A 229737-nucleotide genomic window follows, 5' to 3' on the forward strand; every position below is an offset into this window, starting at 1 on the left:
CCGACGGCGGCCGGCTGTCGCAGTACACCGACCTCGGCGGCGCCAACCAGCAGTGGCAGCTCGTGAAGCTCGGCGGCTCCGGTGACCCCACCACCCCGCCCCCCGCCTACCCGGGCCCCGGGTATGTGACCGGCGACGTCGGCGTGCACGACCCGGAGGTGACCAAGACCCCCGGCGGCACCTACCTGCTGGCCCACACCGGTGACAACATCTCGCTCAAGACCTCCACCGACCGCACCACCTGGCGCAACGCCGGGTCGGCCTTCCCCGGGGGCGTCTCGTGGGCGCACCCCTACACCGGTGGCGGCAACCACGTATGGGCGCCCGACATCACCTACGTGAACGGGCGCTACTACATGTACTACTCGGCCTCCAGCTTCGGCTCCCAGCGCTCGGCCATCTTCCTGGCCACGTCCACCACCGGCGCCTCGGGGTCGTGGACCCACCAGGGCCTGGTCGTCGAATCCCGTACCGGCGACACCTTCAACGCCATCGACCCCAGCATGACCATCGACGCCCAGGGCCGCTGGTGGCTGACCTTCGGCTCGTTCTGGTCGGGCATCAAGCAGATCCGGCTCGACCCGGCCACCGGCAGGCGCACCGGCACCACCCTCACCGGCGTCGCCGGCCGAGGCGGCGGCGCCATCGAGGCGCCCACCCTCGTCCGCCGCGGCGACCACTACTACCTGTTCGTCTCCTTCGATTACTGCTGCCGGGGCGCCTCCAGCACCTACCGGATCATGGTGGGCCGCTCCACCTCGGTCAACGGCCCCTTCACCGACCGCAACGGGGTGGCGATGAACTCCGGCGGCGGCACCGAGATCCTGGCCGGCCGCGGCAGCGTCCACGGCCCCGGCCACCAGACCTATCTGGACGACAGCGACGGGTCGATCCTCTTCTACCACTACTACGCCGACAACGGCGCGTCCCTGCTCGGCGTCAACAAGCTCGGCTGGGACTCGGCCGGCTGGCCCTTCGTCCACTAGCCCCCCAGGACCAGGGCACGGCCGACCCGATCGCCCCGCCACCCATGTCCCGAACGATGTCAGGAGTGACTCTTGTTACTGTCCCCTCCCCGAGGAACGGCATGGCGAGTCCTGCTGCTCGCCCTGGCCGGCGTGCTGGCCCTCTCCCTGGACACCGCCGTCGGCCCCGCTCGCGCCGCGGCGGCGCCCGGGCCGTCCTTCACCAATCCCGTCGTCGGAACGCCCAACAGTGCCGACCCGACGCTGGTGTTCCACAACGGCTTCTACCACTACGTCGCCACCACCTGGTCGGCCGACGTCGTCATGCGCCGCTCCGCGACAATCGCCGGGCTGCGCAGCGCTCCGGAGCAGGTCGTCGTGCGGACCGGTGGCAACACGATGTGGGCCCCGCATCTGGAGATGGTCGGCAACCGCTGGTACCTGTACTACTCGGTGGAGCAGGGCAGCCTGCCCCGCCGCACCCACGTCGCGGAAAGCGCCGGCTCCGACCCGATGGGCCCCTACACCGTCCGCGGGATCGTCGACCTGATGCCCGGCAACGGGTGGGCGATCGACGCCAGCCTGCTCAAACTCAATGGCAACCTGTACATGACGTTCTCGGCCTTCGCCTCCGACGGCCTGCAGTCACTGTTCATCGCGCCGATGTCCAACCCGTGGACGGCCGGCGCCTTCGGGACGCGGATCTCGGCTCCCACGCAGGCCTGGGAACGCCAGGACGGCGCCGTCAACGAGGGCTCCTTCGCGCTGCAGCGAGGCGGCCGCACCTTCCTGACCTACTCGGCCAGTCACTGCAACGGCCCCAACTACAAGCTCGGCATGCTGGAGTACCGTGGCGGCGACCCGCTAGCCGCCGGTTCCTGGACCAAGTTCGCCAACCCGATCTTCCAGCGCAACGACGCGAACGGCGTCTACGGCCCGGGACACCACTCCTTCTTCACCTCCCCCGACGGCACCGAGACCTGGATCGCCTACCACGCCAACTCCTCCTCCGGTCAGGGGTGCGGCACCACCCGCACCACCCGGGTGCAGAAGATCTCCTGGAACGCCGACGGCACCCCCGGCCTGGGCGTCCCGGTGTCGACCTCCACCGTGTTGGCGGGCCCCTCGGGTGAGACCACCCCCGCCACGGCGCGGATCCGCAACCGGCACAGCGGCCTGTGCCTGGACGATTACAACGCGGTGACCACCCCCGGCGCCGAGGTGCGCCAGTGGACCTGCAACGGCCTGGCCGTCCAGGACTGGCAGGTCACCCCGGCCGCCGACGGCTACTCCACGATCACCAACCGGCACAGCGGCCTGTGCCTCGACAACTACAACTGGGGCACCGCCGCCGGCTCCGAAGTACGGCAGTGGACCTGCAACGGCCTGGCCGTCCAGCAGTGGCGGATCACCTCCGCGGGAGGCGGCTACTCCACGATCACCAACCGGCACAGCGGCCTGTGCCTGGACAACTACAACTGGGGCACCGCGGCAGGCTCCGAGGTGCGGCAGTGGACCTGCAGCGGCAACAACGCCCAGCAGTGGACCGTCTCCTGACGAGAAACAGGGACACCGTCCCGCAGGCGCACGGCCTGGTGCCGGCGGATGCCAGGTCGTGAGACCTCGGCGGCGATCCGGAGGAGCGGGTGAACCGGATCGCCGCCGGGCGGGAAGGTACGGGAACGGCGGCCCCTCACCTGATCGAACAAACATCGTTTCGATCATTCTGTTCCCGGAGTCCGTCAGGGGATCAACTTCGATCAGGTTCGATCGGTACTATGAGGAGGCACCGAGGAGGACCATGACCAGTACGGCGGCGCGCGGCTCCCGCGTCCGGCTCGCGGAGAGCGTCGCTTCAGGCCCACTGCTCGGCAGGTGGGGGACGACCGCCTCGCCGGGCGCTCTGATCGACGTCCTGGCGCGTCCCGACCGTGCGCTGCCCCTGCGCTCCCTGAGCGGCGAGCCGCCGGCGCGGGCGCTGGAGCGCGTGCGGGAGCGGGCGGAGGCCGAGCGCGAGCTGGACGATCCCCTGCTCGTCGCGGTGCGGGGCGACCGGCTGACCCGGTTGCGGCTGGAGCTGCCCGGCACCGCGAGCGGATCGCTCCTGGTACGCGTGGAGGTGCGGCCATGACCCTGTCCGGCTCACCGGCCTCGCTGCCCGACGAGCGCCGCACCCGGGTGGTCGAGCTGCTGCGGCGGCATGGCTCCGTCCGGGTCGCCGACCTGGCCGAGGAACTGGACGTCTCGGTCATCACCGTCCGCCGTGACATCGCGCTCCTCGCCTCGCAAGGGCTGATCCGGCGGGTGCGGGGCGGGGCCGTGTCGCGCGGCGGCGCCCCCGCCGTCGAGTCCGGCGAGTCCGATGAGGAGGCCTCGCCCCGGCCGGTCGCCGAGGGCACCGGCGACGGACGGCGGCTCACGATCGGGATGGTCGTGCCGTCGCTCGACTACTACTGGCCGGAGGTGATCCGCAGTGTCCGCGAGGCCGCCGCGGCGGCCGGAGCCAGGATCGTGCTGCGCGGCGCCACCTACCAGGCCGCCGACGAGCGGCGGCAGTTGTCAGGGCTGATGGACCTCGTCGGCGTGGACGGGCTCCTGGTCGCGCCGACCACCACCGGTGACGACGGCGAGGAACTGGTGCGCTGGTTGCGGCAGGCACCGGTGCCGGTCGTGCTCATCGAGCGGGCCGCCGCCGTCGGGCCGTACGAGGAGACCATGGAGTCCGTCATCAGCGATCACGCGCTGGGGGCGGCCATGGCAGTGCGCCACCTGGCGACGCTGGGACACCGGCGGATCGGGGTGGTCACGACCGTGCACAGTCCGACGACGCCGCACGTGCGGCGCGGATGGCGGCAGGCCTGCCAGGAGCTCGGTCTGCGACTCGACGGCACCCCGGACCTCACCACCGTCGACCAGCGCAACCCCGAGTGGAACGAGGTCATGGACCAGATCCTCGGTTCGTGCCTCGACACGGGCACCACCGCCCTGCTGGTTCACTCCGACCCCGAGGCGATCAGCCTCGTGGAGCGGTGTCAGGAGAGGGGGGTCCGGGTGCCCGCGGACCTGGCGGTGGTCACCTACGACGACGAGGTTGCGGAGCTGTGCGATCCGCCGCTGACGGCGGTCCGCCCGCCCAGGAAGGCGATCGGGCGGGCGGCGTTCGGCCTGCTGTGGGCTCGACTGACGGATCAGGACCCGCATCGGCCGACACATCGCGTGGTCATCGAGCCTCGGCTGATCGTGCGCTCCTCCTCGTCCTGAGGCAGGGCCTCACGGCAGGAGGGACACGGGATCCAGCGTGTCCTCGGCGCCGTCCGGCCAGAGGACCCGGGCGGCCGCGTTCGCCCAGCTGACCTCCGGAGGGGCCGAGGGCGCACTCGAACCGAGGTGGATGCGCACTTCGTACCATCTGTGCGGCTCGGCGGCCGTGCTGGTGCCGCACCAGGGAACGAGGGTCCGGTCCGACAGCGGGGTGGCGTTCTCGGCGAGCGTCACGTCCGACAGGTCGAGGCCGGGGCCGGGGACGATGCGCGAGATCAGCCGTGACGACGCGGTGGCGGCGGGGACGGGCCAGCCGCCCAGGCGCAGGGGGGCCGCGCACGGGGGCAGGACGCGGACCAGGCGAACCTCCCACGCGCCTCGCGACGCCGACAGGACGGTGATCCAGGGCCCCAGGACGGCGGCGCCCGGCCGGCCGTAGCCGTGGTCGGCGGTGTCGGGATCCGGGTCCACCCAGTGGGCCCGCCAGCGGGAGGCGCCGACGGCGGTGCCGGTCGGCAGGAGGTCCACGAGGAGGGTCTCGAAGCCGGTGCGGTGGCTGGGCCGGCCGTCCGGGTCCAGAAGCGTGACCGACTGGTCGAGGGGATCGCCGGCGTGCGGGCCGGCCAGGACGGGCGAGGTGGCGCTGGAGTATCCGAGGCGGGCGTACAGCGGCGAGTCGGCGCGGTGGTCGCCGGGTGTGGCGTGGTCGGTGCCGTGGTTGACGACGCGCACGACGCCGTCCGCGCGGGTGCCGGAGACCAGCCAGCCCGGCGATCGGATCACGAGCTGGAAATCCTCCCGCTCGACCGGCAGCGGCTCCTCGACCGAGGTCCACACGGGGTGGTCGGCGGGCAACGCCAGTCCGTAGAGGCCTTTGGCGGCCCAGTACGGGGAGCCGGTGCCGGAGTAGGACTGGGCGATCGGCCGCCAGGGGCCGTGCCAGCCGAGGGTCAGGATTCCGTCGTCGTCGGGGCTGCCGTGCTCGGCGAAGTGGCGGGCGATGCCGGAGGCGGCGCGGCGCAGGAGACCCGGCGAGGGAGTCGCGACACCGGCCCGCGCGCCCGCCCAGAACTGGGCGGCGGCCGCGAACCGGTAGGTGAGACTGCGGCCCTGCACGAGCGGGGAGCCGTCGGCGCCCACCAGGTGCACGGCGTCGTGAAGGTAGCGCGTGAACCGGGACAGGTAGGTGGCACGGCGGGTGTCGGCGGCCGGGTCGCCGGCCGCCATCTCGGTCCACAGCAACGGGTAGAAATGCAGGGCCCAGCCGACGTAGTGGTCGTAGCCGCGCCGCTCGCCGTCGGAGTACCAGCCCTCCTCCCGGGCGAAGCCGTCGGTGACCGCGAGCCCGGTCTCGACGTCCGGACGCGAGGACGGGCCGCCCACCGAGGCGAGGAACTGCTCCACCACGAGCTGGAACCAGATCCAGTTGATCGGCGGATACCGGCCGCCGATCGCCGGGGCCAGATAGCCGATCACCCGCTCGCGCACGCCGTCGTCGAGGCGGTCCCACAGCCACGGGCGGGTGAGGTGCAGAACCAGCGCGATGGAGGCGGCCTCGACCTTGGCCTGGTCGTGCTCCTCCAGCCGGACCCAGCGCTCGGGAGAGGCCGGATCGGTCCCGGCCGCCAGGCCGCGTGCGTACCACTCCAGGTAGCCGTGCGGGTCGCGGCCACCGTCCCCCGCGACCCGGAAGCCCGCGGCCAGGAATGTCCGGGCGAATCCTTCCAGCGCGTCGACGTCCGGCCCGTACCCGCCAGGCTCGCCGGGAAAGGAGATCCGCGCGTGCGAGGGGGAGGCGTACCGCCGCGCGGACAGCAGCAGGTGGTCGGCCAGCGCGACCCAGTGATCCCTGGTCCAGCCGGTGTACGGCGAGAGCCGCCGGTCGTCCAATTCCCGCAGCCAGCGCATCAGGCCTCCTGTCGTGACTCCGAACGAAACTCCGCGATGCTGGCACCGTTTCGGCGAACACGTCAAGCAGCAATGAATCAAAAGCGTTCATACTGATCATCGCTGACGGCTGCCAGGATCCCCGGATGATCGTATTGATCAATAGCGATCATATTAGCGTTAACAATCTATTGACCTGATTGAAACGATCGGTCATGATCGGCGGCACTGGCAAGCACTGGCTGACGAGAGGACCGGTGTGAGAGACCGACGATCACAGGCTCTGCTGGTGATGGATCCCGTGTACGTCGATGTGCAGTTCCAGGAGCCACAGCTGCGGCGGTTGCGCGATCTCGTCGAGCTCACCGACCCCATGGCGACGGCGGACCTCGACGATCCGCTCGTGCGCCGCCGGCTACGCGAGGTCGAGGTGCTCGTGACCTCGTGGGGCTGTCCTCCGCTCACCAAGGAGCGGCTGGACTGCGCGCCGGAACTCCGGGCGATCTTCCACTGCGCGGGAACGGTGCGCCCGTTCGTCACCGACGAGGTCTGGCGGCGCGGGCTGCTGGTGACCAGCGCGGCGGACGAGAACGCCGTCCCGGTCGCCGAGTTCACCCTCGCCGCGATCATCTTCGCGGGCAAGAAGGCTCCGTTCCTGGCCCAGGACGCGCGCAGACATCGTGACGACTGGTCCTACCTGGAACGGCGGGGCGAGCTGTCCAACCGCGGGCGCACGATCGGCGTCGTCGGCTTCTCCCGGGTCGGCCGCCGGGTCGTCGAAAGGCTGCGCAGCCTGGAGGTGGAGACACTGGTGTACGACCCGTACGCCGGCGCCGCCAAGGTCCGTGAGGCGGGCGGCCGATCTGTCGGCCTGACCGACCTGCTGACGCGCTGCGACGTGCTCACCCTGCACGTCCCGGAGCTTCCCTCCACCCGTCACCTCATCGGGGCGCCGGAACTCGCCCTGCTGAAGGACGGCACGACCGTCATCAACACGGCGCGCGGCACCGTCCTGGACACCGCCGCCCTGGAGACCGAGTGCGCGAGGGGACGCCTGGACGCGATCCTCGACGTGACCGACCCGGAGCCGTTGCCCGCGAACTCGCTCCTGTACGACCTTCCCAACGTCATGATCACCCCCCACATCGCCGGATCCCTGGGATCGGAGACCCGGCGAATGAGCGACAGCGCCCTCGACGAACTCGAACGCTACCTGTCCGGCCGTCCGCCGCGTGCGGTGGTGACGGCCGACGAGTTCGCCGTGAGCGCCTGAGCCCGGCCTCAGGGAAAGGAAACCAGCCCGATGCTCAATCCCGTTCCGCCCGCCAGGACCCGAACACCGCGCCACGTCGTGAAGGCCGCGGGGATGACCGTCATCGCGCTCGCGCTCGCCGCGTGCGGCGGCTCCGGCGAGCCGGCCGAGGGCGGCGGCGGACCCACCACCCTCACCGTCACCGTGTGGAACCTCGCCAAGACCCCCGAGTTCACCGCGCTGTTCCAGGCGTTCGAGAAGGCGAATCCGGGCGTCAAGGTGAAGCCGGTCGACATCCTCGCGGACGACTATCAGGACAAGGTCACCACCATGCTCGCCGGTGGCGACAAGTCGGACGTGATCACGATAAAGAACGTGACGGACTACGCGCGCTACTCCAGCCGCGGGCAGCTCGTCGACGTCACCGATCTCGCCACGTCGGCCGACGCCGCCAAGCTGGCGGGCCTGCAGGCCTACAGCGTCAACAACACCTACTTCGCGCTCCCGTACCGCCAGGACTTCTGGCTGCTCTACTACAACAAGACCCTGCTCGACAAGGCGGGCATCAAGCTCACCGACGCCATGACGTGGGACGACTACGCCAAGTACGCCCAGCAGCTCACCGGGGACAAGGACGGCAAGAAGGTCTACGGCACCTACCACCACACCTGGCGTTCGGTGGTCCAGGCGATCTCCGCGGCGCAGACGGGCGGCGACCAGCTCGGCGGTGACTACACCTTCTTCACCGACCAGTACACGATGGCACTGGACCTGCAGAAGAAGGGGGCGGTCATGGACTTCGGCACCGCGAGCGCCCAGCAGGCCGACTACCGGAACATGTTCGGAACCGGCGCGGCGGCGATGATGCCCATGGGTACCTGGTACATCTCGGGCATTCTGGAGGCCAAGAAGAAGGGCGAGAGCACGGTCGACTGGGCGCTCGCCCCGATGCCGCAGCGGGCGGGCTCCGGCGAGGTCGTCACCTTCGGTTCCCCGACGGGGTTCGCGGTGAACAAGCGGAGCGAGTCCGCCGACCTCGCCAAGAAGTTCGTCCAGTTCGCCGCCGGTAAGGCGGGCGCGGAGGCGATCGCCCAGGTGGGCGTGGTGCCTGCGCTGCAGGATCCGGCGATCACGGAAGCCTACTTCAAGCTCGAGGGCATGCCGTCGGACGAGCTGTCGAAGAGGACGTTCGAACCCGGCAAGGTCGTGCTGGAGATGCCGGTGAGCGACAAGAGCTCCGACGTCGACACCATCCTCAACGAGGAACATCAATTGATCATGGTCGGTGAGAAGTCGGCCGCCGACGGCATCCGCTCGATGAACGAGCGCGTCAAGAACGAGGTCCTCAACTAGGGCGGCCGCGGCGGGCTCCGTGGTCCGCCGCCCGTCCACCTGGTCTGCGAAGGAGTCACGAAGGACGACCATGACCCATGTCATGCCGCAGCCCGCGCCGACCGGGCCGGGCGAACCTCGGGTGCCCCACGGCGGTCGGGCCTGGCGCAACACCCTGATCGGGTGGAGCTTCATCCTGCCGAACTTCCTGGGCTTCGCCCTGTTCACGCTCATCCCGGTGATCGCGGCGTTCGTGCTGGCGTTCATGGACTGGGACTCCTACGGAACGCCCGAGTGGGTGGGGCTGAGCAACTTCGAACGATTGTGGGGGGACGAGAACTTCCACGTCGCTCTTCGCAATACGTTCTACTACGCGCTCGGCCACATCCCGCTGACCCTGATCGCCGCCCTCGCCCTGGCGCTGGCGCTGAACCGGCGGCTGCGCGGGGTGAACTTCTTCCGCAGCGCGGCTTTCTTCCCGTACATCACCTCCCTGGTCGCGGTGGCCGTGGTCTGGAACATGCTGTTCAATCCGACGGCGGGACCGATCAACCTGTTCCTGGAGGCGATCGGCGTCCAGGACCCCCCGCGCTGGATGTCGAGCACCGGCTGGGCGATGCCCGGGGTGATCATCACCAGTGTGTGGCGCGACATGGGCTACTACATGGTGCTCTACCTGGCCGGCCTGCAGACCATTCCCAGGGAGTACTACGAGGCGGCCAAGGTGGACGGGGCCAACGCCTGGCAGCGGTTCTGGGGCATCACGTTGCCCTCGCTGCGGCCCACCACCTTCTTCGTGCTGGTCATGCTGACCATCCAGAGCTTCAAGGTGCTCGACCTGATCATGGTCATGACCGGAGGCGGCCCCGGTCGCAGCACCCTGGTGCTGGCTCAGCTCGTCTACCGGGAAGGCATCGTCGAGGGCCAGTTCGGCTACTCGTCGGCGATCGCGCTCGTGCTGTTCCTCATCGTGTTCACCGTGACCATCGTCCAGTTCCGGATCAACGAACGGAGATACGCGTCATGACCACGTTGCGCGACGCTCCTTCGGCCACGGTGCCGCCGCCGCGACACGACGGGCCCACCGGACCGCCGGGCTCCCGGTACCCCGCCGCCCGCAGGACGCTGGCCTACCTCGGGCTCGTGACGGTGACGTTGCTGACGCTGGTGCCGTTCGGAATGATGCTGTCGGCCTCGCTCAAGCGCAACAGCGAGGTCCTGGCGGTCCCGATCCAGTGGATTCCGGACGAGCTGCGCTGGTCGAACTTCGTGGAGATCTGGGAACGCGTCCCGATGGCGACCTACCTGGGCAACTCGCTTCTCCTGTCGGCCACCATCACGTTCCTGCAGGTGCTGACCGGCAGCTTCGCCGCCTACGGGTTCTCCAAGGTCCGCTTTCCCGGACGCGACGCGCTGTTCCTGGGCTACCTCGCCACCATCGCGGTGCCGTGGCAGGCCTACATGGTGCCGCAGTACATCATGATGCAGCGGATGGAGCTGACGGACACGTACTGGTCGCTCATCCTGATACAGGCGTTCGGCGCGTTCGGCGTGTTCCTCATGCGCCAGTACTACATGTCGATCCCGGACGAATTGTGCGAGGCGGCCAGGATCGACGGGCTCAGCGAGTACGGCATCTACCGGCGGATCATCCTCCCGCTGTCGAAGCCGGCGCTCGCCAGCCTGGCGCTGCTGACGTTCGTCAACACGTGGAACGACTACATGGGGCCCTTCATCTACCTGACGAGCAACGAGCTGTGGACGGTGCAGCTCGGTCTGCGCTCCTTCGTCGGCCTGTACGAGGCCGAACACGCGATGATCATGACGGGTGCGGTGCTGTCCGTGCTGCCGATCCTGGTCCTCTTCCTGTTCGGGCAGCGCTACTTCATCCAGGGCGTCGCGACGAGCGGGCTGAAGGGGTGAGCACGATGCGCGGCCTGCTGCGGCCGGCCCGGCAGGAGACGTACGAGAAGGTCTTCGGCATGGTCTACGTCGCACTGACGACGAACCTGCTGCTGGCGATGTCGTGCGCCCCGCTGCTGGTGGCACTGGCCCTGGTACGGAGTCCGTCGACGTCGTGGCCGTTCTTCGCGGCGCTCTCGGCGGTGTGCGCGCCGGCGCTGGCGGGCGCGTTCCGGTGCTTCGCCCTGCTCGACGAGGGGTCGACGGCGGTGTTCGCGGCCTTCTGGAACGGTTACCGGCGGGCGGCGGCACGGGCACTGGTCACCTGGCTGACGGGCGCCGCGGTGGTGAGCGTGCTCGTGGTGGACGTCATGGTGGTCGGTGGCACCTCGTGGGGTCCGGCGCTGCTGCCGTTCTTCGTCACGGCGGGCGCGCTGGTCGTGGCCACGACGGTGACGGTACTGGTCGTGGTGGCCGAGTCGTCGCGTCCGGTCCGCGGCCTGGTCCTGCCGTGCCTGTACCTGGTGGCGCGTCGCTGGTACCTGACGCTGCCGACGCTGATGGTGCTGGCGCTCGCGGTCGGCGCGGTGCTGCTCAAACCGGTCTTCGGCGTGCTGCTGGGAGCGGCACCACTGCTCTACGCGGCCTGGGCCACGATCCGGTTCGTGGCCCTGCCGCTCCTGCCGAGACCCTGACCGGCCCTCACTCCCGGTCCGCGGCACGAGGGCTGCTCCAGCTCGGGGCCACATTCCGCGAGCCGAAACTGTCGGTGCCGGGCGAGAGGATGGGATCATGACCGACGCACCCCCCAGCACCCTTCTCGCCGACCGGACCGCCTATGCCGAGGCCGTCCAGCTCGCCTTGGACGCCGCCGCTGCCTATTACGGTGACGGCACCTCCACACTTGACGACGACGCCTACGACCGGCTGGTCCGGGGCATCCAGGCGTACGAGGACGAGCATCCCGACGAGGTGCTGCCGACCTCGCCGACGGGCAAGGTGGCCGGTGGCGCGGTGGTCGGCGACGTGCCGCACACCGTGCCGATGCTGAGCCTCGACAACGTCTTCGGCGCCCAGCAGCTGGCCGACTGGGCCGCGTCGCTGGAGCGCAGGCTGGGCCGGCCGGTCACGCGGTGGAGCGTGGAGCCCAAGCTCGACGGACTGGCGATCACCGCGCGTTACCGCAACGGGCGGCTGGCGCAGCTGGTCACCCGGGGTGACGGCGTCGCGGGTGAGGACGTGAGCCACGCGATCGGCACCATCGCGGGGCTGCCCGCCAGGCTCGCCGAGCCGGTCACGGTGGAGCTGCGCGGCGAGGTGATGATGACCACCTCGCAGTTCGAGGACGCGTGCGCCAAGCGCCAGGCGCACGACGGCACCACGTTCGCCAACCCGCGCAGCGCCGCCGCCGGCACGCTGCGCGCCCAGGACCGGCCCTACGTCTGCGAGCTGACGTTCTTCGGCTACGGCGCGCTGTCGCACTCCGACGACACCTCCGAGACGGCGACGCGGCTGCGCGAGCTGCCGCACAGCGAGGTCATGGCGTGGGTCGCCGCGCAGGGGGCGCAGACCCCGGCCGTCACCGACGTCGGCGGGATCGTCGCCACCACCCTGGAGCGGATCCAGGAGCGGGTCGAGGAGATCGCCGCCAAGCGGGCCGAGCTGCCGTTCGGCATCGACGGCATCGTGATCAAGTGCGATCTCGCCGCCGACCAGGCGCAGGCCGGCTTCGGCACGCGCGCGCCCCGGTGGGCGATCGCCTACAAGCTGCCCGCCACCGAGAAGATCACCAAACTGCTCGACGTGGAGTGGAACGTCGGCCGCAGCGGCATCATCGCCCCGCGCGCCGTGCTGGAGCCGGTCGTGCTCGACGGCAGCACCGTCACCTACGCCACCCTGCACAACGTCGCCGACATCACCCGCCGGGGCCTGATGCTCGGCGACTCCGTGGTCGTCTACAAGGCCGGCGACGTGATCCCCCGCGTCGAGGCCCCGGTCGTGCACCTGCGCACCGGCGACGAGAAGCCGATCCCCATCCCGCAGGTCTGCCCGCTGTGCGGCGACGAGATCGACGCCTCCCAGGAGCGGTGGCGGTGCGTGCGCGGCCGCGCCTGCCGGACGATCGCCTCCATCGGCTACGCCGCCGGCCGCGACCAGCTCGACATCGAGGGCCTGGCCGAGAGCCGCATCCAGCAGATGCTCGACGCCGGACTGATCGCCGACTTCGCCGACCTGTTCTACCTGACCCGCGAGCAGGTGCTCGGCCTGGAGCGGATGGGCGCCACCAGCACCGACAACCTGCTCGCCGCCATCGAGCGGGCCAAGGCCCAGCCGCTCAGCAGGGTCTTCTGCGCGCTGGGCGTGCGCGGCACCGGCCGCTCCATGAGCCGGCGCATCGCCCGGCACTTCGGCAGCATGGACGCCATCCGCGCCGCCGACGCCCAGGCGATCGAGGCGGTCGAGGGCCTCGGCCCGAAGAAGGTCCCGGGAGTGGTGGCCGAATTGGTCGAGCTCGCCCCGCTGATCGACAAGCTGGTCGCGGCCGGGGTCACCATGACCGAGCCCGGCTGGACACCCCCCGCCGTCCCCGGCACCGACGCGCGGACGGATCCGGAGGCGGGCGGCGCGTCCGGGCTGCCGCTGGCCGGGATGTCCGTCGTGGTCACCGGCTCCATGAGCGGGGCCCTGGAGGCGCTCACCCGCAACCAGATGAACGAGCTGATCGAACGCGCCGGCGGCAAGTCCTCCTCCAGCGTCTCGAAGAAGACCAGCCTGCTGGTCGCCGGGGAGAACGCGGGCTCCAAGCGCGCCAAGGCCGAGACCCTGGGCGTACGCATCGTCGGCCCCGAGGAGTTCGCCGACCTCGTCGGCGAACTCCTCTGACCAGGACCGGAGCCACAGGAGCGGGGGCTGGGGAGCAGACCGGCGGCCACAGGTCGGTCAACTCATGAGAGCATCCGCCCACAGTGGTGACGTCGCGGGCTGCCTGCCGGCTCACGCTCTCACGTGGGTGACTCGTCGTCAGGTGAAAGGCCCGTCACCATCTCTGCTCCGGAGTCAGGACGTGCCGGGCCCGGTCCCCGATCCAGGCCGCTTCGAGGATCGCGGTCAGGCTGGCGGTGTCGGTCGGGCCCGGGTGGTTCTGGATCAGGCGGGTGACGCCGCCGGCCATCTCCGCGAAGCGCGGGAGGTCGGCGCGTGCCACGCCGATGTCCGCCAGGGTGGCGGGGATGCCGATGTCGGCGAGGAGCCCGTCGAGCCAGGTGAGGAACGTGTCCGCGGCCTCGGCGTCCGAGGCGTCGGTCACGTCGAGCCCGCAGACCCTGGCGAGGATGGCCAGCCGGTCGCCGATGGCGTCCCTGGCCGCGTCCAGCGCGTAGGGCAGCAGCAACCCGACGCCCAGGCCGTGCGGCGTGTGGGTGGCCGCGCCGATGGGGTACTGGAGGGCGTGCGGAGCCGCGTTGCCCGCGTGGGAGAACGCGAGCCCGGCCAGCATGGACCCGTAGGACATGTCCGCGCGCGCGTCCTTGTCGCCTCCGTCCCTGACGACACGGGGCAGGCTGCGGGCGATCCGCTCCGCGGCCAGGAGCGCGTAGTGATCGGTGATCGGGTTGCGGCCGAGGAAGACCTGCTCCACCGGGTCGCGCGGTCCGTGGGCCCGGGGTCGCGCGGTGTAGCTCTCCACCGCGTGACAGAACGCGTCGATGCCGGAGTGGGCGGTGACGGTCGCGGGGCAGGTGTAGGTGAGCTCGGGGTCGACGATGGCGAAGTCGGGCACGATGTGGACGCTGGAGACCCCCACCTTCAACTCGCGGTCCGGGTCGGTCAGCACCGAGACGGGCGTGAGCTCGGAGCCGGTGCCCGACGTCGTCGGGACCGCGACGAGGGGAATCGTCGGCCCCGGCACCTTCGACTCGCCGTAGAAGTCGCGCGGCGTCCCACCGTGGCGCCGGATGACGCCGACGATTTTGGCGAGGTCGATCACCGTGCCACCCCCGATGGCGAGGATCACGTCGGCGTCCACCTCCGCGGCGACCGAGACGGCCAGGGCGACATCGGTGAGCGGCACGTCCGAGGTCGCGTCGGCGAACACCCCGACGACTTCGGCCTTCTCCCCCACGGCGGCCACGATCTCGGCCACGCCCGGCTGCCCCAGAAGAACCCGGTCGGTCACGATGAGGACGCGCGAGCCACACTCGGCCACCACTCGTGGGATGTTCTGCGCGACCCCTTCGCCCACTATCAGCTGGCGTGGTCCGCGGACGGTCTCAAGCATGTCGGTGCCTTTCTGGAACGTCGGCGGTGATGTGCTGGGCGGACGTCCAGGTCACGGTAGGTCGATCGACGCGTAGGTGACGTCGAGGTACTCGAGGATGCCCTCGTGCGACCCCTCCTTGCCGATCCCGGACTGCTTCACGCCTCCGAACGGAGCCGACGGGTCCGAGATCAGACCGCGGTTGACACCGACCATCCCCGTCTCCAGCCCCTCGGTGAATCGGAGCGCCCGCTGGAGGTCACGGGTGAAGACGTATCCGACCAGGCCGTGCTCGGTGTCGTTGGCCTTCGCCATCACCTCGTCGTCGGAGGTGAACGAGATGATCGGCGCCACCGGGCCGAAGATCTCCGCCTCCAGCATCCGCGCGTCCTCGGGCACGTCGACGAGGACCGTGGGCGGGTAGAAGTGGCCCGGCCCGTCCGGACGCTCGCCGCCCACCAGGACACGGGCGCCGCGATCGACCGCGTCGGCGACGAGTTCGTCGATCTTGGTGACCGAGGCCTCGTCGATCAACGCCCCGACGTCCACGCCGTCGTCGAGACCATGGCCCACCGAGAGCGCGCCCATCCGCTCGGCGAAGCGCGCCGTGAACTCCTCGCGCACCGGCTCCTCGACGTAGATCCGGTTGGCCGCGATGCAGGACTCCCCGATGTTGCGCATCTTGGCCACCATGGCACCGTCGAGCGCGACGTCCAGGTCCGCGTCGGCACACACGATCAAGGCCGCGTTGCCGCCCAGTTCCATGGAGGTGCGCAGCACGTTGTCCGCCGCCTGTCGTAGCAGCACGCGCCCGACCTCGGTCGACCCGGTGAACGAAAGCTTGCGGGTCCGACGGTCGGCCAGCAGTGCCGAGACCACCTCGCCGGCGCGCTTGGTCGTCACGACGTTGACGACGCCCGGGGGAACGCCCACTTCCTCCATGACGCGGGCCAGGAACAGCATGGTGAGTGGCGTCTGGGCCGCCGGCTTGGTGATCGTCGTGCAGCCCGCCGCCAGCGCGGGAGCGAGCTTGCGGGCCCCCATGGCCAGCGGAAAGTTCCAGGGCGTCACGAAGACGCACGGTCCGACCGGCTTCGGCACGGTGAGGATGCGATATCCACCGGCGGGAGCGGTGTTGTAGCGCCCCTCGACGCGCACCGCCTCCTCGGCGAACCAGCGGAAGAACTCGGCGCCGTAGGTCACCTCTCCCCGAGCCTCGGCGAGCGGCTTGCCCATCTCGAGCGTTATCAGCCGGGCGACCTCCTCGGACCGCTCGGTCAGTGCCCGGTACGTCGCGGTCAACAGCTCCGACCGTTTTCGCGGCGGGGTCGCCGCCCACTCCGCCATCGCCTCGCTCGCCGCGTCCAGAGCGGCGAGCCCGTCGACGACGTCGGCGTCCGCCACCTCGGCGATGGTCTTGCCGGTGGCCGGGTCCTCGACGGCGAAGGTGGCTCCGCCGGCGGCGTCGCGCCAGGCGTCGCCGATCCGGAGCCGCCGGTGCTCGGGGGCCAGGACGTTCATCGGGTCACTCATCGCGTCGCCTCCTGTGATGTTCTTGGTGATGTCCGGTGTGACCTCGGCGATCGCGCCACGCGCGTCGACGAACGGCTCACACGGCCTCGTCGGGGCCGAGGTCGCCGAGCGGGCCGGACGTGGCCGTCGGCCCTGGGGCGCTGGCCGCGGGGCGGACGCCCCGCGCCACCGGTCGCCCTCTCGGGCCACGGCCGCTTCAGTGTCGTCAGGCCGTGCCCACCGGTGCCCACCGGTGACGGTCCGCCGAGGCCGGTTGCCACGTGCGGGCGCATGGTGACGTCGCCGCCCCGCGCGGTTACCTCCCGGCCTCGGACAGCGCCAGCCCGGTGCCCGCGTCGAACAGGTGCGCACGGTCCAGGTCGACCGTGACGTGCAGCCGCTCGCCCGGCGTACCGGTGACGGTGGGTCGTGCCTTGACCTTGAGGATCTCCGTCCCCACCCGGACGTCGACCACCGTTCGGTCACCGAGCGGCTCAAGGCCGTAGAGCTCACCCGGCAACGACGCGTCCCCGCGCCGCTCGACGGACAGATCCTCCGAGCGCAGGCCCAGCAGCAGCGGACGACCGTCCTCGGCCGTGGTCCAGCGGGGCCGCGGCAGCGTCCAGCCTTCCTCCGCACCGACCAGACGATCTCCCTCGGCGCGGCAGGCGAGCAGGCTGATCGGCGGGCTCCCGACGAATCCCGCGACCCACTGGTTGGCCGGCCGCTCGTACACCTCGGCCGGCGTTCCGACCTGTTGCACCTTCCCCTCCTTGAGGACCGCGACCTGGTCGGCCATGGACAGGGCCTCGACCTGGTCGTTGGTCACGTAGACGAAGGTCGCCCCGAGGCTGCGGTGGATGCGGGTGAGCTCGGTGCGCATCTCGACGCGGAGCTTGAGGTCGAGGTTCGTCAGCGGCTCGTCCATGAGGAACGCGCGCGGGCTGCGGACCAGCGCCCGGGCCAGGGCGACGCGCTGCATCTCACCGCCAGACAACTGCGCGGGACGACGCTGCAGCAGACGTTCGATGTGCAGCAGGCTCGACATCCGCTCGACGGCGGCGGCGATCTCGTTCGAGGAACAGCGGCGTGCCCGCAGCGGCGAGGCGATGTTCTCGTACACCGTGTGCCGCGGGTAGAGGGCGTAGCTCTGGAAGACCATGGCCAGGTCGCGTGCGGCCGGGGTGTCACCGGTGGCGTCCCTGCCGTCCAGACGCACCGACCCGGCGTCGAGCTTCTCAAGGCCGGCGATCGCCCGCAGGGTCGTCGTCTTGCCCGCCCCGGAGGGCCCGAGCACGACGAAGAACGAGCCGTCCGGCACGTCCAGCGTCACCCCGTCCAGGGCTTGGACCTTACCGAAGGACTTGCACAGCCCGTGCACTGCCACGGTTCCCATCAGGCCACCAGCTCTTCCGTGCTCACGTCGTAGACCGGCGGGGGCCCGCCGGTGTGCCGCAGCCCGACCGGCGCGTCAGCGGCGAAACGGACGGTCGGTGGCATCCGAACCCGTACGTCGCGCCCACCGCCGTGGTCGACCACGTAGATGATCTCGTCGCCCAGCCACTCGGCCGAGACCACGCGGGCCGGGACCGAGCCCTCCGCCCCCGGTTCGGTGACCTCCAGCGCCTCCGGCCGGACGCCCGCGACCAGGCTGCGGTCGCGCGGCAGGCCCGGCGGTGGCGTGAGGACCAGTCCGCTCTTGCTGCGCAGCTTCCCCTCGGCCACCTCCACCTCGATCAGGTTCATCGGCGGGGAGCCGATGAACGCGGCGCAGAAAAGACTCGCCGGACGGTCGTAGACCTCCAGCGGCGTGCCGATCTGCTCGACGCGGCCCTTGTTGAGGATCGCGATCCTGTGACCGAGCGACATCGCCTCGACCTGGTCGTGGGTGACGTAGACCATCGTCGTCCCCAGCTCCCCCTGCAGGTGCTTGATCTCCGTGCGCATGTCCGCCCTCAGCTCCGCGTCCAGATTGGTGAGGGGTTCGTCCATGAGGAACGCGCGCGGTCGTCGCACCAGGGCGCGGGCGAGCGCGACGCGCTGCTGCTCCCCGCCGGACAATCGGTGCGGTCGCCGGTCCAGGAGCGGACCGAGCCGCATCAGCCGGGCGGCCTCCTCGACCCGCTCGTGCACCTCTGGCTTGGGCAGTCCCTCGGCCCGCAGGGGGAACGCCAGGTTGTCGCGGGTCCTCAGGTGCGGGTAGAGAGCGTAGAACTGGAACACCATGGCGATGTCGCGCTCGGCGGGCGGCAGGTCGTTGACCAGCGTGTCGCCGATGCGGATGTCGCCCGTCGTCTGCCTCTCCAGGCCGGCTATGGCCCGCAGCGTGGTCGTCTTGCCGCACCCCGAGGGGCCGAGCATCACGAACAGCTCGCCGTCGCCGATGGACAGGTCCACGTGCTCGACCGCGACCGTCCCGTCCGGGTAGCGCTTGTGCAGGGCGTTCACCTCGATGCCCGCCATCAGCGTCGCACCGCCCCGAGCGTCACACCGGCGACGAGGTGCTTGCGCACCAGGTAGGCGAAGACGAGCACCGGCAGGGCGAACACCACGGAGGCGGCGGCCACGAGACCCCAGTCCACGGTGGTTCCGCCGATGAGGCCGGCGATGGCGGGCGGGGCCGTCCGCACGGTGTCACTGGAGGTGAGGAAGATGGCGAACACGAACTCGTTCCACGAGAAGATGAGTGCGAAGACCGCCGTCGCGGCGATCCCGGGAAGCAGCAGGGGAAGGGTGAATTTCCAGAACGCCTGCAGGCGGGTGTAGCCGTCGAGCATGGCGGCGTCCTCGTACTCCGCGGGCACCTCGTCGACGAACCCCTTCATCATCCAGATCGTGAACGGGACGTTGAACGCGGCGTAGATGAGGATCAGGCCGAGCTTGGTGTCGATGAGCCCGACCTGGCGGTACATGAGGAAGATCGGGATCACGACCACCACGGGCGGCATGAAGCGGGTGGACAGGATGAAGAACAGCTGGTCCTTCTTGGCCTTCACGGCGAAGCGTGAGTAGGCCCACGCCGCCGGGACCCCCAGCACGGTGGCCAGCGCCGTGGAGACCCCGGCGACCATGACGGAGTTGAGGAACGCGACGGACAGGGCCGAACGACCGCCGCCGGAGGCGACGAACACGTCCTTGTAATGGTCCAGGGTGACCGTGAAGTCGAAGAACTTGGCCGGGATGGCGTAGACGTCCCGGTTCTCCTTGAGGGACGTCTCGATCATCCACAGCACCGGGAAGAGCATCACGACGGCCAGCACGGTCAGCAGCGCGACCTCCAGCACGGCGCGGCCCCGGCCGCCGAAGCGGCGCGCGGGGGGCGTGTGATCCCGGACAGGACCCGGGGACACGGCCTCGTCGACGGAGAGGGCCATCAGTCCTCCTTGAGCTTGTTCAAGTAGCGCAGGTAGAGCTGCGTGAGGACGATGACGATGACGACCATGAGGATCCCGTACGCCGAGGCGGTTCCGGTGTTGAAGCCCAGGAACGCGACCTTGTAGACGTGGAACGACAACGTCTCGGTGGAGACCCCCGGACCTCCGCTGGTGAGGATGTAGACGAGGTCGAACAGCCGGAAGGCCTCGATGGCCCTGAACAACACGGCGATGAGGAGCAGCGGCCACACCAGCGGAAGGGTGATGGTGCGGAACCGGAACCACTCGGACGCCCGGTCGATCGAGGCGGCCTCGTACAGGTACTTGGGAACCGCGGTGAGGCCCGCGAGTGCGATGAGCATGATGAACGGCGTCCATTGCCAGGTGTCGACCACGATCAGGGAGATCAGTGCCGTCCGCTGCCGGGTGAGCCACTCCACCGGCTCCAGCCCGAGCGAGCCGAGCATGCTGTTGATCACGCCGAACTGCGCGTCGAGCATGAATCGCCAGAACAGCCCGACCACGACCTGCGACAGCATCATCGGAACCAGGAACAGGGTGGTCAGCAGTCCTCGCCCGTGCGTGCGCCGTGAGATCAGGTAGGCGATGGTGAAACCGAGCACGGTCTGCAGGGCGACCGCGCCGACCACGTAGACCAACGTCGTGAAGGCCCTCAGGTGGACCTGCGCCGACGTCAGGATGGCGGTGTAGTTCTCGAACCAGACGAAAGTGGCGGGCCCCCCGCGGGTGGCCGAGTAGTCGGTGAAGGACAGGTACAACGCCCACAGCAACGGGAACACCGACATGGCGAGCAACAGCAGCAGCGCGGGGGAGATGAAGGCCACGGCGAGCCCGCGGTCGCTCAACCGGCGGGACCGGCCCGGCGCGGGCGGCGTCGCGGACGCCACCTGCCCCGGGCGGTCGGTCGTCAGAGGGACGGGGTCACTCACAGTCCGCCGCCGCCCTTGCGGTTGCCGGAGTCGAGTACGCCCTGCTGCTCCTTGGCGATGTCGTTGAGCGCGTCCTTCGGCGTCTTCGCGCCGTTGAGAGCCGCGTTCACGTTGGTGTTCTCGATGTCGACGAGGCGCGCGTACTCGGGCACGTTCCACATGTCCCGCATCCGCGTGACCGAGTCGGCGTACACCTTGTTGAACGGCCCGGCATCGAGGAACTCGGGCGACTCCAGGGCGTCCGTACGCGATGGCACGCCACCGGCGGCGGCCCACTTCTTCTGGATGTCAGCCTGCTCGAACCACTTCATGAAGTTCAGGGCCTCGGCCTGGTTCGCCTCGGGAGAGTAGGCCGACACGTGCATCCCCATGCCGCCGAGAGGCACCAGGTTCGTCTTCTGGCTCGGCAGGGTGGCGAAACCCAGCTTGTCGAGAATCTGCTCCCGCGTGGTGCCGAGCGTCGACTGCTTGGGGTCGAGCAGGCCGCCGCTCGCGGCGATCCAGTTGAACGCGATGCATGCCTTGCCCTGGGCGACCGCCGCGTTCACCTCGTCGATGAACCAGTTGCCGGAGCCCTTGGCGGTCAGCGGCTTCATCTTGTTGACCAGGACGTCCATCGCCTCCTGGCCCGCGGTGTCGTTGATGACGCCCTCGATCTTGCGCGTCTTGGGGTCCCAGAGGTTGCCGCCGTAGACGCCGTTGACCGTGTTGTAGGTCACGGCCGCGGCGTCGGAGCCGTTGGCCTGGTGGAAGGCCAGCCCGCTGACACCGGGGTTGTCCGCCTGGCACTTCTCGGCGACCGAGATCATCTCGTCCCACGTCTGCGGTGGCTTGTCGCCGATCAGGTCCTTGCGGTAGATCATCGTCCAGGTGTCGCCGAGCAGCGGCAGTCCGTACAGGCTGGCGTTCTCGTCGCGCTTGCCGGTCTCCGCCTGGGGGTACTGGCCGTAGGCAGCCAGGAGGTACGGGTTGTAGGCCTTGACGTCGATGTTCTGCTTGACGAAGTCGGTGAGGTCGAGGATGTTGCCGTTCGTCACGGCCTCGCCGATGTGCTGCGAGTCCAGGATCGGGATGTCGAAGTCGGTCTTGTGCGCCGCGAACTGGGTGAACATCGCGTCGTGCCAGTTCGCGTTCGGCACGGTGTTGACCTTGATGGTCACGTTCGACCGCTGTTTGGTGTACTCCGCGTTCGCGAAGTCCTCCAGCGCGTGGGCGGGGGGCCAGTCGAACCAGATGAAGCTGAGGGTCAACGGGTCCTTGGTGAGCTCCGGGATGGTCGCCGGCGCCTTGGGGGCGCTCGCCTCGTCCTGGCCGCCGCCGCAGGCCGCCATGGTCGTGGCCACCAACACGGCCGCCGTCGCCAGCCGCACCTTTCGACCGGGAACGGGCAGTCGTCCTGTTCGCTGTGGGTACCGCATCTTCTTGCCTGCTTTCTGGGGGGAGGCGTCTCGAGCCTTGCTGCCTGCTTCGCCGGGCAGTGGCTGGGTTCGGGCGTGTCGCCGACCGTCGCGGGGGCTGACCCGCGGACCGGCGTCACGAGTACGACGCGACGTAATGGGGCTTCAGGCAGTCGAGAGGTCCTTCGGTCCTTGTGGGGCCCGGTGGCGAACCGAGTAGGACGTCGAGCATGCTCATGGGAGCTCCAACTGATCGAAGCGGAGCGATGGCGGGCGGTTCCCCGATGGATGAAGGATGGCCGGCATCCGCCACCTTTCCTATACGATCCGAGTGGGGGCGTCAACATCCCGTAGCGTTGCGACCAATATCGACAAGTTCTCGAAGACGCAGGAAAGGACCTCACGTCACGATGGACGACGAAGCGATGATCGCGCGGCGCCGTGGGGCCACGACGGGCGGAACGCCACCGGGAAGATCTCGCGGCCGGCTTGCCGACGAGGTGTACGACACGCTGCTCGGACAGCTGATGTCGCTACGGATCGAGCCTGGCTCCCGCGTCACGATCGACGTCCTGGCGCGGGAGCTGGGGGTCTCGCAGACACCGATCCGAGACGCTCTGAACCGCATGGAGGCCGAGGGCCTGGTCGTGCGTGTGCCCCATGCCGGCTATCGCATTCCCCCCCAGATCACACGCGACCGATTCGAGGACATGCTTGAGATCCGCCTGCTCCTGGAGCCGGCGGCGGCGCGCAGATCCGCCGAACGCGCGTCCTCGAAGCAGGTGGCCGGTCTGCGGCGAATGCTGGAGGAGATGGCGGAGCTGGAGGGGGGCGACGGGCTCATGGCCTACGGCGCCTTCGGGCTGCGCGACGCCGCCTTCCACGATCTCGTCGCCCTGAGCGCCGGCAACCAGGTCATCCGCGAAGCGCTCGCCCGCCTGCACACGCACGTGCACCTGTTCCGGCTCGTCCACGACACCCAGGTCACCCACCTGGCCATGGCCGAGCACGAGGAGGTCCTGGCCGCGATCGCCACGCGTGACCCCGACGCCGCCGCCTACGCCATGCGCCGGCACATCCTGCTGTCCGGCGAGCGGTTCCGGCGGCTGTTCGACGAGGCCGAGGGCGCGGACGGAATGGCGGTAAAGGCTTGACGGGCGGGCCGGGCCGGGGAATGCTAACCCAATCGGATCGGATTGGATCGGATCCACCTCACCCGCTTTAGATGCGAGGAGAAGCAGGTGCCCAGAGCGCTGCTCCTGACCGGCGACGCCGCCGAGGAGCTCGACACCATGTATCCCTACTACCGCGTGCAGGAGGGCGGCTGGGACGTCGACGTCTCGTCACGGACAATGCGTGACGTTCAGCTGGTCATCCACGAGTTCGACCCCAACTCCGACGCCTACGTGGAGAAGAACGGCCGAAAGCTGCCGGTCGACGTGCCCTGGGCCGAGGTCGACGTCGAGCGCTACGACGCCCTCATCATCCCCGGAGGACGCGCCCCCGAGTGGATCCGGGTCGACGCCGACGTCAGGCGCATCACCGAGCACTTCTTCGCGCGCGACCTCCCGATCGCGCTGGTGTGCCACGGCGCGCAGGTGCCGGCCGTGTACGGGCTGCTGAAGGGCCGGAAGACGGCGTGCTTCCCCCCCATCACCGGTGACATGGAGAACGCGGGCGCGACGGTCGTCGACGCTCCCGACGTCGTGGACGGCAACCTCGTCTCCTGCCGGGGGTGGCCCGACATGCCGAAGTTCGGCAAGGCGATGATGGAGGTCTTCTCGAAGTCCGTCAGCTCCGCATCGGCATGAGCGCACCGGACCTGTCTCGGTGACGGCACTTCGGACCGTCACGGTCGACGGCTCCCCCGTCCACGTCCTGGAGAGGGGCACCGGGCCCGCGGTGCTGATGCTGCACGGCTCCGGACCCGGTACGACCGGATCCGGCGCCTGGGCGACGACGGCGCAGGCGCTGGGCACGTCCTGGCACCTGGTGGCTCCTGACCAGGCGGGGTTCGGCCGTACACCGATCCCGGCGGGCTCCAGGGGTGGGCTCCGGCTGTGGACGGAGCAGGCCGCGGGCCTGATGGACGCTCTCGGTGTCGAGCACTACGCCGTGGTGGGCCACTCCATGGGCGGTGCCGTGGCGCTGGCGTTGGCGGCCGCGCGTCCCCGGCAGGTCACCCGTGTCGTGGCGGTCTCGACGATGGGCGCCCCCGGGGCGCCGCTGTCCGCCGAGCTCGACGCGATCTGGGCCGCCCCCGCCGGCCCGCCCGGGGCACGGGACATGTTGAGTCGCCTCGTCCTCGACCAGGCGCTCGTGACCGAGTCGGCCGTCGCCGCCCGTGCGGCCGCGATGGAAGCGGGGGCGGCCGCGTTCGCGTCGTTGTTCCCTCCTCCCAGGGCACGGTGGGCCGACGAGCTCACCCTCTCGGCGCGAACGCTGGCGGGGATCCGCGCGCCCGTGCTGCTCGTCCACGGCGCCGAGGACCGGGTCACCCCGCTCGGGACGGCGGCCCTGCCCCTGCTCGAACACCTGGCCGATGTCCGTCTGCACGTGCTCGGCCGATGCGGGCACGTGCCGGCGCTCGAGCACCCGCACGACTTCAGGCGACTCCTGTCGTGCTTCCTCGGCCGGGAACGAGGTCACTGACCGCCGCGACGGGTCCGCAGCCCGTGCGCGAGCAGATAGGCGTGAGGCAGGCGTGATCCGCGCCGACTCTCCGGCCCGCACCCGTGGGGACGTGATCGGGAGGCCGGGGCGCGGTACGCGTCCGCTCGGAGCTACAGGTCGGGGATGTCGTGGTGGTGGCGCCGGATGTGCGCCGCGAAGGCGCGCATGTATCCGGTCAGGAATTCGGCCGTGGACGGCACCTGGATGTCGCCCTTGTCGTCGATCAGCCCCTCGCTGAACTGGATGTAGGCCTCGGGCTGTCCCAGCACCGGGGAGTTGGTGAAGGACAGGATGCTCTTGAGGTGCTGCTGCGCGACCGCGGTGGAGATCGGGCCGGGCGAGGTTCCGATGATCGCGGCCGGCTTGCCGTTCAGCGCGCTGGTCCCGTAGGGCCGGGTCGCCCAGTCGATGGCGTTCTTCAGCGCGCCCGGGATGGACCGGTTGTACTCCGGGGTGACGAACAGCAGGGCGTCGGAGGCCTTGATCGCGTCCTTGAACTCCAGGGCCACGACGGGGTAGGCCGGGTCGTGGTCGTGGCTGTACAGGGGCAGTTCGTCGATGGGGATCTCCGAGAGACGGAGTTCCGGCGGCGCGAGACGGCTCAGGGCCAGGGCGAGCCTCCTGTTGATCGATTTCTTGGACAGGCTCCCGACGATGTAACCGACGGTGTAGGTCATTGCTTTTCCTCTCGGGACATGTCTCAGGACATGAACGTGCCGCCGTCGCCGTCGACGGTCCGGCCGGTCAGGCCCTCGAACCTCTGGTCTCGGTACGCGGGCGTCGTGCGGCGCCACGGGGGGCGTCCCGCGTGCCTGCGGGCTCATCCCTCGACGAACGTGACCGTCTCGTCGAGGGGCGCCCGGCCCGTACGGGCGTGATTCACCGTGTCGTCCTCGAACCCGATCGACACGCCACAGAAGAGGATGAGCCCCTCCGGTGGTGACAGGACCTCCGCGACGGTCTCGCGGTACACCGACCACGCCATCTGCGGGCAGCTGTGCAACCCTTCGGCGCGGAGCAGCAGCATGACCGTCTGCAGATACATGCCGACGTCGGCCCACTGGGGCAGGCCCAGGTCGCGGTCGATGTAGCAGAACAGGGCGGCGGGCGCGCCGAAGCAGTCCCAGTTCGCGGCAGCGACCCTCTGGCGCGCCTCCCAGTCCTCGCGCGCGATGCCGAACTCGCCGTAGCGCTCCTTGCCGAAGGAGGACCGGCGCTCGCGGTACGGGGACTTCAGCACGGGCGGATACATCTCGTACTCCCGCTCGTCCCACGGGTCGCCCGTGGCCACGCGCTCGCCGGCGCGCTTCTTGAGCTCGGCCAGCGGCTCGCCGGTCAGCACGTAGACGCGCCACGGCTGGAGGTTCGATCCGGACGGCGCCCGGGCCGCGGCGGACAGCACGCGCTCCAGCACCTCCCTCGGGACGGGCCGGTCGATGAAGGCACGCACGGCCCGTCGGCTCGTGACCGCCTCATAGACATCCAACCTCACCACCCCCACCCGGCCCAACGCGTCCGATTTGGTCACGTTAGTGACGGTATCATTGATGATAGTATCACTTAATACCATCTGTGGATGTGTGGGTCTTATGTGCAGCAAGGATGGACCCCATCCGGAGCCAGGACACCGACGGCCGCAGCCCTCAGGGCCGAGCCTTCCGCTGAAGCCGCACGGGACGAGGCGCGCCTACGCCCCGCCGCCGGAGGGATAGGCGAGCCGGGTCAGCAGATCCCTCAGCAGCTCGGGCTCGCCGGGTCCGAGTTCGGCGACCAGGCGCTCGGCCAGCGGCTCCGCCGCCACGTGGGCCGCGTCGAAAAGCTCGACGCCCCGGGGCGTGGCCTCCACCGCCCGCGCCCGCCGGTCTCCCGGAACGGCCTTGCGCACGGCCAGCCCCTTGCGCTCCAGGTCGTCCACGACCCGCATGATTCCCGCCTTGTCCGACCCCGTCGCCGCGGCCAGGTCCCGTTGCACCGTGGCCCCGCGGTCGACCAGCACGATCAGCACGGCGAAATGCCGCAGCTCGATGCCGAGCGGCTTGAGCGCCTCCGCCATCACCGTGGCCGCGTGCCAGTGCGCCTGGCGCAGCAGCAGGCCGAGGGCGAACGGCGAGGTGTCCCCCGGGCGAGCGGTCGCACGCGAGGTGGTGGTTTCGCGAGGAACGTCGGCACTCATGGGGGCATATTACCGACCTTGCTCTCATTCGAAACGGTATCGAGTGAAATCAAATTCGGTTCGGCGACCGGCCCCACCTCTCAGGCCCGATCGGCGGCTCGGCAAGCGGCGAGTAGATCTTTCTGTGCTCTGTATCAAACGTAACCCTTGGGCGGTTACAGTTCCTGCGTGCGTTTTATCCCCTTTGTCATGATTTCCGTTGCGCTCACCGCGACCGCTGTGATCCCCGGCTCCCCCGCCTCGGCCATCACCAACGGATCACCCGACCTGACCGCTCACCCGCAGGTGGGTGCCGTCATCGGCGACAAGCCGAACGGTGACGGCACATGGTCCTACTGCACCGGCACCCTCATCTCGCCGACCGTCTTCCTCACCGCCGCCCACTGCGCGGAAGAGGGGCAGAAGACCGCCCGGGTCTCCTTCTCCAGCCGCTATCAGGACGGGGACAAGATCTATACGGGCCGTTACGTCCTCGACTCGCGGTACAAGGACAAGTCCGATCTTCACGACATGGCCGTTGTCATCTTCGACACGGCCGTCCCGGACATCAAGCCCGCCAGGCTGCCCGCCGAGGGCCTGCTCGACCGCCTCGACGCCGCCAACGCCCTGAGGATGACGCGCTTCACCCCGGTCGGGTACGGCGCCGTGGCCGCGGCCAACGTCCCGTCCAAGGGGAAGCACGCCGCGACCAAGGGCAAGCAGAGGGTGCGGCTGACCTACAACGACACCCGCCACCAGGCGTCCATCTCCTTCAAGGACCTCACCCGCAGGTGGCTCAAACTGTCGCTCACCTCCAAGGGCGACGGCAGCACCTGCTTCGGCGACTCGGGCGGCCCGAACTTCCTGGGAGGGCCCACCTCCGACCTGCTCGTGGCCACGACGATCAGCGGGGACGACGACGCCTGCAAGATGACCAACTACGACTATCGCCTGGACACCCCTCAGGCCCGGTCCTTCCTCAAGAAGTTCGTCACCCTTCCCTGAACAACGGGTGATCGCCCCGGCGGGGCGCCGTCATCGCCGTCCGGGCGTCCGCGCCCGCGTGCGCCCGCGTGCGCCCACGGCGTCGCGCAGAGGGCGATCCCGGTGTCGGAGCCGCCTTTGCCCAGGCGCCGGCCTCGTGGCGGTCGCGTCGGGCGGCAGGAGCGAACCTCGCGGTCGTCAGCGCGGCGCGCGCTCCAGGACCCGCCGATGGCGCATCATCCACGCCGCTCCCCTGACACGCCACGCGATGCCCCACAGCGGTTCGCGGTCCGTGCTGTCCGGCGTCACGCGCGCCTCGACCGCCTGCTCGGCGGCGTCCCGCACGGCCACCTCGATGATCGTGTCCAGGAGCCCCGGCCGCCGCGCCGCGGACAGCCCGTAACCGTCGACGATCAGTCGCAGCTGACCGGCGCGTGTCCCGAGCGGAGGAAGCCCGACCCGCTCGGCCACGTCGTCGTCGTGCAGTTGCGCGTTGAGCCGGCACAGCCGCGCCAGTTCCACCAGCGGATCCACCGGGCCGGCCACCTGCCAGTCGATCAGTCCCACCGGCCGCCCCCGCGCGCGACGATGTTCCACGGGCCGGTGTCGCAGTGTCCGGCGACGCGCTCCTCCCCGCCCATCCTCCGCCCGTACCACGGCCGCCACCTCGCCCTCGGCGGGGGCCGGAAGGAGGCACGGCCGTGGCCGCCCCCGGGCGGGGCGCGCCACCCGCCCGGCAGGCCGTTCATACCGTGACGTCCGATTGCTGAATTATTCATCTTGACCGGCGTGAAAGATGCACGCGCTATTGGTGATTGACGCTCTGGTTGCCCTCGAACCACCGTCACATAATTGATTCACATCAGGAACGATTATGTCGGCGTCGAGGGGAGCGAGAATTGTCAGCCCTGGCCCTGCCCCGCCCGTGGTCCGCGTACGGCCGTCGGGTGCCGGTCGCCCGCCCCGGCGCGCCGTGCCGCCGGAAGGCCGGCGAAGGCTCCCGCCACGGGACCGCCGGCACGGCCCCCGGCACCTGGCCCACGCTGATCGACGCAGGCAGAAGGCCCATCACACCACCGTCGCCGGACTTCACGACACGCGGGCGACACACTCGAGGATCTGGTACGCCGTCGAGGCCACGGCGCTCGGATCAGCCGGTCGGACCGTCGGTGGCCACGAACCCATTCGGGCGGAAAAAACACCGAGAACGACGCCGAGAATGCCTTGAGCCGTACTAGGAGACGGGAGAAAGAAACCATGGACTCTCAAGTCAAGAAGCCACCACCACTGCTTCTGTTGTGCCTCGCCCAGTTCATGCTGACGCTCGATTTCGCGATCGTGAACGTCGCACTGCCATGGATCAAGACCGATCTGTCCTTCACCGCCGGCGCCCTGCCCTGGGTCGTCGGAGCGTACGCGCTGTTCTACGGCGGCTTCCTGCTGCTGGGTGGACGCGTGGGCGACATCATCGGACGTAAGCGCATGTTCGTGTGGGGCCTCGCGATCTTCACGGTCGCGTCCCTGGTGGGCGGCTTCGCGACCAGCTCCATCGTGCTGATCATCGCCCGTGCCCTCCAGGGCTTCTCGGCGGCGGCGGTCGCTCCGGCCGTGCTGGCGATGATCGGCGCGGGCTTCCCCGAGGGGGAGGCGCGGGCCAAGGCCATGGGCGTGTTCGGCGCCGTGTCCTCGGTGGGCTTCGCCGGTGGCGTGCTCGCCGGTGGCGTGCTGACCGAGGTCTTCGGCTGGCGGGCCGTCATGTTCATCAACGTCCCGGTCGGCATCGCGATGGTCGTGCGCGCCGCGATCCGCCTCGAAGACGACAGTGTGCGAACCAGGTCCGCGCGCATCGACGTGCCCGGTGCCATCCTGGTGACCGCGAGCATGTGCGCGATCGCCTACGCCCTGACGATCGCCTCCGACGAGGGCTGGGGCACCGCCGGGGTGCTGACCCCGCTGATCGCGGGTGTCGTGCTGCTGGCCGTGTTCCTGTTCGTGCAGACCCGCGTGTCCGCGCCGCTGGTGCCACTCTCGATCTTCCGTAACCGCGGGGTGACGGGCGGCAACCTGGTCGCGTTCCTGTCGGGTGGTGTCATGTCCATCTCGACGTTCTTCATCACGCTCTACATGCAGCAGATCCTGGGCTTCTCGGCGATCCTCACCGGGATCGCGTTCTTCCCCCAGGCCCTCGTGGTCGTGCTGGCGTCGCTGCCGGTGGCGAAGACGACCGCGCGGATCGGGGCCCGTCCGGTGCTGACCGTCGGCGCCCTGTTCCTGGTGGCCGGTTCCCTGGTGCTGGCGCTCGCGCCCGCCGACGGCACGTTCCTGCTGAACGTGCTGCCCGGCGGCATCCTGATCGGCGTCGGCGTGACGGTCATGATGATCAGCACCGCGGTGGCGGCCACGTCCGGTGTGGACGGTGCCCAGATGGGTCTGGCCTCGGGGCTCTACAACTCGAACCGCCAGCTCGGGGTCGGGCTGTGCCTCGGTGTCGCGGTGGCGGTGGCGTCGCTGGCCGCCGGGTCCGGGCAGGGGATCTCCATCGAGGGGATCCAGACGGCGTTCTGGCTCTCCACCGCGCTCTCCGTGGTGATCGCGATCATCTCCGCGACCGTCCTGCCGTCGGTGCGCAAGCCGGCTCCCGACACTCAGGCCGCCTCCTCCCAGGAGGCCAAGACCGCCTCCGCGGCCCGCGCGTAGGTCTCCACCGGTTCGAGGGCCGGTCCCGGCACACGCCGGGACCGGCCCTTCCGCCGTGTCCGTCCGGGATCCGTTGCCGGGGGTCGCGTCAACCGCCCAGGTACTCCCCCGCCGCGTCCAGGAGCCAGGCCGCGAGGTAGTCCGCGAAGGACGAGCGTACGAAGACGTGGAACCCGTCGTCCTCGCGGGCGGCGAGGAGGACCTGGGCGCGGGCGAGCATGGTCTGGGCGCAGCGGCCGGGGCCGAACGCGCGGGGGTGCAGGTCGAGGGCGCAGCCGTGGGAGAGCAGGTCGCGGGCCTTCCGGCCGGCCACGAGCAGCACGGTCCGCTGGGCGGAGACGTCGGTGACGGCGGCGTGACCGGTTCCGGCGGCGGCTCGCAGGAGGGCCTCCAGGCCGGTGTCGCCCGGAGGGCCGACGACCAGCCACTCGTCGGGACCGAGCCACAGCACCTGGCGGCCGCTCACGGAGGTGGCCGACGGCGGCGCGTCGGGGCCGGTGCTCACAGAGGTGGCCGACGGCGGCACGCCGGGGCCGGTGCTCACAGAGACGCCGGTGCTCACGGAGGTCGCGGACGGCGGCGCGTCGGGGCCGGTGCTCGTGAGGGTGCCGGGCTCGGTGGGAAGCGGGACGCCGAGGGCGAGGGCGATGTCGGCGGCGGTGCCGCTCGCGGGGTCCACCCGCAGGCCGACCTGGGTGAGGAAGGGCAGCTCCGCGATGTGGAGGTCCCGGCTCGACACCGGTTCCAGCCGGGCCAGCGGGCTCGACCGCCCGGTCGTCGGCTCAGCCGTCACGGCGCGCTCCCTCGGGGTCGTAGAGGACGTGGTGGGTGACGGTGACGGGCACCAGTTCCTCCCCGACGGGTACGTACAGCCGCTCGCCGACGCGTTCGCGCCCGCCGCTGACGAGGGCGAGGGCGAAGGTCCTGCCGAGCGCGGCGCTGCGGTAGCTGGAGGTGACGTGTCCGAGCATGGGGACCGGAGGCTCCGGCAGCCGGTCGGCGGCCACCAGGTGGGAGCCCTCGGGCAGCAGGACGTCCGGGTCGAGCGGCAGCAGGCCGACCAGGTGCTTGCGGTCGGGCCTGGCGGTGTCGGCGCGGCTGAAGGAACGCTTCCCGAGGAAGTCGGCCTTCTTCTTGGAGACCACCCACTCCATGCCGAGGTCGGCGGGGGTGACCGTGCCGTCGGTGTCCTGGCCCACGATGGGGTAGCCCTTCTCGGCCCGCAGCACGTGCATGGTCTCGGTCCCGTACGGGGTGACCGCGCCGGTGGCCTGGACGGCCTCCCACAGGGCGAGCCCGTCCCAGGCGCTGACGTTGATCTCGTACGCCAGCTCGCCGGAGAAGCTGATCCGGCACACCCGCGCGTCCAGGCCCGCCACCCGGGTGTCGCGCCACGTCATGAACGGGAAGCTCGCGTTGTCCACGGCCAGCTCGGGGGCGAGCCCGGCCAGTATCTCGCGGGAGCGCGGCCCGGCGAGCGCGACCGTCGCCCACTGCTCGGTGACGGAGGTGCAGTAGACCCGCAGCGAGGGCCACTCGGTCTGCAGCCACTCCTCCATCCAGTCGAGGACGGCGGCGGCGTTGCCGGTGGTGGTGGTCACCAGGAAACGGTCCTCGGCCAGCCGGATCACCGTGCCGTCGTCGAAGACCATGCCGTCGGGGCGGCACATCACGCCGTAGCGGATCGAGCCGACCTTGAGGCTGCTCATCAGGTTGGTGTAGAGCCGGTCGAGCAGCTCCGCGGCGTCAGGCCCCTGGATGTCGATCTTGCCGAGCGTGGAGGCGTCCATGGCCCCGGCCGCCTCCCGCACGGCCCGGCACTCGCGCAGGACGGCGGCCTCCATGTCCTCGCCCTCGCGGGGGTAGTACCGGGGCCGCTTCCACTGGCCGACGTTCTCGAACGGCGCTCCGTGCGCTCCGTACGCCGCGTGCCACTCGTGCAGCGCGGTGACCCGGACGGGGTCGTGCAGCGCTCCCCTGTCGCGCCCGGCGAGGGTCGCGAAGGAGACGGGCAGGTAGGGGGCACGGAAGGTGGTGGTGCCGAGTTCCGAGACGTCCACGCCGAGGGCGTGGGCGACGACACCGCCGGTGAGCACGCCGGAGGTCTTGCCCTGGTCGTGCCCGGTCCCGGCGGTGGTGTAGCGCTTGACGTGCTCGACCGAGCGGAGCCCGGCCCCGGTGGCGCGCATCACGTCGGCGACGGTGACGTCTCGCTGCAGGTCGACGAAGTGGGTCCGGTAGTCGTCGGCGGGGACGAGCCACACGTGCTCGGCGGGGGTGGATCCGGCCGGCTTCGCACCCGCCGTCCGGGGGGACGCGCCGGAAGGCGTTCGGAAGCCGGCCGCCCCGGCGGCTCGCGCCCCGGCGGCGGTGCCGTCCTCCAGGCAGGCCGCCGGGGTGAGCAGCCCCCGGGCGGCCCCGGCGACCTCGACGGCCTGGCGGGTGCTCCCCGGGACGAAGGAACCGAGCACCTCGTCGTAGCGGAGCGTCCCCCCGGCCTGGCTGAACAGGTGAACGGCGGGGTTCCAGCCGCCCGAGACGAGCAGCAGGTCGGCCTCGATCTCGCGCCCGCGGGGAGGGACCGTCCCGGAAGGCGCACCGTCCGCGACGGGTCTTTCCGCGACGGTCACGGAGGTGACGCCGTGCTCGCCGTTCACGCGGGTGACGAAGTGGCCGGTGAGCACCTCGGCACCGCCCCGGCCCGGGAGGCCGCCGGCACGCGTGTCCACGACGGCGGCGATCTCGACGCCCGCGGCGGCCAGGTCGCGGGCCGCGGCGTAGGCGCTGTCGCCGGTGGTGAACACCACCGCGCGGCGGCCGGGCAGGACCCCGTACCGGTTGACGTACGCGCGCGCCGAGCCGGCGAGCATGACGCCCGGCAGGTCGTTGCCCGCGAAGGCGACCGAGCGCTCGTGCGCGCCCGTGGCGAGGACGACGCGGCGGGCCCGGACGCGCCAGACGCGCTCGCGGGAGGAGGCGTCCTCTCCCCTGCGCTCCACGGCGACCAGGTAGTTGTCGTCGTAGTAGCCGAACACGCTGGTACGGGTGAGCACCCGTACCTCCGGGTGGCTCCGCAGCGCGGCCAGCGCGGTGGCGGCCCACTCCGTGCCCGGGACGCCGTCGACGGTCTCGCCGGTGTCGGGCAGGCTGCCGCCGGGCGACGGCCGGTCGTCGGCGAGGATCACCCGGGCGCCCGACGCGGCCGCCGTGGTCGCCGCCGCCAGGCCCGCCGGGCCCGCGCCGACCACCAGGACGTCGCAGTGGGCGTACACGCCGTCGTAGCGTGCCGGGTCGGGTCCGCCGGCGAGCCTGCCCCTGCCCGGCAGGCCGGTGGCCACCAGTCCCGCGTACAACTCGACGACGGTGGCCTGGAGCATCGGCTCGGGGAAGGGGTGCTCGATCTGGACGACGGCGTTGGGCTCCTCGGTCCAGGCGGCGAAGATCCCGCGAGGGCGGCCCAGCGCGACGCTCGTCGCGACCGTGCGGACACCGTTGGCGAGCAGCGCGGCGGCGAGCGTGTCGCCCCGGTGGCCCTCGTAGTCGCGGCCGTCGAACCGGAACGGCAGCACCTCCCCGCGACGGCCCGCCCGGCGGAACGGCTGCCCGCTCACCGGCGCACCTTTCTCTCGGCTCCCTCGGCGACGGCCGGAACTCCCTCGGCAACGGCCGGAACGCCCGCGCCGCCGAAGGCCCGGAGGTGCACACCGGACGCCGGGAGACTCGCGCCGGTCACCATGCGGTTCACGCGTCCACCGGCCTTGGCTCGCCTATGCGGTAGACGGCGCGGAACTCGTTGGTGGCGGTGTCGCGGACCGCGTTGAACCAGCGGCGGCATCCGGCCCCGTGGTGCCAGCGCTCGGCGAACGGCCCCTTCGGGTTGTCGCGGAAGAACAGGTAGCGGGCCCACTCCTCGTCGGAGAGCGCGGCCGGGTCACCGGGGTAGGCGACCTGGGCCTGCCCGCCGTAGTGGAACTCGGCCTCGTCCCGTGGACCGCACCACGGGCAGGGGATCAGCAGCATCGGTCGGGCTCCTTCAGTGGGCCACCGCGGCGGCGCCGTGCTCGTCCACGAGCGCGCCGGTGGTGAATCGTTCGAGCGTGAAGGCGGCGTTGAGGGGATGCGGCTCGCCGTGGGCGATCGTGTGCGCGTAGCACCACCCGACGCCGGGGGTGGCCTTGAAGCCGCCGGTCCCCCATCCGCAGTTGACGTAGAGGCGGTCGACGGGGGTGAGCCCGACGACGGGCGAGGCGTCGGGGGTGACGTCGACCACCCCGCCCCAGGTGCGCAGCACGTGGGCCCGCGCGAAGACGGGGAACAGCTCCAGCGCCGCCGCCATCTGCCGCTCGATGATGTGGAACGCGCCGCGCTGCCGATAGGAGTTGTACGCGTCGATGCCCGCCCCCATGACCAGCTCGCCCTTGTGGGCCTGGCTGACGTAGACGTGCACCGCGTTGGACATGACCACCGTGGGGTGTACGGGCTCCAGCAGCTCCGAGACCAGGGCCTGCAACGGGTGACTCTGCACCGGCAGCTCCACCCCCGCCATCCGGCCGACGACCGAGGAGTGCCCGGCCGCGCACATCGCGACCCGGCCCGCGGCGATACGGCCCCTGGTGGTGCGTACGGCCTCCACCCGCCCGTCCACGACGTCGACGCCGGTGACCTCGCAGTGCTCGATCAGGTCGACGCCCATCGCCGCGGCGGCGCGGGCGAACCCCCAGGCCACGTAGTCGTGCTTGGCGATTCCCGCGCGCGGCTGGTAGGTGGCGCCGAGGACGGGGTAGCGCACGTCGGGCGAGACGTTGACGATCGGGCAGACCTCCCTCACCTCCTCGGGGCCGAGCCATTCGGCGTCGACGCCGTTGAGGCGGTTGGCGTTGACCCGGCGGACGCTCTCCCTGACGTCCTGAAGGCTGTGCGCGAGGTTGAGCACGCCGCGCTGGCTGAACAGGATCGGGTAGCCGAGGTCCTCCTCCAGCCCCTCCCACAGCTTCAGCGAGTGCTCGTAGATGCCCGCGCTCTCGTCCAGGAGGTAGTTGGACCGGATGATGGTGGTGTTGCGGGCCATGTTGCCGCCCGCCAGCCAGCCCTTCTCCAGCACGGCCACGTCGGTGATCCCGTGGTTCTTGGCCAGGTAGTAGGCGGTGGCCAGGCCGTGGCCCCCGCCGCCGACGATCACCACGTCGTAGGAGGCCTTCGGCTCCGGACTGCTCCACAGCCGGTCGGGGTGCTCGGGCAGCGCCTCGGTGCTCATCGTCGTCCCCTCTCGATCCCGCCTGCCGCGCTAGCCACGCAGGCGCTCCATCGCCGGGTCGTACAGCGGCTCCTCGGCGACGACGGCGGCCACCCTCCGGTCGAAGTAGCCGATGCGCAGCTCCCGTCCCGGCACGGACAGCCCGGCGGGCAGCCAGGCGTAGGCGATGCCCTTGCCTATCGTGTAGCCGTAGGCGGCGCTGGTGACGTATCCGACGGGGGACTCGCCGTCGTAGACCGGCTCCTTGCCCATGACGACGGCGGCCGGGTCGTCGACGGTGAGGCAGGTCAGCCTGCGCCGGGTGGTCGCGCCGCGCTCGGCCAGGGCCGTGCGGCCGATGAAGTCGCCCCTGTCGGCCTTGCGCACGGCGAAGCCGAGGCCCGCCTCGTACGGGTCGTGCTCATAGGTCATGTCGGTGCCGAAGGAGCGGTAGCCCTTCTCCAGCCGCAGGCTGTTGAAGGCGCCGCGGCCTCCCGCGACGATCCCGTGCTCCTGGCCCGCCTCCCAGAGGGTGTCCCACAGCTTCGCGCCCATGTCGGCCGTCGTGTAGAGCTCCCAGCCCAGCTCCCCGACGTAGGAGAGCCGCAGCGCGGTGACGGGCACGGTGCCGACGTACGCCCGCGCGGCGCGGAAGTAGCGGAAGCCGCCGGGGCCGAAGGCAGGTCCGGCGAGCGGGGCCACGACCTCGCGGGCGAGGGGTCCCCAGACGCCGACGCAGCAGGTTCCGGGGGTGATGTCGGTGACGGTGACCGACCCGTCGGCGGGCAGGTGGCGGTGCAGCCAGTCGAGGTCGAGGTTGCCGTTGGCGCCGACCTGGAACAGGTCGCGGCCCAGCCGGGCCACCGTGATGTCGCTGCGGATGCCGCCGTCGTGGTCGAGCAGCAGGCAGTACGTGACCGAGCCGACGGACTTGTCGACGTCGCCCGTGGAGATCCGCTGGAGGAAGGCGGCGGCCCCGCGGCCCGCGACCTCGATCCGCTTGAGCGCGCTCATGTCGTACAGGGCGACGGCCTCGCGCGAGACCTGGGCCTCGGCGCCGACGATCGGCGACCAGTGGCGGGCGGCCCAGTCGTTGGGGCGGGGGATGTCACGGCCGTCGAGCAGGGGGGCGTTGGCGCCGTACCACTGGGGGCGCTCCCAGCCGGTGGCCTCCAGGAAGTACGCGTCCAGCTCGCGCTGGCGGGCGTGGAAGGGGCTGGTGCGCAGCGGGCGCAGGTTCTCGGCCGGTTGGAGCGGGTGGATGATGTCGTAGACCTCGACGAAGTTCTGGCAGTCGCGGGTGCGGACGTACTCGGGGGCCAGCTGGTGGGCCTCGAACCGGTTGACGTCGCACTCGTGCAGGTCGAAGGACGAGCAGTGGCCGTCGGCCAGCCACTCGGCCATCGCGCGGCCCACCCCCGCCGAGTGGGTGACCCACACGGCCTCGGCCACCCAGAAGCCCCGCACGTCGCGCGACGGCCCGAGCAGCGGCATGTTGTCGGTGGTGAAGGAGAACAGGCCGTTGATCCCCGTTTCGAGCCCGGCCTCCCCCGCGGCGGGCAGCAGCGCCTTCGTCTCGGCCCAGGCGGGGGCGAAGTCCTCGTCGGTGAACGGCAGCACCGAGGGCATGACCTCGGCGTCGGCGATCGGGAGGATCTCCTCGGCGGTGATCGGCATCGGGCGGTGGCCGTAGTAGCCGACGCCGAGCCGGTCGAACCGCTCCCGGTAGTACAGGTCGGCGTCCTGGTGGCGCAGGATCGGCCGGACGGCCTCCTCCGCCTGCCCTGCCAGGGCGGGGACGGGGCCGGTCCAGGCGAGCTGGTGGGCGAGGGGGGTGAGCGGCAGCGCCATGCCGACCATGCCCGCCACCTTCGGGCCCCAGATCCCGGCGCAGCAGACCACGAGGTCGGCGGGGATCTCGCCCCGGTCGGTGACGACGGCCGTGACCTGGTCGTCCTCGACGCGGATGTCCAGCACCTCGTGCCGGTCGAGGACACGGACGCCCCGCTCCCGGGCGCGCGCCAGCTGGACCTCGACGGCGCGTACGGCCTTCGCCAGGCCGTCGGTGGGGACGAACAGCCCTCCGAGGACCATGTCCCGGTCGAGCAGGGAGTGGCGCTCCACGCACTCCTCGGGGGTGAGCAGGCGTGCCTCGATCCCCCAGGAGGTCGCCCAGCCGTGGCGGCGGTGCAGCTCGGCGAGCCGCTCGGGCGTGGTGGCCACCTCCAGGCCGCCGACCTGGAGGAAGCAGTCGAGGGAGACGAGTTTCTCGACGGTGTAGCGGGCCAGCTCCGCCATGGTCTTGGAGGGGTTGGTCTGGAAAACCAGGCCCGGCGCGTGGGAGGACGATCCCCCGGTGGCGGGCACGGCGCCCTGGTCGACGACGGTGATGTCATCCCGGCCCCTGGCCGAGAGCTCGTCGGCCAGGGCCGCCCCGACGACCCCGGCTCCGATGATGACGACGCGTCGGCCCGTCATACCCACCTCCGTCGTTGCGCAGTCCGAAACGAAGTGCGCTTCCCGCAACAGATTGTCCTCCCGTCGACAACACTGTCAAGGACGGGCCGAGGGACAGTGGTCAGTGCCGGGCGGGCACCGGGTGGATGTGCCGCGCGGTGAAACCGAGCAGGGCCGACGCGGGTTCGAGGTCGATCGGCACGGTACGGCCGGGGAAGCGGCGCCGCCGGGGAACCCCGGGGTGGCAGAGGTCGAGCAGACGTTCGGTGGGCAGCGGGGAGAGGGTCTCCGGCGCGGCGACGTACAGCACGTGGGAGCCGGGGACGGTGACGGACAGCGACAGCAGCAGGGCGCGGGCGGCGTCGCGGATGTCGAGATAGCTCCACAGGTCGGCCGCGCCCGCCTCCGGGCTGCGGGCGTATCTCGCCGCCGTCTCCGGCAGCCTGCGCTCCGCGTCGCCGACGAAGGGGAACCGCAGCGCGACCGTGGTCATCCCGTGGCGCAGGGTCATCATCGTCGCGGTGGCCTCGTCCGCCTGCTTGGACAGGGCGTAGGGGTCGGTGATCCGCAACGGGGTGGCGACGTCGACCGGGAGGTACGGCGGCGACACCGGCCGCACCGCGAACGGCAGCCCGCCGATCGCGTAACTGCTCGCGATCACCGCGTTGCCCACCCCTCGGCGCCCCGCCTCCTCCAGCACGACGAAGGTCGCCCGCGCGTTGCCGGTGAAGACGTCCTCCGGCGTGCCCAGCCGGGGCGAGGGCAGCGCGGCGAGGTGGATGACGCCGTCGGCGCCCTTCATGGCCTCGGCCACCGCGCCCGGGTCGCGGGCGTCGCCGACCACGATCCGGTCGGCGGGAAGCTCGCCGCCGGGCCGACCGCCCGGCACTCCACCTTCCGGTCCCCCGTCCCCCGGTGGGAGTACGAGGGCGGTCGCGGCCACGTTCTCCCGGGCGAGGAGGTCGAGGACCGCGCGCCCGACGTGGCCCGCCGCGCCGGTGACCAGCACCCGGTCAGGCATTGCGGGCCCGGGCGGTGGTCTGGCGGATGTGGAGCCGGGGCTCGATCTGGATGTGCACGGGCGCCTCGCCCAGCCGTCCCTCGATCAGGTCCGACAGCAGCCGTGTCGCGACGACGCCCACCTGCTCCTTGCCCGGCGCGACCGCCGTCAGGGGAGGGTCGGCCAGGCTGGCCAGCTCGTCGTCGTAGGCGACCAGCGACAGGTCCCCGGGGATCGAGACGCCGTGGGTGCGCGCGTGCTGCAGCAGGACCAGGGCGTCCTCGTCGCCGTGGCACAGCAGGGCGGTCACCCCGGCCGAGGTCAGCTCCTCCAGCACGGCCGCCGGGCCGCCCGTCTCCCAGGCCGGGCCGGTGCCCAGCCGCTCGCCGGTGATGTTGGGCACGTCGGCGTCCATGCCGTACCTGGCGATGGCGTCGACCCAGCCTCGGCGCACGAAGACGGCGCTCTGGGAGTCGCCCCGGCTGATCAGCGCGACCCGCGTGTGCCCGAGGTCGCGCAGGTGGCGCATGGCGCTGGCGACCCCGCGTTCGTGCGCCGAGCGCACCGTGGACAGCCGTCCCAGCTCCTCGCCGGGCACGGCGCGCTCGATGAGCACGACGGGCACGGGCACGTCGTCGAGGTAGGCCAGGGCGTCGTGGTCGTTCCCGCCCACCGACGGGGCGAGCAGGAGCCCGGCGCATCCGGTGGAGACCAGCTCGGCCACCAGCTTCGGTTCCTCGGCCCGGTCGTAGTTCGACAGCAGGAGGCGGACGTCGCCGCCCGTGCTCGCGGTGACCGACCGGATGCCGTCGACCACGCGTCGGAAGTAGTAGGCGGCCGGTATCAGCACGCCCAGCGTGCGGTGGGGCGCCGGGGCGCCGCCCGCCCCCTGGCCCGGGAACGCGGACTCGGCGGGGACGCTCTTGAGCATCGCCCCGCCGCGGACCTTCTCCAGGACGCCGTCGTAGATGAGGGCCTCCAGGTCCCGGCGGACCGTGACGTGCGAGACGCCCAGCTCGCCGACGAGCTGGGAGACGCGGACGGCTCCCTCACGTTGCGCGGACTCCAGGATCCGCGACCTTCGCTCAGCACTCAGCACCTGTGACCCCCTGTCGCCGAGGCGTGGAATCGCTCATCTTGATTGAAACTATTGACCACTAACGAAAAGTATTCGTAACATAAATGCGCCAAAATGTAAAGTTATGAGGGGTTGTTCGTGCCTGTTCCCGCTGTACAGCTTTACTCCGTTCGCACCGAGATCGCCACGCGCCCGGCCGCGACCCTGCGGTCCGTCGCCGATATGGGGTTCCGCGCCGTGGAGCCCACCGCGGGCCTGGTCGGTGACGACCCGCACGCCTTCCGCGACGCGCTGGCCTCGGCCGGGCTCACCGTATCGTCCCTGCACGGCCCGCTGCTCGACGAGCGCAGGGACGCGGTGGCCGCCGCCGCGCGGGTGATCGGCACGGACACCGTCGTCATCCCGGCGATCCCGGCGGAGGGGTTCGCCGACCGGGCGAGCGTCGAGGACAGCGCCCGCCGCGTCAACGAGGCCGTGAGATGGGCGGCCGGGGCGGGGCTGAGGCTCGGCTATCACAACCATCACTGGGAGTTCGCCCAGGTCGTGGCGGGGCGTCCCGCGTTCGAGCTGTTCGCGGACCTGCTGGAGTCCGAGGCGCTGCTGGAGGTCGACGTCTACTGGGCCCACGTGGGCGGGGCCGACGTGCCGGAGCTGCTCGGGCGGCTGGGAGAGCGGGTCTCCCACCTGCACGTCAAGGACGGTCCCGGCACGGTCGACGCGCCCATGACCGCCGTCGGCTCGGGCACGCTGCCGATCCCCGCCATCCTGGCGGCGGCGCCCCCGGGGGCGTGGCGGATCGTGGAGCTCGACCGTTGCGACGGCGACATGCTGGACGCGCTGGCCCGGTCACGGCACTACCTCTCCGGCCTCACCGGCCTCACCGGACTCACCGGCCTCACCGGACTCCCGGCATGAGCGGCCCGAGCGGCCCGAGCTCCGCGGGCATCGGCGACAGGCCGGTCGGCGTGGCCGTGGTGGGCTGCGGCGTCATCAGCGGGCAGTACCTGCGCAACCTCGCGGACTTCCCCTCCGTACGCGTGGTGGCGTGCGCCGACCTCGACCGGGCCAGGGCCGGGGCCGCGGCGGCCGAGCACGGTGTCGCGCACGCCTGCGGCCCCCGGGAGGCGCTGGAGCTGCCCGAGGTCGAGCTGGTGGTGAACCTGACGATCCCGGCCGCGCACGCGGAGGTCGCCGAGGCCGCGGTCGCCGCGGGCCGGCACGTCTACAACGAGAAGCCGCTCACGCTCGACCGCGAGTCCGCGCGGCGGCTGCTGGCGGCGGCCGAGGCGGCGGGGGTGCGGGTGGGCAGCGCGCCGGACACCTTCCTGGGCGCGGGCCTGCAGGCGATGCTCCGGCTGCTCGCGGGGGGCGGCGCGGGCCGGCCGCTCTCGGCGGTGGCCCTGATGCAGGGGCCGGGGCCGCAGCGCTGGCACCACGATCCGGAGTTCCTCTTCCGCGCGGGCGGCGGGCCGCTGTTCGACATGGGGCCGTACTACCTGACGGCCCTGGTCGCCGCCCTGGGGCCGGTGGCCCGCGTCACGGCGATGTCGGGCAGGTCGCTCGACCGGCGGGTCATCGGCGCGGGGCCGCGCGCGGGCACGAGCTTCCCCGTGGAGGTCGCCACGCACGTGACCGCGCTGCTGGAGTTCGCCTCCGGCGCGGTCGCCACCACGGTCTTCAGCTTCGACTCGCCGCTCGGCCGCCAGGACTTCCTGGAGTTCACCTGCGCCGAGGCCACCGTCGCCGGGCCGAACCCGAACGGTTTCGGCGGCCCGCTCCGGTCGCGCCGGGCGGGCGAGACCGAGTGGAGCGCGCTGCCGGTGCCCGGGACGGTGACCGGGCGCGGCGTCGGCGTCGCCGAGATGGCGATCGCCGTCAGGCGGGGCCGCCCGCACCGGGCGAGCGGCGAGCTGGGGCTGCACGTGCTGGACGTGATGACCTCGATCGGCGAGTCCGCCGAGCGGGGCGAGTTCGTCGACGTCGCCTCCACGTGCCCGCGCCCGGACCCGCTCCCGGAGGGATGGGACCCGCGAATCGCGACACCGATGGAACAAGAAGCAAACTCGACTATCTAAATATTTCAGACTTCTTGCCATCTGGTTTCGTGTGTATGAACATGAGCCAGATGGAAGGAGCGTGAGCCCATGATGTCCCTCCCCCCGCACGCTCGAACACTCCGGCGCCTGCTGCCGATCATGATCATCGCCCTGATGGCCGCCCTGCTGCCCGCCCTCCCGGCGCAGGCGGCCGGGACGGTCGAACAGGTCGCCGTCAGCCAGGCCGGATACAGTTCCGGCTCCTACAAGGCCGGTTACGTCGTGGCCACCGACAAGCTCTCCCCCTGGACCTGCGAGGTCGTGCGCGGCGGCGCCGTGGTCCTGCCGGGCTGCGTCCTGGCCGACCACGGCGTCGTGTGGGGAAGGCGGGTCTACAGCGTGGACCTGACCGCCCTCACCCAGCTCGGCACCGGGTACACCCTGCGGGTCAACGGCGTCTCCTCGCCGCCGTTCGACGTCGCCGACGACATATGGGACGGCTACAAGGACGAGATGACGGCCTTCTACCGGCTGCAGCGCGCCTCGGTGGCCACCTCCTCGGTCTACCCGCCCGGCTACAGCAGCGTGGCGCCCTCCGCCAAGGTGTTCCACGGCGCCGGGCACCTCGACGACGCGGCCTCCGCGGACGGCACCGCCCACCACGACCTGACCGGCGGCTGGTACGACGCCGGTGACTACGGCAAGTACGGCGGCAACCAGTGGGTGGGCGGCCAGATCGCCCTGGCTTACCTCCGCAACCAGAATTCCGCGCGGGTGCGGTTCGACAACGACGCCAACGGCGTGCCCGACCTGCTGGACGAGGCCAGGTTCGGCGCGGAGTACCTGGTCAAGATGGCCGCGGTCGCCGACGGCGCTATGTACGACGTGCGGGGCAACGGCTCCTTCGACCCCCCGGAGGTGCAGACAGACAACGTCCCCGGCACCTCCGACGACCGCAGGATCGGCGGGCTCGGCGTGGGCGGCTCCGCCAAGGCCGCCGGCGCGCTCGCCGCCACCGCCCGCGCCATCGAGGGCGCGCTGGGAACGGGGGCGATCGCCGCGGGCAGGGTCGCGGACTTCCAGGCGTTCGCCCAGCTCTGCGAGGAGACGGCCAGGACCTTCCACGACTACGCCGCCGCCCACCCCGACGACCCGATCGGTTCCTACTCCACGCGCGGCGGGCTGTCCAACTCGCTGCTCTTCGCCGAGGTCGAGCTGTTCCTGCTCACCGGCGAGGCGCCGTACGGCCAGGCAGCCACCGCCAAGATCGGCGCCCTCACCTTCGACGACCTGGCCTCGACCAACTACTGGGACCTGCGGCCGCTGTCGATGGCCGAGTTCCACCCGGTGGCGAACACGGCGACCAAGCAGAAGATCAAGGACCTGCTCACCAGGCAGGTGGAGTTCTTCCTGTCGATGGCCGACGACACGCCGTACGGCGTGCTCAACCAGTTCAAGAACTTCGGCGTGAACGAGCCGCACGTCTCCTACCTCGGCGACATGATGCGCTACTACGAGCTGTTCGGGGACCAGCGGGTGCTGCGGGCGGTGCTCAAGGGGACGTACTGGGTGTTCGGCGCCAACCCCTGGAACACCAGCTGGGTGTCCGGCGTCGGGGCCAGGCACGTGAAGTTCCTGCACACCAGGCTGGACGCCGAGGCCGACGACCAGACCGGTACCGGCGTGGTGGTCCCGGGGGCGATGGTGAGCGGGCCCAACGCCAGGGACCCGCAGGACCCCAAAAGCGCGAGCCCGTGGTACGCGGACCGGCCGATGTGGCAGGACAGCGCCCAGCAGTGGCGCTACAACGAGTACAGCATCAGCATCCAGGCCGGGCTGCTGTACACGATCATGGGTCTGATCAGGGCGAACGGCAACCCGAGCAGCGCCGCCCAGTCCCCCGTCAGGCTGCCCGTCACCTCCCCGGTCATCGGCGATCTCGTCACCGGCGACGTCACGATCTTCGCCCAGCCGGCCGCCACGCTGAGCGGCGCGGACCTCGGGGCCGAGCACACCCCGATGCCCCTGGTGAACGGCGTCCACACCGGCACGGTCAACGTCGACGGCGTCACGCCGTACACCAACCGGCGGGTCGACGTGCGCGGGACACAGACGAACGGCGCGCACACCTACTCCTCCACCCACCTCACGGTGGCGCCCCCGCCGCCGACCCCGCAGACGCCGCTGCTCTACGACGACTTCGGCGGAGGAGGGGTCTTCGGCTCGCAGAACATGGCGTGGGTCAACTGGTGGAACAACCAGGCCGGCATCGGGATCTACACCAGACAGACCATCGACGGGCGCACCGCGGGCCGCTTCTTCCAGAACCCGGCCTCGGCCTCCTCCCAGGCGAAGTTCCAGCCCTGGCACCACAGCGTGGACGCCTCCGGCTACCGCTACCTCACGGTCGTGATGAAGAGCCCGTCGCCGGGGGCGCGGATCTGGGTCGCGCTCAACGACGGCACGAAGGGCTACCGGGTCTCGGGGACGGCGCCGCTGACCGTGCCGAGCGCCTGGACGACCTACGACTTCGACCTGAACGCGTTCCCGCTGATGGACAGGTCCAAGGTGAAGATGGAGATCTGGCTGCAGCAGACCGCCGACGCCGACGGTGAGGTGCACGTCGACGGCGTCTCCTTCACCGGCAAGCCGGAGGGCACCGCGCCGGTGCTGAGCGGGGTGTCCCTCAGCCCCGCGACCGGCACGGCCACGACCGCGTTCACCTACACCGCCACCTACACCGACGCCGACAACCGGCCGCCGTTCTCCGTCGACCTGGTCCTCGACGGCGTCGTCCGCAGGATGGCCGAGGTCACCCCGTCCGACACCACCTACAGCGACGGCAAGGCGTACCGCCTGAAGGTCTGGCTGCCCAAGGGGGTGCACTCCTCCTACGTACGGACCACCGACACGACGTCACCGCTGGTGAGAACGGCCCTGCAGACCGGGCCCACGGTGAACTGACCCGCCCGCCCTGTCCCGGTGGGCGACCCCGCCGGGACAGGGCGCTCAGACGCTCAGACGTCCGAGCGTTCGGAGGCCCGGGGGCTTGAAGGCGTGGAACTTCTGACGAGATGACCTCCGAGGTGCTCGGATCACTCCGGGGCCGGTGATCCGGGGTGCGGGCTTCCGGCGGCCGAAGCCGCGGGAAGCCCTGAACGGTGGGACAGGCTCAGATGCGGACCACGATCTTTCCCCGCGTGTGCCCGCGCTCGGCGTATGCGTGCGCTTCCGCGATCCGTTCGAGCGGGTAGGTCCGCTCGACGCGCGGTGTGTAGCGGCCTTGACGGCCGAGTTCGCCCGCTTCGGCCAGGAGCGTGGAATCGTTCTCGGCGTTGGCCAGATGCACACCCAGGCGCTGCGCGTTGGCGTAGTCGGCGACCGTCGCCACGCGAGCGGGGTCGCCCACGATCGCGATGAGGTCGGTCAGGGAGCCGGAGGCCGCGGTGTCGAGCGCGATGTCGACACCGTCCGGAGCCAGGGTGGCGAGGCGCTCCGCGAGGCCGGTGCCGTAGGTGGTGGGAACGGCTCCGAGAGAGGTGAGGAACTCGTGGTTGCGCTCGCCGGCCGTCCCGATCACGGTGGCGCCCTGAGCCACCGCGATCTCGACCGCGGCACTGCCCACGCCTCCGGCCGCGCCCTCGATGAGAAGGGTGCGCCCTCGCAGGGGACCGAGCGCCTTCAGCCCGCCCATCGCGGTCACGGCTGCCAGGCCGGCGCCGGCGGCCTCCTCGTCGGTCCACGTGGCGGGGGCGTGGGCCCAGGCCGAGAGCACGGCCAGCTCCGCCGTCGCGCCGGTGACGCCGCCCAGCCCGAAGACACGGTCGCCGATGCTCACCCCCCGCACGCCCTCACCGATCTCGTCGACCACGCCGGCGGCGTCACGCCCGGGAATCGCGGGCAGGTCCACGGGGAGTACCGCGTGCACCGCACCGGAACGCACCTTCCAGTCGACGGGATTGACGCCGGCCGCCACGACGCGGACGCGGATCTCGCCGGGCCCGGGATGCGGGTCCGGCGCCTGCTCGACCACGAAGGTCTCCACACCGCCGTACTCGTGATATCGGACTGCGCGCATGACGTTCTACCTTTCCAGACGGCCTGGACCGGCCGTTCGGGAGATCAGTTGGGTGAATGTTCGGCGAGCGCCGACGCCCCTCACCCTAAAACCTGACATTGGTGTCAGGTGCAAGCCGGGCGGGCCGCCCGGACAGGGGAGGACCGGTGCGCATCGGTGAGATCGCCGGCAAGGCGCATCTCGCGGGACCACGAATCCCACTGCTCCCACGTGCGGTGAAGAGGCCTGAAGGCGCGGAGGATCAGGCGATCTTCGGCAGGTCGGCGCCGTCCACCGCGTGCAGCGGCGCACGCCCCTCCGCGAAGCACGCCAGCTCGTCCAGCGCCGCGTCGGCCAGCCGGTACGTCTCCGAGCCCAGCGCCCCGGCGATGTGCGGGGTGAGCACGACGTTGGGCAGCCTGTAGAGCGGCGAGCCCGCGGGCAGCGGCTCGGGGTCGGTGACGTCGAGGACGGCGTCCAGCCGCCCCGCGGCGCACTCCTCGGTGAGGGCGGCGGTGTCGACCAGCCCGCCCCTGGCGGTGTTGATCACGACGGCGCCGTCGCGCAGCAGGGCGAGCCGCCGCCGGTCCAGCAGGTGCCGCGTCTCGGGGAGCTGCGGCGCGTGCAGGGTCACCGTGTCGCTGCGGCGCAGCAGGGTGTCGAGGTCCACCAGCGAGGCGCCGAGCGCGGCGGCGCTCGCGGCCGAGGCGTGCGGGTCGGCCGCGAGCACGGTGACGTCGAACGGGCGCAGCAGCGCGGCCACCCTGCGGCCCACGTTGGACAGGCCGACGATGCCGACCGTACGCCGGTAGTTGGAGGGGTCGGGCACGGCGTCGCGCCAGGGCTCCCACGTCCCCGGGCTGCGGCGGTAGGCGGCGGCGAACCGGTGCGCCCGCTTGCCCGCCATCAGGATCGCGGCCAGCGTGTACTCCGCGACGGGGATCGCGTTGGCCCGCGCCGCCGACGTCACGACGAGCCCGCGTTCCCAGCAGGCGCCGGTGATGTGCTCCTTCACGGTGCCGGCCGCGTGGAAGACGGCCCGCAGCCGTGGCGCGCCGGCCAGCACCTCCGCCGTCAGCGGAGGGCAGCCCCATCCCGTGATGAGGACCTCCACCTCGGCCAGCCGCTCGCGTACGGCCGCCGAGCCCAGCTCCGTCGCCCACAGCGGCGCGCCCGTCCTGGCCAGGCGTGCGAGGCGTTCGCGGCGCGCGTCGTCGAACAACTGCCGATAGGTCTCCCGCGCCATGACGATGAGCGCTTCGGGCCGCTGGGTCACTGCGATGGGCTCCTGCCAGGTCAAGGAACTGAGCACTTGCGACACAAAATATACAACTTAGAAACTTATGTTTCATAGGTCTTGTCTTTTGTGTGATGCCCGACCACTATTGCCAGGACGTAACCGGACGGGCACCCCGGCGTCACACCGATGTCATCGTCGGTCCCGGGCGGCGCGCTTCCGTTCATGGAGGTCAAGGATGAAATCCCAGTTCCGCAGGTTGAATTCCGGCGCTCTCCTGCTCGCGCTCGCGGTGAGCGCGGCGGGCTGCGCCCAGGACGACGCCCCCGAGGCGGGCGGCGCGACCACGATCACCGTCATGGGGATGCCGGCCGCGACCAACGCCAAGGCGCTCAAGCTCTTCAAGGACCAGGTGGCGGCCTTCGAGAAGGCCAACCCGGACATCAAGGTCACGGGCTCCGACCTGCCCTGGGACGTCAAGACGTTCGCCCCCATGCTCGCCGCGGGCAGCGCGCCGACCGTGCTGCGCGTCCCGCTCACCGAACCGGCCGGGCTGATCGAGCGGCGGCAGGTCGCCGACATCACGAAGGAGGCAGAAGCCCTCACCGAGTTCGGCGCGCTGAACCCCGACATCATGTCCTACCTGACCAAGGACGGCGTCACCTACGGCCTGCCGGAGAAGGCGTACGCCCTGGGCCTGGCCTACAACCGCTCCCTGTTCACCAAGGCCGGGCTCGACCCGGACAAGCCCCCGGCGACCTGGGACGAGGTGCGCGCGTACGCCAAGCAGATCTCCGACAAGACGGGGGCGACGGGCTTCGGGGAGATCACCACCAACAACAGCGGCGGGTGGCACCTGACGGCCTACGCCTACAGCGAGGGCGGGTCGATGATCAAGGAGACGCAGCCCGGGAAGTGGGCGGCGTCCTTCAACGACACCGCGGCCCGCCAGGTCCTCGACCGCTGGCGGGCGATGCGCTGGGAGGACGACTCGATGGGCGGCAACGTGCTGGGCAAGCAGGAGGACCTGATCGCCCAGTTCTCCGCGGGCAAGGTCGGGATGTGGGTCACCTCCCCCTCCGACATCTACCCCACCTACATCACCAACGGCGGCAGGCCCGAGGACTTCGGCGGCGGCCCCATGCCCCAGGGCGCCGGGTCGGCCACGCTGGTGGGCGGCACGATCCACCTGGTCAACGCCAAGGCCACGCCCGAGCAGCGGGCCGCGGCCGTCAAGTGGATCCGGTTCCGCTACCTGCGCCCGAACTTCGACACCGAGGCCGCGGTCACCAACGCCAAGGCGGCCGCCGCCGACGGCACCCCGGTCGGCGTCCCGGTCCTGCCGATCTTCGACCAGGCCACCGCGGACAAGGTCAGGGAGGCGATCACCCCGCACGCCAACGTGCCCGCGGAGAACTTCGCCGGTTACGTGAAGTCGCTGGGCGCCTTCACGTTCACCCCCGAGCCGCAGGTCGCCAGCCAGGAGATATACGCGGCCCTCGACCCGGTCGCCCAGGCGGTCCTCACCCGCGAGGACGCCGACCCGGCCAAGCTGCTGGCCGACGCCGAGGCGCGGGTGAACGCCATCCTCCAGAAGCAGCGGTGATGCCCGTCCTCACCACCGCGCCGCCCCCCGCCGACGCCGCTGCCGCCGCGACGGGCCGGCGGGGGGCCGGCGGCCGGGCGGGCGGCTCCGACCGCGACCGGCGCGCCCTGGCCGGGCTCGCGTTCCTGCTCCCCGCGCTGCTGTGCTTCGCCTTCTTCGCCTGGTGGCCGATCGGCCGCAGCGTGGTGCTCTCCCTGCAGCAGACCAACCTGGTCGACCCGCCGGTCTGGGTGGGACTGCGCAACTTCGAGATCCTGTTCGCCGACCCGCTGCTGCCGACCGCGCTGCTGAACACCCTCTGGTACACCGTGCTGTCGCTGCTGGTCGGGCTGCCCGGGCCGCTCGCGGTCGCCGTGCTCATCTCCGAGCTGCGGCGCCTCGGCGGGCTGGCGCGCGTGCTGGTCTACCTGCCGGTCATCGTGCCGCCCGTGGTGTCGGTCCTGCTGTGGAAGCTGTTCTACGACCCCGACTCCGGCCTGGTCAACGGCCTGCTGGGGCTGGTCGGCCTCGGCCCCTACCCGTGGCTGCAGTCACCCACCTGGGCGATGCCGAGCCTGGTGATCGAGGCGACCTGGGCGGGCGCGGGCGGAGCCGTGCTGATCTACCTGGCCGCCCTGTCCGGGGTGCCCCGGGAGCTGTACGAGGCCGCCGAGACCGACGGCGCCTCGGTCGCCCGGCGCGTCGTGCACGTGACGCTGCCGCAGCTGCGCGGGGTGATCCTGGTACTGCTCCTGCTGCAGATCATCGGCTGCCTGCAGGTCTTCACCGAGCCGTACGTCATGACGGACGGCGGGCCGGAGAACGCGACCGTCACCGTGCTGCTGATGATCTACCGCTACGCGTTCCTGTTCGGCGACTACGGCACCGCGACCGCGCTGAGCGTCCTGCTCGCCTGCGTGCTCGCCGTCGTGTCGGCGCTCTACCTGCGACTGACGAGAGGATGGGGAGCCCGATGACGCCCTCCCCCGGCTCCCCCGGCCGCGGCGTGCTCTCGCAGGCCGACTGGCGCAAGCCCGCCACCGGCACGGGGTGGCGGATCACCCACGTGCTGCTCCTGGCGGGCCTGCTGCTCGCCGGGCTCGGCCCGCTGCTGTGGACCTTCAAGGCGGCGGTGTCCTCGACCGCCGACCTGCTGGGCGACCCCCTGACGCTGTGGCCGTCGCAGGCGCGGTGGGAGAACTTCACCGACGCCTGGACCACCCTGGAGATCAGGCACTATCTGCTCAACACGGTCGTGCTGGTGGCGGGGTCGTGGCTCACCCAGCTCCTCATCGCCACCACCGCCGGGTACGCGCTGTCGGTGATCCGGCCCTGGTACGGCCGCTACGTCTACGGCGCGTTCCTCGTCACGCTGTTCGTCCCCGCCACGGTGACGCTCGTCGCGCTCTATCTGACGATCCTCGACCTGCCCGGCCTGAACGTCTCCATCGCCAACACGCCGCTCGCGGTGTGGCTGCCCGCCGGGGCGCACGCGTTCAACATCCTGCTGGCCAAGCAGTTCTTCGACGCGATCCCGCGCGAGCTCTTCGAGGCCGCCCGGGTGGACGGGGCGGGCTCCTGGGTCGTCTTCCGCAGGATCGTGCTGCCCATGTCCGCGCCGATCCTCGCCGTCATCTCGCTGTTCGCCGTGATGAACGCCTGGAAGGACTTCCTGTGGCCGCTGATCGCGATCACCGATCCGCGGGCCCAGCCGATCGCGGTGGCGCTGCCCCGCCTGGCGCAGGCGGCCGATCCCGCCCTGCTCGTGGCGGGCCTGCTCATCGCGACGATCCCGCCGCTGCTGATCTTCCTCATCTTCCAGCGGCACATCGTGCGCGGGATCGGCTTCACCGGGCTGAAGGGGTGACCGCGTGACTCCCACCGGAACGGGCCGCCTGACTCCTATCGCGGCCGACGGCCCGCTGGAGAGGGTTCTCTCACCTCGTGAGCTCGCCGCCCACCTGCCGGAGCCCGGCGCGTGGCGCCCCTTCCCCGCCCTGGGAGACCCCGCCTGGGAGGAGATCGGGTCGGCCACCCGGCGGAGCCTGGCCGAGCAGGCCCGGAGCACGGCCGCCGCCCCCTGGCCGGCCCTGCCCGCGAGCCTGTTCGCCGGTTACGCCCGGACGGGCGACCGCGTCGGCTTCGAGCGGCCCTACTTCGAACGGCGGCGCAGGCTCGCGGCCGCGGTGCTGGCCGCCGGGGCGACCGGGGACGAGCGGTGGCTGGACGAGGTGCGCGACGGCGTCTGGCTGCTGTGCGAGGAGAGCACCTGGTGCCTGCCCGCGCACGAGGAGTTCGCCCGCGAGGACGGCGGCGAGCTGCCCGACCCGCGACGGCCCTTCGTCGACCTGTTCGCCGCCGAGACCGCCGCCCTGCTCGCCTGGACCGACCTGGTGGCGGGCGCCGCGCTGGACGCGTCCTCGGCCGTGGTGCGCCGCAGACTTCGCGAGGAGGTGCGCCACCGGCTCCTCACCCCCTACCTCGCCCGTCACTGGCACTGGTACGACGACGAGGTCAGGCCGGTCAACAACTGGAACCCGTGGATCCACTCCAACATCCTCACCTGCGCGCTCCTGCTGTCCGGGAGCCGGGAGGCGATGCTGGAGACGGTCGTGCGGGCGGTTCGCGGGCTGGACGGCTTCGTCGCCGGGTACGGGCCGGACGGCGGCTGCGAGGAGGGTGTGGCGTACTGGTGGCGGGCCGGCGCGTGCCTGGCCGAGAGCCTGGAGACGCTGCGCTCGGCGAGCGGCGGGCGGCTCGACGCGTTCGGCGTCCCCGTCGTCCGGGAGATGGTCGCCTACCTGCACCGGATGCACATCGGCGGCGACTGGTACGTCAACTTCGCCGACGGCGGGGCGCGCCTGCCCGACCAGACGGCGCTGGACATCCCCCACCGGGCCGGCCTGCTGACCGGCGACGGCGACGTCGTCGCGCACGCCCGCGCGACGCGCCGGACCGGGCCGCCGGTCGTCCACCAGGAGGTCGGCCTCGGCCGCACGCTGGCCGGGCTGTTCGACACCGGGTGGCGTGACGCTCCCCCGGCCGAGGCCCCGTACGTCGAGCAGGCCTGGCTGCCGTCGGTGCAGGTGATGGTCGCGCGGGAGCGGCGCGGGACGCCTGACGGGCTGTTCCTCGCCGCCAAGGGCGGCCACAACGCGGAGAGCCACAACCACAACGACGTCGGGTCGTTCATCGTCGCGCTGGACGGCCGGCCGGTGCTGGTCGACGCGGGGGTGGGCGAGTACACCGCGCGGACGTTCGGCCCCGATCGGTACGGCATCTGGACCATGCGGAGCTCGTACCACAACCTCCCGGAGATCGACGGCGTCATGCAGGCGCCGGGCCCGGAGCACCGCGCCCGCGACGTCTCCTGCGCGGCGGCCGGCGACCGGGCCGAGCTCTCCCTCGACCTGGCCCTCGCCTGGCCCGAGCGGGCCGGTGTCCGCGAGTGGCGCCGCACCCTGCGGCTCGGGCGGGGCGACGACCCCGCGGTGACCGTCGAGGACCGATGGGAGCTGCGGCGGCCTCCGTCGAGTCTGGCCCTGTGCCTGATGGCGCACGGCGAGATCGGCACCTCGCCCGGCCTGGTGTCCGTCATGGGACGGTCGCGCCCGCTGCTCGTCCACTACGACCCGGACGCGTTCACCGCCGACGTCGAGCGTCTGCCGCTCGACGACCCCAAGCTGTCCGCCGTGTGGGGCGACCACCTGCACCGGATCGTCCTGCGCGCCACGACGCCCCGCGCGTCGGGAACCGCCCGCCTGGTCATGAAACCCGGAGCCGCCCCGTGACCCCCCTCCAGAGAAGCCCGAGTGTCCCGATGCCCGAGACGCAGAGTCCCTGGCCCGCCCGCGACGGCCTGCGCATCACCTCGGTGCGGCCCGTCGTCACCGCCCCCGGCGGCGTACCCCTCGTCGTGGTGCGCGTGGACACCTCGGAGCCGGGGCTGTACGGGCTGGGCTGCGCGACGTTCACCCAGCGGTTCCACGCGGTGGCGAGCGCCGTCGAACACCATCTCGCGCCCATGCTGATCGGGCGGCACCCGGCCGACATCAAGGACATCTTCCGCATGCTGCACTTCTCGTCGTACTGGCGGGACGGGCCGGTCGGCAACAACGCCATCTCCGGCGTGGACATGGCGCTGTGGGACATCGCGGGCAGGCGGGCGGGCATGCCGGTGTACGAGCTGCTCGGCGGGCGGGTCCGCACGGCCGCCCCGGTGTACCTGCACGCGGGCGGCGCCACGATCCCGGAGACCCTCGACCACGCCAGGGCCATCATGGAGACGGGCGTCACGCACGTGCGGCTGCAGACGGCGCAGCCCGGGTTCGGCTCCTACGGCACGCCCCGTGCGGGAGGCGGGTACCCCGGCGCTCCCCATCCCGACGGGTGGGACGTCCAGCACTACCTGCGCACCACGCCGGAGCTGTTCCGGCAGGCCAGGCGGGAGCTGGGCGAGGAGGTGGAGCTGCTGCACGACGTCCACTCCCGGCTCACGCCCAAGCAGGCCGTGACGCTGGCGCGGGCGCTGGAGCCCTACCGGCTGTTCTTCCTGGAGGACGTGGTCGCGCCCGAGTTCTTCGACCGGCTGCCGGAGATCCGCGCCGCGTCCCCGGTGCCCGTCGCCGCCGGTGAGCTGCTCACCTCGGCCACCGAGGCCGCGCGGCTGGTCATGGGCGGCGGGGTGGACCTGCTGCGGCTGCACCTGTCGGCGATCGGCGGGCTCACCCCGGCGAGCGCCCTGGTGGCCCTGTGCGAGTTCGCCGCGGTGCGCACCGCCTGGCACTCCCCCGCCGACGTCTCCCCCGTCGGCATGGCGGCCAACATCGCGCTGGACGTGACCACCCCCGCCTTCGGGATCCAGGAGGGCCACGTCTACGCCGACGCCGTCCACGACGTGTTCCCCGGAACGCCGGTGATCCGGCGCGGCCACCTGTACCCGTCGGACGCGCCCGGATGGGGAATCGAGCTCGACGAGGCCCAGGCCGCGAAGTACCCGCCCTCGACGCACGCGCACGAACGGTGGTCCGCCCGGGTCCGCAGGCCCGACGGGGGGCTCGAACCCCCCTGACCCACCGGCTCAGGGCGTCGCGACCGTCGCCCGATCAGCCGCCGAATGTCCGGGAAGTGGGCAGGAGACATGATCAGCGTCTGTGGCCGCGCTCGTCATGGACGGTGACGGCTCACCGCGTGAGGTCGTCGCCGGTGGCCCGGCGTCGACCGGCGTCCGGCGTGTGGCGGGACGCCTCGTGCAGGCGGGCACGGAGGGTGGCGCAGCGGGAGAGGACCAGGTCACGGTTCTTGGCGTCCTTCACCCATGCCGGCAGCCGGCTGGCCAGGCTCGCGTTGCGGTTGGGTTCGCGCTCACGGATGAACGCGCGGACGTATCGCTCCAGGAAATCCAGATGCTCGGCGTCGTACGCCCACAGCACGTGATTTCCGCACGGCGTCTGCAGCCACAGATCGAGTCCGGCGTAACAGGTCGCGTCCGACCGGGTCTCGGGCCACCAGCGCGAGGGGAGGCTGGTCACCCTCCGGCAGCCGGGACATCTCACCGGCATCGACGACGGTGGCGAGCCACTCGAGCGTGAGCCGCGGCGCTGGATGTCACGACCGCAGCCGCCACATCGTCCGCCGGCGTGAACCGCGATCCGGCCCGACCAGCCGCCCGCGGGCACCTCTTTGGCGTATCCGCAGGACAGGCAGGTCACCCGACCGCCCCTGACCACGGCGCAGTCCGCACAGCGCGGGCAGCACACCAGGACCCGGGCCGTACGCAGGTACTGCAGGGGGTCGCCGCGATCGGAGAACCGGCGGGGGTCAGCGCTCATGTCCCCACGATGCCATGGCACGTCGCGGCAGCAGCTCAGGTCGTACCCCCGTAACGGGAGAAGGGCCCGCGGGGGAAGACCGCGGGCCCTTCTCCTCAACTGGTGGTCAGCCCTTGTAACGAGGGGCCAGGCGGTCGCCCGGCAGGCAGAACTCGCCCGTGAAGAAGGTGCTCTCCGGGACGCAGCGCCACATGCTGGGGTTGGTGTAGCTGGGGGCGAGGCGGTCGTCGATCGCCTGCTCCAGCGCGTAGCCGCCGGCCAGCAGCTTCGCCTCCGAGAAGGCGCCGCCGATCAGCGTCACACCGATGGGGTTGCGGCCCGAGGAGCTCTGCTGCGCGCCGTACCCGGCGGGGACGGTGAGCGCGGGGTAGCCGGCGCGGTCGGCGTAGCCGATCACGTTGCTGCCGCTCGGGACCAGGATCAGGTCATGCCCGCTCAGGACGCTGTCCAGGACGGCCTTGTTGGCGGCCTTGCCGGCCTCCAGGTCGGCCGTGTACTTGGCGTTCGTCGCGGGGTCGGACAGGTCGATCGCCTGGGCGGCCAGCAGTTGACCCTGCTGGTACTTCAGGCCCTCGACCGGGTTGGCGTCGTTGTAGTCGATGATGCTCCGCAGCGTCGTGCCGGGCCTGGCCGCGCCGAGGTAGGCGTTCAGGTCACGCTTGAACTCGGTGGCGACGACGCTGTCGGTCGCGGCCGGGGTGGCGATCGAGACCTGGGTGACGGTCGCGCCGAGGCCCTGGAGCCTGGCGATCGCCTCCTGGTAGGGGGCGCTCGTGCTGGACACCACGGCGATCCTCTTGCCCGCGAGGGCGTCTGCCTTGAGGTCCTTCGTGTAGTCGACCGGGCTCGCCGGGTCGGCGATCACGTTGAGGATCGTCGCGGCGTCGCCGACGCTGCGGGTGATCGGGCCGGGGGCGTCCTGCGACCTGGCCACCGGGAGCACACCGGTCGTGCTGACCAGGCCGACGGTCGGCTTGAGGCCCACCACACCGGCCGCGTCGGCCGGGGCGAGGAGCTGCGCCGAGTCGGGCGAGGTCTCCATGCCGATCGTGATCGCGGCCAGACCCGAGGCGGTGGCCGCCGCGGCGCCGGCCGACGAACCCGCCGGGGTCTTGTCGGTGTCGTTCGGGAGCAGGACCTGGCCGCCGAGCGAGGAGTAGCCCTTCGGCAGGTTGGCGTCGAAGACGCCGTTCAGCTCGGTGACGTTGGTCTTGCCGAGCACGATCGCGCCGGCGGCCCTCAGCTTCGCCACGAGGGCGGAGTCGTCGGCCGGCTTGAGACCCTGGAGGGCGATCGAGCCGCCCGTGGTCGACAGCGACCTGGCGTCGATGGTGTCGTTGACCAGCACCGGCAGGCCCCAGAGGGCGGGACGCGGCGGGCGCGTGTCGTTCGGGCTCGTGGGCTCGCCGGTGCGGTACCTCCACCGCTCCTGGTCGAGCTTTCGGGCTTCCTTGACCGCGTCGGCGTTGATCTCGCGGACGGCCTGGGTGGCCGGGCCCTCGGCGTTGGTCAGCGCGATGCGGTCGAGGTAGGCGCGGGTGAGCTCCTCGGCCGAGACCTCGTCCTTGTTCAGCTTCCGGATCAGGCTCTGCGCCGTCTCGGTCTCCAGCGAGAAACCGAGCGGCCGGGAGTCGTAGCCGGTCACCTTGAGGACGGCGTCGTAGTCGGGGTTGCAGGCGCCGCGCCCGGCGAACGGCGGAGCCGGGGTCGTCTTCGCGCAGCGGTACATGCTCGGGTTCACGAGGCTGGCCGGCCGGCGCAGCTTGGTGGCCTGCTCGATGACGTAGGCGACGCCGAGCAGGTCGAACTCGCTGTAGGCGTTGCCGTGGACCAGCACGTTCTGGGCGCGCCGGTGGGTCGCGGTGTAGCCCATCGGGATCGTGATCGACGGGTAACCGGCCTGCGGGGCGCTCGGCGCGCTGCCCAGGATGGCGATCACCGGGTCGGCCGGCTGCGCCGGGTCCGAGTTGGTGTACGTCACCATGTCGTCGATGGCCTTGTGCCAGGCGGCCTTACGGATCGCGAGGTTCGTCCGGTACGCCTGCTCGTTGGCCCCGCCCGGGGTCACGTCCGCCTGCGACGAGTTCAGGTGGTTGACGTTGCCGAACTTGAGCGCCTGGTGAGCTTCGGCCTGGTTGACCTGCACCTCTTCGACCAGCGAGTTGATCGGCGCCTGCGGGCCGAGCCGCTCGTAGTAGGAGTCGATGCTCTTGTGCTGCTCATAGCCGCTGGGCAGCGCGGGCAGCGCGGGGATCGTCGCCTGCGGGCGGGGCACCAGGACGGCGCCGGCGGCGGTCAGGGCGTCGTACGCGATCTTGAGCGGGCTGCCCTCGGTGAGGGTGCCGTTGTACCCGATCTTCTTGCCGCGCACGAAGTCGGGATCGATGGCCTTGGTGTAGTCGGGCAGCGTCGCGGGGAGCGGCGGGATGATGCCCTTGGCGATGTAGTCGTCGCCGAACATGGCCTTGTACCCGGCGTCGGCCACCGGGTCGGGCCCGGCGATCGAGGCCAGTGTGAGCGCGGCGTCGGAGACCGTGCGGACCATCGGACCGGCGATGTCCTGCGAGGCCGAGATGGGCGCGATGCCGTAACCGGGCACGAGACCCACGGTCGGCCGCAGACCCACGAGCGACTGCGCGTTCGACGGCGAGATGATGGAACCGGAGGTCTCGGTCCCGATGCCCAGCGTCGACAGCGCCGCGGCCATGGCCGCGCCGGTGCCCGACGACGACCCGGAGGGGTTCTGGTCGGCGTCGATGCCGTTGATGACCTGGCCACCGTAGTTGCCGAACCCGGAGGGCTGCGAGCCGAAGCTGTTGGCGTACTCCGACAGCCCCACCTTGCCGAGGATCACGACGCCGCGTTCCTTCAGCTTCTTGGTGATGCCGGCGTCGGAGGCCGGGAAGGACCGGCGCAGCGACCAGTTGTTCGCCGTCGTGGGCATGCCCTCGACGTCGATCAGATCCTTGAGCAGGATCGGCAGCCCCATGGCCGGGCCGAGCGACCTGCCCTTCTTGCGCAGGCGGTCGTACGCCTCGGCCTCCTTCAACGCGTTGGGGTTGAGGTCGGTGACGGCGTTCAGGCCGGGCCCGCGCTTGTTCAGCGCGGTGATCCGGTCGATGTACGCCTTGGTCAGGTCGACCGAGGTCAGCTTGCCTTCGGCCATGAGGGATATGGCCTCGGCGCCGGTCAACGTCTCAAGGTCGAGTTCGACCTTGGCGCTGGCCTGCTGGGGTTGCACGGCCACGAGAGTGAGGGAAAGGGAGAGGGAGGTGAGGGAGATCAGGACTTTGCGCACCACGTGCTCCTTGAGGAACCCGGCATTGCGCGTGACGCTATAGATCATCCGTTACGGTGATATGTCGCATATGTTCCCGGGGAGAAACCTGCCGTACTGACCGGTTTATTAGGGCGTCCGCATACCTGGAACCTTCCATTGGCCACGGCGAGGATCACGGTCGAGCAGATGATCCTGCGCGAAAAGATCACCGACACCTCATCCGTCGCCGCCTACGGCCTCTGTCGGCTGCGGCCTCAGGAGCTCAGCCGCCTCCTGATGCGCCCGCACGATCGTGGAGTCCACGCCGACCACCTCCAACCCGACCTGCCCGCGCGATGCGGCCTCGGCGATCAGCACCCCGAACGGCTCCTGGTCGGCCACCGGAACACGGTGGTCACCAAGAGCGTCTACAGGAAGCAGATCCAACTAGCACTCATGCAGAGCGTGAAGGCCATAGATGACATCTTCGGGAGTCAGGCACTTACGCCCCGTTCCGAAGATCCGGAACGGGGCGTCTTGGCTGGTGAGCACCGCTGAGTTCGAAGCAGTGACATCTCGCCTGTGAGGCGAGCGCGCTCAGGACGTGGGAAGCCAGGCCTTCACCTTGTCGGGGTTGTCGCCGACCCACTTCTCGGCGGCCTCCTCGGCCGTCATCTTGTCCTCGGAGATGTACTTGGCCACGAGGTTCTGGTCCTCGTTCGTCCAGGTGAAGTTCTTGACCAGGTCGTACGCCGGGCTGCCGGAGTCGGCGAACTTCTTGCTCACGATCTTGTCGAGGTCGTAGAGCGGGTAGTCGCAGGCCACCTTCTCGGCGTCGGCGTCGCAGCCCTCGGTGTACTCGGGCAGCTTGACCTTGACGAGTTTCACCTCCGACAGGAACCACTGCGGCTCGTAGAAGTAGCCGAGCATCGGGGTCTTCTGCTTCTCGGCCTGCCGGAAGCCGGTGATGAGCGCCGCCTCGCTGCCCGCGTAGACGACCTTGTAGTCCAGCTTCAGGTTCTTCACCAGGGCCGCGTCGTTGGTCACGAAGGAGGGGTCGCCGTCGAGCAGCTGCCCCTTGCCCCCCGACTCGGAGGTCTTGAACAGGTCGGCGTACTTGTTGAGGTTCTTCCAGTCGGTGATGTCGGGATACTTCTCGGCCATCCACGGCGGCACGTACCAGCCGATGACGCCCTTGTTGCCCGTCGAGCCCGCCGAGACGGCGACCTTCTGGTCCTCGATGTACTTCTTCTTCAGGTCGTCGTGGGCCCAGTTCTCCACGATGGCGTCGACCTCGCCGGTGGCGAAGCCCTGCCAGGCGACCTCCTCCTTGAGGTCCTTCTTCGTGACCGAGCAGCCGAGATCCTTCTCGGCCACGTGGGCGATGACCGCCGCGGTCGCCTCGTACCCGACCCACGGGTTGATGGCGATGTTGACCGCGCCGCAGGCCTTCTTCCCGTCCGCGCCCGAGGCCGCCGGGGCGGCTCCGCTGTCACTCTCGCCGACCTTCGCCCCGCCGCACGCGGAGACGAGGAGGCCGGCCGCGACCAGGAGCGCCACCGCCCGCGGTCGCCCGATCCTCGAAACTGTCACCAGGTCCTCCTGTGTTGGGTGTCGTGTGCCGTGTTCGGTTCCGCTTCCCCGTACTTCTCTGTGCCTCGCCCTGCCGTTCAATGGGCGCCGTGCGCCTCGGCGTCGGCCCGCCGCGCCGCCGTTCGGGTGATGCGCTCCAGCATGATCCCGAGTACGACGATCGCCACGCCCGCGGCGAGCCCCTTGCCGCGCAGCTGTAGCTGGGAGAAGCCCGCCACCACGTCGTAGCCGAGCGCGCCCGCGCCGACCAGGCCGCCGACGACGACCATGGCGAGCACGTAGATGAGCCCCTGGCTCGCGGCGAGGGTGAGCGCGCTGCGCGCCATCGGCAGCTGCACCTTGGTGATGAGCTGCCAGGTGCTGGAGCCCGCGGCCGTGGCGGCCTCCACCGCGCTCGGCGCCACCCCGCGGATGCCGTCCGCGGTGAGCTTGACCGCCACCGGGGCCGCGTAGACGACCGCGGCGATGATGGCGGTGATCCGGGTCGCGCCGAACAGGCCGAGGATCGGCACCAGGTAGACGAACGGCGGCATGGTCTGCCCGGCGTCGAGGACGGGCCGCACCAGCTGGTCGACGCGGTCGCTGCGGCCCATCCAGACGCCGAGCACCACCCCGAGGATCATCACCAGGACGGTGGCCACCAGCGTCGAGGCCAGCGTCACCATGCTGTCCTGCCACAGGCCGAGCGCGACGAGCAGGGCGACGCACACCGCCGTGACGAGCACGACCCTGACGTTCGCCAGGATCGCGGCGAACGCGACGAGCACCGCGCCGACCAGCCACCAGGGCGAGCCGGTGAGCAGCGCCTCGAACGGGTTGAGCAGGCCGTAGGAGACGGCGTTCCTGAACGCGCCGGTGTAGACCGCGAGGTTGTCCTGCGCCCACAGGGTGGCCGCGTCGACCCCCTGGCGGACGTAGCGCCCCAGGCTCGCCTCGCTCGGGAACTCCGCGGCCCACACGTAGACGTGGGAGAGGTAGACCAGCACGCCGGTGACCGCGAGGACCGCGCCGATCTCCGCACGGCGGCGGCCGGGCCCGCGCGAGCGTCCGGCCCGGTGCCGGTCCTCGACGCGGCGCCCGGCGGCGGAGGTGACCCGGTCGAGCACGATGGCCATCACGACGATGGCCAGGCCCGCGTTGAAGGCGCTGCCGACGTCGAGGGTCTCCAGCGCCTTGACGACGGTCTTGCCCAGGCCCGGGGCGTCGATCAGCGCGGCGATGGTGACCATGCACAACGCGGCCATGATGGTCTGGTTGACGCCGACGACGATGGTCCGCTTGGCCAGCGGGAGCCGTACCTTCCTCAGCGACTGCCAGGCGGTCGAGCCGAGGGAGGTGCTCGCCTCCAGGATCGCGGGCCGCACCTCGCGGATGCCGTGCGCGGTGATGCGGATCGCGGGCGGGACGGCGTAGATGACGGTCGCCACGGTGGCGCTCGCCGGGCCGATGAGGAAGAACAGGGTGAGCGGCGCGAGGTAGACGAACGTCGGCATCGTCTGCATGAAGTCGAGCAGCGGGGTGACCAGGCGGTTGAACCGGTCGTTCACCCCGGCCCAGACGCCGAGCGGGATGCCGATCAGCAGCGAGAGCACGACGGCGGCCAGGGTGAGGGCGAGGGTGTCCATGCTCTCCTGCCACAGACCCAGCAGGCCGAAGGAGGCGAAGCCGGCCGCGGTCAGCAGGGCGACCCGCACGTTGCCCCACAGCAGCGCGACCGCCGTGGCGACGGCGACCACGCCCAGCCAGCCGATGACCGGCAGCGGCCGCCCGAAGGACGGCTGGCTGATCAGCGCCTGGACGAACGTGACGGACTCGTCGAGGAAGAGCCGGATGTAGTTGACGAAGTACAGGAAGAACGGGTTCTCGTTCCTGCTGTTGTCGATGACCTCACTGGCCTCGTTGACACTCACGTGCAGCGGGGTCAGCTCCGCGCCGCCGAGCTGGAAGGTGTCGCGGCCCTGGACGAACACCCAGATCAGCACCCACGCCGCGACGACGGCGGCGAGCAGGTACCGGCGGGGCCACGCGGGCAGGCGCCGCAGGCCACCGGCCGGGGTGGCCTGGGTGGCCATCACCCCCGCCCCCCGGCCCTGCCGGACCCGGCGGACCCACCGGGCTCGCCGGAATCGCCCGGGTCGCCGGGGGTCGCGTCCGGAGACGGCTCGGCGGGCTCGCCGGAGACCTCGTCCGACGACGGCTCGCCGGAGACCTCGTCCGGAGAGGACCGCTCGGCGGACCCGCCGGAGGCCCCGGCCGGAGACGGTTCGGCGAGCACGCCGAGGACCTCCTCGGCCGTCACGACCCCCAGCAGCTCGCCGCCCTCGACGACCTTGACCGGGCGCGCCGCGCGCAGGACCGTGTGCACGACGTCGCGTACGACGACGTCCGGCCCGACCTCGGGACCGTCCAGCGGTTCTTCGGGCCGGGGCGGGCGCATGATCCAGCGGGTGGTGAGCACGTTCGAGCGGGGCACGTCGCTGACGAACTCGCGCACGTAGTCGTCCACCGGCGCCCCGACGACCTCGTCCGGCGTGCCCATCTGGACGAGCTCGCCGTCGCGCATGATGAGGATGCGGTCTCCGAGCTTGAGCGCCTCGCTCAGGTCGTGCGTGATGAAGATCATCGTCTTGCCGACCTCGCGGTGCAGGCGGATGACCTCGTTCTGCATGTCCCGCCTGATCAGCGGGTCGAGCGCGGAGAACGGCTCGTCGAAGAAGAGCACGTCGGGATCGACCGCGAGGGCCCTGGCCAGCCCGACGCGCTGCTGCATGCCACCGGACAGCTGGTCGGGGTAGGAGTTCTCCGAACCGGAGAGGCCGACGAGCTCGACCATCTCCCTGGCCCGCTCGTAGCGTGCCTCCTTCCGCATGCCGCGGATCTCCAGCCCGTAGGCCACGTTGTCCAGGACCCGCCGGTGCGGCAGCAGCCCGAAGTTCTGGAAGACCATGGCGAAGCGGTGGCGGCGCAGCTCGCGCAGCTGCCTGTCGCCCGCCTTGCGGATGTCCTCGCCGTCGAACAGCACCTCTCCGGCCGTCGGCTCGACGAGCCGCGTCAGGCAGCGTACGAGAGTGGACTTGCCCGAGCCGGACAGGCCCATGACGACGAAGACCTCCTGGGGCCGCACGGTGAAGGAGACGTCGCGGACGGCGGTCACGCAGCCCGTTCTCGCTCTCAGCTCGCTCCGCGAGAGTTCCGCGAGCGGGGTCCCGACGACCCGGTCCGGACGCGGGCCGAAGACCTTCCAGAGCCCTCGCACGTCGAGGACGGCCCGGTCCTCGTTCCGCGCGGCGGCTCCCTGCCGCGCCTGCTGGGTCGGTGACGTCATGGTCATGACCACCTCACGGGTCGTCTGGGGACGGGGGGTCGTCCGTCAGCTGCGGAACCACCGCTGCGGGCGGGGGCGGACGTTCTGCCACACGTGCTTTGTCTCCCGGTACTCGGCCAGGCCCGCCGGGCCCAGCTCGCGGCCGATGCCCGACCGCTTGAACCCGCCCCACTCCGCCTGGGGGACGTAGGGGTGGTAGTCGTTGATCCAGACGGTGCCGTGCCGGAGCCGCCCGGCGACCCGCTGGGCCTTCCCCGCGTCCCGCGTCCACACCGCCCCGGCCAGCCCGTAGTCGGTGTCGTTGCCGAGGCGGACCGCCTCGTCCTCGTCGCCGAAGCGCTCGACGGTGAGGACGGGGCCGAAGGACTCCTCGCGGACCACGCGCATGCCCCGGTGACACTCGTCGAGGACGGTCGGCGGGTAGAAGTGCCCCTCGCCGGGGAGTCTCTCCCCGCCGCAGCGCAGCACCGCGCCCTCCGCGACGCCGGACGCGACGTACGCCTCGACCTTGGCCAGGTGCGCGGCGGAGATGAGCGGGCCGGTCTCGGCCTCGGGGTCGAAGGGGCCGCCGAGGCGGATGCGGGCGGCGCGGCGGACGAGCTCGTCGACGAAGGTGTCGTGCAGGGAGTCCTCGACCAGCAGGCGGGCACCGGCCGAGCAGACCTGCCCGGAGTGGAGGAACACGGCGGTGAGGGCGAAGTCGAGGGCGGTCTCCACGTCGGCGTCGGCGAAGACGATGTTGGGGTTCTTGCCGCCGAGTTCCAGCGCGACCCTCTTCACCGTGGCCGCCGCCGACGCCATGATCGTACGGCCGGTCGCCAGGCCGCCGGTGAACGACACCATGTCCACGTCGGGGTGCTCGGCCAGCGGGGCGCCGACCTCGGCGCCCGCTCCGAGGACGAGGTTGCCGACGCCCGGGGGCAGCCCGGCCTCCTCCAGCAGGCGCATGAACAGGATCGCGGTGGACGGGGTGAGCTCGCTGGGCTTGAGGACGAAGGTGTTCCCCGCGACCAGCGCGGGGGCGACCTTCCAGGAGGCCTGCAGCAGCGGGTAGTTCCACGGGGTGACGAGACCGCAGACCCCGACCGGTTCGTGGACGACGCGGCTGATCGCGTCGTCGCGGCCGGTGTCGATCACGCGGCCCGCGTCGGTCCCGGCGATGCCGCCGAAGTAGCGCAGGCAGGCCACCACGTCGGCGACGTCGTACTCGCTCTCGACGAGCCGCTTGCCGGTGTCGAGCGACTCGGCCCTGGCCACGTCCTTGACGTCCCGTTCGAGCAGGTCGGCCACCCTCAGCAGCAGCGCGCCCCGCTCGCGCTCGGGGGTCGCGGCCCAGGTGCCCTCGTCGAACGCCGCGCGGGCCTCGGCGATCGCGATCTCGGTGTCGGCCCGGGTGGCCTCCGACACGGTCGCCACGAGGCCTCCGTCGGCCGGTGATCGGATCTCCCGGTGGCCGCCCGCGACGGGATCCCTCCAGGTGCCACCGAGGTAGAGATCTGCCACGAACGGCCGTCCTTCCGGTTACCGCATGATTCGTTGCGTATGACGCATCGAAATGCTTAACGAGGAACAGAATCGACCTGATCGCTCACGCAGTCAAGGCTTTGCCACCCTCATTAGCGTGCCAGCCCAATCGTGAGGACACCTCGCCCGCCGCGGCCATCACCTGCTCGGCCACTGCGGGGAGCCGCTCGGCGGGAAGCCGGAAGGTCGGCCCGGACACGCTCATCGAGGCGACGACCGCGCCCTCGACGTTGAAGATCGGCGCCGCCACCGCGGTCAGGCCGATCTCCAGCTCGTCGGCGGCGGTGGCGTACCCGCGCCTCCTGACGGTGTCGAGCTCCTCGCGCAGCAGCCCGGCGTCGGTGACGGTCAGGTCGGTGAACGGGCGCAGCGGCCCGGCGGCCAGCCGCTCGAACCGCTCTTTCGGGGCGTGGGCCAGCAGCACCTTGCCGTTGGACGTCGCGTGCAACGCCACCCGCCGCCCCGCCCAGTTGTGGGCCTGCAGCGCCGAGGGGCCCGCCATCTGGTCGACGTACAGGGCCTCGTCCCGATCGAGGATGGCCACGTTGACGGTCTCGCCGACCGCCGCCGCGAGCCGCTCGCCGGTGGCGCGGCTCTCGCGGACGACGTCGAGCCTCACGGTCGCGGCGCCCGCGAGCCGGACGATCCCCACTCCCAGGCGGTACTTTCCCCGGTCGGCGGTCTGCTCGACGAGCTCGTGCAGCTCCAGCGTCATGACGAGGCGGAACGCCGTCGAGCGGTGGACCCCCAGCTCCGCGGCGATCTCACTGACGCCCAGGTCGCCGTGGCGGGCGAGCAGCCGCAGGACGGACAGCGCGCGGTCGACGGACTGCACCGCAGCGCCATCTCTCTCCAGCTCGTTGCTCATGACACAACTTTAAGCGGCTGACGCACGAGCCCGGTGGCCGGAGCCGTCGTCCCCCCCGGCCGGCCGCCCAGCTGATCCCCGGTGCTCGCGGTGGATAGATTGCTCCTCATGACGAGTGCGTGGGCGGAGGAGGCCATCGAGCGGCTGGAGGAGGAGAGGGCACGAACCGGGCCCACGCCGTTGCGGCCGTTCCCGCTGCCCGGCGGCTGGGGGGTGCGGCTCTGGCTGAAGGACGAGTCGGTCCAGCCCGCGGGCGGTCTGAAGCACCGGCTGGCCCGGGCCCTGTTCACGACCGCGATCGCCACCGGCCGGATCGCGGAGGGCACCCCCGTGGTGGAGGCCACCGGGGGCGCCATGGCCGTCGCGCAGGCGTACCTCGCCCGGCTGCTCGGCCTGCCGTACACCGCGGTCATGCCGCGGGGCTCCCGTGGGGAGGGCGTGGAGCGGTGGGGCGGCGGCTGCCGGTACGTCCATCCGCCACTGGCCATCTACGACGAGGCCGCGAAGCTGGCCGAGCGGCTGGACGGCTGCTACCTGGACCACTACGCCTCGGCCGCGACCGTCGACTGGCGTGGCGGGAGCCTGGCCGAGGAGCTCTTCGGCCAGGTGCCCCGCTGCCCGGAGTGGATCGTGGTCGGGGCGGGCACCGGTGCCACCTCCGCCGCCGTCGGCCGCCACCTGCGCGACCACCGGCTGCCCGGCAGGCTGGCCGTGGCCGATCCGGAGAACTCGGCGTACTTTCCCGGCTGGGTGACCGGTGCCGACGACTACGGCACCGGCATGCCGTCCCGGATCGAGGGGATCGGCCGCCCGCGCATGGAACCGGGCTTCGTCGCCTCCCTCGTCGACATGGTCGTTCCCGTGCCGGACGCCGCCAGCGTGGCCGCCGCCCGCCGGGTGCGTGAGTTGACCGGACTCGCGGTCGGCGCCGCCACCGGGACGAACCTGTGGGGCGCGCTGGAGCTCGCCGTCCGCATGCGCGACCGCGGTGTCCGCGGCGACGTCGTCACCGTGATCGGTGACGCCGGTGAACGCCACCTGCGGACCTGCCACAACGACGCCTGGGCACTGGACAGGGACCTGGACTGGCGACCGCACGCGGCGCGGCTGGCCCGGCTGCTCGCCGCCTAGGACGGTCGGCCGCCGTCCGTCCGCGTCGCCGTCGCGGGTGGTGGGCCGCGGAAGCGGAAGCGGGTACGCGGCCAGCCGGGCAAGCCACCGCGACGCCGGCAGAAACGGGTCAGCGGGGAGGGCCGTCGCGGTGACGGTAGAAACGGGTCAGCGGGGAGGGCCGTCGCGGTGACGGTAGAAACGGGTCAGCGGGGAGAGCCGTCGCGGTGACGGTAGAAGTCGGCGTGCTCGGCGGCCAGCGGGGTGTTGCCCAGGATGAGGTCGGCCGCCTTCTCCGCCACCATCATGACCGGCGCGTAGATGTTGCCGTTGGTCACGTACGGCATCACCGAGGCGTCCACCACGCGCAGCCCGTCGAGGCCGTGGACCCGCATGGACAGCGGGTCGACCACGGACATGGAATCGACGCCCATCCGCGCGGTGCACGAGGGGTGCAGCGCGGTCTCGCCGTCCCTGGCCACCCAGTCGAGGATCTCCTCGTCGGTCTCGACCCCGGGGCCCGGTGACAGCTCTCCGGCGTTGAAGTCGTCCATCGCGGGCTGGTTCAGGATGTCGCGGGCGACCCGGACGGCCTCCACCCACTCGCGCCGGTCCTGGGCGGTGGACAGGTAGTTGAAGCGCAGCGCCGGGTGGACCCGGGGATCGGTGCTCGTGATCTTCACCGAGCCGCGCGAGTCGGAGTACATCGGCCCGATGTGCACCTGGTAGCCGTGCCCGCCCGCCGGGGCCGAGCCGTCGTAGCGGACCGCGATGGGCAGGAAGTGGAACATCAGGTTGGGGTAGTCGACGTCGTCGTTGCTCCGGGTGAAGCCGCCCGCCTCGAAGTGGTTGGTCGCGCCGGGGCCGCTGCGCAGGAACAGCCACCGCGCGCCGACCAGCGGCCGGTTGCGCCACTTCATCGCGGGCTGCACCGACACGGGCCGCTTGCAGCCGTACTGGATGTAGACCTCCAGGTGGTCCTGGAGGTTCTCGCCGACGCCCGGCAGGTCGTGCACGACGTCGACGCCGAGGGCGTCCAGCTCGGCGGCGTTGCCCACCCCGGAGAGCTGGAGCAGCTGCGGGGTGTTGATCGCGCCGCCGCACAGGATCACCTCGCCCGCGTGGACCGTCCGGCCGTCGTACTCGACGCCGACCGCGCGCTTTCCCTCGAAGAGGATGCCGGTGACGTGCGCCCGCGTCCTGACCTCCAGGTTGGGGCGGTTCATGACCGGGTGCAGGTAGGCGCGGGCGGCCGACAGCCTGCGGCCCCTGCTGATGTTGCGGTCGAAGCGGGCGAAGCCCTCCTGGCGGTAGCCGTTGACGTCGTCGGTCAGCGGGTACCCGGCCTGCTGCACCGCCTCGAAGAAGGCGCCGAACAGCGGGTTGCGCACCGGCCCGCGCTCCAGCACCAGAGGGCCGCCCCGCCCGCGCCAGGAGTCGGCGGGGTCGGCGGCCACGCAGTTCTCCATGCGCTTGAAGTACGGCAGGCAGTGGGCGAAGTCCCAGGTCTTCATGCCCTCGTCGGCGCCCCAGCGCTCGTAGTCCATCGGGTTGCCGCGCTGGAAGATCATCCCGTTGATGCTGCTGGAGCCGCCGAGCACCTTGCCCCTGGCGTGGTAGATCCGGCGGCCGTTCATGTGCGGCTCGGGCTCGGACTCGTACTTCCAGTCGTAGAAGCGGCTGCCGATGGGGAAGGGCAGCGCGGCCGGCATGTGGATGAAGACGTCCCACGGATAGTCCGGGCGGCCCGCCTCCAGCACCAGCACCCGGTTGGCGGGATCGGCGGACAGCCTGTTCGCGAGGGCGCTTCCCGCCGAGCCGCCCCCGACGATGACGAAGTCGTACATGTCTGCCTCGCCTCGTTCAGCAGGATGTAATGGCCAAAATTGTAGCGAATGGCGCAATAAGCTGCACCATTCGCAACGGGGATTGTTCCTCCGATGGCATTCGTTGCCTCCAGCGCCTACAGTCCCGTCATGGGCAACGATCCCCTCGGCGGCCGTACCGCCGACAGCAGTGGCGGAGTCCAGTCCGTCGACCGGGCCATCACCATCCTGGAGATCCTCTCCGAGCGCCGCGAGGCCGGGGTGAGCGAGATAGCCCAGGAGATATCGGTCCACAAGTCGACGGCGTTCCGGCTGCTGGGCGCGCTGGAGTCGCGCGGCCTTGTCGAGCAGGCCGAGGAGCGGGGGAAGTACCGCCTCAGCTTCGGGATCATCCGCCTGGCGGGCGGGGTGGCCTCCCGGCTCGACCTCACCCAGCAGAGCCGCCCCGTCTGCCGCCGCCTCGCCGAGGAGGTCGGCGAGACGGTCAACATCGCCGTGCTCCGCTCCCACTACGCGGTCAACCTGGACCAGGTACGCGGCCCGGCGGCGGTCACCACGCACAACTGGGTCGGGGAGCTCACCCCGCTGCACGCCACCTCCAGCGGCAAGGTCCTGCTGGCCCACCTCGACGACCTGCACCGGACCCGGCTGGTCGCGGCGGGCGGCCTGGAGCCGTACACCCCGAACACGATCACCTCGGCCGACGCGCTGGACAAGCAGCTTCTCCAGGCCCGCGAGCGGGGGTACGCCGTCACCGTGGAGGAGTACGAGATCGGCCTGAACGCCGTCGCGGCCCCCATCCGCTCCCACGACGGCGAGATCGTCGCCGCGGTCAGCGCGTCCGGCCCCGCCTATCGCTTCAGCGAGGAGCGGCTGCACGAGCTGGCACCGGTCATGATCGCCGGAGCCCTGGACATCAGCCACCGCCTGGGCCACACCGAACGGTCCTGACCCGCCAGACCGGCCACCGCCTCACGGACCTGACCCGCCAGACCGGCCACCGGCTCACGGACCTGACCCGCCAGACCGGCCACCGCCTCGCGAACCTGACCCGCCAGACCGGCCACCGGCTCACGGACCTGACCCGTCAGACCGGCCACCGGCTCGCGGACACCACAAGCCTGATTCGCGACACGACACTACCGCTCCGCCCCCGCGTTAGGGTATGCGCCGAAAAGTGCCCTTGAGCTGCGGTAATGCAATGGTCTGCTTTTGGTATTGATATGGACTGTTCGTGCCGAGGCGGCTTGCCCGGCGGCTACCTTCAATGGTGACCCGACCTCGACTTTCGCACGTTCAGAGGAAGAAGAGCAGCCGTGGGAGGTAGATGCGGAGCGTTCCGTCCATACTCGCTTCGCGCACGCACCACCCTGGGGATCGCCTCCCTGGCCCTGGTCTTCCTCACCGCGATCGGCGCCGGCATCAACTTCCTGGTGTTCAACCGGGTCCAAGCCCAGATCTTCAACGAGGCGGAGAGGGTCGCCATCAACTGGGGCGGGTCCCTCCGGCCCGGCGGCACGCCGCGACCGGCGCCGCAGGCGGGCATCGACCTCCTCCAGCTCGTCGACTCCCGCGGCAGGGTGGTGGCGGCCAGTCCCGCGGCGGCGGGCAGGCCGGCCCTGACCACGGTGAGGCCCCCGGCCGACGACCGGATCCAGGATCTCACGGAGTGCTCCGGCCAGGACGAGTGCGTCATGCTGGCCGCCTTCAGGATCCTTCGGCCGGACACCGCCGGGGCCCGGCCCGATGAGCCCCTCTTCGTCTACGCCGGGGTGGCGCAGCCGCCCATCCTGACCGGCTACCGCCTGCAGCTCCTCACCGCCGCCGGAGTCCTGCTGGGCGTGGCCCTCACGGCCTGGGTGAACTGGCGGCTGGCGGGCAAGCACCTGCGCCCGGTGGGGGTGATCCGCGAGCACCTGTCCGACATCACGGTGAGTGACCTGAGCCTGCGCGTGCCCCAGCCATCCGGTTGCGGCGAGCACGCGCTGCTCGTCCACACCATCAACCAGACCCTGGCCAGGCTGGAGGAGGCGGTGAAGCTGCAACGCCGGTTCGCCGCGACCACCTCCCACGAGCTCAGGACCCCGCTCACCGGCCTGCGTACCCGGCTGGAGGAGGCGATGCTCTACCCCCGCGACGTCGACCCCCGCGAGACCATCCGGGAGGCGTTGTCGATCACCGGGCGGCTGGAGGCGATCGTCGACGACCTGCTGGTACTGGCCCGTCTCCGCTCCGGCACCCCGGTGGCGCACGAGCCGATCGACCTCGGCGCACTGGTCGCCGAGGAGGCGGCGGCCCAGGCGGGCGGCGTGCCGGTGCACGTCCACGCCGACCCTGACGTGCAGGTCCGGGGCAACCGGATCCAGCTGATCCGGGTCCTGAACAACCTCCTGGCCAACGCCCGGCGACACGCCCGCACCGTGATCGAGGTCACCGCCGGGCACGTGGACGGCCAGGCCGTCGTCACGGTGACCGACGACGGGGAAGGTATCGCGCCGCAGGACCGCGAACGCGTCTTCGAACGCTTCGTCCGCCTGGACGACGGACGGCGCCGTGAACCCGAAGGCAGCGGGCTCGGCCTGGCCATCTCCCGGGACATCGCCCACGCCCACCAGGGAACCCTGCTCATCGAGGACACCCCGCGAGGCGCGCGGTTCGCCCTGCGCCTGCCGCTCCATCAAGAGGCGGCCGTACGAGCCGGCCCGCCGCCGGACCCCGAGGACCCCGGGAACCCCGGCGACTCAGGAAACCCCGGTGCCCCCGACGACCCCGGGGACTCCGGCGATCCCCGCGACGCCGGCCGCCGCCTGGGCCACGCCGAACGGATCTGAACCCCGCCCCACCCTTCCCTGTGACGCGCCCCAACGGCCTCAGTCGCTTCGGGGAAGCCATTCCCGCAGCCCGGGGAGATGCCCGAGTTCCGACTCGATGCGCTGCCTGCACAGCGTCTCGTAGAACTCCAGGGTCTGCTCCACCGACGCGCACGGCATCAGCGGCACCATCGCCTCGTAAGGACGCGGCGGGCCGATACTTCGCCTCGTTCGTCGTCGAGACCTCGGACCAGCCGCTGCCCGAGACGGACTCCGAGATCGGCATCGACCTGAGGCTCACTCATTTCGCGGTCCTGTCGAACGGCGAGAAGGTCGACAACCCGCACATCCTGCGCCGGGCGGCCAAAAAACTCCGCAAGGCACAGAAGGCGCTCAGCCGAAAGGACAAGGGGTCAGCCAACCGCGCCAAGGCCATACTCAAGGTCGCCAAGGCGCACGCCAAGGTAACCGACACGCGCAAAGACTGGGCACACAAGCTTTCCACCACGTTGATCAGCGAAAACCAAGCCGTGTGCGTGGAGGATCTCGCGGTGTCGGCTCTGGCGCGCACGAAACCGGCCGCCTCGGTGCTGGATGCGGGCTGGTCGCAGTTCGTGGCCATGCTGGAGTACAAAGCCGCGAGACACGGCCGACGCTTCACCAAGATCAACCGGTGGTTCCCGTCGTCGAAGCCGTGCTCGGCGTGCGGCACCATCGCCACCTCGATGCCACTTGACGTCCGGTCGTGGACACGCCCCTGTGGAGCTGTTCACGACCGGGACGTCAACGCGGCGATCAACATCCTCGCCGCCGGGCAGGCGGAGAGGTTGAACGACTGTGGAGCGCAGGTAAGACCGGGACCCGTTCCGGCGCCGCGCGAAGAAGCAGTAACCCACCCGAAGCCGCACGCGCGGCAAACGGGAATCTTCGTCCTTCAGGCGAAGTGGATGTCAACCGGCGTAGGTCTCGAACTCGGCGACCCTCGGCGTGCCGGTCGAGCCGGTGATCCTGAAGGTGATCTTGCTCAGCGAGGTCGCGGCGAAGGTGATGGTGCCCGCTCCGCTGCCGGACTTCAGGACGGCGCCGTTGCCGCCGTTGAGGAGCTGCCAGGATCCGATGGCACCCGCGGAGCCCGACGCCTCACGGATGACGACGCTGGAGACCGTCTTGGCGGAGCTCCACTTGATCGAGATGTCACCCGTCGAGCCGGACGGCGACCAGTGGGTGCTCAGGTTGCCGTCGCGCACGTTGCCGTAGCTCGTCCCGTCGGCCTTGCTGGATCCGTCGGAGCCGGCCCCGATGCTGAGGTTGGTCCCGCCGGGCGGAGGGGTGATCGTCGGCGTGGGGGTGGGAGTCGGGGTCGGGGTCACCGTCGGCGTCACCGTGGGCGTCGGGGTCGGCGTCTGCGGCGAGCAGCTGCCGTTCGACACCCGCAGCCCCTTGTTGGCGCCCGCCGTCTGGCGGACGATGTCCGGCACGCAGCTCGCCCCGTCGAGGCTGTAGGCGTACGGGACGCTGACGGTGGTGTTGGACTGCGGGTTGGGCCCGGCGGGGGCGTTGTCGCTGCCGGGGGCCGACCAGGTCACGTTGTCGAAGATGTTGCCCGCGACCTGCCAGTAGCCGGCCTCGTCGGTGTAGAAGGTGCCCAGGACGTCCTTGGAGTCCTTGAAGTGGTTGTTCTCCACCTTCGCGCGGCCCCCGGCCCGGGAGTTGATGCCGGACTCGTAGAGGTTCACGTAGGAGTTGTTGTAGATGTGGGCTATGCCGCCCCGCAATAGGGGGGTGCGGGAGTCGATGTTCTCGTACAGGTTGTGGTGGAAGGTGATGAAGCCGTTCGAGCGGTCGCTCTCGCTGGAGCCGATGAGCCCGCCGCGGCCGGAGTTGCGCAGGGTGCTGTAGGACAGGGTCACGTACTGGACGTTGTCCTTCATGTCGAAGAGGCCGTCGAAACCCTCGTCCTCCCCGCCCGAGGCCTCCAGGGTGACGTGGTCGACCCAGACGTTGCGGACGGTGCTCTCCATGCCGATGGCGTCACCGCCGTTGGAGGTGGGCGAGCCCGACTTCTTGACGTTCCGTACGGTGACGTTCTGGATGATGATGTTGCTGGAGTCGCGGATGTGGATGCCCAGCTGGTCGAAGACGGCCCCGTTGCCGACCCCGATGATCGTGACGTTGCTGATCTGCTTGAGCTCGATCACGCCGGCGGCGGTGTTGCAGCTCGAACCCGACACCTTGGTGGTGTTGCCGTGGTTGATGGTCCCCTCGACCTCGATGGTGATCGGGGTGCTGCTGCTGGCCCGGCTACACAGGGCCGCGTGGATCGCGGTCCCCGTACTGGCCCGCACCGTCTGCCCGCCCGCGCCGCCGGTGGTCCCGCCGTTGCCGGTGGCGTAACCGGTGGCGCTGCCGGCCGCCGCCGACGCCTGCATCGCCGGCACGGCCAGACCGGCCGCGGCCGCGGTGGCCGCCACGGCCAGCGCCGCCTGGAGTCGCAACGCGACTGCTCGTCTCATCCTCGTCTCACCTTCGTGTTCGAACACCTGCTTCGGGGGTGGTCGCCGGCCGCCACGTGGCCGGCGTAGACGTGCGCGTACCTGGACCGAACGCGGGAGTGGCGGGCGCGAAGGTTCAGGGCTGTCCGTCTCGGCCCTCTGCTGGGCCGGGTAAAGGCGCACGAATCCATACAAGGCGGCACGGAAAGCGCTTTCCTGCCATCTGGACCATAACGTCGGCCGTCAAAAGGCGTCAATGGCGCGGGCGGAAGCTGCAACAAAGCTGCACACGCGCGTGTGAGATCAGCGGGTGTTCCACCCCCGCCCGCCGGCGAGCCGCGTCCGAGGAGAAAGCCCCGCGCGCCTTCTCGGCGCCGGGTGTCTCCGGGCCGGATAGCAGGGCTTGGGGACGGTTGTCCGGGGTGCCGAGAAGGCGTCAGGCCTGTCGGCTGAGGTCGGCATGCCACCGATCGGCCGGCTCGTGGTTCGGGAAGCTGAGAACCGGGACAAGGCGGGCTGACTGCGTCAAACGCCTTTCAGAACACGATCGAGCGCCGCCCGGCCCGCAGGTCCCCAGTTCGGCTTGCCGCCGGGAAGGCCCCGATCCCCGTTCTGCCCCATGAGCATCAGGAAGAGGCTCTTCATGGCGGCCAGCCCGCGGGCGCGCCGGATCGCCGCCTCGTCCGCCTGCGCGTACATGTCGAAGAACCGTGAGGCCGTGCCCGCGGGGAGCAGCACCCACGCGGCGGCGAGGTCCCACGCCGGATCGCCGGCGAACATGTCACCGAAGTCGATGACGCCCGAGAGCGTTCCGTCCGAGACGACGACGTTCGCGGGATGGAGGTCGCCGTGCACCCACACCGGCGGGCCCTCCCACGCGTGGGCCGCGACGGCGTCGTCCCAGACGTCCCGGACGTCGGCGGCGATGTCGTCGGGGGCGACGGCCTGGAAGAAGTTCTCGAAGCCGTCCGTGCAGTCCCTGGGATGGGCACCGCGGTCCGTGGCGATCGGTGCCTCGGCGGGCGCCTCCACATGGAGCGCCCGGAGGAAGCTCGCCAGCGTGTCGGCCGCGTGGGCGCCGCGGCTGATCGAGCCGTGGTCCAGCGGCTCGCCGGGAACCCACGTCACCACGGTCCAGTGCTTGGGGAAGCGCTCGGACGGTTCGCCGGACCGCACCGGGAGCGGCACCGGGAGCGGCAGGCGCGGGGCCAGCACGGGTAGCCACCGCCGCTCCTTGAACTGGAGCTCCGGGGTGGGGTCCATGCGCTGCATGCGCACGGCCAGCTCGTCCCCGAGACGCCACATCTGGTTGCCCCAGCCGCCGGCCACCTCGCGGATGGCCAGCCCCGCAAGGTCTGGATGTTGCTCCCGCAGCAGGTCGCGGACCAGGTCCGCGGTGATCTCAACCTCGGTGTCGGTCATGTGAAGTCACAGTACCGAGGTGGCAGGCGGAGTGGTTCTCGCTCTCCGGAGCGGCTGGCGGTGACTCCTCTGGCATCACCGGTCGTGTGAGGCGGGCGCGTTCCCGGCGAACATGCCCGGCACGTCGTCCGGGGTTGTCGGGCATGTTCGTCACCTGCGGAAATCCCTTCTCAGCGATCTCGCTCAGGCCCGGTCGTACGCGTCACACCTCAGCTTTTCCGCCGTCGCGCTCACTTCTCCGGGCGAGGCGCTGGGCCTGCCCGTCGTGCACGTCGCTCACCCACTCCCAGCCGGGCTTGGCCGACGCGCCGATCCGCGGGTCGTCGGGAGCACGGCCCTCCCGCAAGGCGAGCACGTACGCCCGATCCCGCTCGATCCGCGCGTGCGTCTGATCGGCTCCGCCGACCGACCCGTGGCCGGGGACGTCGACGTCGACGTCGCCCGCCACGCCCTCCAGCAGCCGCAGCGCCACAACGGTCTGCCCCGACTCGGACAGGTCGTTCGCGAGGCAGGCCATCTCGTGGTCCTGCACCCCGGGGTCGATGAGCAACACGCCGTCGCGGCCGCGCACGACGACGGCGTTGCTCTGGCAGAACTCGCTCTCGTGGACCAGCACACCCTCCGCTACCGTGCCTCAGCACGGGCGGCTCCTTCCGCTTGTGATTTGCAATCACTTGTCGAGACCGTGGTACCAAGCGGTGGTGAATCGCAAGCACTAGGGGCGAAGCGTACGAGCCCCGCCCGGGGTGCCCGATCAACGTCATCATCGAAATGCCCGGCAGTCGCCGAAGCCTGCTCGTCCTTCGCGACATCGTCGTCGAAGACGGCCGTTGGAAGACCGCCTCTGTTTCCGAAAGCCGCAGGCCGACTCGGAAGGGAGAATCACCTCGAACGTTCTCGCCGGCCGGCTCAATCGACCCTGTCCGCCGCCCTACCTGGTGAGGGTGTCGAAGCGAGCCCGGTTCTCGCGGATCTCCAGGTGGTGGTTCACGGCCCACGCGGCCAGGGCGAGCACGGTGTCCAGCAGGGTGGCGCCCAGAGGGGTGAGAGCGTATTCGACCCGCGGCGGGACCTCCGGATAGGACGTGCGCTCGACAAGGCCGTCACGTCGCAGGTGGCGAAGCGTGAGCGTGAGCATTCGCTGGGAGATGCCGGGAACGGAGCGGTAGAGCTCGGTGTAACGCCGCGGGCCGTCCTGGAGGGTCGCGATGACGAGCGTGCTCCATTTGTCGCCGGCGCGTTCGAGGACCTCCCGGATGAAGTCGGTGTCGTCGGGCCACAGGGAGCAGGGGCCGGCGGTCGGACGGCCAGGACGGACGCCGCTCATTTCACACCTCCACGTTCGGTACGAACACCTGTGTGCCTTTTGTAAGGGTTCTGATTCTAACGCATCATGTCGCTACCGCACTGGGGAGAAGAATCGGAGGTCAGAACCATCGGAGGCTCCCTCGCTCCGTCCCTGGGAGGCACCCTGGGCCGCCTGCCGGCCCCTGCCCGCAGATCCCTGACCCCGAGCTCACCCATGCACCCACGATGGACGGGCTCGTCCTGCCGTACCAGAAATCCCTGATCGCGCGGACGGCCCCCACAAGGCCCGCCGGATCGTCCGGCCGGCCGCTTGACCATTCGACTCGAGGAGTACCTCATGTCCAGGACAATCGCGATCTTCGGTGCCGGTAGCGGCCTCGGAACCGCCGTCGCCCGCCGCTTCGGCCGCGAGGGCTATGCCGTGGCGCTCGTGGCCCGCCGCAGGCAGCCTCTCGACGCGCTGGCCTCCGCGCTCGCCGGGGAAGGCGTCGACGCCGCGCCGTTCACCGCCGATCTGTCCGACCCGGCCACCGTTCCCACGCTGATCAACGCGATCATGGAACGGTTCGGGCGGATAGATGTGGTCGAGTACGCGCCCATCGGGGCGAGCGCGCCGTTCGTCCCCGCCGCCGAGCTGACCGCCGACACCCTGCGCGCCATCGTCGACCTCTATCTGTACACGCCCGTCGAGATCGCCCGCGCGGTCCTGCCCCAGATGATCGAGCGCGGGGACGGCGGCGTACTGCTCGGCCAGGGGCTGTCCGCCGTGCTCGCCGCCCCCGGCATGAGCGGAGTCGGCCCCGTCATGGCAGCGGCCCGCAACTGGATCCATTCGCTCAACGCCGAACTCGCCAGCAAGGGCGTCTACGCGGGCACCGTCACGGTGGCCGCCTGGGTGGAGGGAAGCCTCGGGCACCGGCTCGCCTCGCAGGTCGACCCGGCACTGGGCGGCAATCCCACCGTCGACCCCGCCGACCTGGCCGATCAGTACTGGGACCTGCTCACCAAGCGCGACCGGGCCGAGCAGATCTTCCCGCCCGTCGACCTGCCCTGACCCCCTTCGCCGGGCCCCGCCGGCCCGAGAAGCAGATGCGCCGGCGCCATGGGGCTGCCGTCTCGTCACCCCGGACCTCCGGGGATGTCGCGGACGCATGACCTCCGAGCTCTTCGGCGACGGCGGTTACGCGCTCGATCCGCGACTGGCGGCGAAAAGGTGGCTCACGGCCGTGGGAGACGGGCTCACGGCCCGCCACCAGTCGTCGAGCGGGCTGACCGAGACGGCCCGCTTGTGCCGGGTCGCGAGATAGAGCGACTCCACCTTCGCCGCCACGTCCGGCGCGACGTCGGCGCCTTCCATGTTTTCTCTCTCCGCCTCGGATTTCGTATGTTCAGCGCGCCGAGACGCCACCACCCTTGGTAGCCGAATGGTTACGAAAGCTGTGGACTGGAGTTCACCGGCCTTTTGTTGAACTCCGACAAGGAGGGCCTCATCTCCAATCTCTATACGCCTCAGGCGATCTGGGGCAGAGAGCTGCGCCACTACCGGAAGGCGGCGGGCCTCACCCAGGGCCAGCTGGCCGAGCGGATCCACTTCAGCGAGTCCCTGATCAGCGGGGTGGAGGCGGTTCGCGGCATCACCACGAGCGATCGTGAACAGCCACCCTCGGTCGGCGGCCGAGTTCGCCGGGCTGTTCCCCGACGCCACGCTCGCGGTTCAGCCGGGGGCCGGACATCACCCCTGGATCGACGACGCCGACCGGTTCGTGGCGACCACCGCGGCCTTCCTCGGCTGAGCCGGCGACGGCGGTTGCGCGCTCGACCCGCGACCGGCGCTGGAGGACGGGCTCGCGGCCGCGGGGGGACCGGGCAGTTTCGTTTGGATCAGCCGACCCGCCCGACGATCCCCAAAAAATTGATCAGCCCCAGGTCAGCGGGTCGAGATGGAGGTAGAAGCGCAGGCGGTCGTGGTCCAGGGCGATGCCGTACCTCTCGGCGAACGCCATGTCCGCGGCCCGCCCCCGCTCCTCGTCTTTCCATGTCTCCCGCGCGTTGGCGAGCAGCAGCGCCAGGTCCGCGTAGCGGTCGGCCTGTCCGAGGCGGCCCAGGTCGACGAAGCCCGACACGTCCAGGGTCCGCGGATCGAGGATGATGTTGGGCAGGCACAGATCCCCGTGGCAGACGACCGTGTCGGCGGCCTCCTGCTCCCGTCGCCGTGGCACCTGCCGGGTGAGGCGGTCCAGTAGCCCCCCGGGGGGCGTGTGCCGCTGCTCGACGGGGAGAAACTCCGGGTTGACGGCGTCACGGGCCACGACGTCGCGCGCCACGGCGACCATGGCGTCCAGGTCCCGGCGGAACGGGCACCGCGGCACCGGCACCTCGTGCAGTCGGCGGACCGCGTCCGCGATGCGTTCCCAGGCGACCCGTAGCTTCTCGGCGGGCACCTGATCAGCGGATATGCCGGAAACGGCACTGGTCATCAGACAGGCGCCCACGTCACCGGAGTGCCAGTCGAGCACCCGGGGACCGGGTACGCCCTGATCGTTCAGCCATGCGACCCGGTCACGCTCGGCCTCCAGGTCGGCCGCATCCGCGGCGGGCACGCACTTGGCGTACCGGGTGCCGTCCGCGTCGCGAAAGACAGCGGCTCCCGACTCGCCCGCGGTCACAGGCGACCAGTCGCCACCCCCCACGCCGAGCAGCACCGGCGATATGGCCTGAGGTTCGGAATGATCACTCATCGCGACCACTTTAGCCACCTCGGCATATCGGCCCGGGACCGCGGGACCTCTGCCGTCACCACGTATCACGACTCAATACATGCCCTAGCGGGCCAGGCGGTCCAGCAGTTCGCCGAGCAGCGCGCGTTCGCCAGGGGTGAGGTCGCCCGGGTCGTCGCCGAGCAGCGCACGCAACGTCAGTGCGGCGCTCGCACGGGTCGCGGGAGCGTCGGCGGAGGGCGTGTGCAGGACTCCGGCCAGCGCGGCCTCGCGGACGCGTCCGGACAGCCCGAAGTCCGGCTCCGGCTGGCTGATCAAGGTGAGCGTGATGCCGACGTTGGCGGCGAGCACCTGTTCGGCGGCTTCGTCCGCCGGCACCTTGAGCAGGCCCTGGGCGGCGGCGGCGGTCAACCGCTCGCGCAACGCGGCGTGCGCGGGAGCGGTGACGGCGCAGGGCTTTCCCGGCTCGGCGCGGCCGTAAAGCAGCCCGTAGAACGACGGGTGCTCCAGCCCGAACCGCACGTGCCTGTCCCAGCCCTCGCGCAGGTCGCCCAGCGGGTCGCCAGAACTCTCGACCGCCGTGTACTGGGTGAAGCCGTGGTTCACCACGGCGTCGATCAGGCCCTGCTTGCTGCCGAAGTGGTGGTACAGCGTCGGGGCCTGCACCCCGGCGCGTTCGCACACCGCCCTCGTGGACACCGTGCCGCCGACCTCCAGCAACTCCGCCGCGACGAGCAGGAGTCGATCCCGTGCGTTCTGCATGGTTGCTATAGTAGCTCATATAGCGCTACATTGCGCTCTATAGCGAAAGGAGAAGTCCATGAGGACTTGGTTCGTCACCGGCGGGACGCCCGGAGGGTTCGGCCTGGTCTATGCCGAGGCTGCGCTGAAACAGGGCGATCAGGTGGTGGTGACAGCGCGTCGGCCCTCTGAACTGCAGGAATGGGCTGAACCGTACGGCGATCGTGTGCTGGTTCTCCAGCTCGATGTCACCGATGCCGAGCAGGTGCGTGCGGCGGTCAAGACGGCGGAGGAGCGGTTCGGCGGGATCGACGTGCTCGTCAACAACGCGGGCCGTGGCTGGTTCGGCTCGGTCGAGGGGGCCCCTGACGAGACGATCCGCCGCACGTTCGACCTCAACCTGTTCGCCGTGGTCGAGGTGATACGCGCGGTCCTGCCAGGTATGCGGGCACGCGGCGACGGCTGGATCGTGAACATGTCGTCGGTGGCAGGCCTCGTCGGCGCACAGGGGTTCGGCTACTACTCGGCGGCGAAGTTCGCGCTCGAAGGACTGTCGGAGACACTGCGCCATGAAGTCGAGCCGTTCGGTGTGCGCGTGCTCGTCGTAGAGCCGGGAGCGTTCCGCACCAAGGCTTTCGCCGGCTTCCAGGACGAGCCCGTCAACGAGACCGTCGACGCCTACGTGCCGATGGTCGAGGGCGTCAAGGCGGCGTTCGTGGACCACAACGGCAAGCAGGAGGGTGACCCTGAACGCGGAGTGCAGGCCGTGATCAGCGCGATGAACGCACCCGCTCCGCCGCAACGGATCGTGCTCGGCAACTCTGGCTACGACGTCGTTGTCGCGATGCACGAGAACGCACTCACGGAGCTGCGCGCGAACGAAAAGCTCTCGCGCGGCGCGGACTTCTGAGCCTGTTGCCAGAAGTCGTGTCTGTGACTCGCGGGAGTTGACCTCGCCGCGAACGCGAGGAGCCTCGCCGGGGTGGTTTGAATCACCACACACAACCGACCCGACGAAACCTTCGTCAGTACGCGCCCCACGCATGTATATGCCGACTTGCCCCCTGCTGGGCACCTCGAGCTGGTCACCGCGCCGCACGACCCGTGGCGGGTCGCCGCCCGCGTCGTCATCGTGCCGCTGAGGTGCCGCAGGGACGTGCCAGGACGCGCCCGCGTCCTGGTACCCGAGAAGACCGGAGAGCAAAATGAACGACATCACCCTTCCCAAGGCTGTCGAGAGCTTCATCGCGGCCACCAACGCGCACGACGCGAACGCGCTGGCCGCGGTCTTCGGCGACGGGGCCACCGTGCGCGACGACGGGACGACCTACGCCGGCGAGGCCGAGATCCGCGAGTGGATCCAGGGGCACCTGATCAACCCCAAGATCGTGATCACGCCGACCTCGTTCGCGGGCGACCGTCTGGTGGCCTCCGGGGACGGTGACTTCCCTGGCGGGCCTCTGTCCTTCGCGTTCGTGTTCGGCATCAAGGACGACCAGGTCACCGACCTCGCGATCGACCCCGTCTGACTCATCACCGGCCGGGGCGGCCTGAGGGCTGCCCCGGCCATGAACAGGGGACCAGCCACGGGCCCCATGGACGGACTGATCACCCCGACAGTGGTGACGCAACCAGGGCATGTATTGAGTCGTGATCAATGTGTGGTCCGGGTGAGGTCCTTGATCCAGATCATTCCGGCCAGTTCGTTTGATGAACTCCCACTCCGCATCCGTCAGCGGCACTCGCGTCACACAGCAAGACCTACCGGCCCAAACCTCGACACGAAGGCGAATCCCACAGGCTGATCACGACTCGATACGACCCTAGGTCGTGGCCCGCCACCAGTCGTCGAGCGGGCTGACCGGGACGGCCCGCTTGTGCCGGGTCGCGAGATAGAGCGACTCCACCTTCGCCGCCACCTCCGGCGCGACGTCCGCGCCTTCCAGGTAGTCGTCGATCTCGGTGTACGTCAGGCCGAGCGCCACCTCGTCGGGCAGCGCGGGCCGGTCGTCCTCGAGGTCGGCGGTCGGCACCTTCTCCCAGGTGCTCGGCGGCGCGCCCAGCTCCTGCAGCAGGGCGGCCCCCTGGCGCTTGGTCAGCCCGGTCAGCGGGGTGACGTCGACACCGCCGTCGCCGTACTTGGTGAAGAAGCCGGTCACCGCCTCGGCCGCGTGGTCGGTGCCCACGACGAGCATGCCCAGCTGCCCGGCGATCGCGAACTGGATCACCATGCGTTCGCGGGCCTTGATGTTGCCGCGCACGAAGTCGCGCAGCTCGTCCCCCGACAGTTCCCGTACGCCGAGAGCCGCCTCGGCGGCGACGGCGTCCGCGCCCGGCTTGACGTTCACCGCGATCGACCGGTCGGGCCGGATGAAGCCCAGCGAGATCTGCGCGTCGTGCTCGTCGGCCTGCACGCCGTAGGGCAGCCGCATCGCGACGAAGGTGGCCTCGTGTCCCTCGGCACGCAGCTCCTCGGCGGCGAGCTGGCACAGCCTGCCGGTCAGCGTGCTGTCCTGGCCTCCGCTGATCCCGAGCACGTATCCCCTGGCGGGGGTCGAGCGCAGGTAGTCCTTGAGGAAGTCGACCCGTCGCCGGATCTCGACCTTGGGGACGACGGTCGCCTTGACGCCGAGCTCGGTGAGGATCTGTTCCCGTAGGTTCGCCACGCACGTACTGTACTGGCCGGAGTCGGGCCACCGGAAAACCTACGGCCAGGCCGCCAGCTGGAACCAGACGGACTTGCCGTAGGGATGGAGGGTCCAGCCCCAGTTTCAGCGAGTCCCTGATCAGCGGGGTGGAGACGGGGCAACTCCCGGCGAGTCCGGAGTTCGCCGGGATCTGCGACGAAACCCTTGAGACCGGCGGCGCCCTCCGTCGGCTCCTCGACTGGAGGAAGGGGCGGTCCTTCCCTCCCTGGTTCGGAAAGTGGCACGAAAAGGAGCAGGCCGCAGTCACTCTCCGGACCTATCAACCTCTGGTGATCCCCGGGCTGCTTCAGACCGAGGCATACGCCCACGTAGTGCTACGTGGAGACGAGGCGGCGGTGGAGGCTCGCCTGCACCGCCAGGCCATCCTCGTCCGCGAGGACCCTCCACCCCCGATCTACCGATGTGTGGTCGACGAGGGAGTTCTCCATCGCCCGATCGGTGGCCACAAGATAATGAAGGAGCAGTTAGAGCACCTGATTTCGGCGGTCAATCCACGGCTGAGTGTTCAAGTGATACCTCACGGGATGCATTCTGGCCTGATGGGCGGGTTCGTAATCGCGACGCTGGACGGAGGAGGCGACGTACTGTATGCGGAGACGGCCGTTCGAGGTCGTGAAGCTCACGGACACCGACTACCACCCCGGCCTGGTCGCCGTACGCGACTCCAAGGACCCCGACGGCCCCAAACTCCTCTTCACCCCCGCCGAGTGGGGCGCCTTCCTCGACAGTGTGAAAGCCTAGGAAAAACGCACCTCAGGTGGTTTCGCTACGACCGACTGCCGGTTCATGCCGAGGGTGGGCCATGTGATCCTGACCGTTGAGGATTTCCGGTCGTCGCCCGGCCCGCGCCTTCCTTCGCCGCCGGTCGCTCCGGCCGGAACGAACCGCGAGCGCCAGCAATGTCGCCAGCCCGCTGAGCACGTAGCTGCCCATCAGCACCATCAACCACGTTCCGGCGTGGGACGGATAGACGAGAAGTATTGCCAGGGTGACGTATCCGGGCAGCAGGAAGACGAACCACAGGAGCCCCACGCCCGCCTTCTCGATCGTGGAGTTCACGCGCTGAGCGCGCTGTGCCCAGAGCACCAGGAGCGGTACGCACCAGACCCAGTGGTGCGGCCAGGACACGGGTGAGACAAGCAGCCCCACGACGGCGCAGGCGGTGATCCCGGCGAGCTCGCCCGCCCTCCTCGCGGTCCGCGCGGCGACCAGGAGCCCGCCTGTGCCGACCACCGCGCACAGGGCGAGCCAAAGGGGCACGACGGGCCAGGAGCCGGACACGAGCATGAGCACGCCGCGAAGCGATTGATTGAAGACATCCACGCCCTGTTCCGCGGTCACCCGTTGCGTGTCGAAGAACGCGCCACCCCAGTAATGAAGCGAGTCGGCCGGCAGCAGCACGAATCCGAGGATCACCGTGCCGAGAAAACCGAGGCAGGCCATCAGGGCGGCCCGGAAACGGCGCGTGACGAGGAGATAGGGGATGAATATCAGCGGGGTGAGTTTGATTCCGGCGGCGATGCCCGTCCCTATGCCGTGCCACTTCTCCTTGCCGTGTGTCAGGTCCACCACTATCGCCAGCAGCAGGATGATACCTATTTGACCGTTCCACAGCGTCAGCGTCACCGGATACAGGGGAAGCATCGCGGCGACGACCAACAAGGTGCGGGTCGCCCGGCGGCCACAGCGCCTCACCGCGGCACGGCCGACGAGGATCCACACCACCACCTCGAGGGCGAGTATGGAGATCAGCACCCAGAGGGCGACGGCGACCTCCATTCCGACCAGGGCGAGGGGCGCGAACAGCACCGCCGCGAACGGCGAGTAGGTGAACCTCAGCTCCCTTCCACCCACGATCAGGTCGTAGACAGGGGCGCTCCGCAGCACCGCCGCCCCGCCTTCCCGGTAGACCTCCAGATCGATCCAGCCCCTCGCGTAGGTCGCGTTGAAGACGAAGGCCGCCAGCGCGCCGCCCAAGGCGATCAGAACTCCGCATGCCATCTGGAGAGAGCCGCCGTCTCTCCTGCCCGGACGAATTCGCGGACCGGCTGACACCGAAGCAGGCATGGCAACTCCCGACTTAGCTGCGGTGCACGCTAGTCACGCCGGCTTGTCGAAAGCTTGTCGCACCCCGCCACCCCAGCTGCTACCCCTTAGAGTCCTTTGTCCCTTCTGTACAGTTCTGCTTCATGCGCACCCCCCATATCGCCCTGCTGGCCGGGATGCTGGTCGGCCTGATGTTCACCGGCACCGCCCACGCAGGCGCCACCACCGGCCTCGGGGCCGGCGCGCCGGTGCCCACCGGCACCAAAGCGTTGACCCATAATCCGCTGTACCGCAGCGGCAAGCTGACCCTGCCCTGCAACCGGCACCCCGAAGGTTCCGGCAGCGTCACCGCCGCGAAGAAGCATCTGACGGCGGTGTTCGGCTGTTTGAACGCCTCGTGGTCCAAGCAGTTGAAGAAGACGGGCCTGGCGTTCAGGAAGCCGGCGATCCAGTTCATGACCAAGCCCGGCCGCGCGTGCGGGTCGGCGTGGGGCAGGTACCACACCGGCCGTTACTGCACCAAGGAACAGCGAATGGTCATCAAGATCAGCGACTATGCCATCGCAGCGCCGGCCGATCCGGTGATGCTGCATCTGATGGCGCACGAGTACGCCCACCACGTGCAGAACCTCACCGGCATATCGGCGGCCTACCACGAAATGCCTGCTCCTACCAGGACGCACGCGCTGGCCCAAAGCCGTCGCCTGGAGTTGCAGGCCGACTGCCTGGGAGCGGTGTTCATGGCAAGCGTCTGGGCCTCGCAGGACTACCGGGACGAGAACTGGAAGGAGCTCGTGGAGCACTACCGGCTCAGTGGCGATGAGAGGGTCAACAAGGAGCGCAGTCACGGCACGGGCAAGAACCGGGCCGCCTGGCTGCAGCGGGGTTTCAGCGGCGCGTCCCCTGCCGCGTGCAACACCTGGAGCGCACCGGCGTCCCGCGTGGCTTGACGGACACCCTCCACGACCTCCGTCACCCCGGCACAGGAGCGCCCGTGCCGGGGTGGCGCGGAACTCGTCTACACCGGATAGCCCCACGACTGGTTCGGGCCGCCGACGCAGTCCCACACCTGGAGCCGGCGGCCGTTGACGCTGTCGCCGTACGGCAGGGCAGTTGGTAGATGTCCGGGCACTCGAACGCCCAGCCGGCCCGGTACTCCCCGCGATAGGTCCACGCGAGCAGGTTCGCCGAGCTGAGGAACTTCAGGGTGCTGCCGCGCCCGGCGAACACGTCGCGGACGCCGCGGGCGAGATGCCGGGCTCGTGAGCGAGACGCCGGACCCGCGGCCGACGGGGTCGGCGTCGGCCGCGGGTCCGCGTCTCAGGAGCCGTCCGTGACGCGCTTGACCAGCCTGACCACCACGCTCTTGGAAGTGGGGGTGTTGGAGGTCTCCGCGACCGAGTCGAGCGGCACCAGCACGTTGGTCTCGGGGAAGTACGCGGCACAGCAGCCCCGGGCGGTGGGGTAGGCGACCGCGCGGAAGGACTCCGCCCTGCGCTCGCCGTCGGGCCACTCGCTGACCAGGTCCACCATGTCGCCGTCGGCCAGGCCCCGTTCGGCCAGGTCGTCGGCGTGCACGAAGACCACCCGGCGGCCGTTGCGGATGCCCCGGTAGCGGTCGTCCATGCCGTAGATCGTGGTGTTGTACTGGTCGTGGCTGCGGACCGTCTGCAGCAGCAGCCGCCCCGGCGGGACCCGCAGCACCTCCAGGTGGTTGACGGTGAAGTTGGCCCTGCCCGTCGCGGTCGGGAAGCGGCGCTCGTCTCGGGGGGCGTTGGGCAGCGTGAAACCGCCCGAGAGGCGGGCGCGCACGTTGAAGTCCTCGAACCCGGGGACCACCCGGGAGATGCGGTGGCGGATCACGTCGTAGTCGGCGAACTGCTCCCAGGGCACGTGCGGGTCGTCGCCGAACAGCTCCGTCGCCAGGCGGCGGACGATGTCGACCTCGGAGAGCAGGTCGCCGGAGGCGGGCGGCAGGTTGCCCCGCGAGGCGTGGACCATGCCCATGGAGTCCTCGACCGTGACGAAGCGGCCCGCGCGGCCGCCGGGCGCGACGTCGCGTTCGGTGCGTCCCAGCGTGGGGAGGATGAGCGCCTCCCGCCCGCACACGGCGTGGGAGCGGTTGAGCTTGGTCGAGACCTGCACCGTGAGCCGGGCCCGGCGCATCGCCTTCTCGGTCACCGCCGTGTCGGGGGTGGCGGCCACGAAGTTGCCGCCCATCGCGACGAAGACCTTCGCCCGCTCCGACCGCAGGGCGCGGATCGCCTCCACGGTGTCGAAGCCGTGGTCACGGGGCGGCTCGAAGCCGAACTCCTCGCGCAGCGCGTCGAGGAACCAGGCCGGCGGCCTCTCGTAGATGCCCATGGTGCGGTCGCCCTGGACGTTGGAGTGGCCCCGGACCGGGCACACCCCCGCCCCCGGGCGGCCCACGTTGCCGCGCAGCAGCAGGAAGTTGACGATCTCCCTGATGGTGGCGACGGAGTTCTTGTGCTGGGTGAGCCCCATCGCCCAGCAGACGATGACCGACTTCGCGCCGAGCACCTCCCGTACGGCGTCCTCGACGGCCGGGCGGTCCAGCCCGGTCGCCTCCTCCACCTCCGCCCAGTCCAGGGAGCGCAGGTCCTCGGCCCACTTGTCGAAGCCGTGGGTGTGGGTCTCGACGAAGGCGCGGTCGACCACGGTACCGGGGGCGGCGTCCTCGGCTTCGAGCAGGAGCAGCGACATGGCCTGGAAGAGCGCGAGGTCGCCGTTGAGGCGGATCTGCAGGAAGCGGTCGGCCAGCGTGCTGCCCCTGCCCACCAGCCCGGAGGCCTTCTGCGGGTTCTTGAAGCGGAGCAGCCCGGCCTCGGGCAGCGGGTTGACCGCGACGATCCGGGCGCCGCCGCGCTTGGCCCGCTCCAGCGCCGACAGCATGCGCGGGTGGTTGGTGCCGGGGTTCTGGCCGACCACGAAGATGAGGTCGGCCTGGTAGAGGTCCTCCAGCGAGACCGTGCCCTTGCCGATGCCGAGCGTCTCGTTGAGCGCCGAGCCACTGGACTCATGGCACATGTTGGAGCAGTCGGGCAGGTTGTTGGTGCCGAACCTGCGCACCAGCAGCTGGTAGGCGAACGCGGCCTCGTTGGAGGTGCGGCCGGAGGTGTAGAACAGCGCCTCTTCGGGGCTGTCGAGGGCGCGCAGCTCGCGAGCGATGATCGCGAACGCGTCGTCCCAGGTCACCGGCACGTAGTGGTCGGAGCCCTCGGGCCGGTGCATCGGCTCGGTGAGCCGTCCCTGCTGGCCGAGCCAGTAGTCGGTGTGGCGGGCCAGGTCGTCCACGGTGTGCCCGGCGAAGAAGTCACGGGTGACCCGGCGGACGGTGGCCTCCTCGGCCACCGCCTTGGCGCCGTTCTCGCAGAACTCGGCCGGGCTGCGGTGCCCGCCCTCGGGCCAGGCGCAGCCGGGGCAGTCGAAGCCCTCCTTCTGGTTGACCACGGCCAGGGTGCGCAGGGTGCGGCCGACGCCCATCTGGGCGTTCGCGGCTCTCAGCGACCGGGTGACCCCCGGGATGCCCGCGGCCCACTCCTTGGGCGGACCGACCTCCAGGCCGTCCTCGTTGACGTCGTCGCGCGGAGCCTTCCTGGCCATCCTCGCGTCTCCTTCCGGCCGATCACCCTTGAGCGCACACTACAGGCGCTCAGCTCGGGCCGGTTCCCAGCCTGCCGAGCACCCAGTCGTGGAAGGCCCCGATGTGGTGCTCGCTGGGCACCAGGACCCCACCTTGAGCGTACGCCCGTGAGTTCATCGCGGGCTGGCAGCGCTCACAGGCCTCGAAATCCTGCACGTTGACGCGGTGGAAGAGCTCGACGGACGGGCCGAGGTCCCTGCCCGAGTCCACGACGTCGCCGAGGAAGAGCCAGTCGCACTCCACGATCGTCCGGTCGGCCGCCAGCGGGAACATCCGGTGCAGGATCACGTGGTCGGGCACCAGGTTGACGAAGACCTGCGGCTTGATGGTGATCGCGTAGTAGCGGCGGTCCTGGTCCTCGCCGACCCCCGGGATGCGGTCCACCCCCTCGGAGCCGTCGACGGTGAACCCCCGGATCTCCTCGCCGAACTCGGCGCCGTGCCCGACGAAGGACTGCGCCGCGTACCCGTCGGCGAACTCCGGCAGCACCTCGGTGAGCTCGGGGTGGATGGTGGCGCAGTGGTAGCACTCCATGAAGTTCTCGACGATGAGCTTCCAGTTGGCCTTCACGTCGTAGACGATCCTGCGGCCCACCCGGAGGCCGGCGATGTCGTAGTTCTCGATGGACCGCTCGTCGCCCAGCCTGTGCGTCGCCTCGGCGATCACGTCCGCCTCGAACGACGGCGGCTCGTCGGCCAGGCACACCCACACGTACCCGATCCACTCGCGCACGTGGACGTTGATCAGCCCGTACTCCACCCGGTCGATGTCGGGCATCTTGGTGAGGTTCGGGGCGGCGATCAGCTTGCCCTCGAGGTCGTAGGTCCACGCGTGGTACGGGCACTGGAAGGACCGCTTGACCTCCCCGGACTCCTCGGTCCGTATCCGGGCGCCCCGGTGGCGGCACACGTTGAGGAAGGCCCGGATCGAGTCGTCCCTGGCCCGGGTGACGAGGACGCTCTCGCGGCCCACCTGGACGGTCCTGAAGGCCCCCGGCTTGTCAAGATCGGACGCGCGGGCGACGCAGAACCACATCGTCTCGAAGACGCGTGCCTCCTCCAGGGCGAAGATGTTCTCGTCGGTGTAGTAGCCGCCGGGCAGGGTGGCGATCACGCTGGGGGGCAGGCTTCTCGCGGTCACGATCGCTCCTCTTCACGCGGTCCTACGCGGTGCCCGCGCGGACGCCGGGCGGCAGGTTCGGGGGCTCCTCGGAGGGGATGACGTAGACGGTGCCGTCCTCGACCACCACCCGGTGGGTGCGCAGCGGCAGCTTGGCGGGAGGAGAGCTCGGCCGCCCCGTCCGCAGGTCGAAACTCGACGAGTGCAGCGGGCACTCGATCTCGCAGCCCTCCAGCCACCCGTCGGAGAGGGAGGCGTCCTGGTGGGTGCAGGTGTCGTCGACGGCGTAGATCTCGCCGTCCTCGGTGTGGAAGACGGCGATGGGCGGGTCGGCGTCGAGCCGGTGGGCCTCGCCCGGCGGCAGGGCCGCGAGAGGACAGGCAGGGATCATCGCAACAAACCCCAGTTTCGTAAGACGGAACGGGCGGCGCTATACGCAACAGCGTGACCTCAGGAAATCCCGATGTCAAGGGTCGGGCACCATGGCCTGTCCATGGCCTGTCCATGGCCCGTCCCATGCTCACACGGGGTTCCCCGGGCACGGCAGGGAAGCCCCGCGATTCCAAGGGAGTGCGCGCGAGAGCACCTCGGCCGTGGTGATCCCGCCACCGCCGGACGCACCGTCCAGCCCCGCCGGGGAGAGTCGTACGGCACCATGTCCCTTGTGGATCTTTCCGGGCGGCATGGCCTGCGCGTCGCGGCCGCGGCCGTCACCCTGCTGTTCGTCCTCGGCGGCTTCGACCAGTTGAGAATGCCCGCGCTGCCGACGCCCGCGAACGCGGCGATCTCCGTGGAGGAGATCGCCGAGCGGCTGCGGGGCCGCCTGGACGACGACGTCTTCGAAAGCCCGATGGCGGACATCACCTTCGCCCCCATGGCCACGAACCTGGACACCCCCCTCCTGCACTGGTGCTGGCCGGAGCGGGAGCGGGGCGTCGAGGCACGGCTGCCCCCTGAGGGCGTGCCCGCCTACACCGCCTGGTTGCACGCTCCGGAGGTGCCCGAGCCATTGGAGGTGCGGTTCTGGATCACCTCGCCCGATCAGGCGAGCCGCCTGATCTCGGCGACCCGGCGTGGCGCCGAGAAGTGTGACCGTCGCCACTACGCGATCAGCGGCGTGGGCGACTTCGACCGCGGGGGATGGCGCGGGCTGCGGGCCCTGGTCACCACGGAGTACTTCACCGAGGACGGAGACTCGGGCGCCGGCGCGACGATCGTGGCCACCCGTGGCGCGCTGCTGGCCGAGGTCTCGTGGGCCTGGCCGTTCGAGGCGGGCGGCGAACCAGGCTCGCAACCGCTGCACGTGGGCACCGCCGTGGCGGCGTCCGTGCTGGCCGCCGTGGGAGGCGCCTCCACCACCCTCGCCGTGCCCGCACCGACCGGCGCTGGCTCGCGGGCGGCCTCGGCCGCGATGGCCGCGGCCCTGCCCCCGCCCTCCGCCTACGGCAAGGACATGAAGCCGTGGCCCGACCCTATTGGTCTCACTCATGACCTGATCTGCTCGTCGCATTCCGACAACAACGTGTACGGCGGCGCTCCGGCCGTCACGCGCCGCCTGATCGGTGAGGTCTCCGTCCGCGAAGACGTACTGTTCCTGGACGACGAGCGGAGCGCCGAAGAGGCACGCGTCCGACCGCTCGTCTGGGGAGGGACAGGCTATTCAGCGGAGAACGACAAGAAGCCGTGCGACTCCGAGGACCCGAGGTCCTACAGCGTCGGCCCCCGCCTCGCCCCCTTCACCAGGGGGCCCTGGACGGGCGAGATCGAGACCCTCGCCGTACGGCATCCTGACCCGCCGCCCCGGCCCACCCATCGCGACTCCGTGGCGCACGTCGCCGTGGCGGTGCGCCACGGTTCCACCATGGTCTATCTCCGCTGGCAGGGACCGGCCGGGACCGACCCGGCCGCCGCCCTGCGCACCGGCCGCGCCGCCCTCACCCGTACGCTCGACCGCCTGCCCGCGAGCGGCTGAAGGCGGTCGAGAGGGCCCGCACCGCGTGAGCCCCCGCGGGCGGCTCAGGCGTAGGCGTCGAAGCCGAGTTTGATCGCGACGAGCAGGCCGCAGGCGGCGGCGCCGAAGCGGAGGGCCCGGCCGGACAGGCGGCGGGCGATCGGCGGGCCGAGCAGGCCGCCCAGGAAGAATCCCAGCGCGAGCGGCGCCACCGCCGACCACTGCACCGGGCCGAAGAGGGCGAAGGCGACCGTGGACGCCGCGTTCGCCAGCGAGGACACGACGGACTTGATCGCGTTGACCCTGACCGGCGCCTGGTCGAGCACGGCCGAGAGCACCGCGAACATGAGGATCCCGCCCGCGGCCCCGAAGTAGCCGATGTAGACGGCGACGCCGAACAGCGCGGCGCGCGCCGTCCACCCGTCCTCGCCGCCGAACCCTCCCTCGGCCCTGGGCGGGCGGAGCAGCAGCAGCGCGGCGATCGCGATCAGCCACGGCGCTATCGCCTCGAACGTGTCGGAAGGGGTCATCAGCAGCAGCGCCGACCCCGCCGCCCCGCCGATCAGCGTCGTCACGCCGAGCCGCAGGACCCTGCCGCCCTGCCCGGTGAGCTCGGGCCGCGAACCGATCGCCGCGCCCACCCCGTGGAAGGTCAGCGCCACCGTGTTCGTGACGTTCGCGGCCAGCGGCGGCAGGCCGAAGGCGAGCAGCGCCGGGTAGGAGACGATCGACGCCAGGCTCACCACCGTGCCGACGACCCCGGCCAGCGTCCCGGCCCCGAGCAGTCCCAGCACTTGAGCGACGTCCACGGGGTCATAGCCAACCACACGCCCCCGCACGACGCGCCCCGCCCCCCGCCCCCCGGCCCTTCGGCCCTTCGGCCTGGCGGAGTGCCGGACGTCGGCCGGCGCACCCGTACGGGGTCACGGCCCCGGCCCGGGACCGGAGCGGACCCCATCCGGGGGGCCGGGCACACCCCGGTCCTCCGGGTAGGGGCCGCCACGCGGGTCCCACGACTGCGCGGCCGGGTGGTTCGCGGGCTCCGGGAGGTACGGGGGGCGCGCCGCCCCGGCGGGATCCGCGGGGAGCCGGACGGTGAACACCGCCCCGGCTCCCGGGCGCCCGTCCGCGGTGACGGTCCCTCCGTGGCCGTCCACCACCTCGCGGACGAGGGCGAGACCGAGGCCCAGGCTCGGGCCCCCGTTGTGGGACCCGCCGACGAACCGGGTGAAGAGACGTTCGGCGTCGCGGGGGTCGAGGCCCACGCCGTCGTCGCGGACGTCGAGCCGTACCGTCCCCGGGTCGCCGGAGAGGACGACCCGGATGTGGCCGCCCGGACCGGTGTGGGCGAGCGCGTTGTCGAGGAGCGCGGAGATCACCCTGCGCAGCGCGGACTGCGCCCCGCGCACGACGTGGCCGCCCGGCCCCTGGCGCCGTACCTCGATCGTCACGCCGAGCGCCTCGGCCCGGTCCGCCTCGGCCAGGGCGAGCTCCTCGGCCAGCGCGGCGAGGTCGACCGGGCCGAACGGCCGGCGCAGCTGACCGAACTGGGCCGACAGCAGCAGGTCCTCGACCACGTCCCCCAGCTGCCGGGTGCCGTTCACCAGCCGGTCGACCTCGTCCGCGACGAGAAGCGGGTCGGTCCCCCGCCGCACGCCCCGGGCGACGAGCTGGGCGCGGATGTGCAGGCGGGTCAGCGGGGTGCGCAGCTCGTGGCTGACGTCCGCGGCGAACCGGCGCTGGCGCACCAGGGCCTCGCCCAGCGGCGCGATCGCCCCCCGGGCGACGATCCGGCCGATCATCAGCGCGGCCATCAGGCCGGTGACCTCCGCGATGGCGAGCGTGCGCAGCAGCCGGTTCCGCTCCGCGGCCTGGTGGCGCATGTCCATCGCCGCCTGGACCACCACGCCGCCCCGCCACTGGGTGCGTACGAGATAGGACTGCCCGGCGATCTCGACCACGCCGACCCGGGGCTCGCGTCCGGCAGCGGTCTGGTGCAGCGCGGCGCGCACCGGCAGCACCGCCGGCGCGCCGGGAGAGCCCGTCACGGTGCCGTCCCGCAGTTCGAACAGCCAGACGCAGGGCGGGGGCCGCGAGAGGAGCGCGCGCTGGGCCGCGACGGCCAGGTCGCGCCGCGCGGAGACGTCCTGGTCGCTGAGGATGACGCAGTACACCATCACCCCGACGAGCCCGAGCATCACGGAGATCGCGCCCGCCACCTGCGCGGTGATCCGGCGGCGGGCCCGGAGCAGCAGGTGACGCTCCTGCTCGTGGGAAGGGGGCCTCCTCACAGCCCGCCCAGGCGGTATCCCACGCCCCGCACGGTGCGCACGACGTCCGCCCCCAGCTTGTTGCGCAGGTAGTAGACGTAGGTGTCCACGATCGACTCCGTCCGGGCGCCGTCGAAGACGCGCTGGCGCAGCGAGGCGCGCGTGTGCACCTGCCGCGGGCGGGTCGCCAGCGCGCGCAGCAGCCGGCCCTCCTGCCCCGAGAGCGTCACCTGCTCGCCGGTCGGCAGCCCCACGACGTTGGAATCGGAGTCCAGCCAGCCCGCGCCGAGCGGCAGCAGCCTGGCGTGGTCGAGGTTCCTGCGGAGCAGTGCCCGCACCCTGGCCAGCAGCTCGTCGATCTCGAACGGCTTGACCAGGTAGTCCTCGGCGCCCGCGTCGAGCCCGGCGACCCGGTCGGCGACCGTGCCGAAGGCGGTCAGCATGAGCACCGGCACGGTGACGGCCCGGCGGCGCAGCCGTGTCAGCAGCTCGATGCCGTCGACCGCCGGGAGGCCCCGGTCGACGATCATCGCGTCGTACGGGCGGCTCAGGCCCAGGTGCAGGCCGCGCTGCCCCTCCAGGGCCAGGTCGACCGTGTATCCCTGCTCGGTGAACAACCCGAACAGCATGTGCCCGAGCTCGCGGTCGTCCTCGACGAGGAGCAGCCGTCGAGCGGGCGGGCCGGATGTCCCCGATGTCACAGCCACAAAACAACCGTGGCATTCCTCCCGCCGAATTACCAGAGTTACCAGAATAATTGAAAGTTACACGGCAATGCTCGCAGCGTATTCGATCGACCACAAAGCGGTATTCGCACTGCGTTCAGGGCTTTCGACGTATTCGAGCGGTCACGAGGAATGGGATTTCTCGGCCTTTTCCTCCAGAGAACGTGTGTCCGGGCCGGTGGGCCCGGATTCGTGGGCGCGTTCGTAACGCTCCGGCAGCGCCAGTTTGTACAGCGGCAGGGCTCCCGCGGTGGTGATGATGGCCACGAGCACGAGGATGGCGAAGAGCTCCTGCGTGATCATGCCCTGCGCCAGGCCGATGTTGATGAAGATGAGGATCATCAGCCCTCGGGCGTTCATGAGCGCCCCCACCGCGTAGGACTCGCGCCAGCCGAATCCCAGGGCCCGCATCGACAGCGAGCAGCCGAAGTACTTCCCGCAGAAACCCGCGGTCAGGATCGCGGCGAACGCCAGGAGCATGGGACCGCCGGCGATGCCGTCGAGGTGGGTGTTCAGGCCGGAGAAGGTGAAGAAGACCGGCAGCAGCAGCGTCGAGACGACGTCCATCATGCGGCCGTGCAACGCCTTGCGGAACGCCGGGTCGCGGGGCATCGCCAGCCCGGCGAGGAAGCCGCCGAAGACCGCGTAGACCCCGATCCAGTCGGTGAGCCAGCCCGCCGTGAGGGGGACGAGGACGACGACGTACATGGCGCCGGGGCCGATCCGGCCGGTCCGCGCGACGCCCTCGCCCAGGGGCCGCAGCAGCGGCGCGACCACCTTCAGCATCACCACCGCGAACAGCGCCGTCAGGGCGATGGTGCGCACCGCGTCGCCGGGACCGGCGTCGAGGTGCATCGCCGACAGCACGGCGAGGATGCACCAGGCGAGGGCGTCGTCGATGGCGGCCGCCACCAGGGTCAGCTTCCCGAGGGGGGAGTTCTCCAGCCCCCGCTCGTACAGGATCCTGGCCAGCATGGGGAAGGCGGTCAGCGACAGCGCTCCCCCGACGAACAGGGCGAACTCCCACCGGCTGACGTCGGGACGGGAGAGCATGTCCCACAGGAGCAGACCGACGCAGGAGCCGAGGATCAGGGAGGGGACGATGCCGGAGAACGCCAGCGTCGCCGCCCGGCGGCCCTCTCCGGGCGGCGACGCGCCGTGGTCCAGCCCGGCGCCGACCAGGAACATGTACAGCGTCAGCCCGATGGTGCTCAGCACGTACAGGACCGGCCTGACCTCGGCGGGGAACACGGCCGCCTGGGCCTCGGGGAACAGCTGGCCGAACAGCGTCGGCCCGAGGAGGACGCCGGCGACCATCTCGCCGAGGACGCGCGGTTGCATCATCATGAGCGCCAGCCGGCCGCAGATCGCCGCGGCCAGCAGGATGACGACCAGGGCGGGCAGGACCTTGAGGATCAGTTCGAGGTTCGGGTCACCGGCGGTGACCTGTGCCAGGGTGGGCATAACCGTTTCTCCGCTCGTGGTCCGGACGATCATCTGCTCCCCGCGGCGGCCGAACGGTCGGCCTCCGCGAAGTGGCGCTCGCACAGCCGCTGCCTGCGCGCGTCCCAGACCATGTAGGTGCCGAGGACGAGCTGCACGAGGCTGCGCCAGACGTCCTCCCAGCGGTCGCGGAACCGCACGAACCGCAGCGTCGCCCGATGGGCCGCCCCCTTGGGGACGCCCCGCGGAACGAGCAGGCACGGTCCCCGGTTGGGCATCGACCGGGTGTGGGAGGCGGAGGAGTCGAGGGCGTACGCGCGCAGGATCTCCCGCGCCGCGACCCGCATGGTGATCGGCGCCAGGCGCCAGGCGGGGCAGGGGCGGTTGGCGGCGACGCCGAACGGGATGTGGTTGAGCTCCCTGACCGCGTGCCGGCCCGGGCGGGGCCGGTCGGAGGCCGGAGGGCCGGGGGCAGGAGGGTCATGGGCAGGACGGCCGGAGGCGGGACGGCCGGAGACGGGACGGCCGGAGGCGGGACAGCCGGGTGCCGGGCGGTCGGAGGCGGGAGGGTCGAAAGCAGGACGGCCGGGGGCGTCCCAGCCGGATCGGTCGGGCTCCGGGCGGGCCTGGAACGAACGGTCAGACTCCGAGCGGGCCTGGAACGAACGGTCAGACTCCGAGCGGGCCTGGAACGAACGGTCGGGCTCAGGGCGGGCCTGGAACGAACGGTCAGACTCCGGGCGAGCCTGGCCTGAACGGTCCAGGTGCGAGTAGTTCGAGTGCGAGCGGTCCGTGCCGAAACGGCCGGGATCGAAACGGCCGGGGTCGGCGAAGCCCTCGCGGTGGAAGGCGGGGTAGTCGAAGCACAGCACCGAGCCCGCCGGGATCGTCGTGCGCTCGTCGAGAAGGATGTCATCGGTGGTGACGCGGTGGGCGACACCGAAGAGCGGGTAGAGCCGCAGCGTCTCGGAGATGACGCGGTCGAGGTGGCCGTCGTCGCCCCGCTCGTCGCCCGCGAGCACCCCGGCCTGGGCGTCCGGGTGCTGGGCGAGGACCATCAGCAGGTGGGCCATCGCCTCCGACATCTGGACGACCGCGGTGTTGAAGAAGGCTCCCTGCAGGTAGAGGGCCTGCTCCCGGTCCGACAACCCCGCCGGGAGCCGGTCCCGCACCTTGGGCAGCAGGCCGACGAGATGCCGGGTCAGCCGGTCGCGCCGGTCCATGTGCCGCAGCCCGCAGCACTTGAGCGCGGTGACGACGTCGTCGGCGTTGCCCACGATCAGGTCACGCGCCACCCGCGGGCACGGCTCGCCGAAGACGAGCTCGTAGTAGAACTCCGCCCAGACCGGCATCATCAGGTCGCGCAGCCGGACCAGACCCACCTTGTCTCCCACCTTGTCCCGCAGCGCCCGGGTCACACAGCGGCGGGTGAGCTCCTCGGCCTCCACGCGCGGCACGGAGAGGAAGCCGCGCGTGGCGCGGGCGACCGCGTCGTACCGCTCCCCCGCCTCGATGTGTTCCTGGTGCATCTCGGCACCCGGCGACAGCCAGTACCAGAACAGGTCCGACAGCGCGGCCCCCCTGCTCCGCCCGCCGGCCGCCGGGTGGGAGTAGATCTCCCTGAACCTCTCGACGCCGACCAGGTCTCCGGGGACGGTGATCCCCTCCTCGCCGTTGACCCGGGCGAAGACCCGCGACCGCAACGCCACGATCCTGGCGGGGAGCCATCGGGGCAGGCTCAGCACGGTCGCGGCGGCGACCGCGACCGCCGCCGCCCTGACCGGCGCGGTCACCGGCATGACCGTCGCACCATGCCCGGGTCGAGGTCGTCGACCGACGCGCAGCCGCACAGGGTGAGCGCGTGCTCGACCTCCGAGCGGAGCAGGTCGAGCACGCGGGTCACGCCGCGCTCGCCGTCCGCGGCCAGGCCCCAGATCACCGGACGGCCGACCGCGACCGCGCGGGCGCCCAGCGCCATCGCCTTCAGGACGTCGGTGCCGCGCCGGACGCCTCCGTCCATCAGCACCGGGACGGCTCCTCCGACGGCGGCCACGATCTCCGGCAGCAGGTCGACGGCGGCGGGGACCGTGTCGAGCTGGCGGCCACCGTGGTTGGACACCAGCAGTCCCGAGACACCGTGGCCGAGTGCCAGGCGCGCGTCGGCGGGATGCGCCACGCCCTTGAGGACGATCGGGAGCGCCGTCATCTCCCGGAGCAGGCCGATGTGCTCCCAGGAGATCTCCGGCGACATGACGATCGGCCGTACCCGCTCGCCGTCGCGCAGGTTCTCGCAGGCCATCCCCTCGGGCAGGTCATGGAAGCCGTGGTGCCGCTCCCGGTCCCGCAGGCCGCGGGCCGGTGAGTCCACCGTGACGACCAGCGCCCGGCACCCGGCCGCCTCGGCGCGCCGCACGAGCGTCTCGGTGAAGGCCATGTCGGGCTGGACGTAGAGCTGGAACCACAGGGTCGCCCCGGGCGCCGCCGCGGCCACGTCCCCGACGGCGACGGTGGAGGCCATGCTCACGATCATGATCGTCCCGGTGGCGGCCGCCGCCCGCGCGGTGGCCCGCTCGCCCTCGGGGTCGGCGAGCCGGTGGAACGCGGTCGGCGCCACCAGCACGGGCACGGCCGCCCGGCCGCCGGGCAGGGCGACGTCCGTCCGGGGTCTCCCCGCGCCGCGCAGCACCCTCGGCAGCAGGGAGAGCCTCCCGAACGCGGCCTCGTTGGCCCGTACGGTGACCTCGTCCCCCGCCCCGCCGGCGAAGTAGTCGTAGTGCTCCGGGGCGAGGCGCGCGCGGGCCGCGGCCTCGAACTCGCGCGGGGTCCGCGGGGCCGCCGCCGGAACCGCCGAGGTCTCCGGGGCCGCTCGTGTCCTCGTGTCCATCACGCCGGGATCGAGGCGGCCTGGCGGGCGAAGAAGGCGCGGAGCGGCTCGACGTGGGTCTCCGGGGAGGTCCACTCGTTCTCCAGGTTCTCGGTGACGTGGTGAACGGCCGGCGGCGCGCCGGGCCGGTGGTACCGCACCACCGGGTGCAGGTAGTGGCCCTCGGCGGCGCGCTCGGCGTCGTTCTGCCGGATCCGGCCCACCCCGATGTCGAAGGGATCGACCTTGTCGTGCTCCGGCCCGTACTCCAGCGTGATCGTGAAGTGGCCGCCGTCGCCGATCGGCGGGCCCTCCAGGTCGACCGGCAGCTCCTCCAGGTAGCGCGCCCCGCCGTGGCCGTCGAGGACGATGACGTCGCCCAGCAGCCCGAACTGCTGCCACAGCGCCGAACTGCGGTTGACGCGTTCGAGCACCGCCGCCGCGAGCGCCTCCGGATCGGCCGGAAGCTCGTGGCCGGGCCATTCGGCGCCGTGGTACCTGCTCTCCAGGAGGCGGTGCAGCGCCCGGGTGCCGTACCGGAAGCCGTGGATGAACCCGCTGGTGCCGCGCTTGAAGTCGCGGGACTGCGTCACGGTCCCGGCGAAGTACAGGTCGGGCACGTTGACCGACTCGTAGGCGGGGGTGAGCGCGGGGAACCTGTCGCGGATCGTCAGATCCGGACGGCACTCGTCGGAGAAGATCGAGGCGTCGATCCGGAAGCCGGTGCAGACGACGACCCTGTCGTACGGGATGTCCTTGGTGACCTCGTCGGCGCGGACGAAGCTCACCGTCACCAGGTACGAGCCGTCGGCCTGGCGCTCGATCCGCCTGACGTCGCCGTCCAGCACCGCGTTCTGGGACTTGAGCTGGTAGGTGTCGAGGAAGTTGTTGTTGACCGCGCGCAGGTTCCCGACGAAGTGGGTGCGCCACGCCAGCCTGATGGAGTTCGGCCCGGCGACGTGGATCACCGCGGCCGTCTCGACCAGGCTGTCGGCCGTCTCGAAAGCCGAGTTGCCCTTGCCGATGACGAGCACCCGCTGGTTCACGAATCCGGACGGGTCGGCGGCGAAGGTGCCGTAGGGTTCGGCCGTCTCTATGCCCGGTATCGGCGGGACGTTGGGCCGGCTCACCCCGGTCGCGACGACCAGCCGCCTGGCCTCGTGGGTCCGCCCGCGCTCGTCGGTCACCAGGAAGTGGCCCGTACCGGGGGCGCGGGTGACCTGGGAGACGCGGGCGTCGTAGGTGACGCGCAGGCCGCAGGCCTCGGCGAAGTCGGCGAGATAGCGGACCATGTCGTCGGCCTCGGGGAAGTAGCGGTCGCTGTAGCGGGTGAACAGCAGGCCCGGATCGTCCGACAGCAACGAGTTCCAGTCCATCCGCAGGTTGAGCTCCGGATCGTCCGACCCGGTGTACCTCTTGTTGATCGAGATGAGCTGCCGGTGGCGCGGGAAGGTCCGGAAGAAGGTGCCCGGCGCGGGGCCCGCCTCCAGGATCAGGTAGTCCCGCCCCGCCTTTTCGAGGAAGTACCCCAGTTGCAGCCCCGCGGGGCCGGCACCGATCACCACGTAGTCCAGGGCGTTGTCCGGCACGGACACCTCCGTCACAGCGATCTGGTCGAACGGACGTCCCCAGTGTTGGCGGGGAATTCTCAGAGAACGATCAGAGAGGCCGCCGGTCGAGCAGTTCCAGCAGCGCGCGCTTGTCGGGCTTGCCGCTCGCGGCGACCGGGACGGAGGGCAGGATCGTGATCGTCCAGGGGACGCTGCCCTCCCCGAGCTCGGTGCCCACCAGCGCGGCCAGCGCTTCGCAGTCCGGGTCCGCGCCCTCGGCCGGTACGACGAACGCGTGGACGGCCTCTCCCGTCAGCTCGTCCGGGGCCCCAGCCACGTACGCCTCGGCGACGTCGGGGTGGCCGCTCAGCACCCGCTCGACGGCTCCCGCGTACACCACGATCGCGTTGACGATGATCACGTCGCGGGTGCGGCCGGCGAGGTGCAGGAAGCCCTCCTTGTCCAGGTGCCCGAGGTCCCGGGTGCGCACCCGGCCGTCCCGCAGGGTGTCGCGGGTCTCCTCCGGACTCCCCCAGTAACCCGACATCAGGTACGGGCTGCGCACGTGGACCTCACCGGTGTCCCCCACGGCCACCTCGCGGTCCTCCTCGTCGCGCACGCTGATCTCGACGCCCGTGAACGGCCGCCCGACCGAGGACAGGACGCCGTCCGGGCATTCGGCGATGTCCCGGGGGGTGAGCACCGAGATCAGGCCCGCCTCGGTCTGCCCGTACCCCTGGTAGACCACGGGACCGAGCCGCTCCACCGCCTCCACCAGGCGCCCCGGGCCGAGCGGCGACCCGGAGACCATCAGCGCGCGCAGGCGGCCGACGTCGACCGGCTCCTTTCTGAGCAGGTCGAGCATCTGGCACAGCCGCGGCACGGTCACGATGGAGCCGGTGATCCGGTGACGTTCGATCGCGTACGGGAACAGGGGCCGCCCGTCGTCCTCGGGGATCACCGCGGTGCCGCCGCCCAGCAGGCACAGCGCCAGGAAATCCATGATCACCATGCTCGCCAGGGTGCCGAACAGCAGGTAGCGCCCGAAGCCCGCGGCGAGCTCCTCCGTGAGCGGGGACCACAGGCGGGGCTGCCACGACCAGTGCTCGCCGAGCGCGCGGTAGGTGATCGCGCAGCCCTTGGGGCGGCCGGTGCTGCCGCTGGTGAAGGTCAGGACGGCCACGTCGTCCGGGCGGGCCGCCAGGACGAGGGGCCGCCCCTCGCCGGTGCCGGTGTGGGCGAGCAGGTCGATCGCCGACGCCGGCATCGGCGAGGGACACGGACCGAGCGACAGCAGCGTGACGGGCCCGGCGGCCCGGAGCAGCTCCGGCGTCACGGTGGACCGGTCGACGAGGAGGGCGTCGACGTCCATCCCCAGCACGTGGGCGAGGTGCCCCTCCGGGTAGCCGGGCCGCACGCCCACGACCCGGCAGCCCAGCGCGTGGGCGGCCATGTGGGCGGCGAACGCCTCGGGGGAGACGGCCGTGCGGACGGCGACGGCCCGGCCCGGGCCCAGCCCGGCATCGCGCATCGCCCCCGCCAGCCGCCGGATGGTCTCCAGCAGCTCACCCCGTGAGACGAGCCTGTCCCCCTGCTCGAAGGCCGGGTCGCCGGGCGAGCTCCGCAGCGCTTCGAGAAAGGAGTGCGGGAACGGCGGTTCGGCGGGACCACTCATGGTCGGCTCCTCTGGTCTCACGCGGGTCGGCGCGGCGTCCTCGCGGTTCCGGATCTCTTCCAAGACGTGTCCGGGACCTTGCGGCGGGCCTTCGGACTCGTCTGAAACGGCACGTCGTCGTACAACCGGTATGTCGCTCGTCACGAAGCTAGACAGCGCAGATCAGAGAATCATCAGAGATCCCGCCCGGGAGCGGGGGCGGGGACGGCGGCGCGGCTCACGACGAGCCCCTGCCGGTTACCTGGCGGGCCTTCACCCGCGAGGGAGCCTCTGGTAGGACCTACCGGTTCCGGGCGTCCTGGCGGGTGATCGAGCCGTTGCCCGGACGGGTGACGACCTTCCCGGTGAGCCCGCGCAGGACGACGTCGCCGTTGCGGCTGTGGACGGTGACGTCGATGCCCGCCGGGACGACGAAGGAGTAGTCGGTACGGTCCCGCGGCGTGTCGCGGATCGTCGTGCAGACGAAACCCTCGTCGCACAGGAGGCCGACGGTGAGGGAACCGCCTCCCGACGACTCGCCGCGCGGGGCGTCCCCGTGGTGGCGGCGCGTCACGCGGACGTCGGTGACGTCGGCGCCGACGACCTCCACGTTCCCGTGGTCGGTGTCCACGGAGAGGCTGCGGATCCCGGGGAAGACGGTCTGCTCGGGCGCCTCCCCGATGTTCCCCACGGAGAACACCACCACCAGCGCCAGCGCCAGCGCGATCGGGGCCGCCGCGAGGACCCACGCCCACGAGCCGAAACCGCGCACCGCGCCCACCGCCACCTGCCCGAAGCCGTGGAGCGTCTCGTGGTCGTCCCACCCGGAGGTCGTGGAGCGTGTCGTGCGCATGCTGGGTCGTCCTTTCAACCGGGCGCGGGAGGCGGGTGCCCGAGGTGGTGAGAGGTTTGTACCGCACCGGGCATGCACGGCCCTTGCAGGGCGGTTACACGTCACGGTGTGCGGACGCCCGGGACGGGAGCGGAACAGCCCGCCGGGGCGAAGGCGGGAAAACCCTTCCGGCATGAGGACCGGGGAACACCGTCCACACCGGACCCGGACCCGCACCCGGCGGACCCGCCCTCGCCTCGAAGTGAAAGATCGTGACCTCAAAGTGAATCTGACCGCGCCCGGCCGATCGAATGACCGTCCATGGGGCACAGCCAACAGGTGAGCAGCGGACGGCCCGGGCGCGGGGCGGTGCGGGAGCGGCCTTCGCCGGTGAGACAGGGCGCGCGCGTGGCGAGCGTGCTCGGCGCGGCGCTGCTGGCCGCGATGGTCGTCGCGCAGGTCGCCTCCGGGCTGCAGCCCCGGCCGATCACGCTGACCAGCGTGGTCGTCCTGCTGCTCGCGGCGGGCGCGCTGGCGTTCGCCTGCGCGACCCACCCCCCGGCCAGGGTCGTCGCGGCGTTCGCGGCCGTGGTCGCGACCGGGTACGCCGCCGAGTGGATCGGGATCAGGACGGGCCTGCCGTTCGGCGACTACCACTACACCGGCGTTCTGTGGCCCGCGCCCGGCGGGGTGCCGGTGATCGTGGCGCTGGCGTGGGGCGGCATGGGGCTGGCGGCCCACGCGGTCGCCGCCGCCGTCGCGCCGGTGAGCCGGGCGGCGCGGATCGTCACGGGAGCGCTGGCCCTCACCGCCTGGGACCTGTTCCTGGACCCGCAGATGATCCGGCTGGGCCTGTGGGTCTGGCACGACCCCGGCCCCTACCGGGGCGTTCCGCTCGGCAACTTCGCGGGCTGGCTCGTGGTCTCCCTGCTGGTCATGGCGCTGCTGGAGCTCGTACTGGCCGAGCCGGCCGCCTGGAGCGCCGGGCTGGTGTCGATCTACACGGTGATGGCGGTCATGGAGACCGTCGGATTCGCGGCCGTCTTCGTCCCGCCGGACCCGCTGGTGGCCACGGCCGGGGGGCTCTCGATGGGAGCGTTCACCCTGCTCGCCTGGCGGCGCGGACGCCGGGGGCGGCCGGTTCGCGAGGCGGGCCGGGCATGACGGCGACCTCACTCCCCGGAACTCCCCGAAAGGAAAGCGGATGCCCGAGGTAACGGTGATAGGCGGCGGCGTCGGGGGCATGGTCTCCGCGCTGCTGCTGGCCCGGCAGGGGCACGAGGTGCGCCTGTACGAGCGGCTCCCCCGGCTGGGCGGCAAGCTCGCCGAGCACACCAGGGACGGTTTCACCTTCTCCATCGGCCCCTCCCTGCTGACCCTGCCCGCCGTCTTCACCGACCTCGGGCTGGAACTCGACCTGGTGGAGCTCGACGAGCTGTGCCGCTACCGCTTCGCCGACGGCTCGACGCTGGCGGCGTACCGCGACCCGGCCCGGATGGCCACCGAGGTCGACCGGCTCGCTCCCGGCGAGGGCCGTGCCTGGCTGGCCTTCCACGACTGGGCGCGGGGCTGCTTCGACGCCTCGCGCCGCACCTTCTTCACCGGCCCGCTCACCCGGCCGCCCACCGAGGCCCGCCTGTCGGACCTGCTGGCGGTGGCGCCGGGCCGTACCCTCGACGGCCTGGCACGCCGCTTCTTCACCGATCCGCGCCTGCGCCAGTACGTCGGCCGTTACGCGACCTACGCGGGCTCCAGCCCGTACCGCGCCCCGGCCGCGCTGGGGTGCGTCCCGGCGATCGAGCACGGCGAGGGCGGCTGGTACGTCCCCGGCGGGTTGCCCCGCATCGCCGACGCCCTGACCCTGATGCTGGAGAAGGCGGGGGTGGAGGTCGTCCTGGGCGCGGAGGTGGCCGGGGTGCTCTCCGACGGCGAGCGGGTCAGGGGGGTGCGGCTGGCCTCGGGAGAGCGCCGGCACGCCGACATCGTGGTCGCCAACACCGACGCGGCGGCGCTGTACGGGCGGCTGCTGCCCGACCGGCGGCGGCTGCGGCGCATCGCCGGGCTCGGCACCTCCTCGTCGGCGTTCCTGCTGCTGGCCGGGGTGGAGGGCAGGACCGAGGGAATGGCGCACCACTCGATCGTCTTCTCCGGCGACTACGAGCGGGAGTTCGGCGACATCTTCCGGCGGCGCAGGCCCCCGGAGGACCCGACCGTCTACATCGGCCGCTCGGTCGTGGACGACCCGTCACAGGCTCCGCCGGGCACGGAGAACTGGGTCATGCTGGTCAACGTCCCGGCCCGCGACCCGGGCCGGTGGCCGATGTCGCCCGAGGCGTACCGGGACCTGGTGCTCGACCGGCTGGCCTCCAGGGGGCACGACCTGTCGGGGCGGCTGCGCTTCGTGGACCTGTTCACCCCCGCCGACCTGCGCGACCGGTACGGCGCGTGGGGCGGCTCGATCTACGGCGGCGCCTACTCGGGCAGGTTCGCGCCCTTCCGCCGCCCCGGCAACCGGGGCCCCCGGCGCGGCCTGTACCTGGTGGGCGGTTCGGCGCACCCCGGCGGCGGGCTTCCGCTGGTCGCGATGGGCGCCCGCATCGTCGCCTCGCTCGTACGGGAGGACTTCCCCGCCGCCCTCTCGGGTGCGAGCGGTTCCCGGGGCCGCCGCCCGACCGGGACCACCCGGTGAGCCGGACGGCCGGGCCACCTCGGCCCCCGAACCACCCGGACCACCCGGACCACCCGGACCGTGCGGGCCACCCGGGCCATGTGGGCGCGGGCCGGCCGGAGAGGACACGACCCCCCATGGGGACACGACTCGCGGAGGCACGACGATGAGACTCCTGAACGCGCTGCAGGCCGTCGCCGCGGTGGCCGTGGCGGTGCGGCTGGCCAGGGGGCGGCGTCGCCGGCCCGCGCTGGCCCCGGTACGGGCGGCGTCGCCGCGCGTCTCGGTGGTGATCCCGGCCCGCGACGAGGAGGCCCGCCTGGGCCCCTGCCTGTCGGCGGCGCTCGCCGATCCGGACGTCGCGGAGGTGCTCGTCGTCGACGACGAGTCGCGCGACGGTACGGCATCGCTGGCGTCCGGGCTCGGCGCGAAGGTCGTCACGGGGGCGCCGCTCCCCGAGGGCTGGGTCGGCAAGCAGTGGGCGCTGCAGCAGGGCGTCGAGGCGGCGGTGGGCGAGATCGTGGTGACCCTGGACGCGGACGCCCGGCCCGCGCCGGGGCTGTTCGGCGCGCTCGCGGCGGCCCTGGAGGAGTACGACCTGGTGAGCGCGGGCCCCCGTTTCGTGTGCGAGGGAGCGGCCGAGCAGGCGCTGCACGCCTCCTTCCTCGCGACGCTGGTCTACCGCTTCGGCCCGATCGGGCCGGCCACTCCCCCGCCCCCGCACCGGGCGATGGCCAACGGCCAGTGCACGGCCTTCCGCCGCACGGCGATGCTGGACGCCCACGGGTTCGCGCGGGTACGCGGGCACATGGCCGACGACGTGGCGATGGCCAGGACCCTGGCGGCGGACGGCTGGGCCGTGGGGTTCCTGGACGCCGGAGGCCTGCTGGAGGTCGACATGCACGACTCGGCCGCCGGGGTGTGGCGGGAGTGGGGGCGGTCGCTGTCGCTGCGCGACGTCACCGCGCCGGGCTGGCAGGCCGCCGACCTGGCCGTGGTCTGGCTGGCCGCCGCGCTGCCCGTGCTCCGGCTGGTGACCGGCCGCCCCACCCGGCTCGACCTGGGCCTGCTGGCCGTGCGTCTGCTGCTGGCGGGCGCGCTGCGCGGCAGCTACACGCGCCCGGGGCCGGGCGTGCTGCTCTCCCCGCTGCTGGACCCGCTGGCGGCCCTTCGGCTGACACAGGTCACGCTGCGCCCGGTACGCGACTGGCGAGGCCGCGCCTATCCGGCCACCACGGCGGCCTCCCGGCTCGGCTCCGGCACGACGGACGCGCGGCCGGGTCCGGTCACGACGGGCGGGTGGTCCGCGACGCCTGGCCGAAGCGCAGCCCGATGAGGCACATGAGCAGGCCGGTCGCGGCCACGTACGTGACCGGCGCGAAGAGCAGCTGGAACAGCGGGATGCCGAAGACGCCGGCGCGCGCCCCGATCGCGAAGGACCGCGTCACCAGGGCCACCGCGACCAGGGCGGCCACCCCGAGCAGGAAACCCAGGGGGCAGATGACGGCGAAGCCGCCCACGAAGGCGAGGATCGACCGGCCGCCCCTGAACCCGGCGAAGACCGGCCAGGCGTGCCCGGCCATGGCGGCGGCCACCGCCAGGTACACCGGCAGCACGCTGTCGCCGCTCACCCCGCCGGGCCAGGTGAGGTGCGCGCCGCCGGCCCACAGGCCGAGCAGCCCGGCGAACGTGCCCTTGAGCGTGTCGCCCGCGAAGACCGGCACGGCGGCCCGCCAGCCGAGCCGCTGCCTGACGTTCCAGAAGCCGGGGTTGCGGTCGCCGACCTCGCGGGGGTCGAACCCGTGCGCGCGGGCGACCAGCACGGCGACCGGCACGGATCCGAGAAGGTAGCCGCCGATGACCGAGACGAGCAGCGGAACCATCGCTTCCTTCCATCTCATGAGATATGCGGATATGGGGGCTATGCGGTACATGGCGTTCGATCGGCCGGTGCTGAGAGGCACGCCGGGGCTGACGTTCTGGCGGCTGCTCGGCTCCGGCCGCGGGGCCTCGACGAGCATGGGCGCGGACCTGCGCCGCTGGGCCCTGCTGGCGGTGTGGCGCGACGAGCGGGACCTGGACCGCTTCCTGCGCGACTCCCCGGTGGCGGAGCGCTGGCGGAGCACGGCGCGGGAGTCCTGGCACGTACGGCTGGTTCCCCTCGCCTCGCGCGGCGGCTGGAACGGGGTGGCCCCGTTCGGCCCCCTCCCCACGAGCCCGCCCCGCCTTCCCCCCGGGGGCGCGTCCGGCCTTTCCCCCGGAGGGACACATGGGCCCGATCCCGATGGTCCCGTCGCCGTGCTGACCCGCGCGTCGATCCGGCCCGCCCGCCTGGTGGCGTTCTATCGCTCGGTCCCGGGAGTGGACCGCCTCCTGGCGGAGCAGGACGGCTGCCTGGCCTCGGTCGGCGTCGGCGAGTGGCCGCTGGCCAGGCAGGGCACGTTCTCGCTGTGGCGCGACGCCGCCGCGATGCGCGACTTCGCGCACCGGGGGCGGGCGCACCGGCAGGTGATCGGCAGGACCCGCTCGGAGGGCTGGTACTCCGAGGAGCTGTTCGCCCGGTTCTCCCCGTACGCCAGCGAGGGCACCTGGGACGGCGCCGATCCCCTGGCCTGACCCGGCCCGACCCGCCCGGCACGGCGGTCCCGCTCCCCTCAACGGACGGGTTCCGTGGCGAGGCGGTCGCCGAAGCGGGTGGCGACCCCGCCCTCGGCGAGGTCGTGCGCCACCGCGCAGGCGCGTGCGATCGTCGCCGCCCGCGAGGAGCCGTGCGCGACGACGACGGTGCCGCTCAGCCCGAGCAGCGCCGCCCCGCCGTGGGTCTCGGGGTCGTAGCGGCCGGCTACCTCCCGCAGGTCCTCGGCCCCGGCGACCCCGGAAAGCGCCACCAGCGTCAGCGCGGCCCGCACGGAGCCCTCGACGTTCTTGAGCACCACGTTGCCGGTGAAGCCGTCGGTGACGATCACGTCGACGGTGCCCGCGAGCACGTCGTGGCCCTCCACGTTGCCGTGGAAGCGGAGCGGCAGATCGGGAAGCAGCTCACCGGCCCTGCGCGTCAGCCGGTTCCCCTTGCCCGGTTCCGAGCCGATCGACAGCAGGCCCACCGACGGGTCGGCGACGCCGAGCACGAGCTGGGCGTAGGAGACGCCGAGCAGCGCGAACTGGGCGATCATCTCCGGGGTGGGGTCGGAGGTCGCCCCCGCGTCGATCAGCACGGTGGCGCCGCCGGTGACCGAGGGCAGCGCGATGGCCAGGGCGGGCCGCAGGACACCCGCGGCGCGGCCGATGCCACGGATGGCGCACGAGACGACCGCGCCGGTGGATCCGGCCGACACGAACGCCGACGCCGCCCCGCGCCGTACGAGCTCGCAGCCGACCGTCAGGCTGGTCGTGCCGGAGGAACCGGAGGAGACCGCTCCCGCTCCCCGCTCGGCCATCGGGACGACGTCCTCGGCGTGCACCACGTCGATCTCGGCGGCGGCGCCGTGCCGGTCGAGCTCGGCGCGGATGTCCCCGGCCCTGCCCACCAGCAGCACGGGGATCCCCAGCTCGCGCCGGGCCGTCACCGCCCCGGCGACCGTCTCGACCGGTCCGTGGTCTCCGCCCATCGCGTCGACGACCACAGGTTCCGACATCACGCCCTCCCGGCAACGGTGCTGAACGAACTGACGAACGAGGGCGGCCCCGTGACGGACGCCCTCGTGACGAACACCCTCATGGCGGGCCGTCCGGCGACAGGCCGCCCCGTGACGGCCCCGTACGGCCCGTTCACGGGACCTCCTCGATCAGGCGGCGTTCGGCGCGGCCGGCCGCGGACGCCGCGAACAGGTGCCGCGCGAAGATCGTAGCTCTTCGCCGCCGGGGCACGGCGACCCTCCCGCCGAGGACGTCGTAGCGAGCGTCCTCGATCCGGTCGAGGATGCCGCCGTACAGCTGGAAGGCCGCGCGGATGCACGGCCGGGAGGAGGGGGTCAGCATGCCGATGCCCTCCTCGGCCCGCGCGTAGTGGTCCCTGGCCCGCCGGGTCTGGAAGGCCAGCAGCTCGCGCAGGGCCGGGGTGCCGGTGTCGCGCCCCAGGTCGGCCACCGTCACCCCGAACTCCTCCAGGTCCTCCAGCGGGAGGTAGACCCGGCCGCGTTCCAGGTCCTCGGCGACGTCGCGCAGGAAGTTGGTCAGCTGGAAGGCCAGCCCCAGCTGGCGGGCCGGTTCGCGGGCCTTGTCCTCCATGCCGGGCAGCGGTTCGAGGACGGGCAGCATCATGGTGCCGATCACCGCGGCCGATCCCTCCATGTAGACGAGCAGGTCGTCGTAGGTCGCGTAGCGGGTGACGGTCAGGTCGGCCCGCATCGAGCCCATGAACGCGTGGATGTCACCGTGCTCGATACCGAAGGAGCGCACGGTCTGCGTGAACGCGGGGAGCACCGGGTCCTCGGTACTCCCGCCCTCCAGGGTGGTGGCCAGCCGGGCGCTCAGGCCGTCGAGCGCCCGCGCCCTGTCGCCGGTCATCGTGAAGGAGTCCACGATCTCGTCGGCGTAGCGCGCGAAGCCGTACAGGGCGTGCACGTGCGGGCGCTTCCAGGCGGGCAGCAGCAGGGTCGCCAGGTAGTACGAGCGGCCGTGACGGGCGTTGAGCCTGCGGCAGAGCTCGTAGCTCGCGGTCAGGCTCATCGGGCGCCCTCCAGTACGCGTTCGGCGGCGAGCCGGCCGGAGATCAGCACCGGGGGCACCCCCACCCCCGGCGCGGTGTACATCCCGGCGAAGTGCAGCCCGGGAACGCGCCTGGCCGCGCCCGCCGGCCGGAACCAGGCCGTCTGGGTGAAGCGGTGGTCCAGCGCGAACGGGGTGCCCGCCGAGTGGCCGAGCCGCGCCCAGGCGGGCGGGTCGAGGGTGAGCCTCGGCGCGGAGGACAGGTCTCCGTAGCCGAGGTCGGCGAGCCTGCCGAGCAGCCGGTCCTCCAGGCGCGGGGTGAGCCGGTCCCAGTCGGCGCCGCCGCGCAGGTTGGCCGTCGGCTCCAGCACGGTGAGGGTGGCGTGGCCGCGCGGCGCCGCGCCGGTGTCGGACTCCGGGTAGGTGACCAGCAGGTTCGGGTCGGGCTGCGGCCGCCCGGCCCGCAGCGCCTCGAAGGTGGCGTCCCACTCCTTGCCGAAGTGCAGGGTGTGGTGCGCCTGCCCGGCCAGGCGCCGGTCGAGGCCGAAGTGCAGGACCAGGCAGGAGGGCGAGTAGCGGGGACGGCGGAGCCGCCAGTCGCCCGCGCCCTTCGGGAGCAGCCCGGTGTGGGCGCGGGACAGGTCGCAGGCGACCACGACGTCGCCCGCCGCCAGGCGCTCCCCGGTGTCGAGCCTGACCCCGGAGACGCCCGAGGACCCGGCCTCGACCTTCACCGCGCGCACCCCGTAGCGGATCTGCGCGCCCGCCTTCTCGGCCAGCGCGGCCAGGGCGCGCGGGATGGCGTGCATGCCGCCCTCGCGCGGGAAGAAGACGCCCCCGACGGTGTCCATGTGGGCGATGACCGCGTAGATCCCGAGTGCCCGCCGGGGCGGCAGGCCCACGTACAGGGCCTGGAAGGTGTGCGCCTTGACCAGCCGGTGGTCGGTGAGGTGGCTCTTGACGAGGGAGTCCAGGCTGCGGAAGCCGCCCAGCGCCGCGATGCGGGCCAGGACGCGCGGCCGGGCGAGGTCGCGCAGCCGCGTCATGTCGCGGTCGATGAAGGCGGGCCACTCCGCGTCGAACAGCTCGCCGAGCCGGGCGCGGAAGCGCCGGTACCTCTCGGCCTCCGCCGCGCCGCTCAGCTCGCGCACCCGCTCGGCCATGGCGTCCTCGCCGGCCACCACGTCCAGGTGGGAGCCGTCGTGGTAGCGCAGCCGGTAGTACGGGTCCAGCCGCCGCAGCGGGAGCACGCTCTCCATGTCCTCCCCGGCGGCGGCGAAGACGTCTGCCAGGACCTCCGGCATGGTCAGCACCGAGGGGCCGGTGTCGAAGCGGTACTCGCCGAGATCGGCCGTACCGCAGCAGCCGCCCGGCACGTCGCTCGCCTCCACGATCGTGACGTCCCGCCCGGCGGCGGCGAGCCGGACGGCGGCGGCCAGCCCGCCCAGACCGGCGCCGATCACCACCACCTGGCTCACGCGCTCCTCCTCGTCGCCAGGTCTCCGCGACCGGCCGGCGGGACCGTCCCTCGTCCGGTACGGGGGTCCGTCCGCTCACCGGGCCGATCGGTCTCACACGTGACAGCGGCCATGGGCATCACTCCTTAGCGTCCATGGAGGACTTCGCAAGCAATGCCGTGTCCGGATGCGTCCGTGCGGCGGCATGCTCACGGCCCATGACCGATGGCGTCGGGCGACCCATCCCCGGGCGGGGCTACCGGTAAATCAACCCATTACGCAAGAAGGTGCAAAGGAAGCCGCGGGGAACGCGCGAGTCGCCGGGTGAGCGCCCGGGGCGGACCGGCGTGGCCCCGGCGGCTCGGCATGCCGGGCGCGGTGGTGCTCACCGGTCAGGTGAGCGGCCGGACCGATCGGCGGACCGGCGGGCACACCGGTCAGGTGAGCGGCCGGACCGATCGGCGGACCGGCTGGTACGCCACGCCCGACGCCTCCTCCACCACCGTGGACGACACGGTCACCCGGGTGACCGGCCGTCCGGCACGTACGTTCGCACAGTGGGTGGACGAGCACGCGGACCGTTTCCAGGCCGGGAGCCTCCCCCGGCGCCTCGCCGGCGGTTCGCGCTCGACGGACCCGCCGCCCGGCCGCCGGTCGGCCACGGCCCCGACCACGGCCGCCGCCGAACCGTTACCCCAGGCGGGGGACGACCTGTGACACCGGCCCCCTTCCCGTACGGGAAGGGGGCCGGATGCCCGGTTCGGGTCAGCGGACCGCGCGGAGGGCGTCGACGATCCCGTGGCCGTAGAAGCCGTTGCGCAGCACGCTTCCCTCACACGTGTGCGTCGAGGTCGCCGTGGTGCCGTCCGGCAGATGCCTGGTGTAGGTGTAGGCGGGCGGGGTGGGGCAGGCCGTCCTGGTCGCGGTGGCCTTGAGGACCGTCTCCACGACGGCGGGGTTGAGCTTCTTGCCGCCGTGCGCCCGGTCGCGCTGACCGTACTTGCTGACGATCAGCGCGGCGACCCCGGCGGCGCGCGGGGAGGCCATCGAGGTGCCCTGGAGGTACACGTAGTAGGCGCAGACGGAGCCCTTGCAACTGCGGACCACGTTGGTGACCTTGGGCGTGCCGTCGGGGTTGAGCTGGCCGCGCGCCTCGGCCACGGACCGGGGATAGGCCGCCAGCGTCGCCCTGGTGACGTCGCGGGTGTTGTCGGCGGTGTCGTAGACGTCGCCGCCCGGGGAGGAGACGTCGACGTAGCCGTTGCCGTAGTCGGAGTAGTACGACTTGCGCTTGCTGATGCCGGTCGAGGAGACCGAGATCACGTGCTTGCCCTCGCTCGGCATGGAGACGCAGCTCGGGGGGATCGTGCGCGAGTAGGGCAGCTCGCCGGGGACACTGGCGAAGTCGGGGCTGGAGGCGTCGACGATCGTCTTGGTGTAGTCGGAGGCGCCGTTGCCCGCCGCGGCCACCAGGGTGACCCCCCTGTTGTGCGCGTAGTCGAGCGCCCGCTGCATGGCCTTGATGATCGTGGCCTGCTCCTGCCGGTCGGCCGGGGAGTCGGCGGGGTTGTCGACGCAGTTGAACAGCCACGGGTCGACGTAGTAGCTCATGTTGACCACGTCGATGCCGACGTCACCGGCGTGGGTCAGCGCGTCGATGCTGGGCTGCAGGAAGAAGTATCCGGAGTCCTGGCCGGCCCGCAGGTTCACGATCGAGACCTTGGGCGCCACGCCCGAGGTGCCGAGCCCGTTGACGGGCGAGGCGATCGACGACGCCACGTGCGTGCCGTGCTCGTTCTCGTCGACGTCCGCCGGGTCGTTGCAGGAGCGGTCGGGCTCGGCCTCGCACGGGCCGTCGACCTCGTTGCCGTTGGCGTCGGCGGGGATGTCGACGGTGAAGTTGCGGCTCAGCGCGCGGTTGAAGTTCGGCGCGATGTCGGGGTGGGAGCCGTCGACACCGGTGTCGATGACACCGACCAGCACGCCCGGGTCGCCCTGCTGGTGGCGGTAGGAGCCGTCGACGGTCGCGTGGATCTGCTTCATGTCCCACTGGAGCTCCGACAGCGGCTCCGCGGCGGGTGCGGGCCTGCCGAAGGTGGAGGCGGCGGGCGCGCCGTCACCGGCCTTCTCCACCTCCCTCGACTGCACGATCGCACGGCCCGTGGTCCCTCGCCTGGCGGTGGGCACGCTGCCGATGGACCGGTTGTGGGCGATGTCGTCGATCGAGGCGGCGTCGCGCACCGTCTCGGCGAAGCGGTCGTTCGTCGTGGTGATGGTGGCGACGCCGACCGCGGCGTTCTCCTTCAGAATGCTCCCGCCCGCCTCCCGGATGGCCCGCTGGGCGTCCGCGGGACGCGCGCCTTCCGCGTAGAGGACGACGTACTCGGCTTGCGCGCCCGGTTCGGCGGTCGCCTGCCGGGCTTGCGCCGGGGGCACCAGCGCGGCTGCCGTAAGGGCGGCGACAGCTGCGGTGATGATGACGCGTTTCACATATACCTCCGTATATCCGAAGAGCTACCCGCAAATGTGATTTCACGCGCACCGAACAATCCAGCCGTGCCCACATTTGCCGCCAAGGTGTAATAAAGCCAGCAGTCGCCGGGGAATCCTGAGCTCCTGTGAACTGCACACATTGGCGAATCATGCCATCGGGGAACCGTTACGCGGGAATTCTCGCGCCAAAATCGGTGACAGCGTGAAGTTTCACGTGGTCAAACCCGCTTTCAGGCGGGCGGACATGAGGATAAAAGGGTCATAGAAGACGGAAAGGGCAAGTCGGAGGACAGGGCGGGGCTCAGCCGGGCGGGCCGACCCGCTCCTGCCGTTCCGGCCGCGAGGTCACGTACGAGATGAGCGCGCGGAGCGGACCGGAGAGATCCCCCTCGCGGGCACGCGTCGTGAGCACCCGGCCGCCGTCCTCGACGGTCAGCTCGTAGTCGAAGCGGTCGGGCTGTCCCGCCGGGGGCCCCGACCGCTCCGGCGCGCCGGACAACCCGGCCCGATCCACCCTGGCGCGCAGCTCGGCGGCGGCCTCCGTCGCCAGCGACGCGGAGTCGACCGTGATGACCGTGACGAGGCCGGCGATGCCGCCTCCCCGGACGATCGAGACCTTCATGAGAACGATCCTAGACGGGCCCGCGCGGCCCGGCCGGTGGCCTCCTCGACGATCAGGTGGTGTCCACCGCCGGGCCGCGCCCCACCCCCACCCGCGACAGGCGCGCGAAGGGACGTCGACGATCTCCCCGCTCCTTCTCGCGGCCTACCCCGGCACGCCGGCGCGGGTCGCGGTGGCGGTGGCTGTGGCTGTGGCGGTGACTGCGGCAGCGGGGGCCGTGGCGCTGGTGGCTGCGGCGGTGGCGGTGGTGCGAAAACGCGCCCGGTAGATGGTCGGCGCGACGCCCAGGGTGTGCTGGAAGACGCGGCGCATGGTCTCCGCGGACCCGAAGCCGGACTCCTCGGCCACCTTCTCCACCGGATTGTTCCCCGCCTCCAGGAGAGCCTGGGCGGCCTCCAGCCGTACCGATTCGAGGTAGTTCCCCACACTCGTCCCCGTCTCGCGGCGGAAGAGCCTGCTGAGGTGGCGGGCGCTGACACCGGCGTCACGGGCCAGGGACTCCAGGCTGTGCGGGGCGGCCGGGTCGGCCACGACGGCGTCCATCACGAGCCGCAGCACCGGGTGCGCCGCCTCGCGCGGGGCCAGGCGGGCGCTGAACTGGGACTGCCCTCCGGGGCGGGCCATGAAGACGACCAGCTCGCGGGCGACGTCGCGCGCGAGATCGGCCCCGTGGTCGGCCTCGACCAGGGACAGCGCCAGGTCGATGCCCGCGGTGACGCCGGCGGAGGTGACGACGTGACCGTCCCTGACGAACACCGGGTCCGGCTCGACCCGTACCCGGGGATAGGCGGCCGCCAGCTGCGCGGCGAGCCGCCAGTGGGTGGCGGCGCGCCGCCCGTCGAGCACGCCGGTCTGCGCCAGCACGAAGGCCCCGGCGCACACCGAGGTGACCCGCGCCGAGCGGCGGGCGAGCTCCGCGACCAGGGTGAGCAGTTCCTGGTCGGCCACGGCCCGCCGCCAGTCGTGGCGGCCGGGCACGACGACCGTGCCCAGCCGCGCGGGCAGGCTCTCCAGGGCTCCGTCCACCCCGATCCGCACCCCGGACGAGGTGCGCACGTCCGCGCCGGACGGGGAGACGACCCGTACCGCGTAACGGGCGCCGAAGCCGTTGGCCGTGGTGAGGACCTCGGCGGGACCCGTGACGTCCAGCAGCTGCACGCCGTCGAAGGCCACCACCGCGACCACGTGCTCCGCCCGCCGGCGAGCGGTCACTCGGCCCACGGGGAGTCCAGGATGGTACGCACGAAGTCCCCGCGCACGAAACCGGGAACGTAGTGGGCGAGCACGTCGGCCTTCACGTTGCCGAACGTGGTCTGCGGCTTGTGCCGGACCCCCTCGGTGAAGGCCTCGAGGATGCGCCGCTTGAAGTCCGGGCGCGGATGCAGGGCGACGACCGCCGCCCGGTCGGCCTCGTCGAGGTCGTGGTAGCCGATGCCCAGCACGTCGTACTCCACCCCCGCCGTCACCAGCGCCACCTCCGGCTCCATGAACTCGGGGACGCCCGGGGTGGTGTGCAGCGCGATCGCGGTCCACACCCGGCGGACGCCGTCCTCGGGCACCTGACGCTCCCGGAGGAAACGGCGGGCCTCGTCGGCGCTGTCGACCTCGAACCGCCGCCCGCTGCCGTGGAAGGGCTCGCCCAGGCCCAGGTCGTGGAACATCGCCGCGACGTAGAGCAGCTCGGGGTCGAAGTCCAGATCTTGGTCGCGCCCCCGCAGGGCGCCGAAGAAGTACACCCGGCGCGAGTGGTCGTAGATCAGCTCACTCACGCTGTCACGTACCAGCGCGGTCGCCTCCCTCGCCAGCGTCGAGTCCGGCACCCGTACCCCGGCCGGTGCGGAGAAGTCCCCGATCATCGCCATCCCCCCTGCTCACGATGCCTGCCGGCCCCTCCGGCGGCACCTCCAATCTACGAATCGCCCAACCACGGCGCCATGACCGTGGGGCCCTGTAACCCACAGATACGGACATCGACCGGAATCAGAGGCGCGGTGCCCTCACCTGACGGAGGAGCGGTCGATGAGATCGGCGATCTCCGCCGGGGAAGCACGGAAGTGGCGGGCGGTGGTGCCGATGAAGGTGACGAGGGTGTGACCGAGGGGGTTCAGGCCCGGGCGTGGCCGGACTTCACGCAGCCAGGTGTCGTAGGTATGGTCACAGGCGCGGCAGGCCGGCGTCCCTGCCGGTGGTGCGGACGGACCACGTCGATGACAGCACCGACCGGATCCAGAGTCATCTCAAGCGGTAACGCGGCTGTCGACTTGGTCGGCATCTCGCCCGCCATCACGATCGTCAGCCTGATCGCCGATCTCAGTCCCGCCACCGTTGCCGCTCTCGCCGTCGGCGCCCGCACGCCCGAGGCGCCCGCCAACGGGCCGAAGTGAGGGGCGGTGACCGTCCGTCCGATCGGAACCCGTGGAATCGGAACGCCTATCGGATTTCGCTGCTCGTGGCACGCTCCGTCGAGCCGGATGCCGTTCGGGCCGCCTTCTCGCGGTAGTTGCGCACGTTGAGAACGAAGGTGACGGCCACCATCAGCCCCACGAAGATCGTGGAGGTGACGGCCTTCGGCCAGTCGAAGGCGAAGGCCTGCCCTGCCTCGGTGTCGAACCACATGTAGAGGAGGCTCGACAGGAAGCCGGCGACGGCACCTGCCGCGAATCCGAGAAGAGCCACTCGCGGCGCGGGAGTTCCGTTTTCTCTCATGTCGATGAGACCGAAAAGGCCGTATCTCCATTCACGACCTCGGCGATCGTTCATGTCAACCCCCCTTCGTCCGCCGGAGAAGCCGGACCCCGTTGCGACCGTGCTGTTGGAGCCATACCTCTACCGCGTCAAGGCGACCGGAAACATTCCGAGCCGGCGTTCCGGCGATTCACCGCACGGGCCCGAGGAGAATCACGCACATTCTTACTCGTAAGACGGGCATCGCCCCGGCTGGTGACGTCGACCGAACTGTGCCGGGGGTTGATACTGGTGTGATCGCCTAATCAACTGTCGCCAGTTCCCCGGGGAGTCCAGTCAGCTGGTGACTGACTGTGGTCGCCAGCGGCTTGTCGCGCCACCGGGTGATGGCCTTGTCCTGGTAGCCGAGCGAGTCCGATACGACGGCGCAGGATTCGGCACCGGGCCGGAGAACAGCTGAGAATAGGGGGTGCTAACTTCCTTCCCGTGGCGAAGCACCAGGACGAGACCAGGACGGCCTACGACGGGGTCGTCGAGTTATATGCGTCGATGTTCGCTAACCGACTGGAGACGCAGCCGTTCACGCGGAACATGATCGGCACCTTCGCCGAGTTGGTGCGTGGGACGGGGAATTCGCGGGTGGCGGATGTCGGCTGCGGGCCCGGACATCTGACGGCCATGCTGCACGACCTGGGGCTGGATGCCTTCGGGCTCGACCTCTCTCCGGCCATGGTCGACCACGCTCGGCGGGCCCATCCGGCGCTGAAGTTCGATGAGGCCCGGATGGAGGAACTCCCAGTTGAGGACGGCGCGCTCGGCGGCGTGCTGGCCCACTACTCGATGATTCACACCCCTCCTGGGGAACTACCCGCGCTGCTCGCCGAGCAGGCGCGTGTCCTGGCGCCGGGGGGCCTTCTCCTGGTCTCGTTCTTCGGAACCGACGCGCCCGAGCCGGTCCGCTTCGACCACAAGGTGACACCCGCCTATAGCTGGCCGGCGGACCGCTTCGCCGAGTTGCTGGCCGGGGCTGGGTTCGCCACATTCGCGCGGCTGCTCCACGACCCGGCCTCCGAGCGGGGCTTCCTGGACGCCCACTTGCTGGCCCGTCTCCGCTAGAGAATGGCCTTCTGCTGTGGGCTCTCGTAGTCAACTGTCGCCGGCTCCCCGAGGAGGCCGGCTTGTCGGTGACCTTGTGTGATCGCCAGCGGCGTATCGGCTCCATGTCCCGCCGGTCTCTCTGATGAGGCGGCTGGTGGTCTTGTTGTGGTAGCCGAGAGCGTCGGCAACGACGGGAGCGGGCAGTTCGAGGAGCTGCTGGCGGATGGCGGCGCCACGTGCTGCGGAGGCCGGGATCCCGGCCTCGTTCAGGAGCGCGGACAGGTGGTCGGGGCGGGCTGGCTGTCCTGCCCGGCGGCCCGGGAAGAGCCATCGGGAGGCGGGGTTGGTGGCGGTGTTCATGTTGTCGCGGTTCGCTATGTGCTCCAGCAGCAGAGCGGCGACCGGGGCGGGAACGGGCGAGGCGGGTTCACCGAGCCGTAACAGTAGGGTGTCGCCGTCGTGGACCACGTCGTCGACGCTGAGCCGGACGATGCGGCTCACGGGCCGCGCATAGAGGAGCACGATGACCCCCGCGACACGCAGACGTATCGGAATCTCCGTGTCGGTCAGCAGCCGGCCAAGGGCGTCGAGGCGTTCGTCTTCGCTCAGTGCGGCCCGCCGGGAGACCTTCATCGCGGGGATGGACAGGGAGCGTGGGCAGTTACGGGTCTGCATGGCCCAGCTGAGAAAGGCCCTCAGGCAGGTGCGGCTGTGTTCGCTGCTCTCGGCCCACCAGGCGTCGATGTCGATCTGGCCGCAGGACGCGAGGCTGTTGTTGCGTTGGCCGAGCCATTGCAGGAAGGCGGTCGCGTACTTGATCTGTTCGGCGGCGAATCTCCGGACGCTGGGTGTGATGTGGCTTCGCTCGGCGCGGGCCCGCAGCCGCGGGAGGACGCGCCAGGTCGCGAAGAGCCTGATCGTTTTGACGTGCTCGGAGTCGGTGATGCTGGCCAGATGCCCGGGAAGCCAGCGTTGGAAGGAGCAGAGGTACTTGTCGACCGTAGGCAGGACTCCGCTGGTCATCAGGAGTTCTTCCAGGTGAGCGGCGGTTCGCCAGGGCTGGAGCTCGTGGAAGGCGTCGTGGGTCAGCGAGATCTGGCCGAGGCCGAGCTGTTGCAGCAATCGGGAGGCGTTCGCCGGTTGGCTGCGGCGCATGGCCAGCCAGGCCAGTCCGCTGCCGGGCTTCTCCATCGCCACCAGCAGGTTGAACTGCGGGACCAGCGCGGGACGGATGCGGCCGGTGCCGTCGTCCAGGAGCGCGGTGAGGCGGTCGCTGAGCGTGCAGCGCTCACACAGCCGCCCGCCCAGGAGCTTGCCCTCGAAGCCGCAGCGTGAGCAGTCGAAGGTTCGGGAGAAGCCGGCGCAGGTGGTGCAGATCGGGACTCCGTCACCGGGGCGGAGCCCAGGCAGGGCCCGGTCCTGGCCGCATCCCGGACAGGTACCCCGTGTCCGGACGGCGCGGTCCGAACAGGTGCGGCAGACGTATCCATCCGGCCAGGTGCCGGCCTTGTGCCTGCGGCGGCCGCAGCGGCAGCACTCGGCCATGTACCGGCGTTCGTACTGCTCGCCGGTGGCGTAGGTGCGGGTCATGCGTCGGGCAGGATGCGGGCCGCGCGGGGCCGCAGCTTCGCGACGTTCGCGGGCGGTGCGGGCAGGTCGTCGGTGGCGGTCTTGCGGACCCCGGCGTTCTCGGCGGTGGTGTCCACCAGGTCGGCCGGAGTGCAGGACAGGATGTCGCAGAGCGCGGCCATGACCTGCAACGACAGGCGTTCCGGGGTGCCGGAGACCAGGCGGTGGACCTGGGAGGCGGACAAGTCGATGCCCCGTTCGCGCAGCAGCGGCACCAGTTCGGTGGCCGTGAAAATCTGGTGCTGGGCCATGACCTCACGCAGCCGCCACGTGTAGCCGACCTTGCGTTTCATGCCTGCCTCCCGGTCTGGGTCCCAAGGGCCGCGGCGATGGTGGCATCCAGGTGCCGCCGCAGGGTGCGGGTGCGCAAGTCCGAGGAGACGCAGGTGTAGAGCGAGGTGGTGCTGGCGTGCTCGTGGCCGACTTGCTCCTGGACGAAGCGCGGGTCCCAGCCGTCCTCGATGAGGTGGGTGACGTAGGACCTGCGGAAGGAGTGGAAGTCCAGCCCCTCGTCGAGGCCCAGGGCCTTGCGGTAGGCGATGAAGCGGGAGTTGAGCCGCTGGCAGCCGATCCGCAGGCCCCGTTCGGAAGGCCAGGCCGCCGGGTTGTCGTTGGTGCCGAACAGCGGGTGGACCTCGGTGAACCACTCGTCCAGGACGTCCGGAGTCCAGTCGAACACGGTCAGCACCCCGCGGCGCTTGGGCGGCGAGCCCTTCTTGGCCTTGCCGAACCGGACCTGGCACCGGCCGTACACGCCGAACTCGCCGCCGTGCGGGTTGCGGCCGAAGTCGGCGGCGTCCAGCATCCGCGTCTCGTTGCGCCGCAGTCCGAAAGCGTAGGCGGTCTTGAACAGGGTCGCGTCGCGAAAGGCGGGCAGCCAGCCCTTGCGGCCGAAGGCCCGGATGCGGGCGACCTCGTCGTCGCAGTGCGCGAAGAAGGCGTGCAGCTCGGCCTTGGTGAACGCGCGCTTCTTCGCGTCCGCCTCGTTGTCCTGGACGTGCATGGCGGTGTTCCACTCGTGCACGACCTGCACCGGGTGGGTACCGAACCGCTCTTCGCAGGTCGCCGTCCACTCGTAGAGCGGATCGGTGATGAAGTGGCAGAACGCCCGCACGGCCTCGGAGTACGAGCGGATCGTGGAGCGCTTCAGGTCCCGCAGCGAGCGCAGGTCACCGAGCCACTCGTCGACCATCGCCGATGTCCAGTGCCAGGGGTAGGTGTTCACGTAGTCCGCGAACGCCTTGATTGTGTTCTCTCGGCCCTCCACGGTCGTCCGGGCCAGATTCCGCGCGAGCTGCTGGTTGGCGAACCCCGTCAGCATCGCCGCGAAGACCTGTTCTTCCGGCCGCAGCAACGCGACCCCGTCGACCAGGTGCAGCCCGGCCGCCCCCGGTATCGACCCGTTGAACCCCACCGGTTCACCACCCTCCGCGACTCGCATCAGATGCGAGAAAACCGCATCCTATGCGAGTCGTCGGCGGAGTCCCAGGCCAGCCCCCTGCACGGGTCGCAGCAAGGCCCTCGTGACCGGTATCGTCGCGGCCAGAATCCTGCTCAAGTACGCAGGTCCACAGCGTGATTGCTCCCCTCTCCGGGCAGATTCTCCACCTGTCGCGAGTTCGCATCCGATGCAATTGGCGGCGCTTGCAACATCGGAACGGAAAGCGGCGCCAAGAGCACGTGATCATGGTTCTTGACGGGACCGGCTTTTCCGGTGTTCCTCACCCCCGGGTTTGCGCGGTCGCCGATGTCTTGCGCGTCACGGCGAAGGGAGTCAACGTGCATGAGCTGGCAAGGCTGTTCGAAGGGGTCGCCCGCGGCGCTTTTCCCGATGCCGACGGTGTGGTGGAGTTCGTGGACCAGCCCAGCCCGCGCGACTGCGGGGTCGTCGCGTTCACCGCGCACAGCGTGGTGTTCGCCGATGTCGACCGCGAATGGATGCGCGGCCTGCTGCCCGCCGGCGACATGTCCGCGCCGCTGAACCCGCCGTTCCTGCGCGCGCTGGAGGAGCGGACCGGGCGCCGGGTGGACAACCTGCACCTGCTCGCCGTCGCCGACGCGCTGAGCGGCCCGCCCCCGCTGCCCCTGCTCGAGATCGCCGACGTCGACCATCCTCGGGTACGCCGCGCCCTCCGGCACCGCGACGGGGTGCGAGCATGGCGGGCCGACGGAGGAATCGTGCTGCTCGGGCAGGGGGTGGCGGGCCGCTGGGAGATCGCCGTCGAGGTCGAGGACACCTGCCGTGGCCAAGGCCTCGGCCGGCGACTCGCGCGGGCCGGACGACACCTCCTCGGCGCCGGGCAGGCGGCGTGGGCACAGATAGCGCCGGGCAACGCCGCCAGCGTACGGGCCTTCCTGGGCGCGGGTTTCCTTCCGGTCGGCGCCGAGGCCCTGCTCGCCCGACAGGCGACAGCGAGCACTCCAGCCAGGTGACGAGGTGGGCAGCAGGCGCGGGTGGTGGTCGGAACTCCTCGTCGTCGGGCCGGCGGCGCGACTGCTCGCGGTCGCCGTCGGTGATGCCGGTCAGCCGTTCCCGGCGGGTGACCCGGCGCGCCGTGCCACGGGCCAGGTCGCGGGGTCGAGGCCGGCTTTCAGAGCAGCGCAGGTGGCGGCCGCGCTGCCGGTCCGTCTCGATGCGGTGCGGGGTGCCGGCCGTACCTCACCGGTGGATGTCGGGGACGAGTACGACCTTGCCCGTTGTCGCCCGTGCCCTCAGGGCGGCGTGCGCCGCGGCCGCCTGTGACAGAGGGAAGGTCTGGAAGGCGGGCAGCAAAGTCCCGTCGGCGGCCGCCGCGAGTGCGCGAGCCTCGTCGGCGGAGACGTTCTGACCTTCCAGCAGCAGCATCAGCGCGTCGGTGAAGCGCAGGCCGCGCTCCTTCAGCTCCGTCTCGTCGGGACGGAACGCCTGGCGCGAGGCCGCGCCGATGGTGATGTAGCGCCCTCCCTCGGCCAGCAGCCCGAAGGCGGCGCGCCCCTTGTCACCCTCGACACCGTCCAGGACGACCGTGACGCCACGCCCGCCCAAGGCCTCGCGGACGGTGCCCGCCCAGTCCGGCAGGTTGTAGTCGACGGCGATGTCTGCTCCGAGCTCTCGCACGACCGCCGTCTTCGCCGCTCCTCCCGCCGCGCCGATGACCGTGGCGCCGAGGCGGCGGGCGAACTGGACGGCCAGACGGCCGATACCACCGGCCGCGGAGGTGATCAGAACCACGTCGCCGGAGGTGAGATCGGCGATGTCGAGCAGGCCGACGGCGGTGGTACCGGTGACGACCATGGTGACGGCGGCCTCGTACCCCAGTCCGGCCGGAATCCGGTGCAGGGACGGGACATCGGCGACGGCGAGCTCGGCATAACCCCCCGGCCTGCCCCGCGCGGTCACCACCTCGGCACCGATCCAGGCCCCGTCCACGTCCGGCCCGACCGACTCGACAACGCCGGCCACCTCTCCCCCGAGGATCGCCGGGAGTTCGGGAAGAGGCGGACCGATGTCCAGCCCTTCCCGCATCGCCGTCTCGATCTGGTGGACCCCCGCGGCCCTCACCGAGACGCGGACCTCGCCCGGCCCCGGTACGGGATCGGGCACGGTCTCGTAGCGGAGGTTCTCAGGGGGCCCGAACACATGCAGCACGACAGCGCGCACAACCGTTCCTTCCAGTAGGTCTACCGAGGAACACCCACCCTGCTACCTCTACATAACTTGAGGTCAAGCGCCGCAGCCGAACACCGCGTCCCCGCGGCCGGCGCGGACACCCGTCATGTTCACGCGGCGGCCGCCGGGCGGAGGGCGGCCCGGGTGGCGTCCGCATCGCGCCGCATCCGCGAGTAGGCACGGGCGGCCTGGTGGTCGGCGCGACCTCGGTGATCGCGCGGGTAGCGGGCCCGGTTCGGGTGCTGCCGGAACACGACGGAAACGCACTGCGGCCCGACGGCTGATCGTCAGGGTGGGCGTCGTCATTGAAGTGAACCCGAGGAACAGACGCAGATCAGACAGAGCCGACCGAACAGAACGAAGGCTCCGTTCGGTCAACCGAATGACATCCCCGCAGGTAGGCGCATCGTTGGCCATCGGACCGCAATCCGGCCCCAGTGTCCCGTCTCATCGAATCTGGTCCACGTCCCATGGAGTTGGACCATCTGCAAGATGGTCTCACCGAATCTGGTCCGCAGGTGTTTTCACCCTTCTGGGCGTCTTACTGCACCTGGTCCGTGTGAGCATTCCGCTGATGTGACACGGTCTTAGACTTGGCGCATGCCGCGCTTCGAGGTCGTTACGCATGTCATCGCGCCGCCGGATCGGGTCTTCGACATCTCGCTGGACGTGGGCGTCCACACCACCTCGATGGCGGCCTCGTCCGAAAAGGTGGTCGGCGGAGTGACCGTCGGCGGCTTGGGGCTCGGTGAGAGCGTCACCTGGCAGGCACGACACTTCGGCATCCGCTGGCGGATGACTTCCACGATCAGCGCTTACGATCGGCCGGGGTATTTCGTCGACGAGCAGGTGTCGGGCCCGTTCAAGCACTGGCATCACGCTCACCGTTTCCAGTCCGATGGTCATGGCGCCACGGTGATGAGCGACGTCATCGATTTCGCCGCACCCCTTGGTCCTCTGGGGGCCATCGCTGAAATCCTGGTCCTCCGCCGCTACATGCTCAGGTTGATCCAAGTCCGGAACCAACACGTCAAACAGGTTGCCGAAACCGCTCCCACAGTCGAGTGACGACCCGCCGCGTTGGACCACATCGTGTGAGGCGGTTTGAGCATTCCGTTGCCGTCGGGCCGCACGCCGACCCGCCGCCCGGCAGGCCAGACGTGCCTGCGGTGCGGGGGTGAGGAGACATCGAAGCCCCGGCGACCGTACGCCGCACCGCCGGCACGAGAAGCCGTGGACACCCCGCAGGAGGCGAGGACGGTGAGTGGAAGAGCGCCTCGTCGCGTTCGCCGGCGCGGTCCCACGCGCGACGCTGGACCTGGAAGGCGTTGTTCCGGTCGGATGAGTCGAACACGCCACGTCGCGGATGCGTGCACCCGTTCATCCTCCGGGACAGTCGTTGTCCCCGCCGCTGCGCTCGATGCAACGGCCCGGAGACACCGGCTCGGGAGAGAGGGCCGGGTTGGCCTCGCGTTTTTCGAAGGCGACCACTGTCACGACGGTGAGCAGGCAGAGGGCGGCCACAACTCCGAACGTCAGCGTGGCGGCCCTCCTGCGGGCCCTCTCGGCGACGATGGCCGCGAGGGTGGGCACGGCGACTCCGGCAACGGCCGCGGCGATGAGGAAACGCTTGGCTCGGGCGCCATCGGGAAAATTTCCGAACGAGCCCTCCATTCCCACCGCGACTCCTTGCATGAACAGGAACGGGGTTCCTATCAGCCAGATCAACGCCAAGATCACCAGGATGGGAACATCCCGTGTTCCCGATCCCGCGGTGCCTGATTTCATGATCCGAATTATCCACCGGCGTGACTGCGCGAATTCAAACGAAACTATTAATTCACTCGAAGCGGCAGGCCTTTCACCCCCGGTCGAGTTCGACCACGTCACCGTCCCCTCTTCCGCCGACGGCACCGGACGCCTCGCCCGCTTGATCGAGGCCGGTTGATCGAGGCCGGTGATCCGCACGCGCTGCACCGATGCCGCCTCCGTCGCCCGCCGCGGGCGACGTCGCCGTCGTCCTCCCACCGGGCGAACGCGATCAGCAGTTCCTCGGCCTCCTCCGGGGCGATGAGAAGGTGGCGGTCCTGATCGGGCAAGCGCGCGTCGGGTGGCCATCAGGGGCCGCCGCGCCTTCACGCGGTCCCCGGTGCCGGGCCTGTGTCCGCCGTACGACCCGGATGCGGCCGGCGAAAGCGCCGAAAGCGTCCGGAGGCCCCGGACCCCGGAGGCCCCGGACCCCGGAGGCCCCGGAGGCCCCGGAGGAGAGGACACCCTCCCCCGGGGAGCGTCATGTCGCTGCGTTCGCACCGCCTTGTGAGGTGTCTTCCCCGGAGTGTGACCTCAGGCCGCCCCGCCCCGCCCGTACGTTCATCTCGCGCCACTCCGGCCGCAGTCCCGCCAGGTTCGTGGTGAGGAAGTACGCGGCCGCGCAGACGAGCAGTACCGGCGCGAGTCCGGCAGCGGCCACCGCCGCACCGGCGAGCAGGCCGCCGAGAGGGATCCCGGCCCAGGACAGCGAGTCACCGAGCGCGTTGACCCGGCCGAGCATGCGGCGCGGCACCCGTTCGAAGAGGACGGCCCCCAGCACCGGGTTGATGAAGCCGGAACCGAACCCGCTGACGGCGAAGACCGCCAGTACCGCCCACAGCGGGGCGTCGAAGGCGAGGACCAGGAATCTCGGCGCCCCGGCCAGCAGGAATCCGATGAGAACCACCATTCTGCGGTTCAGCCTGTGCGCGGCCGCCGCGGCGATCAGGCTCCCGGCGACCGCCGCGGCTCCCGTCACACTGCCCATCAGGCCGATCGCCGTCGGCCCGTTGCCGGACTCCCTGGCCCAGACGGGGATGAGCACCGCGCCGATCGCCGCGTCCAGCAGGTTGGTGATCCCCACCATGACGATGACGGTGAGCAGCAACGGCTCGCCGCGAAGGAAGGTGAAGCCCTCGCCGAATCGTCGCCAGTAGCCCGGTTGCGTTCCGTCCTCCGACGAGTCCTCCACGGTCGCGTGCCCCATACCGCGAGGCAGCGCCAGTCCGATGATCACCGATCCGAGAGCGAAGCAGCCCGCGTTGACGGCAAGCCCTGTCAAAGGGCCGAGCAGCGCCACCAGCGAGCCGCCGACCGCTGGTCCGATGGTGGAGGCGAGCCGCTCGATCACGCCGGACAGACCGGTGGCCCGCTCCAGCGGTATCCCACCGCGCTCGGCCGCTTCCGGCACCATGACCTCCTTGGCCAGGTCGCCCGGGCCACGGGCCGCGCCGATCACCGCGACCAGGGCCAGCAGCAGCGGAAAGGACAGCAGGTGCAGGGCGTGGAACAGGGGAACCATGGCGGCGGCGGCCGCGCTGACCAGATCCGTGGTCCAGGAAACAGGCCGTGGGCCGATCCGGTCGACCAGTGGCCCGGTGAACGCCTTGACCACCACGTACGGAGCCATCTGGAAGAAGGCGACGAGCCCGGTCTGAGTGGCGCTGCCGGTCGTCACGAGCACGAACCAGGGCAGTGCCACGGCCGAGATCCGAGTACCGGTCAGCGACACGGCCATGGCCGCCAGCACCCCGCCCAGCGGCCGTAAGGACCGCCTGCCGGGTACGCGGTCGGCGTCTGAAACGCCCTCCCTCATAACCTCCCCGTTCCTGACGCGTTCTCGGGACCGGCGTGAGCCGCCGCCGCGGGCGTGTCCAGCTCGGGCAGGAAGTGGGTGATGAGGGCGACCCGTTCGGCTCCCTCGGGGGCCCTCGCCGCCACCTCCGGCGTATCCCGCCGGTAGCGGGCGATGACGTCCCGCAACTCCCGGTACAGAGCGGCGGTCTCCTCGGGCGTGAGCCGAAGGGCCCAGTCGCTCATGTCGAAGGAATCCCGCCACGCGCGCGGCATCGTCTGCAGCTCGTTCAGCGCCTGTTGAGTGCGCAGGGTGTGGATGGCGGCGATGGACCGCAGGTAGGCCAGCGTGGCCTCGGGCTCCCGCTCGGCCAGGTCCGGGTCGTCGAACCGGGTCGTCCGGTGTACCGAGCGCCACCAGCGCTCTCGCGCGTTCCCTCGTTCCGTTTCCTCCTCGACGAAACCGGCCGCGCCGAGCCGGCGCAGGTGGTAGCTGGCCGTGCCGGAATTCACGCTCAGCCGTTCCGCGAGGCGGGTGGCCGTGGACGGGCCGTACTTCCGCAGCAGCCCGAGCAACTGCACACGTACCGGGTGCGCCAAGGCGCGCAGCCCCCTGGCATCCAGAACAACCGTGTCCGCCTCGATCTGCGGACCGTCCGGCCTCGCGCTCGGGTCAGTCATACCGTGCACCCTAAACCGCAAAGATTTGTTTGCGAAGAAGTCTTCGCGGTTCAGGTGACCTTCGCGGTGCCGCCGCTCATCTACCGGCCGGGGCGCGGTGGGCGGCAGCGCAGCCGCACGTTTCGCGGCCCGGCGGTAACCACGGCGAGGCGCATGGCCGACTACTTGACGGCCATAAGGGCATGTCTCGATACACTACGCATGTGTCGCGCTACTACGCGTAGCCGATGCTGGGATTTCGCCTGGCTACCGGCGAGGAGCGCCAATGGCCACCAGTGATCGGCGTCGGCCGGAGATCGTCGTCGGACTCGTGGCGACCCCGCCCGACTACCCGGCCCAGGTGGTTGCGCGGCTCACCACCGAGCTGGCCGACCGGCTCGCCGAGCAGGTGGACGCGAACGTGCGGTGGACCGTCAGGGAAGGCTGGGGCGAAGTGGCTCCGCGCCGCGACGGCGGCGTCGAGGCGCTACTCGACGATCTCGCCCGCCGGCGCGCCGACGCCCGGTGGGACGTCGCGATCTGCCTGACCGACCTGCCGCTGCACACCGAGCGGGTGCCGCTGGTCGCGCAGACGTCCACCCGGCGCCGGGTCGCGGTGGTGTCCTTGCCCGCGCTGGGGTTGCGCCAGCTGCGAGCGGTCCGCGCGGCCGTTCCGGGTCTCGTGGGCCGGCTACTCACCGACGCTTCCGAGGAGCGGGTGCCGCTGGCCGGCTGGGCACCGGCCGAGCTGGCCGGCCAGGTTGCCGCCATTCACCGGGTGGTCGGCGAGACCGATGCCGGGGAACTGGGCTACGTCGCCTCGCGGCTGATCGGCCGGGTGCGGCTGGTGACCGGAATGGTCCGGGCCAACCGCCCCGGGCGCGCTCTGCTGGGCCTGTCCAAACTGCTGGTCGGCGCCTTCGGCACGGCCGCGTTCGCGCTCACCACCGACACCATCTGGCAGATGGGCGACGCGCTCGGCGGACTTCGCCTCACCGTGATCATGCTTCTCGGGCTGACCGCGCTGGTGGCCTGGCTGATCGTCGCGCACGACCTGTGGGAGAAACCGGACCGGAAGACACCGGCTGAGCTGGCCCGGCTGTTCAACCTGGGCACGGTCCTCACCCTCATCCTGGCCACCGCGGTGTCCTACCTGGTGCTGTTCGCCGGAACGATACTCGCCGCGGCACTGCTGATCGACACATCCGTGCTGGAACAGACCCTGCAACGGCCGGTCGATTTCACCGACTACCTGATACTGGCCTGGATCATCAGCTCGCTCGCCACCGTCGGCGGCGCGATCGGCTCCGGGCTGGAGGACGAGGACACGGTGCGGGCCGCCGCTTACGGCTACCATCCCGAACCCGGCGGCCGGCGGGACGAGAAGGACGCGTAGCTCCCGCCCCGGGACAGGGCTCGTCCGCACTGCCAGGCGAGCATCGCGGACCAGCGCCGCCGGATGGACCCGCATCCGGCCACCGCGCTCGCCACCGCGCTCGCCACCGCGCGATGCGGGTGGCCGTCAGGTTCGAGGACGACCTTCTCGCAGTTGTCCCGCTTGTTCTTGAAGAGCCCGAAGCCGCGTTCCGCCTCGTCGAGCGGCGCCTTGGGATCTCCGCAGCCTGAACCGGAGGCGGAAGGCAAGCCCCGAAGACATCCGATTCCAGATCCCGCAGAGGGTGCCCTCCGGATCTTGCTCGAATCCCTCGACACACATCCCGTCCACAGGGCCACGACCTTCATCGTCGGAGCAGCATCGAACTCTCCTTCACCTTCGGGACACACGAATACCACCTTCGGGACACACGGATACGGCAGAAAGGGATCACACGCGGGGACAGCCGCTGGTCGGCGTTGGGGGGCGCCGCAAGGCGCCTTCGGCGGCGGAGATAGCGTGGAAATGTGGAGGAGGCTGAGCAGCGGCTCGTCCCCGAGACGCCGCCGAGACCGGTGAACCGGTCGTCGGCGACGCCCTTGACGGGGCGGTCATCCATGTCGCACCGACCGGCGGCACACCCTCGATGACGTAGGGGAATCCGGAGGTCTGACCATGCGGTCACAGACCAAGGACGCGAGCGTCGTTCAATGCTCGAAATGCGGACGGAAGAACCGGCTGCCCAGGACCGCCTCGGGAATCCCGCGGTGCGGCCACTGCCACCAGCCGCTTCCCTGGGTCACCGAGGCCGGGGACGACGACTTCGGCGAGGTCGTCGAAGCGGCCCGGATCCCGGTGATCGTCGACTTCTGGGCCCCTTGGTGCGGCCCGTGCCGCATGGTCAGCCCGGCGCTGGAGCAGGTCGCGGCCGATCTCGCCGGTCGCCTGAAACTGGTGAAGGTGAACGTGGACGAAGCGCCCCGGCTCTCGGAGCGCTTCACCGTACAGGCCATCCCGACCCTTGTCGTGATCGATCAGGGCCGGGTTCTCACCCGGCGATCGGGCGCGGCACCGGCTCCCGTCCTGCGCGAATGGGTGGACAATGCGCTGGCCGCCTGAGCTTCGCGAGACGCCGGACCCACAGGGGGCCTACCCGCGGCTGAGCGACGCGCAGCTTCAGACGCTGGCCCCGCACGGCGAGCGGCGCCGCGTCCGCCAAGACGAGGTCCTGTACGCGGAGGGCCTTCCGTGCACCGAGTTCTTCGCGATCCTGGCCGGCAAGGTGGCGACGGTCGAGGGATTCGGAACCGACGATGAGGTGATCGGCGTCCACGGGGCAGGCCGGTTCCTGGGAGAGCTCAACGTGCTCACCGGCCAGGTGGGCTTCGTCACCGGCGTGGTCGCCGAGGACGGCGAGGTTCTCGCCGTGCCGGCGGACGCGCTCCGCCGCCTGGTCGCCGGGGATCCGGCACTCGGCGACCTCATCCTGCGGGCCTACCTCATCCGCCGCACGATGCTCATCGGGCTGGGGGCGGGCTTCCGCATCATCGGCTCCCGCTTCTCGGCCGACTCCCGGCGGCTGCGGGAGTTCGCGGCGCGCAACCGGCTGCCGCACCGGTGGATCGACCTGGAGCAGGACGAGGAGGCGGAGCGGTTCCTGCGGAGCATGGGCGTCAGCCCGGAGGAGACCCCGGTCGTGATCTGGCGTGGCGAGAGGGTGCTTCGCAACCCGAGCAACGCGGAGCTGGCCCGGGAGGTCGGACTCCTCGCACCGAAGGCGCAGGAGAGCCGATGCGACCTGCTCGTCATCGGTGCCGGGCCGGCGGGGCTGGCGGCGGCGGTCTACGGGGCGTCGGAGGGCCTCGCGACGATGGTCCTGGACGATGTCGCGACGGGCGGCCAGGCGGGTACCTCCTCGCGGATCGAGAACTACCTCGGCTTCCCGTCCGGGATCTCCGGCGGCGAACTGGCGGAGCGGGCGGCGATCCAGGCCGGCAAGTTCGGCGCGGGTTTCTGCGTCCCCGCACAGGCGTGCGGGCTGCGCCTGGACGCGGGCGATCACATCGTCACCGTGGGAGAGGGCGGCACGATCCGCGCGCGCACCCTGATCGTCGCGACCGGCGTCCGCTACCGGAGGCTCGATGTCGCGAACCTGGAAAGGTTCGAGCCCACGAGCGTCTACTACGCGGCGACTATGTTCGAAGCCCAGATGTGCGAGCAAGATCCGATCGCCGTCGTGGGCGGAGGCAACTCGGCCGGCCAGGCCGCCCTCTTCCTGGCCCGGCACGCCGCCCGCGTCCGGCTGCTCGTGCGCGAGGACGCGCTGTCCGCGAACATGTCCCGCTACCTGGCCGTCGAGATCGAACGGCACCCCCAGATCCAGGTCATGCTGAACACCGAGGTCCGGGAGCTGATGGGAGAGGAGAAACTCGCCGCGGTCATCGCCGAGAACAACGTCACCGGCGAGCGTTCCACGATCGAGGCCCGCGCGATGTTCATCTTCATCGGCGCGAAGCCCTACACCGCCTGGCTGGCCGACGAGATCGCGCTCGACGCGCGGGGTTACATCCTGACGGGCGCGGACGCCACCCGGTGCGGCAAGGAGGGCACGCCCCTCTCCACCGGCCGGCCGTTCCCGCTGGAGACGAGCAGGGCGGGCGTGTTCGCGGCCGGGGACGTGCGGAGCGGGTCGATCAAGCGGGTGGCCGCGGCGGTCGGTGAAGGCGCCATGGCCGTACGGCTGATCCACGACTACCTCCGAGCCGGAGAGTGACTCCGGACCGGAAGGAAGGAGACCTCCATGGCTGTCATGGCGGTGCCGAGATTCGAACGCCTCTTCCGCAGCGCCGCGGGCGTCGATGTCGACAAGGACGACCTGCGGCGCTACGGCGACTTCGTGAACGACAAGCTCCACGACCTTCTGGTGATCGGCCAGGCCCACGCCAAGGCGAACCATCGCGACATCATCGAACCCTGGGATCTACCCGTCACCAAGGGCCTGCAGGAGAGCATCCACCGGTTCCGCCTCCTCGACGAGGACATCGAGCTGAAACCCGTCCTGGAGCAGCTCGCCGCGCTGCCTCCGCTCGACCTGTCGGTCGGCGAGGAGACCGCCGGCCGCCTGCCCGAGATCGTCGGCGGCCTGTCGGTGGCACTGGCCCAGGCTTTCAAGATCGTGGATCCGGAGGTGAGGAACCCGGCGACCGAGCAGTGGGAACGCACGACACGCGTCTTCGACCTGCTGCTCTGAGGCGGCCGGGACGGCCTGGGCGATCAGCTCGGAACGGCCCCCCGGACACCCGGTGAATCCGGCGCCGAACCCTCCCGCAAGGCGCGGCCCCGGCGAGCGAGGAAGGAGGAACGAACCGTTGCCCTGCTGTACGGCGCAGAACCTCTCGCCCCGTCGTCGACGGGTAAGGCGATCCTTCGCAATCAACCACATGCGAGGAAATCATGAAAGCGATCGTGTACAACGGACCTCGACAGGTCAACGTCGAGGAAGTCCCGGACGCGCGCATAGAGCGGCCCACCGATGTCCTGGTTCGCATCACCACGACCAACATCTGCGGGTCGGACCTGCACATGTACGAAGGCCGGACCGATTTCGAGACGGGCCGCGTCCTCGGTCACGAGAACCTCGGCGAAGTGGTCGAGGTCGGACCGGCCGTCGACCGCGTCCGTGTCGGCGACGTGGTCTGCATCCCGTTCAACATCTCGTGCGGCTTCTGCGCGAACTGCGAGAAGGGCCTGACGGCCTACTGCCTCACCACCAACCCCGAGCCGGGCATGGCCGGGGCGGCCTACGGCTTCGCGGACATGGGCCCCTACAACGGCGGCCAGGCCGAGTTGTTGCGCGTGCCCTACGGCGACTTCAACTGCCTCGTCCTCCCCAACGACGCGAAGGAGAAGCAGAACGACTACGTGATGCTCGCCGACATCTGGCCGACCGGCTGGCACGCGACCCAACTCGCCCAGGTGGAGGCGGGCGACACGGTCGTGATCTACGGAGCGGGGCCCGTCGGGCTGATGGCCGCCTACTCCGCCACTTTCAAGAGCGCGAGCAAGGTGATGGTCGTCGACCGCCACCCCGACCGGCTCGCCAAGGCCGAGGAGATCGGCGCGATCGCGATCGACGACTCCCAGACGTCACCGGTCGATCAGGTCATGGAACTCACCAACGGCCTGGGCGCCGACCGGGGTTGTGAGTGCGTGGGCTACCAGGCCCACGACCCACAGGGACACGAGCACCCCAACATGACGCTCAACAACCTCGTCAAATCGGTCAAGTTCACCGGGACCATCGGCGTCGTCGGCGTCTTCATCCCCTCGGACCCCGGCAGCCCGGACGATCTCTTCAAGCAGGGCGAGATCGCCTTCGACTACGGGATGTTCTGGTTCAAGGGCCAGAAGATCGGCAACGGCCAGTGCAACGTGAAGCGCTACAACCGGCAGCTTCTCACGCTCATCCACGAAGGAAAGGCCCGGCCGTCCTGGGTCGTCTCGCACGAACTGAACCTGGACCAGGTACCGGACGGCTACGAGCACTTCGACCGCAGGGATCTCGGCTGGACCAAGGTCGTCATCCATCCCGGCGAGCTCAACTGACACGCAACACCCGGATCACCGACGCGAGTGCGCACACCATCACGGCGGCCGGCCTTCGCTCGGGGCTGGCCACCGTGACGGCGTGCCCGTCGCCGGAAGGGTCCCGGTCGAAGGGGTGATATCTATGGGCGACGCCCGCGCGCTCAAGGACAAGCTGCTCGAGGCCTTCAACACCCACGATCTGGATCGTGTTCTTCAGTGCCACAGCCGGGACGGCGTCCTGGTGACCCCGGAGGGCACCGCGGAAGGACACGACCAGATCGCCTCGTTCTACAAGGATGTCTTCAAAGGGTTTCCGGACCTGAGCATGACGGTCTGGCACACGGTGTTCTGCGACGATCCCGCGGTGACCGAATGGATGCTCACCGGTACGCACAATGGGCCTGTCATGCTGCCCGGCGGGGGTGTGCTGGACGGAACGAGCCGTCCTGTCGCTGTCCGCGGCACCAGCATCTGCTCCGTCGGCAACGACAAGATCATCACTCATCGGATCTACTACGACCAGCTGGAGATGTACAGCCAGCTAGGTGGCGAACTCGTCTTCGCCGATCGCCTGTCACCCGTCGGCGAGGGACGGCCGTCGCCCGGCGGCTGAGGATTCGATGTCGCCTCCGTTCGGGGTGCCCTGTTTCCCGAGGACGCCAAGAAGGGTCGCACCGTTGGGTACTGCTCCCGGGACACCGCAGGTAGTGACCCCCTCCCACCAAAAGCTGCGCCGATCCTCCCCTGAGGCCGTTTCCGCGCGGATGTTCCTCGCCCCCCGAAATGCTCAGGGTGGGCGGGGCCTGTCGCGACCGTCCGGCGACGCCGGCCAGTGCCGTCGATGGATCCCACCGGGCGCCGGCCAGGTGTCCTCCGCCATCCGCGTCTTCCACCGACGCAGATAGTCCCGGGGCCGGCCGAGTTCGTCCAGCGAGATGACGCTCAGCTTTGACGGGTGCCGTCGAGGGTCTCGCGGATGATGTCCGCGTGCCCGCCGTGGCGCGCGGTCTCTTCGATCATGTGGAACAGGACATAGCGCACGTTGCACTCGATGATGTCCTTGCGCGCGCAGGGACTGTCAAGATCCATCGAAGCCACGATGGCACGGGACTCCTCGATCTGCTCCCGGTAGTACGCGACCCAGTGCTCCACCGTGTCGTTCTCGTCGACCATCATGTCGGCGTCACGAGGATCGGTTTTGACGGCGGGCCAGTTCTCGGGAAGCTCGCGTCCGGCCATGATGACCTGGAACCAGCGGCGCTCCCAGGTCGCGGCGTGCTTCACCAGTCCCAGCAGTGACAACGAACTCGCGGTCGGCGCCTTTCGCGCCGCAGCGTCGTCGAGCCCTTCGATCGTCAGGAGCAGCCCCTCGCGCTGATAGTCGAGGAAGCCCTCCAGTGCCTCACGCTCCGAGGTGTAGGCGAATATCGCATCCTTGTCATCGGGCATGCGTGGATGCTAACAGCGGCGACGGCGACCTTCAGTGATCGCTCGCCGAAGCGGATGGACCGCTCCGGCGCCAGGTCAGGGCGGCCGCGGCGGCGAAGGCCAGGACCGCGCAGCCGATCTGCGCGAGGGCTGTCGGGGTGGGCACGAACGGCAGGTCTCCGAGGTCGCCGAGGGCCGCCGCGGGCAGGAACAGCAGCAGCGCGGTTCGCCGCCCCACGGCGGATCGGCACGCGTACCCGGCCGCCAGTGCCACCACGACAAGCCACGGAACGGGCTTCCATCTCACGATGTCGAAGTGGGCCATCACGTCCACCCAGCGCACGACGGCCTTGCCGGCGGTCAGTCCTGCCGGTGCGAGCGGCCCCCACACCAGAAAGGCGCGCCAGGGGATGAACCTGATCGCACGGTGCGCCGCGGGATGGTGCGGGAAGATCGTGGCGTCCTCGTGGGTTGGGGTTGGGCGTGAGGATCGGTGAGGCAGCCAGGACCAGTGGCGTCAGCGCCAGGTCGCTGCGGTTCTACGAGGACGAAGGTCTCATCGTCCCGGGCCGGTGCGGCAACGGGTACCGCGACTACTGCGGCTCCACCATCGACCGAGTGGTCGTCATTCGCCTGCTGCTGGATTCGGGACTGTCCGTGCGACTGATCAGGGACGTGCTGCCCCACGTCACAGGCGAGTCCATAGGCCGCGATCAGCTGTGCGAAGAGTTCCTGGTCGAGGTCCGGCGCTATCGCGATCGGCTCGAGGCCCGCATCGCCGCGCTCACCACCCAACGGTCGGCGCTCGACGCGTTCCTGGACGAGAGTTCACCCCGGCCGTGGCGAACGACTTGACCTTGACGCCAGTGTGAGGGTCCTACGTTCCGGGGATGGACATCGAGAACGTGACACCCGCCGGAACGATGCGTGCCCTCGTGCAACACTCGCACAGCGGCCCGAAGGACCTGACCCTGGTGGTTGACCATCCGCGTCCCATCGGTCCAGGCTCGGGTGACTACATGATCCGAGTGGGTGCGGCGGGGATCAACTTCGCGGACGTGATGCAGACCTACGGAACCTACGGTGGCGGGCCGCACCCTCCCTACGTGGCCGGGTTCGAAGCAGCAGGCGAGATCGTCGCCGCCGGCGCTGAGATCGATGACCCGCTCCCGCTCGGCACCCATGTCATAGGAACCGGCCCCGCTGCCTTCGCGGAGTACATGCTGATGCCGGCCGCAGGCGTCCTCCCGGTTCCGTCGGGGTGGAGCGATGCCGAAGCCCTGGGCATGGTGCTGAACTGGACGACGGCCCTGGCGGCGCTGCGGCCGCTGGGCGAACTCAAGGCCGGTGACGTGGTGCTCGTTCATGCCGCCGCAGGGGGCGTGGGACAGGCCGCCGCCCGCCTCGCCCTTCACTACGGGGCCCACGTCATCGCCACCGCGTCGCCGGCGAAACACGATGACGTCAGGGCGCTCGGGGTCGACGTGATCCTGGATCCCTCTCGCGACGATCTGGCCGAGGAGATCCTGCGCCGGACCGCCGGTGTCGACCTGGTGCTGGAGTCGGTCGGCAAGGCCACCTTCGAGGCCAGTTTGTCGGTGACCAAACCCTTCACCGGCCGAGTCGTCGTCCTCGGTGCCGCGTCCGGGGACGCCGGCCTGACGACCCACGACCTGGTCTTCACCCACCGGGCGCAGATCAAGGGACTCCACATCGGCGCGTTGGCCGAGGCGGCGCCCTCCGTCTACCAGGGGTTGCTCGACGAGATCGAGCGGCTGATCGTGCGGGGCGTCTACCTGCCCGGCACCCCTCAGGTGCATCCCCTCGACGAGGGCCCGACGGTCCTCCAAGAGCTCGAGGCAGCCCTGACCCGCGGCAAGCACGCCCTTGACCCGAGACGCTAGAGGAGCGCGATCGGCCCCCAACCCAAACCGCGGCAGATCCTCCCGCCGACCACTCACCCCATCCCGTATCCGTCTCCGCGCCAAGCCCCGCAGCACGGAGACGTCGACCGGCCGCCCTCGGCAGCGGTAGCATCCCGGTCGATGTGGAGCGAAGTACGACCTCCGACGACGGCTCAGGTGCGCGACGCGTTCGGCGTCGAAGTGGGCGAGCTGCGGCCGCATCCGGGCGGGTTCGAGGCGGATGCGTTCACCGACGGGCGCTGGTTCGTGAAACTGTGGCGTCAGCGGCCCGACAGCGACGCCGGTCTGGCGCTGACCGCTGAGCTGGCGGCTCGGGGCATCCCCGTTCCCGCGGCGGAGCGAGCACTTGACGGCTCGTACACCTCCGAGCACCATGGCCGGCGCTACGCGCTGTTCCCGTTCGCCGACGGCCGCCAGGGAACGTGGAACGACGCGGAGGCGATCGCGCGGGCGATGCGCGCGGTGCACGAGATCACCGACCTCGTCCTGCCTCGCACCGATATGGACGAGTGGTGCATCGAGGTGCTGCGCGACCGGCACGACCACCCTTGGATCGGAGACCGCCGCGACGAGATCGTGGCCAACGTCGACCGGCTCGAAGCGGTGATCGAACGGGCACGCGCGATCGACGTTCCCCACGTCGTGTGCCACCACGACCTGTTCCCTCAAAACGTCCTCATCGGCCGCGACGGCCGATCCGCGACGCTGCTCGACTGGGATCACGCGATGCTGGCGCCGCGCGAGCACGATGTGTTCGCCGCCTTGTGCGGGCCCGACCCCGTGCGCTTCCTGCGCGCCTACGGAGCGGAGGGACTCGATCTCACCCACCTCGAGTACGCCCGGCTCGCCCGCTCGCTGCGCGACCTTGCGAATCGCATTTACCACGAGGTCGACCTGGAGGGCATCAACACCTGGGGATTCGACGGGTTGCGCCGGGTGGACGCCGATCTCGAACTCTCCCGGCCGTTCTGCGACCGCTGAGGTCGTCCGATGTGTCGATCGACGAGACAGCGGCTCGACCCACGCCGGATCACGGTTCCGAGTCGGCGATGGCGTCGTTCGAGGCCCACCACGGCTTCCGGAGCCCCCGCGGCACGTTCAGACGGCCTGCGACGCGGAGGCCGGCGTCGATCGCCGCGATTCGCCCCTGAGGCCGATCGCGAGCCGCGTCAGTAGGAGTAACCGCTCGCGGCCTGAGCCGCGCTGCAGGCGCGTTCGGCGGGGAGCACGGGAGGAGCCCATGGACTCCATGGGCTCCACACCTGCACGTTGTTCGGCCACACCTGGGCGAACAGGCAGTCCCCATCCGGCTCCCGCAGGGCGATGCCGATCGCGCCGTCGTGGACGGCGACCTCCTGACGGATGCGCGGGTCCAGATCCAGGGCCCGGACGGCACGCCGGGTCGCGTCAAGGTCGAGGGTCGCGGGCAGGTGCTTCTTCAACCACGAATCGGTTCGAGCCGGCAACGTGGCCGGCGGCCGGAAGGTCCGCTGAGGAATGTTCGCGGGGCAGCCGATCTCGGTGATGTTCACCCTCCAGTCCTCTTTGCGCGGCGTGACGTGGTTCACCGGCTCGGGCTTGATCACCTCCAGGTCGAAGCAGACGAACACCACCACGGCAGGAGAGGGGGTATCCGCCGGCCCCATGGGTGGCTGTGGCGTGCGGTCCTTCCCCCGGACCCTGATCCGCACGTGTCCCGGACCCTCGTGCCCGTCACCGGCGACGTCCAAGACCGTGAGGCTCTCCTCCTCCTGCTGCGTGAGGTAGTAGCCGACGTCTTCGGAGACCCACGGGTCGTAGCCCTTCAACTGGTCGGCGATCCGATCGGCATGCTCTCGCGCGTCATGCACGGCAGGGGCGGCGCAACCGGTGAGGGACAGCGACAAGGCCAGAACGAGGGGCATGAGTCGGCGCATGTATCCCTTCGACACCGAGCGGGGCAGATCTGTTCGCGCCGAGCGACACACTGCCGCGATTTCGTGATCACACCGCGCGCGTCAGGGACGGCAGGGCAGCCCCAGGTCGGTGTTCTCCGGGAGTCACACGAGGACTCAGGAGTACGGGAACGGTGACCGGAGGCCGTGTTTCAGTGATTCCTCGACAGGCGGGCATTGTCCATGGCGCCGGTGCCCCTGGCGAGCGGCCGGGCGCCTTTACAATGTAGATTCGCTGCAGGTTCGCTTCTTCCGACGCCAGGCCTCCTCGGCCAGGGTGAGGAACCGACGGTCGGGCACGAGGGCGGCCGCGGACCTCCGGACGCGCAGTTGGCGCGAGAACCCGCAGGTCACAGACTTGGTTGGGGGGCGTAGCGCTGACCCGTCAAGCTCGTGGCACGGCACGGGAAACGCTACTACCGCTTCCTCGCGGCGATGAGGATGCCGAACCGAGCCTTCGCGGCCGGTGCGATCGGTCTCACTCCCAGCGTGAACTTCAACGTCCTGCGCTCTTACCGGCCCGGAACGATCTTCCGGCTGTTCACCTGACGACAACTGTTCACCTGGCGATGACCGGTGGTGAGGTGGTCGCGAGCCCGCTGGGGGTCGCCCGCCTCCCCGATCCAGTTGGCGAGGTCCCGCGAGATGGCGAGGGTCTCGGGACCATAGCCCCATAGTACGTTTTCTACATAGGTGTGCGCCGGTGTCATCGGGGAGAAATGGCGTTCGGGACTCGCGTATCCGGCGACGCCGGACCGTGGGGCCATGCGGCACCCCGCTCAGGAGGCGTGCCGCTCGATCTCTCTGATGAGTTCCGGCCAGACGCCCGGCGCGAACGTGTGCCCCATCCGCTCGATGAGCACGTACCGCGCCCCGGGGATCCTCTTCGCGAGCGCGGCCCCCGCCGTGGGGTTGATGAGCGGATCCTCCGCCCCGGAGATGACCAGGGTCGGCCGCGTGATCCCGCGGATGCCGCCCGCGGGCAGCTTCTCGGCCCGGCGGGCGGCGCGCACGCGCATCCCGGCGTGCGGGTCGGGCATCCGGCGCCGCACGGCCTTCTCGGCGGTCTCGCGCACCCAGGCCTCGTCGAGGGGCATGCTCTCGGCCTCGGCGAGCCGCATGATGTCCATGAGCATGCGGACCTTCTCCTCGGGCGTGTCCCCGTACCGCTTGAAGGCGATTTTGAGGGGGCCGGGGAGACGCACGTACCGGAACGTCCCGAAGTCCGCGCCGACCATCTGGATCGGCGACATGAGGATCAGCGACCGCACCCGCCCGGGGTTGCGGAGTGCCGCGAACTGGGCCAGCCCGCCGCCCATCGACAGCCCGCACAGATGCGCCGACTCCCACCCCAGCGCGTCCTGGACGGCGATCATGTCGTCGACCATGTCGCCGACGCTGTAGGCCCGTCTCCTCCCGGTGAAGTGGGTGGACAGGCCCGCGTCCCGATGGTCGTACCTGACCACCTGGAACCCCGCCTCGGCCAGCGCCGCGCAGAACCCCTCGGCCCACCCGAGCATCGTCCCGTCGAGCCCGTTGATCAGCGTCAACGGACGCCCGCCCGGCCTCCCGAACACCTCGTAGGCGATCTCGACCTCTCCGTTGAGTGCGATCCCGCTCTCCGCCACGCCACCTCCCGGCAGGGTTGCCATGCGTTCGCATGATAGGAGGAACGCGGCCGGACGATCGCGGAAGCCGTCATCGATCCGGTCACGACCGGCGGCGAGCTGAGCGGGCCCTCACCGGAACAGTTCGCGGAACACCCGTTCGCCCCAGCCGCCGCCTTCCTGACCGGAGGGCGGGTGACTACCCGCCGGCGCCGGGTGCGGCGAAGTAGGCGGCGCTGTCGGCGTCCGTCGGGTAGTACGACTCGATCGCGACCTCGTCCAGGGTGATGTCCGTCGGAGTGCCGAACGTGGTCGTCGTCGAGAACAGCCGCAGTTCGCGCCCGCCGAAGCGGAAGATCATCGGAATGGCGACCTCGGACTCGACCGGTTGACCCACCTCCCCCGGATGGGGGGCCAGGAGTTCCTCGTAGAGCGCGGTGAGCAGGGGATCGGGAGCCGTGGCGAGCTGCCGCGCGATCCGGACACGCAGCAGCGCGCGCACCTGTGCCAGGTTGACGATGTGCGGAGCGAGCCCGCGCGGGTCCAGTCCCAGCCGCACCATGTTGATCGGCGGGACCAGCAGGCCGGGGGCGACGCCGGCGAGGAACGGGTCGATGGCGCGATTGCTCATCACGATGTCCCACCGGCGGTCGACGGCCAGTGCCGGATACGGCTCATGCGCGCGCAGCACCCGTTCGATCGCGTCCCAGGCCGCCGGCGACACCTCCCGCGGCTGCTCGGCATAGCGGGGCGCGAAGCCTGCGGCCAGCAGCAGCCGGTTGCGCTCTCGCAGCGGCACGTCGAGCCACTCGGCCAGTCGCAGGATCATCTCGGCGCTCGGGCGGGACCTGCCGGTCTCCACCAGGCTGACGTGACGAGCCGACACATCGGCGGCGATCGCGAGATCCAGCTGGCTGAGCCGCCGGCGATGCCGCCACTGCCGCAGCAGTTCCCCCACGGTGTACATGGACGACGATGCTACTCATCGAAGAGCCGAACGCCATGAAACGCGATTTCATCGACAAGCATCCCGGACGCTGGAAAAACTGCTGCCCGTGACCACTCAGAACACGACCCACGACAACAAGAGCATCGTCCGGCAGGCGCTGGCCGCACTGGTCGCGACCGGTGACGTCGACGCGCTCGCGCCGTTGCTGAGCGACGACTTCCTCCACCACCGCCCGGACGCGACCTCCCAGACGAAGCCGGAATGGCTCGCCGCCGTGAGCGCCGCGCTCGTCCCGCTGGCCGGCATGCGGGTCGAGATCCAGCACGTGCTGGCCGACGGCGATCACGTCGTGATGCATTCGCGGCGCCGGCTGCCCGGTGCCGGGCCGGAGATCGCGGTCGTCGACATCTGGCGGCTCGACAACGGTCTGATCACCGAGGCGTGGGAGATCATCGAGCCGGTGTCCCGGGCGGCCGCCAACCTGACGTGGTGGGAGATTCGCTGATCGCCGGCCCGGCCGCAGGCCGGGCGCCACGACGTCGCCGCCCGCGCATGTAAATAAATTTTGACATGGTGTCCGGTGCGTTTTACATTGGGTGATGTCAGCTTTGTTTTACACGAGGAGCGGGCATGGCCTTCGAGGAAAAGCGCGCCTGGGTGATGATCGTGGTCTCCGTCGGCGCGTACACGATCTACCTGGTGACCGTCCTGGGCCGGGCCGGCGACGGCCCGCTCACCGACGTCGCCTACGCGGGAACCATGCTGTGGACCATCGGTGGCGCCATCGTCGTCGCGATCGTGGCCAACATCGCGGTGGCCGTCGCGGGCGGCCACGGCGCCGACCGCACCGACGAGCGCGACCGTGAGATCCACCAGGTCGGCGAGCGCATCGGGCAGTCGATCCTCGTCATCGGCGCGCTCGCCGCACTGGTCATGGCCATCGCCGAGCTGCGCCACTTCTGGATCGCCAACGCCGTCTACCTGGCGTTCGTGCTGTCCGCGATGCTCAGCTCGTTCGCCAAGATCATGGCATACCGCAAGGGCGGCTTCCAGACGTGGTGAAGCCGACGCGGGTCACCAACGCGATCCGGACCCTGCGGTTCGCACACGACGAGATGACCCAGGCCGAGCTGGCCGACCGGGTCGGCGTCACCCGCCAGACCATCATCGCGATCGAACAGGGTCGCTACTCCCCCTCGCTGGAGATGGCCTTCCGCATCGCCCGGGTGTTCCGGGTCGGGCTCGACGACGTCTTCCAGTACCCCGACACCGAAGGAGACCCCCCATGAGGGCGATCGTCCAGGACGAGTACGGCCCGCCGCGCACGCTGAGCCTCGGCGAGGTCCCGATCCCTACGCCCGGCTCCGGCGACGTGCTGATCCGGGTGCGCGCGGCCGGCGTCGACTACGGCGTGTGGCACGTCATGACCGGGCTGCCGCTCGCCGCCCGCCTCGGCCTCGGCCTGCGCCGGCCCCGCAACCGCGTGCTGGGCATGGACGTGGCCGGCGTCGTGGAGTCCGTCGGCGCCGGCGTGACCGCGTTCCGCCCCGGCGACGAGGTGTACGGCGCGGCGACCGGCTCGTACGCGCAGTTCGCGCTCGCCCGCCCGGGCAAGCTCGCCCGCAAGCCCGCCAATCTGAGCTTCACCGAAGCGGCGGCCGTACCGGTGTCGGGGGTGACCGCGTTGCGGGCCGTCGGCCAGGTCACCCCCGGCGAGAAGGCGCTGGTCATCGGCGCCGGCGGCGGGGTGGGCAGCTTCGCGACGCAACTCGCGGCCGCCGGCGGCGCCCACGTCACCGCCGTGTGCAGCACGGCCAAGGCCGACCTCGTCCGGTCGCTGGGCGCCCAGGCCGTCATCGACTACACGCGCGAGCCGCTCACCGGGACCTACGACCTGATCATCGACATCGCGGGCATCCGGCCGCTGCCCCTGCTGCGCGGGCTGCTCACCGAACGCGGCCGGCTCGTCGTCGTCGGCGGCGAGGGCGGCGGCCGCTGGTTCGGCGGGATCAGCCGGATGCTGGCCGTCCGGCTGATCACCCCGTTCACCCGCCAGCGCCTGGACGGGCCGATCGCGCTGACCCGCACCGCCGACCTCGACACGCTGCGCGACCTCATCGAGGCCGGGACCGTGCGACCGGCCGTCGGGCGCACGTACCCCCTGGCGGAGACCGCCACCGCGGTGGGTGACCTGGCGGCGGGCAACGCGCCCGGAAAGCTCGTCATCACGGTCGACTGACTCCACGGCGGTCACGGCGCGGTCGGCCGCATCGGCGGCATTAGCGACATCGGCGGCCCGGCGGGCGTAAAGCTCCTCGCCGGGTCGCCTCACCCGCCGACGGAGCGATCTTGACCGCCGCCGGACGGGCCATGAGACAGGTGACGGCCGAAGGACGGGCCCGCCCCCCGAATCGCCACACCGAAATGCCCTGGACGGCACTACCGCACTATGCGAATATACGTTCGATTGATGGAGATCATCAACGGAAGCGAGTCCCCGGTCGTGTCAGGGTGCTCGCCTCTCCCCTTCCCATCCAGAACGGAGTGCATGTGCGCCCATCAACCTCTGGTCGTGCTCCCCTGTCCCGCCGATTGGTCGCCCTGGCCGGATCCCTGCTCCTGACGGCGGCCCTGCTCGTCGCCCAGGCGCCCGCCGCCGCGACCGCCGCAGTCGCCGCGGCCCCGGCGACCGTCACCGACCTCGGCGTCACGGGGCAGGGCGCAGACGTGGTGGCGCGCAGCAGGAAGGTCTTCGTCGCCGCCGGCGACCAGATCGTGGTCACGTCCACCGACGGCAAGGTCGTCAACACGATCCCCGGCCTGTCCGGCGCCGTCGCCCTGGCCTCGCCGGAGAGCGGCGGGAAGGTGTACGCGGCGCTGCGCGACTCGAACGAAGTGATCGAGATCGACATCGCCACGCTCACCATCACCAGGCGCGTCGACCTCACCGCGTACCCGTGCCCGTCGAGTCTGGCGCAGGAGTACGACCGGCTGTGGATCGGATTCGGTTGCGGCGAAGAGGGACAGGGAGGGGTTCTCGGCCTCGTCACGTGGCCGGCCCCACCCACCCCCGCCTTCCGGGTGGGGCCGGCCACGACCCGGGCTCCGCTCGTCGCCGTCTCCGGGAACACGCTGGTGGCCGGGGAACCGGGAGTCAGCCCCGCCACCGTCAAGGTGTACGACATCAGCACCACGCCTCCCACCTCGCGCGGTGAGATCCACGGGGAGGTGAACGACCTGCCGGCCCTGCGGGATCTCGCACTCGCCGGGCACGGATCGGAGGCGCTGTCGACGTCGGACGACCCCCGCCGGTTCGACGCCTGGGACACGACGGCCCTGACCCGGGCCCGCGCCTACGACAGCAGCGGATTCGGCGAGCACGGCCTCCCCACCGCTGTCGCGGCCAGCCCGGACGACCCCTACGTCGTGGGCGGCTGGAACTCCCCCGCGGGCGACGCGGCGGAGCTCGTGGTGTACGACGCGACCACCTCGGAGGTCATCTACACGGCCGCCCACCAGGGGAAGGCGGTGGTGGCGGGCAGCATCGAGTTCTACGGCACACTCACCTACGCGGTTCTGAAAGAGCCCGGCACCGGGCGGATGCACCTCTGGCGGCTGCCGCCCTCGCCCTACCACTCCTCCGCGCTGACCCTGACGGCTCCCTCCGAGGTGACCGCGCTCAAGCAGTCGACCTTCGGCGGACGACTCACGCTGAGCAGCGGACTGCCACCCGGCGCGCAGACGCTCGAACTGAACCGCTGGCTCCCCGACGGCACCGTCCGGCCCTTCCAGGAGATCACCACGGCGGCGGACGGGACCTATGAGTTCACCGACATCCCACCGTCCACCGGGACGTTCGAGTACCGGGTGCACTGGCCGGCCAACTCGTGGTTCCGGGGTAGCAGCGCCTCGGCGACCGTGACGGTGGCCCGGCATCGGCCGGTGCTCACCGTGACCGGACCGGCGACGGTCGACGTCGACGAGCGACTCGACTTCGACGGCACCTTCGGCGCCGAGGGCGTCACCTTCCCGCGAGCGACGATCGTCGTCTCACGCAAGGTCGTCGGCCCGGACGGCACCGTCACCTCGAAAGCCCTGGTGAAGCTGGCTTCCGCCACCGACGGGTCGTTCGGCTTCACCGACACGCCGACCACGGCCGGCGAGCACACGTACACCATCGCGCTGGCCGGGACCTCGGTCATCGAGCCGGCGCACACCATCCACGTGGTCACCGTCCTCCAGCCCCCCGCGTAACATCCCGGCGACCGGGTGACGGCGATCCGAACCGCCGTCACCCGTGTCTCCCGTCCCCCGGTGAGGGACCGCGGAGGCCCCGCGACGATGGTCACCGGCGTGGCCGGCCACGGGTGTCGCCGAGACCGGCTCGTCTCATGGCGACGCTCATGGTGACTCTCATCGCGACTCTCACGGCGACGGTGCCACCGTCACAGCCCGTCCCTGTCCTCCAGCTTGGTCGTCACCTTTCCGCCCCGAGCCGGTGCCGGTGCCGGGATGACGGCCGCACGTACCTCGACGTTCCTCAACCCCCGGGACGAGCTCGGTTCACTTCAGGGTGTACTTGCACGAGCTCTCGCCGCCGTCGTTGGTGGCGACCTCCTCGCCGTCGACGAGAATGCGGCACCTGGCCGGCTTGAGCATCCGGTTGGAGTCGCGGACCGCGCCGGGGATGACGGAGAGCGGGTAGCCGACCTTCTGCTCGGCCTTGGTGAGTTCGACGGTCACGGTCTTCTTCCAGGGAAGGGTGACATCCGACTCGCTGCCGTTGGTGTCGGCGAAATACGCGATCGGCTGGTAGATCTTGCCCTTGCCGTTCACCTCCAGGGTGACCTCGTAAGCCTTCATCTGGGGCGCGGAGGAGCGGGCGGGCGACTGGCTCGACGGGGAGGTCGCGGCGGGGGGTGACGCGGACACCGCCCCGTCGGTGCCGCCACAGGCGGCGACGGTCAGAGCGACCGTCGCGAGCAGTCCGATACCTCGCCTGTTCATCATCAATGAGGACATGGCGGCCAAGGTTATCGATCTTCATGAGCGGTCGTACGCGGTTCGGTGCCATACACGTCATCGGGCCCGGCCCGCACGGTGAACGGCGGGCCCCGTCCCAGCTCGGGCAGCGGGCCGGCGACGGCCGGGCCCGCGCCGGCGTCGTGCTCCCGGACGACGAGGTCCGGATCGGCGTGCGGACGACTCCGGGAACCTCCGGGCGTCGTCCGCGGTCGTCTCCGGTCCGATCACGCCGATCGGTGTGTCACCGCGACGCCGGACATCCCGGTCCGGGCGTCTCAGTCGTCGTGGGCGATGAGCATGAGCCGCCGCCACAGCAGCACCACGAACACCGCCGAACCGGCGAAGGCGAACCAGAAGGGCGCCGCGACACCGAAGCGGGTGGCCAGGAGGCCGCCGATCAACGAGCCGACCACCAGCCCGGCGTAGACGCAGACGGTGTTGACGCTGCCCACCCGGCCCTGCAGCTCGTGCGGGACCGCGCGCTGGCGGACGGTGACCGAGGTCGTGCCCCAGATGAACGCGTGCGCGCCGAAGACCAGGAAGATGCCCCCGGCGATCCATGGCGAACGGGTGAGGGCCAGGCCCAGGTGGGTGAGCGTCTCGATGACGAGCCCGATCCGCATCAGGGCGCCGAGGCTCACCCTGCGGGTGATGGCCCCGTACAGGCCGGTGCCGATCAGGCCGCCGATCCCGCCGATGGTGGTCATCAGACCGAAGCCCAGGGCGCCGAGGCCGAGCCGCTCCTGGGTGTAGAGGACGAGGACCGACCAGGCCGCGCCGAACGTGAAGTTGAAGATCAGAATTGTGAGCGCCAGCGTGCGGACCGCCGCGTGCCGGACGGTCCAGCTGAACCCGGCGATCAGTTCCCGTACGGTGTCGGGCGCGAGATCGTCGCCCTGCCGGCTGTGCGGCGGCAGTTTGATCCGGGAGAGCAGGACGATCCCCGCCACCACCAGGAGCAGCTGGGCCGCGAACGGCCAGGTCAGGCCCAGGCCGAACAGTGCCGCGCCGATCGGCGGCCCGGCGAGCTGGTTGAGCGTGATGAATCCCGTACCCAGGCGGGCGTTGGCGATGACGAGATCGTCCCTGCCGACCATCATGGGAGTCAGGGTGGCCGTCGCGTTGTCGGCGAACACCTCGGCGACGGACCGGAGCGTGAGCGCCACCAGCGCCGTCGCCACGGTCACGGTGCCGCTCACCGTGAGCGCGACGAGTGCCACCAGCACCACGGCCCGCACCGCGTTCGCGACGAGCACGATCCCGCGCCGGTCGTACCGATCCGACAGCACGCCCGCGTACAGGCTGAACAGCAGCGGCGGCGCCCAGCTCACCAGCGCCGACAGCGAGATCATCAGCGGGTCGCGGGTCAACGTCGCGATCAGCAGCGGGCCCGCCGCGGCCGCGACCCCGTCACCGAGATTCGTCAGCCAGCTCGAGGCCAGCAACCACCGGAACCCTTTTCCCAGCCGAGCGGGCAGGACTCGCTCCATCACCGTGACCACGAGCGCAAAACCATACGTTTCAGAAGCATCCACGGCAACGCGTTTTCGCGCCGTGCGGTACGGCCCGGGGCTCCTGGCCTGGGGGCCGCCTCCGTGCCGGATACCGGGATCAGACCCGGAACACGGACAGGGAGGCCGTGCAGAGGGTCTGCTCGGCGCCGAACGCCTCGAACGTGCCGGCGGGGCGGAAGCCGAGGCGGGCGGCGAGTTTCAGGGATCGCTCGTTCGCGGTCCGGGTCACGAGCGAGACCGGCTGGTCGGGGAGCTCGCGGGCCGCGGCGCGCAACACGGCCGTCGCGGCCTCGAACGCGAACCCCGCGCCCCACGCGCCGCGCCGCAGCACGTAGCCCAGTTCCAGTTCCTCGCCGTCCTCGGTGACGTGCCCGGGGCCGCCGGCCGACCGGCGGGCGAGCGTCAACGTCCCGATGAACCGGTTCGTCGCGCCGTCCGCGATGACGTAGTTACCGAGCCTGGACGTCGCGTCGGCGATCGCCGCGTCGAAGCGCCGCTCGACGTCACTCCGAGGCTGGGGACCACCGATGTACGCCCGAACCTCGGGATCGGTGTGGAGCTCGACGAATCCCTCGCGGTCGGTGTCGTGCAACGCCCCGCGGAGCAGGAGCCGCTCCGAGGAGATCTCCGTGGCGGACAGCGTGCGCGACTGGCTCATAGGCCCGTGATCATAGAACACGGGCCCCTCGGTCCGGGCCCCCGCACTCGCCCGCGCACCCGGCCTCCGGGACGTCGCCCCGGAGACGGGCTCAGGTCAGACCCGCCGATCTCCAGATGCGTACGAGCACGTCGAGCTGTGCCGGGTTGTAGAGATCCAGCAACGCCTCGACGACGATGCCCGCCGCGGCGTTCCGCCCGGACGTCGCCCGCTCGATGATCTGCGGTGGCGCCGGGTGCCTTCCGGTAAGCGCGAGCATCTGCGGAGCGATGCGTCGTGCGAGCCGCTCGCGTGTCCCCTCGTCGGCATCGGGCGGGAGCGTGTCGAACTCGTCGGTCGCGTCGTCCGGCCGGTAGTCGCGCAGGAGAGCCTGCCAGTGCCGCGAGTCGCCGCCGCCGATCACGTGGGAGATCACGGCGAACAACGACCGATCCGCGGGTGACAGCCGCGTGCCGGTCGCCGAGGCCGACATGTCGAAAGGCAGATCGGTCGGTACGGGGTGACGCCGCAGCTTGGCGATCTCCCGCCTCGCTTCCCCCCAGCCGCGGGACTCGCCGGCGCCGGATTCTCCTTCACGGAGAACATCCTCTACCTCGGCCGCACCGTCACCACCTTCGCCGCGGCGGGCACCTCCGACGTGAACGCGGTCGCCCCGCTCGGCGCCGGCCTGTTCCTGCGCGTGGTGATGGTGCCGTTCTTCCACCCGCTCATGGTCGCCGTGTTCGGGCTCGCCGGCGGCCGTACCGCGAAGATCACCAGCTTCACGGTCTACCGGCGGACGGGCTGGAGCGATGCCGAGCCGCCGCCGCCCGCCGAGCGCGGTTGACCCCTCCTCCCCTGTTCCCGGGCCCCGGCCGTCAGGGTGCGCGCCGCACCCGGATCACACGGACCGGTTGTCGGTGCCCCCTGGCATGATCCCCGGGTATGACGAACTTCGCCGACCTCGCCCGCGCCTATCTGCCCGCTGACACCGCCGACCGGCTGCTCGCGCTGATGCGCCCGGGGATCCAGCTGTCGATCGCCCAGGACGGCCGGCCGGTGGTCGGGCGGCTGGGCGGGGCCGCGGACCTGCCGGAAGGCGAGTCCTGGCCGGGCGGTCCGGGCTCGTTTCCGCTCTCGCTCGTCGCCACCCTCGACTGCGCGCGGCTGGCCGCGTACGAGGTCGACATCGAGCTGCCCGGGGACGGCACGCTGCTGTTCTTCGTCGAGGCCGAGGGGGACGACGATGCCGTGATCTACGTGCCCGCCGGGACGCCCACGCTTCAGCAGTCCCAAGGCTGGGTCTACCCGGAGAGACCGCTCACCGCGCGAACCGTGCCCACCTGGCCGGAAAGCGTTCAGCCGGAGCTCTCCGAGGCGTTCGGCGGAGGCTCGGCGGTGTATCCCGCGATCTGGAACCACGTGTCGGCCGGACGGGAGTTCCTGGAGGTGACGGGCGAGTACGAGCGCCGCCACCATGGCTCACGGCACCAGGTCGGCGGCCACGCCATGGTCCTGCAGTCACCGTTCGAGGCCGTCGCCGCCGCACGTGAGGGCGCGGGCTGGTACGACGAGGAGTCGTTCTACGCCGAGGCCCGCCACTGGGTGCTGCTCCTCCAGCTGGACGAGGAGGAGAACATGATGTGGGGCGACGGGGCGCACATCATCTGGGGCATCCGCCGGGACCACCTCGCCGCCCGCGACTTCTCCAGGGTCGTCTTCGACGTCCAGGGGCATTGACGTCCCGGCCGCGCGCGGATGTCACCGGGGCTCCGCCGGAGCACCCGCGCTCCTCACGCGCGCGATCGCCCGGACCGGTGGTCAGGCCGGCGGGTGGAGGTGGGCGCGCTGTCCGTCGCGGTCGAGGATGACCAGGATCTCCGCCGGTCCGCGGTGGGCTTTGACGGCGTGGGGGATCATGGTGGAGAACTCCGCCGCCTGTCCGGTCTCGACGTGGACGGTGCGCTCACCGAGCAGCAGCGTGACGGTTCCCGACATGACGGTGAACCACTCCCTGCCGGGGTGGACCCCGAGCTGATCGGTCCCGTCCCCGCGGGCCTCGTCGGTGACGCGCATCTTGGCGACGGTGACACCGGCCGGCCCGGACTCGCGGCTGAGCAGCCAGGTGGTCAGTCCGAGCCGTTCGTCGCGACGCGGCCTGATCACGACGTCGTCGTCGTCGACGGACTCCACCAGCTGGTCCAGGGACGTGCCCAGGGCGCGGGCCAGTGCGATCAGCTGGTCGAGGCTGATGCGCCGGTGCCCGGTCTCGATCCGGCTCAATGTGGAGGGGCTGAGGAAGGCCCGCTCGGCCAGGTTGTCCAGGGACCAGCCGAGCGCCTGCCGCAGCCCCCTGATCCGGAGGCGGATGGTGCCGTCCAAATCGCTTTCTTGCGCCATAGGCAAGAGTGTATGCCCTTCGCGCATATCGACGTTAGGGTCGAAACATGAACGCAAAGGACATCGAGGACACGAGTCGCCCTCACCGGAACCGCGAACGGGCCGAGGCCGGCACCGTCGACCTGGCGGAACTCCTGGATCTCGACGCCGAGGTCCTGCACAGCCATCTCGCCGAGCTGACCGCCTGGCTGGACGAGCTCGCCGACCCGGCCCCCGGCCATGTCCTCGACGTGGGCAGCGGAACCGGCACCGGGACCATCGCCCTGCTGGAGCGCTTCCCGCGGGCCCGGGCCACCGCGCTGGACCTCTCGCCGCGGATGCTGCGCCACCTGTCGGAGAAGGCCCGCGGGCTCGGCCTCGCCGACCGGATCGACACCGTCGAGGCGGACCTGGACGCGCCCTGGCCCGAACTCGCCCCGGCCGATCTGGTGTGGGCGGCCTCTTCCCTGCACCACATGACCGACCCCGGCCGGGCCCTGGCCCGGGCCTTCGACGCGCTGCGGCCCGGCGGGCTCCTGGCGGTGACCGAGATGGACTTCTTCCCCCGCTTCCTGCCCGACGACACCGACCTCGGACACCTCGAAGCCCGCCTGCACGCCGCCCTGAACGACGGCCCGGCCGTCGACTGGACCGGTGACCTGACCCGCGCCGGTTTCGTCCTGGAGGCCAGGCGGCCCTTCACCGTCGACCTGCCCGCCCCGCTGCCCGAGGCCACCGGCCGCTACGCGCAGGTGTCCCTGAGCAAGCTGCGCTCCCACGCGGACGGCCGGCTGTCCGACGCCGACCTGGCCCTGCTCGACACCGTCCTTGACGGCGACGGCCCCCGGAGCGTCCTGCGGAGCGAGGACCTCACCGTACGAACCGCCCGCACCGCCTGGGTCGCCCGCCGCCCATGAAGCGCCCCTGAACCGTCCCTGAACCGTTCCGCGTACGAGTCTCCCCGCCCGCTCACCGGCCTGTGGGACCTTGACCGGCCGGTGAACGGGGAAAACGGACGTCTCCCCCGTTCACCGCGGTCGTGACCGTGCCGCCGCTACCCCTCCCCGCGGACGCCCCGGGCCAGTGCGGTGGTGAGGGCGCGCAGGGACGCCAGGCCGGCGGTCTCGTCGGGGGCGTCGAGGAGGACCTGGACGAAAGCGGTGCCGACGACCACCCCGTCGGCGAAGCCCGCCACCTCGGCGGCCTGGCCGGGGGTGGACACGCCGATGCCGACGCAGACCGGCAGATCGGTCGTCGCCCTGGTCCGCCGTACGAGATCGGCGGCCGAAGCGCCGACGCTCTCACGGACGCCGGTGACGCCCATGGTCGAGGCGGCGTAGACGAAACCGGAGCCGGCGGCGGTGATCCGCCTCAGCCGTTCGTCCCCGGTGCTGGGCGCGACGACGAAGACGGTCGCCAGGCCCCGCTCGCCGGCGTGGTCGCACCACGTCGCGGACTCCTGGACGGGCAGGTCGGACAGGATGCAGCCCGCCCCGCCCGCGTCGGCGAGCTCGGTGGCGAAGCGCTCGACGCCGTAGCGGGCGATCGGGTTCCAGTACGACATGACCAGGACGGGCTTGCCCGTGGCGGCGTGGACCTCGCGGACGGTGCGGATGACGTCGGCGATCCTGAGGCCGCCGCGCAGGGCGAGGTCGTCGGCGGTCTGGATGACGGGGCCGTCCAGGACCGGGTCGCTGTGCGGCAGCCCGACCTCGACGATGTCGGCGCCGGAGTCCAGGACCGCCCTGATCGCCGCGATGCCGCCGTCGACGGTCGGGAAACCGGCCGGGAGGTAGGCGACGAGCGCGGCCCGGCCCTCGGCCCTGACGCCGGCGAAGGTGTCGTTCAACAGCTGGAGGTTGCCGCTCACTCGGACTCCCCGTCGGTGTCGTACAGCCCGAAGTAGCGGGCGGCGGTGTCCATGTCCTTGTCGCCGCGGCCGGACAGGTTGACCAGGACCAGACCGTCCCGGCCGAGTTCCCTGCCGACGTCGAGGGCTCCGGCCAGGGCGTGGGCGCTCTCGATCGCCGGGATGATCCCCTCGGTGCGCGACAGGAGCCGGAACGCCCGCATCGCCTGGTCGTCGGTGACCGGGACGTACTCGGCGCGCCCGAGGTCCTTGAGGTGGGCGTGCTCGGGGCCGATGCCCGGGTAGTCCAGGCCGGCGGAGATCGAGTGCGGCTCGGTGATCTGACCCTCCTCGTCCTGGAGCACGTAGGAGCGCGAGCCGTGCAGGACGCCCGGCTCGCCCGCCGACAGCGTCGCCGCGTGCTCGCCGGACTCGACGCCGTGCCCGGCCGCCTCGCAGCCGACCAGGCGCACACCGGCGTCGGGCAGGAAGGCGTGGAACAGGCCGAGGGCGTTGGATCCGCCGCCGACGCACGCGACCGCCGCGTCGGGCAGGCGTCCGGTGCGCTCCAGCAGCTGGCGGCGGGCCTCGACGCCGATGACGCGCTGGAAGTCGCGGACCATGGCCGGGAACGGATGCGGACCCGCCGCGGTGCCGAACAGGTAGTGCGTGGAATCGACGTTGGCGACCCAGTCCCGGAACGCCTCGTTGATGGCGTCCTTGAGGGTACGGGACCCGGATGCCACCGGGACGACCCTCGTGCCGAGCATCCGCATCCGGGCGACGTTGAGCGCCTGTCGCTCCATGTCGACCTCGCCCATGTAGACCACGCATTCGAGGCCGAACAGGGCGCAGGCGGTGGCCGTCGCCACGCCGTGCGACCCGGCGCCCGTTTCGGCGATCACCCGCGGCTTGCCCATCCGCCGGGCGAGCAGGGCCTGCCCGAGGACATTCGTGATCTTGTGGGAGCCGGTGTGGTTCAGATCCTCGCGTTTGAGGAACATCCGGACCCCGCCGGCGTGCTCGGCGAACCGGGGCACCTCGGTCAGGGCGCTCGGCCGCCCGGTGTAGTCGGCGAGCAGCGCGCCGAACTCGGCGGTGAACCGCGGATCGGCCTTGGCCTTCTCGTACTCGTCGGCGACCTCGTCCACCGCGGCGACGAGCGCCTCCGGGATGAACTTGCCGCCGAACGCGCCGAAGTAGCCCTCGGCGTCCGGGGCGCGGCCTTCGGGGGCCGGGATGAAGAACGTGCTGGACATGCGACAACTCCTCCGCCGGGACGCGTGCCCCGGCCGTCAGGTCAACGGTGATCACCGATCGCGTCTCCACGCAGAGGGGCAGGGCTCCCGCCCTCTCAGCCACCCCGACGGCGCCCGCGAGCCCGGACGCGCCGGAGGCGTCGAGGGACCCGGCAGGGGCGGCGGATCAGGGACGAGCGCTGTGGACGGGCGGAGGAGAACTCCTCAGACGCCCTGCGTCATGCGCGGCGCGCGAAGCCATCGCATGCCGTTGACCTGACCGGGATCGGAGCCGATCGCGTACCGGACCCGCCGGCCGTGCACCCGCCGCGCGGGCGCCCGGCAGCCGCGAGGGCGGCAACCAGGGGCGAGACGGGCGGCGACGGACATGTCCCGCAGCCTACCGGAGTCGGCGATCGCCCTTGAGCCGGTCCCGGTGGCGGGTGGGGCGCGGCGGGCGCGGTGAGGACATCGCCGGGAACGGCCCGGTGGTGGTCCGGTGGTGGTCCGGCCGGGACACCCGGTCGACGATCGGCAGGGCGGTCCGGTGCCGGACGCCTGCGCTCTCGGCTGCCTCGCCGTGGCTTCGGGACACCGGGATTCTTACTCGGTTTTTCGGGCGAAATCGAAGATCTTTGAACCACATCGGACGAGTAGGCTGGCCGCGGTCGCCCGCGACGGTGAAGGAGCCACTGATGACCGCAGACCCGACGATGACCCGGATCGGCCAGGGGGTGGAGCTGCACCACCACCGGGGGCAGCGTGAAGCCGCCCGCGACCTGTTCGCGCAGATCTGGGACGACATCGGCGGCGAGCAGGGCGACCCGCTGCATGTCTGCGTCCTCGCCCATTCGATGGCCGACGTGCAGGACGACGTGCGGCAGGAACTGATGTGGGATCTGCGGGCGCTCGCCGCCGTCGACCTGATCACCGATGAGCGGGTGGCCCAGGCCGGGGTGCCGCTTTCGGTGGCCGGCCTGTATCCGTCGCTGCACCTCAACCTGAGCGACTGCTATCGCAAGCTGGGCGACCTCGACCGTGCCCGCGAGCACCTCCAGCAGGCGCGAGCCGGGATCGGCGCGCTGGGCGACGACGAGTACGGGCGGCTCATCAAGGGGGGCCTGGAGCAGCTGGCCGAGCAGCTGGACAAGACCGTCTGACCGCGTCCCGGCGAATCCGGACCACTCCGGAGCGCCGGAAGCCTCCGGCGGTCCCGGCGCGGTCAGGTGTCGACCGAGCTCCCGCGTCGCGGCTGTCTGTCGGCTTCGGCCCGGCGAACGATCTCGTCGACGACGTGCGCGAGCGGTGCGGTGGCGTCGATCGAGACGCCGTTTCTCGGAATGTCCTCCTTCGTTCGGTGCAATCGCACGATGAGTTCACGTTCCGCCTGCTTGCCGCCCCACTCGTCTTCCGGTCGCCGGTCAAGTCGCCGATTCAACGTGTCGAGGTCGACTTCCAGCACGAAGACGCCGTCGAACAAATCGATGAACCGGGAAAAGTTCCTGGAACCCCCGCAGAAGAACGTCACCGCCTCATCCTGGTCGGCGACCAAGGCTCTCACCTTGTCCATCCGCCAGATGTGGTGCTCGTGCCCCAGGCCACTCGTCGGCCTGCCTGTTTCCGGATCGCCCTGGTAGGCCAGATCGGTGTCACCGTTGACGGCGTGGTAACCGCGCCGCCACAGTTCTTTGCAGACCGACGTCTTGCCGGTGCCGGAGACTCCTTCGATCAGATAGTTCCTGATGCCCATCGCCAGAGGATAACCGAGGACGTACCCGCCCCCTTGAGGATGCCTGCGACACCGTGCCCCTTTTAAAAGTCCCGTCCTCGACGGTCATGGCTCATGGCGTGTGAACGTTCAGGTCCCGCATCCGCACGGCGCCGTCACCGTCTCCGGTGACGGTGACCGGTCGGCCGTTCACCCATCCGACCGCCAGTGTGAAGACACTGTTGGTGTGAACCATCGGGTTCCCGATGGGTCGGCGCGTGGCCAGATCCCAGACCCGCACACTGCCGTCGTCGTTGTCATCGTCGTCATTGTCACCACCGGTGACGGCAACCGGACGGCCGTTCACCTGCCCGACCGCCACCCCCCGGACACCGTCGATGTGGCCGGTCGGCACCGGCTCTCCGATGAGCGTGTGCGTGGTCAGGTCCCATATCCGCATGTTCTGGTCTTCGCTGCCGGTTACGGCGACCGGTCGGTCGTTCACCTCTCCAACCGCCACCCCCCAGACACGGGTTTGACTGGTCATCGGCTCGCCGACGGGTTCGCGTGTGGTCAGATCCCACACGCGCACGGTGCCGTCGACGCTGCCGGTGACGGCGACCGGACGACCGTTCACCTGCCCGACCGCCACCGCCAGGACCGGGCCGGTGTGCCCGGTCATCGGTTCGCCCAGGGGTTCGCGCGTGATCAGATCCCATACGCGCACAGGGTTCTTGTGGGTTTCAGTGCCCCAATCTCCGGCGGTGACGGCGACCGGCCGGCCATTCACCTCTCCGATCGCCACCGCCCCGACACTGCCGGTATGGCCGGTCATGGGCTCGCCCATTGGTTCGCGTGTGGTCAGGTCCCACACCCGCACGATGCCGACAACGCTGCCGGTGACGGCGACCGGACGACCGTTCACCTGCCCGACCGCCACCGTCTCAACGCTGTAAGGCTGGCTGACTATCGGTTCGCCGATGGGTTCGCGCGCGGTCAGATCCCAGACTCGCATGGTGTCGTCATTCATGCCGCCACCCACGGTGACGGCAACGGGCTGACCGTTCACCTGCCCGAGCGCCACCGCCAGGACGACGTCATCGTGGCGCCCCACCAAATCCGCAGAAGGCCAGAAGCAGACAACGAGCGTCACGCATGCTGTCAGCGCGGCGACCATCCACCCGAGGCGCGGGCGGGAAGGCGCTGACCGCACCACCACGGCCGACGCCCCTGAGGTCCCGCCTCCGGCGGGAACCGTGTCCCCCGCGACCGTGAAAACCTGCGGCGCCAGGCCGACAGATGCAAGCCAGGCGGACGAGACAGGATGGTCCAGGTCGGAGGGACCACTCGCACGCCGCCCAGTCGTGTCTTGACCGGATGCTTCAAGATCACTTGTGTCCAACCGGCCCGGATCGGGCACCACTCACCACCTTTTCTGGCCGGCATCACATCTCGGGGCGGCCGGACGGAGCCATCCGGCCGCAGAGGAGGCGAGATGAGCAAGCCGTCGTGTCCGCCCTTCGAATCATGACGCCTCCCGCACCATAGATCACCACAAACAGTGACCAATCCTCGCCACAGGGCCGATACATGCATTCCCCTGCGCCCAGTGACCTCGGCTCGCAGATCAGCCGAGGTTGAAGGCGGTGTCCCACTCCCGTGGCACGTGCGGGGCGGTGGCCCGTTTCCCCGCCTGGAACCCGTCCGGGGAAACGGGCCGGGCAGGCGCGGGGTCCTCACGCCTTCGAGGAGACCCCGGCGGCTCTCGCCGGGGTCACAGGCCGAGCGGCACGGGGCCGGCCGGAACCCCGTCGGCGATCAGGGCCGCCAGCGGCGTGGCCAGGTCGCGCGGTGAGAACACGTCGGGGCCGCGGTAGTCCGCGATGTCCGGCAGCCGCCACCAGCGGAAGCCGACGATGTTCTCGGTGGCGAGTTCGTCGTCGGACATCGCGCCACGGGGGTCGAACGACGCGACGCGGACGAGGAAGTAGTCGTTGACCACTCCGTCGTAGCCCACCGCGTGTCCGGGGTCGACGACCTCCTGGTGCCAGACATGCGGCGGGTCGGTGTCGATGACGATTCCCGCCTCCTCGCGCAGTTCCCTGCGCAGGGCGGCAAGGACGGCCTCGTCACGCTCGACGCCTCCACCGGGCGTCGCCCACACGGCGATCGTCCCGGTCGGCTTGGGAATGACCATCCGGCACAGCAGGACGCGGTCGTCCTCGTCGAGAACGACCGCGCGGACCGAATGACGCAGACGCATCAGAGACATCCGCGCATGCTATCCGCCCGCCTCCCGTCTGAACGACCCCCTGGAACCGAATCCTCCAGGCGCGCGCGCCTCAGCACGCCTCAGCGCAGACGTCCCTCGACACGGAGCACCGCGAGCCCCGCGGGGTCCACCGCCGCGAGCACGGCGTGGATCTGCCGGGGATCTCCACGGCGGACGGGTCACCGCGCAGGCGGACCCGCGCTCACCTCGCAGACGGACGACGGGCGCCGTCGTGACGACGACCATGGATTCCGCTTACCGCAGCTCTCGTCGAAGGACACGAACATGTTCGAGAAGTCTCTGCCGGCCGCGCTCGCGGCGACGGCCGTCGCCGCCCTCGCCCTGGTCCCCGCCGGTCCCGCCACGGCCGCCACGGCCGCCGCGGCCGCCGCGGCCGTCACGGTCGAGATCCGTCCCGGGCAGGTCTCGACCCTGAAACAGTCGAACAGCAAGTTCAACTGCCCGACGAACGAGGTGCTGGTCGGCCGCGGGCACCGCGGCGACGAGAACGGCTGGACCCAGTACGAGTACGGCTGGATCTCGTACAGCGGCTGATCGCGGAGCCGGGCGGCGATCGATCCGTCCCACGGGAGCGCCGCCCGGCACCCGCACCCGCACCCGCCAGGCATCCGGCACCCGCTCGAACCCCGCCACCGCCCGGCACCCGCACCCGCCGGGCATCCCGCGCCCGCTCGACCCCCGCCACCGCCCGGCGTCCGGAACTCGCTCGGACCCCGCCGTCGCCGCCGCGACCGCCCCGCCCCCGTCGTCCGCGGCACGCTCGTCGCCCGCGGCACGCTTGGAAGGAGACGGGGCCCGGGTCAGCCGGCGGGGTCGGTGAGGTGGTGGCGGGCGGTGGTGAGGGCCGTGTCGACGCCGATGCCGAGTTCGCGGACCGCGACCGCGTAGGCGCGGGCGGCATCGGCCAGGCGGGCGGCGCGTTCGGTTTCGGACAGCTGGGGGATCTCGCGCACGACGGTGCCCTGCCCCGCCCGGCCACGCAGGTAGCCCGCGGCCTCCAGCTCGCGGTAGGCGCGAGCGACCGTCCCCGCCGCCAGGCCGAGGTCGCGGGCGAGTTGCCGGATGCTCGGGAGGCGGGCGCCGACCTCCAGCCCCCCGGTCCGGATCAACGCGGCGATCTGGCTCCTTAGCTGCTCGTACGGCGGAGTGGTCGCGTCCGGGTCGATCTCGACGATCACGCCGGGCCCCTCAGGGCGGGGCGCGGGCGGGTTCGCAGGCCGAACCAGGAGTACAGCGCCGCCAGCAGCATCGCGAAACTCAGCACGCTCATGATCCAGTTGAAGGGTTCCGGGGCGTCGAGGTCGAGCACCATGGCCCACATGGCGTCGAGAGCCGCCAGGCACATCAGGGCCAGCGACGCCCCGCTGATGGTGTGCAGCGCGCTCACCCGGATCCCGTCGTCAGCCTCGTCGAGATCGGCGGCGCGCACCGGCCGGGGGCGCATGACGACGAGCCGGCACGACAGCCACAGGACGGCCGTGGCCAGGCCGATGCCCGCCAGATCGAGGATGACGTGAGACGGTGACACCTCGGCAGGCCCGGCCTCGGACCACACCCGGTAGATCCAGGTGTGAACGCCCAGCGCCGCGACGATGAGCACCGGACCCCAGCGCGCCCACCAGGTCAGGCCGTCACCGGGTCTGCGCGCCATGAGAGCGGCGCGGCGACGGCCCTCGGGCACCGGCAGGGACGTCCCGACCTCGGCCGCCAGCGCGCCGGCCAGGTATCCGGCCACGCCCAGGAAGTAGTGGTAGCCGCTGCCGGAGGTGAACGCGCCGGCCGCCAGCCAGCCGATCGCCCCGCCGCAGGCCCGCCACCTGCTCGTTCTGGTCAGGTAGGCGGAGAGGACCGGCCTGGTGTCGCGGGTGAGGGTCACGCCGTACTCCACGCAGAAACGGGCGACCCGCCTCTCGGAGACCGGCCAGAACCCGAACAGCAACACCACCGCGGGCACGGCCAGCAGTCCGATGAGCATCACCGTCGTCGACGACATGGCAGACCCCTCCCCTTCGCCTGTCAATGTACCAACATGACGGTACATTTGATACATCGAGTTCGGGGCGCAGGCAGGACTCCCGCCACCCGGGCGCGGTCACTCGTCGCGGCCGGCGCCTCCCTGGAGGACCCCGACCTGCTGCCACGCGGCGTGCACCTTCCGCTGCTCCTCCCCGTCCGCGCCGAACAGCTCTCCGGCCACCTCCACCGTCGCCTCCGCGGCCTCCCGGAAGTCGGAGCGCGGCCGGAGCCGCTCGGTGAGCGTGACGTACCAGATGCGTCCGGCGCGCTCCCAGGCGTTGCCGCCGATGGCGGTGGCGGCGAGGTAGAAGGCGTGGTTGGGGATGCCCGAGTTGATGTGGACACCACCGTGGTCGTTGGCGGGGTCGCCGTCGTCGGGCAGGTTCACGTAGTCGCGCATGTGTCCCGGCTGGCGGTCGCGTCCCCCGGAGGGGGTCGACCAGGCGGTTCCCGGCGCCTTCATCGACCGCAGGGCCGTCCCGCGCAGGGCGCTGCCCAGGATGCCGTCGCCGATGAGCCAGTCGGCCTGCTCCGCGCTCTGCCCGCGGCTGTACTGCTTGGCGAGCGACCCCAGGACGTCGGAGAACGACTCGTTGAGGGCTCCGGACTGCTTGCTGTAGACCAGGTTCGCGGTGAACTGGGTGATGCCGTGGGTCAGCTCGTGCGCCACGATGTCGACGGCCTTGGTGAGGGAGCCCTTGGTGAAGATCTGCCCGCTGCCGTCGCCGTAGATCATCTGAAAGCCGATCCAGGCGGCGTTGTCGTAGTCGGTCCCGTAGTGGACCGAGGAGACGATCTCCAGCCCCCGCCCGTCGATGCTGTCGCGCCCGAAGACCCGCCGGTAGAAGTCGTAGGTGATGCCCGCCCCGTCGTAGGCGTCGTCGACCGCCGCGTCACCGGACGGCCCGTCGCCCTCCCCGCGCCTCTTGCGCCCGGGGAGGTCGAAGTCCCCGCCGTTCTCCACGTCGTAGACCGTGCGCACCATGCCGGGGGCGGGCGCCACGTCGGCGACGGTGAGGCTGAGCTGACGCAGCACGCCGGCGAACGACGCGCGCTGCGCGCGGGCGGTCTCGGAGGTGGCCAGGGTCCTGAGCGCGGCCTCCCGCTCCTCGGGGGTTCCCTGCTCGGCGACCGCCTCGAGCAGGTCGGGGGGTGCGATGCAGCACTGGGGCATGCTGTCGAATGTCGTCATGCGTCAAGCATCGCCGCCGTCCCGGCCGGGCGCACGGGTATCTCCGTACTCGGTCGGGGGCGCCGTACCCGACGCCTTCACGGCGGGGTGGGGTGTGACTCCGGGGGCGGTCGTGAGAGGGTTCTTTTGCTCGGCGATCACGAGTTCGTGACCGCGCCCGGGGAAGCGGGCGAGACGGAGGCGGCGGTGCTTGGGAACGTGGAAACGAACGAGGGGACGGCGGGGACGCCCTCGCCGCCGGTGCGCGGCACACGGCCCTCACCACAGGTGCGCGGCGCCCAGCCCTCACCACAGGTGCGCGGCACACGGCCCGCCCCGTCGGCACGCGGCACACGGCCCGCCACGGACACCGGCCCCGCCCCGGCCGGCCCCACCTCGGCCACCGGCTCTCCTGGGACGGGCCGCGCATGACGTCACTGCTGGCCATCAGCGACCTGCACATCGGCTACCAGGAGAACCGGAGCATCGTCGAGAATCTCCGGCCCACCTCCGCCTCCGACTGGCTGCTGGTCGCCGGGGACGTCTCCGAGAAGGTCTCCGACATCGAGTGGGCCCTGGGGCTGCTCGCCGGACGGTTCGAGAAGGTGGTGTGGGCCCCCGGCAACCACGAGCTGTGGACCCACCCCAGCGACCCCGTCCAGCTGCGCGGCGAGGAACGCTACCGGCACCTGGTCGAGGTGTGCCGGAACCTCGGGGTGGTGACGCCCGAGGACCCCTACCCGACCTGGACCGGCCCCGACGGCCCGGTCACCGTCGCCCCGCTGTTCGTGCTGTACGACTACACCTTCCGCATGCCCGGCGTCGCGACGAAGGAGGAGGCGCTCGCCCGCGCGTACGACAAGGGTGTGGTCTGCACCGACGAGATGCTGCTCCACCCCGATCCGTACCCCACCAGGGACGCCTGGTGCGACGCCAGGATCGCCGAGACCGAACGGCGTCTGGAGGCCAGGCCCGCCGGGGTCCCGACGGTGCTGGTCAACCACTACCCCCTGGTGCGCGAGCCCACCCTGATCCTGTACCACCCGGAGTTCGCGATCTGGTGCGGCACCGAGCGCACCGCCGACTGGCACCTGCGCTTCGACGCCGCCGCGGTCGTCTACGGTCACCTGCACATCCCCCGGACCACCCGGTACGACGGTGTCCGCTTCGAGGAGGTCTCCTTGGGGTATCCCCGCGAGTGGCGTCCCAGGTCCACCGCGCCCGGCCAGTTGCGGCACATCCTGCCCAGCCCTCGGCCCGTCGCATGATCGAGAAGATCCTGCCGCCGTGGGTGGCGAGCTCGGAGTGCTTCGAGGACCCGCCGGACGTCGTGCTGTTCCCCGAGGAGGAGGCGGCCATCGTCCGCGCGGTGGAGAAGCGGCGGCGCGAGTTCGGCACCGCGCGCCACTGCGCCCGCCAGGCCCTGGCCGAGCTGGGGCTGCCCCCGGTGCCGATCCTGCCCGGCGAGCGCGGCGCGCCCGGGTGGCCGGACGGGGTGGTGGGCGCCATCACCCACTGCGCCGGGTACCGCGCGGCGGCCGTCTCCCTCGAGGCGCTCACCGTCGGCATCGACGCCGAGCCCCACGAGCCGCTCCCCGAGGGCGTGCTGCCCGCGGTCTCGCTGCCCGAGGAGCGGGCCGAGCTGGAACGGCTCGACGACGGAGTGCACTGGGGACGGTTGCTGTTCAGCGCCAAGGAGAGCGTCTACAAGGCGTGGTTCCCGCTGGCCAGGCGCTGGCTCGGCTTCGAGGAGGCCCGCCTCACCTTCTCCCCCTCCGGTACGTTCACCGCCCGCCTCCTCGTCCCGGGCCCCCGGGTGGAGGGCCGGGAGCTGACCGGCTTCACGGGCCGCTGGATGGTGTCCGACGGCCTGGTCGTGACCGCCATCGCCGTGCCGGGAAAGCCCGCGCCCTGACCGCGCACCGGCCGCCCGGGAACGGAGTCCGCTCCCACCCGGTCCTCCCGCCCGGCGGGCACGCCGCGCGGGTGCCGGTGAGGCGGGGCCGTCAGGACTCCAGGTAGCGCAGCACGGCGAGCACGCGTCGGTGGTCGCTCTGCGACGGCGGCAGCCCGAGCTTGGTGAAGATGTGCGTGACGTGCTTCTCCACCGACCCGTACGACAGGAAGAGGGCCTCGGCGATCGCGCCGTTGGACCGTCCGTCGGCCATCATGACGAGCACCTCCCGCTCCCGGGGGGTGAGGGTGTCGAGGGTGTCGGCGCGCCTGCCGGTCGCCATCATCCGGGTGACGACCTCCGGGTCCAGCACGGTCTCGCCGGCGGCGATCCGGGAGAGCGCGGCCAGGAAGTCGCCGACGTCGGCGACCCGCTCCTTCAGCAGGTATCCCACTCCTCGCGAGTCCTCGGCGAGGAGCAGGGTCGCCGAGCGCGTCTCCACGTACTGGGAGAAGACCAGCACACCGATGCCGGGGTGGTCGCGGCGGATGTCGATCGCGGCGCGCAGTCCCTCGTCGGTGTGGGTCGGCGGCATGCGTACGTCCACCACGGCGACGTCCGGCCGGTGCTCGTCCACCGCGGCGCGCAGCGCGGCCCCGTCTCCCACGGCCGCGGCGACCTCGTGCCCCCGCGTGGTGAGCAGCAGGGTCAGCCCGGCCCTGAGCACCGCGGAGTCCTCGGCGACGACGACGCGCATGCGACCTCCCGCGTTCAGGTGGGGAACGGCACCTCCACGGTGACCACGGTAGGCCCTCCGGGAGGGCTGTCGATCTCCAGCCGTCCGTCCACCACCCCCACCCGGGCCGCCAGTCCCGGCAGTCCGGTTCCGGCGCCCATCGAGGCGCCGCCCGTCCCGTCGTCGCCGACGTGCAACCGCAGCAGGCCGCCGTGTCCGCCCACCTCGACGATCGCCCTGCGCGCGCCGCTGTGCCTGACCACGTTGGCGAGCAGTTCCGCGGTGCAGAAGTAGACGATCGTCTCCACCGCGGCGGAGGGACGCCGGGGCAGGTCGACGCGGAGGTCGACGGGCAGCGTGAAACGCGTGGCGAGCATGGCGAGCGCGGGCTCCAGCCCCTGGTCCAGGGCGGGCGGGTAGATGCCGTGGATCAGCAGGCGCAGGTCGGCGATGATCTCCTTGCTCTCGCGGTGGGCGGCGTCCACCAGGTCGCGCGCCTGCCGGAGCCGGTCCTCCGGGGGGAAGGCGTCGAGCCGCCGGTCCCCCGGTGGGACGGCGGCGAGCTCGTCCTTCGCCATGCCCAGGCTCATCGCCAGCGCCACGAGGCGGGCCTGCGGTCCGTCGTGCAGGTCGCGCTCGATCCGGCGCAGGGTCGCCGTCGCGTCCTCGGCCATCCGGGCCCTCGTCTCCTCCAGGTGGCCGATCCTGGCCGAGACCCTGGTCGGGCCGAGCAGGGCGCGGGCGAGGAACCGTTCGGGGAGAAGCGCGGCCCGCAGCGCCAGGGGGGCCGGCGCGAGCAGCGCCAGCCCGGCCACGCCCACCAGCAGGACGGCAGGCCAGGTGTCGGCGTGCGGGTCCCAGGCACCGGCGTACCCCGCCGACCAGCGGACGGGGTAGGAGAGGAGCCACAGGCCGCCACCCCAGAATCCGGCGGCGGTGCAGAGGGCGAGCGACGCGGTCAGCGGCTTGACCAGCAGGTAGGCCGCCGCCCGCCACCCCGCCCCGTCGCCGAGGGCCGACACGAACCAGCCGATCGGCCCCGGTCCCGGCCTGAAGGGGGCGGGGGCGGGCGTCCGGACGTCCAGCAGCAGGCGGGCCAGGCCGAGGTGGAGCGCCCCCAGGCGCCGGGCCCCACGGACCGTGACGGCCAGCAGCGGGAGGCCGACGACCGCCGTCGACCACAACGCGGCCAGCAGCATGGCGAGGAGGAGGACCAGGCCGGCGGCGGCGAGCGGCAACCCGGCCAGCGCGTAGCCCAGCTCGCGCCAGACCCGCCGCGTTGCCGGTTCCTGCCCCGGTCGAGCCGCTTCCGCCGCCGAGGACACCGGAAGCGGGAGCGGCCATGGCGCGGGCGGGACCGGAGCGGACGCCGGAGACGGGGACGCGGCCGGGATCGGCACGGGCGACTCGACCGGGATCGGGGCGGGCGAAGGCAAAGGCGAGGGCAAAGGCGAGGGCGAAGGCGAGGGCGAAGGCGAAGGCAAAGGCGAAGGCGGGGACGACTCGGCCGGGGGTGGAGGGCCGGAGGGAGGGCGGCTCATTCCTCCAGCGTGCCGCACCCCGCCCGCGCCCGACATCCGGCGGGCCGGTGGGGGATATCCCGAGGTTTCCCGGCGGACGTCCCCGTGGCCTCCGCGGGACGGGTCGGCGACGGTGGAGGAGAGCCGGCGGAAGACGACTGCATGGCGTACCCACCACCGTCCGGACAGAGGAGCCACGGATGTACAGGAAGATCGGATCGTTGTTCACGGGACTCGTCGCGGCGTCGGCGCTGCTCGTCCCGGCGGGGGCGCCCGCCTACGCGGCGGGATCGGCACAGGCGTCACCTGCCGTCGCGACGCCGGCACGGGCTCCGGCATCCGCGTCACCGGGAGCGGCCTCGCGGCTGGAGTGGAAGGCGTGCGCGGGCGAGAACCTCCCGGAGGGGATCCGGTGCGCCACCGTCACGGTGCCGGTCGACTGGAGGAGGCCGCGCGGGCGCAAGCTCACCCTGGACCTGGCCCGGCTGCCCGCCACCGACCCGGCGAACCGGATCGGGAGCGTGCTGCAGATACCGGGAGGCCCCGGGGCCGAGGGAGTGCAGAACCTGAAGGACTCGGCGCCCGGCCTCACCGAGCTGCGCCGCCGCTTCGACCTCGTCGGCTACGACCCGCGCAATACCAAGCTCAGGGAGAAACTGCCCGCGGTGTGCTGGAACATGGGAACGCAGCTGCTGGAACCCCGCGACCGCGAGGAGTACCGGACCCAGGTGGCGAAGGTGGAGGCGGCATCGCGCGAGTGCCGGGACGCCGACTCCAGCGGCCTGTTCGACAACCTCGACTCCCTGTCGGTGGCACGGGACATGGAGGCGGTCCGCGAGGCCCTGGGCGAGCGACGGCTGAGCTTCATGGCCAACTCCTACGGAGGGGTGACCGCCGCGGCGTACGCGCGCCTGTTCCCCGGGCGCGTCCGGGCGATGTACCTCGACGGCGCGGCCGACCAGGTCAACGGGTGGGCCAAGCTGCACCTGGACCACGCCGCCATCGGCGAGCGGATGTTCGGGCGGTTCCTCGCCTGGTGCGCGGCCGACAGCGCCTGCGCGCTGCACGGGGAGGACGTGAGCGCGGTCTGGCGCGCCCTCGTCGAGAAGCTCGACCGCTCCCCGATCCCGATCTCGTCCCCGGAGCTCGGCGAGGGGAAGCTGAGCGGGTGGCACCTGAAGCTGACGAGCTTCCAGGCGAACCCGGGCCCGGACAACGCCTGGTGGAAGGCCTTCGCCGCGTCGGTGGACAGGCTCAGGAAGGGTGACGCCTCCGGTTTCGCGGAGTTCGTCAACAGCAACTCGCGGATCTGGGCGGTACCGGCCCCGCGGGCGATCACCTGCCCCGACGACCGCGGCTTCACCGGGTACGAGCAGTTCCGCGACGTCTCGCGCCGGATGCGGGAGGCCTCCCCCCACCTGGGCGCCGCGCCGTTCGACATGCTGGGCTGCGCCGGCTGGCCTCGGCCCGTCGCCAACCCGTCCCGGCCGCTGCCGGTCCGCGGCCTGCCGCCGTTTTTGGGAGCCGGCTCCTGGACCGACCACACCATGACCGCGAGCCTGGCCGGGCTGGTGCCCGGTTCGGTCACCGTCCAGTACGACGGTCCCGGGCACGCCCTGTACCTGCCGGGCAACAACGGGCCCGCCAGCCGGTGCGTGATCGGCCACGCCACCCGCTACCTCGTCGACCTGACGCTCCCCGCCCCCGGCACCGTCTGCCGCCCCGGCGAGTGACGTCCTCCCTCACCGGCCGGCCCGGCGCGGGGGCGCGGGCCGGCCCCGCGGACGGTCACACGACGCCGGCCTTGTGCGCGAACACGGCCATCTGGAGACGGTCGCGGAGGTTGAGCTTGCTGAGGAGGTTGGACACGTGGAACTTGACGGTCGCCTGGCTCACGTACAGCTTGCTCGCGATCTCGGTGTTGTTCAGCCCGTCGGCGACCAGGGCGAGCACCTCGTGCTCGCGCTCGGTGAGCGACTTGACGGACTCCGGCGGACGGTAGGGAAGCCCGTTCTCGAAGCGGCTCAGGAAGCTGCTGGCGACCTGCGGCGCTAAGAACGCCTCCCCCCGGGCGATGGCCCTGATGGCCCCGACCAGCTCGTCCTGGGCGCTGGAGCGCAGCAGGAAGCCGCGGGCCCCGGCGCGTACGGCGTCGAACATGGCCTCGGGGTGCTCGGTCAGGATGACGCTCCGCACCGAGCCCGCCAGCGGGTCGGCGCGGAGCCGCTCGGTGACCTGGACGCCGTCGAGGCCGGTGAGCCGCTCGTCGACGAGGGCCACGTCCGGCCGCAGGCCCCTGGCCTTGGACACCGCCTCGAACCCGTCGCCGGCGTCCCCCACGACGCGCAGCCCCGGTTCGGCGGCGAGGATCGAGCACAGTGCCGTGCGCAGCAGTCTCTCCGAGTAGCAGATCAGCACCCGGATGTCCGTTCCAACCCCGTTGTTCATCGGTGTCTCATCTCAGGCGCGCGAGCGCGATGTGCCGTGAGGGGACGAACCCGGCGAGGGGTTCCCTGCCGGTGACGACGACGCCGGTGAAGCCGAGTGCCAGCAGCGGCGGCACCCGGCCCTCCGCGAGCCCGTCGGCGCCGCGGGCGTCGTCGAGCAGGAGCAGGCACCGCCCGCCCGAGACCGGGGACGTCATGCGGGCGATGCGCGCCCGCCGCACCGCGTCGCGCAGCTCGCGGGGGTCGCGCCGGTCGCGGCCCAGGTCGAGGAAGAGGACGTCCAGCCCCATCCGCTGGCGCAGCACCAGGGCGCACTGGGTGGCGAGGGTGGTCTTGCCGACCCCCGCGGGGCCGGTGACGGTCACCAGCGCGGGCTCCCCGCCACCGGAGGCGAACGACACCGTGTCCTCGATCTCCCGCAGCAGCGGGAGCCGGCTCAGCGCGACGGTGCCGCTCACCGAGGGCAGCGCCCACTCCGGGGGCGGCGCCACGGCGGGGGCGCCGAGCGAGCGGGGCGGGGCGGCCTCGAAGGTCAGGCGGTCGTCGCCGGTCAGCTCAAGGGCGGCGGCCAGGCGGCGCACCGAGGTGCGGTGCGGGTAGCGGGTACGGCCCCGCTCCAGGTCGCGCAGCGTTCGCACGCTCAGGCGGGCGCGCTCCGCCAGTTCCTCCTGCGTCAGCCGCGCCTTGTCCCGATGGGTGCGCAGCAGCTGGGCGAACCCCAGGCTGTCGGACAGAAGTGCAGACCTCACGTGAGTCCTCCCGGTGACGATCAGATGCCGTCAACATAGGAAGATCCGATTATCGTCGGGTATCGCCGCGATATCGCCGGTCATTCCGCCTGGTCACCCCGTACGTGCGCTGGCAGCGTGAGCCTCATGCTTCCGACAGGACGGATAAGGCGGCCCCCGGCACGGTTACTCGACGACGCGGTCCTGACCCAGCGCTTCGACTGGGAGATGACCACCCTGCTCCGGCACTACCGGTGGATCGAGCTGACCCAGACCGGCGAGTACGCCCGCATGGGCCTGCTCGGCCACGACGCGGCGGAGCGGATCCGCCGGGTGGTGCTGGACCTGACGCCCGAGCAGGTCGGCGCCGAGCGCGCCGCGGCCATGTCGGACCCTTTGTTCGCCCTGGAGAGGTGCGTCCAGGCACGCGTACCCGAGGGCGCGCACGCCTGGCACGTCGACCGCAGCCGCAACGACGTCCAGGCGTGCGCGCAGCTCATGCTCGGCAGGGAGCGGCTGCTGGAGACCGTGGCGGCGGTGGGCGGGCTGGCCCGCGCGACGCTGCGGACCGCGGCCGGGCACACCGAGTCGTTCATGCCCGGCTACACCCAGCACCAGACCGCGCAGACCATGACCTTCGGCTTCTACCTGGCCGCGCTCGCCGAGGCGGCGACCGGCGCCGCCGAGTCGCTCCTCGCGCTGTTCGACGCGGTCAACCTCTGCCCGCTGGGCGCCGGGGCGATGGCCGGGCTGGAGCTGCCGTGGGACCGCGAGCTCATCGCCGTCGCGCTGGGCTTCGACGGCCCGCAGCCGCACGCGCTGACCTCGGTCGCCTCCCGCGCCTGGGTGCTGCGCGTCGCCGGGGAGCTGTCGGTGCTCGGCACCACGCTGAGCCGGTTCCTGACCGACCTCATCTGGTGGAGCGGGTCGAGCTGCCGGTTCGTCGACCTGCCGGACGAGCTCGCCGGGATCTCCTCGGCGATGCCGCACAAGCGCAACTTCCCGATCCTGGAGCGGGCCCGCGGGATGACCGGCCACCTGGTCGGGCTCTCGTACGACATCATGATCGGCCAGCGCAACACCGGCTACACCAACCTGGTGGAGGTCTCCAAGGAGAGCACCCGCTTCCTGGAGGACCTCTTCTCGACCTGCGGCACGATGCTGGCGCTGTTCGAGCGGGTGGTCGCGAACGTGCGCTTCCACCCGGAGCGGGCGGGCCTGGTGGCGCGCGGCGAGCTGACGGCCGCCTCGACCGTCGCCAACCACCTCACCCTCGAACACGGCGTGCCGGCCAGGAGCGCGCAGGTCGTCGTCGGCTCCTGGATCTCGGCCGCGATGGAGCGGCTCGGCCCGGCCGACACCCTCACCCCCGGCCGGCTCTCGGCGCCGGACCTCGTCGCCGCGGGCGAGCGGCTCGGTTTCACCTTCGCCGTCGAGGAGGCCGAGGTACGCGACCTGCTCGACGCCGAGGCGAGCGTGCGGCGCAAGCGGACCGGCGGCTCGACCGGCCCCGAGCAGGTCCGTCTCCTCCTGGAGCAGACCGGCGACCGGCTGGACTCCGCCGAGCGGGGAGCCGCGGAGCGGTCCGGGTGGCTGCGGGAGGCCTGGGAGCACACCACCGGCACGAAGGCGGGCGATCTGTCATGACCATCCAGATGCCGATCGAGGAGACCGTCACCGGCCGGGCCGGAGGGGTCGGCCGGGGACGCGCCCCCGGCACGTTCGGCGAGCTCCTGCAGGGGATCCTGTCACCCGGTACGGACTTCCTGGTGACCTTCCCCGTCGACCTGTACGTGGAGGCCGTCTTCGAACCCGACCCGCAGCTGGACCAGGTGATCGTCTCGCCGCCGCACAAGAACAAGGCGCGGCGCCTGGCCACCCGGATCCTGTCGCGGTACGGGGTGCACACCGGCGGCTGGCTGATGCTCAACAGCGCGCTGCCGGAGGGCAAGGGCATGGCCAGCTCCACCGCCGACCTGGTCGCCACCGCGCGGGCGGTGGACTCGGCCTTCCGCCTGAGGCTGCCCAACCGGCTGCTGAAACAGATGATGGCCGAGATCGAGCCGTCCGACGGGGTGATGCACCCGGGGATCACCGCGTTCTTCCACCGGGAGGTGCGGCTGCACCGGCGCATGGGCACGCTCCCCCAGCTGACCATCGCCGGGATCGACGACGGGGAGAGCGTCGACACCGTCGCCTTCAACCGGTCGAGGAAGCCGATCCCCGCCCACTGGGCGGTGCGCTACGGCGAGCTCCTGGACGACCTCACCCGCGCCGTGCGCGACCACGACCTGGCGGCGGTCGGCAGGGTCGCCTCAGCCAGCGCGCGGCTGTTCCAGACCTTCAACGCCAAACCTCACCTGGCGGCGGTGGAGGAGATCTGCCGCGACGTGGGCGGGCTCGGCACGGTCGTCGGGCACAGCGGCACGTGCCTGGGGATCCTGCTGGCCCGGCACGACCCCGAGCACGGTCCCCGGCTGGCCCGCGCCCTCACGGAACTGGAGCGGCTGGGGCGGCCCCTCATCGTCTGTAGGAGCACGAGCCGAACATGACACTGAGAACCGACGCGATCGACGCCATCGGCCGGACCCCGCTGATGCGCCTGCGGGCGACCGGCGGGGCGACCGTCCACGCGAAGCTGGAGCTGGCCAACCCCTACGGAATGAAGGACCGCGTCGCCAGGCAGGCGATCCTGACCGCCAGGGCCGAGGGGGTCCTGGCCGACGGCGGCCTGATCGTGGAGAGCTCCTCCGGCACCCTGGCCATGGGGGTCGCCCTGGTCGGCACCTATCTCGGCCACGGGGTGCACATCGTCACCGACCCGCGGATCGACCGGATCACCATGGCCAAGCTGGAGGCGCTGGGCGCCACCCTGGACATCGTGCCCGCCATGACCGGCAACGGCTGGCAGAGCGCGAGGCTGGAGCGGCTGCAGGCCGTGATGGCCGCCAACCCGGGCGCGTTCTGGCCCCGCCAGTACGACAACCCGGCCAACCCCGCCGCCTACGACCGCCTCGCCGAGGAGGTCGTCTCGGAGATCGGCCGGGTCGACGTGCTGGTGGGGGCGGTGGGCAGCGGCGGCTCGCTGTGCGGGACGGCGCGGGCGCTGCGGCGGACCAACCCGGGGCTGCGCGTGGTCGCCGTCGACGCGGTCGGCAGCGCCATCTTCGGCCAGCCCGACGTGCCCAGGCGGCTGCAGGGCGGGCTGGGCAACAGCCTGGTCCCGGCGAACGTGGACTTCTCGGTCATCGACGAGGTCCACTGGCTGTCGGACCGGGAGGCGTTCGCCGCGACGCTGGAGCTGGCCTCGTACGAGAAGGTGTTCGCGGGCAACAGCTCGGGCTCGGCCTACCAGGTGGCGCGCTGGCTCGCCTCGCGGCTCGACCCGGACGTCTCGGTGGTGGTGATCTTCCCGGACCGGGGCGACCGGTACGTGAACACGATCTACAGCGCCGAGTACCGGGCCGCGCACGGCCTGACCGACCTGCGCCCGCCGCTCGCCCCCGACCTCATCCAGCTCACCGACACCGCCGTGACCTGGTCCTACGCGACGCTGGGCCGGGCCCTGGAGTACGCATGAACCCGTCCCCGCCTCTGAACCCGTCCCCGGTCCTCGTCTTCGTGGAGTCCAACACCACCGGCTCGGGGATGCTCGCCTTCGCCAAGGCGGCGGCGCTGGGCTTCACGCCGGTGCTGGCCACCGACAGCCCCGCGCGCTACCCCGGGCTCGCGGCCACCGGGGTGCGGGTCGTCACGTGCGCCACCGGCTCCCCCGCCACCCTGGCCGCAGAGCTGTGCCACTCCCTCGGTGAGATCGCCGGGGTGACCACGACCAGCGAGTTCTACACCGCCGCGGTCGCCAGGGTCGCCGCCGACCTCGGGCTTCCCGGCAACCCGCCGGAGGCCGTCGCCACCTGCAGGGACAAGGGGCGGATGCGCCGCACGCTGGCGGCGGCCAGGTTGCCCTCCCCCGCCTTCGAGCTGGTCGGCCCCGGCGACGACTTCGACTCGCGGATCATCGTCGCGCTGTCGCGGATCGCCCTGCCGTGCGTCGTCAAGCCCGTCGACGACACCGGCTCGCTGAGCGTGGTGCTGTGCTCCACGCCCGGCGAGGTGGCCGCCCACTGCCGCCGGATCATCTCCTCCGGCGTCAACGTGCGGGGGCAGGCCACCGCGAGGACCGCGCTGATCGAGGGGTACCTGGGAGGGCCGGAGTTCAGCATCGAGACGGTCAGCTCCGGCGGGTTCCACCGGTGCGTCGGCATCACCGCCAAGCGGGTGACGTCCCCGCCGCACTTCGTGGAACGCGGGCACGTCTTTCCCGCGCCGCTGCCCGCGGAGGAGGTCCGGGTGCTCACCGGGGTCGCGCTGCGGGCGCTGGCCGCCGTCGGGATCACCCACGGCGCCACCCACATCGAGATGAAGCTCATCGACGGCCACGCGTACGTCGTGGAGATCAACGCCCGGCCCGCGGGCGGGATGATCCCCGAGGTCATCGCGCGGGCGTGCGGCTTCGACCTGCTCGACGCGCACCTGCGGGCGGCGGCCGACCTGGACCAGCTGCCCCTGCCCGACCACTTCACCCCCGCCGGCATCGCCTTCCTGCTGGCGCCGGACGGCGCCGGGGGCGAGCCGGGGAAGGTCACGCTGCGGGAGGTGGCCGGGGTCAAGGACGCCGGTTCCGTGCCGGGCGTCGACACGGTGACGGTCACGGCGCCGCCGGGCTCGGAGGTGCGGCCGGCCCGCAGCAGCTACGACCGGCTCGGCTACGTGATCGCGCACGCGCCCGGCCACAGCGAGCTGTACGACACGCTGGACACCGCGCTCGGGCACCTGCGGCCGGTCCTGCTCCACGAGCTGCCGCCGATCGAGATCCCCCGGCAGGGATACCGCATCTCCCCTTCCTGACCCTCCCTTCGATCCGACCGCCCCTCCCGGAAATCCCGATTGGAATCCCATGACGAGCGTGCTGGACACACCCCACCTGGTCGCCGGAGAGCACGACGACGGCGGCGAGATCGAGCTGCGCAGCGACACCTTCACGCTGCCGACCCCCGAGATGCTGGAGGCCGCCGCGAACGCGCCGCTGGGCGACGACGTCTACGGCGAGGACCCGACGGTGGCCAAGCTGGAACGGCTCGCCGCCAACCTGCTCGGCAAGGCCGCGGGCTGCCTGATGCCGAGCGGCACCATGGCCAACCTCGCGGCGCTGCTGGCGCACTGCCCGCGCGGCGGCAAGGCGATCGTCGGCCACGAGTCCGACCTGTACGTCTACGAGGCCGGGGGCGCGTCGATGTGCGGCGGCATCGTCTACGAGCCGCTCGCCAACCAGCCGGACGGGACGATCAGCCTGGACGACATCGCCGAGGCGTGCACGGTCGACCGCACCGACCCGCAGATCGCGCCTCCGGCGCTGGTCAGCCTGGAGACGCCGCAGAACCGGTGCGGCGGCCTGCCGCTCCAGCTGGACTACCTCGCCGAGGTGGCCCAGCTGACGCGCTCGCACGGGGTGGCGCTGCACCTGGACGGGGCGCGCATCTTCAACGCCTCGGTCGCGCTGGGCGTCACCCCCGCGGAGATCGCCTTCTACGCCGACACGGTGCAGATCTGCCTGTCGAAGGGCCTGTGCGCGCCGATCGGGTCGGTCCTGGTGGGCGACCGGGCGATCATCGCCCAGGCCCGGCGGATGCGGAAGATGCTCGGCGGCGGCATGCGGCAGGCCGGCATGATCGCCGCCTGCGGCATCATCGCCCTCACCGAGATGACCGGCAGGCTGGCCGAGGACCACGAGAAGGCCGCCCGCCTCGCCCGCGGGCTGTCACGGCTGCCGGGCGTCCGGCTGGCCCCCGGCCCGCCGATCACGAACATGGTGTTCTTCCGCGTACGCGACGAGCGCTACACCACCCGCTCGTTCATCGCGGCGGCCCGGCGCCGGGGCGTCCGGGTGGAGGAGCTGGGCCACGGGCGGATCCGGGCGGTGACCCACGCGGGGGTCGGCACCGACGCCGTCGACCGGGCGATCAAGATCTTCGCCGAGCTGCTCGCGCCCAGCGGCCGATGAGAACCCACCGGGGCGGAGGGACCATGAGAACGAACGGGAGCGACGCGGCGGAGCGGGCCACGCACGGCGCCGGGAACGCACCGGCGGAGAGGATGGGGGCGACGGCGACGAGCGCCGCCGGGGCCCCGGGGCGGGAGACGGGAACGAGCGCCAGGAGCCCGAAGCCGGAGACGGAAGGGAACCCCGTCCCCGCCGGGCTGGGGCGGCCCTTCCACCACCTGTGGGCCGCGTCCGGCCTGTCGAACCTCGCCGACGGCGTCCTGCTCGTCGGCGTACCCCTGCTGGCGATCTCCCTCACCCGCTCGCCGGTGCTGGTGTCGCTGGTCAGCGCCGCCACGACGCTGCCGTGGCTGCTGCTGGCCCTGCACGCGGGCGCGATCGCCGACCGCCGCGACCGGCGCCGGATCATGATCCTGGCCGGCTGGTCGCGCGCGGCCGTGCTGGCCGCGACGGCTGCCGCCGCCTGGGACGGCGTGCTGACCCTGCCGGTGCTGGTGGCCGCGGTGCTGCTGGCCGGGGCCGCGGAGGTGTTCGCCGACACCTCCGCCCAGTCGGCGCTGCCGATGACCGTGACCGGCGACCGGCTGGAGGCGGCCAACGGGCGGCTCGTCGCCACCCAGACCCTCGGCAACCACTTCCTCGGGGCGCCGCTCGCGGGCCTGCTGGTCGGCCTGGCCGGCATCGCCGCCACCGCCGTCTTCGGGACGGCCGCCCTGCTGTACGCGGGCGCCGCGCTCCTGCTGCTCGGCCTGCGCGGGCGGTTCCGCCCGGAGGCCGCCCCGGCGCAGGCGCTGCGCGCCGACATCGCCGACGGCATGCGCTACCTGTGGGGACACCGCGCCCTGCGCGGCCTGGCCGCGTACTCCGGCGTGCTCAACCTCGCCTACGGCGCGTACTTCGCCGTCTTCGTGCTGTGGGTGGTCGGCGACGGCTCCCGCGTGGGGCTCACCCCGGGCCAGTACGGCTTCCTGGCGGCGACGCTGGCGGCGGGGGCGGTGGCCGGGTCGGTGCTCTCCGGGCGGCTCACCCGGGCCGCCGGCGCGAACGGCGCCCTGATGGGCGTCACGCTGCTGAACGGGCTCCTGCTGCTGGTGCCCCTGCTCGTCCCCTCGCCGCTGGCGGTCTTCCCCGCCGCCGCGGGCATCGGCGCGGCCAACGCCGTCACCAACGTCGTCTCCGTCTCGCTGCGCCAGCGGCTCATCCCCGACGGCCTGCTCGGGCGGGTGAACGCCACCTGTCGTCTCATCGGCATGGGCGCCATGCCGCTGGGCGCCGCGGCCGGTGGCCTGGTCGCCGCCCTCGCGGGCCTGCCCGCCGTCTTCTGGGCCGCCTGCGCGCTCTCCCTGCTCGGCGCCGCCCTGGTGCCGCGCGGCGAGACCGTTCCGAAGCCGTGAACAACGGGGCCGGCCCGCCACCCGGGGGGGGAGGTGGCGGGCCGGCGCGTACGTTCCGGTCAGGTCGCCGTACAGGTGAGGGTGGGGGTGCCGCTGGTACCGGTGCCGAGGAACCCGAAGGTGCCGACGGCGCCGGCGCCCAGTGAGCCGTTGTGGGCGACGTTGCGGGCGCTGACCGAGGACCCGCTGCTGGTCAGGGTCGCGTTCCACGACGAGGTGACCCTCTCGCTGCCCGCGAAGGTCCAGTTCACCGTCCAGCCGGTGATCGCCCTGGAGCCGGCGGTCACGCTCACGTCGGCCTGGAAGCCGCCGGACCACTGGGAGGTGACGCGGTAGGTGGCCGAGCAGCCGCCCGGGACCGGGGTCGGGGTCGGCGTGGGAGTCGGGGTCGGGGTGGGAGTCGGCGTCGGGGTCGGCGTGGGGGTCGGGTCGGGGTTCGAGCCGCCGGTGAAGTTGACGTCGCTGCAGAAGTAGTAGGACTGGTCGAGGTGGCTGGCCTGCCAGACGGTGTAGACGATGTGGTGGCCGCTACGGCCGGGCGCGTTCACCGGGATGGCCGTGGTGGTGCCGGTGGGCCTGCTGCCCAGCTGGTTGACGAGTTCCAGGTCACTCCACCTCAGCGCCTGGGTCTTGGGGTTGAAGCCCTGTTTGGTGACGTAGACGCGGATGTAGTCCGCGCCGTGCGAGGCCTGGTCCAGCAGGTTCATCGTGAACGAGGCGGGACGGTCCACGGTCTTCCACGCGCCCACGGTGTCCATGGAGTTGTAGCGCCCGCCCTCGGTCCGGCCGCCGCTGCACAGCTGCCCGTCGGGGATCGCGGCCTGGTGGTTGCCGCCGACGCCCTCGCGGAACAGCCCGTTCCAGTTCCACATCGCGTTGGTGTTGCTCTGCCAGGCCTGCCAGCACATCGGGTCCTGCTGGGCCATCGCCGGGTTCTGGAAGTCGCCGCCCCAGCGCTGCCAGCAGCCGTAGTTGCGCGAGGGCGGGTCGCTGATCGAGCCGTGCGCGGCGGCGGGGGTCGCCGTCACGGTGGTGAGCGCGAACGCGGTCGCGAGCGCGACCAGCGCCGCGACGACCGTCCGCCAGACCGGGATCCGGCGGACGAGCGCGACGTCGGACAGGCGGGCCTGGTCGCGCAGGAGTCGGAGCGTACGTGACCTCATCGGGTACAGGTCTCCTTCTAGGGTGCCGGGGGACGGGTCCTGGCGCGCCGAGTGAGGGAGGGGTCCTCACGCCAGAGGTTCCTCACCGTCGCCGAATCCGTATGTGGGGGCAACAGTGATCTACGGCTCTCGAAGGGGGACGGGCCTGGAGCTGGCCATACCTCGCAAAAGCGGATGAAAGGTTCATTTCCAAATGGTTTTCCTGGGGGCGACCTCCATCCGAGTCAGACGCGCACCTCCGCGGTGTGGGCGTACCCGCGGCTGCCACCCACTTCCACCTTGAGCGCGTTCCTGGACCTGCGCACGCTGCGGTCGCTCTCCTTGACCGATCTCACCGGCCAGGGCAACGTGATCTTCACCTCGTCGACGGTCCTGGACGGGTCGGACACCGCGAGCCGTACCCGCTCGCCGGCGCGGCGGACCAGCAGCGTGCAGGGGCCGTCGACGGTGAGCGGCCCGTCCTGGGTCTTGACGGTTCCCGCACGCCAGAAGACGGCGGCTATCACGCCGTCGCGCGAGATGGCCTGCACCGCCCCGGAGTTGGCGAGGACCTCGATCCGCCCCTCGTAGGCCTCCATCTGCGTGATGGAGGCGTCAGGCAGCACGGCGTAGGCGTAGCGGGCCCTGCGGGGATCGACGCCGTGGTCGATGAGGATCGTCGTGTAGTGCCTGGTGACAGGGGAGCTGTCGCCACCGGTGGTGGCGCCCTTGTCGATGTCGCGCCAGCGGCCGGTGCGCTTCTTGCGGATCACCTTCGCGTCGGCGCCGTCGAGCAGCGCGTAGCCGGCCACACCGGACAGGTGGATCCAGCCGTCGCCCCGGGTCAGCGGCGGATGCCGGTCGTGGGTGTTGCGGTTCTCCAGGACGGTCTCGACGCGGCGGCCGTCGGAGGCGGTGATGCCGGCGCCGAGCGCGATCACCGCGTCGTCGAGCATGAACCACGCCTTCTTCGCCCGCAGCGAGGAGCCGGCGGCGATCAGCCTCATGGCCGCCACACCGTACTCGCCGTCGAGTGCCACGCCGCCCGCCCACCGGGTGGGGGGCAGGCGACGGTGGTCGTGCGGGAGATCGGCGCGCCTGCGCCTGTCGACCGTCGTGCCCGGCAGCCGGTAAGGGTCGATCGTGGGCCACAGGTCGTCGTTCCAGTGGGTGAGGTCGCCGGTGTAGAGGTAGGTCATGCCGTCGCCGGTGTACCAGCCGTGCAGGTTCTCCCGGTTCATGGCCTCGGCCGCGCCGATGCGCCGCGAGCTCATCGCGATCGCGTACGCCCAGGTGGGACGGCGGTGCACGACCCGGTCCATGTCGGCGAAGACGTACGTGCCCGTCGTGCGCGGGCCGATCGGCACCGACGGGTCGGCCAGCAGGGCCGTGGCCCTGGCGATGCTCGCCGGCGGTGCGAACGCGCCGTAGGGGGTGGCCTGGTTGCGGGCGAGCCAGCCCTTGACCAGCGGCCGCCAACGCCGGGCGTGGCGCTCGGGTGCCGTCTCCAACAGGGTGAGGACGGCCTCGACCGCCTTGTGTCCCGAGTGGTGGTCACGGTGGCCCTGCACCGAGATCTGCCGGCCGCGTACGCAGTCCATCATCAGCCCGTCGAAGACGAACGGCACGAAGGAGCGGTCCACGAGATCGTAGACGTTGCCGATGCCGGTGATCTCCCACGGTGACCTGGCGAGCATGGCGATCAGCTTGGCCACGCTCTCCAGGTAGTCCACGCCGTAGCTGCCGGTGTAGGGGTACACGTCGTGCTGGATGAACGATCCGTCACGGTAGAAGCCGTCGCCCGGGCCCCTGGTCAGCCGCAGCAGGTCGGAGACCGCGTCCCTGGCCCGCCTGACGAGGCGCGCGTCGTGGGTGAGCACCCCGCGCATCGCCACCGCCATGGCCTTGCCCGCGCGGTTGGCACCGGTCTCGACGACGCCGGGGTGGCTGACCCGGCGCTCCGGGTCGGGGCACCAGCGGCGCAGGGGGCGCAACCAGCGGTCGAGGCGGCCCGAGGGCAGGCCGTCGTACAACAGGGCGCAGGTGTCGGTCAGCGCGCGCGGGACGCCGATCTCCCACCAGAACCAGTTGCTGCCCCGCCGGTCGAGCCCCTCGTGGTAGGCGTGCTCGTAGAGGAAGTCCAGCGCCCTGACGGCGGTCTCGGCGACCCGGCCGTCCCGGTGCATGGCGGTGCCCGGCGTGGCCCAGGCCAGCGCCAGCGTGCGCATGCGGTTGTAGGAACGGTTGAAATTACCCGTCCGGGGGTCCGACAGCGGCAGGTCGGGCCACAGGCTCGGGCGACCGGCGGCGGGCCTCAGCTTGCGCAGCACCGCGTTGGCCGAGCCCTCGAGCGCCTTCGTCCTGTCGATGTACGCCCTGTCGGTATGAGCGGAGCTGTCCGACCCACCGGCCAGCAGGCTCACCCACCGCTCACGCGCGGCGTCGAACGCCGCCGCGTCGACCGCGGCGCCGCCGACCGCCTCGGCCGGTCTCTCCCACAGGGCGAGACCGGCCACTGTCGCGGCGCCCAGCAGGGCGGACCGCCGGCTGAGGGGGTGGTGCATGAAGACTCTTCCGGCGATGGGGCAATATTAAAAAGATCATAGGGTGACATACGGGCTGGTTGTTCACTTCCGGTGACGGTGAGAAGGACTCCGTCAGGCCCATGCCGAACCGGTCGGCGTCCAGCAGCCCGAACAACTTGAGTGATACAGGAAGCAGTCGTCCGGTGGCGCCCGGGGCGGACCAGAGCCCCACCGAACCCGGATCGCTTCATGGTGCGATGAGCGAGTCCTCTGGTGAGGGAGCGAGTGGCGTCATGAACCCTCCGATGGAATCGGAAACCCCGCGTTCGCAGTCTCTCCGGTCGTGGTCACGGCGTTTCGTGGTCACGGCGTTTCGTGGTCACGGCAGCGGGGGCACGTAGCAGTGGATCTCCGCCCGATGCCCCGTGGCACCGGCGAACTTGGCGTCGTCGGTCAGCAGCGGTATGCCCAGCAGTTCGGCGAGGGCCACGTACATGCCGTCGTAGGCGGTGAGATTGTCGCGCAGTTCCAGCACCCGCGACCGCAGAGGCAGCATCGGGTGCCGGACGATCCTGAGCTCGGCGTAGCGCTCCAGCATGATCCGGCCTCGCGCCTCGGAGATCCGCACTTCCGGCTTACCGGTGATCACATGTCCGCGCACCACCGAGGCGATCTCCACATCGATCGACGCCGGGGCGTGCACCTTGCGCGCCAGCCTCCGGCGGAGAAGGGCATCGCCCTTCACATTGGCCAGCAGGCGGAAAACGATCGAGGCGTCCACGACCAGGCTCACCGGCGATCCTCACGCAGCGTCTCGCGTACGAAATCAGGGTCGTACGGCGCCGGCTCGTCAGCGGCGATCTTGGCCATCACCTCGTCCGACGACGGGGTGGCCGCCTCCTCGTTCAGCAGGTCACGCAGGTAGGCCGTCAGTGATTTCCCTTCGCGTTCGGCTCGCGCCTTCAGCGTCCGCTCGGTCGCTTCCGGGACATCTCGAATCTGAATGATTCCCACCCTTCCACGCCAGCATGCAGTCTGCATGCAACTTTGGCGCCGACTGCCGTCACACCCTTGACGTGTTTCTCAAGAGATCCGGACGCCTTTTCCGGCGCTCACCTTCCCGCAACCATGCTCCTTCGGTGGTCAGTTCATCACTTTTAGCGATGCCCGCAGGCCAGGCGGCCATCTCCTCGGCCGGGCAATGGATTTTCTTCGGCCAACGCCCGACGTGACCGCCCGCTCCGCTTCCCTCCCCGCCCTTCGCCGCCGGTCAACGGTTCGAGCCGGGTTCCCGCCGGTCGAGTCACCGGCGGGAGACGGGCCCGTACGGGCGAGAGGTCAGCTGGGGTCGTAGGCGAGGTTGGGGCGCAGCCAGCGCTCGACCTCGGCGAGGTCCATGCCCCGGCGCAGGGCGTAGTCCTCGACCTGGTCCCTGCCGAGGCGGCCCACGGTGAAGTAGCGCGACGACTCGTGGGCGAAGATCAGCCCGCTCACGCTCGCGGCCGGGGTCATCGCGAAGGACTCGGTCAGGCCCATCCCGAGCTTGTCGGCTCCGAGCAGCTCGAACAGCTCCCGCTTCTCGCTGTGGTCCGGGCTCGCGGGGTAGCCGAGCGCGGGGCGGATGCCGCGGAAGCGCTCGGCGTGCAGGTCCTCGATGAGGGGCTCGGCGTCCGGCTCGAACCAGCCGCGCCGCGCCTGTAGGTGGATGTGCTCGGCGAACGCCTCGGCCAGGCGGTCGGCGAGGGCCTTCACCATGATCGACCGGTAGTCGTCGTTCTGGGCCTCGTAGCGGGCCGCGAGCTCCTCGGCGCCGTGCACGGCCACGGCGAACCCGCCCAGGTGGTCCCCGGCCGGGGCGATGTAGTCCGCCAGGCACCGGTTGGGCCGGCCGTCGGGCTTGGCCGTCTGCTGGCGCAGCATCGGCAGGCGAAGACCGTCCTCAAGCACGATGTCGTCGCCCTCGGAGTGGGCCGGCCAGTACGCGTAGGCGCCCTTGGCCTGGAAGCTCCCCTCGGCGATGATCTGGTCGAGCATGGTGTTGGCGTCGTCGAAGAGCTCGCGGGCCACCGGCTGGTCGAGGATGGCCGGATACTTGCCCTTCAGCTCCCAGGCCAGGAAGAGGAACTGCCAGTCGATCATCGCCCGGAGGGTCTCCAGGTCCGGCTCCACGAGGCGGACGCCGGTGAAGCCGGGGACCGGCAGGTCCTCGAAGGAGACCTTCTCGGGGTTCGCGCGGGCCTTCTCGACGCTCAGCAGCGGGGTGCGCTGCTTGTTGGCGTACTGCTCGCGCAGGCGCTCCTGGTCGGCGCGGTTGCTCTCCTCCAGCGCCCGGGCCCGGTCGTCGTCCATCAGGTCGGAGACCACGCCGACGACGCGCGAGGCGTCGAGCACGTGGACCGTGGGGTTGTCGTAGGCGGGGGCGATGCGGACCGCGGTGTGCTGGCGCGAGGTGGTGGCGCCGCCGACCAGCAGGGGCAGCTTCAGCCCGCGGCGCTTCATCTCCGCGGCGACGGTGACCATCTCGTCCAGCGACGGGGTGATCAGCCCGGAGAGCCCGATGACGTCGGCGCCCTCGGCGACCGCGGTGTCGAGGATGACCGAGGCGGGGACCATCACCCCGAGGTCGATGACCTCGTAGTTGTTGCAGCCGAGGACGACGCCCACGATGTTCTTGCCGATGTCGTGCACGTCGCCCTTGACGGTGGCGAGCACCACCTTGCCCTGGCCGCGGCCGGTGTCGATGCGCCCCTCCAGCCGGGCCTGCTCCTTCTCGGCCTCCATGTAGGGCTCCAGGTAGGCGACCGAGCGCTTCATCACCCGCGCGCTCTTGACCACCTGCGGCAGGAACATCTTCCCCGACCCGAACAGGTCGCCCACGACCTTCATCCCGTCCATGAGCGGCCCCTCGATCACCTCCAGGGGGCGTGCCCTCTGCTGCCGGGCCTCCTCGGTGTCGGCCTCGATGAAGTCGACGATGCCGTGCACGAGGGCGTACGACAGGCGCTCCTCCACCGGGGCGTCGCGCCAGGCCAGGTCCACGACGCGGCGGGTGCCGGAGCCGCTCACCGTCTCGGCGAAGGCGACGAGCCGGTCGGTGGCGTCGTCGCGCCGGTCGAAGATCACGTCCTCGACGAGTTCGAGCAGGTCGGCGGGGATGTCCTGGTAGACCGCGAGCTGCCCGGCGTTGACGATGCCCATGTCCAGCCCGGCGCGTACCGCGTGCAGCAGGAACGCCGAGTGCATCGCCTCGCGCACGACGTCGTTGCCGCGGAAGGAGAACGACAGGTTGGAGATGCCGCCGCTGGTCAGCGCCCCCGGGCAGCGCTCCTTGATCTTCGGCAGCGCCTCGATGAACGCCTTGGCGTAGCCGTTGTGCTCGCTGATGCCGGTGGCGACCGCGAGCACGTTGGGGTCGAACACGATGTCCTCGGGGGCGAACCCCGCCTTCTGGGTCAGCAGGTCGTAGGCGCGGGCGCAGATCGACACCTTGCGCTCGGCGGTGTCGGCCTGGCCCTGCTCGTCGAAGGCCATGACCACGACGCCCGCGCCGTAGTCGCGGATGATCCGGGCCTGCTCCAGGAAGGCCTCCTCGCCCTCCTTGAGGCTGATCGAGTTGACGACGCCCTTGCCCTGCACGCACTTGAGCCCGGCCTCCAGCACGCTCCACCGCGAGCTGTCGATCATGACCGGGATGCGGGCGACCTCGGGCTCGGTCGCGATCAGGTTCAGGAAGGTGGTCATGGCCTGCTCGCTGTCGAGCAGGTCGGCGTCCATGTTGACGTCGAGCAGGTTGGCGCCGCCGCGTACCTGCTCCAGCGCGACGTCGACGGCCGCCTGGTGGTCGTCGCCCTCGATCAGGCGGCGGAAGCGCGCCGAGCCGGTGACGTTGGTGCGCTCGCCGATCATGACGAACCCGGTGTCCGGGCCGATCTCGAAGGGCTCCAGGCCGCTGAAGCGGGTGCGGGCGGCCGGTGCCGGGATCTGGCGGGGCGAGTGGCCGGACACGGCGGCCGCGATCCGCTCGATGTGCGCCGGCGAGGTCCCGCAGCACCCGCCGACGATGTTGACCATGCCCGCCCCGGCGAACTCGTCGAGCAGCGCCGCCGTCTCCTCCGGGGTCTCGTCGTAGCCGCCGAAGGCGTTGGGCAGGCCCGCGTTGGGATGGCAGGCGACGTAGGTGCCGGCCAGGCGCGACAGCTCGGCGACGTGCGGGCGCGCCTCCTTGGCGCCCAGCGCGCAGTTCACGCCGACCACGAGCGGCTCGGCGTGGCGGATCGCGCTCCAGAACGCCTCGACGGTCTGTCCCGACAGCGTGCGCCCGCTCAGGTCGACGATCGTCACCGAGATCCACAGCGGCAGGTGCGGGGCGACCTCGCGCGCGGCGGCGATCGCGGCCTTCGCGTTGAGCGTGTCGAAGATCGTCTCGATCAGCAGCAGGTCGACGCCGCCCTCGGCCAGCGCGCTGATCTGCTCGGCGTACGTGGCGCGGACCTCGTCGAACGACACCGCCCGGTAGGCGGGGTCCTCCACGCGCGGGGACAGCGACAGCGTGACGTTCAGCGGGCCGATCGAACCGGCCACGAACCGGCCGCCCGCCTCGTCGGCGGCCTGGCGGGCCAGCTGGGCGGCCCGCACGTTCATCTCCCGCACCATCGACTCCAGCCCGTAGTCGGCCTGGCCGATGCTCGTGGCGGTGAAGGTGTTGGTGGTGGTGATGTCCGCGCCGGCCGCGAGGTACTGCCGGTGGATGTCCAGGATGACGTCGGGACGCGTCAGGTTCAGCAGGTCGGGGTCGCCGGTCACGTCGCGCGGGTGGTCGAGGAACCGGTCGCCGCGGTAGTCGGCCGGGGTGAGCGAGGCTCCCTGCAGCATCGTGCCCCAGGCCCCGTCGAGCACCAGGATCCGCTGTTCCAGCAGCTCCCGCAGGGCTCTCGCGCGGCCCTCGGCTCCCGGCACGCCGTCAGTGGGTACGAGGTCGCGCTCGTCGTGCTTCGAAGATCCGTTCACCGGTCAGCCTCCCGTCGTGGGAGGCGCCCTTGCCGGAAGATCCGGGCCGAGCGTGGCGGGCGTGAGCCCGTTGCAGCGCCTCTCGGCCTTGAGATCGAGAATACCGAGGGTTGGAACAAGACGCCAAACAACGGTCCACAATCCGGAAAGATCCTGTCCATATACCGTCATGAGACGTCTTCGGACGTCCTCGCGCGAAGATCGCCGCCTTCCCGTCCGCGGGTCGTCGTCCCCCGTGAGACTCGTCCCGCGCGGGAACCCGCCGGCCGGTCCCGGCGGCCTGGCTCACAGCGACCGAGCGAGCCGGAACCTCAGGTCGTCGAGTCCCGCTCACAGCGACCGGGCGAGCCGGAACCCCAGGTCGTCGACGCGGAAGGTGGGATGGCTCTTACGGCGGCACGAGGCCCGGCACCCCCGGGGCAGATCGGACCAGCTTCCCCCGCGGAACACGCGGTACGGGCCGTAGACCTCGGGGTCGTAGACGTCCCAGCACCACTCCCACACGTTGCCGATCATGTCGTGGAGCCCCCACGCGTTCGGCACCCTGGTCGCGACGTCGCGCACCTCGTCGCCGGAGTTCCCCCGGTGCCAGGCGATCTCGTCCAGCTCCCCGTAGCGGACGCCGGAGGTCCCGGCCCTGCAGGCGTACTCCCACTCCGCCTCGTACGGGAGGCGGTAGCCGCCGGACTCCGGCTCGCAGACCACGTCCAGCCCGTCGGGGTCGGCTCCCGCCGAGTAGCAGGGGTCGAGCCCCGCCGCCCGCGAGAGCAGGTTGCAGAACCGGACGGCGTCCATCCAGGAGACCTCGGTCACCGGCGTCCGCGGCCCCGCCGCGCTCTCGGGCGCCTCGCCCAGAACGCCGTGGTAGAGCTCGCGCGTCACCGGACGCGACGCCAGCAGGAAGGCCTTGACCTCCGCCTTCCAGACCGCCTTCGTGCCCTCGTCCCGCAGGAAGATCGCCCCTGCGGGGATCGTGACCATGTGTTCGGCGGCCCCCCGGGGCGGCGTCGATTCTGAGCTCATCGCGAGTCTCACCCTATATGGGCGCCGAACGCCGACGACGTGCCGAGACGCCCGTCCGCGAACGCGACCACGCACGCCGGGGGCACCCCCGCGGGCGCGGATGCCGAACGGCCGGCCTGTGACCGGTTGTGGCGGCGCTTCATCCGAGGGCGCGGGCCAGGGACTCGGCTCTGCGGTGATCGTAGGGTGCGGCCAGGCGTTCGGCGGTCGCCATCGCCCGTTCGGCCGCCCGCCTGGCCTGCCTTCGCCCGCCCAGGGCGGCCAGGATCAGCGCGAGGGCCCAGCCGATCCGGGCCGCGGCGCCGGGGTTGCGGGCGGCGTACCGGGAGAGGTGCCCGAGCAGGAGGGGGGCCGCGGTCCGGTCCTGTCCCGTGTCCCCGAGCAGCTCGGCGAGGCCGGTCCAGCACTCCAGCATGCCGGGTTGCACCGTCGGCAATCGCTCGGCCAGCGTCGCGGGCGCCCGCGCCGGGTCCAGGCGGGCCGCGATGGTGAGCAGGCGCAGCTCCCGGATCGTGCGGCTCGCCGGGCTGTCGCGCAGGCCGATCTCCTTCGCGTGCGTACGCCGCCGCTCGTGCGAGGCGCGGGCGGCCACCAGCAGCTCCCTGATCCGCTCCACCGGCACCCCGTCCAGGCGCAACAGCGCTTCGGCCCGGCCGGTCAGGCACCAGTGGCGGCCGATGTCGTCTCCGCCGACCCGCGTGACCGCCAGCTCCTCCGTCTGCGCGTATCCGGCGGCCGCCGCGGCGAACTCGCCCTGCCACAGCGCGGTCTCGGCGAGCATGCCGGCGCAGTTCTCGGCCACCCGCGGGTCGATCGTCCGCGACCGCCCTTCCGTGAACGACCGTCTGGCGTCCTCGAAACGGCCCGCGTGCAGCAGCTCGATCCCGCGGGCCAGCCGGGCCCGGTGCACGGCCTCGTCCGGGTGGTCGACGGCGGACAGTGCCCGGTCCGCGAGGCCGCCGTAGCGGGTGGCGATCCGGTGGTGACCGGCGAGGCGGGCGATGGTGGCGAAGTTCGCGTAGGACTCGGCGCGCAGGGCGGGGTCGGTGCCGCGGTCGGCGGCGTTGAGCTGGCGCAGCGAGGTCACCAGCATCACGGGGAGGTCCTGCTGGTGGTAGGCGAGCCGGGCGAGCACGGTCAGCGCCTGCGCGGCCTCGGCCTCGTCCCCGCGGGGTGCGGGCGGGAGACGGCGGGCGGCCGTGATCGGCAGGAGGCGGTGGGCGGCCTGGCGGGTGGCGGCGGCCAGGAGAGCGATCGCGAGGCCGGTGGGGGTGGTGGGGAGTGGCTCGCCGAGCGTGTCGAGGGCGGCGCGGGCCAGGCGGGTGGCGGCGCGTTCCCTGGCGAGCTGGTGGGAACTCACCGCGGCCATCCTGAGCAGGCGGGCCCGCAGGCGCGGGTCCTGCGCGGGGCGGTCGAGGTGCTCGCGGACGATCGCCACCGACTCCTCGTACAGGCGCAGTCGCAGGCACAACGTCCAGTAGTGGTCCAGGAAGCGCGGCTGCCCGGACACCCGCCAGGCCAGGCGGATGTTGTCCATCTCGGCGCCGAGCACGCGGACGGCCTCGGTGTCCGAGCCGTCCTGGAGCGCGGTGGCGTGCCGTTCGAGGAGACGGGCGTAATGGCGGGCGTGCCGTTCGCGTACCCCGGGGTCCTCCACACGGTCGGCGGCGAGCCGCTGGATGACGGGGTGGAGGGTGTACCGGCCGGACGGGGTGAGCCGCAGCATGCTGTGGTCGACCAGGTGGACCAGCGCCTCGGGGCCGGTCTCGGCGACCTCCAGGGCCGCGCGCAGGGTGGCGCCGCCGCCGAACACCGACAACGCCGCCAGCGCCGCCCGCCTCGCCGGGTCGAGCAGCCGCCAGGACGTCTCGAAGACCGTGCGCATGCTCGCGTGCCTGGACCGGGCGGCGGGCCCGGCCGCGCAGAGCAGCCCCGTGTCCACGCCGAGGCGTTCGGCCAGGTCTGCGCACGGCACGGCACGCAGCAGGCCGGCCGCCAGCTCGATCGCCAGCGGCAGCCCGCCGGTCGCGGCGCAGATCGCGGCCACCAGCGGGGCCTCGCGCTCGGGGTCGAACCCCGGCCTGGCCGTGAGCGCCCGCGCGACGAACAACGCCTCGGCGGACGGCCCGGCGAGTCCCTCGACCTCGACGGTCACCTGTCCGGGCACGTCCAGCTTCCGCCGGCTGGTCGCCAGCACCCGCAGGCCCGGCGCCACCCGCAGGATCTCCGCGATCACCCCGTCGAAGGACGGCAGGTGTTCGAGATTGTCGAGCACCAGCAGCGCCGAGCGACCGGCGAGGGCGGCGAGCAGCAGCTCGGCGGCGGGCCGCGGCGGCGAGAGGTCCACGCCGAGCCGGCGCGCGAGCGTCGTCACGGCCGCCTCCGCCCGCACCCCGACAAAAGACACGAACGCGACATCCGTCGAGGAGGGGGACGCGCCGTCGTGCTCACCGGTCCCCGTGGAGGACCCAGTCTTCGTGAAGGACCCCGTCTCCGTGGAGGACCCCGTCTTCGTGGAGGAGAGGGACGCGCCGTCCCGGTCCCCGGCCTCCGCCGCGGCGATGGCCAGGCGGGTCTTGCCGATGCCGCCAGGGCCCAACAGGGTGATCAGGCGTTCTCCGGACAGCAGGGCACGCAGGCGGCGAACGTCGGACTCGCGGCCGACCAGCTCCGCCCCGGGAACCGGCAGGGCGGCCCGGCGGGCGGTCGCGGGCCGGGGCGTGAGGTCCCGGCGGAGCGCGCGGGTCTCGGGCGCGGGATCGACGCCCAGCTCGCGCACCAGCCGCAGGCGCAGCTCCTCGTAACAGGCCAGGGCCGTGGCCCGGTTCCCGGTCCTGGCCAGGGAGGAGATCAGCACCCGGTGGGCCTCCTCGTCGTACGGATCGAGCTCCGTCACGATCCTGGCCAGGCGTACGACGTGTTCGCAGGCGGCGGGCCCGGCGCGTACCAGCAGCTCGCGCAGCACCAGCCGGGCCCGCCGCCGCTCGCACTCCAGCCACCCGGCGAACGCGGGCGCGTCCCCGAAGGCGAGACCGTCGAGGAACTCCCCGCGCCACAACCGGAGCGCCCCCGCCACCGTCGGGTCCCGGGTGAGCTGCCGGTAGTCCACGAAGCAGCCGTCGTCGGCGCGCAGGCCGACGTGGTCGCGGGTGATGTCGAGCCAGCCGCCCACGTCCCTGCGCAGCTCCGACAGCGCCAGCCGCAGGCTGCCCCTGGCGTTGGCGTCGGGACGCTCGCCCCACAGCAGCCCCGCGAGCTCGGCCCGCGAGCGCGCCCCCGGCGCGGTGGCGAGGTAGCAGAGGAGTGCCCGGGTCTTGGCGGAACGGATCCGCACCGGCCTTCCCCCGACGGCCAGCTCGGGCGTGCCGAGCAGCAGCAGGCTGAAGGACTCTCCCATACGAGGAAAGTAGGCGCGCGCCTGCCGCCCGGCTGTGTCAGAAGGCACGGAGATCGTGTGCTCTATGCCGTTGACCTGTGCTCTCACGATGTGCTCACGCCGCGTCCGCGACTCTGATGCCGCGTTTCGCGACGGTCGCGAAACGTCAGCGTCTCCAGGAGGAGCAGCATGCATTCTCGTAAGGTGATCGCCGCACTCGCCCTGGCCGGAGGTCTGGTGGCGCCGGCGGCGCTGGCCGCGACCCCGGCGGCCGCCACGGCCGCCACGGCCGGCTCGTGCCGCGTGGAGCTGTACGACATCGACGCCGGCAACGTGGCCGACCGGGACGGCCGGGACGAGATCCGGTTCCTGGTCGGCGGGAACCTGTTCCCCAGGAACAACGCCAACTACTTCGGCATGAACTCCGGTGGCGACGGGGATCCCGGCGACTTCGAGGACCCGACCTCGATCATCCTGAACACCCAGAACGTGGTCTTCGGCCTGCGCGAGACCGACGGCCCGGCCTGGGGACAGGGCGACTCGCTCGGCACGGTGACCGCCTTCGGCACCACGTGCGCCGGGCTCGTCACGGGCACCAGCACGATCATCGCGGACACCCTCACCGGGACCGAGCAGACGGCGTACTCGTACGAGGTCAGGCTCAAGATGACCGCCCTGTAACCGCCCTCGGAGCCGAGGCCGCGCTGCCGCCGCGGGGCGGCGCGGCCGAGGCCCGCACAGGACGACGTGCTCGGGTACTTCGACACGCTGTCGAAACCGGGGACGGTGGGGCGACGACGAGCCCGGCACTTCGCAGCACATCACCGACGACGTCCGGCCGGCGGCGGCACGGACCCCGTTACGCCCATTGTCGTAACCAGGCGCTAAGTTCACTCCACCCGAACTCGATCTTCACTCACCACCAGGATGTACGGCATGCGCCCCCTCGTCATCGCCTTGGCCCTCGTCACCGCCGCTCCCACCACCGCCCACGCCCGAACGGCCGAACCCGACCCGGTGGCGGTCCTGCGCTCGCTGCTCGCCCGCGGCTCCGGCGCGACGACCGAGTTCTACGGCAAGTTCTCCACGGACCTGTCCAAGAAGGTGCAGCTGAGCAACGGCAGACGCACCTTCATCGGAAGCGCTCTGGACATGCAGGGCACCGGCAAGGTCAAGCTGGGGCGGGCCGGCGTGATCGCCTCGGAGCACGTCCGGCGGCTCAGCGTGGAAAACAGGGAACTGATGGTGGAGGAGGCGGCCAAGGACCCCTACTTCGCCGGCCTGCTCCGCACGGTGGGGACGCTGCGCACGATCAGCGTGGGCGGCTGGCAGTACCAGCTCGCGCCGGGGGCGAGGACCTGGGTGCGCACCGGCCGGGCCGGCGGCGCCGCCGCCGCGTACGGCGATCAGATCATCAATGTCCTGGAACCGGCCACCCTGCGCAAGCTGCTGTCCACCAGGAGCCGCAAGGTCGTCGCGCCGTGGGCCAAGAACAACACCACCGGCCGCAGGCAGAAGATCTACACCCTGACCGGGACGATCACACTCAAGGATCTCCATCGCGTCTCGCCCAGTTTCCGCGAGGCCGCGGGGACCTCGGCCCTCGGGGCATCCGAGGTGACGTGGACGTACATGTACGACGACCGCGGATGGCCGTACCGGGTCGGCTGGCGGTTCTACGCGCACCCGCAGCCCGAGGTCCCGGGGCTCGGACACAACCGGATCCCGCGCGGGCATTTCGCCACGCAGTATTGGAACTGGGACAAGCCACTGACGATCACCGCGCCCAGGGCGAAGCCGGGCCGGGGACTGCCGGTGGACGACCTCGCCGACGTCCTGAGCGCCCCCGGACGCCGCGAATGAGAAGCGGCGACCGGCGGCCCCGGGCGTGTCACCCAGGACGGCGAGGAACTGGAACCGGGCTGTGTACTCCTTGCCGGATCAATCCAGCCAGTCGGCGACCGGTGGACTCCGGCCCACCGCGGGGAACGTTCGCCCCAGTCCGCGTACCGCACCCTTTCAGCCTGCCACTCCGTGCCGGGGAGCGTGGGCCCGATCCGGCCCGCGGTTCGGGTTCGTCCGGGCCCGTGTGATTCGGGCCCGTGTGATTCGGGCCCGTGTGATGAGTGGGGCCGGGCATGGTCTCCGGCAGACAGCACCGCTTAGAAGCCCCGAGCCAGCCCCGCACGTCGGGTTCCCTCGCCGACCTGGCCGGTCGACCGGGTCCTGTCGCCGGACCGGCGACTTCCACGACGCGGTCCGCCCGGACGCGGCGCGACGCGGCCGCCACTCGAGCCACCCCGCCCGGCGGCTGCCGACTGCAGCGAAAGTGTCGGTGCGCGACGTTCGGCTTGTCGCACCTGACACTCCCAGATCCGCGGTCGGGTCCGTGTGTGGTGTCAGGAGATGACCGGGCTGCGTCGCTCGATCAGTACGACGTCGCGCCAGAGGCCGTGGTGACGGCCGATCCGTTCCCGGGTGCCGATCACCCGGAACCCGGCGCGGGCGTGCAGAGCGAGGCTGGCGGTGTTCTCGGGGAAGACGCCGGACTGGATCGTCCAGATTCCGGCGGCCTCGGTGGAGGCGATCAGCGCCGCGAGCAGCGCGGAGCCGACGCCGCGGCCTCGGGCGGCGGGGTGGACGTAGACCGAGTGCTCCACCACCCCGGCGTAAGCGCACCGGTCGGAGACCGCGACCGCCGCGACCCAGCCCAGCACCCGGCCGCCGCCGGTGTCGCCGTTCTGGCCGTCGTCGGCGTCAACGGCCTGGTCGACGGCGACGTGGCGGTGGGCGGGCAGCTTGGCCGCCTCGAAGTGCTCCCATGCCGGGACGGTGGTTTCGAAGGTGGCCTGGCCTTCGTCGATGCCGAGCCGGTAGATGGCCAGCACCTGGGCGGCATGCCCCGCGGTCATGGCCGTGATGCGCGGCCCCGCGGTGGTGTTCACGCCCGGTCCGCCGGTGCGGGGACGAGTCCGGAGAGCAGCGTGCGGACGTGGGCGTCGATCTCGTCGCGGACGCGGCGTACGCGCTCGACGCCTTGCCCGGCTCCGTCGGACCCGCCGGTCCCGGCCTGATCCACGATCGGCAACGCCTGCTTCGACATATCCCTAAGTTGACATACCTCTAATCAGCATTGCAAGCTCAGGACGCCCCCTATCTAGATGTTTATCTAAATAGAGGCGAAGCGGTGACGGTCACCCCCCACCGATCGTGGAGGATCGCCATGTCCCGTGTTCGGCTCGCCCTGCGCGTCTCCGACCTGGAAGGCTCGATCGCCTTCCACTCCAAGCTCTTCGGCGTCGAGCCGTGGGAGGTCTACGTCGTCAAGGCCGGCACCGACGTCAACAGGTCCGTCACAGGGCTTGCATCCGGTACCTGGGTACAGGCCTACCGTCGAGGCATGACCCACGACATCACCGTTGACCAGGGATGGGCGCCCTCGGCGTGTACGCTGCCCACCACAGACCGGCCACTGCGGGCGGCCGAGTTCGACGCCTTGTTCACCGAGGCGGTGCGGGCCATCACGCGCCCGCGGCGGACGCGGCTGCGGCTGGAGCTCGCCCTCAGCCCCGAGCACGCGGCCCGGGCCGCCGAGCTGGGCGCACGGGAGAACGGCTGCTGCGCCTTCTTCACCTTCACCCTGACCATCACGGGCGGCCACCTGGTGTTGGAGGTGGCGGTGCCGGCCGAGCAGGCCGAGGTGCTGGACGCGCTGCAGGAGCGCGCCGCGGCGAGCACTGTGCCGGCGGGGCGGCCGGCATGAAGCGGGAAGTCGTGCCGCGGGGTTTCGGCGGGCCGTACCTGCGCAGCGGTCAGGTGGCCGAAGCGGCTGGGGTCAACCCGCAGACACTGCGCTACTACGAACGCCGCGGGCTGATCGCCGAACCGGCGCGCAGCTCCGGCGGGCACCGCGCCTACCCGCCCGAGACCGTCGCCCTGCTCACCGTGATCAAAGCCGCCCAGCGGCTCGGCTTCACCCTGGAGGAGATCGCCGAGCTGCTCGACACCAGCCGTCGCCGCCACCCCACCCCCGACCTGCGCGCCCGCACCCAAGCGAAGATCGCCGAAGTGGACGCGAAGATCGCTGACCTGACCGCCATCCGGGCGGCACTCACCGCGGTGGTCTCCGCCGGATGCGACAGCCTGACCCACTGCACCTGCCCCGACTGCCCCCTGCCGATCGCCGATCCGGCCGCGGGCCCCACCCTTGAGGGGAGTCGACCGAAGTGATCACCCCGTCCCGGCCCGGAAAGCCGGGAGTGAGGTCAGGGGCGCTTCGCCCACGGTCAGCATGTGGTCGGCGCCGCGCTGGAACTCGTAGGGGACCCTGCGCACCGCGCACACCAGCCCTTCGGCTCGTAGATCCGCCTGAAGCGCGTCAAGGAAGCCGACCGGCTCACTGTCGCCCAGGTGGACCAGGGGGAAGATCCTGACCTCGCCTCGGCTGACCCGGCTCATCTCCGTGATCGCCGACCGGTGCCACTCCCGATCCAAGCGCCCGGCCCAGGTGAACAGCAGGTGTGAACACAGCACCATGTCGACGCTGTCGTCAGCCATCGGGAGACGCGGCAGGGCCGCTGCGAGATACGAGGCCGGATGCCTGCGAATATCGGCCATGAACTCGCTCCTGGCGTTGACGCGCATCTCCTGACGCCGTTCCGCCGAGCCGTACCACTCCCACACGAACCGGTCCGTGTTCGCGTTGATCATCGCATCGCCCCGGTCCAGGTCGACCGGCAGACGGTCGGCGAGCACGGCGGCGCCAAGCGCGTAGAGCGGGTCCGTCGCGAGGGCCCGGACTCCCATCGCCCTTGCCTCCGCGACGAAACTGGATGCCCCGCCACCGCAGTCGAGAACGACGCCGCCCAGGTCGCGATCGTCGATCGCGAACATCGCCCGGTATTCGGCGAAGGAACGAGACGACATGATCATTTCCGTCTGACTCACTGTCTTGCCTCCAGTTTCCGCAACCGTCTTCGTGCCGCCTGGCCGCCTGGCCGCCTGATCAACCTGTTCAACGGTTCTCGATCGATCATGTCCCGTGCTGTTCATGAAGGCCGTTCCGTACGATGATCTCCGCATGTCGTCCCGTACGTCCGCCGCGCCGGCGGGCTTGGTCCTGGCCGTCCTGACCGTCCTGGCCGCCGGATGCACCGATCCGGCCCCTGACCGGGTGCCGTATGTCAGCGCGACCCGGCCCCTGGTGACCCCGCCACTGGCATCCCCGCCGCCGTCGCCGCTCACGGCGGTCCCGTCACCCTTGCCCACGCTGTCCTCGGGTCCCGTAGAGCACCCGTTCCCGATGGCGACCTCCTTGGCCGAGCCCATGGCGACCGGAGCGCCCCTGACCGCGACGGGCCCGCCGCGGTTCTTCGTCTCCGCGCGCACTCCGCTCACCCGCTTCCCCGGCAGGTCCAAGACCGCTGTCGTCACCCCGGTGCCGCCCGCCGTGCACGACGCCGAGACCGGGGCGTTCGTCGCGAACGTCCCGTTGCCGTCCGGCATCGATGGTTCCTGGCACCTCGTGGACGCCGCCCCGGACAACCGCACGTTCGCCATCGCCGGCTGGACCAGGCCGGAGAATATCGGCATCCGCTTCTTCGTGGTACGTCTCGGCGAGGACGGGCGGCCGGGGAAGCCGGTGGCCATCACGCAGACCGACCCTGACTACCTGGATTCTGTCAATGACCTCGCCCTCAGTCCCGACGGCACCCGGCTGGCCTACGCCACGTCGCTCATCGGAGGCGGCGACAAGATCTCCGTGCTCGACGTCGCCACCGGCCGGCGCCTGGACTGGAGGTCGTCGACGCAACCGAGGGTGAGCAGCCTGTCCTGGGCTCCGGACGGCCGCTCGCTCGCCTACGTGCTCAGCGGCCGGTCCATCGCCCTGCTCGACCTCGCCCGCCTGGGCACCGACCCGGACGACGCCGTGTCCCGGATCGTCGTGAACACCACGGGCGCCCTGCCGTTCGCACTCGAGTCGGTCGCCCACACCCCTGACGGCAGCGCGCTGATCTACTCGTCCGGGCACACCGTCGAACGCGTCCCCCTGACGGGCGGGCCCGCGCAGGTCCTGGCCCGGCCGGAGCTGCCGCCCGACGCCTCGCTGACCCTGCGCTTCAGCCTCGACGGGACCGGCGAGCACCTGCTGTACGTGCACAAGTGGCGCGCCTACCGGGCCGCCCTCGCCGACGGCGCGATCACCTCGGTGCCGATCACGGTCGACGAGCATCCGGGGAGGGGCGGCTCGCTGCGAGCGGCCTGGTGACCACCGGGCACGGCGGTTCCGGGATTCCCTTACATCGGAGCAGGTCAGAGGCGGGTTCGACCGGAACCCATCCGAGTGCCGACCCTTGTTTCACTCCTGGCCGTGATAGGCGCGCGGCTCACGGCGCGTCCGGTGGCGGTCGCGGCGGTGCTCTTCGCGGCGGAGGCGGGACCACTCCCGGCCCCCGTGGCCGTACCCGAACAGGTAGTAGACGTAGGGCTCGGGGAAACCGGTTCCGACGCTACTACGGGCCGCGGGAATGCGCGTTGTGCGGTGCACAGCCCCCTTGTTGACCAGACCAGAGCGGACCGGGCGGCGGTAGCGGGCGTCGTGAAGGTGGGCGAGAGGGATAAAAAGGCCAGGAGCTGGGGATTGTCACGCAACGCGAGCAGAGATTACGGCCCGTCGGACCGTCACGCGGGGCTACTCTTCGTGTCGAAACAGTAAAAGCCCCGGCGGGTGCGGGAACACCCCCGGGACACGGCACACGGAGCACAAATCCGCATGCGAGTACACCGTACCAAGCACACGACCAATTTCACGGTCCTGCCGAATTCCTCTCTCAGGGACCGGCGGCTGTCCTTCACCGCGCGCGGTCTGCTCTCCTACCTTCTGTCCCTTCCCGAAGGCATCCGCCAGGACATCAAGACTCTCGCCGCGGACAATCCCGAGGGCCAGGAGGCCATCGCGCGGGCCATGCGGGAGCTGATCACCCACGGCTACCTGACCCGTGAGCACGTCCGGAACGCCTCAGGGCGGATCTCCACCGTGGTCGACGTCTACGACACCCCTCAAGACGGCCGTCGAGGCGTCGAAGAGCAGGTCAGACCGCGTCTCGGTTCACCGAGACCCGGTGAGCCGAGTCCCGGCGAACCGAGCGCTCTCCCTACGGGAGTGAAGAAAGAAGAGAAAGAAACCACCCCCTTCCTCCGGGGGTTCGCGCCGGACGAGCCCGTGCGGTCCGCCCTGTCACCGGCGGAGGGCGGTGAGGATGGATCGACGCTCCCCGGTTCCGTCTCTCGATCGATGGCTCCAGGTTCCGATCTCCTGCCGATGGCTCCAGGTTCCGTCGTTCGATCGACGGCTCCCGGCGCCACCCCTCGACCGACGGCACCGGGTCCCGTTCCTCGGCCGACGGCACCGGAGGTCGCGATCCTCATCCGCCTCGGCCGTGCCGAACCCCGGCTCACCGTCGGCGAGTCCGAGATGGCTCCCGTGCTGCCCCTCCTCGCCGAGTGGCTCGCCAGGGGCGGCACCGAGGCGCAGATCCGGACGGTCCTGACCATCGGGCTGCCCGACGAGGTCCGCTCCCCCGCGAAGCTGATCGTTCATCGGTTAAGGAACAAGATGCCCGCTCCTGCCGTTGCCCCGACGGTTCCGAGGCTGGTGACCCGCGCCGAGTGCGACGAGTGCGGGCGCCCGGTGACGTCCCCCGGCGTGTGCTCGCGGTGCGACGACACCGCGCAGGGCGGGAGACCCGCCCCGACCGCGGACGTGGGACGCGGCGCCGCCCTCGCCCGCGGCCTGCTGAGAAACCGTCGCCCCATGGCGGCGTAGGGGGAACCGTGCCCCGCCCGGGAGGCGAGGTTCAGGAGATGAGGAAGCGGCTGATCCGGTCGACGTGCGGGGCTCGGAGGAGTTCGTGGTGCTCACCGTGGATCTCGTGCACGGTCAGGTCGGAGACGGTCTGCCGCCACCCGGCCTCCTGGACGGCCCGTAGCTTGGGCGGGTGGAGTCCGCTGGTCAGCAGCGTCACCCGCCCGTGGAACCAGCCGGCGCGATAGTCGGCCAGCCCGCGCAGGCTGTCGCGCCACAGCCGCAGCAGCCCCGGCCCGTACGCCTCGTAGTAGGCGGCCACCTGAGGGGGTGTCACGCCCAGGCCCGCGAAGAACCCCACCTGTGAGTCGAGCAGGGCCTGCCCTGCCTCGGCCGCCCCCAGCGGGGCCAGCCGGTCGATCAGCGCCTCCAGCTCCGCCAGCTCGTCCAGGAGGTCGGTCACGAACACCTCGGGCAGCACCGAGTCGATCAGCACCACGTGGTCGACGCGGTGGCCGAGCGCCTGCAGCCTCCTGGCCGTCTCGAAGGCCAGCACCCCGCCCGCCGACCAGCCCGCGAGCGTGTAAGGCCGCTCCAGGTCCAGCCCGGATCCGGCCAGCTCCCCGGCGTACGCGGCGGCCGTGTCCGGCAGCGAACCGGCGCTCATCCCCGACTCCAGCGCCTGCAGCGCGTAGACGGGCCGGTGCGCGGCGAGCCTGGCCGCCAGCCCCGCGTAGCAGAGCGCGGAGCCGCCGAGGGGGTGGAAGCAGTAGAGCGGATCCCCGACGGGCGAGGACACGGCCAGCGGGGTGAGCACGGGAAGCCGGACGGCGGGAGAGGCGCCGGCCTCCCGCTCGCCGGCACGTCCCTTGGACCGCCCTTGAACGTCGCCGGAAGCGGACCCGTGAGCGGGGCTGTGAGCGAGGCCGTGGCCGGAGCCGGGGTCGGGGCGGTGTCCGGAGAGCCGGTCGGGGACGGCGGCCGACACCAGGGTGGCGAGGCCGCTGACGGTGGCGTTGGCGAGGAACTTGCGGAGCTTGACCTTCACGCCCAGCCGCTGCTCCACCCCGGCCATCAGCCGCACCGCGCCGAGCGAGTCGATGCCCCTGGCGAACAGGTCCTCGTCCGCGCCGACGTCGTCGGAGCCGATCCCGAGCAGGCCCGCGATGAGGTCGGCGATCTGCCCCTCGACGGCGGTGCGCGGCCGGGAGGGTACAGGCTCCTCCGTCGTGCTCCCCGTCGTGTCCCGCGCGGTGGCGGCGCTCACATCGGGCAGCGCGGATCGGTCCACCTTCCCGTTGCGGTTGAGCGGGACCGCGGGCAGCGGCACGAAGACCGAGGGCACCATGTACTCGGGCAGGTTCCGGGCCAGGCCCGCGCGCATCTCGGCCGCCGTGGCGGTGCCGACGACGTAGGCGACGAGCCTGCGTCCTCCCCCGGGTCCACCCCCCGGTCCGGCGAGAACGGGAACGGGGGCGGCGACGACCACCGACTGCTCGACCCCCGGCAGTTCGTCCAGGGCGGCCTCGACCTCTCCCGGTTCGACACGGAACCCCCTTATCTTCACCTGGTCGTCGATCCTGCCGAGGAACTCGAACTCCCCGTCGGCCCGGAGCCTGCCCAGGTCGCCCGTACGGTAGAGCCGCGAGCCCGGGGCGCCGTAGGGGTCGGGCAGGAAGCGCTCGGCGGTGAGCGCGGGCCTGCCGTGGTAGCCGCGCACCACGCACTCGCCGCCGATGTACAGCTCGCCCGGCACCCCCATCGGGAGCGGTCGCATCGCGTCGTCCAGCACGTACATGGTGGTGCCGGGGATGGGCCTGCCGATGGGGACCAGCTCGCCGCCGATCGGGCCGGTCACGGTGTGCACGCAGTTGGCGACGGACGCCTCGGTCGGACCATACTCGTTCAGGAGCACCGGCGCCGGGTCCAGCGCCTGCCAGAAGGCCAGCGCCCGGCTGGGGAAGGCGTCGGCGCCCACCACCAGGACCCCGGCCAGGCCGGCGGCCCGCTCGGCGGAGAGCTGCCCCGCCAGGACCTCCAGGTGTCCGGGGGTGAGCTTGACGAACCCGTACGGCCGGGCCGACAGGGCGGCGCCCAGCTCGTCCAGCGCGGTGTCCTCGGCGGCGACGTGCAGGCACTGGCCGACCACCAGCGGCGTGTAGATGTTGGGCACGACCATGTCGTAGGCGACGGAGGAGAACAGCGGGGCTCCCCCCACCCCGCCGACGGCGTAGGCGGACACGCACCAGCGCAGGAAGTTCACCAGGCCCCGGTGCGGGACCATGACGCCCTTGGGCCTGCCCGTGGAGCCGGAGGTGTAGATGAGGTACGCCATGCTCTCCGGCGTGCCGGGCGCCCCGGGGTCATCGGAGGGGTGGCCGGAGGTCTCGGCCTCCAGTGCCGCCGCGTCGTCCAGGACCAGGCGGGCGCCGGAGTCGGCCACCATGTATTCCAGCCGCTCGGCGGGCAGCCCGGGGTCGAGCGGCAGATAGGCGGCCCCGGCCTTCCACACGCCGAGGAAGGCGGCGACGAGCCAGTCGGAGCGTTCGAGGCGGACGGCGACGACGCTCTCGGGGCCCATGCCCCTGCCGCGCAGCCAGTGCGCGATCCGGTTGGCCCTGGCGTTCAGCTCCCGGTAGCTCAGCCGGACGTCGCCGAAGGCCAGTGCGACGGCCTGCGGCGTGAGCCGGGCCTGGCGTTCGAAGAGCTCGTGGGCGCGCACGTCGAGCGGGCCCAGCGGTTCGGGCCCCCGGCAGGCCGCGAGCAGCGCCTCGCGCCGGGCGGGCGGGAGGATCTCCAGGGTGCCGAGCGGCGCGTCGGGCGAGGCCGCGGCCTGGGCGAGCAGGTGGACGAAGGACTCGGCGAGCCGCCGCGCGGTGTCCGGCTCGAACAGGTCGGCGCGGTAGGTGAGGTGTCCCAGCAGGCCCCCGTCCCCGTTCCCGGGCATCAGGGACAGGGCGAGGTCGTACTTGGCGGCGGTGTCGGGGAACGCGAACGCCTCCACGGCCAGGTCCCCGAGCGCCGTGGCGCCCCCCAGGCCGGCGTGCATCTCGTACAGGACGCGGAAGGGCGGGGTGCGGCCCTCGACCTGCATCGGGTACGGCAGGTGCTGGTGGGTGAGGGCGTCCAGGCAGTAGGCGCGGGTGCGGCGCAGCAGCTCGGTGAGGCTCGGGTCGCCCGACAGGTCGGCGCGCATCACGACGGTGTTGAAGAAGGCCCCGACCAGGTGCTCGGAGTGCGGCGTGGCGCGGTTGGCGACGGTGCTGCCGATCGCGACGTCGTCCTGGCCGCAGTGGCGCGACAGCAGGGCGGCGAACGCGGCGAGCCCGGCCATGTAGGGGGTCGCCCGGCAGCGCCTGGCGACGGCGCCGAGCGCGGCGGCCGTCGCCGCGGGGACGGCGAAGGTCACGACCGCCCCCGTGGGGGTGCTCTCCGCGACCGGGACACGGTCGGCGGGCAGGTCCAGCACCGGGAGCCCGGCCAGGGCGGCCCGCCAGTGCCTGCGGGCGGGCTCCAGATCGGTCGCCCGCTCGGCCGCCACGACCTCCTCGTAGGAGGCGGGCAGCGGGGGAAGCGGGTCCGGCAGGCCCTCGGCGCGGGCCCGGTAGAGGGCGTCGAGCTCGCGCAGGAACACGCCCATCGACCACTCGTCGAAGGCGATGTGGTGCACGGTGAGCACCAGGACATGGTCGTCCCCGGCCAGGCGGGCGAGGCGGGCGCGCAGCACCGGGCCCGCCGTCAGGTCGAACGGCCGCCGCGCCTCGGCGGCGGCCGTCTCGCGTACCGCCTCCTCCGACTCGGCGAAGTACAGCGGCAGCTCGACCGGTGCCGGGGGCAGCACCGACGCCACCGGCAGCCCTCCGGCGCTCGCGTAGACGGTGCGCAGCACCCGGTGGCGGGCGACGAGGTCGCCGAGCGCCCCGGCGAGCGCCGGGACGTCCGGCGTGCCGCGCAGGCGCAGCGCCAGGCACACGTTGTACTCCGTGCCCGCCGGGTCGAGCTGGTGGCCGAGCCACATGCGTTCCTGGGCGTACGACAGCGCCACCCCGGTCATGGGCGTCTCAGGCGCTGCGACCGGCACCTTCCACCTCCAGCGGCGACGACGAGAGTGGCGTCCCTGCCTCCAGCATCCCGGCGACCACCTGGGCGAGCTCGCCTACCGTCGGGTAGGTGAACACGTCGGCGACCGGGACCTCGACGCCGTGGCGCGCCCGGATCCGGGCGACGATCTGGACGGCGACCAGCGAGTGCCCTCCGGCCTCGAAGAAGTCGTCGTCGGGACCGACGGCGTCCAGGCCGAGCAACAGGGCCCAGTCGTCGGCCAGGGCCCGCTGGACGGAAGCCTGCGCGGACGCTTGGACGGAGGCGTGCGCGGGCTCCTGGACGGAGACGTGCGCGGAGGCGTGCGTGGGCGTGCTCATCATGGTCTCCTCGCCGCGCCCGCGGGCACGAGCTGGTCTGCGGCGCCCGGTACCGGGCGGGCCGGGTCGTGGTCGACGTCGACGATCCGGTTGGCGCCGTCCACGTGGACGACCAGGGGCCGGTAGCCCGGCAGCTCGCCGCCCGTGTACTGGCCGTAGGAGATCAGGATCACCATGTCCCCGGGCGAGACCAGGTGGGCGGCGGCGCCGTTGATGCCGATCACCCCGCTGCCGCGCTCGCCGGTGATGACGTAGGTCTCCAGGCGGGCGCCGTTGGTGATGTCGACGATCGCCACCTGCTCGCCCTCCATCAGGTCGGCGGCCTCCATCAGGTTCTCGTCGATCGTCACAGAGCCGACGTAGTGCAGGTCGGCGTGGGTGACCGTGGCTCGGTGGATCTTGGATTTGAACATCGTGCGCAGCATCTCGGACTTCCGTTCACGCATGGGGGACCGGTGACAGTGCCGAGAGCGGCGCGTGCGGTTCGCGCACCGCCGCTCCCAGCAGATGCAGCCATGCATCCACCAGGCCCTCGACGGTGGGTCCGTCGAACAGGCCGGTGTTGTAGGCGACCTCGCCGATGATCGAGTCCGGGGTCTCCGCGACCGAGCAGACGAGGTCGGCGACCGTGGTACGTGTCGCCAGGTCGATGGGGGTCACCGTCAGCTGGGGCAGGCGCACGCTCTCGGCGCCGGTGAGCGCGCTGAGCGGGACGCCGTTGAAGATGACGTCGAAGAACGGGGTGCGGCCGGGGCGGCGCGGCGGGCGCAGTGCCTGGACCAGCCGCTCGAACGGCACGTCCTGGTGGGCGTAGGCGCCGTGGACCACCTCGCGGACGCGCTCCAGCAGCTCGGCGAAGGTCGGGTCGCCGCCGCAGGGGGTGCGCAGCACCAGCGTGTTGGCGAAGAAACCGATCATCTGCTCGGTCTCCGGGCGGGTGCGGCCGGGCACCGGGGAGCCCACGGCGACGTCGCCGCCGCAGGCCTGGGAGAGCGTGGCCTGGAACGCGCCGAGCAGGGCGGCGAAGAGCGTCGTGCCCGCCTCACGGCTGAGCCCGCGCAGCCCCTCGGTGACCCGTTCCTCGATCATGAAGGAGGTCCTGGCGCCCGCGTAGGTCTGCACGGGCGGCCGCGGCCGGTCGATGGGCAGCTCCACCGGGGTGAGCCCGGCCAGCTGGGCTCGCCAGTAGCCGAGCTGCTCGCCGTCGGCCGCCTGGCCGCGCTGCCAGGCGGCGTAGTCGATGTACTGGGCGCCCGGCTCGGGGAGCACCGCGGGCCGGCCGGACAGCGCGGCCTCGTACAGGGTGGCCAGCTCCTGCCAGAACACCTGCTCGGAGCCCGCGTCGTAGCCGACGTGGTGGACGACCATGGAGAAGACGTGCTCGTAGTCGTCCAGCCTGGTCAGCCTGGCCCGCACCGGCGCGGCGGCGGCGAGGTCGAACGGCTCGTCCCAGTCGGCCTGAAGGGCGTCGGAGGCGGCGCTCTCGCGGGCGATGCGGGTCTCGCCGGGCGCGCTGCCCACCGTCAGCCGGGGCCCCCGGGCGTCGACGCGCACCTCGGGGATCCCGTCGGGGCTCTCGACGTAGCGGGTGCGCAGGATCTCGTGCCGCGCGACCAGCTCGTCGAACGCCTGGCGGAACGCCGCCACGTCGAGGCGGCCGTGCAGGCGGCAGGCGGTCGGCACGTTGTAGGCGGTCGAGCCGGGCGCCAGCCGGTGCAGGAACCACAGGCGCTCCTGGCCGTAGGAGAGCGGCAGCGGCCCCTCGCGTGAGGCGCGCGGCAGCGGCGGGAGCTGCTCGGCGCGGGTCTCGGCCACCTCCTCGGCCAGCTCCTCCAGCGACTCGGCGGAGAACAGCAGGTACAGCGGGAAGTCGATGCGCAGGTCGTCCTGGATGCGGAACATGACCTGGGTGGCGAGCAGCGAGTTGCCGCCGAGTTCGAAGAAGTTGTCGTCCAGGCACACCTGGTCCAGGTCCAGGACGTCGGCCCAGATCGCGGCGAGCGTCTTCTGCACCGCGGTGACCGGGGGCCTGCCCTCGGACCGCTCGGCGGGCGCGACGATCTCCGGCAGCGCGGCCCGGTCGACCTTGCCGCTGGTGGTGAGCGGCATCTCGCCGATCACCGCGATCTGCGCGGGGATGAGGTACGGGGGAAGCCGCTCGGCGAGGTGGGCGCGAAGTTCCGCCGGGTCGGGGCCGGAGCCGGTGCCGGGGTCGGTCCCCGAGGCGACGACGTAGGCGAGCAGCCGCTCCCCGGTGACCGTGACGGCGGACCGCCGGACGGCCGGGTGGGCGTCCAGGGTGGCCTCGATCTCGCCCAGCTCGACCCGGACCCCGCGGATCTTGACCTGGTGGTCGGTGCGGCCGAGGAAGTCCAGGGCCCCGTCGGGGCGGCGCCGTCCCAGGTCGCCGGTGCGGTACAGCCGCGAGCCCGGCGGGCCGTAGGGGTCGGGCAGGAAGCGCTCCGCGGTGAGCGCGGGCCTGCCGTGGTAGCCGCGCGCCAGGCCGATCCCGCCGATGAACAGCTCGCCCGCCTCGCCGTCGGGTACGGGCTCGCCGGCCTCGTCCAGCACGTGCACGGTGTTGCCGGTGAAGGGCGTCCCGATGGAGACGACCGGACCGGCGTGCGGGTCGTGCGGGTCGTAGGTGTACAGGGTGGAGTCGATCGACACCTCGGTGGCGCCCCACTGGTTGTGCAGGCGGCACCCGTACAGGCCGATCTGCTCGTGGAAGGCGAGGGCCAGGGGCGCGGTCAGCGCCTCCCCGCTGGAGACCACGTGGCGCAGGTGCGGCAGCGGCGGCAGCCCGGCGCGGCGGTGCGCCTCCAGGAACAGCGAGAGCATGCTGGGCACGAACTGCACCACCGCGGCGCCGAAGCGCAGGGTGGCCTCCAGCAGCGCGACCGGGTCGCGGTGCTCGCCCGGCGGCAGGATCGCCACCACGCCGCCGACCGACAGCGGCCAGAACACCTCCACGGCCGAGTCGTCGAAGCTGAGCGTCGTCTTGTGCAGCACGGTCTCGCCGGGTTCGAGGCGGTGCTCGTCCTGCATCCACCGCATCCGGTTGACCCAGCCCCCGTGGGTGCTGGCCACTCCCTTGGGCGTGCCCGTCGAGCCGGAGGTGTAGTAGAGGGAGACCAGGTGCTCCGGGCGCACCCCCGCGTCGTGGGGCGTCACCGGGTGGCCGTCGATCAGCGCGCTGTCGCGGTCGAGCAGCACGACGCGGGTGATGTCGCCGGGCAGCAGGTGGGCGAGGGCCTGCTCGCCCACCGAGACCGGCACCGCGCCCTCGGCGAGCATCAGCCGCACCCGCGCGGGCGGCGCGTCGGGGTCGATCGGCAGGTAGGCGCCCCCGGCCTTGAGGATGCCGTGCAGCGCGATGACCAGGTCCAGTCCCCGGTGCAGGCACACCGCCACGGGGGTGTCGGCGACCACTCCCAGGTCGCGCAGGTGGTGGGCCAGCTGGTTGGCGCGCCGCTCCAGCTGGCGGTAGGTGAGGGTGTTGCCGTCGGCGTCGATGACGGCCACGGCGTGCGGGGTCCGTTCCACCTGGGCTTCGACCAGCTCGTGCAATCCGGCCACGACTACTCCTAACGGTTCGCCGACGCCAGCAGCGCGACGCGGTCGATCTTCTTGGTGGGGGTGAGCGGGAAGGCGCCGCGCGTCTCGATCCTGGAGGGGATCATGTACGAGGGCAGGTGGGCGGCCAGGTGCTTGCGCAGCGCCCGGGGGGTGAGCTCTCCCTGGCCGCCCGGATCTCCCTGGACGCCCTGATCGCCCTGGACGCCCTGGACGAACAGCAGCAGGTCTCCGTCCACGACGTGCGCGGCGGCCAGCTCGACCCGCGGGTGCTCCTGCGCCACGGACTCGATCTCGCCCAGCTCGATCCGGTAGCCGCGCAGCTGCACCTGGCGGTCGCGGCGCCCGTCGAAGCGCAGCTGCCCGTCGGGGCGCAGCCGTCCCAGGTCGCCGGTCCGGTAGAGCCTGCCGTGCTCGGGGTGCTCGACGAACCGCTCGGCGGTGAGCTCGGGGGCGCCGCCGTAGCCGAGGGCCACGCCGCGCCCGCCGACGTGGATCTCGCCCTGCTCGCCGTCCGGCACCCGCTCGCCGTCGTCGCCGAGCACGACGACGCGGTAGCCGGCCAGCGGCCTGCCCACGGGCAGCGGGTCGGGCTCCGCGGCGTCCACGAGCCCGGCGGTGCACCACACGGTGACCTCGGTGGGGCCGTAGAAGTTCCAGACGCGCCCGGCGTGCCGGGCCAGCTCGGCGGCGAGCCGCGCGGTCAGCACCTCGCCGCCGCAGACGGCCTGCAGCGCCTCGCGTCCCGGCGTCAGGTGCGGCAGCAGCGCGTGCCAGGCGGTGGGGGTGGCGTGGACGACGGTGACGTCGTGCCGCTCCAGCCAGCCCACCAGCCGCCCGGGGTCGGCCTGCAGCGCCTCGGAGGTCACCAGGGTCGCGCCGCCGTGGCTGAGCGGGACGAACATCTCCAGCAGCGAGATGTCGAAGGAGAAGGTCTGGTTGGCGGCGTACCGGTCGGCGGGGCCGGGGGCGAGCAGCTCCGCGACGGCCCGCACGCAGTTGTGCAGCGAGGCGTGCGAGACCCGCACCGCCTTCGGGCGGCCGGTGGAGCCGGAGGTGAACATCACGTACGCGCACCGCTCCGGCCTGACATCACCGACCGGCAGCAGGTACGCGCCCTCTCGCGGCTCGGGCCCGTCGGCGGGCACCACGGCGAGCGCCTCGTCACCCGTTCGCGCCTCCCGCGTGTCCTCCTCGGGGGGCAGGCGGTCGAGGAGCAGGCTCATGCCCGCCTGCTCCTGCTGGAAGCGGAGCCGCTCGGGCGGCAGGGCCTGGTCCAGCGGCAGGAAGACCGCGCCGGTCTGCCACAGGCCCAGGATCGCGGCCACGTAGTCGGCGGACCGGGGCAGCGCGACGCCGACCACGTCCCCCGGGCGCACGCCCCGGTCCCGCAGGGCGCGGGCCACCGCGCCGGCGCGGGCGGCCAGGCGCCCGTAGGTGATCTCGGAGCCCGGGTCGAGCACCGCGAGCGCGCCGGGCGTGCGCTCGACCTGGCGGGCCACCTCGTGCAGCACGGTGCTCACGCCGTCCTCCGGCCGGGCGTCTTCCGGCCGGGGCATCTCGTGCGGAAGGGGGTTCAGGCCGTCCCCCGTCCGGGGCGTCTCACGCGCGACGGTGCTCATGCGGTCATCTCCTGGGGAACGGCGGTCACGGCCGGGGGGAGGGGGGCGGACCAGTCGCGGGACCAGGGGAGCAGCGGGATGGACGTCACCGCCCCCGGCGGGTTGAGCGCGGCCCAGTCGGGGTCGTGGCCGAGCTCGTACAGCCGGATCAGCACGCCGGGCAGGTCGCCCGCGGTGGCGCAGCGCACCACGCGGGCCCGCCTGCCGCCCGCGACGCCGCGCAGCCGGGGGCCGAGTCCCACGGCGCCGATCTCCACGAAGGTGCGTACCCCCCGGTCCAGCGCGCCGGTGAGCGCGTCGCCGAGCAGGCTCGGCCCGGCCAGGTGGCGCGCCCAGTATCCGGCGCCCTGCGCGCGGCCGTCGACCGGCTCGCCGGTGAGCGTCGACAGCGACGCCGTCTCCCCGACGTTGGTGGGCAGCCCCTTCAGGGCCTCTTCCAGCTCGGCGGCGAGCGGCCCGGCCAGCCCGCTGTGGTCGGCGGTGGCGGGTCCGAGGTCTCCGCAGAGCACGTCCCCGGCGGTGAGGGTGGCGGCCAGGCCGGCCAGCGCGGCCCTGGGGCCGACGATGACGCAGGTCTGCGGGTCCTCCACGGCGGCCACCGTGAGCGCGGGACCGACGCGGGCGCACAGGGCCTCCGCCAGCCTGCGCGCCAGCCGGACCCGCAGGGCGTGTACGGGAGGCGCCCCGGCCAGCAGCCGGGCGCGGTGCCGGGCCACGGCGTCGGCGTCGGCGGGCGCCAGCACGCCGGAGTGGCGGGCGGCGGCGACCTCCCCCGCGCCGTGGCCGATCACCAGGTCGGGACGGATGCCCGCCCGGCGCAGTTCCTCGGCGAGCCCCGTGAGCCCGGCGGAGACAGTGAACCCGGCGAACCCGGCGAACCCGGCGAACCCGCCGCGCTCGGCCCACGCGCCCTCCTCGGCCGGCCCCGCGGACCCACCGGGCACCCCGGTGTGCGGCTCGTCGGCGAAGACGAAGGCCAGGCCGCCCGGGGCGGTACCGCCGGGGGTCGCGGCGGCCAGGTCGGTCAGCGCCCTGTCGAGCTCGCGGTCCAGCTCGGCGGCGTCGGCGCCGGTCACCCCGGCCCGGTGGGCGTGGTGGTCGCGCCGGTCCCCCGCCGTGTGGCAGGCCGCCGCCAGGTCCAGTCCCGGATCCCGCAGCGCGGCCCGCCACCGCACGACCAGCTCCCGCAGCCCGGCGTGGGTGTGCGCCGACAGCGGCAGGTAGTGGCGCCTGCCCGATGAGGCCGTGGAAGCCGTCTCCCCGGTGAGGGTCGCGGGCTCCGCGGACCTGTTCGGGTACGACCACATCTCGTCGGGCGGCAGTCCCTCGCAGTCCTCCCAGACCTGCCGCCGGGGGCGGACCTGGGCTCGCGGGGACGCCTCTTCCCGGACCTCGCCCGCCCGTCCCGTCACCGCCGGGGCCGGGGAGGGGGACAAGGCCGGCGGCGGGGGTGTCTCCAGGATCAGGTGGGCGTTGGTGCCGCCGAAGCCGAAGGAGCTGACCCCCGCCAGGCGTCCGTCCCACGGTTCGAGGCGGTCCTGCACGCGCACGCCGCCGGCGGGCCAGTCGAAGTCCTCGGCGGGCCGCCCGGCGTGCAGGCTGGCCGGGAGGGTGCCGTGGAAGAGCGACAGGGCCAGCTTGGCCAGGCCCGCCGCGCCCGCGGCGGCCTCCAGGTGGCCCACGTTGCTCTTGACCGAGCCGATCCGCAGCGGGGCGGGGCGCCCGGCGGTGCCCATCACCTCCGACAGGGCGCGCAGCTCCATCAGGTCGCCCAGCTGTGTGCCCGAGCCGTGCGCCTCGACGTAGCCGACGTCGCCCGGGTCGACCCCGGCCGCCTGGCACGCCGCGCGCAGCAGCCGTACCTGCGCGGGGGCGCTCGGTGACATCAGCCCGTTGGTGCGGCCGTCGCTGTTGACCGCGCCGCCGCGGATGAGGGCGTAGATCCGGTCCCCGGCGGCGAGCGCGTCGCCCAGGCGCCGAAGCGTCACCACGACGGCGCCCTCGGAGCGGCCCATGCCGTCGGCTCCGGCTCCGAACGACTTGCAGCGGCCGTCGGGGGCGAGCACCCCGGCCGTACGGAAGCACAGGCCGATGTCGGGAGAGAGGATCGCGTTGACCCCTCCGGCGAGGGCGGTGTCGCACTGGCCCGTCTGCAGCGCCGTCACCGCCTGGTGGACGGCGACCAGCGACGACGAGCAGGCGGTGTCGATCGCCATGGAGGGGCCGTGCAGGTCGAAGACGTAGGAGACGCGGTTGGCGGCCACGCTGTGCGCCACCCCGGTCGGGGTGTAGAGGCCGGGCTCGGCAGCCCCGGAGAAGCTGCTGACCAGGAAGTCCCCGCTGCTGATCCCGGCGAACACGCCGGTCCGGCTCCCGCCCATCCCGGACAGGCGCAGCCCGGCGTCCTGCAGGGACTCGTGCGCGACCTCCAGCAGCATCCGCTGCTGGGGGTCCATCGCCTCGGCCTCGCGGGCGTTGACCGCGAAGAACGCCGGGTCGAAGGCCTCCACGTCCGGCAGGAACCCGCCCTCGCCCACGCCCGGCTCGTGCCAGCCCGGGTGCCGCGCGGCCCGCTCCCCCGGTACCGCGCCGACCGCGTCGACGCCGTCCGCGAGCAGCCGCCAGAGGTCACCGGGGCCCTCGGCGCCCGGGAGGCGGCAGCCGATGCCGACGATCGCCACCGGTTCGAGGGAGTGGCCGGCGGCCTCTCTCTTGGGCGGGCGCGCCGGCGACGGCGCCGAGGTGGTCAGGTACGCCGCCAGCATGCGGGGGGTGGGGTGGTCGTAGAAGACGGTGGTGGGCAGCGCGACGCCCAGCCGGGCCTCCAGCTCGGCCGCGAGCGCGACCGCGTCGGCCGAGCCGATGCCGTAGTCGATGAACAGCCGGTCGGCGTCCATGTCGGCCGCGCCGGTGCGCTCGGCGACCAGGGAGAGCAGCAGGTCCTGGACGTTCATCGCAGGGCCGCCACCGGGCCGGTGCCCGCGAGCGCGGGCGAGGTCCATCCGGCCAGCACGGGGAACGCGCCGTCCAGCAGCATCGCGCGGCACTCGCGGCGCCGGATCTTGCCGCTGGTGGTCTTGGGGACGCTGCGCGGCTCGACCAGGAACACCCCGTCGAGCATCACGTCGTGCTCCCTGGCCACCGCGAGGCGGATCTCGGTGATCAGCTCGTCGAGGTTCCCGGCGTTCTTGGCCGTGACCTCGGCGACGACCACCGCGGCCTCGGCCTGCGGCACGTCGCCGGTGGGCTCGGTGGCGAACGCGGCGCCGCAGCCGCCGCGCACGGCGGGGCTGACCCGCTCGACGGTGTACTCGACGTCCTGGGGATAGTGGTTGACCCCGTTGATGACGATCAGGTCCTTGTGACGCCCGACGATCACCACGTCGCCGTCCTCCATCACGCCGAGGTCCCCCGTGCGCAGGAAGTTCTCCGGCCGTCCCGGCAGGCGGGCGTGGAAGGTCTCGGCGGTGGTCTCGGGGCGTCGCCAGTAGCCGTCCGCCACCGAGGGCCCGGAGACCCACACCTCCCCCACCTCGCCGGGCGCGCACGGCAGCCCGGTGGCGGGGTCGGCGATCTCGAAGACCATGTCCTCCACCGGGGCTCCGCAGCGGACGTAGGCGCGCTCCCCCACCCGGACGCCGGGGTCGTCGGCCTCCAGCCGCGAGGTGGAGATCACCAGGGTGCTCTCGGCCATGCCGTACGCGACGCGCAGGGCCGCGGGGTCGAACCCGGCGGGCGCGAACCGTTCGGCGAAGCGGCGCACGGTGGCCTGCCGGAGCGGTTCGGCGCCGTTGACGGCCACCCGCCAGCTGCTCAGGTCCAGGGAGGCGACGTCGGCGTCGGTGGCCTTCCTGACGCACAGCTCGTAGGCGAAGTTGGGCGCGTAGGACAGCTGCCCGCCGTGGTCGGAGATGGCCCGCAGCCAGCTGACCGGCTGCGCGGCGAACGCCTGCGGGGACATCTTCACCACGTGGGCGCCCCACAGCAGCGGCGACAGCAGCGAGCCGATGATCCCCATGTCGTGGTAGAGCGGCAGCCAGGAGACCGTGGTGCTCTCGTGGCCGGCCCCGACGGCCGAGGCCACCGCGCGGGCGTTGTGGACCAGGCCGCCGTGGGTCACCATGACGCCCTTGGGGTTGCCGGTGGAGCCCGAGGTGTACTGCAGGAACGCCAGGTCCCCGGGGACGGGCAGCGACCAGTGGTCGGCGGCGTCGCCGTGGAGCAGGTCGGCGAAGTGCAGCCAGCCGCGGAACCCGGGCAGTGCCTCCAGCGCCGCCGGCGCGCCGGCGTCGGGGAGCGGCTCGGGGGCGATCGCGTAGGCGGCGCCCGAGTCGCGGGCGATGGAGGCGATCTTCGACCAGGCCGACCTGAAGTGCGCGAGGGAGGGCATGTAGACGGGGACGGGCACCGCCCCGGCGAGCATGCAGCCGTAGAAGACGGGCGCGTACTCGGCGGAGGAGGGGCAGGCGAGGAGCACGCGCTCGCCGCACGCGCCGGCCTCGGTGAGGCGGGTGGCGACCTGCCGGGCGCGCAGGGCCAGCTGGGCGAAGGTCCACGCGGTGCTCTCGCCCCTGCCCAGGAAGGTCAGGGCCGGACGCTCGCCGTGCTCGTCGGCGGTGGCCAGCAGGGACGCCAGCACCGAATCATGAGATGTCATGCCATTCCTCCGATGTGGTCGTTGAGAAGCTCGTCCAGCAGGGCGTCCACCTGGGCGTCGGACAGGGCGTCCAGCCGCGCGGCCATCGGGTCGCGGGCGTCCGCCACGGGGTCTCCCCCGGCCGGCCGCTCCCCCAGATGGGCGCTCACCCGTCCGGCCAGCTCGGCGACGGTGGGGCCGTCGAGGAACGCCGGGGTCGGCAGCCGCACCCCGAGCCGGGCCTCCAGGAGGTTGCGCAGCTCGACGGCCATCAGGGAGTCCAGGCCGAGGCGGGTGAGCGACACCTCCCGGTCGATCGCGGCCGGGGAGGTGCGCAGCACGCCCGCCACCCACTCGGTGAGCGCCCTCTCCAGTTCCTCGGGGGTCGTGATGTCCAGCGGGCCGGTCGCGGCGTGGCCGCCCGCCAGCCCGGCGAAGATCGACCAGCGTTCCTGCCCGGGGTTGTGCGCGAACCAGGCGGGCGCGTCCAGGGGGACGACCGCGACCTGGGCCGGCGACTCCGCCAGCAGGCCGGCCAGGATCCGCAGCCCCGAGGCGGGGTCGATGGAGCCCATGCCCCTGTCGGCGAGCCGGCCCGCCCTGTCGGGCCGGGCGGCGAGCCCGATCTCCGACCAGACGCCCCAGTCGACGCTGGTGGCGGGCAGGCCCTGCCCCCTGCGCCAGTGCGCGAAGCCGTCCAGGTAGGCGTTGGCCGCCGCGTAGCCGGCCTGGCCGCCGGAGCCGAGGAGCCCGGCCGCCGAGGAGAACAGCACGAACAGCTCCAGCGGGTCGCCGCAGGTGAGCCGGTGCAGGTTGCGGGTGCCGTCCACCTTGGGGCGCAACACCTCGCGTACCTCGTCGAAGTCCGTGGCGGCGATCGTGCGGTCGCGCAGCACCCCGGCGGCGTGCAGGACGCCGCGCAGGGGCGGCCCCTGGGCGCGCAGGCCCTCCAGCGCGCTCTCCAGCGCGGCCGCGTCGGCGACGTCGGCGGCGAGCACCGTGACCCGCACGCCCTCCTCGCGCAGCGCGGCGATCCGCTCCAGCGCGTGCGGGCCCGGCTCGCGCCTGCCCATCAGGGCGAGGTGGCGGGCGCCCTGCCGTACGAGGCCCTCGGCCGCGGCCAGGCCGAGACCGCTCAGGCCGCCGGTGACCAGGTAGGTGCCGTCGGCGCGCAGCCGGGGCCGGTCGAAGGTGAGGACCACCTTGCCGATGTGGCGGGCCGACGCCATGTGCCGGAAGGCCGTCTCCGCCTCGGCGGCGGGGAAGGCCGTCACCGGCAGCGGGCCGAGCGTGCCGTCCGCGACCGCGTCCATCACCTCGCGCAGCATCGCCCCGGCCAGTTCCGGGCGCCGCCCGGCCAGCGAGAACGCCTCCACCGCGTGGAAGGACAGGCTCTTGGCGAACGGCGCGAGCGGCAGCGCCCTGTTCTCCGCGATGTCGCGCTTGCCGAGCTCCACGAACCGGCCGAAGGGCGCCAGGACGCGCAGGCCCTCGTCGACGGCCTCCCCGGCCAGGCAGTTGACCACCATGTCGACCCCGGCGCCGCCGGTGACCTCCATGACGCGGTCGGCGAAGTCCAGGGAGCGCGAGTCGAAGACGTGCTCGACGCCCTGTTCCCGCAGCCAGGCCCGCTTGCCGGGCGAGCCCGCGGTGGCGATGACCTCCGCGCCCGCGCGCCGGGCCAGCCGCACCGCCGCCTGCCCGACGCCGCCGGCCGCGGCGTGGACCAGCACCCGGTCCCCGGCCTCCAGGCGGGCCAGTCGCTCCATGCCGTAGACGACGGTGACGTACGCCGCGGGCAGCGTCGCCGCCTCGGTGTAGCCGAGGCCGTCGGGGAGGGGCACGGCGAGGCGGGCGTCCACGGTGACGTGCGAGGCCATCGCGCCGATCTCGGCGACCAGGGTCGCCACCCGGTCGCCCGGGGCCAGGCCGGTGACGCCGTCGCCGACGGCGGTCACCTCGCCCGCGCACTCCAGGCCGTAGCCGAGCGGTTCGGGCTGCTCGCCCAGCATGCCGATCCCGCGCAGCACGTCGTTGAAGTTGAGCCCGGCGGCGTGCACCCGGATCCGCACCTTCCCCGCCTCCGGCTCGCGGGGAAGGTCCTCCTCGACCAGGGTCAACGTGGCGAGGTCCTGCTGGGCGCGCTGGACGAGCCGGTGCGGGCCGCGCGGCCCGGCCGGTCGCGGGGTGAGGCGCGGCGCGAAGGCCCGGCCGCCCCGCAGGGCGACCTCGTTCTCACTCCCCAGGTTCCAGGTGGACGGCCCGTCCCCAGAAGGGGTCCAGGTGGACGGGTCGTGCCCGGCGTCCAGGTCGATCAGGGCGCAGCGCAGCTCGGGGTGCTCGTACCTGACCGTGCGGGCCATCCCCCACACGGCGGCGGCGTCGGGGTCGACCGGGTCGCCGGGCTCCACCGGCTGGGCGTTCCCGGTCACCACCCACAGCCGCTCCGGCTCCGGCGCGGCGGCCAGCTCCTGGACCAGCTCCAGCAGCGACCGCAGCGACTCCTCGGCGGGCCGTCCGGGCTCGACCCGGTGGACCACGCCCTCGAACGGCTCGCCGTCGCCGGGCTCCACCGGCACCCAGCGGGTGGTGTGGATCCAGCCTCCGGCGCCGGCCTCGCGCTCGATCGCCCGCAGCCGCACCCCGCGCAGCGCCAGGACGACCCGGCCGTCCTCGTCGCAGGCGTCCACGTCGAGCAGCGTGTCCGCGCCGCCCGTGTCCGCGCCGCCCGTGTCCGCTTCGGCGACCCGGGCGTACGCCCAGCGGGCCGCGCCGAGCTCGCCCAGCACCGACACCCGGTCCACCGCGCGGGGCAGCAGCAGGTCGTCCCCGTCGCCGAGGGCGGGCGCCGCCGCCTGCAGGCAGGCGTCGATCAGGGCCACGTCCAGGCGGTACGGTCCGGACCCGGCAGCGCGGCGCAGGCGGGCGAGGGACTCGCCGGGGGCGGCGAGGACCTCCTCCACCCGCCGGAAGGCGGGCCCGTACTGCATGCCCCTGGCGGTGAAGCCCGCGTAGAGCTCCTCCTCGCCGGCCCGCGCCGCGCAGCGCGACGCGATCGCCGGAAGGTCCAGGCGGGCGGCGGGCTCCGGCGTCGTACGGCGGGCCGAGGCGTGCGCGCGGCCGTCGGCGACGAGGTCGATCGCGTCGCCGTCGAGGCGGGCGCCCAGGCGGCGCGGGGCGTCCAGCACCAGCGGGACGCGGAACTCCACCCCGGCCAGCGCGTCCGAGTGCTCCAGGGCGGCGGCCACGTACCCGGCGCCGGGGAAGACCGGACGGCCCTCGACCCGGTGGTCGCCCAGCGGGCCGTCGGCGGTCAGCTCCACCTCGCGCAGCCGGGCCAGGGAGCCGGCGAAGGCGGCGGCGTCCTCCTTGTGCACGGACGGCAGCAGCAGGGCGTCGACGTCGCGCAGCCCGGACAGCAGGGTGGGGTGCGGGCTGAGCTCGACGAACGTGTCGTGTCCTGCGGCCAGCAGCTGCCGGATCACCGGCCAGAACAGCACGGGCTCGCGCAGGTTGCGGCACCAGTAGGCGGCGTCGGGCGTGGCGCCGGGGCGGCCGGTCACGGTCGACCAGAGGGGGGTCGTGGCGGGCACGGGCGCGAGGGCGGCCAGCTCCTCGCGCAGCTCGGGCAGGAGCGGGTCGACGTGGTGGCTGTGGCCGGCGACGTCGGCGCCGACCAGGCGGCAGAAGACGTCCTCCCAGCGCAGCTGCTCGACGAGCGCGTGGACCGCGTCGTGGTCGCCGGCCACCACGGTCGAGCCGGGCGCGTTGGACGCGGCCAGGCAGATGCGGCCGCCATGCCGGTCGCCGCGCCGGTCGTCCTGCTCGGCGACGACGGCGGCGGCCTCCTCCCAGCCGAGGCCGAGCAGCGCCATCGCGCCCGTCCCGCTGAGCCTGCGGTAGAGGCGGCTGCGGACGCCGACGATCCTGGCGGCCTCTTCGAGAGTCACGGCGCCCGCGACGTACGCGGCGGCGACCTCGCCCAGGCTGTGCCCGACCACGGCGGCGGGCACGACGCCGCTGGCCTCCCACAGGCGGGCGAGCCCGACCTGCAGGGCGAAGAGGGCGGGCTGGACGACGTCGATCCTGTCGGCGTCGGCCCTGCCCGCGAGCACGTCGGTGACGGAGCGGTCCAGATACGGTTCGAGCGCGAGCTCGCACTCCCGGATCGCCGCGGCGAAGACCGGTTCCTGCTCCAGCAGGGCACTTCCCATGCCGCGCCACTGGGCACCCTGGCCGGGAAAGACGAAAACGACACCGTTCATGCCGAGAAGCATCGCCAGGCGCGGCCCCGGCGTCTTCCGCCGCAGGGCGCGGACCGTACCTAGCCGCCAGGCCGGGTCGCCGGGGGAAGCCTAGCCCGCCGACGAATACCCATATGTCGTGCCATTGGAGATCGTCCTGACCTGTGGACGAAGAATTCGGCTCCCTGGCCTCGGCCTTCTACGAGCACGTGCTGCGGCGGCCCGACGCGCTCGCCGTCACCGACGAACACCGATCCGTGAGCTACGCCGAGCTGGCGGACGCCGCCTGCGGGATCCGCCGCTCGCTCGGCGAGCTGGGCCTGGTCCCCGGCGACCGGGTCGGCGTCTTCATGCGGCGCTCCTGGCGGGTCGTCGCCGCCGTCGTGGCGGTGATCGGCCACGGCTGCACGTACGTCCCCCTCGACCCCGACTACCCCGCCGAGCGGGTGCGGTTCATGGCCGGCGACAGCGGGCTGCGCGCGATCTGCGCCGACCCGGACGGGCCCTGGCCCTTCGCCGGGGTGCCGAGGATCGAGGTGACCGGCGCGACCACGGGCGGGGAGGTCCTGCCGCCGGTCCGGCGCTCCCCGGAGATCCCCACCCACATCATCTACACCTCCGGATCCACCGGGACGCCCAAGGGCGTCGCCACCCCCGAGGGGGCGGTGCTGGAGCTGTTCCGCTCCGCCCGCGAGCGGTTCTCCTTCAGCGGGGAGGACGTGTGGAGCTGGTTCCACAGCCACTGCTTCGACTTCTCCGTCTGGGAGATGTGGGGGGCGCTGCTGCACGGCGGGCGCGTGGTGGCCATCCCGGTCTCGGCCGGACGCGACCCCCGGCTGCTGCTGGAGACCTTGGACGCCGAACGGGTGACCGTGCTCTGCCAGGTGCCCAGCATGTTCAAGTACCTGGCCTGGGCGATGGAGCAGAGCCCCCGCCCGCTCGCGCTGCGCTACCTGATCTTCGGCGGCGAGGCCATCGACCGCGACACCATCCGCGCCTGGATGGACCTCACCGGCGGGCGCGAGGAGATCGTCAACATCTACGGCCCCACCGAGACGACCGTCTTCTCCACCTGCACGGTCGTGGACCGCGCGACGGTGGAGGACACCTCCGGGCCCACGAACATCGGCCGGGCGCTGCGCCACGTCCGCACCGCCGTCGTCGGCGCGGACGGCAGCGCGGTGCCGACCGGCGCCGAGGGCGAGCTGTGGGTGGGCGGCACCGCGCTGGCGGCCGGCTACGTCGGGCGCCCCGAGCTCAACGCCGAGCGGTTCCCGCTGGCCGACCTGGGCGACGGGGAGCGGCGCTGGTACCGCACCGGCGACCTGGTACGGCAGCTGGAGTGCGGGGCGTTCGAGTACCTGGGCCGCATCGACTCCCAGGTCAAGATCCGCGGGTTCCGCGTCGAGCTGGGCGAGATCGAGGCCGTGCTGCGGCACACCCCCGGCGTGAGCGACGCGGCCGTGATCGTGCGGACCCCGCCGGGCGGCGAGCCACTGATCGTGGCCTACCTGGTCGGCGAGCCGGTCTCCCCCCGCGAGCTGCGCGCCCTGTGCGGGGAGCGGCTGCCCGCGCACATGATCCCGGCGCAATTCCGCACCGTCCCCGTCCTGCCCCTGAACCCCAACGGCAAGCTCGACCGACTCGCCCTGGAGGCAACGCGATGACCGACGCGATCAGAGACGCCGTCCTGTCCGGCGAGAGCGACCCCGGCCACTTCGCGGCCCTGCCCGTGCCGGAGTCCTACTGGGGCGTCACCGTGCACGCCGACGAGGTCGACATGTTCGCCGGGATGCGCGGCGAGGACAAGGACCCGCGCAAGTCCCTGCACGTCGAGGAGGTCGCCACCCCGGAGGTGGGGCCGGGCGAGGCGCTGCTCGCGGTGATGGCCAGCTCGGTCAACTACAACACCGTCTGGTCGGCGATCTTCGAGCCGGTGGCCACCTTCGGGTTCCTGTGCCGCTACGGCCGCCGCAGCGAGCTGGCCCGCCGCCACGACCTGCCCTACCACGTGCTCGGCTCCGACGTCTCCGGCGTGGTGCTGCGGGTGGGGCCCGGCGTCACCAAATGGAAGCCCGGCGACCGGGTCGTCGCGCACTGCCTGTCGGTGGAGCTGGAGGACCCCGAGGGGCACGACGACACAATGCTCGACCCGCAGCAGCGGATCTGGGGCTTCGAGACCAACTTCGGCGGCCTGGCGGAGCTCGCGCTGGTCAAGGCCAACCAGCTGATGCCCATGCCCGCCCACCTGACCTGGGAGGAGGCGGCCTGCTCCGGGCTGGTCAACTCCACCGCCTACCGGCAGCTGGTCTCGCGCAACGGCGCGGCCATGAAGCAGGGCGACACCGTCCTGATCTGGGGCGCCTCCGGCGGGCTCGGCTCCTACGCCACGCAGTACGCCCTCAACGGCGGCGCCACCCCGGTCTGCGTGGTCTCCTCCCCCGAGAAGGCGGAGCTGGCCAGGAAGGCGGGCGCCTCCCTGATCATCGACAGGTCCGCGGAGAAGTACTCCTTCTGGCAGGACGAGCACACCCCCGACGTCGCCGAGTGGCGGCGCTTCGGCAAGCACATCCGCGAGCTGACCGGCGGCGACGACCCCGACATCGTGTTCGAGCATCCCGGCAGGGACACCTTCGGCGCGAGCGTCTACGTCTGCCGCCGCGGCGGGACGATCGTGACCTGCGCCTCCACCACCGGGTTCATGCACTCCTTCGACAACCGGTACCTGTGGATGAGCCTCAAGCGCGTCGTCGGCACGCACTTCGCCAACTACCACGAGGCCTGGCAGGCCAACCGGCTGGTCGCCCAGGGGCGCGTCCACCCCACCCTGTCACGCACCTACTCCCTGGAGCAGAGCGCCGAGGCCGTGCACGACGTCCGGCGCAACGTGCACCAGGGCAAGATCGGCGTTCTCTGCCTCGCCCCCGCCGAGGGTCTCGGCGTGCGCGACCAGGAGCTCCGCGAGCGGCACCTGCCGGCCATCACGCGCTACCGGTCCTCCTAAGGAGAGAGCCATGACCTCGACAATCCTCGAACCCGGCGCGGGCACACGCGACTCCGGCACGCCGCCGGGCGGCGGAAGCGGCGGGCCGCTGCACATCTGCGTCTTCTGCGGCGCTGGACGGAGCAACTCCCAGACCATCGTCGACGTGGCCAGGACCACCGGCAGGCTCATCGGCGAGCGCGGCCACCACCTGGTCTACGGCGGCGGCGGCTCCGGCCTGATGGGCGAGGTGGCCTGGGCGGCCTCGGAGAGCGGCGCGGCCATCCGGGGGATCATCCCGCGCTTCCTGTACGAGCGGGAGCGGGCGATCGCGGCGCCGATCCAGGAGACGCACCTGACCGACACCCTGCACCGGCGCAAGGAGCACATGCTGCGCTGCTCGGACGCCTTCATCGCGCTGCCCGGCGGCTACGGGACGCTGGACGAGATCCTCGAGGTGATCTCCGCCACCTACCTGGGCAGGTCGGCGAAGCCGCTGGTCCTGGTGAACACCGACGGCTTCTGGGACGGCTTCGTCAGCCTGGTCGAGACGCTGCGGCGCTACGAGCTGGTCGCCTCGGCCGGTTCGTCGGCGCAGCCGGTGTTCCACTCCGTCCCCTCCCCCGAGGCGGCCCTCTCCCTCGTCGAGCGGCTGGCCGCTCCCTCGGCCCGGCCCCTTACCGCCTGACCCCCCTACTGGAGGACTCCGATGGAGACCCGAGCGCCACTGTCGCCCGCCGACAAGCGCGCCCTGCTCGCCAGGCTGATGAGGTCTGCCGACGCGCCCTTCCCGCTCTCGTACGGCCAGCAGTCCCTGTGGTTCATGGACCGCGTGCGCAGGGAGGCGAGCGTCGCCTACAACATGCCGTTCGCGTGGACGGTGCACGACGACGCCGACCCGGTCGCGCTGCGCGGCGCGTTCGAGTGGCTGATCGCCCGGCACCCGATCTTCCGCACGACGTACGGGCACGTCAAGGGCACCCCGGTGCAGCGGGTCGCCCCGACGAGCGGCCTGGACTTCTTCCTCGCCGACCTCGCGCCCGGCCAGGACCTCGCGGACCTGCTGGGCGCCGAGGCGGCCCGGCCGTTCGACCTGGAGCACGGGCCGGTGCTGCGGGTGGTGCTGGTGCGGCGCCCGGCCGCGGCGCCCGTGCTGCTCTGGGTCACCCACCACATCGCGATCGACGGCTGGTCGCTGTTCCAGCTGCTGGAGGAGCTGGGGCAGGCGTACACCGCGCTGCGCAACGGGGCCCGGCCGTCCGCCGCGCCGCCCGCCGCGACCTACGCCGACTTCGTGGCGTGGCAGGCGGCGATGCTGGCCGGTCCCGACGGCGCCCGGATGGAGGCGTACTGGACCGGGCTGCTGGCGGACCCGCCGCCGGTGCTGGCGCTGCCCGCCGACCGGCCCCGCCCCGCCGACCAGGGCTTCCAGGGCTCCTCGTACGCCTTCCGGCTGGGCGCGGAGCGGTCGGCGGCGGTCGGGGAGCTGGCCGCGAGGGGCGGCTCCACGCTGTACACGACGCTGCTGGCCGCCTTCCAGGTGCTGCTGGGCAGGGCGGCCGGCCAGGACGACTTCCTGCTGGGCACCTGGACCTCCGGGCGCAGCCGCCCGGAGTTCTCCGACGTGGTCGGCTACTTCGTCAACCCGGTCGTGCTGCGCGCCGACCTGTCGGGGGACCCCGGCTTCTCCGAGGTGCTCGGCCGCACCCGGGACGCCGTGCTGGGCGCCCTGGACAACCAGGACTACCCGTTCCCCCGGCTGGTGGAGCGGCTGGGCGCGCACCGCGACCCGAGCCGTTCCCCGCTGTTCGACGTGGCGTTCACGCTGCGCGCCTCGCAGCGGGGGGAGATCGTCCGAGCCGAGTCGTTCGAGGCGCCCGAGGCGGTGTCGCCGCTGGGCGCCTCCTCCGCGGGCGAGCGGGGCATGCTGCTGCGGCTGGGCGAGCTGGCCCTGTCGACGTACCCCCTCGACCAGGCGACCGTCCGCTTCGACGTGGAGCTGGAGCTCGTCTCCGCGGACGGCGAGATCTCCGGCCTGCTGCGCTACGACACCGGCCTGTTCGACGAGGCCACGATCGCCTGGCTCGCCGAGGGCTACCTGCGAGTGCTGGACTTCGCGGCCGGGGATCCCGGCCGCCCTGTCGGCGCCGTGCCGTGGGAACCGCGGCCCGGCGTCGTGACACACGACGGCGCCCCCACCCCGAGGGCTCCGTCGGCGTCCCGAGGCGGCCGGGCACCCCACACGGGTGCCCCGGACGCCGGAGCCCGTGCCACCACGACCGGGGAGACCCCCGCGGCCGGGAGCACGGGCACGACGGGAACGAGCACGGAGAGAACAGGCGCGGCCGAGCTGCTGGAGACCGTCATCGGCATCTGGAGCGAGGTACTGGGCCTGGACCCCGGGGAGATCGCCCCGGACGACGACTTCTTCGACCTGGGCGGCCACTCCCTGGCCGCCGTCCAGGTGGCGATGCGCGTCCAGGACCGGCTGGGCGTGGAGGTGTCCATCTCCGACGTCTTCCACCACCTGACGCCCGCCGAGCTGGCCGGCTGGCTGGCCGGGCCCACCGGGGCCGGGCCGTGCCCGGTGCCCAGGACACCCGGCGCCGCCTACCCGCTCTCCCACGCGCAGGAGAGCCTGTGGGTGCTCAACCAGCTGGCCCCGAAGAGTCCCGCCTACAACGCGCCGCACGCGTTCCGGCTGCGCGGCCCGCTGGACGTCGAGGCGCTGGAGTGGGCGATCGGACGGGTGCTCTCCCGGCACGAGTCGCTGCGGACCACGTTCACGATGACCAGGCGGGGGCCGGTGCAGCGGGTGGCCGACCCGGCGCCGGTGCCGCTGCCCGTGGTGGAGACGGCCGACGCCGCCGGGCTGATCCTCAAGGAGTACCGCAGGCCGTTCGACCTGGCCATGGGCCCGCTGCTGCGGCCGATCCTCTACCGGATCTCCCCCACCGAGCACGTGCTGCTCGTCCTGGCGCACCACATCGTCTTCGACGGCTGGTCGACGGCGGTCTTCTGGCGGGAGCTGTGCGCCTTCTACCGCCTGCGGGCCGAAGGCTCCGGCTCCTGCGCGGAACCGCCGGAGCCCGGCGTGCAGTACGTCGACTTCGCCGTCTGGGAGCGCGAGTCGCTGACCGGCGACCGGCTGGCCGGGCTGGTGGGCTACTGGCGGGAGCGGCTGGCGGACTCGAAGGGCACCGCGCTGCCCACCGACCTGCCGCGCCCCAGGCGGCCGCTGTTCCAGGGTGCCCAGCACGCGTTCGACCTGCCGGTCGACGTCCGGGAGCTGTGCCGGGCCACCGACACCACACCGCACATGGTCTACCTGGCCGCGTTCAAGGTCTGGCTGGCCCGCCGCGCCGGGACCCGGGACGTGGTGGTCGGCTCGGTGGTCTCCGGCCGGTCCAGGACCGAGGTCGCCGACCTGGTCGGGCACTTCGTCAACACGCTGGCCGTCCGCACCCACCTGGGCGGGACGCGCACCTTCACCGAGGTCGTCGGCCGGGTGCGGCAGAGCCTGCTCGGCGCCTACGAGCACCAGGAACTGCCGCTGTCGCGGCTCACCGCGGAGCTGGGCACGGGCCGCGGGACCCTGTTCGACGTGCTGTTCACCCTGCACGACCGGCGCCTGCTGGAGTCGGCCGACGACGGGTTGCCGGGGGTGACGGCCGAGCGGCTGTCCGTCCCGCTGGGCACCTCGCAGTTCGACCTCGCCCTGGAGGTCACCGACCTGGGCGGCTCGGCGCGGGCGGTGCTGGAGTACGACACGGCGCTGTTCCGCCCGGAGACGGTCGCCGCGATGGCCGCCGAGCTGGAACGGACGATCACCGCCCTGGTGACCGCCCCGGACCTTCCCCTCTCACCCTGACGGCACGACGCCGCACCGGGCGACCAAGCGATGAGATGACGACGTGTGAGGTGACGCGATGACGACGACGCGCGTGCTCGACCGCGCGGCGCGGGCGGTGAGCTTCCCCGCCCCCCGCCCGGAGGCCGCGATCCGGCTGTTCTGCCTGCCGTACGCGGGCGGCGGCTCCGTGGAATACCAGCGGTGGGCCGACCTGCTGCCCGACACCGTGGAGGTGGTGCCGGTGCACCTGCCGGGGCGCGAGCGCCGGTTCCGCGAGGCCCCGCACGCCGCGATGGACGGCCTGGTCGCCGAGCTGGCCGACGCCCTCACCCCGCACCTGGGGCGGCCGTACGCGCTGTTCGGCTACAGCATGGGCGCCTGGGTGGCGTTCGAGCTGGCCAGGGAGCTGCGGCGGAGGGGAGCGCCCGCACCCCGGGCGCTGCTGGCCGCGGCGGCCGGCGCGCCGGACGGCCCGCGCGCCCCCGCCGTCCACGACGCCCCCGACGGCGAGCTGGTGGCCTGGATGCGCCGCCTGGGCGGCAGCGGCGGCCTGCCGCTGGACGACCCCCGGCTGCTCGCGGTGGTCCTGCCCCGGGTGCGGGCCGACCTGCGGGTGACCGAGACCTACCTGCCCGCCGCCGAGGCGCCGCTGGCGTGCCCGCTGGTCGTCTACACCGGCGACGGGGACGAGATCGTCTCACCCGGCGAGGCCCTGCTGTGGGGCCCGCACACCGCCGGGGACTTCCGGCTCCGGGTGCTGGACGGCGACCACTTCTTCCTGCACGAGCGCCGGGCGGAGCTGCTCGGCCACATCATCCGCGACATCCGCGACATCCGCGACCTGGAGGCCTGACGTGAGCACGTACGTAGTGGTGGTCAACGACGAGGAACAGTACTCCCTGTGGCCGCACGGGCGGGCCCTGCCCGCCGGGTGGGCCGCCACCGGGACCGCGGGCGGCCGTGACGAGTGCCTGGCCCACATCGAGCGGGTGTGGACGGACATGCGCCCCCGATCGCTGCGCACGCCATGACCGTCCTGCAGGGGACCCGGCCCCGTGTCAACGCCGGGCGTCTGGTGGATCACGTGGCCCGGCTGGGCGCGATCGGCGCGGTCCCCGGCGGCGGGGTGACCCGGCTGGCGTTCACGCCCCAGGACGTGGAGGGGCGCGCGTACGTCGCGCGGCTCATGGAGGAGGCGGCCCTGGCCGTGGAGGTCGACGCGGCCGGCAACCTGATCGGCCGCCGCCCCGGCTCCGTGCCGGGGGCAGCCGCGCTGGTCCTGGGCTCGCACATCGACACGGTGCTCAACGGCGGCGCCTACGACGGCGCCTACGGGGTGCTGGCCGGCATCGAGGTGGCCAGGACCCTGTACGAGGAGGGCGTGCGGCTGAACCACCCGCTCGCGGTGGTGGCCTTCTGCGACGAGGAGGGCGCCCACGGCACGATGGGAATGCTGGGCTCGCACGGCTTCGCCGGCGCGCTGCCACCGGAGGCGGCACTCGCCCTCGACGACCGCGGCGTCGCGGTCGCCGACCTGCTGGCGGCGGTCGGGGGCGACGCGGACCGGCTGGCCGAGGCCGCCTGGTCGCCCCGCGACGTCGCCGCCTACCTGGAGCTGCACATCGAGCAGGGGGACGTGCTGGAGCGGCTGGGCGTGCCCATCGGGGTGGTCGAGACGATCACCGGTCGGGTGAACGTCTCGGTCGTCGTCGAGGGCACGGCCGGTCACGCGGGCACCACGCCCATGGAGCACCGGGCCGACGCGCTGGACGGCGCCGCCCGGCTGGTGCTGGCCGTGCGGGCCATCGCCGCCGCCGAGCACCTGGTGCTGCGCGCCACCACCGGCACGTGCTCCGTCGAGCCCGGCATGTGGAACGTCATCCCCGGCAGGGTCCGGCTGGGCGTGGAGTTCCGCGACACCTCGGCCGGGGCCCTGGACGCGGCGCTGGCGCGGCTGGCCGAGGTCGCCGCCGAGGTCGCGGGCGCGACCGGCACCCGCGTCACGGTCGTGCCCGGGGCGCGCACCGCGCCGGTCGACTGCGACGCGGGGCTGCGCGAGATCGTCGCCCGCTCCGCGGCCGGGCAGGGCCTGCCGTACCACCGCCTGCCCAGCGGGGCCGGCCACGACGCGCAGATCGTGGCGCGGATCGCGCCCGTCGGGATGATATTCGTGCCGAGCCGGGGCGGCGTGAGCCACGCGCCCGCGGAGTACACGGCGCCGGAACACCTCGCCTGGGGGGCGGACGTGCTGCTCACGGCGGTGCTGACGCGCGACGCGACCCCGGATATCGGCCGGTTGCCGATGTGATATCGACTCGATCGCGCCTCATTCTACGTTTGTCGCAGAACGGAACAAGGAAAGAAAACAACACGGATGAATGAGGTCGAAAATGTCTCGGTGGATTACCTGGGCCGCGAAAGTCACCGCCACTGCCGCGCTCTTCACGCTCCCGCTGGCCGTCGTTCAGGGCACGGTCTCCGCGGCGGCGTCAATCGCCCACACCACCGGCGACAGCACATGGACCTGATGATTCGGAGGGCATTACGGATAAAGTCGCCAACCGCTCGGTGATTAGCCGATAATCCTCGGAGCCGGTGTCGGCACAACAATCCAGAGCACGATTCAGCGCATCGAAGGCCGCGGGCTCGTCCCCCTTGAGGATAAACACCTCGCCCAGCGCGGACAGGGCCCTGAAACGCCACAACCGGGTGTCCATCTCAGTGGATATCTCCAGTGCCTCCCGCAGGTGGGCCACGGCCTCGTCGAACCGGCCGCACCGGGCGTGCAACTGGCCGAAGGCCAGGTGGATCCGCGCCTCCACGAACCTCTCCCGCACCCCCTGGGCGATGACGAGCGCCTCGTCCAGGCTCTCCACCGCGGCGTCCGTCAGGTTCTGGCGGATCTGGATCTCCCCCAGCCCGCACAGGATGTACGCCTGCCCGATACCGTCCTGCCTCTTCCTGACCAGGGCCAGCGCGGCCCGCACGGTCTCCTCGGCCTCCACGGTCCGGTCCTGGCGCAGCAGCGCCTCTCCCAGCCTGTTGAGGATCTGCGCCTGCCCCCGCTCGCTGCCCAGCGTGCGGAAGACCTCCAGCGCCTGCCTCAGCAGGGGCTCGGCGAGCTCCAGCCTCCCCCGGTCCACATGGACCTGGGCGATGCCCCCGAGCACGTGGGCCTCGGCGAAGTGGTCGCCGACCTCGGCGAAGACCCTCTTCGCCGTGAGGAACCCGTCGAGCGCCATGTCGAAACGGCCCGCGAGCCGGTCGAGCAGCGAGGTGTTGCGCAGCGCCAGCGCCATCCCGTAGCGGTCGTCGAGCCTCTCGAACAGCTCGCGCGCCGCGCTCAGATACTCCCCCGCCGGCTCCGGCACCTGCTGGAAGAGATACATGCTTCCCATCGAGCACAGCACGGCCGCCTCACCGCGCGTGTCGCCCGCCTTGCGCGCGGCCTCCAGGGCCGTCTCGTGGGTGGTACGCCAGTCGTCGAAGTAGCTGCGGACCTCGAAGAGGGTCGTGGCGGTGACGGCGAGGTCCCAGCACAGCTCGGACGCGCCGAGGTGGGCGGCCTGGGAGATCGCGGCGACGAGGGCTCCGCGCTCGGCGTCCAGCCAGTCGAGGGGCCGTTCCAGCAACTCGTCCGGGTCGGCGGGCCGCCAGCGGGGCACCGCGCCGTGCAGCTGGGTGAAGGCGCCGCCGTACTCCCGCTGGTGGGCCTCCTCGGCCAGCGCGAGCCAGCAGCTCAGGGCGCGGGTGATCGCGGCGACGCGGTCCCCGGCCGCCTCCTCGGCGTGGGCGCACTCCCTGGCGTACAACCTGACCAGGTCGTGGAAGCGGTAGCGGATCTGGTCGGCGCCGTCGCGGCCCAGCACCTCGATCAGCTGGGCGTCCACCAGCTGGTCGATCAGGTCCTCGGCGTCGAGGTCGTCGATGCCGAGCAGCGCCGCCCCCGCCCAGGAGGCGAAGTCGGGCGCCTCCAGCAGCCCCAGCCTGCGGAACATCAGCGCCGCCTGCGGGCTCAGGTCGCGGTAGCTGAGGGCGAAGCTGGCCCGTACGGTCAGCTGGCCGTAGCTCAGCTCGTCCAGGCGGCGGCGCTCGTCGGCGAGGCGCTTGGCCAGGCGGGCGGGGGTCCAGTAGGAGCGGGCGGTGAGGCGGGCGCCCACGATCCGCAACGCCAGCGGCAGGCCGTCGCACAGCTCGCCCAGCCGGGCGGCGGCCTTGGGGTCCTCCTCCATCACCACGGAGTCGGCGACCCCGGCGAGCAGCGCGGCGGAGTCGGCCGAGCCCAGCACCTCCAGATGGATCACGCTGGCCCCCTCCCTGGGGGCGAGGTCTCCCAGCGGGTCCCGGCTGGTCACGATCACGCAGCAGGTGCCCGAGCCGGGCAGCAGCGGCCTGACCTGGTCGATGACGCGGGCGTTGTCGAGCACCAGCAGCACCTGGCGCTTGCCGATGACGGTGCGCAGCAGGCCCGCGCGCTCGTCCAGGTCCTCGGGGATGCGCTCGCCGCCGATGCCGAAGGCCCGCAGGAAGCGGTCCATGACCGCGCCGGGCGTCAGCGGCTGGGCGTTGAGGTCGTAGCCGCGCAGGTTCACGAAGAGCTGGCCGTCGGGGAAGCGGGAGGCGACCCGGTGCGCCCAGTGCACGGCCAGCCCCGACTTGCCGACCCCGCCCACCCCGGTGATGAGCGCGATGGTGAGCAGCCCCTGCCCGAGCCGCTTGTCCAGCAGGGCGTCCAGCTCGGCGATCTCGCCGGCCCTGCCGACGAAGTGCGGCACGTCCGCGGGCAGCTGCGCGGGCACCACCCCGTGCTCGACCTGGCCCGGCTGGCCCGCCTGGGCCGCCGTGGGCTCGGCGGGAGCGGGGTCGGGGGCGGGAGCTGTGACGGGTTCCGGTTCCGAAGCGGCCTCGGGGACGGACGCGGCCGGGCGGGCGGGCGGCGGCGCGGGCGCCGGGGTCAGCTCAGGGTCGTCGCGGAGGATGGCGTCGTGCAGGGCCTGCAGCTCGGTGCCCGGTTCGATGCCGAGCTCCTCGACCAGCTGCATCCGCCCGATCCGGTACGTGTCGAGCGCCTCCGCCCGGCGCCCGCACCGGTACCTGGCCAGCATCAGCTGGGCGCGCAGCCGCTCGCGCAGCGGGTTGGCGTCGACGAAGACGGCGAGGTCGTCGATGAGTTCCCGGTGCCTGCCCAGGGCCAGCTCCAGCTGGACGCGCTCCTCGGTGAGGGTCAGCTGGCGGTCGTCCAGCCTTCGCGCCTCGGACTCGACGAACACGCTCTCGATGCCCGCCAGGACCGGGCCGCGCCACAGGCCGCACGCCTCGGCGAACAGCCGGGCGGCTCCGGCGGGGTCGCCCGCGCTCTCCGCGGACCGCGCCTGGGAGGCGAGGCGCTCGGCGAGCAGGACGTCGACCTGCGACGGGTCGGCCTGCAGGACGTACCCGGGAGAGGAGGTGCCGAGCAGGTTCGCCGGCGCCCCCGCCTCCAGGAAGGCGCGACGGAGCCCGGAGACGCAGATGACCACCTGGCTCCGGGCGGTGGGGGGCGGGCGTTCGCCCCAGATCGCCGTGGCGAGCAGGTCGACGGGGACGACCCGGCCCGCGCGCAGGATGAGCGTGGCGAGAATGATGCGCTGGCGTGACCCGCCGATCGAGACCCGTTGCTCACCTACCAGGACTTCAAGTGGACCGAGAACTCGAAACGACAGAGCAGTGTCCATGCGCCACCATCGGGAAGTGTTCGACTGCCCCTTACGCAGGGTGAATCATTTACTCACGAAAAACCCCATTCCAACAGCATTTGTCATTGCATGTCCAGTCTTTGTCGGGTGAGCGCTCCCGCATACGGCCCCACTTGCGGGATTGTTCGAGTTTCCGGCGACCGGACGTCCGTATTCGCGCCGACCGGTGCGGCCGGAATCGCACAAGAAGGCGGGCCGCTTCAGATGCCGTCGTCTTCAGACGCCGTCGTCACCGGCGCGATTGCCACCGGCCCTGTCGTCACCCACCGGCGCGGACCCGGCACCGGCGGTGGAGCCGGCACGGGCGGTGGCGCTCGCCGGTACGGGCACGCCGTCCGCGGGCCGGGCGCCGGTCCCGCCGGTCCCCCCGGTCCCCCCGGTCCCGCCGGCCCCGCTGCCGCCCCTGATCAGCCTGGCGGTGCGCAGCCCCAGCCAGAGCAGCAGGGCCACCACGGCGACCAGCAGGTACTCGATGGCGGGGATGCGGACGATCTCGTCGATCCTGCCGGGACCACGCACGCCGTACACCACCAGGACGGCACCGGCGTAGAGGGCGGCGAGGACCCACCTGGTGGCGCGGGACAGCCCCAGGCCGTGCATCTGGGTGATCACGAAGATCCCGAGGAAACCGAACAGGAACATCGGCCACATGCCGCCGGGGCCGCTGTTCATCACCGCCACGAGGGTGCCGTGCACGGCGACGAGGAGTTCCAGCGTCGCGGTCCACCAGCGGTCGGTGTGCGCGCGGGTCATGAACAGGCTGCCCTGCAGCAGGAGCAGGAACATGTAGAAGAAGCCGATCAGGTGGCCGCTCGTGCTCTCCATGGGGTGGTACCAGAAGGTGAATATCGCCGCCCAGCTGAACAGGTAGCCGTGATATCTGCGGGCGAACCCCACCACCTCCGTGGAGATGGGGGCGGGCCGCCCGGCGAACAGGCCACGGCGGCCGTTCTCCATCAGCAGGACCACCACCAGCAGCAGGACCACCGACCCCTGCGAGCTGAAGATCGAGACGTCCTGCGCGAGCCCGTCGTAGAACAGGTGGGTCTGCAGGGTGTGCAGGACGATGAAGCCGAAGTTGACCGCCAGCGCCAGGACGTTCACCCGGTGCAGTCCTGCGGTGTAGCGGCGCACCCTCGTCTGGGCGTAGTAGATCAGCCCCCAGACGGCGAGCTGGTGGGCCGCGTAGCCGAGCCAGGCGGAGGCGCGGGTCCAGACGGTGGGCTCGGGCAGCTTC

Annotated in this window: 197 protein-coding genes, 3 pseudogenes and 1 riboswitch (1 of these 201 only partly in view); of the genes and pseudogenes, 88 read left to right on the forward strand and 112 right to left on the reverse strand. The window is 71.7% G+C overall.

The genetic code is table 11. The features are described 5' to 3' along the window. The 4 genes from AC5L38_RS19920 to AC5L38_RS19935 form a co-directional block, all read left to right on the forward strand. Window positions 1–986 (forward strand): arabinan endo-1,5-alpha-L-arabinosidase (locus AC5L38_RS19920; RefSeq protein WP_495244297.1); only part of this gene is annotated, 986 nt, incomplete at its 5' end. Between the two features lie 72 nt (window positions 987–1058). Beyond that, window positions 1059–2522: a family 43 glycosylhydrolase gene (locus tag AC5L38_RS19925; protein WP_495244298.1), complete on the forward strand. Its 1464-nt coding sequence runs from the start codon at window positions 1059–1061 to the stop codon at window positions 2520–2522. Between the two features lie 244 nt (window positions 2523–2766). Next, complete coding sequence (locus tag AC5L38_RS19930) at window positions 2767–3096, forward strand: hypothetical protein (RefSeq protein WP_495244299.1); 330 nt, start codon at window positions 2767–2769, stop codon at window positions 3094–3096. Further along, entirely contained in the window at window positions 3093–4226 is a 1134-nt protein-coding gene (locus AC5L38_RS19935) for a substrate-binding domain-containing protein (RefSeq protein WP_495244300.1), read from the forward strand. The genes AC5L38_RS19930 and AC5L38_RS19935 overlap by 4 nt, the downstream gene beginning before the upstream one ends. 9 nt (window positions 4227–4235) lie before the next feature. Here AC5L38_RS19935 and AC5L38_RS19940 read toward each other — a convergent pair whose 3' ends face one another. Then, window positions 4236–6134 (reverse strand): DUF2264 domain-containing protein, encoded by a 1899-nt coding sequence (locus AC5L38_RS19940; RefSeq protein WP_495244301.1) that lies wholly within the window; start codon window positions 6132–6134, stop codon window positions 4236–4238. Window positions 6135–6405: 271 nt separating this feature from the next. Here AC5L38_RS19940 and AC5L38_RS19945 point away from each other — a divergent pair, with 271 nt between their 5' ends. The 6 genes from AC5L38_RS19945 to ligA all read left to right on the forward strand — a co-directional run bounded on the left by AC5L38_RS19945 (window position 6406) and on the right by ligA (window position 13482). After that, entirely contained in the window at window positions 6406–7386 is a 981-nt protein-coding gene (locus tag AC5L38_RS19945; RefSeq protein WP_495244566.1) for a hydroxyacid dehydrogenase, read from the forward strand. A gap of 30 nt (window positions 7387–7416) precedes the next feature. Next, window positions 7417–8718 (forward strand): ABC transporter substrate-binding protein, encoded by a 1302-nt coding sequence (locus AC5L38_RS19950; RefSeq protein ID WP_495244302.1) that lies wholly within the window; start codon window positions 7417–7419, stop codon window positions 8716–8718. 70 nt (window positions 8719–8788) lie between these two features. Beyond that, the gene (locus AC5L38_RS19955; RefSeq protein ID WP_495244303.1) at window positions 8789–9724 is read left to right on the forward strand and encodes a carbohydrate ABC transporter permease; all 936 of its coding nucleotides are present in this window, start codon (window positions 8789–8791) and stop codon (window positions 9722–9724) included. Beyond that, entirely contained in the window at window positions 9721–10620 is a 900-nt protein-coding gene (locus AC5L38_RS19960; RefSeq protein WP_495244304.1) for a carbohydrate ABC transporter permease, read from the forward strand. The genes AC5L38_RS19955 and AC5L38_RS19960 overlap by 4 nt, the downstream gene beginning before the upstream one ends. Continuing rightward, window positions 10617–11294 carry a hypothetical protein gene (locus AC5L38_RS19965; RefSeq protein ID WP_495244305.1) on the forward strand — a complete coding sequence of 226 codons (678 nt, stop codon included), beginning with the start codon at window positions 10617–10619 and terminating at the stop codon, window positions 11292–11294. Before AC5L38_RS19960 ends, AC5L38_RS19965 begins: the two co-directional genes overlap by 4 nt. Before the next feature lie 97 nt (window positions 11295–11391). After that, window positions 11392–13482: an NAD-dependent DNA ligase LigA gene (gene ligA / locus AC5L38_RS19970; protein ID WP_495244306.1), complete on the forward strand. Its 2091-nt coding sequence runs from the start codon at window positions 11392–11394 to the stop codon at window positions 13480–13482. Between the two features lie 154 nt (window positions 13483–13636). Here ligA and AC5L38_RS19975 read toward each other — a convergent pair whose 3' ends face one another. The 7 genes from AC5L38_RS19975 to AC5L38_RS20005 form a co-directional block, all read right to left on the reverse strand. Next, window positions 13637–14875, reverse strand: a complete 1239-nt coding sequence (locus AC5L38_RS19975; RefSeq protein ID WP_495244307.1) for an iron-containing alcohol dehydrogenase — start codon at window positions 14873–14875, stop codon at window positions 13637–13639. 51 nt (window positions 14876–14926) lie between these two features. Next, window positions 14927–16387 carry an NAD-dependent succinate-semialdehyde dehydrogenase gene (locus AC5L38_RS19980; protein ID WP_495244308.1) on the reverse strand — a complete coding sequence of 487 codons (1461 nt, stop codon included), beginning with the start codon at window positions 16385–16387 and terminating at the stop codon, window positions 14927–14929. Between the two features lie 295 nt (window positions 16388–16682). Next, on the reverse strand, window positions 16683–17762 hold the full coding sequence (locus AC5L38_RS19985; protein ID WP_495244309.1) for an ABC transporter ATP-binding protein: 1080 nt from the start codon (window positions 17760–17762) through the stop codon (window positions 16683–16685). After that, window positions 17762–18829 carry an ABC transporter ATP-binding protein gene (locus tag AC5L38_RS19990; protein ID WP_495244310.1) on the reverse strand — a complete coding sequence of 356 codons (1068 nt, stop codon included), beginning with the start codon at window positions 18827–18829 and terminating at the stop codon, window positions 17762–17764. The genes AC5L38_RS19985 and AC5L38_RS19990 overlap by 1 nt, the downstream gene beginning before the upstream one ends. Further along, window positions 18829–19740, reverse strand: a complete 912-nt coding sequence (locus AC5L38_RS19995; protein ID WP_495244311.1) for a carbohydrate ABC transporter permease — start codon at window positions 19738–19740, stop codon at window positions 18829–18831. Before AC5L38_RS19995 ends, AC5L38_RS19990 begins: the two co-directional genes overlap by 1 nt. Further along, window positions 19740–20690: a carbohydrate ABC transporter permease gene (locus tag AC5L38_RS20000; RefSeq protein WP_495244312.1), complete on the reverse strand. Its 951-nt coding sequence runs from the start codon at window positions 20688–20690 to the stop codon at window positions 19740–19742. The genes AC5L38_RS19995 and AC5L38_RS20000 overlap by 1 nt, the downstream gene beginning before the upstream one ends. After that, window positions 20687–22060, reverse strand: coding sequence for an extracellular solute-binding protein (locus AC5L38_RS20005; protein WP_495244313.1), 1374 nt, complete (start codon window positions 22058–22060; stop codon window positions 20687–20689). Before AC5L38_RS20005 ends, AC5L38_RS20000 begins: the two co-directional genes overlap by 4 nt. 437 nt (window positions 22061–22497) lie before the next feature. Between AC5L38_RS20005 and AC5L38_RS20010 the strand changes: the two genes are divergently transcribed. The 3 genes from AC5L38_RS20010 (at window position 22498) to AC5L38_RS20020 (ending at window position 24739) form a co-directional block, all read left to right on the forward strand. Next, a complete protein-coding gene (locus tag AC5L38_RS20010; RefSeq protein ID WP_495244314.1) occupies window positions 22498–23241 on the forward strand; it encodes a GntR family transcriptional regulator in 744 nt (247 codons plus the stop codon). A gap of 87 nt (window positions 23242–23328) precedes the next feature. Then, window positions 23329–23898: a DJ-1/PfpI family protein gene (locus tag AC5L38_RS20015; RefSeq protein WP_495244315.1), complete on the forward strand. Its 570-nt coding sequence runs from the start codon at window positions 23329–23331 to the stop codon at window positions 23896–23898. A gap of 19 nt (window positions 23899–23917) precedes the next feature. Beyond that, on the forward strand, window positions 23918–24739 hold the full coding sequence (locus AC5L38_RS20020; RefSeq protein WP_495244316.1) for an alpha/beta fold hydrolase: 822 nt from the start codon (window positions 23918–23920) through the stop codon (window positions 24737–24739). A 131-nt stretch (window positions 24740–24870) separates the two neighbouring features. Here AC5L38_RS20020 and AC5L38_RS20025 read toward each other — a convergent pair whose 3' ends face one another. From AC5L38_RS20025 to AC5L38_RS20035, 3 genes are all read right to left on the reverse strand, one after another. Further along, window positions 24871–25437, reverse strand: a complete 567-nt coding sequence (locus AC5L38_RS20025) for an NADPH-dependent FMN reductase (protein WP_495244317.1) — start codon at window positions 25435–25437, stop codon at window positions 24871–24873. 143 nt (window positions 25438–25580) lie between these two features. Further along, complete coding sequence (locus AC5L38_RS20030; RefSeq protein WP_495244318.1) at window positions 25581–26288, reverse strand: nitroreductase; 708 nt, start codon at window positions 26286–26288, stop codon at window positions 25581–25583. 159 nt (window positions 26289–26447) lie between these two features. Continuing rightward, window positions 26448–26933 carry a MarR family winged helix-turn-helix transcriptional regulator gene (locus AC5L38_RS20035; RefSeq protein WP_495244319.1) on the reverse strand — a complete coding sequence of 162 codons (486 nt, stop codon included), beginning with the start codon at window positions 26931–26933 and terminating at the stop codon, window positions 26448–26450. Between the two features lie 189 nt (window positions 26934–27122). On the opposite strand from AC5L38_RS20035, the gene AC5L38_RS20040 reads away from it, so the two are divergent. Next, window positions 27123–27917 (forward strand): trypsin-like serine protease, encoded by a 795-nt coding sequence (locus AC5L38_RS20040; RefSeq protein WP_495244320.1) that lies wholly within the window; start codon window positions 27123–27125, stop codon window positions 27915–27917. 177 nt (window positions 27918–28094) lie between these two features. Here the strand turns inward: AC5L38_RS20040 and AC5L38_RS20045 are convergent, their stop codons facing one another. Then, entirely contained in the window at window positions 28095–28463 is a 369-nt protein-coding gene (locus AC5L38_RS20045) for a hypothetical protein (protein ID WP_495244321.1), read from the reverse strand. A 690-nt stretch (window positions 28464–29153) separates the two neighbouring features. Here AC5L38_RS20045 and AC5L38_RS20050 point away from each other — a divergent pair. Further along, entirely contained in the window at window positions 29154–30593 is a 1440-nt protein-coding gene (locus AC5L38_RS20050; protein WP_495244322.1) for an MFS transporter, read from the forward strand. Between the two features lie 88 nt (window positions 30594–30681). Here AC5L38_RS20050 and AC5L38_RS20055 read toward each other — a convergent pair whose 3' ends face one another. The 7 genes from AC5L38_RS20055 to AC5L38_RS20085 all read right to left on the reverse strand — a co-directional run bounded on the left by AC5L38_RS20055 (window position 30682) and on the right by AC5L38_RS20085 (window position 40382). After that, window positions 30682–31386, reverse strand: a complete 705-nt coding sequence (locus AC5L38_RS20055) for a sarcosine oxidase subunit gamma (RefSeq protein WP_495244323.1) — start codon at window positions 31384–31386, stop codon at window positions 30682–30684. Continuing rightward, window positions 31376–34204: a 2Fe-2S iron-sulfur cluster-binding protein gene (locus tag AC5L38_RS20060; RefSeq protein WP_495244324.1), complete on the reverse strand. Its 2829-nt coding sequence runs from the start codon at window positions 34202–34204 to the stop codon at window positions 31376–31378. Before AC5L38_RS20060 ends, AC5L38_RS20055 begins: the two co-directional genes overlap by 11 nt. Before the next feature lie 130 nt (window positions 34205–34334). Beyond that, window positions 34335–34613 (reverse strand): sarcosine oxidase subunit delta, encoded by a 279-nt coding sequence (locus AC5L38_RS20065; RefSeq protein ID WP_495244325.1) that lies wholly within the window; start codon window positions 34611–34613, stop codon window positions 34335–34337. 13 nt (window positions 34614–34626) lie between these two features. Continuing rightward, window positions 34627–35847, reverse strand: a complete 1221-nt coding sequence (locus tag AC5L38_RS20070; RefSeq protein WP_495244326.1) for a sarcosine oxidase subunit beta family protein — start codon at window positions 35845–35847, stop codon at window positions 34627–34629. A gap of 30 nt (window positions 35848–35877) precedes the next feature. Continuing rightward, entirely contained in the window at window positions 35878–38304 is a 2427-nt protein-coding gene (locus AC5L38_RS20075; RefSeq protein ID WP_495244327.1) for a GcvT family protein, read from the reverse strand. Between the two features lie 100 nt (window positions 38305–38404). Further along, window positions 38405–39304, reverse strand: a complete 900-nt coding sequence (locus tag AC5L38_RS20080) for an NAD-dependent epimerase/dehydratase family protein (protein WP_495244328.1) — start codon at window positions 39302–39304, stop codon at window positions 38405–38407. After that, the gene (locus tag AC5L38_RS20085) at window positions 39297–40382 is read right to left on the reverse strand and encodes a LacI family DNA-binding transcriptional regulator (protein ID WP_495244329.1); all 1086 of its coding nucleotides are present in this window, start codon (window positions 40380–40382) and stop codon (window positions 39297–39299) included. The genes AC5L38_RS20080 and AC5L38_RS20085 overlap by 8 nt, the downstream gene beginning before the upstream one ends. Window positions 40383–40499: 117 nt before the next feature. On the opposite strand from AC5L38_RS20085, the gene AC5L38_RS20090 reads away from it, so the two are divergent. From AC5L38_RS20090 to AC5L38_RS20100, 3 genes are all read left to right on the forward strand, one after another. Next, complete coding sequence (locus tag AC5L38_RS20090) at window positions 40500–41276, forward strand: sugar phosphate isomerase/epimerase family protein (RefSeq protein ID WP_495244330.1); 777 nt, start codon at window positions 40500–40502, stop codon at window positions 41274–41276. Further along, window positions 41273–42436 (forward strand): Gfo/Idh/MocA family protein, encoded by a 1164-nt coding sequence (locus AC5L38_RS20095; protein WP_495244331.1) that lies wholly within the window; start codon window positions 41273–41275, stop codon window positions 42434–42436. Before AC5L38_RS20090 ends, AC5L38_RS20095 begins: the two co-directional genes overlap by 4 nt. A gap of 69 nt (window positions 42437–42505) precedes the next feature. Beyond that, window positions 42506–45361 carry a glycoside hydrolase family 9 protein gene (locus tag AC5L38_RS20100; protein ID WP_495244332.1) on the forward strand — a complete coding sequence of 952 codons (2856 nt, stop codon included), beginning with the start codon at window positions 42506–42508 and terminating at the stop codon, window positions 45359–45361. 208 nt (window positions 45362–45569) lie between these two features. Here the strand turns inward: AC5L38_RS20100 and AC5L38_RS20105 are convergent, their stop codons facing one another. Both AC5L38_RS20105 and AC5L38_RS20110 read right to left on the reverse strand, forming a co-directional pair. After that, window positions 45570–46475, reverse strand: coding sequence for an NADP-dependent oxidoreductase (locus tag AC5L38_RS20105; protein ID WP_495244333.1), 906 nt, complete (start codon window positions 46473–46475; stop codon window positions 45570–45572). Window positions 46476–46716: 241 nt separating this feature from the next. Continuing rightward, window positions 46717–47766, reverse strand: a complete 1050-nt coding sequence (locus AC5L38_RS20110) for a hydroxyacid dehydrogenase (protein ID WP_495244334.1) — start codon at window positions 47764–47766, stop codon at window positions 46717–46719. 163 nt (window positions 47767–47929) lie between these two features. On the opposite strand from AC5L38_RS20110, the gene AC5L38_RS20115 reads away from it, so the two are divergent. From AC5L38_RS20115 to AC5L38_RS20135, 5 genes are read left to right on the forward strand one after another with little or no spacing between them, the layout of a single operon-like run. Further along, entirely contained in the window at window positions 47930–49297 is a 1368-nt protein-coding gene (locus AC5L38_RS20115) for an ABC transporter substrate-binding protein (protein ID WP_495244335.1), read from the forward strand. Continuing rightward, window positions 49297–50253, forward strand: a complete 957-nt coding sequence (locus AC5L38_RS20120) for a carbohydrate ABC transporter permease (protein ID WP_495244336.1) — start codon at window positions 49297–49299, stop codon at window positions 50251–50253. Before AC5L38_RS20115 ends, AC5L38_RS20120 begins: the two co-directional genes overlap by 1 nt. After that, window positions 50250–51143, forward strand: a complete 894-nt coding sequence (locus AC5L38_RS20125; RefSeq protein WP_495244337.1) for a carbohydrate ABC transporter permease — start codon at window positions 50250–50252, stop codon at window positions 51141–51143. Before AC5L38_RS20120 ends, AC5L38_RS20125 begins: the two co-directional genes overlap by 4 nt. Window positions 51144–51147: 4 nt before the next feature. Then, window positions 51148–53067 carry a heparinase II/III domain-containing protein gene (locus tag AC5L38_RS20130; protein WP_495244338.1) on the forward strand — a complete coding sequence of 640 codons (1920 nt, stop codon included), beginning with the start codon at window positions 51148–51150 and terminating at the stop codon, window positions 53065–53067. A gap of 29 nt (window positions 53068–53096) precedes the next feature. Continuing rightward, on the forward strand, window positions 53097–54347 hold the full coding sequence (locus AC5L38_RS20135) for an enolase C-terminal domain-like protein (RefSeq protein WP_495244339.1): 1251 nt from the start codon (window positions 53097–53099) through the stop codon (window positions 54345–54347). Between the two features lie 112 nt (window positions 54348–54459). Here AC5L38_RS20135 and AC5L38_RS20140 read toward each other — a convergent pair whose 3' ends face one another. After that, window positions 54460–55107 carry a hypothetical protein gene (locus AC5L38_RS20140; protein WP_495244340.1) on the reverse strand — a complete coding sequence of 216 codons (648 nt, stop codon included), beginning with the start codon at window positions 55105–55107 and terminating at the stop codon, window positions 54460–54462. Window positions 55108–55213: 106 nt separating this feature from the next. Continuing rightward, on the reverse strand, window positions 55214–58453 hold the full coding sequence (locus AC5L38_RS20145; protein ID WP_495244341.1) for an amidase family protein: 3240 nt from the start codon (window positions 58451–58453) through the stop codon (window positions 55214–55216). Window positions 58454–58573: 120 nt separating this feature from the next. Here AC5L38_RS20145 and AC5L38_RS20150 point away from each other — a divergent pair, with 120 nt between their 5' ends. Further along, window positions 58574–58924 carry a hypothetical protein gene (locus AC5L38_RS20150; protein WP_495244342.1) on the forward strand — a complete coding sequence of 117 codons (351 nt, stop codon included), beginning with the start codon at window positions 58574–58576 and terminating at the stop codon, window positions 58922–58924. A 39-nt stretch (window positions 58925–58963) separates the two neighbouring features. Here AC5L38_RS20150 and AC5L38_RS20155 read toward each other — a convergent pair whose 3' ends face one another. The 5 genes from AC5L38_RS20155 to AC5L38_RS20175 form a co-directional block, all read right to left on the reverse strand. Then, complete coding sequence (locus AC5L38_RS20155; RefSeq protein WP_495244343.1) at window positions 58964–59959, reverse strand: ABC transporter substrate-binding protein; 996 nt, start codon at window positions 59957–59959, stop codon at window positions 58964–58966. Between the two features lie 77 nt (window positions 59960–60036). Then, on the reverse strand, window positions 60037–62031 hold the full coding sequence (locus AC5L38_RS20160; protein ID WP_495244344.1) for an ABC transporter permease: 1995 nt from the start codon (window positions 62029–62031) through the stop codon (window positions 60037–60039). Further along, the gene (locus AC5L38_RS20165) at window positions 62031–63284 is read right to left on the reverse strand and encodes a quaternary amine ABC transporter ATP-binding protein (protein WP_495244345.1); all 1254 of its coding nucleotides are present in this window, start codon (window positions 63282–63284) and stop codon (window positions 62031–62033) included. Before AC5L38_RS20165 ends, AC5L38_RS20160 begins: the two co-directional genes overlap by 1 nt. Before the next feature lie 45 nt (window positions 63285–63329). Next, the gene (locus AC5L38_RS20170) at window positions 63330–64787 is read right to left on the reverse strand and encodes an aldehyde dehydrogenase family protein (RefSeq protein ID WP_495244346.1); all 1458 of its coding nucleotides are present in this window, start codon (window positions 64785–64787) and stop codon (window positions 63330–63332) included. A gap of 85 nt (window positions 64788–64872) precedes the next feature. Then, window positions 64873–65676, reverse strand: a complete 804-nt coding sequence (locus tag AC5L38_RS20175; RefSeq protein ID WP_495244347.1) for an IclR family transcriptional regulator — start codon at window positions 65674–65676, stop codon at window positions 64873–64875. Window positions 65677–65784: 108 nt separating this feature from the next. On the opposite strand from AC5L38_RS20175, the gene AC5L38_RS20180 reads away from it, so the two are divergent. Next, entirely contained in the window at window positions 65785–66807 is a 1023-nt protein-coding gene (locus AC5L38_RS20180) for a PLP-dependent cysteine synthase family protein (protein ID WP_495244348.1), read from the forward strand. A 185-nt stretch (window positions 66808–66992) separates the two neighbouring features. Here the strand turns inward: AC5L38_RS20180 and betA are convergent, their stop codons facing one another. Further along, complete coding sequence (gene betA, locus AC5L38_RS20185; RefSeq protein WP_495244349.1) at window positions 66993–68633, reverse strand: choline dehydrogenase; 1641 nt, start codon at window positions 68631–68633, stop codon at window positions 66993–66995. Between the two features lie 129 nt (window positions 68634–68762). Between betA and AC5L38_RS20190 the strand changes: the two genes are divergently transcribed. The 3 genes and pseudogenes from AC5L38_RS20190 to AC5L38_RS20200 form a co-directional block, all read left to right on the forward strand. Further along, window positions 68763–69563, forward strand: a complete 801-nt coding sequence (locus AC5L38_RS20190; protein ID WP_495244350.1) for an IclR family transcriptional regulator — start codon at window positions 68763–68765, stop codon at window positions 69561–69563. A 365-nt stretch (window positions 69564–69928) separates the two neighbouring features. Further along, window positions 69929–71443 (forward strand): sensor histidine kinase, encoded by a 1515-nt coding sequence (locus tag AC5L38_RS20195; RefSeq protein ID WP_495244351.1) that lies wholly within the window; start codon window positions 69929–69931, stop codon window positions 71441–71443. A gap of 236 nt (window positions 71444–71679) precedes the next feature. Continuing rightward, window positions 71680–72171, forward strand: a pseudogene (locus tag AC5L38_RS20200) (RNA-guided endonuclease InsQ/TnpB family protein); the annotation flags it as partial. A gap of 201 nt (window positions 72172–72372) precedes the next feature. Here the strand turns inward: AC5L38_RS20200 and AC5L38_RS20205 are convergent. The 4 genes from AC5L38_RS20205 to AC5L38_RS20220 all read right to left on the reverse strand — a co-directional run bounded on the left by AC5L38_RS20205 (window position 72373) and on the right by AC5L38_RS20220 (window position 76663). Beyond that, entirely contained in the window at window positions 72373–73935 is a 1563-nt protein-coding gene (locus AC5L38_RS20205; RefSeq protein ID WP_495244352.1) for a pectate lyase family protein, read from the reverse strand. A gap of 504 nt (window positions 73936–74439) precedes the next feature. Next, a complete protein-coding gene (locus AC5L38_RS20210) occupies window positions 74440–75336 on the reverse strand; it encodes an aminoglycoside phosphotransferase family protein (RefSeq protein WP_495244353.1) in 897 nt (298 codons plus the stop codon). A 202-nt stretch (window positions 75337–75538) separates the two neighbouring features. After that, complete coding sequence (locus AC5L38_RS20215) at window positions 75539–75952, reverse strand: hypothetical protein (protein WP_495244354.1); 414 nt, start codon at window positions 75950–75952, stop codon at window positions 75539–75541. Between the two features lie 315 nt (window positions 75953–76267). Next, a complete protein-coding gene (locus AC5L38_RS20220; RefSeq protein ID WP_495244355.1) occupies window positions 76268–76663 on the reverse strand; it encodes a winged helix-turn-helix transcriptional regulator in 396 nt (131 codons plus the stop codon). Between the two features lie 318 nt (window positions 76664–76981). On the opposite strand from AC5L38_RS20220, the gene AC5L38_RS20225 reads away from it, so the two are divergent. Continuing rightward, window positions 76982–77698 (forward strand): SDR family NAD(P)-dependent oxidoreductase, encoded by a 717-nt coding sequence (locus tag AC5L38_RS20225; RefSeq protein WP_495244356.1) that lies wholly within the window; start codon window positions 76982–76984, stop codon window positions 77696–77698. A 126-nt stretch (window positions 77699–77824) separates the two neighbouring features. Here AC5L38_RS20225 and AC5L38_RS20230 read toward each other — a convergent pair whose 3' ends face one another. Then, window positions 77825–78001 (reverse strand): hypothetical protein, encoded by a 177-nt coding sequence (locus AC5L38_RS20230; RefSeq protein WP_495244357.1) that lies wholly within the window; start codon window positions 77999–78001, stop codon window positions 77825–77827. A gap of 108 nt (window positions 78002–78109) precedes the next feature. Between AC5L38_RS20230 and AC5L38_RS20235 the strand changes: the two are divergent. Both AC5L38_RS20235 and AC5L38_RS20240 read left to right on the forward strand, forming a co-directional pair. Next, window positions 78110–78226, forward strand: a pseudogene (locus tag AC5L38_RS20235) (helix-turn-helix domain-containing protein); the annotation flags it as partial. Window positions 78227–78293: 67 nt separating this feature from the next. After that, a complete protein-coding gene (locus tag AC5L38_RS20240) occupies window positions 78294–78437 on the forward strand; it encodes an alpha/beta fold hydrolase (RefSeq protein ID WP_495244358.1) in 144 nt (47 codons plus the stop codon). Window positions 78438–78560: 123 nt separating this feature from the next. Here AC5L38_RS20240 and AC5L38_RS20245 read toward each other — a convergent pair whose 3' ends face one another. Both AC5L38_RS20245 and AC5L38_RS20250 read right to left on the reverse strand, forming a co-directional pair. Then, the gene (locus AC5L38_RS20245) at window positions 78561–79382 is read right to left on the reverse strand and encodes an APH(3'') family aminoglycoside O-phosphotransferase (RefSeq protein WP_495244359.1); all 822 of its coding nucleotides are present in this window, start codon (window positions 79380–79382) and stop codon (window positions 78561–78563) included. Window positions 79383–79466: 84 nt separating this feature from the next. Then, on the reverse strand, window positions 79467–80123 hold the full coding sequence (locus tag AC5L38_RS20250) for a TetR/AcrR family transcriptional regulator (protein ID WP_495244360.1): 657 nt from the start codon (window positions 80121–80123) through the stop codon (window positions 79467–79469). A 58-nt stretch (window positions 80124–80181) separates the two neighbouring features. Here AC5L38_RS20250 and AC5L38_RS20255 point away from each other — a divergent pair, with 58 nt between their 5' ends. After that, window positions 80182–81012 carry an SDR family NAD(P)-dependent oxidoreductase gene (locus AC5L38_RS20255; RefSeq protein WP_495244361.1) on the forward strand — a complete coding sequence of 277 codons (831 nt, stop codon included), beginning with the start codon at window positions 80182–80184 and terminating at the stop codon, window positions 81010–81012. A 295-nt stretch (window positions 81013–81307) separates the two neighbouring features. Next, on the forward strand, window positions 81308–81631 hold the full coding sequence (locus AC5L38_RS20260; RefSeq protein WP_495244362.1) for a nuclear transport factor 2 family protein: 324 nt from the start codon (window positions 81308–81310) through the stop codon (window positions 81629–81631). A gap of 294 nt (window positions 81632–81925) precedes the next feature. Here AC5L38_RS20260 and nadE read toward each other — a convergent pair whose 3' ends face one another. Then, a complete protein-coding gene (gene nadE, locus AC5L38_RS20265; protein ID WP_495244363.1) occupies window positions 81926–82768 on the reverse strand; it encodes an NAD(+) synthase in 843 nt (280 codons plus the stop codon). Between the two features lie 311 nt (window positions 82769–83079). Here nadE and AC5L38_RS20270 point away from each other — a divergent pair. Both AC5L38_RS20270 and AC5L38_RS20275 read left to right on the forward strand, forming a co-directional pair. Then, window positions 83080–83364, forward strand: a pseudogene (locus AC5L38_RS20270) (DUF5753 domain-containing protein); the annotation flags it as partial. Between the two features lie 34 nt (window positions 83365–83398). After that, window positions 83399–83551, forward strand: a complete 153-nt coding sequence (locus AC5L38_RS20275; RefSeq protein ID WP_495244364.1) for a DUF397 domain-containing protein — start codon at window positions 83399–83401, stop codon at window positions 83549–83551. 12 nt (window positions 83552–83563) lie between these two features. Here the strand turns inward: AC5L38_RS20275 and AC5L38_RS20280 are convergent, their stop codons facing one another. Then, entirely contained in the window at window positions 83564–84811 is a 1248-nt protein-coding gene (locus tag AC5L38_RS20280; RefSeq protein WP_495244365.1) for a glycosyltransferase 87 family protein, read from the reverse strand. 188 nt (window positions 84812–84999) lie between these two features. On the opposite strand from AC5L38_RS20280, the gene AC5L38_RS20285 reads away from it, so the two are divergent. Continuing rightward, entirely contained in the window at window positions 85000–85806 is an 807-nt protein-coding gene (locus AC5L38_RS20285; protein ID WP_495244366.1) for a neutral zinc metallopeptidase, read from the forward strand. Window positions 85807–85874: 68 nt separating this feature from the next. Here AC5L38_RS20285 and AC5L38_RS20290 read toward each other — a convergent pair whose 3' ends face one another. The 4 genes from AC5L38_RS20290 to AC5L38_RS20305 form a co-directional block, all read right to left on the reverse strand. Next, on the reverse strand, window positions 85875–86030 hold the full coding sequence (locus AC5L38_RS20290; protein ID WP_495244367.1) for a hypothetical protein: 156 nt from the start codon (window positions 86028–86030) through the stop codon (window positions 85875–85877). Between the two features lie 146 nt (window positions 86031–86176). Then, the gene (locus tag AC5L38_RS20295) at window positions 86177–88480 is read right to left on the reverse strand and encodes an FdhF/YdeP family oxidoreductase (RefSeq protein WP_495244368.1); all 2304 of its coding nucleotides are present in this window, start codon (window positions 88478–88480) and stop codon (window positions 86177–86179) included. A gap of 49 nt (window positions 88481–88529) precedes the next feature. Beyond that, a complete protein-coding gene (locus tag AC5L38_RS20300) occupies window positions 88530–89660 on the reverse strand; it encodes an aromatic ring-hydroxylating oxygenase subunit alpha (RefSeq protein WP_495244369.1) in 1131 nt (376 codons plus the stop codon). A 22-nt stretch (window positions 89661–89682) separates the two neighbouring features. Beyond that, window positions 89683–90030, reverse strand: a complete 348-nt coding sequence (locus AC5L38_RS20305) for a bifunctional 3-phenylpropionate/cinnamic acid dioxygenase ferredoxin subunit (RefSeq protein ID WP_495244370.1) — start codon at window positions 90028–90030, stop codon at window positions 89683–89685. Between the two features lie 273 nt (window positions 90031–90303). Here AC5L38_RS20305 and AC5L38_RS20310 point away from each other — a divergent pair, with 273 nt between their 5' ends. Beyond that, complete coding sequence (locus AC5L38_RS20310) at window positions 90304–91611, forward strand: hypothetical protein (protein ID WP_495244371.1); 1308 nt, start codon at window positions 90304–90306, stop codon at window positions 91609–91611. Window positions 91612–91655: 44 nt separating this feature from the next. Here AC5L38_RS20310 and AC5L38_RS20315 read toward each other — a convergent pair whose 3' ends face one another. The 9 genes from AC5L38_RS20315 to AC5L38_RS20355 form a co-directional block, all read right to left on the reverse strand. Then, entirely contained in the window at window positions 91656–92399 is a 744-nt protein-coding gene (locus AC5L38_RS20315) for a sulfite exporter TauE/SafE family protein (RefSeq protein ID WP_495244372.1), read from the reverse strand. Window positions 92400–92513: 114 nt separating this feature from the next. After that, on the reverse strand, window positions 92514–93881 hold the full coding sequence (locus tag AC5L38_RS20320) for a sensor histidine kinase (protein ID WP_495244373.1): 1368 nt from the start codon (window positions 93879–93881) through the stop codon (window positions 92514–92516). Beyond that, window positions 93878–94567 carry a response regulator transcription factor gene (locus AC5L38_RS20325; protein ID WP_495244374.1) on the reverse strand — a complete coding sequence of 230 codons (690 nt, stop codon included), beginning with the start codon at window positions 94565–94567 and terminating at the stop codon, window positions 93878–93880. Before AC5L38_RS20325 ends, AC5L38_RS20320 begins: the two co-directional genes overlap by 4 nt. A gap of 141 nt (window positions 94568–94708) precedes the next feature. Then, complete coding sequence (locus tag AC5L38_RS20330) at window positions 94709–96049, reverse strand: cation:proton antiporter (RefSeq protein ID WP_495244375.1); 1341 nt, start codon at window positions 96047–96049, stop codon at window positions 94709–94711. Window positions 96050–96078: 29 nt separating this feature from the next. Next, the gene (locus tag AC5L38_RS20335) at window positions 96079–97827 is read right to left on the reverse strand and encodes a cytochrome P450 (RefSeq protein ID WP_495244376.1); all 1749 of its coding nucleotides are present in this window, start codon (window positions 97825–97827) and stop codon (window positions 96079–96081) included. After that, window positions 97818–98912 carry an alpha-hydroxy acid oxidase gene (locus AC5L38_RS20340; protein ID WP_495244377.1) on the reverse strand — a complete coding sequence of 365 codons (1095 nt, stop codon included), beginning with the start codon at window positions 98910–98912 and terminating at the stop codon, window positions 97818–97820. Before AC5L38_RS20340 ends, AC5L38_RS20335 begins: the two co-directional genes overlap by 10 nt. Then, a complete protein-coding gene (locus tag AC5L38_RS20345; RefSeq protein ID WP_495244378.1) occupies window positions 98912–100480 on the reverse strand; it encodes an NAD(P)-binding domain-containing protein in 1569 nt (522 codons plus the stop codon). The genes AC5L38_RS20340 and AC5L38_RS20345 overlap by 1 nt, the downstream gene beginning before the upstream one ends. A 70-nt stretch (window positions 100481–100550) precedes the next feature. Further along, entirely contained in the window at window positions 100551–102116 is a 1566-nt protein-coding gene (locus AC5L38_RS20350) for a class I adenylate-forming enzyme family protein (RefSeq protein ID WP_495244379.1), read from the reverse strand. A 280-nt stretch (window positions 102117–102396) separates the two neighbouring features. Beyond that, window positions 102397–102948 (reverse strand): hypothetical protein, encoded by a 552-nt coding sequence (locus AC5L38_RS20355; protein ID WP_495244380.1) that lies wholly within the window; start codon window positions 102946–102948, stop codon window positions 102397–102399. A 387-nt stretch (window positions 102949–103335) separates the two neighbouring features. Between AC5L38_RS20355 and AC5L38_RS20360 the strand changes: the two genes are divergently transcribed. From AC5L38_RS20360 to AC5L38_RS20370, 3 genes are all read left to right on the forward strand, one after another. Then, the gene (locus tag AC5L38_RS20360; RefSeq protein WP_495244381.1) at window positions 103336–104091 is read left to right on the forward strand and encodes a carotenoid biosynthesis protein; all 756 of its coding nucleotides are present in this window, start codon (window positions 103336–103338) and stop codon (window positions 104089–104091) included. Between the two features lie 40 nt (window positions 104092–104131). Then, on the forward strand, window positions 104132–105616 hold the full coding sequence (locus tag AC5L38_RS20365) for a phytoene desaturase family protein (protein WP_495244382.1): 1485 nt from the start codon (window positions 104132–104134) through the stop codon (window positions 105614–105616). 145 nt (window positions 105617–105761) lie between these two features. Beyond that, window positions 105762–106931, forward strand: coding sequence for a glycosyltransferase family 2 protein (locus tag AC5L38_RS20370; protein ID WP_495244383.1), 1170 nt, complete (start codon window positions 105762–105764; stop codon window positions 106929–106931). On the opposite strand, the gene AC5L38_RS20375 is transcribed toward AC5L38_RS20370, so the two are convergent. After that, window positions 106882–107496 (reverse strand): glycerol-3-phosphate acyltransferase, encoded by a 615-nt coding sequence (locus AC5L38_RS20375; protein WP_495244384.1) that lies wholly within the window; start codon window positions 107494–107496, stop codon window positions 106882–106884. The genes AC5L38_RS20370 and AC5L38_RS20375 overlap by 50 nt on opposite strands. Window positions 107497–107527: 31 nt before the next feature. Here AC5L38_RS20375 and AC5L38_RS20380 point away from each other — a divergent pair, with 31 nt between their 5' ends. Continuing rightward, a complete protein-coding gene (locus AC5L38_RS20380) occupies window positions 107528–108211 on the forward strand; it encodes a spheroidene monooxygenase (protein ID WP_495244385.1) in 684 nt (227 codons plus the stop codon). A 38-nt stretch (window positions 108212–108249) separates the two neighbouring features. Here the strand turns inward: AC5L38_RS20380 and plsX are convergent, their stop codons facing one another. The 3 genes from plsX to crtI form a co-directional block, all read right to left on the reverse strand. Continuing rightward, window positions 108250–109230, reverse strand: coding sequence for a phosphate acyltransferase PlsX (plsX, locus tag AC5L38_RS20385; protein ID WP_495244386.1), 981 nt, complete (start codon window positions 109228–109230; stop codon window positions 108250–108252). Window positions 109231–109363: 133 nt separating this feature from the next. Continuing rightward, window positions 109364–110263 (reverse strand): phytoene/squalene synthase family protein, encoded by a 900-nt coding sequence (locus AC5L38_RS20390; RefSeq protein ID WP_495244387.1) that lies wholly within the window; start codon window positions 110261–110263, stop codon window positions 109364–109366. Then, a complete protein-coding gene (gene crtI, locus AC5L38_RS20395) occupies window positions 110260–111720 on the reverse strand; it encodes a phytoene desaturase family protein (RefSeq protein WP_495244388.1) in 1461 nt (486 codons plus the stop codon). The genes AC5L38_RS20390 and crtI overlap by 4 nt, the downstream gene beginning before the upstream one ends. 303 nt (window positions 111721–112023) lie before the next feature. Between crtI and AC5L38_RS20400 the strand changes: the two genes are divergently transcribed. Next, window positions 112024–112416, forward strand: coding sequence for a hypothetical protein (locus tag AC5L38_RS20400; RefSeq protein ID WP_495244389.1), 393 nt, complete (start codon window positions 112024–112026; stop codon window positions 112414–112416). Window positions 112417–112464: 48 nt separating this feature from the next. Here AC5L38_RS20400 and AC5L38_RS20405 read toward each other — a convergent pair whose 3' ends face one another. The 4 genes from AC5L38_RS20405 to AC5L38_RS20420 form a co-directional block, all read right to left on the reverse strand. Continuing rightward, complete coding sequence (locus AC5L38_RS20405) at window positions 112465–114189, reverse strand: S8 family serine peptidase (protein ID WP_495244390.1); 1725 nt, start codon at window positions 114187–114189, stop codon at window positions 112465–112467. 304 nt (window positions 114190–114493) lie between these two features. Continuing rightward, the gene (locus AC5L38_RS20410; protein WP_495244391.1) at window positions 114494–114814 is read right to left on the reverse strand and encodes a protealysin inhibitor emfourin; all 321 of its coding nucleotides are present in this window, start codon (window positions 114812–114814) and stop codon (window positions 114494–114496) included. Between the two features lie 144 nt (window positions 114815–114958). Next, window positions 114959–116026: a GlxA family transcriptional regulator gene (locus AC5L38_RS20415; RefSeq protein WP_495244392.1), complete on the reverse strand. Its 1068-nt coding sequence runs from the start codon at window positions 116024–116026 to the stop codon at window positions 114959–114961. Beyond that, a complete protein-coding gene (locus tag AC5L38_RS20420) occupies window positions 116023–116676 on the reverse strand; it encodes an HD domain-containing protein (protein ID WP_495244393.1) in 654 nt (217 codons plus the stop codon). Before AC5L38_RS20420 ends, AC5L38_RS20415 begins: the two co-directional genes overlap by 4 nt. 345 nt (window positions 116677–117021) lie before the next feature. On the opposite strand from AC5L38_RS20420, the gene AC5L38_RS20425 reads away from it, so the two are divergent. Beyond that, window positions 117022–117198 (forward strand): hypothetical protein, encoded by a 177-nt coding sequence (locus tag AC5L38_RS20425; protein ID WP_495244394.1) that lies wholly within the window; start codon window positions 117022–117024, stop codon window positions 117196–117198. 46 nt (window positions 117199–117244) lie between these two features. Here AC5L38_RS20425 and AC5L38_RS20430 read toward each other — a convergent pair whose 3' ends face one another. Next, window positions 117245–117574 (reverse strand): hypothetical protein, encoded by a 330-nt coding sequence (locus tag AC5L38_RS20430; RefSeq protein WP_495244395.1) that lies wholly within the window; start codon window positions 117572–117574, stop codon window positions 117245–117247. 411 nt (window positions 117575–117985) lie between these two features. On the opposite strand from AC5L38_RS20430, the gene AC5L38_RS20435 reads away from it, so the two are divergent. Next, window positions 117986–118615 (forward strand): class I SAM-dependent methyltransferase, encoded by a 630-nt coding sequence (locus AC5L38_RS20435; protein ID WP_189122621.1) that lies wholly within the window; start codon window positions 117986–117988, stop codon window positions 118613–118615. Window positions 118616–118645: 30 nt separating this feature from the next. Here AC5L38_RS20435 and AC5L38_RS20440 read toward each other — a convergent pair whose 3' ends face one another. From AC5L38_RS20440 to AC5L38_RS20450, 3 genes are read right to left on the reverse strand one after another with little or no spacing between them, the layout of a single operon-like run. After that, window positions 118646–120187, reverse strand: coding sequence for a site-specific integrase (locus AC5L38_RS20440; protein ID WP_495244396.1), 1542 nt, complete (start codon window positions 120185–120187; stop codon window positions 118646–118648). After that, window positions 120184–120519, reverse strand: a complete 336-nt coding sequence (locus tag AC5L38_RS20445) for a helix-turn-helix domain-containing protein (protein WP_495244397.1) — start codon at window positions 120517–120519, stop codon at window positions 120184–120186. Before AC5L38_RS20445 ends, AC5L38_RS20440 begins: the two co-directional genes overlap by 4 nt. Next, a complete protein-coding gene (locus tag AC5L38_RS20450) occupies window positions 120516–121667 on the reverse strand; it encodes a tyrosine-type recombinase/integrase (protein ID WP_495244398.1) in 1152 nt (383 codons plus the stop codon). The genes AC5L38_RS20445 and AC5L38_RS20450 overlap by 4 nt, the downstream gene beginning before the upstream one ends. 338 nt (window positions 121668–122005) lie before the next feature. Here AC5L38_RS20450 and AC5L38_RS20455 point away from each other — a divergent pair, with 338 nt between their 5' ends. Next, window positions 122006–122659, forward strand: coding sequence for a GNAT family N-acetyltransferase (locus AC5L38_RS20455; protein ID WP_495244399.1), 654 nt, complete (start codon window positions 122006–122008; stop codon window positions 122657–122659). Between the two features lie 226 nt (window positions 122660–122885). Here the strand turns inward: AC5L38_RS20455 and AC5L38_RS20460 are convergent, their stop codons facing one another. Next, window positions 122886–123866: a zinc-binding dehydrogenase gene (locus AC5L38_RS20460; RefSeq protein WP_495244400.1), complete on the reverse strand. Its 981-nt coding sequence runs from the start codon at window positions 123864–123866 to the stop codon at window positions 122886–122888. Between the two features lie 609 nt (window positions 123867–124475). Here AC5L38_RS20460 and AC5L38_RS20465 point away from each other — a divergent pair. Further along, window positions 124476–124943 carry an SRPBCC family protein gene (locus AC5L38_RS20465; protein WP_495244401.1) on the forward strand — a complete coding sequence of 156 codons (468 nt, stop codon included), beginning with the start codon at window positions 124476–124478 and terminating at the stop codon, window positions 124941–124943. A gap of 312 nt (window positions 124944–125255) precedes the next feature. Here the strand turns inward: AC5L38_RS20465 and AC5L38_RS20470 are convergent, their stop codons facing one another. The 3 genes from AC5L38_RS20470 to AC5L38_RS20480 all read right to left on the reverse strand — a co-directional run bounded on the left by AC5L38_RS20470 (window position 125256) and on the right by AC5L38_RS20480 (window position 128159). Further along, the gene (locus AC5L38_RS20470; RefSeq protein ID WP_495244402.1) at window positions 125256–125663 is read right to left on the reverse strand and encodes a hypothetical protein; all 408 of its coding nucleotides are present in this window, start codon (window positions 125661–125663) and stop codon (window positions 125256–125258) included. A gap of 502 nt (window positions 125664–126165) precedes the next feature. After that, window positions 126166–127500, reverse strand: a complete 1335-nt coding sequence (locus AC5L38_RS20475) for an MFS transporter (RefSeq protein ID WP_495244403.1) — start codon at window positions 127498–127500, stop codon at window positions 126166–126168. Continuing rightward, window positions 127497–128159 carry an ArsR/SmtB family transcription factor gene (locus AC5L38_RS20480; protein ID WP_495244404.1) on the reverse strand — a complete coding sequence of 221 codons (663 nt, stop codon included), beginning with the start codon at window positions 128157–128159 and terminating at the stop codon, window positions 127497–127499. The genes AC5L38_RS20475 and AC5L38_RS20480 overlap by 4 nt, the downstream gene beginning before the upstream one ends. Window positions 128160–128424: 265 nt before the next feature. Here AC5L38_RS20480 and AC5L38_RS20485 point away from each other — a divergent pair, with 265 nt between their 5' ends. Then, complete coding sequence (locus AC5L38_RS20485; protein WP_495244405.1) at window positions 128425–129534, forward strand: DUF2267 domain-containing protein; 1110 nt, start codon at window positions 128425–128427, stop codon at window positions 129532–129534. Here AC5L38_RS20485 and AC5L38_RS20490 read toward each other — a convergent pair. Next, complete coding sequence (locus AC5L38_RS20490; RefSeq protein ID WP_495244406.1) at window positions 129489–129782, reverse strand: hypothetical protein; 294 nt, start codon at window positions 129780–129782, stop codon at window positions 129489–129491. The genes AC5L38_RS20485 and AC5L38_RS20490 overlap by 46 nt on opposite strands. Before the next feature lie 406 nt (window positions 129783–130188). Here AC5L38_RS20490 and trxA point away from each other — a divergent pair, with 406 nt between their 5' ends. The 5 genes from trxA (at window position 130189) to AC5L38_RS20515 (ending at window position 134713) form a co-directional block, all read left to right on the forward strand. Further along, on the forward strand, window positions 130189–130632 hold the full coding sequence (trxA, locus tag AC5L38_RS20495; protein ID WP_495244407.1) for a thioredoxin: 444 nt from the start codon (window positions 130189–130191) through the stop codon (window positions 130630–130632). Continuing rightward, the gene (locus AC5L38_RS20500; protein WP_495244408.1) at window positions 130616–132286 is read left to right on the forward strand and encodes an FAD-dependent oxidoreductase; all 1671 of its coding nucleotides are present in this window, start codon (window positions 130616–130618) and stop codon (window positions 132284–132286) included. Before trxA ends, AC5L38_RS20500 begins: the two co-directional genes overlap by 17 nt. Before the next feature lie 27 nt (window positions 132287–132313). Then, entirely contained in the window at window positions 132314–132763 is a 450-nt protein-coding gene (locus AC5L38_RS20505; protein ID WP_495244409.1) for a DUF1931 family protein, read from the forward strand. Window positions 132764–132966: 203 nt separating this feature from the next. Then, window positions 132967–134118: a glutathione-independent formaldehyde dehydrogenase gene (locus AC5L38_RS20510; protein ID WP_495244410.1), complete on the forward strand. Its 1152-nt coding sequence runs from the start codon at window positions 132967–132969 to the stop codon at window positions 134116–134118. Between the two features lie 124 nt (window positions 134119–134242). Then, window positions 134243–134713, forward strand: a complete 471-nt coding sequence (locus AC5L38_RS20515; protein ID WP_495244411.1) for an ester cyclase — start codon at window positions 134243–134245, stop codon at window positions 134711–134713. A gap of 329 nt (window positions 134714–135042) precedes the next feature. On the opposite strand, the gene AC5L38_RS20520 is transcribed toward AC5L38_RS20515, so the two are convergent. After that, a complete protein-coding gene (locus tag AC5L38_RS20520) occupies window positions 135043–135549 on the reverse strand; it encodes a DinB family protein (protein WP_495244412.1) in 507 nt (168 codons plus the stop codon). A 31-nt stretch (window positions 135550–135580) separates the two neighbouring features. Beyond that, window positions 135581–135919 (reverse strand): hypothetical protein, encoded by a 339-nt coding sequence (locus tag AC5L38_RS20525; RefSeq protein WP_495244413.1) that lies wholly within the window; start codon window positions 135917–135919, stop codon window positions 135581–135583. Between the two features lie 92 nt (window positions 135920–136011). Between AC5L38_RS20525 and AC5L38_RS20530 the strand changes: the two genes are divergently transcribed. The 3 genes from AC5L38_RS20530 to AC5L38_RS20540 all read left to right on the forward strand — a co-directional run bounded on the left by AC5L38_RS20530 (window position 136012) and on the right by AC5L38_RS20540 (window position 138434). Further along, the gene (locus AC5L38_RS20530) at window positions 136012–136383 is read left to right on the forward strand and encodes a MerR family transcriptional regulator (RefSeq protein ID WP_495244414.1); all 372 of its coding nucleotides are present in this window, start codon (window positions 136012–136014) and stop codon (window positions 136381–136383) included. A gap of 35 nt (window positions 136384–136418) precedes the next feature. Continuing rightward, window positions 136419–137432, forward strand: a complete 1014-nt coding sequence (locus AC5L38_RS20535; protein ID WP_495244415.1) for a zinc-binding dehydrogenase — start codon at window positions 136419–136421, stop codon at window positions 137430–137432. Between the two features lie 177 nt (window positions 137433–137609). Then, window positions 137610–138434, forward strand: coding sequence for a phosphotransferase enzyme family protein (locus tag AC5L38_RS20540; protein ID WP_495244416.1), 825 nt, complete (start codon window positions 137610–137612; stop codon window positions 138432–138434). A 188-nt stretch (window positions 138435–138622) separates the two neighbouring features. Here the strand turns inward: AC5L38_RS20540 and AC5L38_RS20545 are convergent, their stop codons facing one another. Beyond that, a complete protein-coding gene (locus tag AC5L38_RS20545) occupies window positions 138623–139357 on the reverse strand; it encodes a hypothetical protein (RefSeq protein WP_495244417.1) in 735 nt (244 codons plus the stop codon). A 423-nt stretch (window positions 139358–139780) separates the two neighbouring features. Here AC5L38_RS20545 and AC5L38_RS20550 point away from each other — a divergent pair, with 423 nt between their 5' ends. Next, window positions 139781–139936: a hypothetical protein gene (locus AC5L38_RS20550; RefSeq protein ID WP_495244418.1), complete on the forward strand. Its 156-nt coding sequence runs from the start codon at window positions 139781–139783 to the stop codon at window positions 139934–139936. A 230-nt stretch (window positions 139937–140166) separates the two neighbouring features. Here AC5L38_RS20550 and AC5L38_RS20555 read toward each other — a convergent pair whose 3' ends face one another. Both AC5L38_RS20555 and AC5L38_RS20560 read right to left on the reverse strand, forming a co-directional pair. Further along, window positions 140167–141039, reverse strand: a complete 873-nt coding sequence (locus tag AC5L38_RS20555) for an alpha/beta fold hydrolase (RefSeq protein WP_495244419.1) — start codon at window positions 141037–141039, stop codon at window positions 140167–140169. A gap of 154 nt (window positions 141040–141193) precedes the next feature. Continuing rightward, the gene (locus AC5L38_RS20560; RefSeq protein ID WP_495244420.1) at window positions 141194–141961 is read right to left on the reverse strand and encodes a helix-turn-helix domain-containing protein; all 768 of its coding nucleotides are present in this window, start codon (window positions 141959–141961) and stop codon (window positions 141194–141196) included. A gap of 88 nt (window positions 141962–142049) precedes the next feature. On the opposite strand from AC5L38_RS20560, the gene AC5L38_RS20565 reads away from it, so the two are divergent. The 5 genes from AC5L38_RS20565 (at window position 142050) to AC5L38_RS20585 (ending at window position 146197) form a co-directional block, all read left to right on the forward strand. Continuing rightward, window positions 142050–142448, forward strand: a complete 399-nt coding sequence (locus AC5L38_RS20565; protein WP_495244421.1) for a nuclear transport factor 2 family protein — start codon at window positions 142050–142052, stop codon at window positions 142446–142448. A 125-nt stretch (window positions 142449–142573) separates the two neighbouring features. Further along, a complete protein-coding gene (locus AC5L38_RS20570; protein ID WP_495244422.1) occupies window positions 142574–143005 on the forward strand; it encodes a hypothetical protein in 432 nt (143 codons plus the stop codon). Further along, a complete protein-coding gene (locus AC5L38_RS20575; protein ID WP_495244423.1) occupies window positions 142999–143232 on the forward strand; it encodes a helix-turn-helix transcriptional regulator in 234 nt (77 codons plus the stop codon). Before AC5L38_RS20570 ends, AC5L38_RS20575 begins: the two co-directional genes overlap by 7 nt. Then, complete coding sequence (locus AC5L38_RS20580) at window positions 143229–144182, forward strand: NAD(P)-dependent alcohol dehydrogenase (protein WP_495244424.1); 954 nt, start codon at window positions 143229–143231, stop codon at window positions 144180–144182. Before AC5L38_RS20575 ends, AC5L38_RS20580 begins: the two co-directional genes overlap by 4 nt. Before the next feature lie 311 nt (window positions 144183–144493). Then, on the forward strand, window positions 144494–146197 hold the full coding sequence (locus tag AC5L38_RS20585) for a YncE family protein (protein ID WP_495244425.1): 1704 nt from the start codon (window positions 144494–144496) through the stop codon (window positions 146195–146197). 309 nt (window positions 146198–146506) lie between these two features. On the opposite strand, the gene AC5L38_RS20590 is transcribed toward AC5L38_RS20585, so the two are convergent. The 4 genes from AC5L38_RS20590 to AC5L38_RS20605 all read right to left on the reverse strand — a co-directional run bounded on the left by AC5L38_RS20590 (window position 146507) and on the right by AC5L38_RS20605 (window position 149564). After that, entirely contained in the window at window positions 146507–146965 is a 459-nt protein-coding gene (locus AC5L38_RS20590) for a hypothetical protein (protein WP_495244426.1), read from the reverse strand. Between the two features lie 278 nt (window positions 146966–147243). After that, window positions 147244–148413 (reverse strand): MFS transporter, encoded by a 1170-nt coding sequence (locus tag AC5L38_RS20595; RefSeq protein ID WP_495244427.1) that lies wholly within the window; start codon window positions 148411–148413, stop codon window positions 147244–147246. A 166-nt stretch (window positions 148414–148579) separates the two neighbouring features. Beyond that, on the reverse strand, window positions 148580–149140 hold the full coding sequence (locus AC5L38_RS20600; protein WP_495244428.1) for a GNAT family N-acetyltransferase: 561 nt from the start codon (window positions 149138–149140) through the stop codon (window positions 148580–148582). 91 nt (window positions 149141–149231) lie between these two features. After that, complete coding sequence (locus AC5L38_RS20605) at window positions 149232–149564, reverse strand: hypothetical protein (protein WP_495244429.1); 333 nt, start codon at window positions 149562–149564, stop codon at window positions 149232–149234. Between the two features lie 75 nt (window positions 149565–149639). Between AC5L38_RS20605 and AC5L38_RS20610 the strand changes: the two genes are divergently transcribed. Then, window positions 149640–149966 carry a PrsW family glutamic-type intramembrane protease gene (locus tag AC5L38_RS20610; protein WP_495244430.1) on the forward strand — a complete coding sequence of 109 codons (327 nt, stop codon included), beginning with the start codon at window positions 149640–149642 and terminating at the stop codon, window positions 149964–149966. 98 nt (window positions 149967–150064) lie between these two features. Beyond that, window positions 150065–150859 (forward strand): YwqG family protein, encoded by a 795-nt coding sequence (locus AC5L38_RS20615; protein ID WP_495244431.1) that lies wholly within the window; start codon window positions 150065–150067, stop codon window positions 150857–150859. An 81-nt stretch (window positions 150860–150940) separates the two neighbouring features. Here AC5L38_RS20615 and AC5L38_RS20620 read toward each other — a convergent pair whose 3' ends face one another. Beyond that, complete coding sequence (locus AC5L38_RS20620; protein ID WP_495244432.1) at window positions 150941–151519, reverse strand: helix-turn-helix domain-containing protein; 579 nt, start codon at window positions 151517–151519, stop codon at window positions 150941–150943. Between the two features lie 47 nt (window positions 151520–151566). Here AC5L38_RS20620 and AC5L38_RS20625 point away from each other — a divergent pair, with 47 nt between their 5' ends. Beyond that, on the forward strand, window positions 151567–152415 hold the full coding sequence (locus AC5L38_RS20625) for a class I SAM-dependent methyltransferase (protein ID WP_495244433.1): 849 nt from the start codon (window positions 151567–151569) through the stop codon (window positions 152413–152415). 137 nt (window positions 152416–152552) lie between these two features. On the opposite strand, the gene trpA is transcribed toward AC5L38_RS20625, so the two are convergent. From trpA to trpM, 3 genes are all read right to left on the reverse strand, one after another. Next, a complete protein-coding gene (trpA, locus tag AC5L38_RS20630) occupies window positions 152553–153368 on the reverse strand; it encodes a tryptophan synthase subunit alpha (RefSeq protein WP_495244434.1) in 816 nt (271 codons plus the stop codon). Further along, window positions 153365–154606, reverse strand: coding sequence for a tryptophan synthase subunit beta (gene trpB, locus AC5L38_RS20635; protein WP_495244435.1), 1242 nt, complete (start codon window positions 154604–154606; stop codon window positions 153365–153367). The genes trpA and trpB overlap by 4 nt, the downstream gene beginning before the upstream one ends. A 204-nt stretch (window positions 154607–154810) precedes the next feature. After that, entirely contained in the window at window positions 154811–154975 is a 165-nt protein-coding gene (gene trpM / locus AC5L38_RS20640; RefSeq protein ID WP_386324324.1) for a tryptophan biosynthesis modulator TrpM, read from the reverse strand. Window positions 154976–155280: 305 nt separating this feature from the next. Between trpM and AC5L38_RS20645 the strand changes: the two genes are divergently transcribed. Continuing rightward, a complete protein-coding gene (locus AC5L38_RS20645) occupies window positions 155281–155745 on the forward strand; it encodes a tetratricopeptide repeat protein (RefSeq protein ID WP_495244436.1) in 465 nt (154 codons plus the stop codon). A 62-nt stretch (window positions 155746–155807) separates the two neighbouring features. Here AC5L38_RS20645 and AC5L38_RS20650 read toward each other — a convergent pair whose 3' ends face one another. The 3 genes from AC5L38_RS20650 to AC5L38_RS20660 all read right to left on the reverse strand — a co-directional run bounded on the left by AC5L38_RS20650 (window position 155808) and on the right by AC5L38_RS20660 (window position 158565). Continuing rightward, complete coding sequence (locus AC5L38_RS20650; protein WP_495244437.1) at window positions 155808–156335, reverse strand: AAA family ATPase; 528 nt, start codon at window positions 156333–156335, stop codon at window positions 155808–155810. Between the two features lie 91 nt (window positions 156336–156426). Next, the gene (locus AC5L38_RS20655) at window positions 156427–157470 is read right to left on the reverse strand and encodes a WD40 repeat domain-containing protein (protein ID WP_495244438.1); all 1044 of its coding nucleotides are present in this window, start codon (window positions 157468–157470) and stop codon (window positions 156427–156429) included. Window positions 157471–158067: 597 nt separating this feature from the next. Beyond that, window positions 158068–158565, reverse strand: coding sequence for an NUDIX domain-containing protein (locus AC5L38_RS20660; protein WP_495244439.1), 498 nt, complete (start codon window positions 158563–158565; stop codon window positions 158068–158070). Window positions 158566–158850: 285 nt separating this feature from the next. On the opposite strand from AC5L38_RS20660, the gene AC5L38_RS20665 reads away from it, so the two are divergent. Beyond that, entirely contained in the window at window positions 158851–159120 is a 270-nt protein-coding gene (locus tag AC5L38_RS20665; RefSeq protein WP_495244440.1) for a hypothetical protein, read from the forward strand. Between the two features lie 266 nt (window positions 159121–159386). Here the strand turns inward: AC5L38_RS20665 and AC5L38_RS20670 are convergent, their stop codons facing one another. From AC5L38_RS20670 to AC5L38_RS20680, 3 genes are all read right to left on the reverse strand, one after another. After that, a complete protein-coding gene (locus tag AC5L38_RS20670; RefSeq protein ID WP_495244441.1) occupies window positions 159387–159764 on the reverse strand; it encodes a GntR family transcriptional regulator in 378 nt (125 codons plus the stop codon). Then, a complete protein-coding gene (locus tag AC5L38_RS20675; protein WP_495244442.1) occupies window positions 159761–160579 on the reverse strand; it encodes a hypothetical protein in 819 nt (272 codons plus the stop codon). The genes AC5L38_RS20670 and AC5L38_RS20675 overlap by 4 nt, the downstream gene beginning before the upstream one ends. Before the next feature lie 99 nt (window positions 160580–160678). Continuing rightward, on the reverse strand, window positions 160679–161794 hold the full coding sequence (locus tag AC5L38_RS20680; protein WP_495244443.1) for a M4 family metallopeptidase: 1116 nt from the start codon (window positions 161792–161794) through the stop codon (window positions 160679–160681). Window positions 161795–162201: 407 nt separating this feature from the next. On the opposite strand from AC5L38_RS20680, the gene AC5L38_RS20685 reads away from it, so the two are divergent. Next, on the forward strand, window positions 162202–163041 hold the full coding sequence (locus AC5L38_RS20685; protein WP_495244444.1) for a metallophosphoesterase family protein: 840 nt from the start codon (window positions 162202–162204) through the stop codon (window positions 163039–163041). Then, on the forward strand, window positions 163038–163688 hold the full coding sequence (locus AC5L38_RS20690) for a 4'-phosphopantetheinyl transferase family protein (RefSeq protein ID WP_495244445.1): 651 nt from the start codon (window positions 163038–163040) through the stop codon (window positions 163686–163688). The genes AC5L38_RS20685 and AC5L38_RS20690 overlap by 4 nt, the downstream gene beginning before the upstream one ends. A gap of 91 nt (window positions 163689–163779) precedes the next feature. On the opposite strand, the gene AC5L38_RS20695 is transcribed toward AC5L38_RS20690, so the two are convergent. Both AC5L38_RS20695 and AC5L38_RS20700 read right to left on the reverse strand, forming a co-directional pair. Continuing rightward, the gene (locus AC5L38_RS20695) at window positions 163780–164424 is read right to left on the reverse strand and encodes a response regulator transcription factor (protein ID WP_495244446.1); all 645 of its coding nucleotides are present in this window, start codon (window positions 164422–164424) and stop codon (window positions 163780–163782) included. Between the two features lie 14 nt (window positions 164425–164438). After that, on the reverse strand, window positions 164439–165728 hold the full coding sequence (locus AC5L38_RS20700) for a sensor histidine kinase (protein WP_495244447.1): 1290 nt from the start codon (window positions 165726–165728) through the stop codon (window positions 164439–164441). Window positions 165729–166123: 395 nt separating this feature from the next. Here AC5L38_RS20700 and AC5L38_RS20705 point away from each other — a divergent pair, with 395 nt between their 5' ends. Then, window positions 166124–167656, forward strand: a complete 1533-nt coding sequence (locus tag AC5L38_RS20705) for an alpha/beta fold hydrolase (protein WP_495244448.1) — start codon at window positions 166124–166126, stop codon at window positions 167654–167656. 55 nt (window positions 167657–167711) lie between these two features. Here the strand turns inward: AC5L38_RS20705 and AC5L38_RS20710 are convergent, their stop codons facing one another. Together AC5L38_RS20710 and AC5L38_RS20715 are read right to left on the reverse strand one after the other, a co-directional pair. After that, window positions 167712–168371, reverse strand: a complete 660-nt coding sequence (locus AC5L38_RS20710) for a LuxR C-terminal-related transcriptional regulator (protein WP_495244449.1) — start codon at window positions 168369–168371, stop codon at window positions 167712–167714. 7 nt (window positions 168372–168378) lie between these two features. Then, the gene (locus AC5L38_RS20715; protein WP_495244450.1) at window positions 168379–169119 is read right to left on the reverse strand and encodes a helix-turn-helix domain-containing protein; all 741 of its coding nucleotides are present in this window, start codon (window positions 169117–169119) and stop codon (window positions 168379–168381) included. 126 nt (window positions 169120–169245) lie between these two features. On the opposite strand from AC5L38_RS20715, the gene AC5L38_RS20720 reads away from it, so the two are divergent. Genes AC5L38_RS20720 through AC5L38_RS20745 form a run of 6 tightly spaced genes read left to right on the forward strand, consistent with a single transcriptional unit; the run spans window position 169246 to window position 176553 of the window. Continuing rightward, a complete protein-coding gene (locus AC5L38_RS20720; RefSeq protein WP_495244451.1) occupies window positions 169246–170745 on the forward strand; it encodes a lyase family protein in 1500 nt (499 codons plus the stop codon). Next, window positions 170742–171650, forward strand: a complete 909-nt coding sequence (locus AC5L38_RS20725; protein ID WP_495244452.1) for a GHMP family kinase ATP-binding protein — start codon at window positions 170742–170744, stop codon at window positions 171648–171650. The genes AC5L38_RS20720 and AC5L38_RS20725 overlap by 4 nt, the downstream gene beginning before the upstream one ends. Continuing rightward, complete coding sequence (locus AC5L38_RS20730; protein WP_495244453.1) at window positions 171647–172678, forward strand: PLP-dependent cysteine synthase family protein; 1032 nt, start codon at window positions 171647–171649, stop codon at window positions 172676–172678. The genes AC5L38_RS20725 and AC5L38_RS20730 overlap by 4 nt, the downstream gene beginning before the upstream one ends. Continuing rightward, window positions 172675–174006: an ATP-grasp domain-containing protein gene (locus tag AC5L38_RS20735; RefSeq protein WP_495244454.1), complete on the forward strand. Its 1332-nt coding sequence runs from the start codon at window positions 172675–172677 to the stop codon at window positions 174004–174006. The genes AC5L38_RS20730 and AC5L38_RS20735 overlap by 4 nt, the downstream gene beginning before the upstream one ends. 58 nt (window positions 174007–174064) lie before the next feature. Continuing rightward, window positions 174065–175159: a GntG family PLP-dependent aldolase gene (locus AC5L38_RS20740; protein WP_495244455.1), complete on the forward strand. Its 1095-nt coding sequence runs from the start codon at window positions 174065–174067 to the stop codon at window positions 175157–175159. A 23-nt stretch (window positions 175160–175182) separates the two neighbouring features. After that, window positions 175183–176553 (forward strand): MFS transporter, encoded by a 1371-nt coding sequence (locus AC5L38_RS20745; RefSeq protein ID WP_495244456.1) that lies wholly within the window; start codon window positions 175183–175185, stop codon window positions 176551–176553. A gap of 59 nt (window positions 176554–176612) precedes the next feature. Here AC5L38_RS20745 and AC5L38_RS20750 read toward each other — a convergent pair whose 3' ends face one another. The 7 genes from AC5L38_RS20750 to AC5L38_RS20780 all read right to left on the reverse strand — a co-directional run bounded on the left by AC5L38_RS20750 (window position 176613) and on the right by AC5L38_RS20780 (window position 189647). Continuing rightward, entirely contained in the window at window positions 176613–177716 is a 1104-nt protein-coding gene (locus AC5L38_RS20750; protein ID WP_495244457.1) for a lytic polysaccharide monooxygenase auxiliary activity family 9 protein, read from the reverse strand. A gap of 224 nt (window positions 177717–177940) precedes the next feature. After that, the gene (locus AC5L38_RS20755) at window positions 177941–180259 is read right to left on the reverse strand and encodes a polysaccharide lyase 8 family protein (protein WP_495244458.1); all 2319 of its coding nucleotides are present in this window, start codon (window positions 180257–180259) and stop codon (window positions 177941–177943) included. Window positions 180260–180599: 340 nt separating this feature from the next. Continuing rightward, entirely contained in the window at window positions 180600–181013 is a 414-nt protein-coding gene (locus AC5L38_RS20760) for a type II toxin-antitoxin system VapC family toxin (protein WP_495244459.1), read from the reverse strand. Then, complete coding sequence (locus AC5L38_RS20765) at window positions 181010–181234, reverse strand: FitA-like ribbon-helix-helix domain-containing protein (RefSeq protein ID WP_495244460.1); 225 nt, start codon at window positions 181232–181234, stop codon at window positions 181010–181012. The genes AC5L38_RS20760 and AC5L38_RS20765 overlap by 4 nt, the downstream gene beginning before the upstream one ends. A gap of 324 nt (window positions 181235–181558) precedes the next feature. Continuing rightward, a complete protein-coding gene (gene metH / locus AC5L38_RS20770; RefSeq protein WP_495244461.1) occupies window positions 181559–185227 on the reverse strand; it encodes a methionine synthase in 3669 nt (1222 codons plus the stop codon). Between the two features lie 14 nt (window positions 185228–185241). Then, window positions 185242–185317: riboswitch (S-adenosyl-L-homocysteine riboswitch) on the reverse strand. A 240-nt stretch (window positions 185318–185557) separates the two neighbouring features. Next, on the reverse strand, window positions 185558–186250 hold the full coding sequence (locus AC5L38_RS20775; protein WP_495244462.1) for a formylglycine-generating enzyme family protein: 693 nt from the start codon (window positions 186248–186250) through the stop codon (window positions 185558–185560). Between the two features lie 139 nt (window positions 186251–186389). After that, complete coding sequence (locus AC5L38_RS20780) at window positions 186390–189647, reverse strand: ATP-binding protein (protein WP_495244463.1); 3258 nt, start codon at window positions 189645–189647, stop codon at window positions 186390–186392. Window positions 189648–189815: 168 nt separating this feature from the next. Here AC5L38_RS20780 and AC5L38_RS20785 point away from each other — a divergent pair, with 168 nt between their 5' ends. Beyond that, window positions 189816–190307 carry a hypothetical protein gene (locus AC5L38_RS20785; RefSeq protein ID WP_495244464.1) on the forward strand — a complete coding sequence of 164 codons (492 nt, stop codon included), beginning with the start codon at window positions 189816–189818 and terminating at the stop codon, window positions 190305–190307. Window positions 190308–190562: 255 nt separating this feature from the next. Beyond that, on the forward strand, window positions 190563–191489 hold the full coding sequence (locus AC5L38_RS20790; protein WP_495244465.1) for a hypothetical protein: 927 nt from the start codon (window positions 190563–190565) through the stop codon (window positions 191487–191489). Window positions 191490–192025: 536 nt separating this feature from the next. Here AC5L38_RS20790 and AC5L38_RS20795 read toward each other — a convergent pair. Both AC5L38_RS20795 and AC5L38_RS20800 read right to left on the reverse strand, forming a co-directional pair. Further along, window positions 192026–192571 carry a GNAT family N-acetyltransferase gene (locus AC5L38_RS20795; protein ID WP_495244466.1) on the reverse strand — a complete coding sequence of 182 codons (546 nt, stop codon included), beginning with the start codon at window positions 192569–192571 and terminating at the stop codon, window positions 192026–192028. Continuing rightward, a complete protein-coding gene (locus tag AC5L38_RS20800) occupies window positions 192568–192729 on the reverse strand; it encodes a hypothetical protein (protein WP_495244467.1) in 162 nt (53 codons plus the stop codon). The genes AC5L38_RS20795 and AC5L38_RS20800 overlap by 4 nt, the downstream gene beginning before the upstream one ends. 120 nt (window positions 192730–192849) lie before the next feature. On the opposite strand from AC5L38_RS20800, the gene AC5L38_RS20805 reads away from it, so the two are divergent. Together AC5L38_RS20805 and AC5L38_RS20810 are read left to right on the forward strand one after the other, a co-directional pair. Beyond that, entirely contained in the window at window positions 192850–193389 is a 540-nt protein-coding gene (locus AC5L38_RS20805) for a hypothetical protein (RefSeq protein WP_495244468.1), read from the forward strand. Then, the gene (locus tag AC5L38_RS20810; protein ID WP_495244469.1) at window positions 193386–193856 is read left to right on the forward strand and encodes a MerR family transcriptional regulator; all 471 of its coding nucleotides are present in this window, start codon (window positions 193386–193388) and stop codon (window positions 193854–193856) included. Before AC5L38_RS20805 ends, AC5L38_RS20810 begins: the two co-directional genes overlap by 4 nt. Here AC5L38_RS20810 and AC5L38_RS20815 read toward each other — a convergent pair whose 3' ends face one another. Next, window positions 193857–194678, reverse strand: a complete 822-nt coding sequence (locus tag AC5L38_RS20815; protein WP_495244470.1) for a methyltransferase — start codon at window positions 194676–194678, stop codon at window positions 193857–193859. 250 nt (window positions 194679–194928) lie between these two features. Here AC5L38_RS20815 and AC5L38_RS20820 point away from each other — a divergent pair, with 250 nt between their 5' ends. Next, entirely contained in the window at window positions 194929–195894 is a 966-nt protein-coding gene (locus tag AC5L38_RS20820) for a WD40 repeat domain-containing protein (protein WP_495244471.1), read from the forward strand. A gap of 90 nt (window positions 195895–195984) precedes the next feature. Here AC5L38_RS20820 and AC5L38_RS20825 read toward each other — a convergent pair whose 3' ends face one another. After that, window positions 195985–196173: a hypothetical protein gene (locus AC5L38_RS20825; protein ID WP_495244472.1), complete on the reverse strand. Its 189-nt coding sequence runs from the start codon at window positions 196171–196173 to the stop codon at window positions 195985–195987. Window positions 196174–196398: 225 nt separating this feature from the next. Between AC5L38_RS20825 and AC5L38_RS20830 the strand changes: the two genes are divergently transcribed. Next, entirely contained in the window at window positions 196399–197451 is a 1053-nt protein-coding gene (locus AC5L38_RS20830) for a hypothetical protein (RefSeq protein ID WP_495244473.1), read from the forward strand. Window positions 197452–197482: 31 nt separating this feature from the next. Here the strand turns inward: AC5L38_RS20830 and AC5L38_RS20835 are convergent, their stop codons facing one another. The 8 genes from AC5L38_RS20835 to AC5L38_RS20870 are packed head-to-tail and all read right to left on the reverse strand — an operon-like array spanning window position 197483 to window position 215950. Then, window positions 197483–201511, reverse strand: coding sequence for a non-ribosomal peptide synthetase (locus tag AC5L38_RS20835; protein ID WP_495244474.1), 4029 nt, complete (start codon window positions 201509–201511; stop codon window positions 197483–197485). Further along, complete coding sequence (locus AC5L38_RS20840) at window positions 201492–201851, reverse strand: acyl carrier protein (RefSeq protein ID WP_495244475.1); 360 nt, start codon at window positions 201849–201851, stop codon at window positions 201492–201494. Before AC5L38_RS20840 ends, AC5L38_RS20835 begins: the two co-directional genes overlap by 20 nt. After that, a complete protein-coding gene (gene panD / locus AC5L38_RS20845) occupies window positions 201851–202276 on the reverse strand; it encodes an aspartate 1-decarboxylase (protein WP_495244567.1) in 426 nt (141 codons plus the stop codon). Before panD ends, AC5L38_RS20840 begins: the two co-directional genes overlap by 1 nt. A 13-nt stretch (window positions 202277–202289) precedes the next feature. Continuing rightward, complete coding sequence (locus tag AC5L38_RS20850; protein ID WP_495244476.1) at window positions 202290–205430, reverse strand: amino acid adenylation domain-containing protein; 3141 nt, start codon at window positions 205428–205430, stop codon at window positions 202290–202292. A gap of 8 nt (window positions 205431–205438) precedes the next feature. Further along, on the reverse strand, window positions 205439–207049 hold the full coding sequence (locus tag AC5L38_RS20855) for an amino acid adenylation domain-containing protein (RefSeq protein WP_495244477.1): 1611 nt from the start codon (window positions 207047–207049) through the stop codon (window positions 205439–205441). Then, the gene (locus AC5L38_RS20860; RefSeq protein WP_495244478.1) at window positions 207046–210003 is read right to left on the reverse strand and encodes a type I polyketide synthase; all 2958 of its coding nucleotides are present in this window, start codon (window positions 210001–210003) and stop codon (window positions 207046–207048) included. The genes AC5L38_RS20855 and AC5L38_RS20860 overlap by 4 nt, the downstream gene beginning before the upstream one ends. Continuing rightward, window positions 210000–211706, reverse strand: coding sequence for a fatty acyl-AMP ligase (locus AC5L38_RS20865; RefSeq protein WP_495244479.1), 1707 nt, complete (start codon window positions 211704–211706; stop codon window positions 210000–210002). Before AC5L38_RS20865 ends, AC5L38_RS20860 begins: the two co-directional genes overlap by 4 nt. Further along, window positions 211703–215950 (reverse strand): SDR family NAD(P)-dependent oxidoreductase, encoded by a 4248-nt coding sequence (locus tag AC5L38_RS20870; RefSeq protein WP_495244480.1) that lies wholly within the window; start codon window positions 215948–215950, stop codon window positions 211703–211705. The genes AC5L38_RS20865 and AC5L38_RS20870 overlap by 4 nt, the downstream gene beginning before the upstream one ends. A gap of 143 nt (window positions 215951–216093) precedes the next feature. Between AC5L38_RS20870 and AC5L38_RS20875 the strand changes: the two genes are divergently transcribed. From AC5L38_RS20875 to AC5L38_RS20905, 7 genes are read left to right on the forward strand one after another with little or no spacing between them, the layout of a single operon-like run. After that, complete coding sequence (locus tag AC5L38_RS20875) at window positions 216094–217596, forward strand: amino acid adenylation domain-containing protein (protein WP_495244481.1); 1503 nt, start codon at window positions 216094–216096, stop codon at window positions 217594–217596. After that, entirely contained in the window at window positions 217593–218933 is a 1341-nt protein-coding gene (gene ccrA, locus AC5L38_RS20880; RefSeq protein ID WP_495244482.1) for a crotonyl-CoA carboxylase/reductase, read from the forward strand. Before AC5L38_RS20875 ends, ccrA begins: the two co-directional genes overlap by 4 nt. A gap of 10 nt (window positions 218934–218943) precedes the next feature. Next, window positions 218944–219600: an LOG family protein gene (locus tag AC5L38_RS20885; protein ID WP_495244483.1), complete on the forward strand. Its 657-nt coding sequence runs from the start codon at window positions 218944–218946 to the stop codon at window positions 219598–219600. A 21-nt stretch (window positions 219601–219621) separates the two neighbouring features. After that, window positions 219622–222783, forward strand: a complete 3162-nt coding sequence (locus AC5L38_RS20890; RefSeq protein WP_495244484.1) for a condensation domain-containing protein — start codon at window positions 219622–219624, stop codon at window positions 222781–222783. 58 nt (window positions 222784–222841) lie between these two features. Then, window positions 222842–223618, forward strand: a complete 777-nt coding sequence (locus tag AC5L38_RS20895) for a thioesterase II family protein (protein WP_495244485.1) — start codon at window positions 222842–222844, stop codon at window positions 223616–223618. A gap of 1 nt (window position 223619) precedes the next feature. Next, the gene (locus AC5L38_RS20900; RefSeq protein ID WP_495244486.1) at window positions 223620–223796 is read left to right on the forward strand and encodes an MbtH family protein; all 177 of its coding nucleotides are present in this window, start codon (window positions 223620–223622) and stop codon (window positions 223794–223796) included. After that, window positions 223793–225073, forward strand: coding sequence for a Zn-dependent hydrolase (locus AC5L38_RS20905; RefSeq protein ID WP_495244487.1), 1281 nt, complete (start codon window positions 223793–223795; stop codon window positions 225071–225073). The genes AC5L38_RS20900 and AC5L38_RS20905 overlap by 4 nt, the downstream gene beginning before the upstream one ends. 181 nt (window positions 225074–225254) lie before the next feature. Here AC5L38_RS20905 and AC5L38_RS20910 read toward each other — a convergent pair whose 3' ends face one another. Together AC5L38_RS20910 and AC5L38_RS20915 are read right to left on the reverse strand one after the other, a co-directional pair. Further along, window positions 225255–228479 (reverse strand): AfsR/SARP family transcriptional regulator, encoded by a 3225-nt coding sequence (locus AC5L38_RS20910; RefSeq protein WP_495244488.1) that lies wholly within the window; start codon window positions 228477–228479, stop codon window positions 225255–225257. A gap of 237 nt (window positions 228480–228716) precedes the next feature. Continuing rightward, a protein-coding gene (locus tag AC5L38_RS20915; RefSeq protein WP_495244489.1) for a hypothetical protein crosses the window boundary here: on the reverse strand, window positions 228717–229737 show its 3' portion. 161 nt of this gene lie beyond the right edge of the window; only the last 1021 of its 1182 coding nucleotides appear in the window; its start codon lies beyond the right edge, outside the window; its stop codon occupies window positions 228717–228719.

This window comes from Streptosporangium nanhuense, from assembly GCF_059358815.1.

What these genes read in the sequence shown, in the direction of transcription:
- AC5L38_RS20755 (WP_495244458.1), bottom strand. Translation starts at nt 180,259, where the DNA reads ATGCACCACCCCCTCAGCCGGCGGTCCGCCCTGCTGGGCGCCGCGACA.
- AC5L38_RS20425 (WP_495244394.1), top strand. Translation starts at nt 117,022, where the DNA reads ATGACAGCACCGACCGGATCCAGAGTCATCTCAAGCGGTAACGCGGCT.
- betA (WP_495244349.1), bottom strand. Translation starts at nt 68,633, where the DNA reads ATGTACGACTTCGTCATCGTCGGGGGCGGCTCGGCGGGAAGCGCCCTC.
- panD (WP_495244567.1), bottom strand. Translation starts at nt 202,276, where the DNA reads ATGCTGCGCACGATGTTCAAATCCAAGATCCACCGAGCCACGGTCACC.
- AC5L38_RS19945 (WP_495244566.1), top strand. Translation starts at nt 6,406, where the DNA reads ATGGATCCCGTGTACGTCGATGTGCAGTTCCAGGAGCCACAGCTGCGG.
- AC5L38_RS20465 (WP_495244401.1), top strand. Translation starts at nt 124,476, where the DNA reads ATGCCGCGCTTCGAGGTCGTTACGCATGTCATCGCGCCGCCGGATCGG.
- AC5L38_RS20810 (WP_495244469.1), top strand. Translation starts at nt 193,386, where the DNA reads ATGAAGCGGGAAGTCGTGCCGCGGGGTTTCGGCGGGCCGTACCTGCGC.
- AC5L38_RS19930 (WP_495244299.1), top strand. Translation starts at nt 2,767, where the DNA reads ATGACCAGTACGGCGGCGCGCGGCTCCCGCGTCCGGCTCGCGGAGAGC.
- AC5L38_RS20135 (WP_495244339.1), top strand. Translation starts at nt 53,097, where the DNA reads ATGCCCGAGACGCAGAGTCCCTGGCCCGCCCGCGACGGCCTGCGCATC.
- AC5L38_RS20410 (WP_495244391.1), bottom strand. Translation starts at nt 114,814, where the DNA reads ATGAAGGTCTCGATCGTCCGGGGAGGCGGCATCGCCGGCCTCGTCACG.
- AC5L38_RS20890 (WP_495244484.1), top strand. Translation starts at nt 219,622, where the DNA reads ATGGAGACCCGAGCGCCACTGTCGCCCGCCGACAAGCGCGCCCTGCTC.
- AC5L38_RS20830 (WP_495244473.1), top strand. Translation starts at nt 196,399, where the DNA reads ATGCGAGTACACCGTACCAAGCACACGACCAATTTCACGGTCCTGCCG.
- AC5L38_RS19990 (WP_495244310.1), bottom strand. Translation starts at nt 18,829, where the DNA reads ATGGCGGGCATCGAGGTGAACGCCCTGCACAAGCGCTACCCGGACGGG.
- AC5L38_RS20230 (WP_495244357.1), bottom strand. Translation starts at nt 78,001, where the DNA reads ATGGAAGGCGCCGACGTCGCGCCGGACGTGGCGGCGAAGGTGGAGTCG.
- AC5L38_RS20245 (WP_495244359.1), bottom strand. Translation starts at nt 79,382, where the DNA reads ATGAGTGATCATTCCGAACCTCAGGCCATATCGCCGGTGCTGCTCGGC.
- AC5L38_RS20100 (WP_495244332.1), top strand. Translation starts at nt 42,506, where the DNA reads ATGATGTCCCTCCCCCCGCACGCTCGAACACTCCGGCGCCTGCTGCCG.
- AC5L38_RS20905 (WP_495244487.1), top strand. Translation starts at nt 223,793, where the DNA reads ATGACCGTCCTGCAGGGGACCCGGCCCCGTGTCAACGCCGGGCGTCTG.
- AC5L38_RS20125 (WP_495244337.1), top strand. Translation starts at nt 50,250, where the DNA reads ATGACGCCCTCCCCCGGCTCCCCCGGCCGCGGCGTGCTCTCGCAGGCC.
- plsX (WP_495244386.1), bottom strand. Translation starts at nt 109,230, where the DNA reads ATGTCGGAACCTGTGGTCGTCGACGCGATGGGCGGAGACCACGGACCG.
- AC5L38_RS20625 (WP_495244433.1), top strand. Translation starts at nt 151,567, where the DNA reads ATGAACGCAAAGGACATCGAGGACACGAGTCGCCCTCACCGGAACCGC.
- AC5L38_RS20330 (WP_495244375.1), bottom strand. Translation starts at nt 96,049, where the DNA reads ATGCCCACCCTGGCACAGGTCACCGCCGGTGACCCGAACCTCGAACTG.
- AC5L38_RS19975 (WP_495244307.1), bottom strand. Translation starts at nt 14,875, where the DNA reads ATGCTTGAGACCGTCCGCGGACCACGCCAGCTGATAGTGGGCGAAGGG.
- AC5L38_RS20365 (WP_495244382.1), top strand. Translation starts at nt 104,132, where the DNA reads ATGCCCGAGGTAACGGTGATAGGCGGCGGCGTCGGGGGCATGGTCTCC.
- AC5L38_RS20510 (WP_495244410.1), top strand. Translation starts at nt 132,967, where the DNA reads ATGAAAGCGATCGTGTACAACGGACCTCGACAGGTCAACGTCGAGGAA.
- AC5L38_RS20440 (WP_495244396.1), bottom strand. Translation starts at nt 120,187, where the DNA reads ATGACCCGCACCTACGCCACCGGCGAGCAGTACGAACGCCGGTACATG.
- AC5L38_RS20650 (WP_495244437.1), bottom strand. Translation starts at nt 156,335, where the DNA reads ATGGGCATCAGGAACTATCTGATCGAAGGAGTCTCCGGCACCGGCAAG.
- AC5L38_RS20590 (WP_495244426.1), bottom strand. Translation starts at nt 146,965, where the DNA reads ATGTCCTCATTGATGATGAACAGGCGAGGTATCGGACTGCTCGCGACG.
- AC5L38_RS20620 (WP_495244432.1), bottom strand. Translation starts at nt 151,519, where the DNA reads ATGGCGCAAGAAAGCGATTTGGACGGCACCATCCGCCTCCGGATCAGG.
- AC5L38_RS20305 (WP_495244370.1), bottom strand. Translation starts at nt 90,030, where the DNA reads ATGATCCCTGCCTGTCCTCTCGCGGCCCTGCCGCCGGGCGAGGCCCAC.
- AC5L38_RS20220 (WP_495244355.1), bottom strand. Translation starts at nt 76,663, where the DNA reads ATGAGCGGCGTCCGTCCTGGCCGTCCGACCGCCGGCCCCTGCTCCCTG.
- AC5L38_RS20665 (WP_495244440.1), top strand. Translation starts at nt 158,851, where the DNA reads ATGTTCGAGAAGTCTCTGCCGGCCGCGCTCGCGGCGACGGCCGTCGCC.
- AC5L38_RS20295 (WP_495244368.1), bottom strand. Translation starts at nt 88,480, where the DNA reads ATGGCCAGGAAGGCTCCGCGCGACGACGTCAACGAGGACGGCCTGGAG.
- AC5L38_RS20725 (WP_495244452.1), top strand. Translation starts at nt 170,742, where the DNA reads ATGACCATCCAGATGCCGATCGAGGAGACCGTCACCGGCCGGGCCGGA.
- AC5L38_RS20750 (WP_495244457.1), bottom strand. Translation starts at nt 177,716, where the DNA reads ATGAGGTCACGTACGCTCCGACTCCTGCGCGACCAGGCCCGCCTGTCC.
- AC5L38_RS19960 (WP_495244304.1), top strand. Translation starts at nt 9,721, where the DNA reads ATGACCACGTTGCGCGACGCTCCTTCGGCCACGGTGCCGCCGCCGCGA.
- AC5L38_RS20080 (WP_495244328.1), bottom strand. Translation starts at nt 39,304, where the DNA reads ATGCCTGACCGGGTGCTGGTCACCGGCGCGGCGGGCCACGTCGGGCGC.
- AC5L38_RS20025 (WP_495244317.1), bottom strand. Translation starts at nt 25,437, where the DNA reads ATGACCTACACCGTCGGTTACATCGTCGGGAGCCTGTCCAAGAAATCG.
- AC5L38_RS20375 (WP_495244384.1), bottom strand. Translation starts at nt 107,496, where the DNA reads ATGAGATGGAAGGAAGCGATGGTTCCGCTGCTCGTCTCGGTCATCGGC.
- AC5L38_RS20115 (WP_495244335.1), top strand. Translation starts at nt 47,930, where the DNA reads ATGAAATCCCAGTTCCGCAGGTTGAATTCCGGCGCTCTCCTGCTCGCG.
- AC5L38_RS20555 (WP_495244419.1), bottom strand. Translation starts at nt 141,039, where the DNA reads ATGGCAACCCTGCCGGGAGGTGGCGTGGCGGAGAGCGGGATCGCACTC.
- AC5L38_RS20785 (WP_495244464.1), top strand. Translation starts at nt 189,816, where the DNA reads ATGCATTCTCGTAAGGTGATCGCCGCACTCGCCCTGGCCGGAGGTCTG.
- AC5L38_RS20430 (WP_495244395.1), bottom strand. Translation starts at nt 117,574, where the DNA reads ATGAACGATCGCCGAGGTCGTGAATGGAGATACGGCCTTTTCGGTCTC.
- AC5L38_RS20655 (WP_495244438.1), bottom strand. Translation starts at nt 157,470, where the DNA reads ATGGTCGCCGCGCTGACAGCATGCGTGACGCTCGTTGTCTGCTTCTGG.
- AC5L38_RS20485 (WP_495244405.1), top strand. Translation starts at nt 128,425, where the DNA reads ATGGCCACCAGTGATCGGCGTCGGCCGGAGATCGTCGTCGGACTCGTG.
- AC5L38_RS20500 (WP_495244408.1), top strand. Translation starts at nt 130,616, where the DNA reads ATGCGCTGGCCGCCTGAGCTTCGCGAGACGCCGGACCCACAGGGGGCC.
- AC5L38_RS20680 (WP_495244443.1), bottom strand. Translation starts at nt 161,794, where the DNA reads ATGACGACATTCGACAGCATGCCCCAGTGCTGCATCGCACCCCCCGAC.
- AC5L38_RS20175 (WP_495244347.1), bottom strand. Translation starts at nt 65,676, where the DNA reads ATGAGCAACGAGCTGGAGAGAGATGGCGCTGCGGTGCAGTCCGTCGAC.
- AC5L38_RS20420 (WP_495244393.1), bottom strand. Translation starts at nt 116,676, where the DNA reads ATGGCGATGATCGGGGACTTCTCCGCACCGGCCGGGGTACGGGTGCCG.
- AC5L38_RS20145 (WP_495244341.1), bottom strand. Translation starts at nt 58,453, where the DNA reads ATGATCTATAGCGTCACGCGCAATGCCGGGTTCCTCAAGGAGCACGTG.
- AC5L38_RS20745 (WP_495244456.1), top strand. Translation starts at nt 175,183, where the DNA reads ATGAGAACGAACGGGAGCGACGCGGCGGAGCGGGCCACGCACGGCGCC.
- AC5L38_RS20710 (WP_495244449.1), bottom strand. Translation starts at nt 168,371, where the DNA reads ATGAACAACGGGGTTGGAACGGACATCCGGGTGCTGATCTGCTACTCG.
- AC5L38_RS20075 (WP_495244327.1), bottom strand. Translation starts at nt 38,304, where the DNA reads ATGACGGGCCGACGCGTCGTCATCATCGGAGCCGGGGTCGTCGGGGCG.
- AC5L38_RS20070 (WP_495244326.1), bottom strand. Translation starts at nt 35,847, where the DNA reads ATGAGCACCGAGGCGCTGCCCGAGCACCCCGACCGGCTGTGGAGCAGT.
- AC5L38_RS20190 (WP_495244350.1), top strand. Translation starts at nt 68,763, where the DNA reads ATGGGCAACGATCCCCTCGGCGGCCGTACCGCCGACAGCAGTGGCGGA.
- AC5L38_RS19955 (WP_495244303.1), top strand. Translation starts at nt 8,789, where the DNA reads ATGACCCATGTCATGCCGCAGCCCGCGCCGACCGGGCCGGGCGAACCT.
- AC5L38_RS20735 (WP_495244454.1), top strand. Translation starts at nt 172,675, where the DNA reads ATGAACCCGTCCCCGCCTCTGAACCCGTCCCCGGTCCTCGTCTTCGTG.
- AC5L38_RS20895 (WP_495244485.1), top strand. Translation starts at nt 222,842, where the DNA reads ATGACGACGACGCGCGTGCTCGACCGCGCGGCGCGGGCGGTGAGCTTC.
- AC5L38_RS20095 (WP_495244331.1), top strand. Translation starts at nt 41,273, where the DNA reads ATGAGCGGCCCGAGCGGCCCGAGCTCCGCGGGCATCGGCGACAGGCCG.
- AC5L38_RS20805 (WP_495244468.1), top strand. Translation starts at nt 192,850, where the DNA reads ATGTCCCGTGTTCGGCTCGCCCTGCGCGTCTCCGACCTGGAAGGCTCG.
- AC5L38_RS20840 (WP_495244475.1), bottom strand. Translation starts at nt 201,851, where the DNA reads ATGAGCACGCCCACGCACGCCTCCGCGCACGTCTCCGTCCAGGAGCCC.
- AC5L38_RS20280 (WP_495244365.1), bottom strand. Translation starts at nt 84,811, where the DNA reads ATGGCATGCGGAGTTCTGATCGCCTTGGGCGGCGCGCTGGCGGCCTTC.
- AC5L38_RS20780 (WP_495244463.1), bottom strand. Translation starts at nt 189,647, where the DNA reads ATGGGAGAGTCCTTCAGCCTGCTGCTGCTCGGCACGCCCGAGCTGGCC.
- ccrA (WP_495244482.1), top strand. Translation starts at nt 217,593, where the DNA reads ATGACCGACGCGATCAGAGACGCCGTCCTGTCCGGCGAGAGCGACCCC.
- AC5L38_RS20450 (WP_495244398.1), bottom strand. Translation starts at nt 121,667, where the DNA reads ATGCGAGTCGCGGAGGGTGGTGAACCGGTGGGGTTCAACGGGTCGATA.
- AC5L38_RS20720 (WP_495244451.1), top strand. Translation starts at nt 169,246, where the DNA reads ATGCTTCCGACAGGACGGATAAGGCGGCCCCCGGCACGGTTACTCGAC.
- AC5L38_RS20285 (WP_495244366.1), top strand. Translation starts at nt 85,000, where the DNA reads ATGCGCACCCCCCATATCGCCCTGCTGGCCGGGATGCTGGTCGGCCTG.
- AC5L38_RS20545 (WP_495244417.1), bottom strand. Translation starts at nt 139,357, where the DNA reads ATGCCCCTCGTTCTGGCCTTGTCGCTGTCCCTCACCGGTTGCGCCGCC.
- AC5L38_RS20535 (WP_495244415.1), top strand. Translation starts at nt 136,419, where the DNA reads ATGGACATCGAGAACGTGACACCCGCCGGAACGATGCGTGCCCTCGTG.
- AC5L38_RS20165 (WP_495244345.1), bottom strand. Translation starts at nt 63,284, where the DNA reads ATGACGTCACCGACCCAGCAGGCGCGGCAGGGAGCCGCCGCGCGGAAC.
- AC5L38_RS20800 (WP_495244467.1), bottom strand. Translation starts at nt 192,729, where the DNA reads ATGTCGAAGCAGGCGTTGCCGATCGTGGATCAGGCCGGGACCGGCGGG.
- AC5L38_RS20260 (WP_495244362.1), top strand. Translation starts at nt 81,308, where the DNA reads ATGAACGACATCACCCTTCCCAAGGCTGTCGAGAGCTTCATCGCGGCC.
- trpM (WP_386324324.1), bottom strand. Translation starts at nt 154,975, where the DNA reads ATGTCCGTCGCCGCCCGTCTCGCCCCTGGTTGCCGCCCTCGCGGCTGC.
- AC5L38_RS19985 (WP_495244309.1), bottom strand. Translation starts at nt 17,762, where the DNA reads ATGGGAACCGTGGCAGTGCACGGGCTGTGCAAGTCCTTCGGTAAGGTC.
- AC5L38_RS20160 (WP_495244344.1), bottom strand. Translation starts at nt 62,031, where the DNA reads ATGGCCACCCAGGCCACCCCGGCCGGTGGCCTGCGGCGCCTGCCCGCG.
- AC5L38_RS20695 (WP_495244446.1), bottom strand. Translation starts at nt 164,424, where the DNA reads ATGCGCGTCGTCGTCGCCGAGGACTCCGCGGTGCTCAGGGCCGGGCTG.
- AC5L38_RS20205 (WP_495244352.1), bottom strand. Translation starts at nt 73,935, where the DNA reads ATGAGACGAGCAGTCGCGTTGCGACTCCAGGCGGCGCTGGCCGTGGCG.
- AC5L38_RS20255 (WP_495244361.1), top strand. Translation starts at nt 80,182, where the DNA reads ATGAGGACTTGGTTCGTCACCGGCGGGACGCCCGGAGGGTTCGGCCTG.
- AC5L38_RS20475 (WP_495244403.1), bottom strand. Translation starts at nt 127,500, where the DNA reads ATGAGGGAGGGCGTTTCAGACGCCGACCGCGTACCCGGCAGGCGGTCC.
- AC5L38_RS20730 (WP_495244453.1), top strand. Translation starts at nt 171,647, where the DNA reads ATGACACTGAGAACCGACGCGATCGACGCCATCGGCCGGACCCCGCTG.
- AC5L38_RS20445 (WP_495244397.1), bottom strand. Translation starts at nt 120,519, where the DNA reads ATGAAACGCAAGGTCGGCTACACGTGGCGGCTGCGTGAGGTCATGGCC.
- AC5L38_RS20790 (WP_495244465.1), top strand. Translation starts at nt 190,563, where the DNA reads ATGCGCCCCCTCGTCATCGCCTTGGCCCTCGTCACCGCCGCTCCCACC.
- AC5L38_RS20480 (WP_495244404.1), bottom strand. Translation starts at nt 128,159, where the DNA reads ATGACTGACCCGAGCGCGAGGCCGGACGGTCCGCAGATCGAGGCGGAC.
- AC5L38_RS20050 (WP_495244322.1), top strand. Translation starts at nt 29,154, where the DNA reads ATGGACTCTCAAGTCAAGAAGCCACCACCACTGCTTCTGTTGTGCCTC.
- AC5L38_RS20505 (WP_495244409.1), top strand. Translation starts at nt 132,314, where the DNA reads ATGGCTGTCATGGCGGTGCCGAGATTCGAACGCCTCTTCCGCAGCGCC.
- AC5L38_RS19950 (WP_495244302.1), top strand. Translation starts at nt 7,417, where the DNA reads ATGCTCAATCCCGTTCCGCCCGCCAGGACCCGAACACCGCGCCACGTC.
- AC5L38_RS20815 (WP_495244470.1), bottom strand. Translation starts at nt 194,678, where the DNA reads ATGAACAGCACGGGACATGATCGATCGAGAACCGTTGAACAGGTTGAT.
- AC5L38_RS20350 (WP_495244379.1), bottom strand. Translation starts at nt 102,116, where the DNA reads ATGAGTGGTCCCGCCGAACCGCCGTTCCCGCACTCCTTTCTCGAAGCG.
- AC5L38_RS20855 (WP_495244477.1), bottom strand. Translation starts at nt 207,049, where the DNA reads ATGAGCACCGTCGCGCGTGAGACGCCCCGGACGGGGGACGGCCTGAAC.
- AC5L38_RS20380 (WP_495244385.1), top strand. Translation starts at nt 107,528, where the DNA reads ATGGCGTTCGATCGGCCGGTGCTGAGAGGCACGCCGGGGCTGACGTTC.
- AC5L38_RS20335 (WP_495244376.1), bottom strand. Translation starts at nt 97,827, where the DNA reads ATGCCGGTGACCGCGCCGGTCAGGGCGGCGGCGGTCGCGGTCGCCGCC.
- AC5L38_RS20180 (WP_495244348.1), top strand. Translation starts at nt 65,785, where the DNA reads ATGACGAGTGCGTGGGCGGAGGAGGCCATCGAGCGGCTGGAGGAGGAG.
- AC5L38_RS20370 (WP_495244383.1), top strand. Translation starts at nt 105,762, where the DNA reads ATGAGACTCCTGAACGCGCTGCAGGCCGTCGCCGCGGTGGCCGTGGCG.
- AC5L38_RS20520 (WP_495244412.1), bottom strand. Translation starts at nt 135,549, where the DNA reads ATGCCCGATGACAAGGATGCGATATTCGCCTACACCTCGGAGCGTGAG.
- AC5L38_RS20560 (WP_495244420.1), bottom strand. Translation starts at nt 141,961, where the DNA reads ATGTACACCGTGGGGGAACTGCTGCGGCAGTGGCGGCATCGCCGGCGG.
- AC5L38_RS20210 (WP_495244353.1), bottom strand. Translation starts at nt 75,336, where the DNA reads ATGACCGACACCGAGGTTGAGATCACCGCGGACCTGGTCCGCGACCTG.
- AC5L38_RS20910 (WP_495244488.1), bottom strand. Translation starts at nt 228,479, where the DNA reads ATGGACACTGCTCTGTCGTTTCGAGTTCTCGGTCCACTTGAAGTCCTG.
- AC5L38_RS20685 (WP_495244444.1), top strand. Translation starts at nt 162,202, where the DNA reads ATGACGTCACTGCTGGCCATCAGCGACCTGCACATCGGCTACCAGGAG.
- AC5L38_RS20150 (WP_495244342.1), top strand. Translation starts at nt 58,574, where the DNA reads ATGATCCTGCGCGAAAAGATCACCGACACCTCATCCGTCGCCGCCTAC.
- AC5L38_RS20615 (WP_495244431.1), top strand. Translation starts at nt 150,065, where the DNA reads ATGACGAACTTCGCCGACCTCGCCCGCGCCTATCTGCCCGCTGACACC.
- AC5L38_RS20010 (WP_495244314.1), top strand. Translation starts at nt 22,498, where the DNA reads ATGGACGACGAAGCGATGATCGCGCGGCGCCGTGGGGCCACGACGGGC.
- AC5L38_RS20035 (WP_495244319.1), bottom strand. Translation starts at nt 26,933, where the DNA reads ATGAGTGCCGACGTTCCTCGCGAAACCACCACCTCGCGTGCGACCGCT.
- AC5L38_RS20675 (WP_495244442.1), bottom strand. Translation starts at nt 160,579, where the DNA reads ATGTCGTCGACGACGGTGATGCTCATCGGACTGCTGGCCGTGCCCGCG.
- AC5L38_RS20865 (WP_495244479.1), bottom strand. Translation starts at nt 211,706, where the DNA reads ATGACATCTCATGATTCGGTGCTGGCGTCCCTGCTGGCCACCGCCGAC.
- AC5L38_RS19940 (WP_495244301.1), bottom strand. Translation starts at nt 6,134, where the DNA reads ATGCGCTGGCTGCGGGAATTGGACGACCGGCGGCTCTCGCCGTACACC.
- AC5L38_RS20340 (WP_495244377.1), bottom strand. Translation starts at nt 98,912, where the DNA reads ATGGACACGAGGACACGAGCGGCCCCGGAGACCTCGGCGGTTCCGGCG.
- AC5L38_RS20705 (WP_495244448.1), top strand. Translation starts at nt 166,124, where the DNA reads ATGTACAGGAAGATCGGATCGTTGTTCACGGGACTCGTCGCGGCGTCG.
- trxA (WP_495244407.1), top strand. Translation starts at nt 130,189, where the DNA reads ATGCGGTCACAGACCAAGGACGCGAGCGTCGTTCAATGCTCGAAATGC.
- AC5L38_RS19995 (WP_495244311.1), bottom strand. Translation starts at nt 19,740, where the DNA reads ATGGCCCTCTCCGTCGACGAGGCCGTGTCCCCGGGTCCTGTCCGGGAT.
- AC5L38_RS20600 (WP_495244428.1), bottom strand. Translation starts at nt 149,140, where the DNA reads ATGAGCCAGTCGCGCACGCTGTCCGCCACGGAGATCTCCTCGGAGCGG.
- AC5L38_RS20355 (WP_495244380.1), bottom strand. Translation starts at nt 102,948, where the DNA reads ATGCGCACGACACGCTCCACGACCTCCGGGTGGGACGACCACGAGACG.
- AC5L38_RS20390 (WP_495244387.1), bottom strand. Translation starts at nt 110,263, where the DNA reads ATGAGCCTGACCGCGAGCTACGAGCTCTGCCGCAGGCTCAACGCCCGT.
- AC5L38_RS20885 (WP_495244483.1), top strand. Translation starts at nt 218,944, where the DNA reads ATGACCTCGACAATCCTCGAACCCGGCGCGGGCACACGCGACTCCGGC.
- AC5L38_RS20870 (WP_495244480.1), bottom strand. Translation starts at nt 215,950, where the DNA reads ATGAACGGTGTCGTTTTCGTCTTTCCCGGCCAGGGTGCCCAGTGGCGC.
- AC5L38_RS20645 (WP_495244436.1), top strand. Translation starts at nt 155,281, where the DNA reads ATGACCGCAGACCCGACGATGACCCGGATCGGCCAGGGGGTGGAGCTG.
- AC5L38_RS20580 (WP_495244424.1), top strand. Translation starts at nt 143,229, where the DNA reads ATGAGGGCGATCGTCCAGGACGAGTACGGCCCGCCGCGCACGCTGAGC.
- AC5L38_RS20225 (WP_495244356.1), top strand. Translation starts at nt 76,982, where the DNA reads ATGTCCAGGACAATCGCGATCTTCGGTGCCGGTAGCGGCCTCGGAACC.
- AC5L38_RS20660 (WP_495244439.1), bottom strand. Translation starts at nt 158,565, where the DNA reads ATGTCTCTGATGCGTCTGCGTCATTCGGTCCGCGCGGTCGTTCTCGAC.
- AC5L38_RS19935 (WP_495244300.1), top strand. Translation starts at nt 3,093, where the DNA reads ATGACCCTGTCCGGCTCACCGGCCTCGCTGCCCGACGAGCGCCGCACC.
- AC5L38_RS19980 (WP_495244308.1), bottom strand. Translation starts at nt 16,387, where the DNA reads ATGAGTGACCCGATGAACGTCCTGGCCCCCGAGCACCGGCGGCTCCGG.
- AC5L38_RS20860 (WP_495244478.1), bottom strand. Translation starts at nt 210,003, where the DNA reads ATGAACGTCCAGGACCTGCTGCTCTCCCTGGTCGCCGAGCGCACCGGC.
- AC5L38_RS20775 (WP_495244462.1), bottom strand. Translation starts at nt 186,250, where the DNA reads ATGAGCTCAGAATCGACGCCGCCCCGGGGGGCCGCCGAACACATGGTC.
- AC5L38_RS20040 (WP_495244320.1), top strand. Translation starts at nt 27,123, where the DNA reads ATGATTTCCGTTGCGCTCACCGCGACCGCTGTGATCCCCGGCTCCCCC.
- AC5L38_RS20105 (WP_495244333.1), bottom strand. Translation starts at nt 46,475, where the DNA reads ATGCGCGCAGTCCGATATCACGAGTACGGCGGTGTGGAGACCTTCGTG.
- AC5L38_RS20275 (WP_495244364.1), top strand. Translation starts at nt 83,399, where the DNA reads ATGCGGAGACGGCCGTTCGAGGTCGTGAAGCTCACGGACACCGACTAC.
- AC5L38_RS20515 (WP_495244411.1), top strand. Translation starts at nt 134,243, where the DNA reads ATGGGCGACGCCCGCGCGCTCAAGGACAAGCTGCTCGAGGCCTTCAAC.
- AC5L38_RS20140 (WP_495244340.1), bottom strand. Translation starts at nt 55,107, where the DNA reads ATGAGCGCTGACCCCCGCCGGTTCTCCGATCGCGGCGACCCCCTGCAG.
- AC5L38_RS20820 (WP_495244471.1), top strand. Translation starts at nt 194,929, where the DNA reads ATGGCGACCTCCTTGGCCGAGCCCATGGCGACCGGAGCGCCCCTGACC.
- AC5L38_RS20570 (WP_495244422.1), top strand. Translation starts at nt 142,574, where the DNA reads ATGGCCTTCGAGGAAAAGCGCGCCTGGGTGATGATCGTGGTCTCCGTC.
- AC5L38_RS20120 (WP_495244336.1), top strand. Translation starts at nt 49,297, where the DNA reads ATGCCCGTCCTCACCACCGCGCCGCCCCCCGCCGACGCCGCTGCCGCC.
- ligA (WP_495244306.1), top strand. Translation starts at nt 11,392, where the DNA reads ATGACCGACGCACCCCCCAGCACCCTTCTCGCCGACCGGACCGCCTAT.
- AC5L38_RS20250 (WP_495244360.1), bottom strand. Translation starts at nt 80,123, where the DNA reads ATGCAGAACGCACGGGATCGACTCCTGCTCGTCGCGGCGGAGTTGCTG.
- AC5L38_RS20065 (WP_495244325.1), bottom strand. Translation starts at nt 34,613, where the DNA reads ATGCTGCTGATCCCCTGCCCGTGGTGCGGTCCACGGGACGAGGCCGAG.
- AC5L38_RS20470 (WP_495244402.1), bottom strand. Translation starts at nt 125,663, where the DNA reads ATGAAATCAGGCACCGCGGGATCGGGAACACGGGATGTTCCCATCCTG.
- AC5L38_RS20690 (WP_495244445.1), top strand. Translation starts at nt 163,038, where the DNA reads ATGATCGAGAAGATCCTGCCGCCGTGGGTGGCGAGCTCGGAGTGCTTC.
- trpB (WP_495244435.1), bottom strand. Translation starts at nt 154,606, where the DNA reads ATGTCCAGCACGTTCTTCATCCCGGCCCCCGAAGGCCGCGCCCCGGAC.